The following is a 224,597-nucleotide window of genomic DNA, read 5'->3' on the forward strand; positions in this document are numbered from 1 at the left end:
TCGTGTCTATGGGGCGTTTGAGCAGCCCCCACAGCGTCAGAAAAATCTGCAGGAAGTAGACTGAGAGCAGGGTGATGGTGCGCTCGTCGATCTGCTCTTTGAAACTGCGTTTGGCCAGGTAGCCCACGCCGATAAAGAGGTAGATCCCCAGCACCGAGACGATGGCGGAATTCATGCCGTGATTGTACTATAATGTGCGTATGAAAAGTCTGCTGTTGCTGTTTGTTTTTTTATCGGCGTTGATGGGTTCGGAGGCGGAGACGACCCGCTACAAGGTGATGCTTTCGCTCTTCGGGAAGGTCGGGGAGGCGAAGATCACCATCGCCGAGCGCGGGGATGAGTACCGTATGATCGTCGAGGATTACGCTACGGGGCTGGCCGCGGAAATCTCCGGGCATGAGCGGGACCGTTTTGTCAGCCGGGGGCGCATTGTAGACGGCCTGTACGTTTCCGATACCTTCGAGCTCTACCAGACGAACGACAAAACGACCGAATCCAACGTATATGTTTTCGACCACGAGGCCGAAACCGTGACGCGTTTCCAGGACAAGAACGAGACGGTGACGGAGACGACCTTCGACGCGATGAGCATGCGCCTGGTGGAGAAGCAGACCCAGAAAATCAAGCGCAAGACAGAGGTCCTCGATTTCTACAGCCCCTATGATGCCCTCTCCGTCGTGCTGAACATTCCCTCCTTGCTCAAAGATCGGACGCGGGTGGAGATCAAACCCGTCGGTCTGGCCAAGAAGGAACGCAAAATGTATATCGGCAGACCGGAAGCGTCCGCCCTGAGTGAACTGCAGGAGACCTTCCATACGCCGACGATCCGGCGGATCGTGCAGCTCGATTCTTTCGAGCTTGAAGACGAGGACGAATACGGCGTTTTGATCGGATACAACGCGCAGGGCGGCATCGATGAGGTGGTCACCAAGGAGACCTACTTCCTTATCGGGTTCGGCCGGATCGAAAAGATCGGCGCGTCCCGCCGCAGCGTTGCGGAAATCTTTGACGAATAGGAAAGCGGTTTTCTTTAAATCGGACGCAACGCTTCCTAGGTTATGATGCGCGGTAAATTGCGGCCTTTAAAGGAGCGGAATGGTTGATGTATTAGTAGTCGGCGGCGGCGGTGCGGGCATGGCGGCAGCACTCTCCGCCAAAGAGGCGGGGGCAACGGTGGCGGTGCTCGGCAAGAGTTACCCCACGCGGTCGCAGACCTGTATGGCGCAGGGGGGCATCAACGCGGCGCTGGGCCACACGGGCGAAGACAGCGTCGAGGCGCACATCGCCGACACGCTCAAGTCCGCCCAGGGACTGGCCGACGAGGCGGCCGTCGCGGCGCTCTGCAGCGAGGGGATCGAGGCGCTGCACTGGCTGGATGCGATCGGGGTGCCCTTCAGCCGTAACGACGATGCGCAGATCGCCCAGCGGCGTCTGGGCGGCGCCTCCGCTCCGCGGGCCTGTTATGCCCAGGACTACAGCGGACTGAAGATCCTGCATACGCTTTTTGACCAGTGCAACCGCGCGGGTATCCCCTTCTACAACGAACGCTTTCTGCTCGACATCATCGTGGAAGGCAATAGGGCCTGCGGCGTGAAGGTGCTCGATGTCCGCAGCGGCGAGGTCGAGGTGTACATGGCCGGGGCAGTGATCCTCGCGACCGGCGGCTACAGTAAGCTCTACGGCCGCCACTCGACCAATGCCGCCGGCAGCAGCGGCGACGGCCATGCGGCGGCGCTGCGGGCCGGCGCGCGGCTTAGCGACATGGAGTTCGTGCAGTTCCACCCGACGGGCCTGGCGGGCTCCTCCATCCTCATTTCCGAAAGTGCGCGCGGCGCGGGCGGTTACCTGCTCAACGGCAAAGGGGAGCGCTTTATTGACGAGTGCCTTCCCCGCGACCGTGTGGCGCGGGCCATCCACGACCAGATCATGGCGGGCGAGAGGGTCACCCTCGACATCCGCCACCTCGGGGAAGCGTTTATCGACGGTGAACTTCCCCAGGAGCGCAAGCTCGCGCAGCGCTACGAAGGGGTCGACCCGGTCACCGAACCCATTCCGATCAAGCCGGTCGCCCACTACACGATGGGGGGCATCGAGGTCAGTGCGGATTCGCAGACTGCTGTTGCGGGACTCTTCGCCGCGGGCGAATGCGCCAACCACCGTGTTCATGGCGCGAACCGTCTCGGCGGCAACTCCCTGCTGGAGCTGATCGTTTTCGGCCGTCAGGCGGGGGCGAATGCAGCCGCCGCAGCGCAGAGCGGCAACAGGGATGCACCGGCGGCTGCGGTGGAGGCCCCGGAGCTGGAAGCGTGCTTCAATGAGGCCCCGGAGGTCGATTTTTATACCCGCCGCGACAGCCTGGCGACGCTCTTTTACGAGCAGGTCGGCCTGGTGCGCAATGCCGAAGGTCTGCAGGGGGCCCTGGATGCGGTCAAGACGATGCAGGCGGAACTGCCGAAGATGGGCGTTGCGGACCGCAGCGGGGCCTACAACACCAACCGGACGGATTTCCTGGAGTTCGTCAACCTGCTGACCGTGGCCGAAGCGGTGGCAGAGGGAGCGCTGCGCCGGGAAGAGAGCCGGGGGGCACACTTCCGCGGCGATTTCCCGGAAGCGGATGCCGCCCTGGCCGTGCATTCGCTCAGCTGCATCAAAGAGGAGGGACTATGTTTCGATTTCCAATGATCTGTTCGGATGATGTTGATGAGGATTTCCTCGAGGAGGAACCGGAGGAGTGGGAGGACGCCGTGTGCGAAGACCCCTACTGGGACGAAGAGGATGACAACGAAGTGGAGTGGTGCGACTGATGAAAATAGCGGTAAAAAGAGGTGACGAAACCGTCACCTATGACGTCGATTTCGATGGAACGCTGCTGGAGCTTCTCACCCATATCAAGACGCACGTCGACCCGACCCTGACCTTTGCCTCGGGCTGCCGCTCCAGCGTCTGCGGCAGCTGCGCCGTGCGGGTCAACGGCACCGAAGCCCTCGCCTGCAGCCACAAGCCTGCCGACGGCGATCTCATCGAACCGCTGCGCAATGCCGAGGTGCTCCGTGACCTCGTTGTCAATATGGACCGTCCTCTGGCGTTCAATGCCGGGGCGCAGGCCTGGATCGACCCGGTCAGCGGCGCGATCCGCATGGGGCACGCGGAGGAGAAGGCGAATGAGCTGCAAAGCGACTGTATCCTCTGCGGCTCCTGCTACAGCGCCTGCCCCGTCTACGCCGTCAAGCCGGATTTCGAGGGGCCGTTTGCCCTGACGCGCAGCTGGCGCTATGTCAGCGACGCCCGGACGGCGGATGTGCGCGGCAAGCTCGAGGCCGTCCAGCAAAACGGCATCTGGGACTGTACGCTCTGCAACGAGTGCGTCCCCGTCTGCCCCCAGGGGATCGCCCCCAAGCAGGACATCAACATGCTGCGCTCCAAAAGCGGCATGGAGGGGTTCATGGACCCGAACATGATGGGCGGTTTCGGGGGCCTGGACTTCGGAGCGCCGAGTTTTTAACCTTTCTTCCCCGTCGGCAGCCCCCGCGGCCAAACCCCTTAAGCTCATTTTGTTATAATCGGTTTGAATAACAAACAGAGGTGTTATATGGCAGCGAAAGAGCACAGTTTCGATATTTCGGCCAAGATCGATATGCAGGCGTTCAAAGATGCTATTGTCCAGGCCGAGCGCGAGGTGGCGACCCGCTATGACTTCAAGGGGCTCACCGCCGATATCGACTACAGCGAAAAAGCCAAAACATTGACGTTAGTAAGCGCCAGCGACAACAAACTCGAGGCCCTGGAGGACATCGTCATCGGCAAACTGCTCAAACGGGGGCTGACGTCGAACGTCCTGGATAAGCAGGGCGTCGAGGATAGCAGCGGCGGTAACCGCAAAACGGTCTTCAAAGTCGTCGACTACATCGAGGCCAAAGAGGCGAAAAAGATCGCCGCCGAGATCAAGAACCTCAAACTGAAGGTGACGGCGCAGATCGAGGGGGATCACATCCGGGTCAAAGGCAAGCAGCTTGATGACCTCCAAAAGGTGATCCGTGCGATCCGCGGGATGGAGTGGGATGCTCCGCTCGTCTTTGAAAACATGCGCTGAAAGGAGCGAGTGATGTCCAAGATGACGGTCGCGGAGGCGGCGGAACATTTTAAGGTCTCCAAAGAGGCGATCCACAACCGGATCCGCCGCGGTACCCTCAACAGCATTATCGAGAACGGCGTGAAGTACGTTCTGCTCGCCGAGGCCAAGCCGGCACCGGCAGCGGACAGCCGTTTCCATGATTACATCGAGAAAGAGAACGAGCGTCTCAAGACGAAGAACGAGCAGCTCGAGGCGGAAGTGAACCGCCTCCGCGATCAGCGCGAAGCGATGCTGATCGCCGAGCGCGAAAAAGTCGAGCAGATCTACAAGGAGCGCGACGAGCAGCTCAAGAACGTGCTGCAGGTCTTCGCGTCGAAACTGCTGCCCGAACAGGCGGCCGCGGCCGTCGTCGAGGAGGCGGTCTCCGCGGAGATCGTCGAAGCCGCCCCCGAAGTGCTTGGCGAAGAGGAGTTCGAAGACGGCGTCATTGACGAGAGCACTGATGAGGATGTTGTGGAGGAGGCGGCAACGGACAGCGCTGACCCGTTCGCGGACGACGACTTCGACGATCTCGTCTCCCTCAAAGACTTCATGAAGTTAAAGGGGTACGGCAAAAAGCACCGCAAACGTGTCAAAGAGCGTTTCGAATCCCGGGCCGAGGAGGATACCCGCATCCTCACGCGCGGCGGCAAGCTGCACCTGCGTCCCTACCACTACGACTACAGCGACCTGCTGAAATAGATGCGCGCCTCTTCCGGCGCCGTTTCTCCCGTTTTCAATCCGAAAGGTAATAGCTGACCGTCGAGACGACACGGACCTTTTTGATATAGGGCGTGGAGCTGTCGCGGTCCGTGATGGAGAACTGTCCTTGCCGGGCGGTTTTGATCTTGCCCAGGCGGCTGGCGGAGTCCTTGGCGAACTTCTCGGCCACGACGCGGGCATTCTTCGTCGCCTCTTCGATCATGGAGGGCTTGAGGCTGTTGAGTCCGGTATAGAGGAACTGGGTACGGTGCTCGTAGTTCTGGCCGGAGAGCGCGATGCCGTCTTTGCCCAGGTTGACGATCTCTTTCATGCTCTGTCGGACGGCGTCGATCCGCTCGGTATAGACGGTGACGACCGTTGCGGCCGTGTAACGAAAAGCGATATTGGCCGAATTGCCGTAGTTTTGGGCTTGACGGTCGACGATGGAGGGCGGCGAGACGGTGATCTCACCCTCGCTGAAGCCGTGCGCCTTCAAAAAGGCGGTGACGGCAGCGCTTTTGCGCTCGACGGTCGTATAGAGTGTCCCGAGGTCGTTGCCCGCCTCCTCGAACTTGATGGGCCAGATCGCCTTGTCTGCGGTGACCTCCCGTTCGGCCAGCCCTTTGACGGTGACGACCCGCTCCATCCCCTTGACGGTCAGTGCGGCGGTGGAGAGCAGGTAGCCGAAAAGCCCGAGCCCGAGAAAGATAAAGAGGCCGAGGATGGCGGCGGTCGATTTTTGCATGATCTTCTCCTTGGGGAGCGGCTATGTCCGGAATTTTCGCTCTTTGGTACGGCTTGCAGTGCGTTTTTCGCGGTTGAGGCGGCGGAAACAGCTCTGGCAGATGGCGTATTCCGAGTTGAGCGGCAGCGGTTTTGTGCACTGGCGGCAGCGGGGGACGAACTCGCTCTTCTTCAAGGACGTTTCGATGAACCGGTTGAGGGTGCTGCGCCATTCTCGGGCCTTGTCAGTATCAACGAAGGCGTCGGCGAAGCGGTAGGCGAGCCAGAGGTAGAGCGAGATCTCCTTGACCCGGTCCTCGGCTTCGAGGAGCTCGTCGGTCGTGAGGGCGTATTCGCCCAGGTGCGCGGGGGGAATATAGGCGATCGGCTTGGCCTGGGCCAGCGAACGCACGTAGCGCTCGTAGGCCGCGACGATATAGGGTGACTTGAGCGTCAGCGGCGCGGCGGCGAGGTGGAACTTCGCCGTCAGGTCGAGCTCATAGCGGTCGACGATGGCGGCCGCTTCGAGCATGGACTCGAGGTTGGCGGCGCGGAAGGGTCCGGTGAACTGCATGTTCTTGACGAAGAAGGTGAGGATCTCCGCGAGCGACTCCTCCTCCAAAATCCCCGCGACGAGCTTGATGTGCTCCAGGTTGGCCATGACGTTGAAAGGGACCGTCACGGGGCGGGCGGGTTTGTGGAACTGCTTGTGGATCATGGAGAGGACATCGGGGCGGATCGCGCCGACGTGCCCCTTCTCCTTGATGCCGTAGCGGCCCGCCCGCCCGCTGATCTGGTGGATCTCCGAAGCGGTCAGCGGGCGCTGGTTCTCGCCGTCGAACTTGTCGCCCCGGGAGAAGAGGATCGTCTGGATGGGGAGGTTGAGCCCCATGGCGATGGCGTCGGTGGCGACGAGGACCTCCGTCTCTCCTTCGCGGAAACGGCGCGCCTCCTCCCGCCGCACTTCGGGGGAGAGATTGCCGTAGACGACGCTGACGCGGAAGTGCTGGGCGAGCTGCTGCTTGAGCCGCAGCACCTCCTTGCGCGAAAAGGCGATGACGGCGGTGGCGGGCTGGATATGGGTGACGGGGGTGGCATGGGTCATCAGCTCCAGCGGGTTCTTGCGTTCGCAATGCACGATCTCCAGCGGTTCGCCGAGGTAGTCGGCCAGCTTCTGCACCGCGTCGACGGCATTCTCCGAACCGGTCATGATGACGGTCTTGGCGGGGGCGCCGATGATGGCGTTCGCCCAGGCCCATCCCCGGTCCCGGTCGCCGAGCATCTGGACCTCGTCGATGACGCAGACGTCGACGTCCGTGTTGAAATCGAGCATCTCGATGGTGGAGCTGATATGCGTCGCTTCCTCGTCGATAAGCTGCTCCTCCCCGGTGATGAGCGAGGCCCCGATACCGTGTTCGCGCAGGGACTCGTACCCCTCAAGTGCCAGCAGCCGCAGGGGGGCGAGATAGTAGCCGGTGTCGGCTTTTTCCAGTGCCTGCATCGCCCGCCAGGTCTTCCCGCTGTTGGTCGGGCCGGTGTAAAAGATGAGCTTGCGGCGCAGTTCGCGGGCAAGGGGGAAGAGGTTTTTGAAGTCGCGGATGGTGCGGCCCAGTAGCTCCTGGCGCTGGCGCTTCAAGAGGGCGTCGTGGATGTGGCGTTCCCAGTGAAAAAGGGTTTTGCGCCAGAGTTTTGAATTGATGCCCAGGTGGTCGCCGAGGTCTTCGGCGAGCTCCCCTTCCAGCCACTGCAGGATCTCATCGCGGGAGGGGCTCAATAGTTTTGCCAGTTCGGCGCACTCGTCGGCGAGGGTCTGTAGCTGCGACGTAAAGGCGTCCCGTTCGTTTTGAAGCGCCGTATCGAGCCCGCCGGTCACCTCGACCGGTTCGCCCCGCCAGACGGCGGCGAGGACGGGGTCGCGAAGCAACGAGAGATGGGCTTCGTGCTCGACGGGGTGTTTGAACCCCTCCGGGGTGAAGCCGTCGCGAATGCCCAAAACGATCTCCTCATCCGTCTGCAGCATCGTGCTGAGCGGGGTCTGCCGCTCCAGGACGGTGCGCAGGAGGCTGTCGGGCAGCGGTGGGAGGGTAAGGCGGCCGTCGGGCGGCGCGCTTTTGAGGGTCTGGACGATCTGCTCGGGGCTCAGGTAGGGGTGGGAAGCGTCGAGAGAGGAGAGGAATACGGTCAGTTCGGCCTGCTTCTGCCGCGTCACGTCCGCCTTGGCCGCCGTGATCTCCGTGACCAGCTCCGCCTCGTCGCTGTCGTTGAGGTAGGTGAAGGAGAAGGCGGGGGTCTTCAGGGGGTGGATCTTGCGGAACTGCTCCCCGAAGAGGTCGTAATCGAGCAGAGCGTTGAACTCGAAGCGGTCGTCAAGGTCGAAACGCCCCTCGCACGCTTTTTCGATGCGGGCGCGTTTCTGCTCGAAGCGCAGGTGCGCGAGCTTCGCCTCCATCTTTTCGGGCGTGATCTTCTTCGTGCGCACTTCGATGAAGCTGTTGTGCAGGGCGCGGGCCTCGGAGGGGGTGACGTCCATCGTCTCCAAAATCGCATCGATCTTTTCGCTGCGTTCGACGGAGGGTTCTTTGGTGTTGGGGGAGGGGTAGACACGCCCCTCGGCGGTAAAGAAGGCCGTGATCGCCTGCCGGAGGTCGATATCGGCATCGCTCCAGAGGCGCCGGAGCGTCCGGACAAGCTCCTCGCGCTCCCAGCTCTCGGGGATGTATCCAAGCGTCTGGACGAGCTCGCCAAGGGTCGCCGTGTCGACGCGTTCGATCCCTTCGTCAAATCCGTCCCCGTCGAAATAGCGGCGGATGGAGGCGTTAAGGCGGGTCAGCTTCTTTTTCTTTTTTGCCATAAGCCATTGTAGCGGCTTGCGGGTAAAATCCGTTATAGTTTCTGCCATGATTCTATGCATGAGGAGACCCGGATGCACGAAGAGATCAAATTCGTTCTCGACCACGAAACGGTCGAAGCGCTTCAGACCTACAGCGCTCTGCTGAAAAAAGAGCCCGCCGTCATTATCAAGGAGGCCCTACAGGGGTATTTCGAAGCGGCCGAACAGCAGCTCCTGCACAAAGCCGCGCAGGAGACGGACCCGATGACGGACCTCGATTACGATGAGTTCTGGGACGGGGTGGACCTCTAGGGCCGTTCCGACGGCCCTTTTATGAAAGAAACCGGATGGTGTCAGAATAACATGCGACACTAACGTTTCTTTCAACCCGCCCCTGCTAGAGTGTCGCCATGAGTGAATTTCCCCTGGAATGGACGCAGGAAGAGTACCTGCGCGAAAAGAAGCGTCTCGAGGCCGAAGGTGTCAAGGTCCTGTTGATCGACACGATCCTCAACCCCATCGACCATGCCGAGACGGTCACATACAATCCGCCGATGCTGGAGCAGGAGCCGGAGGGCTCCGTTTTCGTCTTCTACTGCGATACGGGCAAGGCTTCCAAGGAGCGTCTGCCGGAGTTCCGCAAACGGTTCCCCGGCAAGCACTGCATCTCCCTGCGGGGCGGGCGCGGCTACTGGCGCAAATACCTTCAGGTTAAAGACAATGCTGACGCGTGAACACGTCGACGCCTTTCTTACCTGCCTGGACGAGGAGCGCTACTACGACGCCCACGAGGCCCTGGAAGATATCTGGTTCCCCGTGCGCTCGCAGAAGACGCCGGAGATCCTGCTGCTCAAAGGGCTGATCAATGCCAGCGTCAGTTTTGAGCTGCACAAGCGCGGCCGGCCGCACAAATCGCCCGGCCCGTGGGGCGTCTATCTGAAGTACCGTGCGCATCTGCCGCAGATCGGCGGGCAGAACCCGCTCTATTTCGAGCTGGACGATGCCGTCCATGCCGTCCAAAGGAGACTCGGTGCCTGATTTTGCCGATGCAATGGCCTTCCGCCACGCCTGTAAACGTTTTTCGGAACAGAAGATCCCCGAAGCGACCTTTGAACAGGTCCTCGAATTCGGTCGGATGTCCCCCTCGTCGTTCGGGATGGAGCCGTGGCGCTTTCTCGTGGTGGCGGACACGGCCCTACGCGAGGCCCTGCGCCCGCTCTGCTGGAACCAGCCCCAGATCACCGAATCCAGCCACCTGCTCATTATCACGGCGGACAACGAGTGCATCAAACCGGGCACGGCGTACGTCCGCGCGATGTTTGCGCGGCGGGGACTGCCCGAGGAGGCGTTCGAGCGCTACCTCGGCGTCTACGCCGACCATATGGGGCCGCAGTTCCACAGCCGCGAAGCGATCGAAGCGTGGACGCACAAGCAGTGCTACCTGGCCGCGGCGAACATGATGACGGGGGCGGCATCGCTGCAGATCGACAGCTGTCCCATCGAAGGGTTTGAAAAGGCGAAGGTCGAAGCGCTGCTTGCCCTGGAGCCCGCCCGCTCCGTCGCCCTGATCGTCGCCTTCGGCTACCGCCTGAACCCGCAGCCCGAGCATTATCGTCTCGATCTCGACGCTGTCGTCGAGCGGCGGTAACCCCGCGTACCCCCCGATCCGTTTTTAGCCGAATCGGCTATAATATGCTAAAAACGGAATCCCCATGCAGAACCTATTCGACGAAGTAGACTCCCTGGACAGACGCTGTTACGACGCCTATGGACTCAGCGAAGAGCTGTTGATGGAGCATGCCGCCGAAGCAATGGCGGGTGCAGTCAGGGAGCGCTTCGGCGCGGGCAGCCGCGTCGTGATTGTCTGCGGCCCGGGCAACAACGGCGCCGACGGATTGGCGCTGGCCCGCCTGCTGCATGGGGGCTACCACGTCGAAGTCGTGCTGCCGCTGGAGGTAAAATCGCCGATGGCCCGCCTGCAGCACGAGCGATTGCAGAAACTGGGGGTCCCCGTCGTCGACGCGATTACCCCCTGCGATGTGCTCGTTGACGCCATCTTCGGCAGCGGGCTGGGACGGCCGCTGGGCAGCGGGATCATCGGGCTGATCAAGCTGATGAACGCCCTGGGGGCGTTCAAGCTCGCCTGCGATATACCGACGGGACTGCGCAGCGGAGGGAGTTGCGATACGGCGGTCTTCCGTGCCGACCTGACGGTGACGATGGGCGCGCTTAAGCGCGGCATGTTCAGCGACGCGGCCAAAAACGCGGTGGGCGAGATCACGGTGGCCGAGCTCGGCGTGTCGCGCAGCCTTTATGAAAAAGAGACGCCCTGGATACTGCTGGAGCGCGGCGACCTGCGCCTGCCGCTGCGCGAAAACGCCGATGTGCACAAAGGGAGTTTCGGACATCTCGGCGTCGTCTGCGGCGAAAAGAGCGGGGCGGCCATTATTGCCGGCAAGGCGGCCCTGCGCTTCGGCGCGGGGCTGGTGACCCTGCTCTCGAACGAAGAGGTCGCCATCCCCTATGAACTGATGCAGTCGCATCTGCGCCCCGCTACGGTCAACGCCGTCGCCATCGGGATGGGGCTGGGGCAGGAGTTTGCCGAACAGGAACTGCGGGAGCGGATCGACAATGACATCCCCCTGGTCTGCGACGCGGATATCTTCGCGCACCCGATGCTGGGGGAACTCCTGAAGCGCAAGCGCATCGTCCTTACTCCGCACCCCAAAGAGTTTACGACCCTGCTGAGCCGCACCGGCATTGCCACGACCGATGTGCGGGGCCTGCAGCAAGACCGCTTCAAATTTGTCGAAGCCTTCTGCCGTGCCTATCCCGATGCGGTGCTGCTGCTCAAGGGTGCCAACGTCATTATCGGACAGGGGGATCAGTTCTATGTCAATCCCCACGGCACCAACGCCCTGGCCAAGGGCGGCAGCGGTGACGTCCTTTCGGGTTTTATCGGGGCGCTGCTGGCCCAGGGATACACACCGCTGGATGCCGCGATCCACGCCTCGTTGGCGCACACGGAGGCGGCGCGGCGCTTTGAGGGGCAGCGGTATGCCCTGACGCCGGACGACCTGATCGAAGGGGTCTGCTGCCTATGAAGCCGCGCGTCGTCATTTTGTTCAGCGGGGAGGGAACGAACCTCCAGAAACTGCTGGAGGCTCTCCCCTCCCACGGCATTGAGATCGCCGCCGCGATTACGAACCGGCCGCAGGCCCCCGGCATAAAGCGGGCGGAAGCGTTCGGAGTTCCGGTGGAGGTGATCGATCATACGCTTTATGAAAGCCGCGAAGCGTTTGATGCCGTGCTCGTTGAGCGGATCGAGAAGTACGGCCCCCACCTCACGGTGACGGCGGGCTTTATGCGCATTCTGACCCCCGTCTTCACCGACCGCATCCGCGCCGTCAACATCCACCCCTCGCTGCTACCCAAGTACAAAGGGGCGCGGGCGATCGAACAGGCCTACGAGAGCGGGGACACCGTCTGCGGCGTCAGCGTCCACTGGGTGACGGGGGAGCTCGACAGCGGTACCGTGATCGCCCAGTCCTCCTTCGAACGCACGGAAACGATGGATGCCGCCGCCTTTGAAGCGGCCGTCCACGACCTCGAGTACGAGCTGCTCCCCCGGACCGTCGCGGCACTGCTCTGGGACGGGGAGGGATTAGAGGGTACCGTTAGGGCTTTAGCGTAAGATACGTTATAGATTAGCTGTGTTATAACCCGGCAGCATTTGGGCGATTTGCCCATCAGGAGAGAGAATATGAGCGATACACTGAAAATCGGAAAATATGAGTTCAACAGCCGCCTGATCGTGGGCAGCGGGAAGTACAAAGATTTCGAGACGACGAAGGAGGCGACGCTGGCCTCGGGGTCGGAGCTGATCACCGTGGCCGTGCGCCGTCTGAACATTACGGACCCGAACAAGGAGAACCTGCGCGACACCTTTAAAGGGACAGGCGTGCAGTTCCTGCCCAACTCCGCGGGGTGTACGACGGCCGAGGAGGCGATCACGACCTTCCGCCTGACCCGCGAGGCGACGGGCATCGACCTGATCAAGCTCGAGGTCATCGGCGACACGCAAAAGACCCTCTACCCGGATGTGCTTGAGACGATCAAAGCGTGCGAGGTCCTGGCCAAGGACGGTTTTACAATCATGGCCTACACCTCCGACGACCCGATCATGGCCAAGCGCCTCGAAGATGCCGGCGCGCACGCCATCATGCCGCTGGCCGCGCCCATCGGTTCGGGCCTGGGGATCCAGAACCGCTACAACGTCGTCTTTGTCCGCGAAGCGGTCAGCGTTCCGGTCATCGTCGATGCCGGGATCGGCTGCGCGTCCGATGCGGCGGCGGCGATGGAACTGGGGGCTGAAGGGGTTCTTACCAACACGGCGATCGCCCAGGCGAATGACCCGATGACGATGGCGGTGGCGATGAAGCATGCCGTCATGGCGGGCCGGATGAGCTACCTTGCCGGGCGTATCCCGAAGCGTCCGTATGCGACGGCGTCATCTCCGATCGACGGGATGATCCAGTTCTAAGGGAACTACAGTCCTCCTCCACGCGTCAGTATATCTTTCTACATCTCTGTTCCCCTTCTTTTTTGCGCATACAAAAAAGAAGCCGAACCGGGAAGAAAAAAGTATGAAGAGGCTGCCGCGCCGTATAACTTCCTAAATGACTTTCAAATGTCACTGTTGTGTTGGGTGTTCCATGGGTGACAATTAACCGCAGTATTTGTGTATGTCCCTATCTTCCCTGGGTGAGGTAGGGCAGGCACTGCCGTGCGATGGAGTGCTCCTCGTCCGTGGGGATGACGTGCAGCTGGCTGCAGCTCCCTTCGGCGTGGAATGCGCCTCCCTCATCCGTCAGATTCTCATTTTTCATCTTATCGGTCTCGATGCCCAGGATATGCAGCCCTTTGCAGACGGCATGGCGGACGGCGCTGCTGTGTTCGCCGATGCCGCCGGTAAAGACAATGGCATCCACGCGGTCAAGCAGCACGGCGTAGGCGCCGATGTATTTGCGGATGCGGCGGACGAAGAGTTCGAAGGCGAGCAGGGCCTCGGGCTCCTCGTCGCGCATCCGGTTTTCGATATCGCGCATATCGTTGGTCCCTGCGATTCCCTTGAGGCCGCATTCACGGTTGAGGAGGGTGTCGAGTTCCTCCGCATCCATACCCGTTTCGCGCGACAGATAGGCGAGCAGGCCCGGGTCGATGTCGCCGCTGCGCGTTCCCATGACGAGCCCTTCGAGGGGGGTGAAGCCCATCGACGTATCGATGCTGCGGCCGTTGCGGATGGCGCAGGCGCTGGCCCCGTTGCCCAGGTGGAGGGTAATGAGGTTGACGGCGTCGAGGGATTTGCCCATCCGCGCTGCGCATTCGGCGGCGACGTAGGCGTGGGAGGTGCCGTGAAAGCCGTAGCGCCGGACGGAGAGCTCGCTATAGAAACGCTCCGGAAGGGCGTAGCGGAAGGCGGCGGGGGGCATCGTGTGGTGAAACGCCGTGTCGAAGACCGCGATCTGCGGGACATGGGGGGCGAGGTTCCGCATGGCCCGGATCCCTTTGGCGTTGGCCGGGTTGTGCAGGGGGGCCAGCGGGCTGAGGCCTTCGATGGCTTCCAGGACCGTGTCGTCGATGCGGACGGGACCGCTGAAACGCTCGCCGCCGTGCACGACACGGTGGCCTATTCCCTCCAGCGTGTCGAAACTGTCGATGAACCCGTTGTCGATGAGCAGATCGCGGACGGTGGCAAGCGCGGCATCGTGGTCGGCGACGGGAAGGTCGCGGCGGACGTGCTCCTGGCATCCGTGAAGGATGGCGTGGGCGTCGCCGCGGCCGATATTTTCCACGAGGCCCGAGACGATCACCTGTTCTGAGCGCATTTCAAAGAGTTTGAACTTCACCGACGAACTGCCGGCGTTGATGACGAGGATCTTCACGACGGCGTCTCCTGGGCCTGGATGGCGGTAATGGCGACGGTGTTGACGATGTCGGCGACGCTGCAGCCGCGGCTGAGGTCGTTGACCGGGCGGTTCAAACCCTGCAACACGGGACCGATGGCGACGGCGCCCGCCGAACGCTGGACGGCCTTGTAGGTGTTGTTGCCGGTGTTGAGGTCGGGAAAGATGAATACGGTCGCCTGTCCTGCCACCGTACTGCCGGGCATCTTCTGCGCTCCGACCTCCGGGTCGATGGCCGCATCGTACTGGATGGGACCGTCCACGGCAAGGTCGGGACGCTGTTCCCGGACGAGCTTTGTCGCTTCGCGTACTTTTTCAACGTCGCTCCCCACCCCGGAGTCCCCGGTGGAGTAAGAGAGCATCGCCACGCGTGGTTCGATGCCGAAGCGTCGGGCCGTCTCCGCCGACGCGATCGCGATTTCCGCCAGTTGGGCCGCATCGGGGTCCGGGTTGACGGCGCAGTCGGCATAGACGAGGACCCGGGTGTCGAAGCACATGAAAAAGCAGCTCGATACGATGTTCTGTCCCGGCGCCGTTTTGATCGCCTGCAGGGCCGGGAGGATCGTTTCGCGGGTCGTATGCGTGGCCCCGCTGACCATGCCGTCGCACTCCCCCTGCGCCACCATCATCGTGGCAAAAAGGGTCGGGTTGCCCAGGGCGTCGTAGGCGGCGTCGAGGGAGACGCCTTTATGGGCGCGCAGTTTGGCATAGGCTTTGGCCAGGCGGCGTTTTTGCTGTTCGTCTTCGGGGTCGACGATGGTCGCATTGCGCAGGTCGAGCCCCAGGGCGGCGGCGCGGGCCGCAATATGCTCCGCTGAACCCAAAAGGGCGATGCCGACGGCCCGCCGGCGCAGCAGGATGTCGGCGGCCCGGAGGATGCGGTCGTCGGAGGTCTCCGGCAGGATGATCGTCTTGCGATCCCCCGCAGCCCGGGCGAAGAGACGGTGTTCGAACATGGCCGGGGTGACGATCCCGGTTGACGCCGCGGCCAGCTTGGTCTCAATCAGGTCCGCATCGACGTTCTGGTTGAAGACCCCCAGCGCCGTGGCGATCTTCTTCGGCGACGCGGCATCGATGCGGGCGGGGAAGGCGCGCACCATCTGGGCGACCTCGACCGTCTCTTTCGGGAGGTGCAGCAGCGGTATCTGCATGGCGTCAAGGCCCTTGAGGAGCTCAATGACACTCTGTGCGGGGGGTGTTTCGCCTGTCAGGAGCACGGCGCTGACCGCCGGAAAATTCCCGGCGTAGTTTGCGGCCGTCGCGCCGAGGATGATATCGGCGCGGTCCGAGGGGGTGATGATGAGGTCGTCGGCCCTGATATGCGTCAGGAAATGTTCCAGGTGCATGGCGGCGATGCGGGGCTGGGCAATAAGGCGGTGAAGCTGTTCGTTGGTGCCGATCAGGATCTCCGCGCCCAGCCCTTCGGCAAGCTGGTAGACGTTGGGACGGTCGAGCGTCGTGACCTCGGGCAGCAGGACGACCGGCTCAGGGATGCTCGGGCAGATGTTCTGGTCTCGGCGGTGGGCCTCGTAGAGCACGGCGTCGCAGCGGTTGGCAAAAAGCATCAGAAGCGAGCCACCCTGTTTCTTGATGGCGTAGCTCCAGAGCCGCAGCGCCTCCTTGAGGCCGCTCTCATCCATGCCGCGGGCCGGGACGACACCGACGACGGGCGCAGCAAGGTTCTTGGCGATCTCGACGTTGAGGTCAAAGTCGATCAGCTGGGAGAGCGCATCGTCGACCACCCCCTGGCAGAGAACGAAGTCATAGGTTTCCAGCAGGGCGTCATGGCGCTCGATGATGGTTTCGATCAGGTGGTCGATCTTTCCTTCGGAGAGCAGAGTCTCGGCCTCGGAGACCGTCAGGCCGACGGCGCTCTCGTAGGGCTGCTCCAGCGCGAAATGGCTGAGGATGGTCAGGGTGTCCGGATCTTTCCCGGCGGCGTCGGCGATCAGCGGCCGGAAAAAGGCGACCCTTCCGTGCAGCCGCAGCAGCAATTCCGTCATGCCGAGTGTGACAAGGATGCTGCCGGCATTCCGGGTTTTGGAAACGATATAGAGCGAGCGTACGGTTTCGGCATTCATAGCGGTAATTTACCATAAAACGGTTAGGAGTTCATTACCGCTGGGGTATAATGTGAGCAGAGACGATAAGGAGACGGTCATGAAACGGTGGATCTGGCGGACGTTACTCGGCGTGCTCGCCCTTTATCTTTTGACGGCGGTTATCGCCGTTCCCTACCTGATCCGCACGAAAGTGCCGGAACTGGTCGGGGAGATGACGGGGGGATCCCTGGAGATCGACCGGGCCCTGTTCAACCCTTTCATTCTTGACCTGACGATCGAGGGGATCCGGTTCGCCGATCCCGAGGGGGCGCCACTGGCCAGTCTGCGGCGCCTGGACGTCAATGTCGACGTCCTCCACCTGATCTGGGGGGAGATCTCCGTCGAGTATTTCGGGCTGCGGGGACTGCGGCTCTCCGTCGTGCAGGAGCGTGACGGGCGGTTCAACTTCGACTGGCTGACGCACCTGGGGAGCGGCGACGCCGCGGAGACGGCTCCGGCGGAGACGAACGGGAGTGCCATGCCCTCGCTGCGGCTGGAAACGTTCGAGCTTGAAGACGGCGGGATCACCTTTACCGACCTCTCCCGTCCTGTCCCGCTGCAGCTGGACTTCTCGCCGATCGGCCTCGATCTGCACGATATCGATACGGGAGGCGGCGGCGAGAACGAGCTTCACCTCTTTGCCCACACCGAGGAGGGCGGACTGCTGGACGTCAAGAGCCGCGTGCACTCTTTTGAACCCTTTGCACTGTCGGGGACGGTCGATTACGATGCCGGGCGGCTCTATGACGCCTGGCATTTTCTGCGCGAGATCAGCGCCCTCGAGGTGGCCGACGGCCGGATGGAGTTGCATTTTACCTATGACGTCAACCTCGCGGAGCTGAATGCGACCACCGTCGACGATCTGCGCTTCGCGCTGAAGCGGCTGCGGGTCAAGCCCAAGGCCGAGAACGCGGACGTACTGCGGGTGGCGTCGCTGACGGTCGAAGGGGGACCGATACGGCCGCTCGCGCAGTTCGGCCGTATCGACACGGCGGGCATTGACGGCCTCTATGTCGATCTGCAACGGCGCAAAGACGGCAGCCTCAACTGGGCGCACTACTTTCCCAAGGGGAATGAGGCCAATGTTTCGGCCGCACCGGCCGAGGATACAGCGGCGGCAGCCTCCGCGCCGTGGGATATGCTCATCAACCGGGTGACGCTGCGGCACATACGGGGGCGTTTCGATGACGGCAGTGTACGCCCGGCCGTGCACCTTGCCCTGGACGATTTCAACCTGACGGCGCGCCATGTCAGTGCGCTCCCGGCGACGCCGCTGACCTTTGACGCGGTGCTGCAGCTCAATAAAAAGATGCGCTGCCGAACCGAGGGGCGTCTTTCGCACTCGCCGCTGGACGCGACCGCCCTGGCGTCGTGCGGCGGACTGGACGTGACCTGGTTCAACCCCTACATCGATGCCGCCGCCGATGCCGCCCTGGCACGGCATGACGTGGTGCTGCGCAGCGCCGTATTGGGCGCGGCCGCGGACGTCACTGCCCGTGAAGCGAACGCTTCGGTCGCCGTCACCGTCAACGACGCCAATGCGACGCTGCAGTCGCTGCTGCTGACGCCCAAAGGCTCGAAACGCAAATTGGCCGCTTTCGATGCGCTTTCCGTCACGGGGGTCACCGCATCGACGGCGGCGAAGCGGGCCGGGGTCGAGCGGATCGTGCTGGCGAAGCCCCAGGTCAACCTGCGCCGGGAGCGCGACGGCAGCATCGACGCCGCGCAGCTGGTCAAAGCGAAACCGGCCGCCCCGGCAAAACGCGGCGCCGCCCAGAAGGCGCAACAGGCGGAGACACCCTGGAGCGCCGCCATCAAGAAGATCCAGATCCGAAGCGGCGCGGCTTCGTTCCGCGATGCCGCCATTGCACACACGACTACGACACGGGTGCAGCGCTTCGATCTGGACGTGAACGGCGTTACGACGGATCCCTCCCGTGCGATCGGACTGCAGGGCAGCTTCCGTATCAACGGTGACGGGCGGGTGCGTGCGAAAGGGTCGCTCGTGCCGGAACCGCTGAAGGCAACAACGGATTTCAGCGTCTCCGGACTGCGCCTGAAGCCTTTCAGCCCCTATGTGGAAGAGGGAATGTTCGTCAAGATCGACGACGGGCGCGTCGGCCTGAAGGGGCAGACGCGCTACCGCCCGTCGAAGCGCGCGGCGGACCTGCGGCTGCACGGCGATTTCAACCTGAACGATCTGTTGGTCAACGACAGCCGCGACGCGACGCCGCTGGTCTCGCTGAAGACGCTGGAGGCGAAAAAGCTTCTTTTCACGCTCTCCCCCGATCAGTTCTTTGTCGACAACGTGACGATGGGCGGATTCTTCAGCTCGATCCTGATCGATGCGAACAAAACATTGAACCTTTCGACGCTCATGCGCCCTTCGGAGAGGAGCGCGGCGCCGAAAGGGGCTGAAAAAACGGCCGAGGCGGCGAAGCAGCCCTTTCCCGTACGCATCATGAAGTTTACGCTCTACAACGGGGCGGTGCACTTTGCCGACGAGTCGCTTCCGCTCCCCTTCGACACGCAGATCCATGATGTTAACGGCGAGGTGCTGGGGATTTCGACGCTGCCCGAAGATACGACCTACCTGCAGGTGGCGGGGGAGATCGACGAGTACGGTACCGCCAAGGCCGAGGGGAGCCTCAACACGGGCGACCCGAAGGCCTTTACGGACATCGGGGTGAATTTCCGCAATATCGAGCTCAAATCCTACACCCCCTACTCGGGCAAGTTCGTCGGCCGGGCGATCGACAGCGGGAAGCTTTCGGTGACGCTGCGCTACCGGATCGTCAAGGGCGCGATGCAGGGGGATAACGGGATGATCATCAACAAGATCGTGCTCGGCGATGATATCGAAAGCAACGATTCGGTGAGCCTGCCGCTCGATTTCGCCATTGCACTGCTTGAAGATCGCGACGGCGTCATCGACATCGACATGCCGGTCGAGGGGGATGTGAACAATCCCAAGTTCCGCTGGGGCAAGGTCGTCTGGAAGGCCTTCGTCAACCTGCTGACCAAGGCGGTTACGGCGCCGTTTGATCTGATCGGTTCCATGCTGGGCATCGAAGGCGACAGCCTCAAGGAGGTCACGTTCGCTGCGGGGTCGCCGACGGTCGACGCCGTGGCGCGGGAACGGCTCGATATGCTGGCCAAGGTGATGATCAAGCGGCCGAAACTCGCCATGACGGTGCAGGGGACGTACGACCCGAAAGCGGATACCCATGCGCTGAAGCAGCAGGCGCTCATCAGCGAGGTGCTGGCACAGAGCGGCGAGGATGCCGCTTCGACGGAAAATGCGCTGATACCGAAACTGCTGGAACCGCTGTTTGAAAAGCGGCTGGGCAAGGAGGCACTCGACGCGCTCGAAGAGGAGATTGATGCGATGGATGCGGACAGGAAGACGCGGCGGCGGATCTACCGCGAGAAGCTGGTGGCCATGATGATCGAGAGCCAGCCGCTGCCCGACGGGGCGCTGGCAGCATTGGCCCATGCCCGGGCGGCGGCGATCCGCAACTATATGATCGCCACGCACGGTATGGAAGCGGGCCGGATCGCGGAGCGTGATCCGGAAGCCCTGAGCGGCGAGAGGGGCGAGGTGCCGTCGCACCTTGGCCTTGACGCGGCAAAATAGATTATGGTAGAGTCGAAACATGATAAATGGAAGCAGTGACCCGGTTCTGATCTTGGAACATTTTTTGGACAAACTCGTCGAGAAAGAGGGAAGTGACCTCTTTGTCAAAAGCAGTGCCGTCGTGACGGCGCGGATCGAGGGGGATCTGACCCCGCTGACGACCGAGACGCTCAGCGCCTTTGCCGTCGAAGCGATTGCCCGCCACATCCTCGGGGCGCAGTACGAGACCTTCGAGCAGCAGTTCGAGTACGACACGATGTACGTCCTCAACGCCGAAAGCCGTTTCAGGGTCAACCTTTTCTGGCACCTCGACGGGATCGCGATGGTCTTCCGCCTCGTCCCACTGGAGATCAAGACGATCGAAGCGCTGAACCTGCCCGAGCAGCTGCACCGTCTGACGAAACTGCAGCGGGGCCTGGTCCTGGTGACGGGAACGACGGGGAGCGGAAAATCGACGACGCTGGCGTCGCTCATCGAGGAGATCAATCGGGAGCGCCGCAAGCATGTCATTACGATCGAGGACCCGGTCGAATTCGTCCATATCGACAAAAAATGCGTCATCGAGCAGCGCAACGTCGGATTGCATACGAAGGGGTTCAACCAGGCATTGCGGGCGGCGATGCGCGAGAACCCCGACATCATCATGGTCGGCGAGATGCGCGACCTTGAAACCGCCGAAAACGTTCTGCAGGCCGTCAATACCGGGCACCTCGTCTTTTCGACCCTCCACACCCTTGATGCCAAGGAGACGATCGACCGTCTCATCGCCATCTTCCCGCCCTTTGAGCAGGAACGGGTGCGCCTCAACCTTGCGAGCAACCTTGAAGCGGTCATCTCCCAGCGCCTTATCCACGACAAGAACGGCGCGCTGGTGCCCGCCTGCGAAATGCTGTTCCGCTCGCCGATGGTCGAACACCTGATCCGCACCAAACGGGACTTCGAGATCAATGATATTATGGCCAACGAGCACTCGCACTTCGGTTCGACGACCTTCAACCAGGCTCTCTTTGAGCTCTGCCTGCACGACGTGATCTCCGAAGAGGTGGCCTACAGCCAGAGCGGCAGCCCGACCGACCTGCAGCTGATGTTCGCACAGAGCAGCGAGTACCAGAAAAAGATCGGCAATACGCTCGAGAATATCAAGGATGAAGTGGGTCTGAAGCAGCCGCCGCCGCTTGTGGAACCGGAGTAGGCTTGGAGCAGTTTCTAGCACTTTTTACGCCGCAGCCCGGCTACAAGATCCTCGACATTACCGCTCACAGTGATGCGCTGACGGCGGCGCTGCTGCAGCGGCTCGGCCCGGTGAACGGCCGGCTGTCGCTGGCGCAGTACCCGGGGGAACATCTCCCGCTCCCGGAGGGAACGGGGGCGACGCTTCAGCAGCAGACGGTGCCCGATTTCGCCAAACCCTTCCGCGCCCTTCCGCGGGATAACGACATCGTCTTCATCCGCGACGTTCTGCACCGCCACAGCCAGCCCGAACGCATCCTGCGCGCCATCTATACGACCCTGGCCAACGCCGCCGAGGTGATCATCGTGACGGAGACAGGGGCAGCCGATACCGATGCGCAGCTTGCACTGCTGGAGCGGGCCGATTTCCGCGCCGGCAACGTTATCGAGGAGGTCGCGGAAGGGGTGACGGTCGTCATGGGGAAGAAGATGCATATGTGGGGGAACGGGCTCTGATGCCGCATTTTGACGATGCACTGCACCAAAGCGTGCGCAGCGAAGACGGTACGAATACCGCCTATTCGGTCGAGTACGGCGAGCATTACCACTCCACGAAGGACGGGGCGCTGACGGAGTCGCTGCAAAAGCACGTCGTTCCGGCCTTCTCCTGTTTCGAAGCGGCGCCGTCGCTGCGCATCCTCGACATCTGTTTCGGGCTGGGGTTCAACACGCTCGCGACGCTTTACTATATGCGCGAACAGGGGATCGACAAGCGTATCGAGATCGTCTCTCCCGAACTCGACGAGGCGCTGGTACGCTCGTTGGCCGCTTTCGAATACCCGGAGATCTTTCGTCCTTTCCTGCCGATTATCGAAGCGATCAGCGAAACGGGCGGCTACGAGGATGAACGGGTGAAAGTCACGGTGCTGTTCGGCGACGCGCGCGAGACGCTCCCGACGCTGACGGAGCCCTTTGACATTGTCTACCAGGACGCCTTCAGCCCGGAGCACAACCCGATTCTCTGGACCTCCGAGTATTTTGCGCAGCTGGCGCGCCTGACCCATGAAAAAAGCGTGATCACGACCTATTCGATGGCCCTTCGGACCCGCCTGGCCCTCTATGAGAACGGTTTCAACGTCTACCTGAACAAGGGGGAGGGATTCCGCAACGCGACGGTGGCGTGCAAGAGCGGACTGCCGCGCTTCGAGAAAGTCGACATGGCGCATAAGATCGCCTGTAACCCGGATGTAAAAAGTCTGCGGGACGCTGATCTGGTTTGATGGGTTTGTGTTTGGAAAGTTTTTTGATTTGGGAAAGTTTGATGATGGTGCGCTCGAGAGGACTTGAACCTCCACGGCCGTTAAGCCACTAGAACCTGAATCTAGCGTGTCTACCAATTCCACCACGAACGCACATTGGTAATTAAAAGAGAGCGTAATTATACGCTACAATCCTTAAAATAAACAAAAATACGGCCGACCTCTTTGGGCGGTGTCGCGTTTCGCAGAGCGCTCCCGGGTGGCCTGCACAAAAAATATTCAAAACGGTTTTGGTTATGTTATACAATTGGTTTACAATCTGACTATGAAAACTCTTGTTTTTGCGTTACTGCTGATCGTCTCCATTGTCCATGCGGAGCAAAAGAAGACGCATCTGCAGCTCCCGTATGCGAAGGCAATCGCCCTGCTCGAGGGGATCAGGGGGGATGCCATCATCCTGGGAGAGGGGAAGACGGAGGTGTATGTCTTCGTCGATCCTCTCTGCCCCCATTCGCGCAAATTCATCCGGATGGTTTCGCAGAATGCGCAGATGCTTGCGAAGTATCGCTATTATGTCTACCTTTACAGCATCCCGCGCCTGAAATCGGAACGCACGGTGTCGGCGATTTTCGCCTCCAAGGCGCCTGCGCAGATGCTGATGAAAGTGATGGTCGGGGCGGAGCGCCACGCGGCGGATGTGACCGCTCCGACACAGAAACGGGTCGACGAGATCGAGGCCGTCGCCCGCGCAATGGATGTTTACAAGCGTCCCTATCTCATGGTCGCACTGCGCCCCTAGCGAGTCAGCATGTATTACCAAACCCCCGACGTGACCAAGTATGTCGATGCCGTCGCCCGCTTCAGGGGCTATATCATCGCCGCTTACCTTCTGCTTTTCTTTGCGGTCCTGGCCGTTTACCACCCCAGGGTCCTCTCCTCGGATGCGATGTTCTGGCTCAAAGATTCCGCCGAGATGCAGCGGAGCGAAGCGAACCGATACACCCCCCACCTGCTTTCCAAATTGACGGTCCATGTCGATGCCTTCGACGAAACGACGCGGGAGGCGCTGCACACGCTCAATGATCGGCTCGGGGCACTCGAGGGGGTGGACGAGGTCTACTCGCTTTTTAGCAAGGAGCAGAGCGCGGTCGGCGGCACACCGGAGATGGTGGGTGTCGTCAGCACCGGCGACCTGGATACCTACCGTCTGGAAAAACTGGTCAAGGAGCGTTTCAACGCCTACGGGAACGTCGTTGATGCCGATTTCAAAACGTTCCGCTTCTTTATCAGTGCGCAAAGCGCCGTCGACCTCGGCGGCCTGGCCATCCCGGGAAGTTACACCTACACCGCGACGAATGAGAGCGTCGATTGGCCGGAGCTGATCCGTTACGGGGTGGTCCTGCTGCTGACCATATTCATGGTTTTCCGGTTTCTTTTCAGGAACTACATCTCCGCGGTCAGCGCGGTCATCGTCATCACCTTCAGTACACTCTTTACCTTTGCACTGATCTACGGGCTGACGGGAATAGCTGCCGTCCATATGACGATGCCCTTCATCACCATCAGTATCGTCCTCGTGGATTTCCTCTTTTTCTATTACCGCTGGCACGTTTCGCAGTACAAGATCGACAAGCGCAACGCCCTCATCAAGATGCTCAACCGCAGCTCCGCTCCTGCGCTCTGGACTTCCGTTATTACGGCAATGGGGCTGGGGAGCCTGCTCTTTATCGATTCGGACATCATCCGGCTGCTCTGTCTGGGGGTGATCTTCTCTTCCATCGTCGGGTACGTCATCAACCTCACCTTCCTGCCGGCGCTGCTGAGCTATTTTGAGCTGGAGCATACCCATATCCCCTATGCGAAGATGGGCTATTTTTTCGCGTCGAGCGAGCTGCACTACAACCGGAAGTTCCTCCATCTCTTCCTGGGGGTGACCTTCGGGCTCATGGTGCTGGGCGGGTCGATGATCTACAGCGAAAGCAGCCGCTTTTTCAATCTCAACGTCGTTAACGACCAGATCCAGCTCAAGATCCCCTATGCCCGCATCGACCTTGAACTGATTCGTTCCATCGACCGTTTTACGGAGGCGATGGGGGAGAAGTTCGGGGAGGGACTGGGGGAGGTCGTCTCCCTTGCGACAATCGTGCAGAGCCTCAACGATGCCAACTCCCAGACGGACGTGCTCGACGACGAGGCGCTGATGCAGGCGCTCTTTTACCTCGATCTCTACGGGATGCAGGGGAGTTATTATGATGCGGATGCTGTCAATATCCGGATCAACCTCTTCGATGTCGACAAACTGGAACTCATCGACTGGCTGGCGCGCTACAGCGCATTGGACATCTACTTCGTGGACAAGGAGACCCTCCTCGACAGCGCGAAGTTCAACAAGACGCTGCTGCTCTCCACGTCGCTCTTTTCGGCCCTGTTGGTCATCGGGCTCATCACGGGGTGGATCTTCCGCTCCGTGGCGATGGTCTTTGTCGGCTTCATCGTCAATGCCGTACCGATCGCCTGGTTCGGCCTGCTGGTGAGGCTGCTCGATGTGCCGCTGAGCCTGGAGATGCTCATCGCCATGACGATTGCCGTCGGACTGGCCTCGGACGCGACGATCCACTTCGCGTACAAGTATTTCCGGGCCCGCTATTTCGGCCGGAGCCAGAAGCATGCACTGGAGAAGATGTATTTCTATTCGGGGATTCCGGTCATTATCGGGTCGGTGGTGCTCATCGCCGTCTTCGTGGCACTCTATCTCTCATCGCTGCAATCGCTGCAGCTTATCGGCCTCTACAGCGCCGTGCTCGTGTTTATCTCGCTGCTGACGGACTTCTTCGTTCTACCGGTTATGCTGCTTTTTATCGACCGCTTTGACGGAAAGAAAAAGATGGTGGGGATCACCGACTGAAAGCGTTCCGCCGCTAGAAGGCAATGGAGACGACGAAGCCGTATGGGGTAGGAGAGATGGTGTAAGTTTGCGCCCTTTCTCCTTGCGCGTTTTTGGTGTAGCTGTAGACGACTTCATGCCCGATCCAGGTCCCGATAATACCGCCGGCTACAAGGTCGCTGACCCAGTGCTGATGTCCTTTGATAGCGGATGCAAACAAAACACCGGCACCCAGATAGGGGAGCCAATACGAGTCGTAGACTTCGGCGACGACGCGTGCGACGCTGAAATACATCGTCGTATGAAACGAGGGCATGGAGGTCCCGTCCTGCTCCGTGTTAAATGTCGGCGGCCAGTGCCAGTTCCCGAAATCATAGGGGTCGCAGGTATGGTAAATGCTTCTCGAATCCGTGCAGTTTTTCAGATCGTCCATCGGACGCTGTCTGCCCGTAAGGGTTTTCAGGATGACGTGGCTGATGGCATAAGAGTAAGCCGTGGCCTTTATCGCTAACAGCGCAGCAGCTTGCGTACGTTCGTCACCGAAGGCAACCCCTCCAAGATAGGAGAAAGCCATGCCGTACGTCAGCCAGCTGTCGGCACCGCGCCGCATCAATTTTGTCATACCGCTATTGGGGAAGATCGTGTCCAGGGAGTAGTTGATATTGGACTCGATGTTCTCCTGGTAAAACGTCGTCGTGGGCTTGTCGACCAGCACGAGCCCGCCGACGATACCCAGAGCCGTCAGCGATTTTTCCGGGTATAAAAAGGGGTCGACCGCAAAGTTGTACAGATCGGAGGGCACGGCGAAGAGGACTTTCTTGAAGGTTTTGGAGGCGACCCCCATATCAAAATAGGTGCCGTTTTGATACTGATAATCTTGCGCGGCGGCAAATGTGGGAAGGGTAAAGATAGCGAGTAAAAAGCATTCTCGAAGTTTTTGATACATGATCGGACAGCCTGCAGCATTAGGGTGCAACCATTGTAAGAAAATAAGCTTAAGGAAAAAGCGTTTGAAAATGGTACGGAAGAGACACACCTTTTGGGTACCAGATCCTAAGTCTGGCGTGTCTACCAATTCCACCACGTCCGCGTGGGGGTTTCCGGGATTGTATGGACATCAGGTACACATTCTAAGTACACATAAGGTTCATAAACGGAGTCCAAGAATAATACATTCAAGGATTACCGATGGAAGCCGTAGCTTACGTTAAGAGAACTTCAAAGGGGCTTTATAAGTATAGAAGACGAACACCACTGGAGCTCCAAGACTTCATACAGTCCAAAGAGATAATCAAGTCATTAGGTAGAGATTACAAAGAAGCTTCTATGAGAGCCTTAGATATCACCCAGGCAATCTCAGAGGCTATCCAACTTACCAAGCTAAGCTCTATTCCTGGCTCTGTAGTTTTGTCTTTGCTTGTTGAGAAGCTCAACGTCTCCTCGATAAACACAAGCACCAAAGAAGACCAGAGGAAAATCTCGTATATCTCAAAGCTCTATCTGAATCAATCCCAGGTAACCACAAAGGAATACGAGGCTCGAGTTTACTACTACACCCAGTTATTGCCAGCAGTTCTATATGTGCTTTTCAAAAGTGCTGACATGGATATCAATGAGCTAAATCCAGATAAGCTTGTGAAAATTCGCAAGCTGATTTATCAGCTCCCCAATAAGAATCATGGGGATTATAAACAGATAGAACTGACTGACCTCCTGAGACGGATTCATAAGAAGAGCATTATGATCCCAGAGGAACACCGTATGAGTGTGGTAACGATAAATATGCACCTCAAGCGAGTTAAGTCACTCCTCTTCTATGCAAAAGACGAGGGGCTCTACACCGGTAACATCCCGAAGCAATACACATTACAAAAGAAGGGAACTGGCTCAAGCAGAACAGAGCGTGAATCCTTGTCACCTGAGGAGCGCTTGACGGTTTTTGAAGCGATAGACGATGCTGACCTTCTGTACGTTTACAAAGTGCTGTATTACTCAGGTATGAGGCGCTCAGAGCTATACAAATGTTCGCTGAAAGAGATTGAAGGCGTATTGTGTTTTGACCTTACTAAATCAGTCGAAGGGCTCAAGACGAAGAGCAGTTACAGAGTCATCCCGGTACACCCTGTGCTCATGGGTAGGATTGAGGAGTTTGGCTCTATTGTCTCCAGTATCAAAGAGCAGCGGATGACTAAGGCGTTCACCAGGGTGCTTAAGAAGACGCTAGCAGAGCCCGACAGGAAATCCCTCTATAGTCTCCGTCATTCATTTGCTACGGACCTTATATCCAATGGTGTACAACCTGAAATTGTGTCTGAACTCATGGGACACGCTCACAACACTATGACACTCAGTCGATACGTGAAAGGCTATCCTGTAGAAACACTCAAAAAGGCTATAGAGACTCTGAAGTAGTACAAACCAGTCTTTTCCAGGGATCAAAAAAGGCCCTGGAATGGCTTTTAAGTGGAATTGGCAACATGCGTTATTTGTTGACACGACAATTTTTATTATTTTAAGGTTATATAAAGGAAAAATGTGTATAATCGAGAGGTCCAAGTTTTATTCTTGGCAAAAAATAGATATGGCCTATGGTAGTAACTTTTCTTTATTTGACGATGAGATTGTTGCATAGTAACTCTTAAACTTTCCTTATAACTACAGAGAAGGTCTTTGAGTATCTAGCCACTATAGGCCTCCTAAATTCTCTTTTATGGAGGGCTTTAACATGGCCAACAAAAAAACTTCGAAGGCATTGGCTTCGACAGCAGGAAAGGTGATGAGCAATCCAAACTCATCTAAAACTCAAAGAAGTCTGGCGGCTTCTGCATTGTCTCAAACTGGCAACAATAAGACCACCAGTGAATCGATGGAAACAAAGGCTTCAAAAGTCATGCAAAGTAATAAGTACAGCAAAGAGACAAAAGGTCTTGCTGCAAGTGTTCTTAGCCAAGCGACGAAAAAGCCGGGGGAACGCTGAGATGCTTACCTTCGAAGAATTCCGTAAGTCAAACAAAGACTGTTCTAATGTGTCTTCTATTCAAGACGTGAATGATCAATACGATTACAAAGACACTCATGGTGGTGGTCGTGGTGACAGCACAAAAGTAAGTTGTGGTCAAGATAAAACAAGTGGTTACAATGAACTGAAAGATAAATTCAATAAGTACTTTTATCAGTATTTAGAGAAATTCGTAGCACGGGCTATGTGTAAGTGTTGCAAGGAAACATCAGGCAAATCGTGGCAAGAGTTTTACGACTGCATGAAAAATGAAGGCTATAATAAAGCCTAATTATGAAGGGGTATAAGAGTGTTTATGCCCCTCTTCTTACCACCTCTCAAAGTAACTATCCAAATATTACTTCCTTCGAACAATTTGCAAAGTTTTCAAACATACTCCAGGTAATTTGCCATGATTCTGGTAAGGAGATCAACATGGAAAATCTATCATCTACATGTGCCAGATCAGAGCAAATCGAGAAGCATGTCAAGAAAGAACGACGGGGTAAGTTTGCCCTGGAGGATGACCAAAGATATTACTACGAGGGAGAGGCAGTTTCCCTTGTGGGCTCTTACTCGTCCCAGGGAAAACGCATAGCCATCATTGAGGATTCAACAGGAGAGACCCAGGAGGTTTACTTCGACCAGTTGAACTAATTTAAAAGAGCCGAGCACTTCATAATGGGCCCCATTGTGGCGCCTTGGCAAACACAACGGATAAACGACCTACATTACCCCCCACTCTAGGCGGGACTAACTCACCACCCCTTTTTCTACAAATCTCATTATCCCTTCATTCAGGAGGGAAGAGACGTACCCCCTTACAATCACACCATGTACCAAACACAGAACATGTAACGAGGTAGGTCTGTTCCCTTCAAAATACACATGAAGGACACCTATGAGAAACCCGACAGAAGGACGTGTTCCAGAGACCAACGATGAAGACTATAAGATAGGGAAAAAGTACCTGTCAGAACTCCCTCTCACCTTTGAAGAACTGTTTGAAGAGGGTGAAAACCCTTACGATAAAAAGCGCTTTTTTAAGCTGCTTCTTTGGGCAGAGTCAGACGAGATCGAGATGCTTGTAGAAGACTTGCTAGATGAATACCAGGCTGATTACAAGCCTATTCGTTATCACAGTACATTGCCTTTGTATCGTGACATACTAAAAGTCATCCTGTGCAATGCACTGGCGTACAAGGGTATGGACATCATCGTAAGTTTACGCTCACCTACATACAGCATTGACAAGCGCTACAACCCTTCTCACATGTCGTACAGAATCACATTAAACCTGCTGGAGTTTTTGGACCATCAAGGGTATATCAATCTCTACCGGGGAGACCGAGGCAGCACAGGTACTCAAAGACGAAGTATGTTCAATGCTAATAGCTCGCTTTTAAACATGCTAGACACTTACGGTGTCAAATACAACATGCTGACTACTCACAGCGCGTCAGAAACAGTCGAACTAAAGAAGGCAGATAAGCTGACGGGGTACTTCGACGAGGATATAACCCTGTGGCGTCGTGAGATGTTGAACAGATATAACGTTTTGCTGAACGTAAGTCGAAGACATATAGCAATCTTAGGTGAGAGCTCACGAGAACCGATCTTAATGCGTTGTCGCTTTCATGATAACTTTGGTCGAGGCGGTAGGGTCTATGGTGGCCTTTGGCAAAACACCAAGAAGGCAGACCGTAAGACGATAACTCTTTATGATCAGGAGACCGTAGAGGTTGACATACAGAACTGCTCCCTTTCAATGGCAATGCACTTAGAAGGCTTTGAGATAGAGGGTGACCTTTATGCTATCAGAGACTACCCAAGAGAGCTTGTCAAAATAGCGGTACAGGTCATGTTCAATCTCACTGCTGCCTCAGACAAAGACGGGATCAACAAAGCTGCAAATAGCCTCGTAAAGGAGACAGGTGAGGACAAAGAGTACCTCAAGCAAATGGTCAGAGATATCCATGTGCATTACCAGTGTATTAGCTCATGGTTCTTTACAGGGCAAGGGTTACGTTTACAGTTCTACGACTCCCAAGTATGCTTTAGGGTGATAGAGGAGTTTGTGAAAGCTGAGAGAGTTGTACTGACTATTCATGACAGCTTTATCGTTGCCCGAGAAGACCAAGGGCTTCTGATGGAGGTTATGCTAGAGAGCTATAGGTATTACCTAGGTAAAGAGCCTGTGTTAAGAGTTGAGGAAGGGTATCTCTTATAGAGTTACCCGCGTCCTCTTCATTGTGGTAACGCGAAATAAGGTTGATCTAGATGGTTTTGTCGTAAAGCTTTACAAGCTCTGGATATAAAAATTTCACTATACCCGCTTTTGAAAAGTCACTTAAAAATGGTTTTTTCCAATGAATATCATCTCTTTGGTTTTCAATTAATTTCCTAATGATAGACTCTAGTTCCATCTGGTGTTCTTTACTGGCACCAGCCAAACTAAAGGCACCAACTATCTCTTGGAGAGAATATCTGCTTTTAGGGTGTTTGTTGATAAAGAGCAATGCGAATATTGAAGCTGTTTCGGAGAAATTTATTTGTCTTAAATATTGTTGCAGGTCGCTCATAAGTATAGCTTTAGTTTTCTCATGCTGCTTTTCGATCTGCTGTATATTCATGTAAATGTAATTTAAGTACGCAAGAATTTTTCCCAGATCTTCTTGCACAGTATCAGAAACTTTGTATATTTCTAATGTATCTTTGTACTTCCAAAGTGCAGCTAATCCCTGCCTATGAAATGTTGTTGACTGGACTATGTCAAATTCAAATGCATTGATAAGATGACTTAGCCTATTAAAGTAACGTTCATATGTTGCTAGTATATTACTCCTCTCAAACTCGATCTTTTGCTGTTTCATCTCTTCTTTTTGTGCTTGCATTTCAGACACTTGGGCCTGTAACGATTCATTTTGTAAACGAATTTCCTCTTGTTGGTTAGTAAGTGCTTCAGTCTGTTTCTCGATGGAAGTGTTCATCTGTTTTATGCTTTCTTGTTGCTGTAAGAGTCCCCAAAGGACAAAAAGCATAGATATCGCTGTAAAGTGGCCTGCGAGAACGTCACCAATTTGTCCTCGGAATGCCCAAACGTCGTTATCATTTAATATGTTTGAAGTAGCAAGGCCAAGACTGACATATACTTTAGGGCACCACAGAACGATGATAAGATTTACTCCAAATGCCATCGCTAGAAGGAGAATAATTAGTTTTACGCTGGAAGATTTCATGGGTAGATTATATCGCAGTGGTGTTATTTGATTGGCTATAATTTTTCGATGAAAAAACAGCTACTGCTTTTGATAGTACCAGTAATCCTAATAGCTTCTCCATCTTTCAATCAATCAAAACGCCTTCTAAAGGACATCTATAGCAACCACCAGACCACCTTCTACTGTGGCTGTGACTACACCTACGCAAACAAAGGGAACATGATCGACCGTGCTAGCTGTGGCTATTCCCCCCGTAATCCAAAGACCAAGAAGGGGAAAGACAATATGAGAGCCAGACGGATCGAGTGGGAGCACATAATGCCCGCTGAGAACTTTGGCAGACACCTCCCGTGCTGGAAAGAGGGAGGGCGTAAACACTGTCGTAAGGTGTCCGAGAAGTTCCGCGAGATGGAAGCCGATATGATGAACCTTGTGCCAGCCATAGGGGAGCTCAATGGAGACCGCTCTAATTACCGTTATGGAGCCCTTGAGCCGCATGTGGGTCAGTATGGGGAATGCCGCTTTGAGGTGGACTTTAAAGGGCGTAGAGCGATGGTGTCACCTAACATCAGAGGCGATATTGCCAGGGTGTATCTGTACATGAGTAAAAGGTACGGTATACCACTCTCCAAGCAGGAACGTAAGATGATGGAAGTGTGGGCTAAAGAGGACCCTGAGAGTGCTTGGGAACGTGAGAAGTTAAAAAGGCTTAGGAAGTTAAATGATTGATATTTTTACTAAACAAGGCATTACGACTATTGGCCTAGTTCTTGACATTATAGGTGTGCTCGGAGTCGCTTTTAGTGTACGTGAGATAGAGCACAAGGCCGATGGTCTTGCACGGGTTTTTGACCCAGTAAATACACCGCCTGATAGGATTGCGCCTGCATCCGTTTTAGATAAATGGAAAAAAAGAGGGTTCTTTATACTAATCGCTATAGGATTTGTTTTACAAATAGTTGCTACCTGGTATTAAGTGGCTCCTACTAATCGAATAAAAAACAAAAACTGGTTATATTGGTTCTGAATTACTAAAAGGAGCATCCATGCGTAAGGTACTTATTGCACTGTCATTCCTCTCATTAGTTGCGTTCGCCAATACTGAACAAGCTTCGTCTACAAAGGATGAGGTACAAGCTAAAGAGTGCAAAGATAAGCTTGCATTGGCGAAAGCACTTCCAGAGGATGTAAATAAAAGAGGTTGTTGCTCACATCATGGAGGTGTCTGTGGTTGTAGTAGTGGACGTGCTCAGTGCTGCGATGGTTCTTTGAGTCCTACTTGTGGGTGTGATTGATATACTGGCGAACCTCATACCCTTTCCCAGTTCTTTCCATCATTGCGATGTGCTTTGCCATTTTGAGGGAGACGATGTACTCAGTCCCCTCCGTTACTCGTGTTTGAGTAACGACAAGATAATCCTGCCCTTCGACAAACATGGAATCCTCTATGCGCCGTCTTATCCAGTCGTTGAAGCGGGTCTTAACCTCCAGTTGCTCCCAAAATTCCCGTGCGTTGACGGCGTTTGTTGATCCCAAAAGTTCAGTGTATTGAGCTTAAGAACTTGTACAAGTGCAGAAGTATGTTTAGCACTTTCATAATGTAGTTTAGCCGCCTAAAGTTTTTTTTCAATGAGCCCATGTCATTTCCTTGGTTCTGGAATGACAGCATTTTAGGTTCTCTCAGGGTGGGCTTTGCGCGGTTAAAAATGGTCCAAAAATTTTAGCCAAGATATAAAACATCGAGATTCTCAATGTCCCCCCATGGGGTACACATGCTCCACAAAAAGATACACACAGAGGTCCACATAAGGTACACATGACGTGGTCCACTGGATTACTTTTTAAGTTTCGGGTTAAGATGGATGATGTTATGCTTCTGAACTTGGATGCCCGTATTTATGGGCTTTGTGAGTGCTTTAGAAAGTGTTCTGATGAGTGGTGCGGACGAGAGGAGTTGAACCTCCACACCTTTTGGGTACCAGATCCTAAGTCTGGCGTGTCTACCAATTCCACCACGTCCGCGTAATCGTTCAGAGGTTTGAACGGATATGATTTTTTCATTGGAAACAGCGAAGCATATTTCCAAAAGCACCAAGGGTGCACGAGCCTGCTGCTGAAGCAAACACAGCGTTAGCGTAGTCAAACGGGCTTTGCTCGTTTGGCGTATAAATAAAGTGGTACGCCCTGCAGGATTCGAACCTGCGACCGATGCCTTAGAAGGGCATTGCTCTATCCAGCTGAGCTAAGAGCGCATCTGTAAATGGGGAAGCCCCGGTGGTACGCCCGATAGGATTCGAACCTATAACCGTCGGATCCGAAGTCCGATACTCTATCCAGTTGAGCCACGGGCGCTTCCATAGTGTAAAAACGTATGTTTTATCAAAAAATATTTTATCGGGAATGTTGTCAAAACATGGGGTGGGTAATGGGGTTCGAACCCACGACCCCCAGTGCCACAAACTGGTGCTCTAACCGACTGAGCTATACCCACCATGAAGAATGTTGTAGAGGTGGTCGGGGTGAAAGGACTCGAACCTTCGGCCCCTTGGTCCCAAACCAAGTACTCTAACCATACTGAGCTACACCCCGACCTTGTCACCTCACACGGATAATCCGGATAAGTGAGGCGAAATTATAACTGATGTTAAGCCCTTTGTCAATACTTTTTTGTTTAAATAGACCGGGTATACAACGAACCTAGGAAACCTTGATGAAAATAGCACGTTTTAGCCGAATAGGGTTTATCCTCGCCGCCGCCGGGAGTGCGGTCGGGCTGGGCAATATCTGGAAATTCCCCTACATCACGGGGGAGTACGGCGGCGGCGCCTTCGTCATGGTCTATCTTTTTACCGTGATGCTGATAGGTTTTTCGGTCATGATCGCCGAACTGCTTATCGGCTACCTTAGCCGCCGCGACACGCTGACGGCCTTCGAAGTGCTGGCCCCGCGGCATAAAGCTGCGTGGAAATGGGGCGGTTTCATGGCTTTTACGGGCCTGCTCATCATGACCTTTTACTCCGTCGTCATCGGCTGGATCTTCAACTACATCTTTGTCTCTCTCGGCAATCTTCCCTCCTCGCCGGAAGAGGCCGCAGGGCTCTTTAAGACGATGCTGGGATCGGATGTCAAAACCCAGATCTTCTACCACACCCTCGCCTTCGCGATCATCACCGCCATTGTCATCCGCGGGATCAAGGGCGGTATCGAAAAGCTGAACCTCGTGCTGATGCCGATGCTCTTCCTTATCGTCGGCGGGATGTTCCTCTACGCAACGACCCAGACGGCGTTTGCACAGGCGTGGGATTTCATGTTCAGCGCCGACTGGAGCAAGCTCAACTCCGAGGCCTTCGTGACCGCCGTCGGGCACGCCTTTTTCACCCTCTCGCTCGGGATGGGCTCCCTGCTCACCTACTCGGCCTCCCTGCCCAAGGAGAGCAACCTCGTCAAAAGTGCCCTCGTCGTCGTGGCGCTTGATACGGGCATCGCCCTGTTGGCGGGGCTGATGCTCTTTACCTTCCTCTACCAGTACGGCGCGGAGCCCTCCGCCGGTCCGGGTCTCGTCTTTATCTCGCTGCCGGCGGTCTTTTACGAGATGGGGACGCTCGGCAACGTTTTTGCCATGCTCTTTTTCATCTCCCTCGCTTTCGCGGGGCTCACCTCTGCCGTCTCCCTCGTCGAGCCGATGGTCCAGCTGGCCATAGACCGTTTCGGGTGGAGCCGTTTCAAGGCGTCGGCGACGATGGGGCTCTTCTTCTACCTTGTGGGTATCGCCGTTATCTATTCGGGGAGCAGTGATTACGGCGCGCTGCTCACCTGGGACGGCAAGAACCTTTTCGACTGGATCGACTATATCACCGCGGCGATCCTGCTCCCGACGGGCGGGCTCGTCATGGCGATCTTTATCGGTTACGTCATCGAACCGAACCGCGTTGAAGCGGCGTTGAAACAGCAAATGGGCTTTGCCTACGGCATCTGGCACTTCAGCCTGCGCTATATCGCGCCGGTGGCGCTCGTTATCGTCATGCTGAATATGATGGGAATTCTGAAGGTATAAAAAAGGTTTAGTAAAGCGCCGTAAAGCGCTCGGCGGTTTCCCAGTCGAGTTTCGCATCCTTGTGGGCCAGGAAGTGGGCGATATAGCGGGCGAACATGTCCGTTTCGATATTCACCTTCGTACCGCTGCTGTAACTGCCGAAGAGGGTTTCGCGCATCGTGATGGGGATGATGGTGAGACGGAAGCTGCTCTCGTAAACGTCATTGACGGTGAGGCTGACGCCGTCGATGGCGATGGAGCCTTTGGGGACGATGTAGGGGATGAACTTCTTGTCGACTTCGATGACGACGTCGTAGCTGTTGCCGTTGTCGGTGATGCGCTTGACGGTGCCGACGGTATCGATGTGCCCCTGGACGATGTGCCCCTCGAGCCGGTCGCCGAACTGCATGGCCGGTTCGATATGCACGTGCCCTTTGAGGTTCTCCGTCGCGATGATCCCCTGGGTTTCGGGGGAGAGCTCGACGGTAAACCCGTCGCTCTCCAGGGAGACGACGCTGAGGCAGGCGCCGTTGATGGCGATGGAGTCGCCGAGTTTCGGGCGGTAGGCGGCTTTGAGGCTCAGGCGCTCTCCGCTGAACCGCTTCACCGTCGCCATCTCCCGGATCAACCCTGTAAACATCTCTACGCCTTTTTGGTTTGCTAAACGCTCATTATATAGGAAAACAGGCACGCTTTACCTGTGATGAAGTACGCCGCAGCGTGCAGGGATCAGAAAACGATCTTCCCTTCGTCCTGCAGACCCTTGATGATCTCTTTGGCTTTTTCGTGGCCGTTGTAGGCGGCTTTGCGGCACCACTCGAGTGCTTTGTCGTGGTCCTCTTCGACACCGAGCCCCTGGTCGTAGAGGAGGCCGAGGTTGAATTGCGCCTGTGCCAGTCCCGCCTCCGCCGCGCGGGAGAAGCAGACGTAGGCGCGATCGAAGTCCTGGTGGACGCCGTGGCCCTCCTTGTAGAAGACGCCGAGGTTGTTGAAGGCTTCGCGGTGGCCGCGCTTGGCGGCCTCTTCGTACCAGAAGGCTGCCTCCGAGTAGTTCTGCACGCAGCCCAGTCCCCGCTCAAGCATCATCGCCGTCTCGTACATCGCCTGCGGAACTTCATGCACGGCGGCATCAAGGTAGTATTCGTGGGCTTTGAACTGGTCGTGGGCAACGCCGCCGAGGCCGTTAGCGTAGAGGATGGCGAGGTTGAAAAGCGCGTAGGGCTGTTTCTGCTCGGCGGCTTTTTCATACCATTTCAGTGCTGCGGCATCATCGACGGCCGTGCCCTGCCCCTGCTGGTACATGTAGCCTAAAGAGGCCTGCGCATCCGCGTTTCCGGCTTCGGCGAGGTCGCTGTAGAGGGCGAACGCGGTAGCAAAATCCTGCTTATTGTAGGCGTTATGGGCTTCTTGAATCATGAACAAATCCCGGGAATTTTTCCGCGATTGTAGATTAAGGCGGTTTAAGGAGGGGTTAGTCCGGGGCGTTAACGCCGGACTTTACGGTTACCGCGGTTTTTCTCTTTGAGGCGGGTAATCACATCCTTGAGGCGCTCTTTTTCCGCAAGCAGTTCGTCGCGGATCAGGTGCTCCTCGCCGCCGTCCACTTCCGGGTCGTACTCCACCACCTCGGGCTCGTAATCTTTGTAGGGGTCGTTCTGGGGTGTTTTATTTTCCTTGCTCATAATTATTATTTTAAATGGCCGCGGCTTAGATTCGCCCAAAACGGAGCGACTACAAATATTTTTAACCGAGGGGCGTTTCGTAAGGGGGCGCCGCCGTTCACATTATGCTCACGTTTTTACACTATACTACAGAGAAAGGAGATGCCATGCGAAGTTTTCTCATTGTAGCGACGGCACTGATGCTCGTGCTCGGCGGCTGTGCCACCCGACAGGGGGCCGATTACGATGGTCGGACCTACCGGCAGGTGAAGCACTATCTTGTGGGTGTGGTGGTCGAGGAGCGGCCGGTACGGATCTCCGACGACGGTTCGGGGGCCTTTATCGGCGCGCTGATCGGGGCGATTTTCGGTTCAACCGTCGGCCGGGGACCCGGCCGGGGTCTGGCGACGCTGGGCGGCGGGCTGGCCGGCGCCTACGTCGGCGGCGCGGCGGGACAGTCCAACGCCCAGGAGCTGACCGTGCGGCTTGACAGTGGAGAGCACATCGTCATCGTCGCCAAAGGCGAGCTCCGCTTCCTGCCGGGCGACCGCGTCAAGATCATCAAACAGGGCAATACGGTCGAGCGGGTCGATCGCCTGCCGAACTCCCCCTACTGACCGCGGCGGCACGCCGCCATGATCCGCTCCCACTCCGTATCGAAGACCTTGTCGATATAGTCACGGTGGTGGGGGACCGTACAGCCGGAGCAATCCTGGTGTATGGCATCGCCGTAGACACCTTCTTTCCCATCCTTTGAGGCGATCGCACAGCTGCTGTAGAGCGTCTGCTCCCCGCGCCGCTCTATCCCTTCGTCGTTGAAACGGAAGTTGGGACAGGCGCAGAGGTAGCAGTTGAGCCCCTCCATATCGTGGCACTTTTTCCTTTCCGCGTAGAGCGGGCAGAACGCCGGCTCCGCCTCCACCATGTTGTCAAAATCGAAATAGTCAATGATCTCCGCTTTTCCGTAGCCGCGGGCAAGCAGTTTCTCCATGATCGCCCTGTGCGCCGCGGCATGCGACTCAAACCACGCCGAATAGGTCATCAGCCTCTCCTTTTGACGGGATGGAAGGCCCGGTAGAGATAGTAGATGACGACGATTTCCGCCAGCAGCAGGACATAGTGTACGAGGTAGACCTGCGCCTGGCTCTCATCGATGCCTGCCGTGTACTCCAGCGTCTGGTAGAAGAGAAACGAGACGAGCATTCCGGCGAGGTAGCCCGCCTGCTTGTAGACGTCGAGGTAGGTCAGCGCCTTGGCTTTTTCGATCAGGATCGTTTCGGCCCGCACCAGGTAGGAGCCGAAGGCGAAGGTGAGCTGGTAGCCGGCATAGACGAAAAGGGCGCTGACGTAGCTGTAGGAAAAGAGCAGGAAGTAGATGACGAGCAGCAGCATGACGACTTCGACGGCGAGGGAGATGCGCCAGAACCAGGTCCGGTTGAGGATGCGGGAGTAAAAGCGCGCGATGACGAGCATAGCCAACGCCAGCAGGATCCCGCCCAGGGAGTAGACGTAGGGCTGCAGCGGCGCATAGATGATAAAGATGCTCCCCACCGAGATGCCGGTAAAGAGGGCGTTATAAAACTTGTACCAGATGAAGGGCCTCAGGGCGAGGTTGCGGGCCTGCATCGGTTACGCTCCGCCCTCGGCCTGCCTGGCGATCTGCGCCATGCTCAGCCCCTGCATGGTGCCGTAGGCCATGGCCGCGCCGGCGTAGGACTCCCTTCCGTCAAATGAAGAGAGCTCCGCGTAGAGGGCCCGCGGGCGGAAGTCGAGGCGACCCAGCAGCGACAGCGTAGCGGCACGCTCTGTTTCCGCGATCCCGCCCGCCGTGCAGAGGGTGAGTTTGCGCGGGTCCATCGGCAGGCCGTCGCGGCGTACGATCCGGTTGGCGATCAGCAGCACCGCCGCCATCCTGCTTCCGCCGCCGAGGACGACGGGGAAGCGGCGGCACGCCTCGAGCACGAAGCCCGCGGCGAACATCAAGAAAGCGTCTGCCGTGCGGCCGAGCTGTTCGAAGAGCCCCATCCCGGGGAGCGGTTCGCTCAGGGCCGCGGCATCCGCGGCGTCCGGGGAGATGATTTCGCCGAGGATGACGTAGTCACCCGCAGGTTTGTAGTAGCGCCCGAACTCGCGCCCCTGCTCAAAGAGCGCTCTCGCATCGAAGGCGGCCTCCGGGGCGATGCCGAAGGTCACGGTCTCGTACGCTCCCGGTTCTGACGTGAGGCCCAGGTAGAGGATCTTGAGGGCGGCAAAAGGGGTGAGGGCGTTGACTGATAGGGTCAGCGGGCCGGGTGCGGGGGTCTCCTGAGCCGCCGCGGCCAGCAGGAAGTCGGCACGTCCCGCAGGCAGCGCACTCTTTTCGCGGTCCTGCAGGGTATGGATCATGCCTAGAACTTCAGCGTGGCCCCGGCGAGGGCGGTAGTGGTGAAATTGACGGGGTAGATGGCGTCGTCTGCGACCCAGAGGCCGTTTGCGTTGTCGAACATGTTGTTGATTTTAGCAAAAAGCGCATAAGAGGCCGTCTCATAATTCACGACGACGTCGGTGCTGTTGAAGGCACGCTGCTTCTGCGCGAAGCTGTTGCCGAAGTCGTTCATGGCGTAGGCCTGCGAACGGTAGGTGTGCGAGAGGGTGACGCTCAGCGCGTCCGTCGGCAGGATCGTGAGGGCCGCTTTCACGGTGTGGGGGCTGACGCCCGGCAAGTCGTTGCCGCCGAAATCCTCGCCGTTCTGGACTTCTTTGTCGATGACCGCCTGCACGTAGTTGTAGTTGAACGAGAGGGCGAACCCTTCCGTGACCTTCCACTGTTCGAACAGATCGACGCCGATCTTGTGGGAACGGTCGATATTCGTGTTGACCGAGGCGATATAAGCGGGGTCGCTGTAGTAGTAGATCTCGTTTTCAAGCGCGGCGTAATAGGCGGAGAGCTTGAACTTGTTCGCTGCCGTCACCGCCGTATAGCCCGCCGTGACGGTGTCGGAGGTCATCGGGTCGATAAAACCGTTGAAAGTGACGTTGCCGCTGAAATCCCTGTTGAAGAAACGGTCGACGTCGGGTGCCTGGTAGGCGTGGGCGTAGCTGACAAAGAGGGAACGCTCCGGGCTGAGACGGAAGTTGTAGCCCGCTTCGATGCCGTGAAGGGTTTCGGAGCGCGCCAGGGAGTTGTTCGCGTCGCTGTAGTCGTACTTGACGGTCTCATAGCGGTAGCCCGCCTTGAGGGTATGGGCCCCCGTGCGGTACTGTGCCAGCGCATAGGCCGCCGCATTCTTTTTGGTCGTTTCGTTGGCGATCGCAAAGGCCGTCGCGCCGCCGTTCCGGCTGCCGTCGAAGAGTGTGCCGCCCAGGGAGAGCTGCAGGCCGCCACGCGCGAAGTCGAGGGCCAGCGCCGCCGTGCGGTAGTCGTAGGTGGCCGTGCTGCGGTAGAACCAGGCGGGAAGGTCGTAGACGGATTTTTTCTTCTCCACAGAGGTATCAAGTGAGACGGAGAGGTCGGCCGTCGGGGAGAGGGTCAGGCCGGCAGTGAAGGCATCGACGTCGTACTGCTGGTAGGCCGGGGCCGGGAAGGCGCCCGGTTGGGCGGGGTCGTCGTTGTACTCGCTTTGGGTCAGGGTGCTTCCGTAGGCGGCGTCGATGCGGCTTGATTGCGCACCGAGGCGGAATTCGAAGAGATCGCTTGGCGTCAGCGCAAGGTCGAAGGTGCCGTTTGCCAGCTTTTGTTCGTCTCGTTTCTGCGCGGCATCGATATGGCGCGTGCCGGCGGTGTGGTAGGCTTCGCCGGAGGCGGAAACCGTCAGGAGCTCGTCGCTGTGGCCGACACGGAACGCCGCGTCGTAGGTACCGTAGATGCCGCCGTAGAAACGCACCTCTTTGCTGCTGTCGTTTTTGGTGACGATGTGGATCGCTCCCGCGTTGGCGCCGTCGCCGCCAAGGACGATCCCGCCCCCTTTGACGATCTCGAGGCGTTCGATGTCGGAGGGGGCGATGGAACTGAGCAACTGCGGGACCATGTCGATGTTGTTGAGGCGGCGGCCGTTGAGGGTGACGACGATGTTCTGGTAGCCGTTCTCGATGCCGTAGCCGTGCAGGTCGAGCCGCTGGGCCATCGGGTTGCCGTAGGAGGGCAGCGCAAAGAGGGAGGTCTGCAGGGTGATGAACTCGTAGAGCGACTGGACGTGGGCCTTTTCGATCTCCTCGGCCGTGTAGACCTCGACACTGTCGGCGGCGTTGAGCTCGGTGTTGTGCAGGGGACTGGAAGTGACGGTCAGGGCCTCGAGGGTGATGCCTTCGGCGTAAAGGGCGCTGCTCAGGAGGGCGGACGCGGCGAGGGAGAGTACGATGGGTTTCATTGGGTTCCTTTGGAAATGAATAATGGGGTCAAGTAGCAGGGCGCTGCGGGCGGTGAGAGGGTCGAACGGGTGTGGCGGAAGGGGTTTCGGGTGCGTCGCGGACGGTCATGCGTGCGCAACCGTCTGCAGGCGAGGCGGTGAAAATGGAGGTTACAGTGGCAGGGGCGTCGTCGGCCGCCGGGAAGCTCCGCCGCGGCGGGTTCCAGTGCCATCTCTTCGTCTTCAAGTGCCATTTCGTCGTCGCGTTCATCGCTGACGATCCCGTGATGTGCCAGCGTGCGGTTCTCGCGGCGCTGCAGGGTGGTGACGGCGCTGTAGGCCTGGATGGCGCTGAGCGTAAAATAGCGTTTTCCGAACCCTTTCGGTGCGCGCATCCGGCCTCCTTGAATGAATATCGGAAGTATAGCACAGGGGGCGCTTCGGCATGCCCGATGTACAGGTTTCTTAGATGTTTTAGGATAGTATGACCCAAACGCATCCGGGAGTGGGAAATGGTTATTGAAGAGGATCTCGCGGCGCTGTCCCAGCGCTTTAAACGCCACACGCTCTGCGGCATCCGCCTGTTCTGGCTGATGTCGCTGCCGCTGCTGCTCTGGCTCTTCGCCATGGCGGGGTTCGCGGGGCTTGTGAACTTCAACGTCGAACTGCACAGTGTCATCATGATGGGGGCTATCTTCCTGATCTGGCTCTTTTTCGCTCCGCACAACGCCTACTACGCCTCGTGCAAACTCCGCCGCGGTTTCGGCAACATCCAGCGGGCACTGGCGGCCTTCATCAACAAAAACATCCTCGCCGTCGCCGGGATCGAGAAGGCGAACACGACGCTTGACGATTTCCTCACCGAGTCGGCGGGGACGATACGTAACGAAAATTTCTCCTCCGTGGCCGCCGGGATCTTCCCGACGCTGGGTATCCTGGGGACCTTTATCAGCATCGCCATCTCGATGCCGGATTTTTCCGCCCAGACCTCCGAAGTGCTCGAGCAGGAGATCTCGCGGCTGCTCGGCGGGGTGGGAACGGCCTTTTACGTCTCCATCTACGGTATCTTCCTCTCCATCTGGTGGATTTTCTTTGAAAAGAGCGGCATCAGCCGCTTTGATCGGGACGTGGCGGAGCTTCGCGAGGTGACACGCCCCTTCTTCTGGGAGCAAAAAGAGATCGAGCAGACCTACTACCGCAACAGCCTGGCCCACTTCGAGAAGCTCGACACGCTCTTCGATGCGATGAGCTCGCGCGATTTTGTCACGGAGCTGAACCGTACCCTCGAGCAGCGTCTGCACATCTTCGGCCAGATCATCGACCGGGAGCAGCAGGCGGCGGAAACGTTCGGGCAGCTGATGGCGCAGAGCGGTACACTGTTTGACCGCCTCGCCAAGGAGCAGACCGCTTCGGCGGAAGCGCTGCAGCGTGTCGGCCTGGGCGTGGAGCGTTTCGCGGCGCAGATGCGTGAAGAGCATGAGCGGATGGAGCAGCGCCAGCACACCCTGGCCCGGGAGTACCAGCACGGCGTGACTGTCGCCGAGACCCTGGGCGGAGAGATCGCGCGGCTCAGCGAGGCGCTGGCCAACCTCAATGCCGGCAACGTCCGGGAGCTTTACAGCGGGGTGCTTGCCAACATCGAATCGATGAAACAGGAGATCGACCGGGTCGGCGTGCAGTTTGACGAACATATCCGCGGCTTCGACGCGCAGTTCCTGGAAAAACTGCAGCGTACTTTGAAACTGATCGATTCGGAGACGGCGCAGATCGTCGAGCAGATCGCCCGGCTGAACAAAAGCGACGGGGAGACGCGCTGAGCATGCTGCGGCGACGGGACAACGGGGAGCGGGAACAGAACTTCTGGATCTCCTACGCCGACCTGATGGCGGGGCTGCTCTTTGTCTTTATCCTGCTGGTGGGGGCGATTGTCGTCAAGACGGTATTGATGCGGTCGGATCTTTTTGCGATCCGTGCGGACCTGCAGGCACAGAAAACGGCGCTCGGACTGAGCGAGAAGGCGCTGGCCGAGAAGAAAAAGCGGCTGCGGGAGATCCAGGCGCTGCTGGCGGCCTCCCGGGAGGAGAACGCCCACCTCAGCATGGAACTGGCCCTGCTGCAGAGCGAAGCGGAGGGGCTGCGCATCTCTGTGGACGATATGAATACGACCCTGCATGAGCGGACAACCGCCCTGGCGCTGACCCGCGAGGAGATGGAACAGCTCAAAGCCCTGCTGCTGGAGACGGAGACGCAGCGCGCCACCTTGCAGAGCGAGGCGGAGCGGCTCACGTCGGAACTGGAGACGGCCGAGAAACAGCATGCCGAAGATACGAACCTGATCAAGCTGCGCGACGACGAGATGGCGGAGCTGGAGAAGGCGCTGCTTCTCAAAAGCCGTGCCTACCAGAAGGTGGTGGAGGATCTCAACCTCACCCGCATCAAGATCAAGAACCTCACGGGGATCAAGGTTAAGGTTGTACAGCATCTCAAAGAGGAGCTGGGCGATTCGATCAGCATCGATCCCAAGAGCGGTGCACTGCGCTTTGCGTCGAACGTGCTTTTCAACCAGGGGGAGGCGACGCTCAAACCCGAAGCGAAGCAGGAGCTGAGCCGGGTGCTGGGGCACTACATCGATGCCCTGCTCAGCGACAAGCAGATGCGCCGCTATATCGACCGGATCATCATCGAGGGGCATACGAACTCCGACGGCAGCTACCTTTTCAACCTGGAGCTCTCCCAGCAGCGGGCTTTGGCGGTGATGACTTTCCTCTACACCCAGTACCCGAAGAACCGGAAGCTTTTCCGGCAGTACCTCAGCGCCAGCGGCCGCAGTTTCACCGAGCCGGTGCTGGGCGCGGACGGCAAAGAGGACAAGCAGGCGTCGCGCCGCATCGAGATCAAGTTCCGGATCAAGAACGAAGAGGCGGTAAGGGAGCTGATGAACTATCTCAACGCGAAGGGAGAAGGCGGTGCGTGACGAGGAGCTGCTGGTCCGGCCCGAAAAGCTTGAAGCCCTGCGCAAAGAGCTGACGCTGCAGGTCGAGCGGCGTGACCGGGCACGAAAAATTCTCACACCAAAGCGGAAAAAGCCGTGGTGGCGACGGCTATTCACCTAAACACCCCTGCGCTATAATGCGCCCTATGAAACTCTCCCACCTGCGCCAGATCGCCGAGTACCTTCGGGCCTTCAAACATATCAATGCCATCCACCGTGTGAATGACACGACGATCAAGATCGTCCTGGGGGAGAAGAGCCTCTATGCCAACATGCAGAAGGGGCACAGCTACCTGGCGATGTGTCGCCACGATATCCGGCGGAGCAAGGTCTACCAGGCCCCCTTCGACGTCGTGCTGGCCAAGCGGTTCAACCGCGCTGTCATCACGGATATTTCGCTTTACAACGACGACAAGATCCTCCGCATCGAAGCGGCGCTCAGCGGAGCGTACAAGCACTCTAAAACGATCCTGCAACTCGAATTCACCGGCAAAACGACCAACGCGATCATCCTGGACGAGGATGAGGTCGTCCTCGAGGCGCTGCGCCACATCGACGCGTCCACCTCCTACCGGGTCGTGCGTGTCGGCCAGCCCCTGCTGCCGCCGCCGCCCCTGGCTTTTACGCCCAAAGATTACCCCCTCGATGACGTGGAAACTTATCTCTACGAGGTGTGCGACAAAGAGCAGACGGCGCGGCTGGCGGCGCTGAAGAAACAGAAGGTCGGCTTGCTGCAAAAAAAGCTCAAGCGGCTCGAAAAACATCTGGATGCCCTTGAAGACGAAGCGGCGCTGGAGGCGGAGGCGGCGCGATTGCAGCACCTGGGCAACCTCGCCCTGGCCAACCTCTACAAGATCAAGCCCTACCAGACGCGCCTCACGCTGGACGATTACGACGGCAGCGTCGTTGAAGTCGAGCTCCCGCGCGCATTCGCCTCGGCCCACCAGGTGAGCGACCATTTCTTCAAGCTGGCAAAGAAAACGAAGCAGAAGGCTGCGAACATGCATATCGAGCGCGAGGGGCTCGAGGGGAAGGTGCGCCACTTCGAGCACTTTATCGCGACGGTCGAGGGGGCGACGACGGTCGAAGAGATTGCCCGTCTCTTCCCGCCGAAACAGACGGGGCGGATTAAGGAGAAGAGCGACGATGCCGTCGAGACCTTCTGGATCGAGGGGTACAAGGTGCAGCTGGGCAAGAACGAACGGGGCAATGTCGCGCTGCTGCAGCGCGCCCGTGCCCGGGATATCTGGCTGCACCTACGCGACCGCCCCTCCACCCACGTTATTATCACGACGGATAAGCAGAAAGTGCCCGAAAGCGTCCTGGAGGCGGCGGCAAAGCTCTGCGTCGACTTTTCGGTCATGAGCCCCGGGCTCTTCGAGGTCGATTACACCCCGAGACGCGAGGTGAAGATCCAGGAGGGGGCGAACGTGCTCTACAACAAGTACGAGACGATGACCGTCTCCAAAGAGGCCGCTGTTCCCGGGCCATAGGGGCGTACAGGCTACTTTGTAGTATAATCGCTTTAAAAACGGGACGAAAATGGCAGCAACGGAGACGACAAAAAGGGTAGTAACGGGAGCCGCGCTGATCGGGGCGGTGATCCTGCTGGGGTGGATTGACAACTTCATGCTGATGTGGCTGGTCCTCGGCGGCGTCTACCTGCTCGCCTTCTACGAGGCGGCCAACCTCTACGGCCTGCACCACAACGCCTCTTTCGCTTTTGCGGCAATGCTCTGGCTCCTGGCTGCCGTCTACCCCTATCCGGATGATCTTTTCGTGTTGATGGGCGTCGTCTTCGCCGCCTACGCCGCTTACAAACCCAGTACCGACTGGCGCCTCTTCCTCCCCTTCGCGTACCCGACGGCGGGGATGCTCTTCTTCCTGACCCTCTATCAGGATTACGGTCTCGTGGCGATGGCCTGGCTGATCGTCGTCGTCGCCGCGGCCGATATCGGGGCCTATGTTGTCGGTAAAAGCATCGGGAAGACGAAGTTTTCCGAGACGAGCCCGAACAAGACCCTCGAAGGGGTCGTCGGCGGGATCGTCATCGCCACCGTCGCCGGAGTCTTTGTGGGGCTACGTGTCGTGAATGTTGAAGTGGCGATTACCGTGTCGCTGGCGACGGCGGTCAGTGCCGTGTTCGGCGACCTTTACGAGAGCTACCTCAAGCGTAGAGCCGGCGTCAAAGACAGCGGCCACGTTCTGCCGGGCCACGGCGGGGTGCTCGACCGCATTGACGGCTACCTCTTCGGCGCCGTCGTGATGGTGATTTTGCTGCGCGGTTTGGTGTAATGTATAGAAAAGGTCCGATGGATAGGAATCAAGCACGGTTTATCTGTGCGTGGGCACCCCAAGGGTACTTCCTTCAGGGCGTCCGCTGCCGAGGTGAACTCAGCGTTAGCGTAGGTAAGGGGACTTTGTTCCCTTGCCGTATCCATAGGTCCGTAGGACAATCTAAATGATTATTCTCGGATCGACCGGTTCCATCGGTGTCAACGCCCTCGCGATTGCCGAGCGCTTTTCGCTCAACGTCGAGGCCCTCGTTGCCGGCAACAGTATCGACCGCCTCAACCAGCAGATCGCAAAGCACCGACCCAACTGGGTCGTTATCGCGAACGAAGCGGACATCCCCAGGGTCAACCACCCCAACGTCCTGAGCGGGGAGGAGGCGATTCTGCGGGTGATCGAGGAGGCGGACTCCGAGTTCGTCGTCAACGCCCTGGTGGGCTTCCTGGGGCTTCGCCCGACCCTCAAGGCGCTGGAGCGCGGCAAGAAGGTCGCCCTGGCGAACAAGGAGTCCCTCGTGGCGGCGGGTGCCTTTATCGACACCTCCCGCATCCACCCCATCGACAGCGAGCACTTCGGGCTCTGGTACCTTCTCAATGAGAGCCGCCCGGTCAAGAAAATGACCATCACCGCCAGCGGCGGGGCATTTCGCGACTGGCCGCTGGAGAAACTTGCCGCAGCGACCCTCGAGGACGCCCTGAAGCACCCCAACTGGTCCATGGGGCAGAAGATCACCATCGACAGCGCCTCGATGATGAACAAGCTCTTCGAACTGCTCGAAGCGCGGTGGCTCTTCGGGGAGCTTGACTACGACGCCATCATCGAGACCCGTTCGCTCATTCACGCCTTCGTCGACTTCGCCGACGGTTCGACGACGGCGCACATTGCCGGGGCGAACATGCAGCTGCCGATCGCCTACGCCCTGATGGGCAAGGTCGAAGAGCAGATACTCGAACCCGTGGACCTGCTGAAAGTCGGCGGGCTGGAGTTCCGCGAGATCACGCAGGAGCGTTACCCGGTCTGGCAGATCAAGGAAGCTCTGCTGCGTGAACCGCAGCGCGGGGCCGTCGTCAATGCCGCCAACGAGGCAGCCATCGCGCAGTTTATCGCCGGGAAGATCGGTTTCCTCGACATCTCCCGCCGGGTCGTCGATGCCTTTGAGCATTTTGACCGGGTTCCGGGGAGCGTCGAGGAGGTCTTTGCCATCGACGAAGAGGTGCGTGCTTATGTGGGGGCAATGTCATGAGCAAGAAGGTCCTTCTGCTGCACGGTTGGGGCGGCAGCGATTACCCGCACTGGCAGAGCTGGCTGGCCGGGGAGCTGGCCAGGGATTACGGCACCGTCTGCTTCCCGTTGCTTGACCATCCCCATTTCCCCTCCAAAAACCGCTGGATGCGTCAGGTGAAAGCGATGCTGGAGGCGTTCAGACCCGACGTCGTCATTTGCCACTCCCTGGCAAACACCCTCTGGTTTCATCTTTGCGAGGAGGGAGCGATTGCGCCCGTAGAGCATCTCTTCCTCGTCGCACCGCCGCGGCTTGACTGCGAGATCGAGACGATCAAGAGCTTTTTCCCCGTCACGCCGCCTGCAAACCTTTTTGCCGAAAACGTGCAGCTGGTGACGTCGACAACCGATCCCTATATGACGCCGGAGGAGGCGCGCTCGCTTCGGGCGGCGCTGGACGTGCCGATGATGGTCCTGGAAGATGCCGGGCATATCAACGCCGACAGCGGTTACGGCGAATGGCCTTGGATTTTGGAACAGCTTCAGGAAATAAAGTGATGGGATGCATTGAGAAAACGCGCAGCGTAAAAGCGCAAGGCGCGGGGGCACACTGCCGAAGTGAACTCAGCGTTAGCGTAGCTTGCGGGGCTTTGCTCTGGAAGCGTATTAAGAGCAAAAAGGATACTTTTTGATCCTCTCAATAGAAAGCAGCTGCGACGACAGCTCAATCGCGATCTCCGAGATAGCGACGAAGAAGCTTGTCTACCACAAAAAGATCTCCCAGGAGCTGGAGCACGCCGTTTACGGCGGGGTCGTGCCGGAGCTGGCTTCAAGGCTGCATGCCGAGGCGCTGCCGAAGATCCTGGAGGAGTGCAAAGGGTGGTTCGGGCAGCTCAAGGCCGTTGCCGTCACGAATGCCCCGGGCCTCTCTGTCACCCTGGTAGAAGGGGTGACGATGGCGAAGGCGCTCAGCCTGACGCTGGACATTCCGCTTATCGGCGTCAACCATCTCAAGGGGCATATCTATTCGCTTTTTATCGAGCAGGAGACGCAGTTCCCGCTGACGGTGCTGCTCGTCTCCGGCGGGCATACCCAGGTGATCGAGGTCGAGAGCCTGGATCGGATGGAGACCGTCATGCGGACGATGGACGACAGCTTCGGGGAGAGTTTCGACAAGGTCGCGAAGATGATGGGGCTGGGGTACCCCGGCGGGCCGGTCATCGAGAAACTGGCGCTGGAGGGTGACCGGGAGCGTTACCCCTTTCCCATCCCGTTGCAGAAGCGGGGGGAGATGGCGTTCAGCTACTCGGGGCTCAAGAACGCCGTCCGCCTGGCCATCGAGGAGGGAAGCAGCGAGGACTACCCCGATATCGCCGCCTCCTTTGAGCACATTGCCACGGAGCACCTTTTCCGAAAGTTACGAAAATATTTCAAAACCCGTCCGCCCGAACGTTTCGCCATCGTCGGGGGCGCCAGTGCCAACCGCTACCTGCGCGGGCGTATCGAGGAGCTCCTGGCACCCTACGGCGCGGATCTGCTGCTGGCACAGCTGCAGTTCTGCTCGGACAATGCGGCGATGATCGGGCGGATCGCCGTCGACCTCTACGGGGAAAAATCCTTCACCCCCATCGGCGAACTCCATAGCGCACCCAAATCTGATTTTTAAACTCAACTTAAGAGTTCCCAGGTTGGGGGCTATTAAGACAAAAGTTATCCGAATTATGTAAAACTCCTGCATCTCAAAAAAAAACAGGAGCCTCAATATGGCAACTACAATGCTCAAAGGTAACACAGTTAACCTCGCAGGTAACGAAGTAAACGTTGGTGATAAAGCACCGGAAGTTACAGTCGTAAACTCTAACGGTCTGGCAGACAAGGTTGTCGGCGGCGCGTCCGGCAAAAAACAGCTGATCGTTGTTGTCCCGTCCCTCGACACACCGGTGTGTGCAACGGAAACCCGTAACTTCAACAAGCAGGCAGCAGAGCTCGGTGACATTGATCTCACAATCGTTTCTATGGACCTCCCGTTCGCAGGCGGCCGCTTCTGTTCTACAGAAGGTATCGAAAACCTGACAGTCGCTTCGGATTTCCGTAACAAAGATTTCGCGAACGCTTACGGTGTTCTGATCGCTGACGGCCCGCTGGCTGGCGTTACTTGCCGTGCTATCTTTGCAGTAGATGCTGACGGTACGGTCACTTACAAAGAGATCGTTCCGGAAATCACCGAAGAGCCGAACTACGACGCTGCACTCGCAGCAGTAAAATAAGCCGCACCCTCCTCGCGGAGGGCTTCTCCTTTCCCCCAAATCTCCCCGACATCACCCTTTTGTGTTATAGTATCCCCACCTGATGAAAGGTCGTACCCTATGGATAATCTGCTAAAAATTGCTATTTCATTGTTGCTCTTTTCCCTGCAGGGATTCTCCCAAGCGCTGGAGGTCGGAGCGGGCGGCGGTGCTTGGTTGCAGACGCCGAAGGGGACCGTGGCTTACGCTACGTCAAACGGAACGGGGGATAGCACGTGTCGGGAGACAGAGACAGGGATGGGGTATGCATGGCTCTATATCAGGCATCCGATTCCTGTTTTTCCGAACCTGCGGCTGGAGTACAGCAGCATGAGCAGTGACGGCGATACGACGGTTGACCTTATCCCCCCGCTCGGAGTGATGGCCACCACCACAAGCCGTTTTGAGGTGCAGGCGTATGATACGATCCTCTACTACAGCCTGCTGAACAGTACGTTCTGGGCGACCCTGGATCTGGGGCTGGATGTTAAAGTGGCCGGTTACACATATGACGTAGCTCCGATCGATGGACTTCTTGCCTACGGCGGCTACAGCAGAAGCGGTACCCTTATTGTACCGCTCGTCTATATGCGGGCACGCGTCGACATCCCCGGCACAGGGCTCGGTATTGAAGGATTGGGCAGCTACATCACCTATGAAAAGTCGTATGTATATGACGCCCGTATCAAGGCAGACTTGACCCTAACCTTTGTCCCGGTGGTACAGCCCGGCATCGAGGTCGGCTACCGGATGCAGCAGATCAAGATCGATGACGATAAAGAGCTAAAAGGCGACATCGATTTCAGTGGCCTCTTCTTCGGTGCATTTTTACGTTTCTAGTGCCCTGTAAAGGGGCACCTTTCCCTGGACTCCCGAGCGAAATTTTTTTCTGATATACTCTGTTTTGATAACTTTGTAATAATGGAGTAGATGATGTCTATGAAAATGAAAACGGCAGCGGCACTGGCCGCAGCACTTTTCTCCCTGAACGCGTCAGCGGATTTTTTGCGTGCCGAGGCCGGTATCGGTGCTTTCAACGCTGCACCTAGCGGTACTTTTGAACCGAAAAACGGCAACCCTTCCCTTGATCTGAAAGATGATCTCGGCATTGATACGGAGAACGATCTTTACGTCTGGGCCTATGTCAAGCACCCGGTCCCGGTCATCCCCAACGTCCGCCTGGAGTACCTGAACCTGACCCACAACCCCAACGGGAGCAGTTCGTTCAACGTCAGTGAGCTTGACGGGATCCTCTATTACAACATCCTTGATGACACGTTCTTCGTCACGGTCGATATCGGGCTCGACGTCAAATACGTGACCTCGGGCAGCAAAGGCTTCGATGATTCGGAGACGCTGGCGCTCGCCTACGCCCGCGCGCGGGTGGAGCCGCTCGACGCTCTCGGTCTGGAGACCCTGGTCAAGGTGACGAACTACCAGGATAACAAGGGGTACGATTTCCGTATCAAGGCGGACTACACGCTGACGTCCCTTCCGGTCATCCAGCCGGGCCTGGAGATCGGTTACCGCATCCACAAAGTGCAGTACGCGATCGGCAATTATATCAACAAGGGTGAATACACCGGCGTCTACGGCGGCCTGATGCTGCGCTTCTAAAGCCAGCGGCGGTCGATAATAATCACTTCCCGCTTCAGCAGGATGCCTGTGGCATCCTGCACGCGATGCTGCGCGAGTTCCAGCAGCGCCGCGGCTTCCTCAAACGTTCCTTTCCCCAGATTGACCAGAAAATTCGCATGCATCGTGCTGAAAGCCATGTCCCCGATGCGATACCCTTTGAGACCGACGGATTCGATCAGCCGACCGGCGTAGTCACCCGGAGGGTTTTTAAAGGCGCTGCCGGCGCTGGGGTCGGAGGGCTGGTTGGCCCGCATCTGCTTGAACAGCTCGATTTTGGACGGGTCGAACCCCGCTGCGATCTCGAAAGTCGCTTCGAAAACGACTTCGTCAATTCCGGTCGTGCGGTAGCCGTGGGGAATCTCCGCTTTTGCATGCCAACCGCTTTTCGTACGCAGGGTAATGAGACGGTTGAAGATCTCGTACTCCTTCAGCCCCGCGTTCATCTTCAGCATCCCGCCGAGGGTACCCGGAAGGTGCGCGAGGAACTCGAAGCCCCCGATATCGTGTTTTTTGCAAAACGAGACGACTCTGCCGCCGGGGGTCGCCGCCCCGATGTGCAAAACACCCGCTTCGATGCGGATAAAATCGTAGGTTTTGGAGAGTTTCATCAACGGGGGGAGGTCGCTGCCGAAAATGACGTTGTTCGCGGCGCCGATGAGGTAGGCGCCCTCCGGGTAGTCGTCGCCGTCAATCATGTAGACCTCGGCGACGGGTCCGATACCGATGGAGCTGAGGCGGGCCAGGTCGATCGTTTTGTAGGGCATATCAGCTGTGGCGGTAGCCCTGGTACTCGCGGGGGATCGTATACTCCTCGGCGCGGATGGGTGCGTCGTAAAAGCCGTGCTCGAAACCGAGTGCGTAGAGCTTGTCGATTGCTTCGTACTGCAAGGGGCTCAACTCGACGGAGTCGTCGTTGGCATAGAGCTCCAGGTAGCGGTCCAGGGTCGGGCCATCGATGCGTACAAGGTTGTTTTCCAGCAGCAGTTCGCACAGCTCCGCCTTGCGTTCGCGGGCGACGCGGACGGCGTCGGTGAGCGTTTGTTCATAGGCGATGGCCGCGGTCAGCGGCAGGGAGCGCCTGATCGCCATGCCTCCCAGCGGCAGGGGAAGATCGGGACCGGCCAGTGCCTGCCAGACGTCCCACAGTTCGCGTTCGACCTCGAGCGTGTCGTCGAAGGTGAGGATGCTTTCGTGGATCAGCACGCCGGCGTCGACGGTGCCGTTCTTGACGGCATCCTCGATCTCGAGGAAGTTCATGTAGACGATGCGTGCGTCGGGGTAGGCGATGCGGAAGAGCATCGCGTTGGTCGTATAGCGGCCGCTGAGCGCGACCTTGAAGCGGCGCTTGAGTTTCTCGCCCTTGCGCTTGATCAGTTTGGGACCGTATCCCTCGCCGAAGCTGACGGCGGTGCGCAGCAGGGCGTATTCGTCGCGGATATGCGGGTAGAGGGCGAAGCTGATGGCGGTGATATCGTAGGTCCCGGCCAGCGCTTCGACATTGAGGGTTTCGATATCGAGAGGGATATTGTCAAAGGCAACGTCGGGCTGGGTGACCCATCCGAATTTGACGGCATAGTACATAAAGATGTCGTCGGCATCGGGAGAGTGGGCAATCAGCATTTTTTTCATCAAAGACCCTCGTGTTTTATTACGCCCATTTTAGCCAATGCGCGCTAAAATGCCGGAACGAATCGGTCATGAAAATATGACTCTATGACATATTATTTTTGACAAATTTCATTTTGCAATAAAATGTTCCAAAACCACCAAAAGGCTCTATGCACATGGACGCAAACAAGCAAAAATCACTCGAACTGGCGCTGAAGCAGATTGACAAGGCATTCGGCAAGGGGACGCTGATGCGTCTGGGAGACAAGGAGATCGAGCCGATCAGTTCCATCAGCACCGGTTCCATCGGTCTGGACCTGGCTCTCGGGATCAACGGGGTGCCGGAAGGGCGCGTCATCGAGATCTACGGACCGGAGAGTTCGGGGAAAACGACCCTGGCGCTGCAGATCACGTCAGAGGCCCAGAAAAAAGGGGGTGTGTGCGCCTTCATCGATGCCGAACACGCCCTGGATATCGGGTATGCCAAAAACCTCGGCGTCGACGTGGAGAACCTGCTTGTTTCCCAGCCCGACTATGGTGAGCAGGCCCTCGACATCGTCGAGACGCTGGCCCGCTCGGGAGCGGTTGATCTGATCGTCGTCGACTCTGTCGCCGCACTCACGCCGAAGGTGGAAATCGAAGGGGAGATGAACGACCAGCAGGTCGGCGTCCAGGCGCGCCTGATGTCCAAGGCCCTGCGGAAGATCACCGGGGTACTGCACAAGATGAACACGACGATCATCTTCATCAACCAGATCCGGATGAAGATCGGAACGATGGGGTACGGTTCGCCGGAAACGACGACCGGTGGGAACGCCTTGAAATTCTATGCCTCCGTGCGGATCGACGTGCGGAAAATCGCGACCCTGAAGCAGGGCGAAAGCCAGATCGGGAACCGGGTCAAGGCAAAGGTCATCAAGAACAAAGTGGCCCCGCCGTTCCGCCAGGCGGAGTTCGACATCATGTTCGGAGAGGGGATCTCCAAAGAGGGGGAATTGGTGGATTATGGGGTAAAACTTGATATAATTGATAAGAGCGGAGCGTGGTTCAGCTACGAAGATGTCAAACTGGGTCAGGGGCGTGAAAACGTCAAGCAAAAGTTTAAAGATGAACCGGCGCTCGCTGTTGAAATCGAGAACAAGATACGTAATGCCATGGGCATGAGCAATATCATGCAGATGGATGAAACAGAAATGAATGAGGTTGATGAATGATTTATATCGATAATGTGACGGCAATGGAGGTGATGGATTCACGCGGGAATCCGACAGTCAAAGCAACAGTAGAGCTGAGCGACGGCACGGTAGCAAGCGCGATCGTCCCCAGCGGTGCCAGTACGGGGAAACGCGAAGCGCTGGAACTGCGCGACGGCGGCGACCGCTACATGGGCAAAGGGGTACTGACTGCGGTTGAGAACGTCAACACCCAGATTGCCGATGCCATTATCGGACTGAGCCCTTTCAACCAGGCGATGATCGATGCCGAAATGAAAGCGCTTGACGGGACAGAGAACTACTCCAATCTCGGTGCGAACGCGGTTCTGGGCGTCTCCATGGCGATTGCACGCGCCGCGGCGGACAGCCTCGGCATGCCGCTGTACCGCTACCTCGGCGGTGCCAACGCGATGGTGATGCCGGTCCCGATGCTCAACATCATCAACGGCGGTTCCCACGCCGACAACTCCGTGGACTTCCAGGAGTATATGATCATGCCGGTCGGTTTCGAAGATTTTGCCGAGGCGCTGCGCGCGTCGGCCGAGGTGTATCACAACCTCAAAAAGATCCTCAAAGACGCCAACCACAATACGGCGCTCGGCGACGAGGGCGGGTTCGCTCCTGACCTCTCTTCGAACGAGGAACCGATCCAGGTGATTATGCAGGCGATCGAGAAAGCGGGCTACAAAGCGGGCGAAGAGATCGCGATTGCCCTGGACGTTGCAAGCTCCGAGCTGGTTGTCGAAGGCGGTTACCGTCTCGAATCCGAGAACCGCACCGTCACCTCCGAAGAGCTGGTCGCCTACTACGAGGACCTCTGCAGCAAATACCCGATCGTCTCCATCGAGGACGGCCTGAGCGAAGATGACTGGGAGGGCTGGAAAGTCCTGACAGAAAAACTCGGCGACAAGGTCCAGCTCGTCGGTGACGACCTCTTCGTCACCAATGCGAACATCCTCGCCCAGGGGATCGAGAAGGACGTCGGTAACGCGATCCTGATCAAGCCGAACCAGATCGGTTCCGTCTCCGAGACGATGCTGACCGTAAGACTGGCACAGCGCAACGGCTACAAATGCGTTATGAGCCACCGTTCCGGCGAGAGCGAAGACGCTTTCATCGCCGATTTCGCGGTCGCGCTCAACTGCGGCGAGATCAAAACCGGTTCCACGGCCCGCGGCGAGCGTACGGCCAAGTACAACCGCCTGCTTGAGATCGAGAACGAGATCGTCTACGGCGAATATCTCGGCGCCGTACTCTTCAGCTAATCCTGCGCCGCGCTCCTGCGGCACTGCCTGCCTATGAAGTCCGCTGACACATCCCCCGAAGAAAACGATGTTGCGTCATCCGCACCCGACATCATAGAACAGTATCTCGGATTCAAGACCAGACATTTTCTGCTTGCGCTGGCGGGGGTCGTCATCGGCGCATTTTACCTCAGCAACCTTCTTTTCGGCAACGCCTCGCTTGAAGTCCTGCTCCAGCTGGAGAACTATGAAGGGCATCTGACCAGTGAAATTGCAAGATTGAAGCAAGAAAATGCCACACTGCAAAAAGAGTATTTCGAACTCAAAGAGCTTGAACCATCGGAGTAAATGCGTGAAATTTTTCCTGATCTTGTTAACAATAACGGCTGCAACCCTGCTGACTGCAAGGGATAACCCCTTTTTGCCGTCACCTTCATCGCCGGAACCGCTCCCGTCGAAAATAAAAGAAACACCGGTCAAAGAGACAGTGGTTAAAGAAGCGCCTGTGAAAGAAACGCATTCCCTGGCGACACAGACCGTGAATTTTCAGCAGGCCCGCTTTCTCTTTTCGGAAGGAAACGTGCGTATTGAAAGCCGTGACAAGCTCGCAAAGCACTTTGTCATCCGTAAGCCGATGCGCATTATTCTCGATTTTGAGGCGAATGCCGACTTCCCGACACGCAAGCGCGAGGTAAATGTCGCGCCATTCAAAGAGATCCGAATGGGCATGCATCCGGGCTATTACCGTATCGTTATCGAGTTGGAGAAGCGTGCCGACTATAGCATCGAACCGTCCAAATACGGGTACACTCTGACCCTGAAGTAACAGGCGTCGAAAGTTACAGAAGCCGCACAGCCACCCTACACGTTATAGTACGTCGCTTCTTTGTGATGAACGACGATGGCGGACGTCGACTGTTCCGGGTGGATCTGGAAAGTCTCGCTCAGTTCAATTCTGAACTCCTCCGGCTTCAGCAGGTCGAAGAGCGGGCGGTTGAGCTCCAGGTCCGGGCAGGCGGGGTAGCCGAAGCTGTAGCGCGCTCCCTGGTAGCGGTTCATGCGGACATCGGCGAGGGTCGGTCCTTCATCGTCGGCAATGTTGAGATCGAGCCGGATCTGCTTGTGGGCGATCTCGGCAAGGGCCTCGGCCAGTTCCACTCCCAGGCCGTGTACCTGGTAGTATTCATTGTATTTCCCCGCATCATAGAGCTCTTTTTCATAGGTACTCAGACGGCTGCCGGCACTGACGCAGGTGAGCGCGACGACGTCATGGCGGTCGTGGCGGAAGAAGTCGCTGAGTGCGCGGTGCGGCTGTTTGCGCTGGCGCGGAAAGGTAAAGGCGCATTCGGCATCACCGATGATCTGCTCCAGGGGTTCGCGACTGGCGTCAGCATCGCGGTGCCACCCCTCCGTTTCCGGGAAGACGAGCAGGGTGTTGTCGTCGGAACGGGCCGGCCAGTAGCCATAGAGGATGGTCGGCTCAAAGAGGCCTTCGTCCAGGAAGAGCGCCTTGAGCTTTTCGTATGCCGGCCAGACAAGCTCGTCGAGCTGTTTCTCGTAGGCATCTTTCTTCATGCCCTTTGAATTGTATCCCCAGCGCTGTTTGAAGAGGATCTTGTGGTTGATCCACTCGAACGCCATCGCCTTCTGCGCCTCGGTCAGCTTCAGCTCACGCCGCCCCCAGAAGGGCGGTGTCGGTACGCGGACGTCCCGCGAGGGCATTTTCAGCTCCTTAAACGGCGGGATGACGACCTCTTTCTTCTCGGCATCCTCGACGATTTCCGGGGCATTCGGGTGGAGGTTGGTGTCCAGGTTGCCCGCTTCGATGCGGCTCATCGCCGTGACACCGTCAAAGGCATCCTTGCAGTAGAAGATCGGGCCGTCGTAGCTGGGGCGGCAGAAATCTTCGATAAAACTGCGTGTGAGCGCCGCACCGCCCAGCAGGATGGGGACGGTGATCCCCGCCGCTTTCAGCGCCTCGAGGTTCTCTTTCATCACCTGGGTCGATTTGACGAGCAGGCCGCTCATGCCGATGGCGCTGGCACTGCTCTCTTGCAGGGTCTTGATGAAGTTGTCCAGTTCGACCTTGATTCCGAGGTTGATCACCTTGTAGCCGTTGTTGGTGAGGATGATGTCGACGAGGTTCTTGCCGACGTCGTGTACGTCCCCTTTGACGGTCCCCAGCACCAGGGTCGTATCGACGGCCTTGTCGACTTTGGGCAGGTAGGGGTTGAGGTGGTCAACGGCGGTTTTCATCGTCTCGGCGCTCTGCAGCACGAAGGGGAGCTGCATCTGTCCCGAACCGAAAAGCTCGCCGACGACCTTCATGGCGTCAATGAGAATCTCATTGACGATCTTTTCCGGGGCGATCTCGCTCCTTGCCGCTTCGACAAGGGGGATCATCCGCTCCTTGTCACCGTCGAGCAGGAGCTTCGCAATCTTCTCTTCGGTACCGAGTGCGTTGTAAGCTTCATCCTCCGCCGCACTGTCGACGGCTTCTCTGTTGCCGAAATGGTCGATGAAATCGAACAGCGCCTGTCCCTCCGGCTTCTTGTCGAAGAGGAGGTTCTCGCACGCTTCGAGGTCCTCGTCACTGATCTTCGCCATCGGGATGATGTGCTTGACGTTGATGATGACGGAGGTGAGCCCCGCTTCGATACAGTGGTGCAGGAAAACGGAGTTGAGGTAGGGGCGGGCATCTTTGTCCAGGCCGAAGGAGATGTTCGAAAGCCCCAGGATCGCCCCGACCTCCGGGTGGCGGGTGCGGAGTTCGCGGATCGCCTCGATCGTCTGGACGGCCGCATCGCGGTACTCCTCGTCCCCGCTGCCCACGGTGAAGGTCAGGACGTCGAAGACGAGGTCTTCTGGGTTGAGACCGTGCTTCTCCGTCGCAAGGGAGTAGATACGCTCGGCGACCTCGAGTTTGCGCGCGACCGTTTTGGCCATCCCCTCTTCGTCGATCGTCAGACAGACGAGGGCGGCCCCGTACTTTTTCGCCAGCGAACAGACGGTATCGAACTTCTCGATCCCGTCTTCGAGGTTGACGGAGTTGATGATCGGCTTGCCCCCGATCAGTTTGAGCGCTTCTTCGAGTGCCGGGGTCTGGGTGGAGTCGGGCATCAGCGGCAACGGGATCTTCTGGGCGTAGAGGCCCATCACCTTGTTCATGTCCTTTGTTTCGTCGCGGCCGGCGAAACCGACGGAGACGTCGAGGACGTGGGCCCCGGCGCGCACCTGCTGCTGTCCGACGCTCAGCGTACCTTCATAGTCCTCATCGAGGAGGAGTTCCCGGAACGCTTTGGAACCGGTGGCGTTGGAGCGTTCGCCCACCAGCAGCGGCGCGGGCTCCTGCATCAGCGGAACGGCGTTGAAGAGCGAGGCGAGCGAGGTCGGCTGGGAACCGGAGGGCGCCTTGGGCGCAGTGGCGTGCACCCGCTCACAGAGCGCTTTGATATGCTGCGGCGTCGTCCCGCAGCAGCCGCCGAGGAAACTAACCCCGTCATAAGCGAGGAAGCTCTCCTGGCGATCGGCGAACTCGTCGGGCCCCATCGGGTAGTAGGTGTAGCCGCCGCGGTTCTGCGGAAGGCCGGCATTGGCATGGATGGAGATGGGTTTGCCCCAGACGTCGCTTAGCGCTTTGACGTGTTTGGTGTACTGTTCCGGGCCGGTGCCGCAGTTGAAGCCCAAAGAGAGGATGTCAAAGGGTTCCATAATGACGGCGAGGGTCTGGGCGTCGGTGCCGATAAGCATGGTACCGGCCAGTTCGATGGTCCCCGAGACCATGACGGGGAGGTCGGTGCCGCGCGACGCGTTGGCCGCCTCGCAGGCGTGCAGGGCCGCCTTGATCTGCAGCGGATCCTGGCAGGTCTCGAGCAGGAACACGTCGCAGCCGCCGTCAATAAGCCCCTGGGCGCACTCGGTGTAGCCTGCAAGCATCTCGTCGTAGTGGATGTGTCCCAGCGAGGGGAGTTTCGTGCCCGGACCGATGGAACCCAGCACATAGCGTGGGTGTTCGGGGGTGCTAAAGGTGTCGCACACCTCTTTAACGCGCTGCGCCCCGGCCTTGGAGAGTTCATAGGCGCGGTGCCCGATGCCGTACTCGTCCAGGACCCAGGAGAAAGCGCCGAAGGTGTTGGTGGTGATCATGTCGGCACCGGCGTTCAGGTAGGCGTGGAAGATGTCGCGCATGATCTCGGGGGCGGTGACGTTGAGAAGTTCGTTGCACCCCTCGTTGCCTTCCCACGCCGCTTCGGGGATCTGGTCATGGCGCTGTTGCAGTTGCGTACCCATGGCGCCGTCAATGATAAGCGGCCGCCGTTTGATGGTCTCTAAAATAGCGTTTTTTACGGACATGATCTGCTTTTTTTCTGCTTATTTTATCGCAGAGGAGCATAAAAGCGGATGAGATATGACGGCCAGCTTTTTCACCTAAAAGACGCTTTTTGAAACAAAATCACAAATAGCCATACACTATTCTAAACATTGACCTGTTAAAATTGTTGAAAAAAAGGTAATGCATGCGCCTTCGTGCGGTTTTGCTGGTGTTCCTGTTCTTGTCGCTGTCGCTGCGGGCGCATGAAGCGCGCAATGAGCACGTCGTGCTGCAGCTGCAGTGGCTGCCCCAGTTCCAGTTTGCCGGATACTATGTTGCCAAGGAAAAAGGGTTTTATGCCGACGCCGGCCTCGACGTCGAGATCCGCGTCATGAAACCGGAAACGGATGTGGAGCAGGAGGTGCTGAGCGGCCGGGCGCAGTATGGGACGGGAAGGACATCGCTCCTGGTCAAGTATGAGAGCGGTGCACCGCTTGTAGCGATGGCGGCCATTTTCCAAAGTTCGCCGATGATGCTTCTGGTGCGGGAGGATTCGGGCATCCGTACGATCAAGGACCTGCGCGGCAAGCGGGTAATGATGACCAGCGATGTCCAGACGGCGGCATCGGTCCAGGCGATGCTTCGCAATGCAGGCATGAAGGAAGAGGACCTCGTGCTCATTGACCATACCTTTGACCCGTTGTCGCTCGAGCAGAATGAAACGGATGCGATGGCGGCGTACTCCTCCAATGAGCCCTATGTCCTTGCGCAGCGCGGTATCAAGACCTTCGCGATCGATCCGAAAGTTTCGGGATTTGATTTTTACAACGACATTCTTTTCACCTCCCAGGCGGAACTGAAGCAGTATCCCGAACGCGTCAAACGCTTTTATGAGGCGAGTTTGAAAGGGTGGCGCTACGCCTTCGCCCATATCGATGAGACGGGGGAGATGCTTTTCGAGAAATACAACATTCAGCATAAAAGCCTTGATGCGCTGCGTTTCGAAGGGGAAGCCCTCAAGACGTACGCCCTGAAAGACGATACGCCGCTGGGGGATCTGAGCATCGAGCGCCTCAAAGCGATCTATCAGGCGTATATGCTGCTGGGGTACATTAAGGGCAGCCGGGATATCGGCGCCTTCGTCTATCACCCGGAGCGGCTGCGGCTTACGGCAGAGGAACAGGCGTGGCTCGGGCAGCATCCCATCCTCCGCGTCGGCGTGGACCCGGTGTGGCCGCCGATCGAGTTCATGTCGCGAAAGGGGGTGTACGGCGGGGTCTCTTACGGGTTTATGCGGCGTGTCGCGGAAAAACTGGGGGTGCGCATCGAAGCGGCGCCGAAAAAAAGCTGGCAGGAGGTCGACGAGGCGCTGAATGCGCGGGAGCTGGATGTCGCCGCCGCCATCATGGCCGTGCCGGAGCGGCACGCCTATATGAACTTTACCCGCCCCTACCTGACCCTGCCGATGGTGATCATCGGCGGCGAATCGTTCCAGTATGTCGGGGATCTGACGGTACTGAAGGGTAAGCGCGTTGCCGTGGTGAAGGATGATGCAGCCGATATCTTTTTAAAGCGCGATTTCCCACAGATCCAGCGGATCCAGACGAAAAATCTTCCCGACGCACTGCGGATGGTCGCCTTCGGACGGGCCGATGTCGCGGTGGATGCGCTGGCCGTCGCCAGCTACGTGATCGCGAAGGAGGGGTTGAACAACCTGCGTATCGTCGGACAGACGCCCTACGACTACGAGATCGCGATGGGTATCCGCAGCGACTGGCCCGAACTGCAGGCGCTGATGCAGCGCGCCATTGACAGTATCGGGGACGAGGAGCGCGAGGCGATTTACCGCCAGTGGGTACCGACGGTCTACAAACACCAGTTTGATTACGCCCTGCTGTGGAAGATACTGGGGGTCCTGGCCGTGATCGCGCTGCTGTTCGGCTACAAGTACATCCGTCTCGATGAACTTGTAAGACGCCGTACCCGTGAACTGACGGAGCTCAATGCCACGCTGAATGAGCGGGTCGAAGAGGCGGTGGGCGAAAACCGGGACAAAGAGCGGTTGATGATACAGCAGGCGAAAATGGCGACCATAGGGGAGATGATCGAATCCATCGCCCACCAGTGGCGTCAGCCGCTCAATGTCATGGGAATAGGCATTGCCAACCTCGACCTCAAACGTCAGCTGGGAAAGGTCGACGACGAGGAGGTCGACAGGCTGATCGATATCGTGCACCGCCAGGTGGACTACATGTCCCAGACCATCGACGACTTCCGCAACTTTTTCAAAAAAGACAAACAGCTCGAAACGGTCCGGCTGCGACCCCTGGTCGATGAGGTGCTCGGGCTGGTGATCCCCGCGTTGGAACAGAAGAAGATCGACGTGGAGGTTAATGTGCCGGAGCGGATCGAAGCGGAACTCTACCCCAACGAACTCAAGCAGGTGATCCTCAACCTTGTCAGCAACGCCAAAGACGTGCTCCTGCAGCACGGGCCCGAAGCGAAAAAGATCAGGATCACGGGAGAAGAGAGGAACGGGGATGTCCTGCTCTTTATCGCGGACAACGGCGGCGGCGTGCCGGAGGAGATCATGGAGAAGATCTTCGACCCCTATTTTACGACCAAGTTCGAGTCGCAGGGGACGGGGATAGGGCTCTATATGTCGAAAATCATTACGGAGAAAAACCTCAAAGGGCAGATTGCGGTCGAAAACAGGGACGGCGGCGCGGAGTTCGTCATCCGGTTGCCCAAAAGGCAGAAGAGGGCGTAACCCTAGCGGCGTCTGCAGTCGCCGTCAACCATCCAGGCAGTCGATGCTGCTCGACAGAGGCGTTTGAGCTTGGCCTGTTCGGCGGGCGTAAGGTTGCGTTCGGTGTCATCGTTTTTGTGACTGTAAATCATGGACTCTCCTTTATGCATGCAGGGTGCTGTGCACCCAAAGGACATCATAGTGCAGTCGCGTTAATGCGGCGTAACGGGAACGTCGCGCGTTCTAACCTCATTGTAATCGAATACCCGCTAAAATAGCGAAAAAATCTGGGTGCACGTTCCTGTGAAACGGGGCGCCCGCAAGGGTATGGGCTATGAAAGTGACACTCGCGCAGATACCGCATCTCGCCAACCGCGTCGCCGTCGAGCTGGCACGCAGCGGACTGGTGACGATGACGCAGGGGATGGACCCTATTGTCGCCGAAGCGAAAAAGATACTTGAAGAGAGCGTAAAGCAGGAAGCAGCCCTCGAAGCGCGCGTCAAGGAGATCGTCAACGACAACGAGGACGAGATCGACTTTTACCAGGCGGATGACCGCCAGCTCTTCTTTATGATCAAGAAGAAGCTTGCACCCGAATACGGGGTCATCCTCTCCTATGAAGACCGCTTTTCGGACCTGGCACACAAGATCCTCGATGCGATCTACGAAGAAGACCTGATGAACTACGACGTCAGCGAAAACCGGCTCAAGAACATCATCTATGACGCGATCACTTCCTTTATCGCGGACAACGACGAGATCGAGCGCGCGGTGAACGAGAAGATGAAGTCGTTCCAGAAACAGCTCATCCCGGGCACGGATGAGTATGAACTGCGGTTTGAAAAACTCTACCGCGAAGAGCTGACCCGGAGGGGGCTTGTATGAAAACAGCATGGATCTATCTTGAGAACGGCACCTATTTCGAAGCAATGAGCTTCGGCGCCGAGACGACGGCGGTCGGCGAAATCGTCTTCAATACGTCGATGAGCGGCTACCAGGAGATCGCGACGGACCCCTCCTACGCCGGACAGTTCGTCACCTTCACGATGCCCGAGATCGGCAACGTCGGTGCGAATGCCGAAGATATGGAGAGCACGGCAGCCCATGCAAAAGGGATCATCGTACGCCAGTACCAGCCGCGCTACTCCAACTTCCGCGCCGAGGAGTCACTCGATGCGCTGTTGAAGCGCCACGGCGTCATGGGCATCTGCGATATCGACACCCGCTACCTCACGAAGATGCTGCGTACCGAAGGGGCGATGATGATGGTCGCCTCCACCGAGATCAGCGACAAGGCCGAACTCAAGAAGGTGCTGGAGAACTCCCCGCGCATCGAAGAGGTGAACTACATCGAGCAGGTCAGCACCAAAGAGGCCTACAAGCATACGAACGGCACCTATGACGCGGTTAATTTCCGCTACAACGACGCCCCCGAAACACAGGCGCGCATCGTCGCGATGGACTTCGGCGTCAAGCGCAACATCCTCAATGAACTGACCCAGGCGGGGATGGCCGTCGAAGTCGTGCCCAATGCAACCTCTGCCGAGACGCTGATCGCGCGCTACGAGGCCAAAGAGATCGACGGCGTTTTCCTCTCCAACGGGCCGGGGGATCCGCTGGTATTGAAAAAGGAGCAGGAGACGATCAAGCAGCTGATCGCGCACAAAGTGCCGATGTTCGGGATCTGCCTCGGGCATCAGCTGCTCTCCATCTCCCACGGTTATGACACCTTCAAGCTCCGGTTCGGCCACCACGGCGGCAACCACCCGGTGAAAAACGTCAAAACGGGCATGGTCGAGATCACGGCGCAGAACCATAACTATAACGTGCCCGAAAACATCACCGAGATCGCTTCGGTGACGCATACGAACCTCTTTGACAGCACGATCGAGGGGCTGCGCTACAACGACGCTCCGATCTTTTCGGTGCAGCACCACCCCGAAGCGAGCCCGGGACCGAAAGACAGCGAATACGTCTTCGGCGAATTCCTCGCGCTGATGCAGCGCTGATTTAATATTCCGGTAACGCATCTGGGTTATACTCAGATACAACAGGATTTGAACAAGGCAAAAAGCACCAAAACAAGGGAACCGCTCGCGTAGCGATGTTTCTTTAGGGGGTGCGCGGGCACCATAGAGGTACTTCTTCCGGTCGCCTGCTGCCGAAGCATGTAGCGGAGCGAAATTCCGCAGCGTAGCGAGGACAGACAAAACCAAGCGTGAGCAAAAGGGCTTTGCTCCTTTGCCGTATGGAGTGACAGTGACATCAATCGAGTGGACGGCTATTATCACCTTCGCCCTGCTGGGCTCTATCGGCCACTGCATCGGCATGTGCGGCGGCTTTATCGTTACCTACACAACCGCAAAGATCAAACCCCGCTTCTCCAAGACCCAGAGCGCTTTTTACCACTTCCTCTATAATATCGGGCGTATTACGACCTATACGCTCTTCGGTGCGCTGTTCGGGTATTTCGGATCGTTCTGGGACGTCAGCCCCCTGACGCGCTCCATCATGTATGCTGTGGCGGGGGTAATGATGATCCTGATGGGACTCTCTTTTGCCGGAAAGCTTAAATTTCTGACCTCCATCGAAGTGCCGATTACGAACTACAGCTGGTTCAAGCGGGTCTTTACGGCGCAGCTGACGTCGGCCATGCCAATGAGTTTCTATATTCTGGGGATTCTGAACGGCCTCTTCCCCTGCGGCCTGGTCTACACGATGCTCGTGACGGCGACAACGACGCAGTCGGCACTCTACGGCGCGGCGGTGATGGCGATCTTCGGGCTCTTTACGATCCCGACGCTCTTCTCCTTCGCCTACGTCGTCGGCTTCTTCTCCCAGACGAAATTCCGTAGCGTCATGATCCAGCTCGCCGCCGTGACGGTCATCGCGTTCGGCGGCTGGACACTGATGAAAGCATACCTGCAGTTCGAGACGTGGTACAATGCACCGGATAATGGTCTGCATAACGGGATTTCGCGGGGCGACACCCCTCCTCAGCGCCTTGAAATGATAATCAAAACTATAAGCTGATACGATTTTACCCATGAAGATGAAATTAAACTTAAAAATTTAGTTAAACTATCAATATCTCTCACATTTTAAAAAATTTAAGATTCATTAAATATTTCCGCTGTTAATATGATGGGGTCAAATAGTCTCGGAAAGGGAGCATCTGCAAAGCCGTAAGCGTGCTTTTGGTTTTGCAGGTGCCCGTCCGGGACCTTTTACGCTTTGAAATCTAAGGAGGCTTGTAATGGAAAATCGTCCATTGGAGTACGACTATACAATTGCCAAATTGTGGATGTTTATGACAATTGTATTGGGTATTGTCGGAATGCTGATCGGTGTCATCTTGGCATGGGAACTGGCATTTCCGAGTGTGAACCTGATTGCCGGGGAAGGGCTGGCTGAGTTTACGAACTTCAGCCGTCTGCGCCCGCTGCATACAGATGCAGTCATTTTCGGGTTTACGGTTAGCGGTATCATGGCGACGTGGTTCTACGTCGGCCAGCGTGTACTGAAGGTGTCTATGGCAGAATCGAAGTTCTTGATGGTAACAGCAAAACTTCAGTTCGCCCTCTATCTTCTCGCGGTCGTTGCGATCGTCGGTTCACTGCTTTTGGGAATCACGACGTCAAAAGAGTATGCAGAGTTTGAATGGCCGATCGACATTCTGATCGTTGTTATCTGGGTTCTGTTCGGTATTCAGATCTTCGGTCTCATCGGTATCCGCCGTGAGAAATCACTTTATATCTCTGTCTGGTACTACATCGCAACTTTCCTCGGTATCGCTATGCTTTACCTCTTCAACAATATGGAAGTTCCGACGGCGCTGGTCTCCGGTGCGGGTGCATGGTACCACTCTGTTTCCATGTATGCTGGTACGAATGACGCTCTTGTTCAGTGGTGGTACGGTCACAACGCCGTTGCCTTCGGGTTCACGGTTCCTATCGTTGCAATGATCTACTACTTCCTCCCGAAAGAGTCCGGCCAGGCGGTTTATTCCTATAAGCTCTCCCTGCTCGCATTCTGGGGTCTGATGTTCGTTTACCTCTGGGCCGGCGGTCACCACCTGCTCTTCTCTACGGTACCTGACTGGATGCAGACAATGGGTTCTGTCTTCTCTGTCGTCCTGATTCTGCCGTCTTGGGGTTCTGCGATCAACATGCTGCTTACTATGAAAGGTGAGTGGAACCAGGTTGCGACCAACCCGCTGATTAAGTTCATGGTTCTTGCGTCTACGTTCTACATGTTCTCTACGCTCGAAGGTCCGATCCAGGCGATCAAATCTGTTAACGCACTGGCGCACTTTACTGACTGGATTGTCGGTCACGTACACGACGGTGTTCTTGGTTGGGTCTCCTTCATGATCATTGCAGCACTCCTGCACATGGCACCGCGTGTTTATAAGCGCGAGATCTACTCCAAGTCTCTGATGAACACGCAGTTCTGGATCCAGACACTGGGTGTTGTCCTGTACTTTACTTCTATGTGGATTGCGGGTATTACGCAGGGTATGATGTGGCGTGCACACGATGAGTTCGGTAACCTCGCTTACTCTTTCATCGATACCGTTACAGTCCTGCACCCGTACTACACGATCCGTGCTGTAGGTGGTACACTCTACTTCCTCGGTATGTTCATGTGGGCATGGAATATGTACAAAACTGCGACTGCCGGCCGCCGTGTTGAAGAGAGCGAACTGCAAAGCGCTTCGCCGATGGCAGCGTAAGAAAGAAGGAGGGAAATATGTTTCACTGGTTAGAAAAGCATCCGTTCTTTTTTGCGGTAGCCGTTTTTGTCACAATTGCGTTTGCAGGTCTCATTGAGAATCTGCCGAACTTTGCGGAGGCTTCCCAGCCGACGATCGGTACGAAACCGTACTCGACGTTGGAATTGGCAGGCCGCCATGTTTATATCAAGAACAGCTGTAATGCATGTCACTCTCAGCTGATTCGTCCGTTTAAATCCGAGACAGACCGCTACGGTCACTACTCCCTCAGCGGTGAGTATGCGTATGACCGTCCGTTCCTCTGGGGTTCCAAACGTACCGGTCCGGACCTGATGCGTGTCGGTAACTACCGTACGACTGACTGGCACGAAAACCATATGAAAGATCCTGCAGCGATCGTTCCGGGTTCCATCATGCCGGCGTACCGCTGGATGTTCAAAAACCTGGCGGATATCGACACCGCTTATGCGGAGCAGGTCACGGTCAACAAGGTGTTCAACGTACCTTATAACAAGCCGATCCCGATGACAGACGGCGGTACGGCAACGGTCAAACTGGCCGGTTCACTTGACGGTGCGAAAGCCGATGCGCTTGCCGAGGCTAAGATGATTGCAGCAGACATGAAAGATCAGGATGTCAAAGATATGGTCGCCAACGGCCAGGTTCCTGAAATTGTTGCGCTGATTGCATATCTGAACAGCCTGAAGTAAGGACGTAGCGCGTGGATGTCAACACCTTTTCGGCGTATGCCTACTTCTTCTTTACGGTGTTCCTGGTGGTGGTGCTATATAGCTACATCTACCACCTCTATAGCAGCGAAAAGAAAGGGCGTCGCAACTACGAGAAGTATGGTGATATGGCGCTCAATGACGATATTACCGATAATCCGGTAGAAAGCGTCTCGGAAAACGAAGAGACGAAAAAAGAGGAGGCATAAATGAATAAGCTGTATATTTTAGGTGCCCTGTTCATTGTGATCCTGCTGGGAATCACATGGCAGATGGCCGGGGGCATTCTCGGCGGCAAGGACTATATGGGTGCACTGGCGCTTCTGGGTGCGGCAGCAACGGCGATCATCGCGGTTGTTGTGGTTACCAAGTACATTCGCCAAATGCAGATGGACACCGCTTCTGGTGAACTGGCAGAAGAGAACTGGGACGGCATCGGCGAGTACAAGAACGAACTGCCGTTCGGCTGGGCGATCATCTTCGCCGGCCTGGTCATCTGGGCGGTCTGGTACTTTGTTGCCGGCTACCCGGTCAACGCCTATTCACAGATTGGTGAATACAATGAAGAAGTGGCAACGCATGACGCGGAATTCAACGCGAAATACGCTGACATGGACGCTGATACAAAAGTTGAGATGGGGAACTCGGTCTTTATCGTTCAGTGTGCTCCGTGTCACGGTCTCGCGGCAGACGGTATCGACGGCAAAGCGGCGAACCTGAACCAGCGTCTTGAAGTCACTACGGTCAAATACGTTATCGAGAACGGTTCTAACAACCAACTGCTCGGTACGGAAATGCCGATGCCGGATCGCAACGGCCTGTTCAATGCGAACACGGGTGCGCTGATCACGGATGCGGAGATCGACACGGTTTCCAAATACGTTGCTAACGGCATGAAAGGCGCTGGCGCTGATATCTTTGCCGGTGCATGTGCGGCATGCCACGGTGCGGACGGTATGGGTCAGCCTTACGTTGCGCCGAGCGTTGCAGCATTTACACCGGAACTGGTTGTCAATGTTCTGAACCACGGTAAGAAGGGTGCGATCGGTGCAATGCCGGCCTTTGCCAACCTGACCGACATTCAGAAAGAAGCGCTGGGTGCATACGTTACCAGCCTGAGCAAATAAGGAGCGAGAAATGGAGAATACAAATAGAGGTGTTTTCGCGCTTGACGGCGTCACCGGTATGCTCATCGCAACGGTCCTGCTCCTGGGCATCCTGGTCTATCTTACGATGATGGCACTGGGCGCACAGCAGGCCAACGCGGACAAGTTCTACAAAATCGAGAACGAGAAGTCGATCCAGATGATCAACAAAGATAACGCGGCAAAACGCGTTTTGGTTAACTAAGAGGAGGGGTAAATGAAAATTGATATGAACTTTATCATCACGGCGCTGCTGGTTGTCAGCGCTGCCGTTACCCTTTGGGCGGTACTGACACCGAACCACCTTTTCGTCGGTTAAGGAAACTTAATTGACCTTTCCAAGAGGGCTGGCGGCCCTCATCCTCACGCTAATCACTTCCCTGAGTCTCCATGCGAATTTTTTATATAAAGACGATGTCGTCCACAACGATCTTTTTGCCAAGCAGATTGAAGCCTATGGTGACGAGCTCTACGCGAAAACCGGTATAGCGCTCTATCTGGTCATGTTGCACGATCTGGAGGAAAACCAGACGATTGCCGATCTGAAAAACATACTTGCTGACGAGCTTCAGGAGCCGTTTGTTGTTTTGGCTTTTGTTGAAGAGCGTAAAGATGTCGAGATTTTCGCACAACCGTCGTCATTATATAAGGATTTCAACCGCAAGCAGGTTCTCAGCCCCAACGCGACATTCGCAGATGCGCTGATCAGTGCCGTGATGTTCGCCCGCAGCTGGGAAAATTACAATGAAATCATGGACAACTACGGCGGTACGATCCTGCCGATTCTTGGCCAGAAAACGAAAGGCGTGGATACGGTCAAAAAGTACTCCGTCGCGATGTACAACGGCTATGCGGATATCGCAGACCAGATCGCCGAGACCCGCAACGTAGAGCTTAGTACTTCCGCAGGAAACGAAGGTAAGATATTTCTTGATCTTTTGCGTTTAGTCTTTTATGGCATCATTCTGTACGCACTTATAATCTTTATAAGAAACAAGATGAGAAAAAGGAAACAGACTGATGAGCAGTAACCCCGGGAGAAAATGGCCTTGGATCGTTGTCGGAGGCATTATGTGTGTCGTGGGACTGAGCTACTGGACGGTGAAGAAAGCGCTTGACAATCCGGTACAGTTGAGCGATCTCGATATGCAGGACTACCGTCACTTTGAACATGATGCCAATGCGATCATCCGCAACAAAATCGCCTTTGACAAGAAGTATGAACTCACCTATGTGACGGAGACATTCAAAGCCGACGGCGCTGTCGTCAAGTTCAAGCTGCTGACACGCGACGGGACGCCCGTGGATGACGCGAATGTCACGCTGCGTCTGACCCGTCCGGGCACCCATGAGTATGACATGACCGTTGCCATGGGGACGGTCGAGGGCGGCATCTACACCTTCGAGACGGTCACGCTGCCCAAAGAGGGGCGTTGGGACATCCTCGCCCAGGTCAATATCGGTGACGACAAGCGTTACTTGAACCTCAAAGCCGATACCCGCTACCCCAACGTCTTCGAATACTGACACCGGGTCATCTTTTCCCCTTTTTCAGAACGGTAGCGCTATACTCCTCTTTAAAAAGGGGAGCCTGTGACGACGGTACTGCCGACATCCCGCGCCATCAGGGAACAGCTGCTGGAGCTGCGCTCCCAGAACACCCTTTTGCAGCGTTTCATGACGATGGGCGAACTGATGTCGAGAGCGGTCGTCGTCGACGGTTTCGGGAACGTCGATCCGGACACCCGGACCCTGACGCTGCTTGAAGCCGCGGACTTCGACGCCTTCTCCGAACTCAAAATCGAGCGCAACTTCTTTACCTTCACCCGTAACGCCGCCTACCTTTTCCGCTTTTTCGAAGAGCTCTCCGGGGAACTTGTCGATATCGACGCCCTTGACAGCGCGGACACCTACGGGGATTTCGCCGAACATATCGCCATCCTGAAACTGTTGCGCGAGCGCTATCGGCTGCTCTGCTTCGAGCGCAAGATCCTCGACCGCATCTTCGTGCCGGAGCTCTACCGGCTGAACCGTTCGTGGGTAGCGGCGCAGGGTGCCATGGCGGTGCTTGCCGAGGGGTATTTGACGAATTTCGAGCTGCAACTCCTGCGGGAGATCGCCGCGCTGGTGCCGCTGACGCTGCGTTTTGATGCGACGCCCTATAACGGGAAAATGCAGCAGAAGCTCGCCGAGCTCGGCGTGGAGACGGCGGAGGGCCACCAGTATCTGATCGATCTCGCTTCCCTGTCGATCGTGGAGACGGTGCCGCTGCAGCATGAGGCGAGGATCAAGGCAATGCCGCTCTCCGAGCGGATTCTGCAGTCGGCTTTTATCAAGCAGAAAGTGTACGAGATGATTTCGGAGGGGATCGTGCCGGAGCGGATCGCCGTCGTGCTGCCGGACGAGGGGTTTGTCCCTTTGCTGCGGGGTTTCGATGCGGAAGGGAATTTCAACTTCGCGATGGGCGAGGGGGTACAGGAGAGCCTCTTCGTGCGGCGCTGCGAGGCGCTGATGGCCTTTGCCGAACACCCCGGCGTCGAGAACACGATGCGGCTCGAGCGGCTTTTCGGGGAGGGGTACCGCGCCATGATCTCACTGTATGCCGAAGGGTGCGATAGCGACCGCTTCACGGAGGTGACCGAGGCGCTGCTCGAGGGCGAATCAGACACGGTCGGCGGCATCGTGCGCGAAGAGCGTTTCTATTTCGAGCGGCTGATCCCGCAGCTGGGGGAGAGTTCGCTGCGCTCGCTGTTGCACCTCTTTATCAACCGGCTGCGGGGCAGGAGCCTGGACGACGTACGCGGGGGGAAGGTGACCGTGATGGGCGTGCTGGAAACGAGGGGCTGCCGATTCGACGGGGTGATCATCGTCGATTTTAATGACGCCTACGTGCCCCACCGCAGCGACAAGGATCTCTTCATCAACTCCCTGGTGCGGGGACGGGCGGGGCTTCCGACGACGGGGGAGCGCGAAGCGCTGCAGAAACAGTTCTATTACCAACTGATCTCCCGCGCCAAACGGGTGGAGATCAGCTACGTCTCCAACGAGACGACCCTGCCGAGCCGGTTCCTCAAAGAGATGGGAATAGAGACGGAGCGCCTCTACGCGGACGATGCCTGGGCGGAGATTCTCTTCACCCGCACGCCGAAGCGTTCGCTGCCGGTCGAGGCGGTCGAAGCCGATTACGATTTTGCCGCCCGGCCGCTCTCCGCTACGGCGCTGAAAACCTTCCTGGAGTGCCGCCGCCGCTTCTACCACCGTTATGTCGCCGCGGTTGCACCCCACGAGCTGCCGCGGGAGATGCCCGAGGAGCATGCGATCGGCAATGCGCTGCACAACGCCCTGCGCGACGTCTATGCAGAGCATGAGGCTTTCAGCGATGCCAAAACGCTCAAGGCGGCTGTCGCCCAGGCCCTGGCAGCGCACAGCGGCAGCACGCCGCTGGAACGCTTTCTGGAGCAGCTGTGGCTCAAAAAGCTGGAACCGTTTTTCGAACGGGAGATCAACCGCTTCGCCGAGGTGCGCGTCAAGGCGTGCGAGACGAAACTGACGATGGAATACGGCGGGCTGACGCTTGAAGGGCGGATCGACCGTATCGACCACGGGCCGGAGGGGTTGGAGGTGCTCGACTATAAAAGCGGGAAGTACCCCCTCTATACGGTCAAAACCGTCGAGAATGCAACGGATTTCCAACTGGAGTTCTATGCCCTGCTGTCCGAGCAGCAGGGCGAGGTCGCCTACGCGGGGTACTATGACCTGAACAGCGGGGAGATCATCTGTGACCCGTTGCACGGCCGCAAGCGCGAACTGCTTCATGAGCACCTGGCGGAGCTCCGGGAGACGAAACGCTTCAGTTTCGATATGACCGACGAGCTCTCCGCCTGCCGCTTTTGCGACTATGCCCATCTTTGCCAAAGGGAGATGCAGTGAGCGGTTTTGTTCCTTTCCAGGCCCTGATGGCCAGTGCCGGCAGCGGGAAGACCTTCAGCCTTGTTGTGCGCTACCTCAGCCTCCTCTTTATGGGGGAGAGCCCCGACGAGATCGTTGCACTGACTTTTACGAACAAGGCGGCCAACGAGATGCAGGAGCGTCTGATCGAGGCGCTGACGCATTTGCACGAGCGCGATGAACTGAAAGAGATCGCGGCGCTCTGCGGCGCGGACGAGACGGCAATCCTGCAGCGGCGTCCCGAGGTATTGAAGCGGCTCCTGGCCGCCGACACAAAGGTGATGACGATTGACAGTTTCTTCGCGCGGATTCTGCGGAAATTCGCCCTGCACGCGGGGATCATGCCGAACTTCGGCACCTTCGAGGCGCAGCATGAACTGAAGGTGATGGCGCGTTTTCTGAAACTCTGCGAGATCGAGGGGAAGGAGAGTACCCTCGTCGCGATGGCACAGATTAGCGCAAAACGGGTCAGCGATATCTTCGGCCTCCTCGACGCCCTTTACGCCAAGGCGCCGCAGCTGCGACACCTACAGTTCGAGGCGGCGGCGATGGCTCCGCACGAGGCGCGGGCGATGGCGCTGCATGCGCAGCTGGTCGCACGGTTTGAGGGCAAGTCGCTGAGCGACCGGGGGCGCAAGGCGCTGGAGGCGGAGAGCGTCGAGGCGCTGATCGGCAAAACCTGGACGGCCAAAGCGTCCTTGGAGTACTGGGACTTCAAAAAGCACTATGATCCGCAGATGGACGTGCTGCTTCGGCAGCTGCAGGGGGCGCTTCGGGGCTATATGCAGGCCAAAGAGCAGACCTTCTTCGCCCATCTCTTTGAACTGCTCGATCTCTATAAGAGTGCGAAGCTCACCGTGGCCAAAGAGGACAATGAGCTCAGCTTCGACGACATCACGGCCCTGGTCTACTACCTGCTTGGGGAACGCATCGACCGGGAGTTCCTCTATTTCCGCCTTGACAGCCACATCTCCCACCTGCTGCTCGACGAGTTTCAGGACACCTCTGTCTTGCAGTTTGAGATTTTGCAGCCGCTCGTGGAGGAGATGGTCTCGGGCAGCGGGGTGCGCGAACACCACTCCTTCTTTCTCGTCGGGGACGTCAAGCAGTCCATTTACCGTTTTCGCGGCGGTACCAAGGAGCTGTTCGGGGCGGTGACGGAGCGCTACGGACTCACGGTCGACTCGCTGCGGACGAACTGGCGCAGCAGCGTGAACGTCGTCACCTTCGTCAACGACACCTTCCGCGGTCGCATCGACGGCTACGAGGATCAGCTCACCAAGCCGGGGGCACGCCCGGGCTATGTGGAGATCGTCGAGGACGAAACGCCGCTGGAGGGGATGACCGCCTTCGTCGAGCGGCTGCTGGCCCTCGGGGCCGCCCCCGGGGAGATCGCCGTACTGACGGCGACGAACAAGGACGGTGGTGCCGTACAGGAGACGCTCAATGCCCGGCAGATCGACGTCGTCACGGAAACGACCTCGCGGCTGATCGCGCAGCGGCGGGTCCGCGCGGTGATCGAATACCTCAAATACTGCTATTTCGACGCGGAGATCTACGCCCGAAACTTCTGCGCTCTGGCCGATATCGCGGTGCAGCCGCTGCCGCGCCCCATACGCGCCTTTGACGCACCGGCGGAGGCGGTACGGGAGGTGATCACCCGCTTCGGCCTCTTCGACGGGGATCTGAACATCGTCCGTTTCCTGGAGGTACTGGAGCGCTTCCGTGACCTGGAGGCCTTTTTGTTCGAGCATGAGCGCATCGATACGAAGGCCGTCACCCAGGAGCGCGAGGGGGTGCGGGTGCTGACGGTGCACAAATCGAAGGGGCTTGAGTACCCCTATGTTGTCGTGCTGGACCGGCTGGGGCGCAAAAAAGCGGACACGGCCCCGATCCTCTACGCCTACGAGGGGGTGGAGCTGCGCACGCTCTATCTGCGCCAGAGCAAACGGGCCGAGTTCGACCCCGCGTACGCCGCGGCATTGGAGCGCGAAGCCGCCCTGGCGGACGATGACGCCCTCAATGCCCTCTACGTCGCGTTTACCCGGGCCCGGGAGAACCTCTATGTCGTGCGCAAACCCAAAGAGTCGATGTTCGAGCGGCTCGGCCTCTCGTCGATGACGTTGGGAACGGAGGGCGTACTGGCCGCAGCACCGGCACTGCCGGAGGCGCCGAGGGATATCCCCTATCAAGCGCTGGCTCTCGGACGGCAGACGGAGGTCGTCACCGCCGAAAAGGCGGCTGTCGCAGAGGAGCCCTTCGCCGTCACCTTCGGGCTGGCGATGCATTACGCGCTGGAGATGATGGCCGCCTTCGAGATTGAGGACCTGGCAGCGGCGATGACTGCCGTCACTAACCGCTACGGCGCGCTGCTCGATGCCGGCGTTTTCGAGACGATCCGCGGGAGGCTGACGCGCCTGCTGGGCGATGAAACCTTCCGCCGTCTCGTCGAGGGGGAGATCGCCAGGGAGCAGCCGCTGATGTATGAGGGGGAGCTGCGCTACCTCGACCTGCTGGTGCGCCAGGAGGAGCGCTGGGTCGTTATCGATTATAAAAGCGCGCGCCGCTATGAGTCGGAGCACCGCGAGCAGGTCGGTTTTTATGTCAAGGCGGTCCGGGCGATCACGGAGATGCCGGTCGAAGGGTACCTCTGTTATGTGTTGGAAGAGGGGGTGGAGATCGTTCGGGTTTGACCCTTATACATAACTTAAATTCAGCAAATTATAAGTTTAAACGGGTATACTTTCGCACTTTTATATTCACTAAGGGTCGCAAGATGAAATTTACGAAAATTGCATCGCCTGAGCAGATCGAGCGCAACTGGGTGCTGATCGACGCTGAAGGCAAAACATTCGGCCGTCTGATCACGGAAGTCGCGACGCGCCTCCGCGGTAAAGACAAGCCATATTTCACACCGAACGTTGACTGCGGCGACTTCGTCGTCATCATCAACGCTTCCAAAGCGAAGTTCAACGGTGCGGGCAAAGTCGCAAACAAAGAGTATTTCACGCACAGCGGTTACTTCGGTAGCACAAAGAGCGTCAAGATGACCGAGCTTCTCGAGAAGAACCCGGAAAAACTCTACAAGCTGGCTACACGCGGTATGCTTCCGAAAACGAAGCTCGGCCGTGCAATGCTGAAAAAACTCAAAGTCTATGCAGGCGAGGAACATCCTCACACTGCACAGATCGCTAAGTAAGGATACTGAATCATGGCAAAAACATACGCAACTGGACGCCGCAAGTCTTCCATCGCAAAAGTATGGCTGACGCCGGGTACGGGCAAGATTACCGTAAACGGTCTCTCCCTTGATGCCTGGCTGGGCGGTCTCGAAGCAAAAAAACTGCGTGTCAAGCAGCCGCTGGCAATGACGAAGCAGGACAGCTCTGTCGATATCGTCGCCACAACACTCGGCGGCGGCTTCGGCGGCCAGGCCGACGCGCTTCGCCACGGGATCTCCCGTGCCCTCGTCAAATACGACGAGACTTTCCGTGCGGTCCTCAAACCGGCGGGTATGATGACACGTGACTCCCGCGTCGTCGAACGTAAGAAACCGGGTAAACGCAAAGCACGCCGTTCACCGCAGTTCTCCAAGCGTTAACGCTTTTTTCTGCTCCCTTCGGGGCAGACTTCATCTTCCTGTACTTTCCTTCACAAAACATTCAACTTTATTTATTTTTCTTTCTTCGCCCGTTTCGTTAGAATCTGCGCACTTTTTTTTCAAGGCTTGGGTATTGAAATATCTAATAAGTGGCATGATGGCCCTTTCGGCGTCGCTGATAGCGGCAGACAACACTGTCGCGGCGTGGTTCGCGGACGGCAAGGCATACGGCGATATCCGCTACTACTACATCGAGACGGATAAGGATAACGGCGCAGGCACGACCTCTTCGGCGCACGCCAACACGATCGGCGGGGAGCTCGGTTACGAAACGGCGGAGCTGTACGGTCTGAAGATGGGGGCGACCTTCATGACGACCAACCCTTTCGCGCTTCCCAATGCGGTCGATACCTCCATTATCGGCAAGGACAACGGCGTGCGCGGTGCCGCGGACCCGGCAAAGGGCTTTTCCGTCTTGGGGGAGGCCTACCTGCAGTACAGCCGCGGGCCGATGACGCTCTGGTACGGCCGTAAAAAGTACAACACGCCGCTCATCCACGCCAAGGTGGTCCGGCTGCTTCCGTCGACGGTGCAGGGGGGGATGGCCGCGGCAACGCTGGGCGGAGCAACGCTCAGCATCGGTTACCTCGACCGTTTCAAACAGCGCACCTCCAATGATTTCGTCAATATCATCGAACACGCCCTCGGTGCGGACACCGAGACGGTGACAGGGCACACTGCCGGCTACGTGGCACCGCTGAGTATCGTCTACAGCGGCTACGACGCGAAGCTTGAGGCGTATAACTACTGCAGTCCCGACTTCATGAATGCCCTCTACGTCGGCGCGGGCTATACGTATGCGCTGGGAACGAGCGGAGCACTCCTGGACGTGGGGGCGCAGTACATCAACCAGCAGAGCATCGGAAACGCCGCGGACAACCTTGAAAGCAACACGTCTATTACCGGCGGGAAAAAGCTGAACAGCAATGCCTTCGGCTTCAAGGCGACGCTCTCCCACCACGAGGGGAGTTTCTTCGTCGCTTACACGAAAGTACTCCGCAGTGCGGGCGACCATGACTCGCTCGTGCTTCCCTGGGACGGCACGCCGCTCTTTACGAACATGATCACCTCCAACGACCTCTTCCAGTCGCTCTACGGCAGCGCATTCCAGGCCGACAGCGCCTATATCGGCGGGACCCAGGGAATCAAACTCGCTTATGCGCAGGGATTCGACTTTACGGGCATCAGCGGTTTCAAGGCGACGGTCAGCTGGGCACAGTTCAGTAACAACCGCCCCGGGTATGACAAGGACCAGCAGGACATCAACGCCGTGCTGGCTTACAAGCGCGATGCCTTTTCTCTGGCGCTCAAGGGGATCTGGGTCAGCAACAACACCGGAGCATCCAAGGACGGCACCGTCAGTCAGCTTGACAACCTGACCCAATACCGCGTGATCGCGAACTACACCTTCTAACGTCATCATAAAAAGGAGAAGAAATGACACTCAAAACATTGGCACAATCACTGGTCGCGGCGGCACTGATCGCTACGGCCTCCTCTGCGGCGGAACATGAATCGAAAGCGCACCACGAAGCGCACTGGGACTACGCGGAAAACGGTCCGGCCCACTGGGAAGAGTTCAGCAAGACCTGCGGCATCGGGCATCACCAGTCTCCGATCAACATCGTTCCCGGCAAATCCATCGCCCTGAACCCGCAGTATGTGCTCCACCTGGATGAGGATATCCATACGACGGCGGATATCATCGACAACGGCCACTCCATCAAGGTCACGCCGAAAGCCGGGGGAATGATTGAGCTGGGCGGCGAGAAGTTCCGTCTGCTGCAGTTCCACTTCCACGGCAAGAGCGAGCACACCGTCGACGGCAAGCGCTACGACATGGTCGCGCACATGGTCCACCAGAACCCGGAAACGAAGCAGCTGGCCGTGGTCGCCGTCTTCTTCACCGAGGGCAAAAACAACTCGATGCTTGACAACATCATCGGCAACGTCGGCCGCGAGGCCCGTATCGACCCGCAGGATCTGCTGCCGGCAGATACCGCGCACTACTTCCACTACATCGGCTCCCTGACGACGCCGCCGTGTTCGGAGAACGTACAGTGGTACCTGTTGAAGACGCCGGTCGAGGCCTCCAAAGATCAGATCGACGCGTTCCGCAAATATTACGTGGACAACGAACGTCCCGTCCAGGAACTTTTCGACCGCTCCATCGAGGCGAACTAAGCCTGATTCGCCTCCTTTCGGGGAGGCAGCACCCCTTGTTCTAATCTCCGCTTCTGTACAATGGCGCCATGCGCATTTTTTACCTGCTGATCTTACCGCTCTTCCTGGCCGCGTCGACCCTGCACCTGGCGACCTCCTCCAACCCCGCACGCCTGAACCCGATCATTGCGACGGATACGGCCAGCAGCGAGATCGCCGGCTTTATCTTCAACGGCCTGGTGAAGTTTGATAAAGACGGCAAGGAGATCATCGGCGATCTCGCCGAATCCTACCGTTTCGAGGATAACCGTACCGTCGTTTTCAAACTGCGCCGCGGCGTCAAGTGGCAGGACGGCGCCCCCTTTAGTTCCGATGATGTCGTTTTTACCTACAACATCATCAACGATCCCTCCGTCGTCTCCCCCTACACCTCGACCTTCCGCATGGTGGAGTCGGTCACGACACCCGATGCCTATACGGTGAAAGTGCGTTACAAACAGCCTTATTTTAAAGCGCTGGAGACCTGGATGATGGGAATCCTGCCAGCACACCTGCTCAAGGATGAGAAGAACCTGATGAGCAGCGCGTTCAATCTGAATCCGGTCGGTACGGGGCCGTACCGCCTGAGCAAGCTCGAGTTTTCAAAGCAGATCGAACTGACGGCATTCGATGATTACTTTGAGCACCGTCCAAAGATCGACCGAATCGCTTTTCACGTCATTCCCGACCCGACAACGCGTTTTTTGATGCTCAAGGCGGGGCAGATCGATCTGAGCGGGCTTGAAGCGATGCAGTACGAGCGGCAGCTGAATGCGGCTTTTTTCAAGCGCTTCCGTCCCATCGAAGAAATTTCGCACAGCTATACCTACCTGGGCTTCAACCTTAGGCTGAAGAAGTTCAAGGACCCGCGGGTACGCCGGGCGCTCTCCCTGGCCATCGACCGGCAGGCGATGGTCGATATCCTTTTTATGGGGCACGGCAGGGCCTGTACGGGCCCGTTCCTGCCCGGCGGTCCGGCCTTCAACCCCGAAGTGCCCATTCCGCAGCCGGACCTTGAAGCGGCCAAAGCACTGCTCAAAGCGGCGGGTTATGACGACGCCCATCCGCTCACCTTTGAAATCGCGACCTCCAACGCCACACCGGTCCGCCCCTATGCGGCCGAGATCATCCAGCACCAGCTCTCCAAGATCGGGGTAAAGGTGACGCTGCGCATCATGGAGTGGCAGGCCTTTTTGAACATGGTCGTTTTCCCGCGGGAGTTCGAGACGGTCCTGCTGGGGTGGGCGCTCTCCCTGACCCCCGATCCCTACCTGCTGTGGCACTCCGATAACGACAAGCCCGGCGCTTTCAATTTTATCGGCTACCACAACCGTGACGTGGACAGCCTGATCGAACGGATGCAGCAGACGGTGGAGCGGGACCGGCTTTCAACGATCTGGCAGCGCCTCTTCAAACTGATCACCGATGACGATCCCTACCTTTTCCTCTACATTCCCGACGAGATTATCGTGGTTGACAGGCGGATCCATCCGATCGAGCCGGCGCTGGAGGGAATCTGGCACAACTACATCGATTGGGAAATGGCACCGGAGTGAATGATGACGATTCTTTTTGACCTGGACGGTACGCTGATCGATTCGACCGAAGCGATCCTCGAGAGCTTTCACCGCACCTTTGACGTCCTGGGGGGCGAGCACCCTTCTGACGCCGAGATCAAGGCGCTGATAGGGCACACGCTGGATGACATGTACCTGCGTGTCGGGATCGCCCCCGAGGCGGTAGAGGTGTATGTCCGAACCTACAAAGAGCACTATCGCCGCATCTCAACGCTTAAAACGGTGCTGCTGCCGCAGGCGCGTGAAGCGATCGAAGCCGCTTCGGCCGTCGCGCGGCTGGGGATCGTCACGACAAAGACCGGGCTCTACTCCCGGGAGCTGATGGAACATTTCGGGGTGATGGACGCCTTCGAGGTGCTGATCGGCCGGGAGGACGTGACCCATGCCAAACCGCACCCCGAACCGGTGTTGACGGCGCTGGAACGGATGGGGGGCGATCCGGCCCGCAGTTGGCTCATCGGAGACACCCGTCTGGATGCGGAAGCGGCACGCCGGGCCGGGGTGAGTTGCGTCGGTGTTTTAAGCGGATATGATAACGAAGAGCAATTACGCTTATTAACGCCGTTTATAGAAAAAAATGCCCTTGAAGCGGTCCGATACATCGCAAACAAGGGGAGAAACGTAACGTTTTGACACCCTTTTTTTCTCTTCAAAAATGAAAAGCTGTATTTAAGAGCAACTGGTTTAGAATACCCGATATCTGAGAATAGTCATCATAAGTTAGTAGTATTATGCATATACTGTTCTTAAATCTACCCGAGGAGAAACCATGCTCGAAATCAGATGGCACAGCCGTGCGGGACAAGGTGCTGTAACCGGCGCCAAAGGACTGGCGGATGTTGTTTCCACGACCGGAAAGCATGTACAGGCCTTCGCCTTTTATGGCTCTGCGAAGCGCGGGGCGGCTATGACCGCCTATAACCGCGTTGACGACCATGAAATTCTTAATCATGAAAAATATATGAACCCCGACTTCGTCTTCGTTATCGACCCGGCATTGGTCTATACGACAGACGTGACAATCAACGACAAGCCGGAGACGGTCTACATCATTACAACCCATATGAGCACGGAAGACCTGGTGGCATCCCAGCCCAAGCTCGACGGGAAAAAAGTTTACACTGTCGACTGTATCAAGATCGCTCAGGAAACGATCGGCCGTGCAATTCCGAATACACCGATGCTCGGTGCTTTCATGAAGATTTCCGGCATGTACGACATTGAGTTTTTCAAGGACAGTATGAAACGCATTCTTGCCAAGCTGCCGCCGAAAATCGTTGATGCGAACATGGACGCGATCCAGCGTGCCTACGACGAAGTGAAATAAGGAGAGCAGATGAACAACGGATGGAACGATTTTGAAATCGGCGCAATGCTGCGCTCCTTCGACGGTGCGGTCAATGATGTCGCTACGACACTTCAGGAAGACCGCCCCTACTCCAAATCGAACTCCTTTACGGCGAGTGTCGCAGACTGGCGTATCGAAAAACCGATCTTTAACAAGGACTACTGTATCGACTGTCAGTTCTGTTGGATCTACTGCCCGGATATCTCCATTATTTCCCGGGACAAGAAGATGGTCGGCGTCGACTATGATCACTGCAAAGGCTGCGGTATCTGTGTTGAGGTATGCCCGACGAACCCGAAATCCCTGCTGATGTTTGCCGAGCAGGAAGATGAAGACAAAGCACTTGCCGGCTGGCCGGAAAAAGAGAAGAAGGAGAACTAATGGCAGATAAAATGGAACTGCGCGACGTCGAGGTCTGGGACGGTAATATGGCCGCCAGCCAGGCACTGCGCCAGGTACAGATCGACGTCGTCGCGGCGTACCCGATCACCCCTTCGACCCCTATTGTCGAGAACTACGGTAACTATCTGGCAAACGGCTATATCGACGGCGAGTTCGTCATGGTCGAGTCCGAGCACGCGGCGATGTCCGGCTGTATCGGTGCTGCCGCAGCGGGCGGCCGTGTCGCCACGGCGACCTCTTCCCAGGGCTTTGCCCTGATGGTCGAGACCCTTTACCAAGCATCCGGTATGCGTCTGCCGATTATCCTGAACGTCGTCAACCGTGCCCTGGCCGCACCGCTGAACGTCAACGGCGACCACTCCGATATGTACCTCGGACGCGACAGCGGCTGGATTCAGTTCGATGCGTATAACCCGCAGCACGCCTATGACCTGAACTTCATCGCTTTCCGCGTCGCGGAAGACCATGAGATTCGCCTGCCGGCCATGGTCCACCAGGACGGCTTCCTGACGTCGCATACGGCGCAGGGTGTCAAAACAATGGACGATGACACTGCTTATAACTTCGTCGGCGAATTCAAGCCGATGAACGATATGCTCGACCTCGACCACCCGGTCACGCACGGTGTCCAGACCGAAGAGGACTGGCACTTCGAGCACAAAGCGCGCCAGCACAATGACCTGATGACGAAGGTCTTCCCGAAGATCGAAGCTGCATTCGATGCGTTCGAAAAAATGACGGGCCGCCGCTATAACATCGTTGAAACGTACAAGACGGAAGATGCGGATGCGGTTGTCGTCTGTATGGGAACCTCCGTTGAAACGGCGTACGAAGTGGCCGATGAGCTGCGTGCCGACGGCAAGAAAGTCGGCGTAATCGGTATCCGTGTCGTCCGTCCGTGGCCGCACGCGCAGATCGCAGAGGCCCTCAAGGGGATCAAAGCGATCGGTGCCCTTGACCGCTCTTCGCCGAACGGTACCTTCGGGATGCTCTACAACGAACTGGCCGGTACGGTCGTTAACAGCGGTGAAGTGAAAGTCCTGACGAACTACGTCTACGGCCTCGGCGGCCGTGACCTCACCAAAGTCCATCTGCGCGAAATCTACGCAGAGCTGCTTGCCAATGCGGAAGCCGGCAAGCCGACGACACCGCTGCAGCAGCTGATCGGGGTCCGCGGACCGAAGATCAGCTTCCACTAAGGAGAAGAGATATGAGCGAAATGAAAAAGATTAAAAACCTTAAAGAGTTTTCAACCTCCGCGGACCGTTTCGAGGGGGCAAACCTCCTCTGTCCGGGGTGTGCGCACTCTATCATCGTCCGCGAAGTTCTCAATGCGACGAACGATGACCTGATCCTTGCGGCATCGACAGGCTGTCTGGAAGTCTGTACGGCGGTTTACCCCTATACGTCATGGGACGCTTCCTGGATCCATATCGGCTTCGAGAACGGCTCCACGGCCGTTGCGGGTGCCGAGGCGATGTATAAGGCTCTCAAACGCAAAGGGCGCCTGAAGCAGCCCGACCGCGAGCCGAAATTCGTTGCGTTCGGCGGCGACGGCGCCTCTTACGACATCGGTTTCCAGTGGATCTCCGGCTGTTTCGAACGCGGTCACAACATGATGTACGTCGTACTCGACAACGAAGTCTACGCCAATACCGGCGGACAGCGCTCCTCTTCCACACCGATCGGTGCGAGCACGACAACGGCCCCGGCGGGTCGCGTCAGCTACGGCGAGAAGATGCACAAGAAAAACATGATGCAGATCATGGCGGCGCACGGCTCACCGTACGTTGCGCAGGTTGCACCGAACAAGTGGAAAGATATGGTCAAGAAGATCCAGACCGGTTTCGCGACCGAAGGCCCGGTCTTCATCAACGCCATGTCCGCCTGTACGACGGAGTGGAAGTTCCTTCCCGAAGATACGATTGCGATCTCCGATCTGGCGACGGACTCCCTGGTCTTCCCGCTCTACGAGATCATCGACGGTACAAAGCTCAACATCACCTACCGTCCGAAAAATGTCATCCCGGTCAAGGACTATCTCGGTGCGCAGGGGCGCTTCAAGCACCTCTTCAAACCGGAGAACAAGCATGTCCTCGACGAGTGGCAAGCTCGCGTCGACCGCGACTGGGAATACCTCCAGCGCCGCGAAGAGGCCAGTGTCTAAAAGACACGGCTTCGCCCCCTATTAACCCCATCCGTTAAAGCCCCCTTCAATACACAAACGCTACCATTTGAGAAATTTTCATCCGATGTTAAAGGACAAATATGCCTCTGCTTGACAGTTTTACGGTCGACCATACCATCATGCCCGCACCGGCAGTACGCAAGGCCAAAGGGATGAAGACTCCCTGCGGAGATGCCATTACGGTCTTTGACCTTCGTTTTTGCAAACCGAACGAGGAGATCATGCCCGAGCGCGGTATTCATACGCTCGAACATCTCTTTGCCGGATTTATGCGCGACCACCTCAACGGCAACAACGTGGAGATCATCGACGTCTCCCCGATGGGGTGCCGTACCGGGTTTTACATGAGCGTGATCGGTACGCCGGAGGAGGCGCGTGTCGCCGAAGCCTGGGAAGCATCGATGAAGGACGTTCTCGGTGTTGAACACCAAGAAGATATCCCCGAACTCAACCTCTACCAATGCGGCACCTGCAAGATGCACTCCCTCGACGAGGCCAAGGCGATCGCGTCGGGCGTGCTGGACAAAGGGGTCGGCGTCATGGACAACGATGCGCTGAAACTGGACCTCTCCAAGGTTGAAAAGGCGGTCTGCTGATGAAGCTGCTGCTGCCGATGGACCGGGAGGACACCCAGGAGGGTTCTCTCGTTCCGATCGCGGAGGCCAAGACCTGGGCTCTGGTCGACGTGGAAGAGGGGCAGGTCGTCGAAGTCCGTTTTTTCGCACAGAAGGAGACGGCGCTGGAGGAGTGGCCCGATGCCGTTATCGTGCCGGGAGATTATGAACCGGTGATGGAGTTTATCGAACAGCAGATGATGGTCCTCGTTGCGCATATGCAGCGTTCCATCGACGACATCGTCGAAGCCTTCCTCTTCAAAGAGCTGCACGAACTGGCGTTTTGACGCCGGTTTTCTTTCAAAAAATCTGAATCAAGTATCAATATTCCCTTATTTTTCTTAACATCTTAAAAACTGTATAATTACACCCAATTATACATGGGCGCCCGGGTTTACCTGGCCGGCGTGCGCCCGTTAAAAGGGTTTTTATGGCTTTTTCCAAAGAGAAACGCAAAGGGACGATCAGCGGCATCATCTTCGTCGCGATCGTTGCCGCCGCCGCCACCTATATTGCGGCGCTGGCCCCGGTAGCGAAACTGGGGATCTCCCCCTTGGTTGTGGGTATCGTGATCGGTATCTTCTATGCGAATACGCTGCATAACCATTTCCCGGAAGCGTGGGAGAGCGGGATCGTCTTCTCCGGTAAAAAAATCCTCCGTTTCGCCATTGTCTTTTACGGTTTCCGTATTACCTTCCAGCAGATCGCCGAGGTCGGTATCGAAGGGTTCATGGTCTCGCTGATCATGCTGGGTTCAACCTTCATCCTCGGGACATGGCTCGGGAGCAAGATCTTCGGTCTTGACCGTGATACCGCGATGCTGACGGCATCCGGCGCTTCCGTCTGCGGTGCAGCGGCGGTCCTGGCGACGGAGCCGGTCCTCAAAGCGGAAGAGCACAAAGCGGCGATCGCCGTCTCCATGGTCGTCTTGTTCGGTACGATCGCGATGTTCCTCTACCCGGCACTTTACAGTGCAGGGGTCTTTGACATGACGCCGCGCGAATTCGGTATCTATGTGGGCGGCACGATCCACGAGGTCGCGCAGGTCGTCGCCGTCGGTGGTGCCTACGGTACGGAGGCGAGCGATGCAGCCGTCATCGTTAAAATGACCCGGGTCATCATGATCGCCCCGATGCTGATCCTTCTGGGGATCTACCTCTCCTATGCCGCGAAGAAAAGCGGCGGCGAAGGCGGTGTGATCAAGCTCGTCATCCCCTGGTTCGCTGTCTACTTCGTAGGGATGGCCGGTGTCAACTCCCTGATTCACGGCTACGTTCACGGCGGTGCGAGCGAAGCGGTCGCGGGGCTGATCACGTCGACGATCGCCTATGTAAACGAGATCGATACCTTCTTGTTGACGATGGCCATGACGGCACTCGGTATGGGAACGCGTTTCGCGAAGTTCAAAGGCCTTGGCCTCAAGCCGATCTACGCCGCCGGTGCGATGTTCGTCTGGCTCGTTGTCGGCGGTTACTTCATCACCAAAGCGGTCGTCGCTACGTTCTAGCACGACCTTTCCCCCAAATAGAGACCGCTTCGTATGAAGTGGTTTTTCCCTTCTCTTCATGACCACCCTGTAATAAACGTTGTCTTTTGCGATCTACAATTTGGGAAATCCCAAAGGGGAACGATCAATGAAAACAGCTGCGTACTATGTGAAAAGCGCGCTCGTCGGATTCATGTTACTGACGGGTGCTATGGCGGACGGCAGGAGCCTGGAGGACTCGCGGCGCAACAGCGATGACGTGCCGAAGCTTCAGAGCGCAGAGCGATCTCAGGACGTGCAGGCACGCATCGAGGGGCAGTTCAGTCAGAGGGACGCCGCACATACCGCGTTGACGCGATACTTACAAAAACGGCTGCGCTTCCCGGAGAGCTTCGTCCATATCAAAACGTACTATCACCGTGAAGGCGGGCGCCTGCACGTGGAGATGGTCTACCGGGCAAAAAATGCGCAGGGCCGTTTCTGCACGGAGCGGATGCGGGCAGAGGTCTCGCCGGAAGGGGCGTTATTCGGCGTCCGCTGCGCGTGACGTATCAAGCCGCGCTGTTTTGGTCTCCCGGAAAAGGCCGTTGAGCGTTGAGAGCAGCTGCATCGGATCGACCTGGACGCCCTGCAGCATCACGGCAAAATGCAGATGCGGACCGGTTACGCGGCCGGTACTGCCGCTGAGCCCGATCGGTGCTCCCTTGGCGACTTTGTCGCCGACCTTGACGTCGATACGGCTGAGGTGGTAGTAGCAGCTGTAAAGCCCCTCCCCGTGGTCGACAAGCACGGAGTTCCCGGCGTAATAGCGCTCCTTGGCGAGTACGACCACGCCGTCGTTGACGGCATAAACGGGGGTGCCGGGCTTGGCCCGGAAGTCGGTGCCGGAATGAAAACTCCTGAGGCTGCCGTTGAAGAGCCTTGCCGTGCCGAAAATGCTGGTGACATTGCTCTCCATCGGAAGGGCGAAGGGTGTGGACCAGTAGCGCTGCGGCGTAAAGCGACCGTAGATCGCCATCGCTTCACGGTACTCCCTCGAGACACGTTTCTGCTGTTCGGGATTCGGTTTGACCTTGGAGGGCTGGACATGAAGGGTTTCAGAGGGGTAGCCGCCGTCGATGATGCGGAAAGGGATCAGTTCGTCCCCTTGCGGACTGAGACGGTGCAACTGCTTCTCTCCCGGTGCGGTGCGGTACCCGACGGGAATAAGGGCAATGCGTTGATCGGGATCGGCCGGATGCTGCAGCAACGGGATCTCTTTCCCCCGGTAGAAGAGCCTCGCATCGTCATCGGCGGCAAGGCTGATCATGGCGGTCTGACCGTTGGCGATCTCTGTCGCCGCTGCCGGCAGCAGCACGCATAACAGCAGCAGGACGCTAAGAGATAACCGCATCGGGGCTCCTTTGTGTATGGCTTTTAACAGTATAGGCGGTTTCAGGTAAAGCGTCCTTTTAATGATAGTGGAAACGTTGAAGCCCGCAGCATTCGGGTCATGTTGCCTGCTCACCATCATCATGTTTGGAGCAGTAGAAGAATGCAGTGGAGAAAGATATACCATACTTGATTAATAAAGTATATTTACTTGTGTATTGTGATTTTTCTTTGATATGATCGCTCTAAAGATTGAAAAAGGTCTGCAAAACGACGGACCTTTCAAGGAGATATTATGGCTGCTGCATGCCCCGTGGCACTGATAAAAATAGATGAGAACCTGGTAAGACTGCAGGCCTTTTTTGTGGTAATAGCTGTCGCCGCTTTTTTGTGGAGCGACTCATTCTGGCTGCTGGCGCTGCTGGTGTATGATTTCGCGGTACGCGTTTTGGGGGCACCGAAGGGGAGCCCTTTCTTCCTGACAAGTCGAGCGGTCGTGAAACGTTTGCCTGTATCGGCGAAGCCGGTGGATGCCGGTCCGAAGAAATTCGCGGCGAAAATCGGACTGGTTTTCGTCATCACGGCCCTGCTGCTTGCGGTGGGAGGTTACGTTGAGGCTGCGACATGGCTGATGGGCGTGATGGCGCTTTTTGCGTTGCTGGAAGCCGCCTGCGGCTTTTGTGTGGGGTGTAAACTCTATGCGCTCTGTCTGCCGCTCTTTTCGCGGCAGTAGGCGAGGTTACCAGTAGCGGACGCGGCCGCTGTCGACGTGGACGAAGTGGGAGTCGGGATAGTAACCGACCCCGCCGACTTTTTCACTGACGGCGGCTTTGCGAAGCATGGAGAGCTCCGTGCCCGGAAGGTTGATGTCGATCGCTTGGCCAAGCATATGGAGGCTTTTTTTCGCGACGCCGGAGGTGTTGTTGTGCAGCATGGCATTCGTCTTCGGCGAGCGGTAGCCTGAAATGATGTGAAAGGCCTCTTTGCTGTCGAGTTTGGTACGGATGGCGTAGAGCAGGTCAAGGAGTTCGGTATCCATCGCGATCTCCGTGCCCGTCCGGTAGTCCCTCAGGATCTTATTGATATCGACGAGGGATTCCGGGATAAAACTGCCTTCGGCCCAAAAAGTGGTTTTGAGGCTTTCACCCGTATGAATGTTGTAAAAAGAGAGCGTTTTCTCATACGCGTCGGCTGTACTGCCGAACAGTGTGTTCGGAAGGGCGGCCGCTAGGGCCGCCGCCCCGCCCAGTTTCAAAAACGCTCTGCGATCCATTGCCTGTTCAAACGCCATCCGAATCCCCCTGTTTCTTATTTCTTATGTATATTATTATACCAAAACGAAACATGGTGGTATAATAGTAATATATATTACTCAGTATTTTTTAAGGTAATGGCTGAGTTTTCGATCGTACTTGTAGATGTCGTTGTAGAAATAGACCACGCCCTCTTCATCGACGCGCGCGGTCTGGTAGGTGATATAGACGGGGACTGGGCGGGCGAGACGGACCCAGCGGTTCTCGCCCGTCAACAGCTGTGTCAGGAGCGCTTTGTAGGTGATGTCCGGATCATCGAGGGCGAGAAGGTAATGGGCCAGCTCCATCGGCTTTCTGACCCGGATGCAGCCGGAGCTGAAGGTACCGTTGCCGTTTTTGAAGAGTGATTGCGAAGGCGTATCGTGAATATAGATGTCATAGGGGTTCTGAAAGAGGAACTTGACGTAACCCAGCGGGTTTTTCGCGCCGGGGTCTTCACGGAAAGTATAGCGACTGGTGTCGCTCTCCCGCCATTGTCTCCAGTCGATGGTCATAGGGTCGATGGGATGGCTTTCATCGGTATCGTCGGCGGCGAAAATCTTGATATGTTTAACGGCAAGGTAGTGGGGATCGGTCTGGAGTTTCGGAATGAGATCTTCGTTGAGGATCGTTACCGGTACGCGCCAATAGGGGTTGAGAACGATGTAGCGCATCATGGAAGCGAAGGTCGGGGTTTCGCGCTCGCGGCGGCCGACGATCGCCTGCATGGTGAGCAGCGGTTCATCATCCTGCATGACTTCCAGGGTGAAACCGGGGATATTGACGATGATATAGGGACCCCCGTTGTGGGGCGGCAGCCATTTCCACCGCTCCATATTGAGGCGGATCTTCTTCATGAGCGCCGATGGGGACTGGGCCATCTTCGCCGACGTGACCGGACCAACGATGCCGTCGGCCGTGATGCCGTGGCGTCGCTGGAAACGTTTGACGGCGTCGCGCAGCCGCTCCGTCTCCTCCGCTTCGTCTTCGGAGGGAGGATCGACCAGGTCGCCGGTCATGGCGAGACGGCGGTAGACATTAGCGTCGTCAGCGTAGTCTGCTGCATGGGTGCTCCAGCCTCCCGCGTCGGCGATCCTCCGATACTCGGCGAGGGCCGTACGCAGCCGCTGATAACCGATATGGTTCGGTGCGACTGAGAGCAGGACATCCTGTACGCCGCCCTGAGCGACATGCTCGCTCAGGAGGGCGGCCGGCTCGAGGAGGCTGTTGTCGAATTCATGGGTGGCATTGAGATCCGCCCCGTAGGCATGGCCGTAATGCAGATCGTGTCCAAGCGCAAAAAAAGCATCGGTGAGCAGTACGTCAAGCTGTGCAAGCTGCAGCGTTTCATTCCCCTCCTCCTGGCGGAGGGATTGGATCCTGCTCAGATGGTAGGAGGGCGTATAGGGGTCGAGCCCTTCGTCCGCGATGCCGTCGATCATCAGCCAGAGCGTGTCCGCCCCGGGAAGGAGACGGCTGTCGCGGCTCCAGAAGGGCGCGAAGCCGCGTTCGGCATAAAAACGCTTTGCCGCGGGCGCCAGCGCAGGCATCTCCGGTTTGGCGGTGGCGTTTTCATCCGCCACGCTGCGGATCAGTGCTGCGACGGGGCCTGCAGCGACCGGTACGGGTTGCGTACGGTTGGCCTCCTCTGCCGTCTCAAGGGCAACAACCTGCGTGCCGATGAGCAGGCACGCCTTCAGAACAGTGCTCACGATCTGTTGAAAAGTAGAGTGTTTCACGTCTGCCGTCTTTTGATCGGGGATATATCCCTATTGTATCGAGATTTATCCCAAGGGGAAGAGCGGTTGACGGACGCGGGCCGCTTTCAGGCCCGCCGGCGGTAACTGAGGGCCTCCAGGAGATGGACCGTGGCGATCTCCGGGCTCCCTTCGATGTCGGCGATGGTACGGGCGACTCTCTGAATCTTTTTGATGGCGCGGAAGGAGAGTGCGAAGCGCTGCACGGCCTGGGAGAGCAGGGTGCCGCTTTCAGCGTCCAGGCGGCAGTAGGCGTCGATACCGGCGTCGTCGAGGCGTCCGTTGAGCGCCTGCTGCCCGCGCGAGCGCTGCAGGGCGTGGACACGCAGCACCGTCTCGTGCATCGCTTCCGAGGTGAGCGAAGCGCTGTCCTCGGCCCGGACGGGCTGCATCTGTACATAGAGATCGATGCGGTCGAGGAAAGGGTCGGAGAGCCTGGAGCGGTAGCGCCTGATCTCCAGATCGCTGCAGCGGCACTCCAGCGCGTCGTTCAGCAGGTTACCGCAGGGACAGGGGTTCATAGCCGAGACGAAGAGGAAATCCGTCGGGTACTCCACCTTCGAGTGAACGCGCGAGATGCGGATGCGTCTGTCCTCCAGGGGTTCGCGCAGGGCTTCGAGCACCTGTTTGGAGAAGTGGGGGAGTTCGTCAAAGAAGAGGATACCGTTATGGGCCAGCCCCACCTCGCCGATCTGGGCCCTGTGGCTGCCGCCGCCGAAAATGGAGGCGGAGGTGCCGCTGTGGTGCGGAGCCCTGAAAGGACGCAGCGGCGCGAAATGGGGCGTTCTCCCTTCGAGGACATCGAGTTTAGCGATATCAAGGAGTTCGCGATCCGTCATGGGCGGTAAAATATGGCGCAGCCGCTTGGCGATCATCGACTTCCCGGAACCGGGGCTTCCTTCGAGGAGAAGGTTGTGCATCCCGCACGCACTGATGAGCGCGGCGCGTTTCGCGACCTCCTGGCCGCGAATCTCCCTAAAGTCCTCTGGATAGCGTTTCTGATAATAGTAGCGGACATCCTGAAGCGTCTGATGGGGGAAGGGGATGGGTCTCGGTACCGCCGGCCGGACGTCTGTATGCTCCTCCTCTTTGAAAAAGGCGATGGCGTCTTTAAGCGTTGCCGCACCGACAAAGGTGATCCCGGGAATATTGGAGAGTTTATCGAGGGCCACCATCGGGACGAGGGCGTTGCGCAGCAGCCCCCTGTTGGCCAGGGAGAGAATCAGCGGATAGAGCAGGAGGTTCTCCTTGACAGTGCCGTCAAGACCCAGCTCTCCGAACGCGTACCACTCGGGGAAGTCCCGTTCGGAACTGTCCAGGGCGATCAGGAGGGCCATGGCGAGGTCGAACTGGCTGCCGTGTTTTTCAACATCGCTGGGACTGAGATTGATGGTGATGCGTTTGGGCGGGAAGGTGAAGTCGTTTGCCAGCAGGGCGCTTTTGACCCGTTCCCGCGCCTCGGATATTGAGGAGGAGGCCAGGCCGACAACGGTGAAGGAGGGAAGACCGCGTGTCAGCGTAGACTCAACCGTGACCGGAAGCGCGTCGATGCCTTCGAGGGTGGCACATTTGAGCTGTTTCATGACATTACTCCCATAGGTCAGTGCAATCTTATCATTTTAGAATTAATAAAAACATAAATAGTTTTTGGACGTTTCTGTTTGATGAAAGCATGAAGCAGATACCATTGGAACATATATACTAGCTTCGGAGCTATAAATGTATCGCGTTCACTTAATATTACTGTTTTTAATTCTGCAGTTTGGTCTTTTCGCAGCGGCATTTGAAGATCGAGATGACAGTGCTGCAGAGATGACGGTGATCAACGGTCACCCATTGCCACCGGAACCGGACCCGGTCATCAATAATTCCACGCTCCTTGGAATCGACACCAATCATAATAATGTCAGGGATGATGTGGAGCGGTGGATATATGAGACGTATAAAGATAAACACCCGGTTCACATTGATATCGCAATGCAGGCGGCGAGAGCTTACAAGAAAGTGTTGGAGACACCTGAAAAAGCGAGGGAGATTCACGACGAAGTGCGTGCACCTTTGCATTGTCAGTTTCATTACCAGTATGACGCAAAATATTTCAATGAGCCGATATTAGTGGATAGTTCAATCATTACAAGCATTTTTATCAAGACAATCTATTTTAATACAGATGAAAGATTGTCAGCGTATACACAGTATGACGAGTTGTTAAGTTGTGGAGCTTACACACTACCCAAATGGAACGAAAGTAAAGCCAAATGTGACTTTAATACCAGCAAATATGAGGAGTAGCGCTTACATCGCCCACTGTAGTAGCAGGAATGTATATGGATCAAAGCGAAGCAGCCGAAAGGCTCAGCTGCCTTTCTTCTCTTTTTGAATCCGCTTGTACTCTTTCTCGAATTTCTTGCGGCGGGTGTAGGAGAGCTTTTCAATAAAGAGCTTGCCGGCGAGGTGATCCATCTCATGCTGGACGGCGACGCTGAGCAGGCCGTCGGCTTCGAGGACCTGCTCGTTGCCGTGGCGGTCCCGGTAGCTGACGGTGACCGTCTCGAAGCGTTCGACATCCTCGTAGAAGCCCGGTACGCTGAGACACCCCTCCTGGTAGAAGGTGGTGCCGTCGCTAAGCACGATCTGCGGGTTGATGATCTCCAGCAGTTCCGACCTCTCCTGTTCGCCCTGCTCGTCGGGAAGGTTGATGATGAGGACCTGGAGGGGTTTGGCCACCTGGATGGCCGCGAGGCCGATCCCGTTGGAGGCGATCATCGTGTCATACATGTCGTCCAGGAAGGTATGGAGGGCTTCGTCGAAACGCTCAACCGGCTCGGAGAGCTGTTTGAGGCGTTTATCCGGGTAGGTGACGATCGGAAGCTGCATGCGCCTTATTTCTTCGCGTTCTTGATGAGGACTTCGTCGATGAGGCCGTAGGCCTTGGCCTCTTCCGCGCTCATGAAGAAGTCGCGGTCGGTATCTTTCTCGACTTTTTTCAGGCTTTGTCCGGTGTTCTTGGAGAGAATGCCGTTGAGCTCCTTTTTCATGCGCAGGATCTCGTTGGCCTGGATCTCGATGTCCGTCGCCTGTCCCTGGGCGCCGCCGAGGGGCTGGTGGATCATGATGCGCGCGTGCGGCAGGGCAAAGCGCTTGCCCTGGGCGCCGGAGCTGAGCAGGAAGGAGCCCATGGAAGCTGCCTGCCCGATACAGATCGTTGCGACGTCGGGACGGATGTAGTTCATCGTATCGAAGATCGCCATACCGGAGGTGACGACACCGCCGGGGGAGTTGATGTAAAAGTAGATGTCTTTATCCGGATCCTCCGCTTCGAGGAAGAGCATCTGAGCGACGATGGTCGAAGCGACGGCGTCATTGACCTCGCCGCTGAGCATGATGATGCGGTCTTTCAGGAGGCGGGAGTAGATGTCGTAAGAGCGTTCGCCCCGCGCACTTTTTTCAATGACGTACGGAATATAGCTCATGATTTACTCTTCGGCTGTTGCCATTTTTGCGTTCAGCAGTCCGCTGAGCACTTTGTCTTCAACCATCGCCATCTGGATCGCCGGCAGGTAGCCGCTCTCTTTGTAGTGGTCGTAGGTCGCCTGCGGGTCCTGACCCGTCTGCATCGCTTCGAAGTAGATCGTCTGCATGACTTCCTGCTCATTGACGTTGACGCCTTCGGCTCTGGCGAGGGCATCGACGATGAAGGTCGCCTTGACGGAGCGGGTTGCGTCGTCGCGGAAGGTTTCACGGAGCTCTTTGACCTTCTCCTGGTCATCGCGCAGTGCCGTAAGCTCCTCTTCGCTCATTTCGCGCGCTTTGTTGTTCAGCGCCATGTCCATCTCTTGCTCGACGACGAACTCCGGCAGGTCGAAGTTGTACGCGGCGACGAAGGCCTCGAGGAGCTCCGGCTTGAGCTGTTCGTTGAAGAGTTTGCCGCGCTCTTCGTTCTCGAGTTGCTTCTGGACCTGCTCTTTGACCATATCCATTGTCGCGTCCTCTTCACCCGGCAGCAGCTGCTTGGCAAGCTTGGCGTCCATGCGGACCTTCTCTTTGGTCTGGATCTTGTGCAGTTTTACTTTGAACTGTGCCGGTTTGCCGGCCAGTTTTTCGCTGCCGTAGCTCTCCGGGAAAGTGACGTCGATCATTTTCTCGTCACCCGCTTTCATACCGATGACCTGATCTTCGAAGCCCGGGATGAACTGGCCGCTTCCGATGTTGAGCGGGAACTCTTCGGCTTTGCCGCCTTCAAACGCTTCACCGTCGACGAACCCTTCAAAGTCGATGACGGCAGTGTCGCCGTCTTCAACCGCGCGGTCCTCTTCGATGTCAACGAAAGGCGCCTGTGCTTTGGCGATCTCCTGGATACGGTCGGTGACCGCTTTGGCAGTGATCTTCGGCGCTTTGAAATCGGGAACCTTGGCCTGATAGTCGCCGAGGTCGAACTCGGGGCGCATGGCGACTTTGATCGTCATCTCGATCGTACCGTCCTCTTTTTTGTCAAACTTGGAGAACTGCGGCTCACCTATCAGGGCATCGGCAGCGATCTTGAGGGCATCCAGACCGATGTTGAGGGCTTCGCGGACCGCCTGGCTTTCAGCGTCCTGCATAAGGCGTTCGCCATACTGTTTCTTGACGGCGGATACGGGGACTTTTCCTTTGCGGAAGCCCGGGATGTTTGCTTGTTTGCTCAGCTCTTTGGCCATGTTGTCGAAGTGCTTGTCCAGGTCGCCGGCGGTGACCGTCGCACTGATTTCGGCATTGGCTGCGTTGATTTTGTTGGTGCTCATTTCCATGGTGATCTCTTACCTTTATCTTCTGTTTCTTCCGGCTCAGCCCATGCGGCAATACGGAGAAAAATTTCGCAATTCTACCTTAATTACATTAACACGACTCTTAGATTTCGGCGCTAGCAACTTCTTAAGCTTTTTTAAGTATTGAAATTGATTAAGGGAGATCTAACGACAGATGATCTAATATCTCACCACGCAAAGAGGACAAAATTTGTCTTTTTTAAAATTGTTATCAAAATAACATGTGAATTGAGGAAGAGCGATGCAAGTATATATGGACAACAATGCGACGACCATGGTAGACCCGGCGGTCGTCGAAGCAATGCTTCCATTTTTCAGCGAGCAGTACGGGAACCCGAACTCGCTGCATAAATTCGGCACTGCGTCCCATCCGGCGATCGCGAGAGCGATCGACCAGGTCTACGCGGCGATCAACGCGTCGGACGACGACGATATCGTCTTTACGTCCTGCGCAACCGAATCGAACAACTGGGTACTCAAAGCCGTCTGGGTCGACAAGATCCTGCACGGGGAGAAGAACCATATCATTACGACCGAGGTAGAACACCCCTCTGTCCTTTCCACCTGCAAGTTCCTGGAGGAGCAGGGCGTCAACGTGACCTACCTCCCGGTCAACGAGCAGGGCGTCGTCGATGCGCAGATGCTGCGCAGCTTCATTACGGAAAAGACGGCGCTCGTCTCCGTGATGTGGGCGAACAATGAGACGGGTATGATCTTCCCGATCAAAGAGATCGGCGAGATCTGTAAAGAGAAGGGCGTGCTCTTCCATACCGACGGTGTCCAGGCCGTCGGCAAGATCCCCGTCGACGTCCAGGCGCTGCATGTCGACTTCATGTCCATGTCCGCGCACAAGTTCCACGGTCCGAAAGGGATCGGGGCGCTTTATATCAAGGGCGGACAGGCGCTCTCCCCGCTGCTCAACGGCGGCGAACACATGGGCGGCCGCCGTTCGGGTACTCTGAACGTCCCTTACATTGTCGGGATGGGCAAAGCCCTGGAGATGGCGACGGAGAACATCGAAGCGAAGATGGCCACCATCCGCGCCAAGCGCGACCGCCTCGAAGATGCGCTGCTGAAGCTTATCCCCGACACCTTTACCGTCGGGGAGCGTGACCATCGTACCCCGAACACGATCCTCATCTCTATCCGCGGGGTCGAGGGTGAAGGGATGCTGTGGGACCTCAACAACGCGGCAATAGGTGCCTCCACCGGTTCGGCGTGTGCTTCCGAGGACCTCGAAGCCAACACGGTGATGCTCGCGATCGGCGCGGACCACGAACTGGCCCACACCGGAATCCGCCTGAGCCTTAGCCGCTACACGACGGATGAAGAGGTCGATTACGTGATTGATCACTTCAAATCGGCTGTCGAGCGTCTGCGCTCGATCTCCAGCTCATACGCCAAAGTCAAACCGACGCCGGGCGGTGAGGCAACGGAGTGTGCGGTCCATTAATCAGAACGCTTCCCGGGCAAAGCCCGGCAAGCTACGCTGGCCGCTATGGCACTGAAGCACAAAGAAGCTATCGGCTTCTTCGTAAAGCGCCGACGGCGCGCGGGCTTTCCGCCGAGGAAAACCCAGTGTTAACGTAACCGTCCGGACTTTGTTCGGACGGTGTATAGTAAAGGGATGTGATTCCTTTTAGTTTATTCCATAAAATCAAAGGAGAGAGATTATGGCAAAGAATGATCTGTTTGGCGCATCCCTGTGGGATGAGTACTCCAACAAGGTAACGACACTGATGAACAACCCCCAGCACCAGGGGGAAATCACGGAAGAGGAAGCGGCTGCGAACGGTAACAAGCTGATCGTCGCTGACTTCGGCGCGGAGAGCTGCGGCGACGCCGTGCGCCTCTACTGGGAAGTGAACCCGGAGAACGATGTGATCGAGAACTCCAAGTTCAAAAGCTTCGGCTGCGGGACGGCGATCGCCAGTTCCGACATGATGACGCAGCTCTGTCTGGGCAAAACGGTCGACGAAGCGGTCAAGATCACGAACATCGACGTCGAAATGGCGCTGCGCGATACGCCGGACGTTCCGGCCGTTCCGCCGCAAAAGATGCACTGTTCAGTCATGGCCTACGACGTCATCAAGAAAGCGGCAGGTCTCTATAAGGGTGTCGACGCGGAGAGCTTCGAAGAGGAGATCATCGTCTGCGAATGTGCCCGCGTCAGCCTCTCGACCCTTAAAGAGGTGATCAAGCTCAACGACCTGAGTACGGTCGAGCAGGTCACCGACTATACGAAAGCGGGCGGCTTCTGTAAGAGCTGTATCAAGCCGGGCGGCCACGAGGCGCGCGAATACTACCTCGTGGACATCCTTGCCGACGTCCGCCGCGAGATGGACGAAGAAAAGATGAAAGCGGCGGCCGAAGCCGGTATCGGCGGCGACTTCGAAGCGATGACCCTGGTCCAGAAGATCAAGGCAATCGACGCGGTCGTTGACGACAACATCCGCCAGTTCCTCGTCATGGACGGCGGGAATATGGAAGTCATCGACGTCAAGGACGGCGAAGAGTACATTGACGTCTATATTCGCTATCTCGGTGCCTGCTCCGGTTGTGCGAGCTCCAGCACGGGCACGCTCTATGCTATCGAAGCGGCCCTCAAAGAGAAGCTCTCCGACAAGATCCGCGTTCTGCCGATCTGACGACATGGCGAGGGGCCCGGCCCCTCTTCCTCTCCTATCATTAACGATTTCCCCCCTTTTTTTATCAGCGGCTGTTGCTTAAATGCCGACTTTTTCTGTACAATGCCGCCTTTCAAACGTTCACAAGGAGATAATAATGTTCAAAAACATACTGGCACTGATCGGTGCGGTGACACTGGTCGCAGTGATCGGCGGATACGCGATGTTCGGCGGGAAAGTCCAGCAGCTTGACGGCGGTGCCCTTCCGGCGTATATGAAGATGTTCGGCAATATCCTGGAAAACGGGGATGCGGCACGGGCCATGATGAAAGAGTGGAAGATCAGCGATGAGGTCACGAACGACGATGCGGCGGAACTGATCAAGGCGCTGGCCGAAGAGTACAACATGCGTATCACGGGCGACGTCAAAATGTATACAAAAGATGACGCCGCGGCAACTGAAATCAAGCACGCGCGCATCTTCTCGCTCTGCAGCCTTCCGATCGCGAAGGTGTTCCTGAACTACTCCCGCTGGTACGGCGGGTTCATGCCGTGCCGCATTATGCTGGTCGAATACGGCAGCGGCGAGCGCTTCCTCGTGGCAATGGACATGACGCTGGCGATCCACGGCGGCCACCCGCTCCCGGCCGATATGCTCACGATGGCCCTCTCTGTCAAAAAAGCGATGGAAGAGATCCCGGAGCGTGCCGCCAAAGGCGACTTCTAACTTCTTCTTGTTCGGGCCCTCTTTGGCCTGAACGTCCTCTTTTTTACCCCGGATAGTCTACAATCCGGTATGCATTTTATTTTATACATCCATATTCTTTCCGCGACGGCATGGATCGGCGGGTCGCTGCTCCTTTTCGCCCTGGGCATCTTGCTGCGCGACAAAGAAGCCCAGCTGCAGACCTATGAGCACCTGGGGCCCATCTACGGCTGGTTCGAGGTCTTCTGGCTGGTCTCGCTCTGGGTGACGGGGACGCTGCTCTACCTGCACCACGGTTTCCATGAGGTCTTCAAGTACGCCTACGATTCGGAACTGTCGCAGATGATGCATCACAAGGTCTACCTGGTCATCGTTTTGACAATGTTAACGTTTGTTCATTTGGCGATCGCCTTCAAAACGCACATGATCAGCCGGACGAAATGGCAGCAGTTCCTCTCGCGGGGGAGTTCGCTGGGGATCTTCTTTCTGAACCTGATCATCCTTTGGTATGCGATCGGCGTGAGGAGCATGCTGTAGCGGATGGAAAAGGCTTAGGAACAGTGGATGACAGAGGTATGTGATGGTTTACCGGATTGATCGCGAAGATCTCGGGGATCTTCGTCTGATGGAGAAGATCTATCGGGACATGGAGCACTATTACTATTGGAGCGACGATTTTTCCGAGGCGATGTACCGTGCGCTGGCCAATGCCGGCTTTATCAGCGTGTCGCTGGAGCATGGCGGCAGACAGCTCCTGCTGGGAGAGATCCAGCGCTCCTACGCGATCCTGCGTTTTGACGAGATGCATGTCAGCAAGAAGGTCGCGAAACTGCTGCGGAGGGCGAAATTCCGGTTCGCGTTCAACACGGCATTCGATGACGTCGTCCGCGGGATTCAGGCCTCGCATGAGGAGTGCTGGATGGTCGGGGAGTATGCGGCGCTGATGCAGCGCCTGAATGCGGATAGCAGCGAGGCTTTCAGGCTCTTTAGCGTGGAACTGTTCGACGAGGAGACGGGCACCCTCGTTGCCGGCGAGATCGGCTACATCACGGCCAACAACGTCTATACGAGTCTCTCGGGCTTCCATCGTCCCGAGCGACGGTACGGCAGCTGGGGGACGCTGCAGCTCGTCCTGCTGGGCCGGCACCTGCAAAAGTCCGGTCTGCGCTTTTGGAATCTGGGGCATCCCTACATGAAGTACAAGAGCGATCTTGGCGCCGTGGTCGTGCCGCGCCGCACCTTCTTGAAACTCTGGTATCCGCGCAGGTTCGGTTCGCTAGCCCACTAGCGGCGAGGTGCTTCCGACGGGCTCCTGCAGTTACAGGTTCTTGTCGAACCAGTTGGCGACTTCGGAGCGGATGGTGTGTCGCAGCTGGATCCCGGCGAGGAAATCGCTGTGCTGTGCCTTGTTGAGCATCGTCACAAGGGCGTTGCGGCGCTTGGAGAGGAAGGGGTGGTCGATCTGGTGCGGATCGCCCATGACGACAAGCCGTGTTTCATCGCCCATCCGGGTCCCGATGAGCTTCATCGTCGCGTTCGTCATATTCTGCGCCTCGTCGATGATGACGAATTTGCGCGAGATCGTCGTCCCGCGCATGTGGGCGATATCCATCACCTCGATGTTGTACTTGGCCATGAAGAGCTCCGTCGCGTTTTCGCGCTTGGTGGAGTTCGTATTGCCGGTGAACTCCACCTGCGATTCGATGGAGTGCTTGTTCTGGTGCTCGATGGTGTAGTTGATGGCGGAGTAGAGCGGGTACATGAAGTAGCCGAGCTTCTCGTGCTCGTCCCCTTTGCGGAAGCCCAGTTCCGCCTGCGGGTCGGAGGCGGTGACGGTGTTGCGCGCGTAGACGATCCCCTCGACGATCCCCTCTTTTACCATCTCCAGTCCCGCCTGCAGGGCCATCAGGGTTTTGCCCGAACCGGTAGAGCCGGCAACGACGGTCAGGTGGTTCTGGGGATGGGTGAGGATCGTGTAGTAGAACTTCTGCTCCAGGTTGATGGGGCGGATCAGGGTCTCGTCGAAATACTCTCCGAAGCGCTTGTCGAAGTCGCACCACTCCAGGTGGCCGTTGTAGGTGACGGCGTAACGCTGCAACCCGGTTTCATAGATCTCGTTGTGCCCTTCGCTGGTGGCTTCCTGGATAAAGCTGAACTGTTCGAAATTGCGGAAGTCGTTCTGGGGGTCGAGGACGGGTTCCTCATGGTAGGTGACGGTGTGGGCAAACTCGATGGCATCGGGGCGTTCGACGCTCGCATTTTTAAGGCTCTGCGCCTCGATCCCCTGTACCTCGGCCGCTATCTTGAACGAGATGTCGTTGGTGACGAGCTTGAGGTGGTAATCCGCGGCGATCTCGGCGATCTTGGCGTCGTTAAAACCCTTCGGCTCGGAGTAGGATTTGGCAATCCGATACTCCTCGCGGTAGATGATCAGCAGTTCGACGTTCGTATTGCCTTCCGCTTCGGGGTTGAGGTCCGGGGCGAAGGGGAGGGTGAGACGGTAGTAGCAGTCGCTGTTGTTGGGCGCCGTCTCGCGCGAACGGCGCAGCGGTTCGGGCAGGGCGTCGAAGGTCAGGGTCTGTCCCACCTCGTAATCGGCGAGCCGGAAGAACTCGCGGGCCCGGAACCCGGCGTCCGAGCGCATGTCGTCTTTTTTGTTATTGAGCTCTGCAAGCACTGTGTTGGTGATGGCGACAAGATTTTTATTGTTCTCGGAAATGCGCAGGATGTTGGCCGGATCATCGAGAATGACTGAGGTGTCGAGGAGGTAGCATTTTTGTGTGGGACTCATGGAAAGAGCATCCTTCGGTTATATGAGTTACATTGATTATAACCCCGGAAAGCTTAATGCGAAAGGATGCGGTGGATGAAGTTTGGGCAGCACGCGTTACACGTGGTAATAGCGTGCGACCCCCTCTATGGTGCGTCCCATATTGAGCAGAAGCATATCGGCGACGACAAGGGCGGCCATCGCTTCGCAGACGACGGAACCGCGGATGGCGACGCAGGGGTCGTGGCGCCCTTTGAGCGCGAAATCGACATCTTCACCCTCGGTGGTGGTCGTATGCTGCTCCCGGAAAATGGAAGGGGTCGGCTTGAAGTAGACGCTGAGGCGCACCGCGTCGCCGTTGCTGATCCCGCCGAGGATGCCGCCGCTGTGGTTGGATTCGAAGCCGCTGTGGCGTATGGGGTCGTTGTTCTCGGAGCCGTGCAGGCGCGTCCCCAGAAGCCCGTCGCCGATCTCGACGGCCTTGACGGCGTTGATGCCCATCATCGCGTCGGCGAGGACGGCGTCCAGCTTGTAGTAGAGCGGTTCGCCGAGGCCCACCGGAAGGTTCTCGATACGGACCTGCGCCACCCCGCCGACGGAGTCATGGTCGTTTTTGGCAAGCAGGATCGCGTCTTTTTGCGCCTGTTCCACGCTGGGATCGAGGGCATAGATCTCGCTGGTGAGGACGTGGTCGAAGTCAAAGCTGCTCGCGGCGATCCCCGCGATCTCGCTGATGCCGCTTTTGACGGTAATGCCGACCTCGCGCAGCATCAGTTTGGCAATGGCCCCCGCCGCGACGCGGGCTGCCGTTTCGCGGGCACTGGAACGCCCGCCACCGCGGTAGTCGCGGATGCCGTACTTGTGCCAGTAGGTGTAGTCGGCGTGGCCGGGGCGGAAGATGTCTTTGATGTTGGAGTAGTCTTTGGATTTCTGGTTGGTGTTATAGATCACCATGGCAATCGGCGTGCCGGTGCTTTTGCCTTCGAAGACGCCGCTGAGGATCTCGACGGTGTCCTCCTCTTTGCGGGCCGTGGCGTAGGCGTTCTGTCCCGGCTTGCGGCGGTCGAGCTCGCGCTGGATGTAGGCCTCGTCGATCGTCAGGCCCGCGGGAACGCCGTCGACGACGCAGCCGATCGCCTTGCCGTGGGATTCGCCGAAAGTGGTGAAACTGAAGCGGATGCCGAAACGGTTCATGAAAGCTCCTCTTTGAGTCGGGCGATGGTTTGCTGGGCCGCCTCCTGCTGGGCGGTTTTTTTGCTCTTGCCGGTGGCTTTGGCGTACTCCTTGCCGTCGATCACGATGGCGATGGTGAACTCTTTCTTGTGGTCAGGACCGCTGCTGCCCACGAGGCGGTACTCGGGGGTGATGCCGAAGTGCGCCTGGGTCAGCTCCTGCAGCGCCGTCTTGTGGTCTTTGAAGAGGGTGTCGAGGGAGATCTCTTTGTAAACGCTCTCCAGCAGGGTGGTCGCGATCGTTTTGACCGGAGCGAGCCCCGCTTCGAGGTAGATGGCGCCGATCACGGCTTCAAAGGCGTTGGAGAGCAGAGAGGGTTTGGAGCGTCCGCCGTTGTTCTCCTCGGCGTTGGAGAGGAAGATGGCCTGGCCCAGCTTGATATGGTCGGCCAGGCGCGCGAATCCCTCTTCGTTGACAAGGGAAGCCCGCATCTTGGAGAGTTTGCCCTCGTCGTGCTTGGGGAAGTGCTCAAAGAGGTATTCGCCGACGATGAGGTCGAGGACGGCGTCGCCCAGGAATTCGAGGCGTTCGTTGTTGTAGGGCTGTTTGAAACTTTTATGCGTCAGGGCTTCGCGCAGCAGCTGTTTGTTTTCGAAGGTGTAGCCGAGCGTCTGCTCAATACGCGCCATCTGGTCCATGCTTATCCTCTTTTCATCTTTTCGGCGACGCCCCGGGCCAGGGTGTCGCAGCGTTCGTTTTCCGGGTGGCCGTCATGGCCCCGGACCCAGGTCGCTTTGATACGGTGGGGGGCGCTGGCGACGATGTAGTCACGCCAGAGATCGGGGTTCTTCACCTTGGCGAAATCGCGTTTGATCCAGTTCTGAAGCCACTCGTTGATCCCCTTGACGACGTAGGAGGAGTCCGAGACGATCTCCACGTCGCAGGGCTCTTTGAGGGCTTTGAGGCCTTCGATGACGCCGCGCAGCTCCATACGGTTGTTGGTCGTATGGGGTTCGCCGCCGCTGAGCTCGCGCTCTTTGTCGCCGAAGCGCAGGATCGTCCCGTAGCCGCCGGGGCCGGGATTGCCCAGGGCGGAACCGTCACTGAACAGGGTGATATGTTTCATACTTCGTAAGCCCTTTCCGAGCGTTCCGACGGGGCGAAATCCGCTACGGCTTTGCCCAGCAGCGGTTCGGTGACGACGGAATCGATCGTATGGCAGTTCGGGCAGCGGTGAAACGGGAAAGGGAAGATCTGCTTGCAGTGGCCGCACAGGTATTCAAACTGCAGGGTTGCCCCGCTTTGGCCGCTTTGGCGAAGTTTGATCAAAACATCCAGTTCGAATTCGGAACTGTTCTGAGCAAGATTCACGCTTCCTCTGGCGCTATACAGCTGCCGCAAATAGCCATCACCTGAAATTATATCCAAATTCAGGTGCTCCTCGGGTAAATACCATAGGATGTCCGCGATGATGCGGCTGGCGGAGAGCTCCAGGGCCGCCCAGGCCACTGCCGGGTCGTGGCGGAAAAGGTATTCGAAGGTCAGGTAGGTGAGGGTGTGGTGTTCGCGGTACTCCTCGGCGAGCCGCCGGCATTTCGCCGCCGTATCGGTTCGGGCGTCCTGCAGCAGGCTGACGGTCTCCAGGTAGCGGCGGTCGCCGGCGATGTCGTTGCCGAGTTCGTCGAGGGGCTCAAGCACCTGCAGGGCCTTGTCAAAACTCCGGAGCCGTTCGTAGGTGAAAAGCAGCAGCTTCAGCGCCTGCGGCGTGCGGGGAAAACGGCCGAGGATCTTGAGCAGGATCGTCTCGCACCGCTCCAGGAAGCCGGCTTTGAAATAGGTCTGGGCGAGCAGCAGCAGCAGTTCGCGGCGGCGGTGGGGTTCGTGCTGCATCTCCAGGAGGCTGCGGTAGATTGCGACGGCCTGTTCGAAATCGCCGTTTTGCACATAGGTCTGGGCGACGAGCAGCCATGACTTCTGCGAGACGGCGCTGCTGCCGATCTCGCGGTGGAGTTCGGTCTGGGAGGGGGGCTTGGTAAACGAGCGCAGGAAGCGTTCGAGGTAACGGTGGTCCTCCTTGCTGCGCAGCCGTCCCCACCAGTAGCTCACGAACGCGATGATGAATATCAGTGCGACGAAAACGATGATGCCGAATAGCGGGTCGCGGAATTCGATAAAGAGGCTGTTCACGTCGGCTCCTGTCGCACTGCCATGGGGGATCTTGGATTGCAGCCATTATAGCGCTTTTGAACTTTTCCGAGAAAATGAGATAAAAATGTGACGAAAAAAACTGATAAAACATTGACATTACTTCGCCAAAAAGGGTAGAATGACGTTGAAACTGGAGAATGCGAAAGGTTTATACGTCAATGATATTCAGTTATATCCGTGCCGATAGCCACTTTCACGGTGTATACGAACAGCTGAAAGTGATCAGTGCCTATGCCAAGAAACATGATCTGGTGATCGAAGACGAGATGGTTGATCAGCTGTCGCAGAACAGCCGCCTCAGTGAACGTGACGAGGCTGTGCGTTATATGCGCCAGCCCGAACACATGGGGGGTACGCTGCTGATCTACGACCTGTGGGTGCTCAGCAGCAATATCGAGGATGTCGTACAGATGTTGAGCTGTCTGCTCAAAAACGGCATCGAAACCCACTTGATCAAACCTTCAATCGTCTTGAATGCGCAAAGTGATATCATCGTCGCGATGGGGTTGGTTGACCAGCTGCGACAGACGATACAGTCGGTGGAGAAGAAGGTGATCGGCCGCCCGAGAGGGAGCCGTTCTTCTTCGAAGTTCGACCCTTATCTCGAGGTGATCATCGGTTCGCTTCGGGAAGGACAGAGTGTCAGCGAGATCGCTAGAGTATTGGATGTGAGCCGGAGTTCCCTGAAAGATTACATCGAGTCGCGGGAGCTCAAAGAGGTGGCGATGGGAAGCAGTTTCTTGGAAAACGTCGACAATGCCGAAGCCAGCATTATCGAAACGATCGAATGTCCGCAAGTCAATGAAAAGGAGTAGACAGTGAGTCAGGCAGAAGTCTCAGGCCAGGCCGGATCGGCCAAGGTCAGTAAGAAAGAGTATTTAAAAGGGTGGGTATCCTACCGCGTAAAACGCTACTGGTTTTTCGTGGGGATGACCATCGTGTCACTGGTACTGCCGTGGATTACGATCAACGGCAACCATATTTTCCTGCTGAGCTTTGACAAGCTCAAACTGCACCTGGCGTTTGTCCAGTTCGACATGCAGGAAATGTACCTCATGCCGTTCATTCTGATGATCCTTTTTATCGGGGTCTTCGGGATGACGGTGCTCGGCGGCCGCGTTTTCTGCGGCTGGGTCTGTCCGCAGACGATCTTCCGCGTCATCTACCGTGACCTGATCGAAACGAAGATCCTGAAACTGCGCAAGCGGATCAAGAACAAGCAGAAAGAGCCCGACTGGAGCAAGCCGGAGAACAAGGCCAAGCGTGTTGTCGCCATTGCGCTCTGGACGGCGCTCTCCCTGCTGGCGACGGCGAACTTCCTGTGGTTCTTCGTCCCGCCGGAGGACTTTTTCCCGTACCTGCTGAACGCGGGTGACCACCTGATCCTCGTCGGGATCCTGCTGATCACAACGCTCTTCCTGGTCGTGGATGTCGTCTGGTTCAAAGAGAACTGGTGTGTCTACGTCTGTCCCTACTCCCGTATCCAGTCGGTCCTGTACGACGAAGATACGGTGATGGCGATCTACGATCCGCACCGCGGTGGCGAGATCTACGACGAAGCGAAGCACAAGCAGTACACGAAACAGAAGGATCTGCAGGCGGTCGAGCCAAATGCGGAGTGTACGACCTGTGAAAGCTGTGTGACCGTCTGTCCGACCCATATCGATATCCGCCAGGGGTTGCAGCTCGAGTGTATCAACTGCCTCGAGTGTGTCGACGCCTGTACGGAAGTTATGGGTGCGCTCGGACGTCCGTCGCTGGTCCGCTGGTCGAGCGAAAAAGAGGTGCTGTTCCAGAAAGGCAAAACGCACTACCTGCGTCCGAAGATCATCGGGTATGCCGTCGTCCTGGTGATCATCATGGTCGTTCTCGGTATGATGGGAAGCAAGAAGGAGCATATGCTGCTTAACATCAACAAAGAGAACCGTCTCTATGCCATCGAGAAAACGCCGGAAGGCAAAACGCTGGTCGAGAACGATTACATCTTCCTGCTGCAGAATACGCAGGATAAAGACCACAAGTTCTATTTCGACATCGAGGCACCGAAGGGGATGGAAGGCAAGATCAAAATTCTCAAGCCGACCAAACCCTTCACCGTCCATCCGGGCGTGAAGAAGAAGAAAATCGTCCGCCTCTATACGACGGAGGAGCTGGTTAAGGATGAGCGTAAGGATACGGTACTGCCGATCAAGATCCACGCCTATGCCATCGACGACAAAGAGAAGATCGCCGTCGACCGCGAATCAACCTTTATCTTCCCGCGCTACGACAAATACGAGGCGGCGGAATAACCTTCCGCTCAATCTTTCCGTGCGGCGCCCGGCGCCGCGCGCTTTAACGGATCCGTTCCGTTTCCTCCCTTTAACGGCCGCCCGAACTGCTGAACCCCGGGCGGGTTCCGTTCTTCCTTCCATTATTTCGAAACAGCCGATCGACTTCACGTATCCAAAAACAGGTGTATGCCGAGGCATGGTGGCGGTTTTCATAGGCTTCGCCGAAAGGCAATATTGTTATGTGTCGATGCAGGTCTGTCAGAGGTGTGGCGGGAGAGGGGACAAGGCCCCCGGCGGGATGCCCTGTCTTTCGAGGAAGGTTGTCTGGAACGGTTTAGACGATCCGGGCCTCTTTGTCGCCCGGTTCGATCTCGCCAATCAGGTAGCCATCGGTCGCGTCGAGGACGGCGTTGACGTCGTCGGGACGGACGACGAGGACCATTCCGACACCCATATTGAAGGCGCGGAACATCTCGTCGCGGGCGACGTGTTCGCTCATCAGTTCAAAGAGCGGCAGGACGCGGACGTCGTCGCCTTTGATGACGGCGCGCAGCCCCTCCGGCAGGACGCGCGGCAGGTTCTCGACAAGACCGCCGCCGGTGATGTGCGCCATGGCCTGGATTTTCGGTTTGAGCTGCTTGAAGGTCTTGACGTAGATGCGTGTCGGCGCGAGCAGGGCGTCGATAAGTGGCGCGCCGTTAAAGTCGTCGTCGAATTTCATCCCCATCTTCTCAAACAGGACCTTGCGCGCCAGGGAGAAGCCGTTGGAGTGCAGACCGGAGCTCGGCAGGGCGATCAGTTTGTCGCCCGCGCGGACGTTGGCGGGGGTGTCGAGCTCGCTCTTCTCCGCGACGCCGACGGCGAAGCCGGCGAGGTCGTAGTCATCTTTGGAGTACATGCCCGGCATCTCCGCCGTTTCACCGCCGATCAGGGCGCATTCGGCCTGGCGGCACCCTTCGGCGATCCCGCTGACGACGGCGGTGGCGACATCGACCTCGAGTTTGCCTGTGGCATAGTAGTCGAGGAAGAAGGTCGGGGTGCCGAAGTTACAGATGAGGTCGTTGACGCACATGGCGACGAGGTCGATGCCGACCGTGTCGTGTTTGCCGGAGTCGATGGCCAGTTTCAGCTTGGTGCCGACGCCGTCGGTCGCGGCGAGGAGGACGGGTTCCTTGTATCCAGTTGGCATCTCGAAGGCGCCGGCGAAAGAGCCGATCCCGCCCAAAACACCGGGGATGCGGGTCGACTTGACCAGGGGCTTGATGTTCTCGACGAAACTGTTCCCGGCGTCGATATCGACACCGGCGTCTTTGTAGCTGATTTGACTCATAGATCGCTCCAGATGATTATTAATGGAAGTATAGCGAAGGTGGGGTTAGGATAGGGTTTGGCAGGGCGTTTCAGCGCAGATGCGTTATCCTTCGCCTACATGTTCGGCGCGTCCAAAGCTTGGCCGGTGAGAAGTTGGGATTTTCTTCATTCCGGTTTAAATGTAAGATGCTAAAATCGCGCCACTTTCGGCACAAGGGCCGTTCTAAACAAAGCCCTTAACGCCCCGAGGAATTGAGAAAATGAGAGAGTTTGTCTACCCTGAAATGATGGTACACGTCCCGATGTGTACCCACAAGGCGCCCCAGAATGTTCTGGTGATCAGCGAGGCGCCCAAACGCCTTCAGACGGAAGTGGCGCGCCACGAGGGCGTCGTTGTCGTCCATGCGCCGGCCAGCCTTGAGGCGCTGCGCGAAGTCGCCGACGGCAGTGTCGACGTCGTCATTTGCGAAGCGGATGTCGATGCGGCGGTGGCCGGACACATCAACCGCGTCCTTAGTGAAGAGGGGGTCGTTTCCATGCGCCACGCTTCGCTCGAGGAAGTCCAGGCCAATACGGTCCTGCTCGGCGTGCTGAGCAACTATTTCAAGGTGATCATGCCTTACCGCCTTGCCAACGAGGAGACCCTGCTGCTGGCCAGCAAGGGTAACCATCCGACGGCGGACATCAACCTCCACCGCGCAGACATGCTCGACGGGCTGGAGTACTACAACACGGATATCCACCCGGCCGCGTTCGCGATGCCGAATTACATCCGCAAAACCTACCTCGGAATCATCCGCAACTAAATGGCATTCATTATGAGTACGCCGAAGGAGCAAAGCCCCTCCGACTACGCTGACGCTTTGTCCGCCTCGGCGGCGGGCCCACGCCTTCACAGGGGACTGTGATGGCTTTTGAGTATGCGATCGCACTGACCGGGGGGATCGCGACGGGCAAGAGTACCGTCGCTTCCCTGCTGGCCCTGCACGGCCTGCGGGTCATCGACGCCGATGCGATCGCGCACAGGCTGCTGGACGAGCACAGCGGATGGGTCGCCGAGACCTTCGGCGCACGCTATGTCGAAAACGGCAAGGTCCTGCGCAGCGAACTGGGCAAAGTGATCTTCTCCGACCCCACGGCCAAGGCGACGCTCGAATCTTACCTGCACCCCAAGATCCGTCAGGCGATCGAGGAGGAGAGCGAACGCCAGGACGCTTTCAAATTCCCCTACCTGATCGACATCCCGCTCTACTTCGAGACGCAGGCCTATCCCATCGCGGACTCCGTCGTCGTTTACACTCCCAAAGCGACGCAGCTGCAGCGGTTTATGAAACGCAACGGCTTCGACGAGGCCGAGGCGCTGCGCCGCATCGAGTCCCAGATGGACATCGAGGAGAAGAAAAAGCGCGCGACCTGGGTGATCGACAACAGCGGCAACCTCAAACACCTTCAGGCTGAGTGCGAGGCCTTTGTCGATACGATCAAAGCAAAATATCAATAACTTTTCAAGCAAGACCCACTACACTTCCATACTGATATCTCTAAAAGGCCCATATGATGATGATCGCCAAATACAGCGCCAGCGGTAACGACTTTGTCCTCTTCCACAGCTTTATCGCAAGAGACCGCTCCGAATTGGCCCGTACCCTCTGTGACCGCCAGAGCGGCGTCGGTGCCGACGGGCTGATCGTCCTCGTGCCGCACGCAGAGCACGACTTCGAGTGGCAGTTCTACAACAGCGACGGCTCGACGGCGGAGATGTGCGGCAACGGCAGCCGTGCCTGCGCGCACTACGCCTACAGCAACGGCCTGGCACCGGCGAACATGACTTTCCTGACGGAAGCGGGTGTTATCGGCGCCGAGGTAGAAGGCGATATGGTGCAAAGCGACCTGACCCCGCCGAAGATCCTCCGTGACGACATCGTCGCGGGTGGGAAAAAGTGGTGGCTGCTCGATACGGGCGTGCCCCACCTCGTCACCTTCGATGCCGACATGGACAATTTCGACCTCGTAGAGGCGCGTGCGCTGCGCTTTGAACACAATGCCAACGTCAACATCGCCTCTGTCAACAGCGACGGTTCCATCCGGGTACGGACTTATGAGCGCGGCGTCGAGGATGAGACGCTGGCCTGCGGGACGGGGATGGCGGCCTGTTTCTACCGCGCCAATCGTGAAGAACTTGTCGGTGACAAAGCGGAGGTCTACCCCAAAAGCGGGGAGACGCTCTATCTCGGGCTGGAAGAGGGGACGATTACCTTCAAAGGGCTGGTGAAGAAGACGTTTGAGACGGTTTTGGATGTGAAGTAATAAGCGCGGGTTGTCTGCGCGTGAGCACTCTGCTGAAGAGAACGCAGTGTTAACGCAGGTACCCGGATTTTGTTCGGGTGCCGTATAAAATGTTTTTGTTCCCCTTCTTCTTTGTGTGCCCAAAGAAGAAGCCGAACCCGGAAGAAGAAAGGGCAACAAGCTGCCGCTTTCGGGACATCCCACTCCCCGGTGATCCTCCTGACACGCTAATTATCATTTCGGACTTATATAAAAAGCGGATAGTGGCTTGGGCAGCGATGCCGCTTAGAGGCCTGCAGCCTCCATGCTTTTTGCTTGGGCGTCAGCGATGAGAGGGTCGATGATCTCGTCGAAGAGGCCGCCGGTCATGATCTCGTTGAGGCGGTAGAGCGTCAGGTTGATGCGGTGGTCCGAGATGCGGTTCTGAGGGTAGTTGTAGGTGCGGATGCGGCCGCTGCGGTCGCCGGTACCGACCTGTTCCTTGCGCGCGGCGCCCTCGGCCTCCTGGGCTTTCTGCTGCTCGATCTCAAAGAGGCGCGCCTGCAGGACCTTCATCGCTTTTTCTTTATTCTTATGCTGCGATTTCTGGTCCTGGTTGGTGACGACGATGCCGGTGGGCAGGTGGGTGATACGCACCGCGGAGTCGGTCGTATTGACGGACTGCCCGCCACAGCCGGAGGAACGCATGACGTCGATTTTGAGGTCGTTCGGATCGATCTTAACGTCGACGTCATCCGCTTCGGGCATGACGGCCACGGTGATGGCGGAGGTGTGGACGCGTCCCTGGGACTCCGTCGCCGGGACCCGCTGCACGCGGTGGGTCCCCCCTTCAAATTTCAGACGGCTGTAGACCTTGTCACCCTTGATGAGCGCCGTGATCTCCTTGTAGCCGCCCATGTCGGAGGGGCTGGAGCTGATCAGTTCGATCTTCCACCCTTTGATCTCCGCGTAACGGGTATAGGCGGTAAAGAGGTCGCCGACAAAGATTGCGGCTTCGTCCCCGCCGGTGCCCGCGCGCATCTCCAGGATAATGTTGCGCTCGTCGTTGGGGTCCGTCGGCAGCAGGAGGACCTTGATCTCCTCCTCCATCACGGGGACCTGCGGTTCGAGGGTTTTGAGCTCCTCTTTGGCCAGTTCTCCCAGTTCGTCGTCGTAGACAAGAGACTTGTTCTCTTCGATGTCCACGAGCAGCTGTTTGTAGGCCTTGGCCGTATCGACGATGTCTTGCAGGGAGGATTGCTCTTTGGAGAGTGCGGTCATCCGTTTGATGTCGTTGGCGATGTCGGGACTGCTGAGTAGTTCGCTGAGTTCGTTATAGCGGTCGATAAAAGGGGTCAGTTTGTCAGAAAGCATTCATACTCCCAGTATGTGAAGAACATTCAGTATTCATGTAATGTCTAGGATGAAAATAGGGGGAGATTAAGCGCGGTTAATCTGCGCGCGCCCCGCAGGAAGTACCCTTGGGGTGCGGGCCCGCCGCCTAGGCGAACCCAGTGTTAACGTAGACAACGGGGCTTTTGCTCCGTTGACGTACTACAGGCTGTTTACAGCTTTTTGCAGGCGGCTGACTTTGCGGGAAGCTGTCTCTTTTTTCAGGATCCCTTTGGTGACGAACTTGTGGATCTGCTGGTTAGCGACAGTCATAGCGGCAGCTGCTGCTTCTTTGTTGCCTTCATCGATGGCTGCGCGGACAGCTTTGACGATGTTTTTCAGGCGCGTGCGGTAAAATCTGTTACGTTCCGTACGTTTTTCAGTTTGACGGATACGTTTCATTGATGACTTATGGTTTGCCATAGCCTTTATCCTTCTGGAAAAAAATTTAGGGTAGAATACTACCTTAAAAATATTTAAATTTAAGTTAAACTTTAGTGTATTCCCCGCTTTCTGGGCGATGAGAAGGGTAGAAATGAAATTATTCGGGACCGACGGCGTACGTGGTGAAGCGGGAACATTTTTGACGGCGGAGCTGGCGATGCGTACGGCGATGGCAGCGGGGATCTACTTCAAAAAGAGCTCTAAGACGAAGAAGATCCTGCTGGGCAAAGATACGCGCCGCAGCGGCTATATGATCGAAAACGCCATTGTCAGCGGCCTGACCGCCGTCGGGTACGACGTCGTGCAGATCGGGCCGATGCCCACACCGGCCATCGCCTTCCTGACCGAAAACATGCGCTGTGACGCGGGCATCATGATCTCGGCGAGCCACAACTCCTTCGAAGACAACGGCATCAAGCTCTTCGACGCCCACGGCAACAAGTTCTCCGAAGAGGTCGAAGCACAGATCGAAGCGATCTACCGGGACGACGCGCAGATCGCCAAAGCGCAGGTCACGGGCCGCGCCATCGGTTCGGCAAAGCGGATCGACGACGTCATCGGCCGCTACATCGTCCAGCTCAAGAACTCCTTTCCCGATGTGCTCAGCCTACAGGGGATGCGCATTGTGCTCGATACCGCCAACGGCGCGGGCTACAAGGTCGGTCCGACGGTTCTTGAGGAGCTGGGGGCGGAAGTGATCGTCCTGCACAACGGCCCTGACGGTTTCAATATCAACGAGGGGTGCGGCGCGCTGCACCCCAAAGACGTCCAAAAAGCGGTCAAGCAGTACCGTGCCGACATCGGTTTCGCCCTCGACGGCGACGCGGATCGCCTGGTCGTGGTGGACGAAAAGGGCGAGGTGATCGACGGGGACCAGTTGCTCGGCGCTCTGGGACTTTTCATGCACAAGTACGGCCTGCTCAAGGGCGACGGGATCGTGGCGACGGTGATGAGCAACCAGGCGCTTGAAGACGCGATGGCCGCCGCGGGGCTCACGCTTCACCGTTGCGGCGTCGGCGACAAGTACGTGCTGGAGGCGATGCGCGAACACGGCATCAACTTCGGCGGCGAACAGAGCGGGCACGTCATCATGCACGACTTCGCCAAGACCGGCGACGGCCTCGTGACGGCGCTGCAGGTGCTGGCGATGGTGCTGATGACCGATGCGAAGGCCTCCACGGCGCTGCGCCCGTTCGAACTCTATCCGCAAATGCTCGTCAACCTCAATGTCAAAACGAAAAAGCCGCTGGATGCCATCGACGGACTCGCAGACGTGCTGCAGGGGATCGAGGCTGTGGGCATGCGCCATCTTATCCGCTACAGCGGGACGGAGAACAAGCTGCGCCTTCTGCTCGAAGGGCGGGACCGCGAAGCGATGACCGCGGAGATGGCGCGCCTCAGCGACTTCTTCAGGCATGTCCTCAATGACTAGGGGCGTGCTCGCACTCTTCCTGGCCCTGGCCGGGATCTTCATCATCGACCAGAACATCAAAGCGCTTTTCCTGGGCGGCTACCGGTTTTACAGCGACTGTATCGATCTGACCCTCGTCTACAACAAAGGGGTCGCTTTCTCGATGTTCGCTTTCCTGGAATCATGGCTCAAGTGGCTGCAGCTGCTGTTGATCGCCGGGGTGGTTATTTACGTCCTGCGGTTGAAAAAAACCTGCTACATGTTCCCGGTCGGCATCTTGGTGGGTGCGGGCCTCTCCAACGTCTACGACCGTTTTGTGCACCCGGGAGTAGTGGATTACGTCTATTGGCACTGCGGCTTCGATTTCGCCGTCTTCAATTTTGCCGACGTGATGATCGACGTGGCGGTGCTCTGGCTGCTGCTGCTCAATCTGAAAGCGCATTGGTGCAAAACCGGAAGCTGAGAGTTGCATTCCGGGGCGTGATGCGGTATAATTACACTAGCGCTCAGGACGGTTCGCTGTTTTGAACGCTCTCCTTTAGACCTGTGCAATGCGTAGGCGAGGCACTGGGTCAGGATGGGAACATAGCAGCCCACCTTTTCTGTGCATGTGCCGCAGGTATCTGGAGGAGAGTTCCTCACTACTTCTTTTTATATAACCCCCCAAAAAAACTGTTTATGAAACGTTATTGATGCTGTGCGATCATGCTCGTTGATGGTATTGAGCCCTTCCCGCTACAATGCTTTCAGACAGATCGAACACAAGGAGTGTATGATGAGAACGTATAAGTTGGCGGCAATGCTGCTCGGCGCGGTCCTGTTGATGGGAATCGGCGCGACGTCGGCCTTTGCAAAATGCAACGGCGAAAAAATGGAAACACCGGCAACCAAGTGCAGCGGTGAGAAAAAAGCACCGATGAGTACGAAGTGCAACGGCGAGAAGAAGCCTGAGACATCCAGCAAGTGCAACGGTGAGAAAAAAGTACAGCCGCAAGGAAAATGCGGCCAGGGCAAATGCGGCGGGTGATCCCGCAGCAGTGAGTTTCGCGCAGGAAAGGAGCCGCCATGCAATGCCAGCTTTCCAACCTATGTAAAATCGTCGAACCGGCCGTGGAAAAGCTTCAGAGTGTCGCACTGCTTTTCGTACGGCTGATCCTCGCTTATGGTTTCTATGAACCGGCGAAGATGAAGTGGAATGACATCGGCTCCGTGGCCGAATGGTTCGCTTCCATGGGCCTCCCAATGCCCACACTGCAGGCATACCTGGCGGCAACGACGGAAGCGTCGGGTGTCGTGCTATTGACGCTGGGGCTATTTACGCGGCTGATCTCCATTCCGTTGATGGTCGTCATGCTCGTTGCCATTACCCTCGTGCACCTGCCAAACGGCTTCCAGTCAGGCAACAACGGGTTTGAAATCCCGCTGTATTATTTTATTATGCTTTTCGTCCTGCTGACGCACGGCGCCGGTAACCTCTCCTTCGACCGGCTGCTGTTCAAACGCAAAGAGGCCTGACCCCTACGGGGCCTCTACTCCATCTTCCAATTTAATCTTCCCGGTATTTTGAGATCCCGCACGGCTGGTTCGGCGAGGGCGGATGCGCTTCAAGGTATTCGAGATCCTCGAGGGTCTGTTTGAGGACCTTCTGCTGCTGCAGCAGCGGCAGCATGGCGTTGTCTTTCTGGGTCAGGTTGAGCTTCATATCCATCAGGATCGCCTGCACCTCTTTGTCGAGGTCGGACAGGGCGTTTCTTACGTGTTCGATCGGTTTCATGCCGCGATTATAGCCAAAGGGCGTTGGACGGAAGCCCCGGGTTTTTGGCTAATGCAGCCGTTTCAGTGGACGAGTTCGACGCCGAAGAGCCCGTACAGAAGACCGCTGGCGATCAGGTAGACGCCGAAGGGTTTGAAGCTGTAGCGCGAGACGACGGCGAGGAAGGTTTTGACGGCGATCCAGCCGACGACAAAGGAGACGACGAAGCCGATGGCCAGTGCGCCGAAATGCTCGAAGGAGAGGGCCGAGTACTCCTTGAGCAGCGTATAGCCCGAGGCGGCCCCCATCGTCGGGATGGCGAGCAGGAACGAAAAGGCCATGGCCGTGTCCCGCGACAGTCCGCCGAGCATCCCGCCGAGGATCGTCATCCCCGAGCGCGAAACCCCCGGCACCAGGGCGAAAACCTGGAAGACACCGACGGTGAGGGCCTGTTTCATGCTGACCCCCTCAAGGTCTTTGACGGCGTGCGCCTTGGGCTTGTAGGCGAACTCGACGGCAAGAAAAGCGATCCCGGTGAGGATCATCAGAGCGACGGTGGAGTTGGCGGCGAACATCGCCTCGATCTGTTTGTGAAAGAGCAGGCCGACGATGCCCGTCGGGATGAATGCGGCGATGAGTTTGATCCAGAGCGCCGCGCTCTGCATGAGCCGTTCGCGGTAGATCAGCATGACCGAGAAGATCGGCGCGATCTGGATGATGATCTCGAAGGCGGTCAGGAAGGTGTCCTGCTTGAGACCGAGCATCTGTCCGGCGAGGTAGAGGTGGGCGGTAGAAGAGACGGGAAGATATTCAGTAATTCCCTCGACGATGCCGAGGATAAAGGCGTCAAAAAGCGTCATAAAATTGGGTCCGGATGTCAAGATGCGTCATTGTACCTATTCGGCCCGAAAACCAACCTTGAGAGACCCTTAAATGAACATAGAGTATAATACGCGGCTTGAAAAAGGCGGTGCAAATCCGCCTTGCCGCATATGCATATCATTTAAGGAAAAAAAGCATGCTGCTCTTTACCCCCGGTCCTACCCCTGTTCCGGAATCTGTCCGCAAAGCGATGGCGGAGGAGACGATCCATCACCGCACGCCGGAGTTTGAAGCGATCTTCGAACGGGCGCGCAAAGCGCTCTTCGGCCTGATGAAAACCGATGAGGTCGTGATGCTGGCCTCGACGGGTACCGGCGCGATGGAAGCGGCCATCACCAACCTCTGCCGCGATACCCTGCTGAACATCAATGCGGGTAAATTCGGCGAGCGTTTCGGCAAGATTGCCCAGGCGCACGGGCTGCAGAACGTTGAATTGACCTACGAATGGGATACGCCTTCAACGCCCGAGGATGTCCTCGCCGCGCTGCAGGAGAACCCGCGCATCGACGCCATCGCCGTTCAGATCAGCGAGAGCGCCGGCGGCCTGCGCCACCCGGTCGAAGCGATCGCCGCGGCCGTCAAGGCGGTGCGCCCCGACGTCATGATCATCGCGGACGGCATTACCGCTGTCGGCGTCGAAGCGATCGATGTTACCCACATCGATGCCTTGCTGGCGGGAAGCCAGAAAGCGCTGATGCTGCCGCCGGGCCTTGCCGTCATCGGTCTGAGCAATGCGGCGGTCGAGAAGATCGGCGCAGGGAAGGGGTACTACTTCAACCTGGCGACGGAGATCAAGAAGCAGCGTACCAATACGACGGCCTGGACGGCGGCGACGACGCTCGTGATCGGCCTGGAAGCCGTCCTGGCGGAGATCGAGGCCAAGGGCCTCGAGACGCTTTACGACGAAACGGCCCGCCGCGGTGCCGCGACACGGGCCGCCTTCGAGGCACTGGGACTGCACATTTATCCGAAAACGCCTGCGGCGTCCATGACAACGATTGATGATGCGAACGCCAACGAGATCCGCGCGCTGCTGAAAAAAGAGTTTGACGTCAACATGGCCGGCGGTCAGGACCACCTCAAAGGGAAGATCTTCCGTGTCAACCACATGGGGCTGATCAAGCCGTTCGAGGCCGCTTGGGTCGTCAACGCCGTCGAGGTCGCCCTCGACAAGCTCGGCCGCCGCAGCTACGACGGCACGGCGGGCCGCGTCTTTAACGAAATCTATTTCGGGCTGACGGCATGATCTTTGCCCACGAGATCCCCGAAGGGAGCAAGCTCTATTTCGGTGCCAGCGCCCGCCGCAAGCGGGAGATCGAGCAGATCGCCAGTGATGTGCTTTATGCCGACGGCTTCGAAGAGATCGTCGTGCCGCTTTTTTCGCACCACCAGCATGAGAGCATCTCCGATGCCAAAGAGCTGATCCGTCTCGGGGACCGTGACAACAACCGCATGAGCCTGCGCGCGGACACGACCATCGATGTCGTGCGCATTATCTCCAAGCGCCTCGGGCGCAATACGGACCACCGCAAATGGTTCTACATCCAGCCGGTCTACCGTTACCCGTCACACGAGCAGTACCAGGTCGGTGCCGAGGTGATCGGCGAGGCGGACCTCTCCATCGCGCTCACCCGCTGCCTGGAGATCTTCGAGCGTCTGGAGACGCAGCCGCTGCTGCAGATCTCCAACATCAACATCCCGAAGATCCTGAGCCGCCTGCTCGATATCCCGATGGACGATTTCCGCCACATCCGTATCGAGAACCTGCTGGCGCGGGGGATCGACTGGCTGACAAAGCTCGTCTACCTCGAGAACCCTTCGGAGATCGACGCGGTCCTGCCGCTCGTGCCGGAGGAGCTCCGTGTCGAGCTGCTGAAGATGAAAGAGCTCAGCCTGAGCGTGCCGTATGCCAATACGGTCGTCGCACCGCTCTATTACGCGAAGATGCTCTATTACGACGAGCTCTATTTCCGCGTGATCGCGGACAACGACGTTTACGCCAGAGGCGGACGCTATAAAAACGAAGATGTGACCAGTGTCGGCTTCGCCATCGCTACCGATGTGCTGCTTGAAGCCGGCGTGTAAAGGAAATTGAAATTATGAAAAAAGCAGATTTGATCGTCGGCATCCAGTGGGGCGATGAGGGCAAAGGGAAGATCGTTGATCTTCTTGCGCAGAAATACGACGCCGTCGCGCGTTACCAGGGCGGGCACAATGCCGGCCACACCATCTGGGTCGACGGGACCAAATATGCCCTCCACCTGATCCCCTCCGGCGTCCTGAACCCCGAAGCGATCAACATCATCGGCAACGGCGTCGTCGTTTCGCCGGCGGCACTGATCAAAGAGATGAAACAGTTCGACAAGCTCGAAGGGCGTCTCTTTGTGAGCGAATCGGCGCACATGATCCTCGGCTTCCACGAAGAGATCGACCAGGCCAAAGAGCGCCTGCGCGGCAAGAAGGCGATCGGGACGACCGGCCGCGGCATCGGGCCCGCTTACAGCGAAAAGATCGCCCGCGCGGGCTTCCGCCTCGGCGAACTGCGCGATATCGACGCCCTGGTCGCCCGCGTCCTCGAGTACTTCGAGCAAAACGGCGCCATTTACAGCGCTATGGGCATCGAGGCACCGGACGCGGCGGCGCTGAAAGCGGAACTTGAAGGCTTCGCGGCTTCCTTGCTTCCGTACCTGGCCAACACGACGCAGATGGTCTGGGAACTGCTGAAAAAAGATCAGAACGTACTGCTCGAAGGGGCACAGGGAACGATGCTCGATATCGACCATGGGACCTACCCTTATGTCACAAGCTCTTCAACGATCGCGGCGGGTGCCTGCATCGGTCTGGGAATCAGCCCGAAAGATATCGGGAAGGTGACCGGGATCGTCAAAGCCTACTGTACGCGTGTCGGCAACGGCCCTTTCCCGACGGAAGATTTCGGGACTGACGGCGACAAGCTGCGCGAGCAGGGGCACGAGTTCGGCACGACAACCGGCCGCCCGCGCCGTTGCGGATGGTTCGATGCCGTGGCGACGAAGTTCGCCAGCCGCATCAACGGCTGCGACGAGCTGGCCATCATGAAACTCGACGTCCTCGACGGCTTCGACGAAGTCAAAGTCTGCGTCGGCTATGAGGTCGGCGGGGAAGTTATTGACTATTTGCCGCTCGATCTTGAAGCGGCCACGCCTGTTTACAAGAGCTTCCCCGGCTGGGAGCGGACCGAAGGCGTGCGCGAATGGGATGCGCTGCCGGAAACGGCCAGGGCCTACCTCAGCGAGATCGAAAAGCTGACCGAAACGAAGATCGGCATGGTCTCCACCTCTCCCGACCGTAACGATACGATCATCCGTTAGGTGTCACACCTCTAACGGAGTCGGTCACTTTTCGATATAATCTATCGTAATGAAGTTGACAATCTGGAACTCCCTAGCATCGAAACTGCTGTTCTCCCTGGCGTTTTTCAGCCTGCTGCTCGTCTTCGGGCTGGCATACGTCAATACGAAAATCGTCATCAGCGGGTACAAAAAACAGCTTCAGGAACTGGTGGAACAGAAGATCGACTTTATGCTTCCCCAGCTCTCCGATGCCCTGCACAACGACAAACAGCTTCTTGTCGAAGAGCAGCTCATCCGCCTCAGCTCGGCGCAGGTGATCAACGGCGTACGTCTGCTTAGAAACCACGGGCGTCCCCTTGTCGTCGGCAACTTCGGCTCTTCGCACCGGCTCTTTACCCTGGCGCTTCCCGTGACCAATATCAACGGCGAGATCATCGCCTCGATGGATGTTGCCGTCTCCGACCGAAATTTCCGCTCGATGATGGAACAGTATTTCCAGTTCCTCGCCGCGATCATCGCCGGGTACGTCCTGCTCGTCCTGCTGCTGCTGCGGCTGCTCTATCGCTCCTTCCTTCCGCTGCGGGAGTTGACCCGGAAACTGGAAGCCTTCGACCCGAGCCACCCCGTGCCCATTGAACTGCGGGATACCAGCGCGAACGAGATCGGCATGATCGCCGAAGCGGCGAACAAAATGAGTGACAACATCATCCACCACGCCGACTTTATGAACGAACTGCACAAAGAGATCGAAGAGGGGCGCCAGCACCTCAAAGAGGCGCAGCAGATCGCACGGATGGGAAGCTGGCGGATCGATACGCAGACGCACGACTGCAGTTTCAGTGACCAGATGTACGTGCTGCTGGGCCTGCCGATGGACGGTATGCCGCTGACCTGGGAAGCACTGCTCAACGTCATCGAGCCGTCGCAGCGCCAGGCGTTTATCCGCGCCCTCGAGAACACGGCCCAGACCCACACCCCGTTCCGCCTGATGCACAAGCTTGTCAATGCCCACGGGGAGGCGATGCACGTACTGACCGAGGGGAAACTGAGCCTCCGGCGTGACGGGAAGGCGTTTATTTCGGGGATTACGATGGACGTCAGCGAGCAGGCGGAGAGCCAGCAGATGATCGAAAAGCTCGCCTTCTACGACCCGCTCACCAACCTGCCGAACCGGGTGCTCATGCAGGACCGTCTGCAAAAAGCAATCAAGGACGCCAACCGCCGGGGCGAGAAGCTGGGCGTGCTTTTCCTCGACCTCGACGGCTTCAAAAACGTCAACGACACTCTGGGACATACCCTGGGAGACCGGCTGCTCAAAGAGGTGGCGGAGCGCCTCAAGCGCACCCTGCGCGACTCCGACACGATTTCGCGGATCGGCGGGGACGAGTTCATCGTTCTGCTGCCGCTGATCAATTCGGAAAAAGACATTACCATCGTCGCGAAGAAGATGATCGACGCCCTGCAGGAGCGCTGGGAGTTCGGGGACAAGGCGATCTTTACGACGACGAGTATCGGGGTGGCGATCTACCCGGATCACTCCGACGACGCCGACACCCTGATCAAGTTCGCGGATACGGCCATGTACAAGGCGAAAGAGGACGGGCGTAATCGCTACCGTTTCTACGATACGACGATGGGAGAGACGATCCGCAAAAAGCTCCAGGTCGAGCACGAGATGCGCGAAGCGATCGAAACGATGGAGCAGTTCGAGCTTTACTACCAGCCGAAGATCTCCCTGCGCACGGGCGCCATCACCGGTGCCGAGGCGCTGATCCGCTGGAACCACCCGAAGATCGGTACGGTCTACCCGGACGACTTCATCCCCGTCGCCGAGCACACGGGGATGATCATCAAGATCGGCGAGTGGGTCATGCACGAGGCGGCCCGCCGCATCGAGCAGTGGCGCGCCTCGGGGATCGTACCGCTGAAGCTGGCCGTCAACCTCTCCGGGCGCCAGTTCGGCAGCCCGCTGCTGCTGCACCAGATCCGGACCGTGTTGCAGCGCTACGACATCAAGCCGGAGTATCTGGAGTTCGAGGTGACCGAAAGCGTCTCCATGATCAGTCTGACCGAAAGTCTGAAAGTCCTGCACCAGCTGCGTGACCTGGGTGTCGGCGTCAACATCGACGACTTTGGGACGGGCTACTCCTCCCTGGCCTACCTCAAGCAGTTCCCGGTCGATACCCTCAAGATCGACAAGGCGTTCATCATGAACATGCTTGATGACCAGGATGACCGGACCATCGTCGAATCGATCGTCTCACTGAGCAAGGCGATGGGTCTGAAAATCGTTGCGGAGGGCGTTGAAAGTATCGAACACGTCCGCCTTCTCAAGAAGCTCGGCGTCGACTACGGGCAGGGGTATTTCTTCAGTAAACCGGTGCCGTTCGGCCAGCTTGACCGCATGTACCGGAACAACCTCGTGAAGATGAAGACGCTCCGCGAATCGGAACGCCGGGAAGCAGTTTAGCCCTCTTAGAGCCCCGGCAGGCGCGGGACCTTACCCAGTTTGCTGTTGCGGCAGTACCATCCCCACCCTTTTTTCATCCAGTGTCCCAGGATGGGCATCGGCATCATGAAAGCTTTCTTGTCGTCGCGGAAGACGAAACCCGCCCCGCTGCCGGTATCCATGACGCAGAGGATGTTGAGGTGCTCCTGATACCCTTTGCGTTCCGCCTTCCCGGCGTCGCGCGCGGCGATATTGAAGGCGATATTCTTGGCCATGACTTCGGCCACATGCCCCTGTTTCGCCCGCCACTCCGGCCCTTCCAGCGCCGCGACGTCTCCGGCGGCATAGACGTTGCTGACCTCGCCGTCGATCACGACTTCGCTGTAGTCGTTAACGGTGACGAAGCCGGCCTCGCTGGTCGGGAGGTCGGACGCCTTGATGACACCGTGGCCGTCTCCGGCGGGAATGAACATCGTGAAGTCCGATTCCAGCTTGCTCTCATCCTCGAAGACGACGCCGTCCTCCTCGAAACGTTTGATTTTTTTGCCGAAGTGCTTGTTCAGATCGGCGCGCGCGAACATCGTGTCCATCATGCTAAGCGCCTGGTCGCCCATACGCGCACCGGGCTTGGGCATCGGGGCAAAAAAGGTCAGTTCGAAACGGTCGCGGACCCCTTTTTTTTTCAGGAGTTCATGGAGGTTGAAAAAGAGTTCAAAGCCGGGACCGCCCCGTACGGCGGAGGTGTCTTTGGGGTTGCCGCCGAAGCCGAAGGCGACCTTGCCGCTCCCTTTGGCGACCAGGGCATCGATCCGCTCCTTGATCCGCAGCGATTCGCGCGGGTCGCCGCAGATGGAGAGGGTATGCTCGATGCCGGGGTGCTTCATCTTGTGCGCTCCGAGGGCGACGACGAGGTAATCGTAGTCGTCGATCACCTTCCCGGAGGCAAGGGTGACCCGGTTCGCTTTCGCCTCGATCGTTCCGACTCCGTCGACCAGGAGGGTGAAGCCGTGGGCATCCCGCAGCTCCTCCAACGACACCTTGACGTCGTCAAAGGAGGCTTCGCCCGTCGGGACCCAGATGGAGGTCGGATAGATGTAAAAGTAGTCCCGGTCGCTGACGAGCGTCACGTCATAACCTCTTTTGCGCAGATGCGTCGCCGCATCGACCCCTGCAAACCCTCCGCCAAGCACCAACACCTTTTTCATCTCTACCCCTATAATTTGGATTGATAATAATCATAATATAATGACGATAAAATCAAAATTAAACGGCAGTTATTTCGTCAAATTCTTCCGGTGGCGATGGAGGTTAAGGGTGAGCTCCCGGGTCATTGCTTCGGCATGTTTCGGTAGATAGAAGTGATTGCCCTGGACTTTGTCGCAACGATACTTTTTCAGCGCATCGGCCTGTTCGGGAAGTTCGACGCCTTCGGCAACGACCTGATATCCGAGCTCATGGGCCATGGCGATGATGGATCGGATCAGGGCCTGGTTCTGGCTGCTTTCGTATTCCTGGACAAAGCTTTTGTCGATCTTGACCGTGTCAATGGTGAGGCGGCTTAGATAGCTGAGCGAGGAGTATCCGGTGCCGAAATCGTCGATGCTGATATGGATGCCGAGGTCGCTGAAGGCGCCGAGCACGCTCTTGGCTGCTTCCGTATCCAGGTCGATCAACTGCCCCTCGGTGATCTCGATGCCGATAAATACGGGATCGATATTGTACGTTTCGAGCAGATGGACGACATAGGTGAGGATCTCTTTGTTCGCCAGCTGTTCCGCCGGGACGTTGACGTCAATCCGGATCAGCGCCAGGCGCAGACGCCGCCACTGGTCAAGCAGCCGGACGGCGTGTTCGAAGGCCCTTTGTGTCAGGGTCTGCATCAGATGCGCCTTCTCGACGATGGGCAGGAACGTTATCGGCGGGATGTAGGCGCTGTTCTCCTCGTCGTACCAGCGTACCAGCGCCTCGCAGCTCACGATGACACCGGTATGGAGGTCGACCTGCGGTTGGTAGAAAAAGGTGATCTTGTCATCTTGAAACGTCTGTCGAAGGGCATTCTCCATCGTCAGTTGGCGCTCGATCTCTTCGGTCATCTCCGCCGTGAAGTAGGTGAACTGGTTTTTGCCGCCGCGTTTCGCTTTGTACATGGCGGCATCGGCCTGTTTGAGCAGGACGTCGAGTGCACTGCTGTTCTCCGGAAAGAGCGTAATCCCGATGCTGGCGCCGACGTAGAGCTCCTGCTCTTTGATGTTGAAGCCCTCTTGCAGGACGCTGATCATTTTCTGGGCGATATGGGAGGTGACAAAGTGATCCTCGCCGTACTCCACCGTGACGATAAACTCGTCGCCGCCGAAACGGGCGATGTAGTCGGATTCGCGCAGGACATGCTGCAGGCGCCGCGCGGCCTGGACTAGCAGTTTGTCGCCGTAGTTATGGCCGAACGTGTCATTGATGTACTTGAAGTTATCCAGGTCGATGAAGAAGATGGCAAACTGTTTTTCTGCTCGCTGCGCCCTCGTGATCAGGGACTGGAGATGGTAGTTGAGGTGATGGCGGTTCGGCAGCATCGTCAAAGCGTCGTAGTCGGCGAGCTGTTTTAGCTTTGATTCCGCGGCTTTTTGAAGACTCAGATCGATGTCGATGGCATAGAACTGCGGGTTTTCCGTGGCCCGGTCGAGGAGGATACGCGCACTCTGTACGGGGATGGAGATGCCGCTTCTGGCAAGAACGGTATGCTCTTCGGCCCCCATCGCATCGTTATGGTTCAACCACGCCGCGATCCCCGCGGCAAAATGGTTTTGTTGGGATCGGGGAAGGATCAATTCGTCGATCTTCCGACCCAGGGCCTCTTCGGCGCTGTAGCCGTACAGCGCTTCGCTTTGACGGTTCCAGTAGTTGATGTGCCGCTGCTCGTCGAAGCCCTGGATCGCGACGGTCGGCATCTGATCCAGCAGCGAACGGAAACGCTGCTCCGTCGTTTCATGATAGTTCTGGGCACGGTACTGGAAGGTGTAATCGATATAGGCGATGACGACGCCGACGATGCGGCCGTTGGGATCGCTGAGCGGGGCGCGGCTGCTGAGCCGCCACATCTCTCCCTGCTTTTCAATGCGGTTGAGCAGTTCGGTCCCGTGCTCCAGTACCTTCCGATCCGACATTTCGAAGAGCCGCGCTTCTTCGGCCCCGAAAAGGTCATGATCGGTTTTTCCTTTGAGCGCATCGGGCTTGCCCAACCGGACATCTTTGGCAAAAGAGAGATTGCCTCCGAGGTAGACGAGATCACTGTTTTTCCAGCAGATGCGTATCGGCGCGGCGTTGATGAGCTGTGCATAGAAACGGCTGGCGGAGTGGACCGTATTGTATTGGGCCAGGACCCGGTGGTAAAGCGCGTTTTGATGGGAAAAGGCCATGAAACGGTTTAGCAGGTTCGTCAGGTAGGTCAGTATATCGTTGTCCATGCAGGCGGTATCGGTGTAGAGCGTGACGATGCCCTCGGGACGTGCCCGGTCGGGGGAGAAGAGCGGGATAGAGAGGACAGAGACCAGCGGGGCGTAGCGCAACCGTTTCTGCCATGCCGTGTCCATCGGGGCTTCAAGCGCATTGCTGAAGAGATGGGGCTGGGCGGAAACAAAGGCGTATTCGGTCGGGTTTTCTGCCTCGTCGATCGCCGCGGCATGCCGGACACCGTAGTGCTCCGTCAAAAAACCCGGTTCGGTTTCGTCATAGACATAAAAGGGGTCGATGGCCCCCTCTTTGTTCGTGAAGCCGGCCCAGAGGGTCATGACGGGAGGCAGGCTGCTCAACTGCTCGAAAAGCTGCTGCTTCTGGCTTTCCGGTGAGAGCTCCAGTGTGCAGAGCCGGTCGATGCGCTCGCCGAGATCAAACCACATGCGCTCCTGCAGGCTTGGATCGGGCAGCACATCCGGGGAGGTATCTATGGGACCTTCGGTGACCGGCAGCGGCAGCGGTTTGATACGCCAGTAGAGAAATAGCGTGGAAGCGATGGCGAGCGGCCATAAGATGTGAAGGAAAAGATCCGCGGTCGTCATGATGGTCTGCGTTCCCTTGCGCGAAGAATTTTTTAGAGTACTGTATTTTATATTAATATTGTTTGTTGTAATTGAACAGAAATATAGCAATTTTTATGTTCTGTCATTTTTGGCGTTGCCGTTTAGATTGAAGCCATGGGGTGCCTTGAAGGTACGCTTTGGCATTATTGGGGCAAAAAAGGATGACGATGGCTAAGGAAGTAGCGCTCCTCGGGGGCGGGTGTTTTTGGTGCATCGAGGCGGTCTACCGCCGGGTCAAAGGGGTCAGCAGCGCCATCAGCGGTTACGCGGGCGGCGAAACGGAGCATCCCGATTACCGTGCGGTCTGCAGCGGAACGACGGGGCACGCCGAAGTGGTCGAGGTCACTTTCGATCCCGACGTTATCTCCTTCGGGGAGATTCTCGATATTTTCTGGGTCATTCACGATCCGACGACGCTGAACCGCCAGGGCGCGGACGTCGGGACCCAGTACCGCTCGGTCATCTACTATCAGAACGATGTACAGAAAGCGGAAGCAGAGGCCGCCATTGCCGAAGCACAGGCCGGTTTTTCCGACCCGATCGTGACGGAACTCTCCCCGGCCCCGACATTCTATCCGGCCGAAGCGTACCACCAGAACTATTTCGACCTCAATCCCCAACAGGGATACTGCCAGGTCGTCATCGCACCGAAGGTGCAGAAATTTATGCAGACGTTCCGGGAGAAGCTTGATGTTTGAGGCGGGTTTTCTGGGGACGCGCGCCCTCTGGTTTATGGACATCGTCACCCTTTGGTTTGCCGCATTGCCGTTCTTGATGGGCGGGGCCATCCTTCTGATTAAAGGCGGGTATGAAAAGGGCCACAAACGCGCACAGACACTGCTCTTCGCAGTCACGCTGGCGATGGTCGTGCTGTTCGAAGTCGGGGTGCGCTTTACCGGCGGTTTCGTCGCCTACGCGGAAGAGAGCGGCGTGGAATTCTCCTCGCTGGCGGTGTTCCTGGCGGTGCATGTGCTGATCGCCGTCGCCGCCGTTGCCGGGTGGGCATGGCTGCTGATCGACGCTCTGCGAAGCTATGGTGGCAGTGAAACGGTGGCCGCCACGCACAAACGCAACGGGGTGATCGTTTTTTCGGGGATGACCGTCACATCCCTGATGGGCGTGACGATCTACGGCATGCTTTTTATGACCTAGCGGATGTGTTTCGTCGTTTTCATCGTCGTCGGCGCCTTCGCCGTCTCGCTCTGGATGCACGGGCAGCTGCTCTACGGGGCAGCCGCCGGGGCCGTCTCCCTTCTCTTCCTCTTCTTCTCTGTTCGCAAGATCATCAAAAACGGCCCCTGTCTCTTCGGCAAACGCAGAGACTGCTAGCGCTCAGAGCCGCCCCTGTTTGACCAGGGAGAGGACCATCGCCAGCGAATAGCCGTCGTTCTCATACCCGTCTTCGATACAGGACTCGCATTTGTTGCCCAGTTCGCACTCGCGGTGATTGAGCATCGCGTCGACGCTCTCCCAGCCATGGGTTTTGATGCATTCGGCAATCGCCTTCATATCCATCGAATTGCAGACGCAGATCATGCGGTCGGTGTCGATCATACTTGCTCCTTTGCCAGCTGTTTTGCGAGGGTGATACAGGCCGCGACGGTCGGTTCGGGGGCGATGTGGACCTTCCGGCCGGGAAGGCTCTTCTCTGTCGTGCGGCCGATGGCGACGACGCTGTGGGTCTGGGCCAGGACAAAGCGGCTCTGAAAGCAGTGCAGTGCCGAAGGCGAGGTAAAGATCAGTATGCTGTCGTCGGGAATCGCAACGTCCATTTTATCGGCCCGGCAGAGGGTCTCATAGACCACGGCCTCCTCCACGACAACCCCCTCTTCGCGCAGCCGGGAGGCAAAATCCGACGCAACGACCCGGGGGCGTGCATAGAGCCAGCGGAAACGGGGGAAACGCTCCCGGATAAGTTCATACAGCATCTCGCCGTACCCCTTGACCGTCCCCGCAACCGTGCCGCCGAGTGCTTCCACACGCTGACGGGTTCCCTTCCCGACGCTGAGCACGGGCACGCTTTTCCACTCCGGGGCGATCTTTTCGAGGGCGTCGACGCCGTTTTTCGAGGTAAAGATGATGCCGTCGATCCGTGAAAGATCGACTTTGGGTTGCAGCCATGCCGTTTCCAGGATCGGCAGATGGGTAATGTCGGGATCATCGGAGGGGGTCACAGAAAGAAGATAGATGGGCCGTATTGTCATAGAATGGATTATAACCAACTCCCGGTGGATGTCGGGAGAAGGAGACGCTTTGAATGAAGGTAGGGAAAGTATAGTAAAGAAAAGTTACTAAACTGTTAACGCTTTTTCTGGCACGCCGGGCAGATGCCCCGCAGCACGATATCGCTGCTTTGGATGCTGTAGCCGCTGACGGCTTCGGCGTGCGCTCTGATCTGCTCCGTATCGAAGGAAAAATCTTCGATCTTCCCGCATTCGCTGCAGTGCAGGTGCAGGTGCGGCTCTTTTCGGATCTCGAAAACACTCTTGCTCTCGGGGACTTTCACCTCTTCGAGCAGTCCGTTTTCCGTCATTATGGCAATATTCTTGTACACCGTCGCCAGCGAAACGTTCGGATACGCTTCTTTTACCTCCTGGTAAAGCATATCGATGTTCAGGTGGCCGAAGGTGTTGAGGCTTTCGACGATCTTGAGCCGCTGCGGGGTCACCTTGAGATGGTGGTTCCGCAGGTTTGTGGCTATGAGTTCTTTATTCATAGTAGCATTAAAGCACCAAAAAGGTAAAAGTCGAAATAATCGTAGAAGGAAGGCGGTGTTTATTATTTTCCATTAAGTAAAAGTAGTCTATTTATTTAAGGAAAAAAATTATCGTTTGTAGGTAGAATTTTCCCATCACATGAATTTGGAACTTCCGCATTTCCGGCGGAGGATTGAATAATCAAGGAGAGAAAAATGTTTAAAAAAATTGCGTTGACAGCATGTGTCCTGGCTTCCGCCGCATCCGCGGAGACACTGGCCGATCAGGCCAAGGCGATGGGCCTCGCCCCCATTCCGAAAAGCACGACCGAACTCTATAAACTCATCGACAATCCGAAGAACCCGATGAATGCCCAGAAGGTCGAGCTCGGCAAACAGCTCTTTTTCGATCCGCGCCTTTCAAAGAGCGAGATCATCAGCTGTAACACCTGTCACAACCTCGCCACCGGCGGTGTGGACGGCGTGCCGGCGGCGATCGGCCACAACTGGGCGCACAACCCCCACCACCTGAACTCTCCGTCGGTCTACAACGCCGTTTTTGCTGAGAAGCAGTTCTGGGACGGACGCAGCCCGGACCTTGAAGACCAGGCGCAGGGACCGATGCAGGCGGCGCCGGAAATGGCGGCCAAGCCTGAGCACGTCGCCGCCGTCGTCAACTCCATTCCCGATTATGTCGCGGCGTTCCGCCACGCCTACAATGACCAGAAGATGGTTCCGACCTTCAAAGACATTGCGGATGTCATCGCCTCCTTCGAGCGCACGCTGGTAACGCCGTCACGCTTCGACGAGTACCTGCGCGGCTGTGACAAAGCGCTTTCCAAAGAGGAGAAGGCCGGTCTGCAGACCTTTATTGACAAAGGGTGTGCGAGCTGTCACACCGGCGTGGCCGTCGGCGGCGGGATGCAGCCGTTCCCGCTGATGGGCAAGTTCAAGTATATGGGCGTCGGCGACTTCAAAGGCGATGCGAACGGGATGGTCAAGGTTCCGACGCTGCGCAACGTCGAAGAGACGGCGCCTTATTTCCACAACGGTACGGTCTGGAGCCTGAAAGAGGCGATCAAGATCATGGGCGAGACCCAGCTGGGTGTCAAACTGACTGACGCAGAGACGGAGAGCATCGAGACCTTCCTCAAAGCGCTGACGGGCGAGAAACCGGTCGTCGAGTACCCGGTCCTGCCGGCCCGTACGGCCAAAACACCGCTGCCGGATTCCGGCAAGTAACCCTCTAGCGGCCGGCCAGCGCCAGCCGCACCATCAACTCCCCCTTTTCCTCATAAACCTCAAGCTGTGCAGCGAGCGCAAGACGCCGTCTGCGTATGATCCCTTCCATGGTATGAAAGACATGAAAATACTCCGGCGTGAACGGTGTCTGGATATACTGCAGTCGTTTGGCGGCGACCAGGGTGACGAGGGCGCCGGCCGCGCTGTAGTAGAGGCTCTTATTGACGGTGCGCTGCAGGCGGTAGTCGCGCATCAGCATCAGGTTGGTCCGCAGGACGGAGCGGGCTTCGGCGGAGAGCGAAAGCGCGCTCTGCACCCGCCGGAGTTCTTCGTCGAGTTCGGCCGCTTTGTCGTTCAGGCGCCTTTGCGCCTCGGTTTTCGCATTCTGGCAGTGCGCGGTGATGATCCGAAGCAGCTCTTCGTCGCTGTAATGCTTCCGGTCGGGCGTATAGGTATAGTTTTGCGACGAGGTGTAGTCGTGGTCGAGGGCCAGCAGCAGGGAGACGGTGAAGGGGATATAACGGTACTTGTCCTCTTTTTTCCTGTCGAAGACGATGCCGCTGTGGGAGATAAGCGGCTTGGGGCCGGCGTAGGTTAATTTCATCCTCTCTCCTTGGGGCGCGTTGGCAACAGTGTACCACCCTTTGGTAACGGCTCGCGCTGCGCGGTGCTACCGAAATTGGGGGTTGTCGTCGATGACGCTGTGCAGGGTCTCCAGGAAGCGGGAGGGCGGTTTGCCCCCGACGACCTGCTCAATGATCTCGTCCCCGTCGGCGTCGAGGAAGGTAAAAACGGGGCTGGCGGTGACCCGGTACTTTAGGGGCAGGCTCTCATGGTCGTTCCAGATATCGGCGGCGATGAAGTGGGCTTCGATGTACGCGGCGACCTCCGGGTCCGTGAAGACATCCTTTTGCATAAAGCCGCGGACTTTGCATCGGGGTTTTGTGAGGAAGAGCATCAGCGGCTTGTGGGCGAGTTTTGCGGCCCGTACCGCCTCATCATACCCGGTATACCAGGCGATATCGGCATGCAGGATGCCGTAAAACAGGAAAAGAGCCGGAAGTATCAGGCGCATGGGGTCTCCTCCGAAAACACTCCATTATAGCAGAGCGCACGCCGGAAACCTGTACAAAATTGCGTCAGATTAAGGCGACATCCTCCCCGGTCTGACCGCCGAAATAGTCCGCCAGTGCTTTGCGGTCGACGGCATGGTCGGCGCCGCGGTAGAGGTTGGCCTCCAACTGGGCCAGGGCGTCGTCAATCGGTTTGGCGCTCCCCTTGAGCGGCAGCAGCAGTTCGAAGAGGGTGCGGTCGCTTTTGGCGGCTTTGACCCGTTTGGCCATCGGGGGAAGCTCCCTCTTTTTCGGGAGACGGTCGCGGCCGCGCAGTAGCAGTAGCCAGTACGACAGGACGCCCGCGGCCGCCCCGGCGGCGAAGATGCCCAGGGCTTCCAAGGGGCTGAAACGGCTGCTACCCGACAGGGCAGGTGTCTGTACTGCCGCCGCCGTCGCGGGGGCGGCCGTTTCGACATGCGGTGCCGCCGCGGCCGCCGGTACCGATGCCGCGCCCTTGACCTTGACAAAGAAAGGCGGGGTCTGCAGGGTTGCCGGTTGCGCGGTTTTGGCATCGAAATAGCGGAAGGTCTGCGGCGTGACGGTGAGATCGCGGTCAGGGATAATGGCAATGGTCTGGTCAAAGGTACCGAAGTATTTGCCGTCTTGAAGCGTGCTTGTCGTTTTCGGGTCGTTGGCGTAGACGATGGCGTGGGCGAAGTGCGGGTCGAACTTGGGGATATCCTCGACGTTGCCGTTGCCTTCGATATGGATGTGGAGGTTGACTGGCTTGTTGGTGTCCACGGACGTTTTATCGATGTCGGCATGCATCGTGAACCGGCCGTAGACCTCCAGCCCCTGCGGCAGTGCGGTGACATGCAAGGTCGCCGGCTCGGAGTAGACTTTGCGGTACTGCATCCGGGCCGCGCCGAAGAAGGGGTCGTTGAAGAAGGGATCGCCGCCCATCCCGCCGCGGCCGGTGCTGACCTTGGTGCCGATCTGGGCGAAAATGGCGGGGATTTCGAGGTCGCCGCTCTGCTGCGGAAAGAGCAGGTAGCGGTAGGACTGGGTGATGTACCCTTCGCTGTCGGCGGAACGTTCGGCCTGGGTGTTGATGCGCTTGATCCAGAAGTGCTCGAGGGTCGGTTCGCTGATGCGGATGTCGTCGATGCGCTCCCCGGGCAGGTATTTGAAGACGAGGTCGAGTTCGACCGGCTCGCCGACATAGGCTTTCGCTTTGGAGAGGCGCAGCAGCATCTGTACGGGCGCCCCCTTCGCTGCGGCCTGGGGCGCGACGACTTTGACATGCAGAGGAAGGGTGTGTTCGACCGTGCCGTCAACAGTCACGTCGAGGGCGGGGATGGCAGTGTCCTCCGTCGGGGTAAAGACGAGCCGCTGCTCGACCGCACGCGTCGTATGGCCGTTCACGATGGAGATGTTCCGGCTCGTGCCGCGGCTCTGGATGGGGTAGCCTGCGATCTCCGTCAGCGCCGGGAAGCGGATGTCGTCGCCGGTGGCGCTGATCGTCAGGGTGACCGGGTCGCCGCGGGTGACGGCGGGGTTGTCGACGGTGGCGGTCACCGCCGCGAAAAGCGGCAGCCCTAGCAGCAGCAGCGCCAGGATCTTACCAAGGGGTCGTTTCGTCATCATGGGGTTCTCCTTTGCCCGATAGCGGGATCATCAATGTTTTGATGCCGCGCTTGTCGAGCATCTGGTTGTATTTGCGCTCTTCCATATCGCTGATGGGGTCAGCCATCGCGGCCTGCTGTTTGCCTGTTTCGGGGCTTTCCGGTGCTTCTTCAGGCTGCCTCTCAGCCTCCTGCTGTTTTTCGTCCTGCTTGCCGCTTTGTTCTTTCGATTCCTGCTGTTTGTCGCGTTCTCCGTCCGCCTGTTTCTCCTGCTCCTTCTGTTCGCCGTTCTGCTGATCCTTTTTTTGCTGCTGATCTTCTCCCTTTGAGGCGTCGTCCTGGCTCTTTTGGTCCTTGTTTTGTTGATCACCCTGTTGCTTCTGCTTGTTTTGCTGCTGATCATTCTGCTTGGACTGGTTCTGGTCGTTCTGATTGTTTTGGTTGTCCTCTTTTTGCTGCTCCTGCTCCTGCTCCTTCTGTTTTTTCAGGAGGTCGAGATTGTACTGCGTATCGTCGTCTTTGCCGAGTTTCAGCGCTTCTTCGTAGGCCTTGATCGCTTCGTCGGTTTTGCCCAGGTTGGCGAGGCTGTTCCCGAGGTTGTGCAGCGCTTTTTGTTTGAGCTCCGGGGCACGGATCTGCGTAAAGACGTCTGCCGCCTCTTTATACTTCTGCTGTTTATAGAGGGCGTCGCCGTAGTTGAAGCGGGCGGCGTCGTTTTTGCTCTGCAGCATGCCATAGCCCTCAGCTGCCGCGGCGTAATCGCCGCCGTTGTAGGCCGATGCGGCGTTGGAGAGGGTGTGGAAATCCGTCACCCCCGCATGGAGCACTCCCGCGGCGAGGCAGGGCAGAAGGTATCTAAGCATGGCGTCTCCTTCGCTGCGGCAGGGAGTAGAGTGCCATCAGCAGCAGGAGAACGCCAGCACTAAGCGGCCAGACGAAGAGCTCCTGCAGATCGCGGATGACGTCGCTCTTTTCCCTGCGCGGCGTAAAGCATGACTTCAGCGCATCGGCAAGGGCCTTGATGTCATTGTGTTTGAGGGAGTAGGGCAGATAGGCGCCGCCGCTTTGCAGGGCGAGGGCTTTCACGTCGTCGTTGCGGCGGACGACGACGATGTCGCCGTGCTTGTCCGTCATGGCCCCCTGTTCGGTCGGGATGACCCCGCCCTTCTCCGTGCCGATGTTATAGAGGAAGACGACGATGTTGTGGGCCCTGGCGTAGGCGATCTCTTGATCGAAATCGCTGCCGCCGCCGCCGTCGGTAAAGAGCAGGAGCGCTTTTTTGTCGCTCCCCTCCAGGAGGGTATCGGTCTGCTGAAGGGCCTGGAGCAGGTCGGTGCCGCGCAGGCTGATGGAATCGGTGTTCATGTTTGAGACGAGGTAGCGCAGGGTCGCAAAATCCTCGGTCAGCGGGGAGACCATGAAGGCCCGGGCGCTGAACCCGATCACCCCGATGCGGGTGCCGTTGATGTCGCCTAGCAGGGCGTCAAATTTCCGCTTGGCCAGGGCAAGGCGGCTGGGGTAGACGTCGTTGGCGAACATGGAGCGGGAGATGTCGAAGCCGACGATGAGGTCGATCGTACTGCTCTGTACCTTGATCTCGCCATGGTCGACGACCGGTCGGGCGAGGGCGACGATGAAGAGCGCCGCTGCCGCGAGCAGCAGAGCGCTGCGCAGCCACTGCGGCACGGTGGAGGTGCGCTGAAGCAGTAGTTTCAGCACCTCCGGGGCAAAGGCGTTCCGGGCCGCTTTGCGCGGCGCGAAAAGCAACAGCGCGAGCGGTAGCAGTACGATCAGCAAGAAAAGCAGGTGCGGCTGTTCAAAGTGCATGGCCTCTCCTTCGCATGGCGGCATAAAGCACGAGCAGCAGCAGCGCCGCGCCGAGCGGGTACTGGAAGTAGTAGCGCTTCTTGACGTACTTGTCCGCCTTGATCTCGCTCTTCTCCAGGGTGTCGATCTCGTCGTAGATCCGTTTCAGCCGTTCGACGCTTCCCGCCTCGTAGAATTTCCCGCCCGTCTCCCGGGCGATCTTTCTGAGTACCTCCGGGTTGTAGTCTCCGCGGCCGCCGACGCCGATGACGTAGACTTTGATGCCGTGCTTGACGGCACTCTGGATGGCCACGTCGAGGGGAACCTGGGAGGTGTTGTCGATCCCGTCGGTGAGCAAAATGGCGATCTTCTCCTTGGCGTCGGAGGATTTGAAGAGCTTGGTGCTCATGAAGAGCGCCTCGTAGAGCGCCGTGCGCTGCATGCCGGCGATGCCGACGTCGACCTTGGAGAGCAGCTGTTTCAGGCTCTGTTTGTCATAGGTCAGCGGCATGGCGACGTAGGCGAAGTCGGCGAAGAGGGTCAGGGCGAGCTTGTCGTGCTCACGCTTGTCGATGAAGTCGAGCACGATCTTCTTGACGATGCCGAATTTGTCCATTTGGCGCATGGAGCCGCTGGCGTCGAGGACGAGGGAGAGCTCGTACCCCTTGTCGTCGCTGACGACGACCTCGTTCTGGCGGATCGGCGAAGCGAGGGCGAGGGCGAGCAGGGCGAAGAGGAGCAGTTTGATCCCCCGGGTGAGCCAGCCGCTCCGGGCGGAAAGGGTGCGCAGCAGCGCCGTGTCGGGAAAGAGCATCTGCTGCGTCTTGGCCCGGCAGAGGGCCTCGCAGAGGAAAAAGAGGGCGATCAGTCCCAGCGCCCAGGGGTACTCCAGCGTCCACTCACCCACGGCGTGCCTCCTTGATGAAATCGCGCAGCCTCGTTTCGAGCGCGGTGTCCAGGGCGGGGACGCTTTTTTGGTACTTGTAGGGTTCGAGTTCCGCGAGCAGCGCCCGGAAGGTCGGCATCGTCTCCGGCGTCGCCACGAAGTGCCCCAGCAGGCTGAAGTCGTAGACGGCACTTTTCGTGTCGCTGAAATCGAGCGCCTGCAGCCGTTTCAGCGCCTCGGTCCGTTTGGGGTCGCCCCCATTGCGGCGCCGTTTGAGCAGCCAGAAGAGCAGAAGGCCCAGCAGGAGGATGCCTACTGCGACAAGGGCGGTGAGGAGCCAGAGTGAGTGGTCGGGGACGGCGACAATGGGCTTGATGTCTTTGAGCGGGAGGGTCTGTCCGGGCATCGCCTACCTCCGGAACAGCGCGGAGAGCTTCACGAAGGGCTCTTCGTCGGTGTAGAGTTTCGTCGCGGTGATGCGGTGGGAGGCGAGGTGCTCGACGAGGGTCTTGTCCCGCGCCTCCAGTGCAGCGCGGTAGCGTGCGGCGAGGGCGGGGGAGAGTTCCAGGGTCGTGCCCTCCATGCTCTGCGCGTCGAGCAGGCCGATCTCGCCGGAGAGCGCGGGGTTCTCCTCGAAGCGGTCGCGGACGATGATGGCGTAGACCTCGTGGCGGGCGAGCAGCGAAAGGTCGATGCCGTCGCCGTAGAAGTCGCCGATGAGGAAGATGAGCGAACGCTGGCGGACGCGGCCGTTGAGGTGGTCGACGAGCGCGGCAAAATCGACGCGCTTGCCCAGCGGGTCGCGGCCCAGTACCTCGGGGACGGTGACATGCAGGGAGCCCAGGGCGCGGGTCGGCGGCAGGAAGAACTCCTCTTTGTCGCTGAAGACAAGGGTGGAGACGCGGTCGTCGTTTTTCAGCGCCGAGTAGGAGATGAGTGAGAGGGCTTCGGCCATCACCTCCTGCTTGAAGCGTTGCGAGCCGAAAAAGATGCTGCCGCTCTCGAGGTAGACGCAGACGATGTTGAGTTCGCGCTCCTCGTTGAAGACGTTGACGAAGGGGCGCTGCTCCCTGGCGGTCACCTTCCAGTTGAGGGTACGCACGTCATCGCCGATGGTGTACTCTTTGAGTTCGGCGAAGTCCAGCCCGTTGCCCGCGAAGATGCTCGGGTTGCCCCCGGCGTTGCTGCCGAAGATGTTGCGGCGGGTACGGATCAGGATCTCTTCGCTCTTGTGCGCCAGCACTCTCAGGCCTTAGGGGAGCTTGATCGTCTGCATGATCGTGCCGATGAGGTCGTCGGCGGTGACACCGGCGGCTTCGGCCCGGTAGTTCAGCACCATACGGTGGCGCAGGACGCCCCGGACCGTGTCGGCGACGTCGAGGGGGGTGACGAAGTCATTGCCGCGCAGGTAGGCACGGGCCTTGGCGGCCTTGTAGAGGTTGATGGAGGCCCGGGGGCTTGCGCCGTATTCGAGGTATTCGGCGATCTCGCCGACCCCGTACTTCTCCGGCTCGCGGGTAGCGAAGATGATCTTCATCATGTAGCGGGTGACGGCCTCGTCGACATGGATGCTCTGCACTTCGTCGCGCATGGCGAGGATGTCATCGGCACCGGCGACCTGCATGATCGCCCCGACGCTGCGGTTCGCGATGCGGTCGACGATCTGCATCTCCTCCTCGAAGCTGTTGTAGTCGACGAGGACTTTGAGCATGAAACGGTCGAGCTGCGCCTCGGGGAGGCGGTAGGTCCCCTCCTGCTCGACGGGGTTCTGGGTCGCGAGGACGAGGAAGGGGTCGGCGAGTTTGAAGGTGTCGTCGCCGATGGTGATCTGGTGCTCCTGCATCACCTCCAGCAGGGCCGATTGCACCTTTGCCGGGGCGCGGTTGATCTCGTCGGCGAGGAGCAGGTGGGTAAAGGCGGGACCCATCTTGACCTTGAACGCGCCGTTGCGCTGGTCGTACATTTCGGTCCCGACGATGTCGCTGGGGAGCAGGTCTGGGGTGAATTGTACCCGTTTGAAATCCAGTCCCAACGCCTTGGCCAGGGAGTTGATGGCCGTCGTTTTCGCCAGGCCCGGCACCCCCTCGACGAGAATGTGGCCGTCGGTGATGAGGCCGATCAGCAGTGCGTCGATCAGCGCCTCCTGTCCGACCATCACCTTGGCGATTTCGGTCTTGATGGCGTGGATTTTCTCGTTCATTTTTTCCCATCCTCGGATCGTGTGATACGCAATCATATTCGGGCGGGGTAAATCGGGTGTAAATCCACATATAACAATTGGTAAATCGTGGCAGCGGTGTTGCGCGGCGTAGCGCGCCTCACCTGTTTGTTAGGCGATGCGGCTGCGTTTGCCGCTGTCGACGAGGCTCAGCCACGCGGGGAGCATCAGCAGGTCGATGACGACGGCGATCACCAGGGCCGAGGCCGTGACGATCCCGAAGTTGACGTTGGGGACGAAGTCGCTCAGCGCGAAAATCATAAAGGCCGCGCTGAGGATAAGGGTGGTAAAGACGATCGCCTTGCCCGCATAGTGGTAGACGTAGGCGAGCGCCGCTTCGAAGCTTTCACCCTCCCGCCGCGCTTCGCGGTATTTGACGAGGAAGTGGATGGTGTCGTCCACCGCCACCCCGATAATGATGGCCCCGGAGACCGCGACGCCGAGGTCGATGGTGATCCCCAGCCACCCCATGACCCCGACGACGAGGGCGATGGGCAGCACGTTGGGGATGATAAAGAGGGGGATCATGCGGAGGTTGCGGAAGATCAGCATCATCATCAGCGAGACCGCTGCGATGGCGAGCAGGATTGACTCGACAAGGGTGTCGGTGACGTCATGCTGCATATGCGCGAACATCTCCGTCTGTCCGTTGACCTGGGCGCGGTAGGGGGTCTGGGCCCACCAATCCTCGACCCACTGCATCATCTCCAGGTCGAGGGAGGTATCGACGATGTCCACTGACGCGGTGACCCGAAGCCGCCGTTCGTTGACGTCCATGCGGTCGTTTATTTCCATCCCCTGGGGCAGGGAGAGCGAGTAGAGCAGCAGGTACTGGGCGATCAGGTTGCGCCCGTCCGGTACGGTCGGGCTGCCATCCATGACGTCGTTGAACTTTTCGACGACGTCGACGAGGGAAGTGGTGTGGCGCACCGCCGGATACTGCGCTTTGAACGCCTCGGTGAAGCGGGCGACGGTCCGCATGAATTCGGGGGATTTGATGCCGTCCTTCTCCCCCGAATCCACGACGATCTCGTAGGCCATCGGCCCGGTAAGGTTGCGCTGCACGAAGGTCACCGTCTCCCGGAAGGGGACATGCTCTTTGAAATAGCGCACCGTATTCGAGTCGACCTTTACCCAGGCGATCCCGATGCCGATCAGGGTAAAGAGCAGCAGGCTGCCAAGGAGGATGCCGCGGTCATGGCGCATGATAAAACGGGCGCTTCGCAGCGAGAGCGCGTCATGGCTTTCGGATTCCTCCGCTTCGCTCTTCGCCACTTTCGGGTTGAGGATCGCCAGCATGGCCGGGACGAAAAGGATCGTCAGCACAAAGGCGAGCAGTGCGGCGGTCGCCGTCGCGATGCCCAGGGTCTTGACGGGAATGACATGGGAAACGGCCAGGGAAGCGAACCCGACGGCAGTCGTCAGCGAGGTCAGCAGGGTCGGCAGAAAGTTCTTACGGACGCTGAAACGGATCGCGTCATGGTTGCCCATGCCCCGCCGCCGGCCGACGAGGTAGATCCAGAAGAGGTGCATCGCGTCGGCGATCCCGATGGCGACGACGAAAACGGGGAGGTTGGCGGTGAAGTTGTTGAGCCGGTAGCCCAGCAGCACCTGCACCGCCAGGACGATGAGGAAGGTGAAGATGACGACGGAGAGGCTCAGCAGCATCCCCGAGGGGCGGCGGAAAATAAACCACAGCAGCACCATCGCGATCAGCAGCACGAAGGGGGTGAAGGTCTTGACGTCGTGTTCGCCGAGGGTGATGAAGGCCATGTTGAGGATAGGGCCGCCGCCGAGGTGGAAGGTGTAGCCGCTGGCCGCCTCTTTGGCCACGATCGCCTCGCCCGCCGCCTTGAGCCGTGCCGAGACCTCCGGGTCGTCCCCGGCTTTGGGGGTGAGGCGCGCCGCGATCATCGTCGTTTTCATGTCGGCGCTGACGATCCGTCCGACGATCATCTCCTCGCCCGCGGCGATGCGCGCCTTATCGGCCAGCTGTGCGGAGGAGAGGGCGGCGGGGTCGTCGATGAAGTCCTCCACGATCACGTCGTCGGGATACTCCGGGTCGCTGTGCACATACTGGTAGTTGGTCAGCGAATCGACCCGGGCGATGTCCGTCGTCTGCCAGAGCGCCTCGGTGATCCGCTTCACGACGCCCAGCGCTTTGGGGTTGAAAACGCCCGCTTCGTCGCGGAACATGATAAGCAGTGCATCGTCGTTGCCGAAGACGGAACGGAAGGTGTCGTACTGCTTGAGGATGGGGGACTCCTCGCCGAACCAGATGCGGTAGCTTCCCTCGAACTGCAGGTAGCGCAGCTGCGAGGCCAGGGCCAGGGTGATAAGCGGGATCAGCAGCGCGGCCCACCAGCGGAAGCGGATGATGCCGTCAACAAAACGGTCGATATTCATAGAGTGTCCTTAAAAGTAATACCCGAATTTGGCGGTGATGCTCTGAAAACGGCCGAGCATGTGGAAAGCCGTCATCGTGTTTTTCGAGGGTTCGATATAGCGGTAGTCGATGTTGAGTTTGAAACTGTCGAAAAGTCGGGTCTCATACTCGGCGTAGTAGCTCTGCTCGTCGTACTCCAGGTCCGCGACCACCCCGCCGACGAGCGAGGCGCTGTTGACGTCGTTCAGGCTGACGCGCAGACCGAGGAAAAGGTCGTTTTGGAAGACTTCGAAGAGGTCGAGGTCCGTATACTTGCCTTTTTCCGTCGTCTCATAGCGGTAGTACTCCGCCAGCAGTCCGAGATCCGCTTCCCCGTACACCTGCACGATGGTGTGCTCCATCCCGGCGGCAATGTGGTAGTAGTCGGAGATATGGTCATCGTCAATGACATCGGCATAGAGGGCCTCGAGTTTGAAGAGGGTGTCGCCGACGACGAGGGTGTCGTAGGTTATCACCTTGTTGACGCGGTAGGCGTACTCGGCCAGGGGGACCGTATAGGTATAGGTGATGAGGTCGATCGGCGTAATGATGGGATCGCCCGCCAGGAAATAGCGCTGCGAATCGTAGCCGCGCTGCACGATCACGGCGTAATCGAGGGGGTACTCCGTCTCCGTCGAACCGCTTAGACGCAGGTAATAGGTCGGAAGGGTGTCCGACTCGCTGGTCTGGAGCGTCGCGTCGTATCGCACCTCGGGCGGGAAGAAGTAGAAGGCATAGGGGGGCTTGGCCATCTTCTGATTCTCTTCGGCGAATTTGACGATCAGGGAGAGCGAGCCGCTGTCGGTGTAGTGGGTCAGTGCCGCGTTCCAGACGCCGATCTTGTCCTCCTCGAAGAGGCCGTTTCGCAGGTCTACGGGGTTGAAGCCGTCGACGATATTGCGTACTTCCAGCGCCCCCCAGAAGCGGAGGCTCCGCCCCGCCATCAGCTGGTTGTCGCCCAGATCAAGCGTGCCGTAAAGCTCGTCGACACGGAGGAAGCTCCGGCCGGTCTGCTCCTCCTTTGCCTGCAGGTCATAATAATCCTGCTGGGCGTTGATCCGGGTCACCGCGCGGAAATCCTCATAGGTGTATTCGGCCTCCAGGGAGCCCAGCAGGGTGGCGTCGTTTTCGTGCTTGCCGCTTTGGCGCAGAAGAAAGGCATCGCCCTGCAGGCTCACATTGCCGCGGATGTCGACATCCGCCGCCAGCGGCAGGGTAATGAGCAGGGGCAGCAGCCGTCTCACTGTTTGAGGACCCGTTTATGGAAATCTTTGTCCGTCAGGCCGGTGTCGATCTTTTCGTGTTTCCAGACGAGGATCGTCTCCTTGTCGTTTTGGTGGTTGGTCATAACGATTTTACCGATACGCCACACTCCGCCTTCGTTGCGGTAGTCACTGAAACGGGCCGTTTTCAGCAGCGCCTTTTTGCGGTCGTAATAGTCTACCCGTACGATCACGTAGGTTTCGGGGTCGATCCAGCTCACCTGTTTGGTATAGCCGGAGTCCTTCTCCTTGGGGAAGCGGACGCTCTTGTAGTAGGATTTCCCCTCGAGCTCCACCGTCTCCGCATCACCCCCGTAGGTGTACTTTTCGATATTGAACGCGCTGAGGTCCTCGTAGCTGAATTCGCTGCCCATGAAGGAGCCGGACTTGTTCCGCGAGGCGATCCGCTTGACCCGTTTGAGGGCGGGGAGATAGAGCCACTGGTCGTCGTCGCGGTCGAAATGTTCGTAGTTGAGGAACTTGGTCCCCTTGACGTCCGCCGGGGTGAGGAACTCCATCAGCGATTTGTCCCCCGCTTTGCCTTCGAGCACTTTCATCAGCATTGTGCGTTCACGGGTCTGGCCGTTGGCGTTGATGAGCGTCATCTGCATTTCGCTGACGGCATCGTGGAAGCCGCTGAGCGCGGCATCGGTTTTTTTCGCCAGGTCGTAGTCGCTGATTGCCCAGGTGTTCAGGGCAAAGATAAAGAGCAGCGGTAACCATTTTTGCATGGGGAAGTCCTCCAGTCTTGGGTGATGTTGACAATGTTAACATAGTAATGTGACCGTTGTCAACACCAAGGGGGATTTTGTTATACTTTTGAAATGAACCAGGATGAAAAGCGGCCGTATCACCACGGCAATGTGAAAGAATCGGCGATCGAAACGGCCCTGGAGATGCTGGAGAGCGAGGGGCTCGAAGCCATCACCCTGCGGGAGCTCTCCTCGCGCATCGGGGCGTCGCGGACGGCGATCTACCGCCATTTCGAGAACAAAGAGGCGCTGATCCGGGAAGTCATCCTGGCCGGCTTCGAACGCTTTGACGCCTTCTTTGTCGATATCTTCTCCAAGGGTGACGTGGATGTGCTGACGCGTTTTACGATGATGGGGCGGGCCTACCTCGCCTTCGCCGTCAATAATCCGCAGCTCTACCGTGTGCTTTTCGGGCCGACGGTGCGCCAGGAGCGCGAAGAGGTCTGCGATCTTGAAGACGCCGAGAGGGCGTCTGGGTTTCATGCGCTGGTGCATCTGATCGAGGTGGGGCAGCGGGAAGGGATCTTCAAAAAAGGGGATGCTTTTCTGCTGGCGGCGACGGTCTGGTCGACGGTCCACGGGCTGGCTTCACTGATCATCGACGGGCACCTGGTGATCAGTGACAACATCGATGCGATCTTCGAGGCGGGGAACCGCACGTTGCTTGAGGGGCTCAAAGCGGAGCACTAGGATGCATCGGGCGCATTTCGTGCTACACTGTTGCTACGTTCACGTTTTACAATGCATAGATAACGAAGCGGCAAAGGAGATACGATGACGCTGATAGATATCTTTACGGACCATGTAGTCAACTGTAAAAGTCTCAAGGATTATGTCGAGATCCGCAAAAACATCCACGAACGGGGCGAATTCAATGACCGGACCCTGATCCAGGCCGAAGAGGATCTTCAGCGGCTGCGCCGGGAGCATCCGGAGGTCTACGCGGGGATGTACGAGGTGCTCTATGAGATCATGCGCCGCGACGAGGGGCACTATTACGAATACCCCATCAACTTCATCCGCCAGATCCTGCGTATCTACCAAGAGGGAATCCCGGCCGAGAAAGTCCTCGAAGCATACCGCAAGGAACTCGACCACCACTACCGCGACGCCTGCTGACGCGCGTCAGCCCTCCAAAAAACAACTCAAAAGATTATAAGATCGGAAAAACCGGCGGGGTTCCCCGCCGTGTGAATTAGCGCACTGAAGCGTAGGGTGTCGTGCGTGAAGGAACGTTCTGTACTGTAGCGCCGATAGCGGTCGTTCCCCATCCCAGACCCAGGCTCGGCAGACGGTAGTAGAACAAAGTCATGATCACTCCTTTAAGTTGAACAAAACCAATTGTAAAAAGCAAACGTAGCACCGGCGTAGCAAAACGGCAAAAATAGAAAATATTTTCTTTCCCGGGCATGAACGCGCTGCCACGGCGTCACAAAATTATCACCTTCTTCATCGAATCTTCATTTTCGCGCGTCATAGTGCTTATAACCATATCACCAGAAGGATCCGAGATGAAATCGATTTCTCTTGCACTTTCGGCGCTTGCCGCCGGTCTAATTTTTGCCGCCTGCGGAGGCTCGGGAAGCAGCAGCACAGGCAGGGCTGTGACGAGTATTACCGGGACCGTACCGGGGACCCTTATCGAAGCCTTCTGCGAAGACGGGAGCTATTACGCGGTCAACTCCAATGACAACGGCACCAGCGAACACCCCTTCGAGATCGAGGTGCCCCAGAATACCAGTTGCCGGCTGGTCATGACGACCAACGAGAATACACCCGACGCCTCCGTCGTCACGCTGATCACCCTGAACGGCAGCTCCCTTTTCGAAGTGAACGCGACGGCCGTCGATCTGGGCTACATCGCCCTGCCGATGGACCGCACGGGTTATGACGATGACAATAACGGCGTCGCTGACGATCTCTTCAACGTCGTCACGCCCGAAGGCACCGTCATTTCCGTCGAACTGGCCGACGACCCGATGGATGTCGACGGTGATGGTGTTATCAACCTTTACGACGACGATGACGACAATGACGGCATCAAAGACGATGTGGACCCGGACGATGATAATGACGGCATTCCCGATACCGAGGATGAGGACAGCATCAACGACTTCGACCACGACGGTATCAACAACGATGCCGACATTGATGATGATAACGACAAGATCATCGATGCCGTGGACAACGACGATGATAATGACGGTATCGATGACAGTGCCGATACCGATGACGATAATGACGGCATTGACGACAGTAACGATCCTGACCAGCTCAATGATACCGATCATGACGGGCTGACCGATGCATATGACGACGATGACGACAACGACGGTATCCCGGACGATGAAGACCCGGATGATAACGACGACGGCATTGACGACAATGAAACCGACGGCCAGGAAGTTACTCTCGCCTAACCCCCGGCGGCGGCCCCCCGCTGCCGGGTTTTATGCACGCTTTTTTTTCTGAGTCTCCCTTCTTTTTCTTCCACAGATCATGCACATGAACACAATGGTAATGCCCGGCGTATAAAAGCGCGGACTGTTTATTACAGCAGGGAACGGCGGAATTTCAGGATGCTCAGCCCGATAAAGAGCACGGCGAACCCGCCCAGCGCCGCGAAAGAGTGCCAGAGGTCGGCGATGAGGGTGTGCTTGATCAGCAATCCCCGGATGATCTCGACAAAGTAGGTAAAGGGGATGGCGTAGCAGAGCGGCCGGATGTAGTCGGGAACGGCTTCGAGGGGGAAAATGAGGCCGCTGAGCATCACGGAGGGGATAATGATGAAGATCGCGAGGAACATCGCCTGCTGCTGGGTCTGCGATACAAGCGAGATCAGCACCCCCATCGCAATCATCACCGCGACATAGACGACGGCGAGCAGCGCGAGGTAGAGGTGCGACGTCGCCTCGGGCAGGTCGAAGAGCAGCCACCCCAGTCCCAGGATGAGGTAGAAGTCGATCAGCGCGATGATGACGTAGGGGATGATCTTTCCGAAGACGAAGGCGCTTTTGCTGATGGGGGTGACGAGGAGCTGCTCCAGGGTCTGCTTCTCCCGCTCCCGCACGACGGTGATCCCGGTGAGAATCAGCGCGATCTGCATGATGAGCACCCCGATGATGCCGGGCAGGAAGAACCAGGTCTCTTTCTCGTCGGGATTGAAAAGCACGACGGTATCCATGATGAAGGGCTCCGGGGCAATGACGGTTGGCGGCGCGTTCTCGTCGAGGAAATACATGTCGTTCGTCACCCCTTCGTCGGTGGCGGCGGAGGAGTTGTACTTCATCGCCGTCGTCAAAGAGGGCATCGTGCCGTCGACGTAGAAGGTGATATGGGGTTGGCGGTTCTCGCTGAGGTCGGCGGAGAAGTTGCCGTCGATAAAGAGGCCCGCCTCCGCCCGCCCGGAACGGATCTCCTCGATGATCGCCGCCCTGTCCGCTACCGGATAGAGTTTGAAGTAGCCGTCGCTCCAGAGCCCCGTTTTGATGAGGTTGCTGAAAAAGGAGCGGTCGTTGTCGACGTAGGCCATCGCGACGTTTTTGGGTTCGAGTTTGAGGGCGAGGCCGAACAGCACGAGGAAGATGACGGGCATGACGACGATGAGGGCGATGAGCCTCGGGTCGCGGCGCAGCTGGGTCAGCTCCTTTTTGATCATCGCACCGAGCATTACCGCCGCTCCTGGGTGAGGGCCATAAAGACGTCCTCGAGGTTGGGTTCGGTCTCATAGACCGCGGCATCCGGCGCGAACGGCGCGACCAGCGCATCGACGGCCTCGCGGCCCATCTCCGGCATTGTCATCAGGCGCAGTTCGCTGCCGAACTGGTTGACGAGGCGGATCCCGGGATGGTTTTCGGCGGCGGCGGTGAGGGCGGGGTCGTAGTCGACGCGCACGGCAAAGACGCGGACTTCCCCCAGTTCGGATTTGATGGCAGCGGGTGCGCCTTCGGCGATCATCTGCCCGTGGTCGAGGATGGCAATGCGGCGGCAGCGCTGCGCCTCTTCCATGTAGTGGGTCGTAACAAAGAGGGTTTTTCCCGCGGCCGCCAGCGTATAGAAGTCGTCCCAGAGCTGCTTGCGGGTGACGGGATCGATGCCGGCCGTCGGCTCGTCGAGGAAGAGCACGTCCGGGTCGTGGGAGAGGGCGCAGGCGAGGGCAAGGCGCCGTTTCGTCCCGCCTGAGAGGGTCCCGGCGCGCTTGTTCCGGTAAGCGCTCAAAGCATAGCGTTCGAGCAGCGCATCGAGCCGTTCTGCGTCATGCACGCCGTACATGCTGGCGTAGAAACGGAGGTTCTCGATGACGCTCAGCTCTTCGTACTGCCCGAACGACTGCGCGACGTAGCCGAAGCAACTTTTGGCCTTTTGCACGGGCTTCCCGTCGATGCGCACGGTGCCGTCGTCGGGGGCGATCAGGCCGCAGAGCATCCGCATCGTCGTGGTTTTGCCCGCGGCGTTGGGTCCCAGCAGTCCGAAGATCTCGCCCCGGGGAATATGAAATCCGACATCATCGACGGCAAGGGTGCTGTTGAAACGTTTGCGCAGATGTTCGGCCTCGATCACGGTCCTGCTCCTTGGGGGGTCCTATCCGGTAGTATACATCACATTCGGTGTATAGTGATTTGAACTAAGTTCATTTTTAGAAATATGATTTTAGTATTCGAGTACGATTTCCATCATTGGGAACGGAAAGGTCAACCATGATCAAAGCGAAACTGCAGGATGTCAAGCGCTCGCTGATCCTAGAAGCGGCGGCGGCGGCCTTCGAATCGGCGGGATATGAAGCGCTCAAGGTCTCGGAACTGGCCAAGGGCGTCGGGGTCTCCGTCGGAACGATCTACGGGCTGTTCGAGTCCAAAGAGGGGCTCTATATGGCCTACGTCAAAGCGCAGATCAGCGGCTATATCGCGGAGCTTCGGGCCCGCTGCGAGACGGTCACGGATCCCGAAGCGCAGCTGGAAACGGCATTCTGGCTCAAGTTCAGCCATTTCGCCTCCAAGCGCAGGGCCGTCGAGGAGTGCGCAAAGAACAACCCGCTCTTTTTCAGCAATATCCGCCACAGCGAACCGGAGATCCTGGAGCAGGTGTACAAGGTGATCGCCGGGATCGTCCGGCGGATCAATCCGAAGCTGGATGAGGAGGAAGCCCTGGCGATGTCTTATCACCTGGCCGGTCTCAGCGACGGCTATATTAACTACTGGCTGGTCCACGACGGTGATCTTCTTTCGAAGGTGCCGGCCCTGCAGGCCCAGATGTTGACTATGATCAAAGGATGCTAATGCGACAGATTTTCTCTTTACTTTTTGCGGGGACGGCCCTGTTCGGGTTCGATCTGCCGACGCTGATCACCCAGGCGCAGCAGAACGAGCAGGTGCAGGCCTATGCCAAGCGCGCCGAGGCGGCGGCGCACGCACACGACGCGGTGGTCGCGTCGTACCTGCCGCGCATCGACGTCGGGGCGAGCGCCTCGTACATTGACGAGCGGGGCAGCATCGACGTGCCCGAAACCTACAAGGCCTACGCCGAGGCGAACTTCGTCATTCTTGACGGATTCAAACGAAAGAACCTTCTCAGCGAGAAAAGCATGGACGCGAAAGCGGGGCAATTTGACCTCGAAGGGTTCAAAAAAGCGGTCTCGCTGCAGGTGATCCAGCGTTATGCCGAACTGCAGAACGTCGCGTCCGATATTGACGCCCTTCAGAAGAACCGCGAGCAGCTCGCCGAGCAGCTGGAACGGTTCAAACTCTTCAAAAGCGCGGGCATCGCGACGGAAGAGGATGTCGAGCGTCTCAATGCCGCCGTGGCCGATGCGGATTACCAGATCATTGCACGGCAGTACGAGAGCGACCGCCTGCGCAGCCAGCTGGAGCTGCTCAGCGGCGCGCCGCTGGAGGGGGAGCTGACACCGGGGGCGGTCGTCCTGCCGGAGGAGACCGAAGCGAAACGGCTCGACAGCCTCGAAGCGATGGCCTTCAGGGTCCGCGCTCTGGGCTATGCCGCCGAACAGGCCGACAGCGTCTACTATCCGACCATCGCCCTCAACGACACCTATACCTGGTACGACTACAAGAATTTCAACCCGAGTTTTCCGGTCAATTTCGTCGACAAACAGAACCGCCTGACCCTGCAGCTCTCCATGAACCTGATCGATTTCGGCGCCGCGCGGCAGCAGAAGCAGGTGCTACGGCTCCAGCAGGAGGCGCAGGCGCTTGAGCTGCGCTACGCCGAAAAGTCGGCGGAGGCGGACCGGGCGCTGGCCCTCAAAGCGATCCAGCGCGCCGAAAGCCTGCTGGACGCGGCACAAAAGTCGGAAACGGCCTCCGACCGCACTTTTGCCGTCGTCAAGAAAAAGTACGAGGCGCGGGTCGTCGACTACATCCGCTATCTCGACGCGCTGAGCAAGGCCACGGAGTCGAGAGCGCAATACAACCGCGCACTGAGCGGGCTGAACAGCGCCAATGCAACCTACATTTATAACCTGGGGATGGACCCGAAGGAGTATGTCAAATGAAAAAGATCTTAGTGACGGCCGTCCTTATGTTTACGGCACTGCATGCGCAGAACATCTATGCAACGTTCGATGTCGAAGCGGAAAAGGCCGCCGAACTCTCCCTGACCTCCAGCGGTACTATCGAAGGGATCAATATCGACGTCGGTTCCCGGGTCAAGAAGGGCGATATTCTGCTCTGGCTGGATAACGACGATATGAAAGAGGCCGTGGAGCTGGCCAAGGCGCAGCTGGAGCTGGCCCGCGTCGACGCCAAGTTCGCCCAGCGCAATTTTGAACGCTACGAGAAGGTCAAGAATGTCATCGATGCGGGCGAGTACGACCGCTACGCGTCGGCGTACGAGACGGCGAAGAGCCGCCTGCACGAAGCGCAGGTCAACGTACGCTACAAGCAGGCCCTCCTGGAGAAGACGATCCTGCGGGCCCCCTTTGACGGGGTCGTCTCCGACAAGCCCGTCGAGGTGGGGGACGTCGTCAGCGGCGCCATGATCAAGGTGCTGCTGCGGCTGCAGAGCGCGAAAGCGAACACCCTCAAGCTCAAAGTCGACCAGAAATACTGGACAAAACTGAAGCCCGGCCAGACCTTCCGCTACCGTGTTGACGGCGAGACGGGGCAGCGCGAGGGGAAGGTGAGCATCGTCTACCCGACGGCCAACAACGCCAACCGCAAGATCATCGTCGAGGTCCCGGCCAAGGGGATCGTCCCGGGGCTCTTCGGCGAGGGTGAGATCGAGGCCGACTGATGTACAAATTTGCCATTAACCGACCCATCACGACGCTGATGTATGTGCTGACGCTCGTCGTCTTCGGACTGATGAGTTTCAAAGCCATGCCCGCGGCGCTCTTCCCCAACGTCGACTTCCCCATCGTCACCGTCAAAACGGTCTACCCTGGGGCGGAGCCGACCAGCGTCGAGTCCCAGATCACCGACAAGATTGAGGAAGCGGTCTCGGGGATCAACGGGATCGACACGATCACCTCTACGAGCAGCGACGGCGTGAGCGTCGTTATGGTCAAGTTCCTGCTTGAACGCAAGATAGACGAAGCGGCCAACGATGTGCGCGACAAGGTCTCCGCCGTCAAGCTCCCGGTGCAGGCGGAGAAACCGCTGGTGAGCAAGCTCGATATCGGCGCGGCGCCGGTCATCAACGTCTTCCTGGCGGCGAAGGAGGCGACGCCGACGGAGCTGATGCTCTTTGCCGACGAGAAGGCCAAACCCGCGATCCAGCGCCTCAGCGGCGTCGGGGCCATCAATATCATCGGCTACCGCGACCGCGAGATCCGCATCTACCCCGACCCTTATGCCCTGAACAAGTACGGCATTACCGTCAAAGAGCTCAATGACATCATCTCCAAGGAGAACGTCAAGATCGGCGGCGGGAAACTGGAGAAGGGGGCCAGCGAGCTCATCATCAAAACCGAGGCCGACGCGGTGAACATCGACGACCTCCTCGCGATCAAGATCAAAGACGAGCTCCGCCTGGCCGATCTTGCCCGGGTCGAGGACGCCCTGGCGGATGCGAAGAGCTTCTCCTCCTATGACGGGAAGGCCGGCGTCATGCTGGAGGTGCAGAAGATCTCGGGCACGAATACCCTCGACGTGATCAAACTGGTCAAGGATGCCGTGCCGGGGCTGCAGCGGCTCGCGGGCGACAAGATCGAGGTGAAAACGCTCAACGACACCTCGCCCTTTATCATCCACTCCCTCGAAGACGTCGAGTTCGACCTGGTCTACGGGGCGCTGCTGGCGGCGCTGATCATCTTCGTCTTTCTGCGCAACGTGACGATCACCCTCGTCGCTTCCCTGGCGATCCCGACGTCTATCATCGGCACCTTCGCCCTGATGGACTACATGGGCTTCGACCTGAACAAGCTGACGCTGATCGGGCTGACGCTCGCCATTGGTATCCTCATCGACGATGCCATCGTCGTTATCGAGAACATCTACAAAAAGATGGAAGCGGGGATGGGCAAGTTCGACGCGGCCGTCGAGGGGACCAAGGAGATGGCCTTCGCCATCCTCGCGATCTCCTCGATGCTGCTGGCGGTCTTTATCCCCGTCTCCATGATGAGCGGGATCGTCGGGAAGTTCTTCAACTCCTTCGCGATGACCGTCGCCTTTGCCATCGTCATCTCCTACACGATCGCGATGACCTTCATCCCCTCGCTCAGCGCCCGGGTGCTGCATAAAGGCGAGAGCCGCTTTTACGACAAGACGGAGTTCATCTTCGTCTGGCTCGACCGCGCCTACGCGGCGACCCTGCGTTTCGCCCTGCGCTTCAAGGTGCTGAACATGGTCGCCGTCCTCGTCATCTTCATCGGATCGCTCTCGCTCTTCCCGAAGATCGGGATGGACTTCGTTCCCAAGGAGGACAAGGCGGAGTTCGAGGTGAAAATCGAGGCGAAGCCGGGGATCTCCCTGGAGGAGATGCTCGTCAAATCCCGCAAGGTCGAGGCGCTGGTCAACGGCGTCGACCAGGTGGAGTACACGACGCTGGGCATCGGCTATAACAGCGCACAGGAGATCAACAAGGCGCTGCTCTACGTCAAGCTGACGGACAAAACGAAACGTTCGCAGAACCAGGAGGAGATCATCCAGGCGCTGCGCGGCAAGCTTAAGGGGTTCGACCCGGATCTCTTCATTACCGCGGCGGCCATCCCGAACATCAAAGGCGCCGGGGTCTCCGTGCCGTACCAGATCGTCCTCAAAGGCGACAGTTTCGACTCCCTCACTGCGGCGTCGGATGCGCTCACGGCCTACCTGGCGCAGAAGCAGGGCTTCGTCGACATCGATACGAACCTCGAGGCGGGCAAGCCGGAGCTGCAGATCTCCATTCTGCGAGAGAATGCCAACCGCCTCGGCGTCCGTGCCGAGGATATCGCCAAGGCCCTGGCAACGGCCTTCTCCAGCGACCTGCCGATCTCCCAGTATGAGGAGAACGGCAAGCTTTATGACATCACCCTGCGTTTCGACGACGCCCACCGCGAGGACGTGGAGCAGATCAAGAAGATGGAGCTGCGGACCCCGGCGGGCGACCTCGTCTCCCTTGACGGGCTCGTGACCTTTGAGAACGGCAGCGCGATGGCGGCGGTCAACCGTTTCGACCGCGAACGACAGGTGACGGTCTTCGCCGACCTCTTCGGCCTCGACCTCGGCGGCGCCGTCAGCTACACGATGGCCAAGATCGACGAGCTGATGCCCGAGGGCGTCAACTACCGCTTCACCGGCTTCGCCGAAGAGATGGCCAAGACGGGCAAAGCCTTCGTGACGGCAATAGGACTGACGATCATCATGATCTATATCATCCTGGCGATCCTCTACGAGTCGCTGATCCAGCCCGTCATCATCATGATGGCGCTGCCGCTCTCCATTACGGGGGTTTTGATCGCCCTCTTCTTGAGCGGGCAGCAGTTCAGCCTCTTCGTCATGATCGGCTTCTTCCTGCTGATGGGGATGGTCGGTAAGAACGCCGTCCTGCTCGTCGACTTCGCCAATGTCGCCGTCGAAAAGGGGCGGGAAGTCAACGAGGCGCTGCTCGAGGCGGGCGAAAAGCGTCTGCGACCGATCCTGATGACGACCTTCGCGATGGTCTTCGCGATGCTGCCGCTGGCGTTCGGCAGCGGTTTCGGGAGTGAGACGAAGTCGCCGATGGCCATCGCCGTCATCGGCGGGCTGATCAGTTCGATGATCCTGACCCTCGTCGTCGTGCCCATCATCTACCGCCTCCTCTACCCGCTGGACCGCTGGCTGCGTTCGCACTACGAACGCCGCATCGGGGAGGCGTAAGCCCCTCCGTCAACCCTTTTCCCGAATGAGTCTGGTGTGTTTTTTTGTTTAATGCGCCAGAGTATGTTGTTTTTCTCAATTTATCCCTCCTGTGTCAGCGTTATCATGTGTAAAATAGGTGTGATGCAAAAAGGACGCGGTGTTTGGTGTGAGCACCCTACCGTCCGTCAGAGGAGGAGACATGAGAATCGCAATCAGCGGCGCAGGCGGGTTTATCGGAAGTCACCTGGTACGCATGTTCGAAGCGGAAGGGTGGGAGGTGATCCCGCTCCACACAAAGGATTTTTCGCTTGAGGATGCCGTCTTCGTCGAGAAACTTTCCGGGGCGGACGTCATCGCCCACCTGGCCGGAGCCTCGATCAACAGGCGCTGGACGGAGGCGTATAAAAAAGAGCTCTACGAGAGCCGAGTGAAAACGGCCGAGAAGCTCGTGCGCGCCATGGCGATGATGGCAGAAAAACCCAAGCTCTTCATCTGTACGTCGGCGGTGGGAATTTATGCTTCGACGGGCAAATATGACGAAGAAAACGCCGTCTATGCCAACGATTTTCTGGGGCGGCTGGCGCAGAACTGGGAGGCGGCGGCCATGCAGGCCAACGCCGTTGGCATCAGAACGATCATCTTCCGCTACGGCATTGTGCTCGGCCACGGCGGCGGCATTCTCAAAGAGATGCTGCTGCCCTTCAGGCTCGGACTCGGGGGGACGATCGGTGACGGGACACAGCCTTTTACATGGGTGCACATCGACGACCTGATGCGGGGTTACCTTTTCGTTACCCGGCATCCGGATATGGAGGGCGTTTACAATCTGATGGCGCCTACGCCGACGACCAATTACGGTCTGACGAAGACGCTCGGCAGGGTGCTGCATCGCCCGACTTTTATGACCGTGCCCCGTTTCCTACTGAAGCTGCGTTTCGGTTCCGAAGGCGGCGAGGCGCTCGCCGGCGGTCAGTATGCCCTGCCCAAACGGCTGCTGGAGGCCGGATTTACGTTTAAATTCAAAACCGTCGATGCGGCGCTGGAGGACCTATTTGGTTCCTGATGCCCCGAGGGGGACGCGCTAGGGCGCCGAGAGAGCCAAAAAACGCAGTGACGCTTTTCCCACGACTGCCGCGGCGTTTACATTGGTTTACGCCGCGTTGGCTGCCGATATACACCTTTTTTCTACAATCGTTTCCAAAGAGATATGAACGGTGCCGGAAGTTCCCTGCCGTTCCCGAGTCACTGAACAACTATCTGCAAGGAGCGTATAATGAAACCGTTGATCAAAGAGAGTGCGACCTCGTTAACGGCACTTGTGTTTTTTGTCGTCGGCGTGAGCGGCGTCCTGCTCTATTTCCACCTCTTCGATGTCCAGGTCAAGGCACTGCACGAGACGCTGGGACTGCTCTTCGTCGCCGCGGCGCTCCTGCACGTCTACTTTAACTGGAAGGGGATGAAGCGGTACTTCCCCAAAAAGGTTTTCATGGGATTCACCGCCGTGCTCACCGCCGTTTCGATTGCGTTTATCGCGTCGTCGGAAAGCGGCCCGAACCCGAAGGTAACCCTGATCGACCGTGCCCTGAACGCACCGCTGTCTGTGTCGCTCCCGCTGCTGGAGACGGACCGGGAAGCGGCTGAAACGCTGCTGGGCGACAGGGGGATTACCCTCGGGGGTGCGGATTCACTGGCCGCGATCGCCCGCGCCAACAGCGTCTCTCCCTTCGAGCTGGTCATGATGATTACCGCGGAGAAAGAGTAATGCGGCGTCCCCGTTTAACGGGAGTTGTCCCTAAAGGGGCAGGCTTGTTCTATAATGCTAAGTGACAGACTCAGAAGGATATCGGTAAAGTGAAAGAATGCACGTTACGTCTACGCCGGCTCTGGCCCCTGCCGTTTCTATTTGCCTCTCTCCTCGGCGCCGAGACGCTGCCGCTTTCGGAGCAGAAGCGGGAGCTGTTGAAGCTCAAGCGCGAACAGGTCAAAGAGCAGACCGGGACCGGCAAGACAAGTTGGGTCTCTCCGCTGGTGCTGTCGCTCTCCTATACGCGCTCCAGGGATGCCGCGGGCAGTGAGGGCGGATTGGCGAGCGCCGGGGTGTCGTGGGACCAGGATGTTTTCCGCAGCGGCGGAATCTACTATACCGTCGAACAGGCGGACGCCTCCGGCAAAGCGAATCTGCTTGCCGTCGACCTGGAGGAGGCCGCCTACCTTAAGCAGGCCTATACTCTCAAAGCGCAGGTTGAGCGCGACCGCCTGCAACTGCAGCAGAGCGAATTGACGCTGGCCAACCGCGACATCGACCTCATCATCACCCGGGCGAAGTACAAAGCCGGCAGTGCGGACATCAGCGAGCTCAACCGCGTGACCATCGACCGCGACAGTGCGCGCAGCGACGTGATCGTTGTGCGCAACACTCTGCGCAGCGAAGTGTTTGAACTCCAGAAGCTGCTCGGGTCGCGCGGCGTCGACACGGTGGCGCTGCCGGAATTCCCCCTTGTCCCCCGCGACGTCTACCTGCAAAACAGCCTTGAACTGCTGCAATACACGGCCCAGAGCCGTGCGGACACGGCGGCTTGGAAGGTGACGCGTTCGGCCTACCTGCCGACGCTCTCGGTCAATGCGGGGTACGGCTATAACGACTACCGCGGCGATACCCTCGATTATCACGGCGACCGCTACAGCTACGGCGCCGTGCTGAGCATGCCGCTTGATATCAACAGCAGGGGGACGGTCGAGGCAAGCCGACTGCAATCCTTGCAAACGCAGACGGCGCAGATCGACCGCAAGATGGAGCTGGAACAGGAGTACGATATGCGCGCGGCAACCATCGGGGATTATCAAGAGAAGATCGGCGTGGCCGAAGAGATGATCGCTATGTACGACGACCTTTACACCTTTACGCAGGGCCAGGTCAAGGCGGGCTATACCTCCTCCTATGACCTCGAGTCGCTGGGCAATTCGGTGCAGATCCAGAAGCTCGAAAAGCGGATCCAGCACTACAACATCCAGATTGAGCGTATAGCGCTCTACTTTGACACCCGGATATACAAGGAGCAGTAATGGAAGCGATGGAAAAGGTCACGGCGTATAAAAGCCCCCGATGGAAATGGATCGTTCTGGGCGTTGTCGTGCTGATCGCAGTGGCCGTCGGCGGCTACTTCTTCCTGCAACCGGCCAAGAACGGCCAGGCCTACCGTTTCGTCACCCAGAGCGCGGAGCGGGGGGAACTCAACATCACCGTTTCGGCATCGGGGTACCTGCAACCGCTGGAGAGCGTTGACGTCGGTACGGAGGTCTCAGGCACGATCGAGAAGGTGCTTGTCGATTACAACGACCTTGTGCAGAAGGGGGAGTTGATGGCGCAGATGGATAAGACGAAGTACCAAAGCGCCGTCGACAAGGCGAATGCGGCGCTGAGGTCGGCCAAGGCGACGCTGGAGAATGCGAATGCGGAACTCTACCGCAGCAAGGCGACGCTCAAGCGCGACGAAACGCTGCGCGAAGAGACGAAAGGGGCCCTGCCTTCGCAAAGTGACTGGGATACGGACTATGCAGACTATCTGGCGTCCAAGGCGCAGGTCGATAACGCCAAGGCGCAGGTGGAACAGGCGAAGCACAGCCTCGTCTCTTCGCAGTATGACCTGGAGCGTACGGCAATCTATTCGCCCGTTGACGGTACCGTGCTCACCCGCGAGATCGACCCCGGCCAGACGGTCGCGGCTTCCTACCAGACCCCGACGCTCTTTACAATCGCCAAGGACCTGCGCAAGATGGAGCTGCAGGTGAGCGTCGACGAGGCGGATATCGCCAAGGTGAAAGCGGGGGACACGGCAACGTTTACAGTTGACGCCTATCCTGACAGCGTGTTTTCAGGCACGATCCGCATGGTACGGGTCAACTCGGAGATCGAGGACGGGGTCGTCACCTACATCGCCGTATTGGACGTTAACAACAGTGACCTGAAACTGCGCCCGGGGATGAGCGCCGACGCGGATATCACCGTTCAGACGTTCCGCGATGCGCTGATCGTCCCCCGCGCCGCGCTGCTCTACCTTCCCGTCGCAACGTCCAAGGAGACGAAACTGTTCGCGTTTCATGACGATGACGAGAGCGCCTACGATGACAAACCGCACGTCTGGCGGCTGAACGGGCAGACCCCGGAGAAGCTCTACGTCGAGGTGCTCGGCACGAACGGTACCCAGAGTGTCATCGCAGGGGAGGTGCTCACACCCGGGGACAATCTTATCGTCGCCCAGGAGAAGCAGCCGTGATCAGCCTGGAACAGATCACCAAAACCTACGGCAGTGGCGAGGCGGCGACGCATGTCCTGCACCCGTTGGATCTCCGTATCGGCCAGGGCGAGTTCGTGGCCATCATGGGGCCCAGCGGCAGCGGCAAGTCGACCCTGCTCAATATCCTCGGTGCCCTCGATGTGCCCAGCGGGGGGCGCTACCGGTTCGAGGGGACGGACCTGGGGCGGCTGACGCACGAACAGCGGGCCCTGTTCCGCCGCTACGTTCTCGGCTTCGTCTTCCAGGGCTTCAACCTGCTCAAACGCACCTCGGCGCTGGAAAATGTGGAGATGCCGCTGATCTACCAGGGCGTTTCCGCCAGGGAACGCCGGGAACGCGCGGAGGAAGCTTTGGTACAGGTCGGGCTTGCCGAGCGCATGCACCATGACCCCTCACAGCTTTCGGGCGGGCAGCAGCAGCGTGTGGCCATCGCGCGTGCCATCGTGACGCAGCCGCAGGTCCTCATCGCCGACGAACCGACGGGGAACCTCGACACCCAGCGCAGCCATGAGATTATGGAGCTGATCCGGGGTTTCAACGCCAAGGGGATCACCGTGATCATGGTGACCCACGAAGAGGAGATCGCCGACTACGCGTCGCGCACGATCCTCCTGCGCGACGGCCGCATCGAGAGGGACACGGACCATGCTGCTTAACGCTTTCCTGCAGGCCATCCGCGAAATAAGGCGCAACCTGATGCGCTCTTTGCTGACGGCAATAGGGATCGTCATCGGGATCGCCTCTGTCATCGCGATGGTCAATATCGGGCAGGGGGCGAGCGAGTCGATTACCGCAAGCGTAGGCAGCCTCGGCAGCAACACGCTGCACATCATGCCCGGCCAGGAGAAGGGGCCTCCGGGGATGTCGGGAACGAGCATCCCCTTCGAGATGAAAGACGTCCGCATTTTGCAAAAGTCGATCTTCACGCTCGAAGCGGTCTCCCCGATGGCCAGCAGTACCGTGAACGTGCTCTACCGCGACCGCAGTTACCAGACCAGCGTGCGCGGCGTCGAAAACGGCTATTTTGATGTCCAGAACTGGAACCTGGCAGAGGGGGAACGCTTCAGCGAAAGCGAGCTGCGCGCGGGGCAGAGCGTCTGTATCCTCGGACAGACGGTGATCGACGAGCTTTTTCCCGGGGGAGAAGAGCCCATGGGAAAAAAGATCCGCCTCAAGAGTTTTTCATGCCGGGTGATCGGGACGCTTGAAGAGAAGGGGGCGAACACCTTCGGCATGGACCAGGATGACCTGATCCTCGTCCCCATCAAGATGTTTCAGCGCCGTATCGGCGGGAACCAGAACATCCCCTCCATTTTGGTGTCGGTCAAGGAGAACTACCCCCTCGACACCGTCAAACAGCAGATCCGCCAGGTGCTGCGCGAAAGCCGCAACATCAAACCGGGCAAAGAGGATAACTTCGCTGTCCGAAGCATGACGGCGCTGCTGGATACCCTGTCACAGATCACGTCGATGCTGACGGTGATGCTGGGGGCGGTGGCGGCCATCTCCCTTGTCGTCGGCGGCATCGGGATCATGAACATCATGCTCGTATCGGTGACGGAACGCACCCGCGAGATCGGCATCCGCATGGCCATCGGGGCCATGAGCCAGGATATCCTGATCCAGTTTCTGATCGAGGCGGTCGTTCTCTCGGGGCTCGGCGGCATCTTCGGCGTGCTCACGGGCATCGGGATCACCGTGGGGGTCGCGCAGGCGATGGACCTGACCCTCGTCATCAACCCGGCCGTGACGACGGTCGCGCTGCTCTTTTCGATGCTGATCGGGATCGTTTTCGGGATCATCCCGGCGCGCAAGGCGGCGAACATGAACCCGATCGACGCGCTGCGGTATGAGTAAAAAACATATCACGGCGCGGCCGGCCGCCGGATATCCGCCCACTTTTTAACCGCACCGCTCCGTTTTCTCCCCTTCTACCATACTCCATCCGAATGCCGGGGAGCGTTTGCTGCCCTCTAGATTAAGCATGACTTGGCATAATATAAAACATATACTGTTATCGGAGACTACAATGAAGTATAGGTATTTACTAGCTCCGGTCGCCGCAGCCCTCTGTATCACGGGGTGTGCGACCATGGAGAAGCAGGAAGTGCATGACACGCCGACGGCGGCACCCGCCGTCAGCAAAACGGTGCAGGCCGCCAAGGCGCTCAAAGAGGAGCCTTCGGGTCTGAAGCGCAAAGTGGCCATTGGCCGCTTTACCAACGAGACCCGCTACGGCCAGAGTTTCTTTATTGATGAGAACAGCGACCGGATCGGGAAGCAGGCGATGGATATTCTCTCCTCCAAGCTTTTCGAGACGGGCAAGTTTATCATGCTCGAGCGCGCGGACCTCGAGAAGATCCAGAAAGAGCTGGCGATGGGCGATGCGCCCGCGCTGAAAAACAGCGCCGATTACCTCATTCTCGGCTCCATCACGGAGTTCGGGCGCAACGAGGTAAGCGACGTCGGCTGGTTCAGCCGCGTCAAGAAGCAGGAGGCCTTCGCCAAGGTCCATATCCGCATCGTCGACGTCAGTACGGGACAGATCATCTACTCCGAAGAGGGGAAAGGGACCGCCTACAGCGAAGCCGGTACGGTCATGGGCGTCGGGGACAAGAGCGCGTATGACTCCCAGCTCAACGACAAGGCGATCGACGCGGCGATCTCGGACCTCGCATCGAACGTGATCGAGAATATGATGGACAAGCCGTGGCGCGGTTACCTGCTGGGCTACGAGCAGGGGATGCTGATCACCTCCGGCGGCAAAAGCCAGAACATCAAGGTGGGGGACAAGTTCGACGTTATGGCGTCGGGCAAGAAGGTCAAGAACCCGCAGACCAACAGCATCATTACGCTGCCGGGCAAAAAGCTGGCGACGATCGAGATCGTCTCGACGGCGGGGGACACCCCGGAGAACGAGGTCTCCTTCGCGTCGATCACGAGCGGTGACCTTGGCGCGCGCCTGAAAACGAAAAATTTCTCCGACCTGTATATTCAGGTCCACAAGGATTAAAGCATGAAAGCAGTGACAGCAGTGTTGATGGCGGCAGCTCTCTTTATGGCCGGCTGCGGCTACAAGTCGGGCGTTGCCACGGGTGAGCGGGCGTCCTACCTCTACTTTACAGGTGACGTCGCGGGGGCATCCGTCTCCGTCGACGACGGGCAGCCCTTCGCCGTCGAAGCGGGACACGACCACCAGTACCGGGTCGCTCCGGGCAAGCACAGCGTGAAGGTCTACAAAGGGGATGCCCTCGTTGTTGAACGCAATATCTACGTCGGTGACGGCATCGCCAAAGAGATCGGAGTCGGCCAGTGAGGATGGGCATGCTGATGAAAGCGGCTTTGCCGCTGGCAGCCATCGCGCTTTTGAGCGGGTGTGCCACGAAACCGCAGGCACTCTATAACTACGGCACCTATAGCGAAAGCTACTATGCGTATAAGCAGGATACCAGTGCGGAGAACCTCCTGGCGATGCAGCAGGCGATTCTGACGGCCATCGAAAATGCCAATGACAGCGTTTCCAAGCGTGTGGCACCGGGGATGTATGCGAACCTGGGATACATCTACTTCAAGCAGGGGGACACCAAGCAGGCTGTGCACTATTTCGAGATGGAAAAAGGGCTCTACCCGGAGTCGGCGCACTTTATGGACCGCGTCATTGAAAAGGTGCGCAAAGCCGAAGCGAAGGGAGCGAAATCATGATGTACGGAAAAATAGCTGCAGTGGCGGCATCGATTTTCGCCGCAATGATCATGACGGGGTGTGCCGCGCATAATGCGGGCATCACCAAAGGCGAGGCCTTCCCCCAGATGTATGAAGAGGACCCCCGCTCCATCGTGGTCCTGCCGGCGATGAACGAAAGCAGCGATGCCGAGGCGAAGGACTACTACGCCACGACGATCGAAATGCCCATCGCGCAGACGGGCTACTATGTCTTCCCGATGGAGATGGTCAGCGACATCCTCAAACAGGAGGGCGTCTACGATACCGAACTGCTCTACAGTCTGCCCGCGGATAAGTTTTACGACTATTTCGGGGCCGACGTCGTCATGTTCACGCGTATCAAGAAGTGGGACGTCATGTATGCCGTCGTGGCCTCCTCGCTGACGGTGACGATCGCATCCGAGGCGGTCTCGACGAAGACCAATGAGAAGCTGTGGGAGTACGAAGGCAGCGTCACCGTTGACCTCACGAGCAACAGTGGCGGCGGCGGACTGGCCGGACTGCTGATCCAGGCGATCGGCACGGCGATCAATACCGCCGCGGCCGATTATGTCGAATACGCCCATGTCGCCAACGCCCGCCTTTTATTCGCACTGCCGGCGGGCCCGTACCACCCGGCCCACCAGACCGACCAGGGGGTCGTTATCCGCAAACACTAGCCCTTTTTCTTCGGGCACAAAGGGAGCCTGGTGCTCTCTTCCCCTTTTCACGACACAAGTCGATCTCCCCCCGGCTCCGAATGCCCTATAATTAGGAAAAGTTCCGAACATAAAGGGAAGCGATGAAAAAAGTATCGTTGGTATTGGGCAGCGGCGGGGCGCGTGGCTACGTGCATATCGGCGTCATCGAGGCGCTGGAAGCGAAGGGGTATGAGATCGTTTCCGTCAGCGGCTGTTCCATGGGGGCGCTGGTCGGCGGACTCTACGCCTGCGGCAGGCTTGCCGAATACAGGGAGTGGGTGCAGGGGCTCGACCCCCTCGACGTCGCCGCGCTCCTGGACCTCGCCTGGGACAAGCGGGGCATTATGAGCGGTACAAAGGTCTTCGAGCGCCTGGACGATCTTATCGGCACCCAGACGATCGAGGAGCTGCCCATCCGTTTTACGGCCGTCGCTTCGGACCTGAATCGGGGCAAAGAGGTGTGGTTTCAAAGTGGCGACCTGCTGAGCGCGATCCGCGCTTCGATCGCCATCCCCTCCGTGTTTACCCCGGTGGAGCTCGACGGAATGCTCCTGGTCGACGGCGGGGTTCTCAACCCCCTGCCCGTGGCGCCGACGATGCGCGACCGCAGCGACCTCACCATCGCCGTCAACCTCTACGGCCCCGACGCGGAGCAGGAGGAAGCCGCCGTCGCCGAGCGCTATGACTCCTTTGCCGAACGTCTGGCATCCAAGGCCAAAAATGCCATCAAAGAGCGTCTCCGCCGCCGGGAGCAGGCGCACATCTTCTCCATTCTCGACCAGAGTTTCGATACGATGCAGCGCAGCCTGACCCAGTACCGCATCGGCGGCTACCCGCCCGATATCATGATTACCCTTCCCAAGAATATCTGCAGTACGTTCGACTTCCATAAAGCCGCGCCGCTGATCGAAGCGGGGCGCAGGGCGGTAGAGGGGCATCCGGCGTTATAGTTACATTTTTTTTAAAATACGTTATTTTTTGTACAGTTCTCTATGGTATACTTCCGTGAATTTCGCTCAGGAGTATAAGGAATGATGAAGCGTGCATGGATGACGAGTGCGTTGCTGGCGGCACAGATCGCGGCAGCATCTCAATACAATATCGAGGTTTCACCGGTGGCGGGGATCGGGATTCCAGAAGGCAATATTCTGCTTGAAAACGAGATGATCATCGGGGGGGAAATCCAGATCAACAACCTCTTTTCCTTCCCGATCAAACCGGAACTGTCCGCCTACTATGCGACGGATACGGACTATTCGTACAACCCGCCGGCGCCGACGCCGCCCCTGTTCCTTAGCCCCATCGATACCTCCGCTTCCACGAACATCTGGCGTGTCGGCATGGGGGCTGTCTACGACTACACGGAGGAAGGCAGCGTCCGCCCGTTCGCCAAGATCGGCGCCGGTTACGAGAACATGAGCAATCCGCTCTACGGCAATAAAAACAGCGCCTACGGCGATGCCGGCGCGGGGGTGAAAATCCCCTTCACCGAACAGGTGGCGCTGAAACTCGAAGCGATCTACATGCTCAAGAACAACGGCAACCGCTATGACAGCAACCTGCTGGCGCTCGCCGGTCTCTCCTTCGCGTTCGGTGCCCACGAAGCGGCCGCGGCGGTAGCGTCATCAGGGTACAAAACCTACGACAGTGACGGCGACGGCGTCATCGACGACAATGACCAGTGCCCGAATACACCGCGCGGCGCCAAAGTCGACGCCTACGGGTGCGTGCCCGATGACGACCGCGACGGCGTTGCGAACCTTTATGACAAATGCCCGGAGACCCCATCAGGCTTCAAGGTCGATAAAGTAGGGTGTGCCGCGACCTTCCCGTTCAGCGTCGAGTTCGCCACCGACTCCGCCGTGGTGACGAGTGCCCATATGGACGAGATCGATGCCTTTGCGGATTATATGAAATCCAACCCCTACAAAGCCGAGATCGTCGGCCGTGCCGACGACCGCGGGACGAATGCATATAATGACGTGCTCTCGAAGAAACGCGCCGAGGTCGTTGTCGGCCTGCTGGTGGGTAAGGGAATCGCGTCCAACCGCCTGAGCGCCGTCGGAAAAGGGGAGACCGATCCGGTCGCCACCAACGCCACAGCCGAAGGGCGTGCGCAGAACCGCTCCGTCCGCGCGGAACTGATCCGCTGATTTTCTAGGAGAGGGCGCCGCCTCTCCTCCCCGTTTTCTTATCCCGAATTTATCTTTTCACGACGTTTGCATCGTCCGTGCCGTATGGACAAAGGCCGCGAAGATCTTCCGGCTGTGCCAGCTGTAGGGCATGAACTCCGGATGCCACTGGAGGCCGAGCATGAAGGGTGAGCCCGTATGTTCGATCGCCTGTACGATCCTGTTGCGGTCGTGGGCGACGATCCGCATCCCCTCGCCGGGGCGGTCGACCGCCTGGTGGTGCAGTGCATTGACGCGCAGTTCGCCCTGTCCGACGATGTCGTGGAGCCTGCTGCCGTATTCAAGGGTCACCGTCTGCAGCGGCAGCGGCGTGTGCGGGTGGGAGAAGTCGAGGTCGAAGTCGTGAATATGCGGATGCAGCGTCCCGCCGAAATGGAGATTGAGCAGCTGCATGCCGCGGCAGATGCCCATGACGGGCACCCCCCGGCGGACCGCCGTCTCGAGGAGGTAGAGTTCCATGGCGTCCCGTTCGGGGTCGGTATGTTCGATGGCCGGATGCGCCTGGGCACCGTAGGTCTGGGGATCGATATCGCTGCCGCCGGTGATCAGCAGGGCGTCGAAGGCGGCATCACGGTAATCGGTTGCGGGATGCAGGAAGCTTCCTCCCGCGCCGTGGCCCCCCAGCAGGAAGCGGGAGAAGTACCAGGCAAGACGGCTGCCGCGTTTGCCTCCCGTGACGGCTATTCGAACTTTTCTGCCCATTGTCGTATCCTTTTGATCCACTGTTTTTTGCGGAAACGGTAGAAGAATGAGTTCATCATGCGGTAGCGCGCATAGGCGAGCGACAGCAGCGTCTCCGTATCTTCCGCCAGGCGCTCGACATGGAGCCAGCTGTTCCAGGCGTCGGCGGTGTGCCAACCCGCTTCATCGACGCGGGAGTTGGGGAGACGGAAGTGAAAGGCGGGGCGGGGGGAGATCTTCTCTGTGGGCAGGGCCCGACGGACACGCCCCAGGTCATTCCATGCCAGCAGCGGCAGCAGGTCGAGGGCCCGGTTGCGTGTCGGGTTGGCTTCCAGGTAATCATCGGTAAAGCCCTCCATCGTCGGGCGGTAGGCGGGGTGCAAAACCTTGCGGATGTAATCGGAGGGAAAGGGGTCGATATAGAAGGAGAGGCGCCGGGTGAAGACGGGACGGATCTCCTCGGCCAGCAGGTCATAGAGTACGAGGTAGGCACGCAGATAGGCCAGCAGGGTCGCCGCGCTCAAATCGGGCGCCTCGGGATTGATGTGGAAGCCGAAGACATAGAGGGGGTTGGCCGTCGTGCCGAGCGCCCCCGCGCCGCGCAGGGCATCTTTAAGGGTTTCCACCAGGTCAAGGGCGTTCAGCGGCAGCGGCGGCGTCGTCAGCTCAAAGGGGACAAGCGACGCGGAAAAGGAGCCGATAAAGTATTCGATGGCGTCGATTTCGTCCTGCTCCATCGCTTCGTCGAACCCGGCATTGTGCAGCCACTCCTGGAGGCCTGAGCGGATGAGGAACTGGAAATCGAGCGTCAGGGAGAAGTCTCCCCAGGGCGTCGGGCCGATGGTGTAGTGCCAGGGGTTGATTTCGGTGATCTCGCCCCCGGTGATCTCCGAGACGATCCGGGCGCATGACTCCAGCTCCGGGCCGGAGTACTCCAGTTCAAATCCGACGCGACGCATCTCGCCGTCGCTGCAGCGCACCTTCGGCGGCAGAAGAAAGGGTGTCATGCAATAATTATAGCCACACTTCCGGCGTTTCCGGCGGCTTGACTTCGCCGTGGCATCGGGCTATCATGAAAAAAACGGTGTGCGGGATCGTCCACTGAAAAACGGGGGTGCCAGATGTGCAAGGATGCTGTTGTTTTTTTCAATAAACCGAAGGGGGTCGACCTGGAGGCGGGGAAGCTCTATCTGTACTGCATGTGCGGCCGCGCCAAAGAGGGGGTCTTTTGCGACGGAAGCCATCAGGGGACCGGTTGTATGCCCCTGAAGTTCACGGTAGAGAAGAGCAAGGCCTACCTGCTGTGCCGCTGCAAGTCCTCCAAGAACCTCCCCTTTTGCGACGGGACGCACAGCTTCTACGGCGATGACGAGGTCGGCGGCCCCGTCATGGGGGATTGATCGACAATGATCCTGGAACACCACGAGCGCATCGAAAAGGCCGCAGCCCTGATGGAGGCCTATGATGCGCGCCACCCGATCGGGACGGGGGAGGGGCGCTACCTATGGACGGATGCCTTCGCCGTCTGCAACTTTCTCTCCCTCTTCAAGCGCACCGACGAGAAGGGGTATCTGGAAAAGGCCCGGATATTGATCGATACGGTCCACCGTGAACTGGGGGCGTTTCGCGGCGACGATGCGCGCGAGGGAGCCCTGAGCGGCCTGGCGGCGGCGGATGCGGCCAGCTACCCGACGGTGGCGGGACTGCGCATCGGCAAGCCGCTGCCGGAGCGCGGCGCCGATACCGCCTATGATGAAGCCTCGGAGTGGGACCGCGACGGCCAATATTTTCATTATCTTGCCAAGTGGATGCACGCCCTGGACCGCATGGCGGCGGTGAGCGGGGAGGTGCGCTACAGCCGCTGGGCCGTGGAACTGGCCAAAAGCGCGCACCGGGCCTTTACCTATGCGATGCCGGACGGCTCAAAACGGATGTACTGGAAAATGAGTACCGACCTGCGCCGGCCGCTGGTCGCGTCGATGGGGCAGCATGATGCCCTGGAGGCTTATGTGACCTATCTGCAGCTCTCGGTGACGGCGAGGGCGCTGGGCGACGATGCAGGGCTCGGCGGGGAGCTTGAAGCCGCCGGGAGCATGGCCGAAGCGATGCCGCTCGCCACGGAGGACCCCCTGGGGCTGGGCGGCATGCTGTTCGATGCGGCGCGCGTGACCCAGCTGATGGCGGGGCACGACCTGCCGCTGCGCGGTCTGCTGCGCTCCCTGCTCGAAGCGGCGCGGGAGGGAACGTCGCGCTACGCGCAGAGCAACACCCTGCGCCATCCTGCCGACGCGAGGCTCCCTTTCCGTGAACTGGGATTGGGCATAGGGCTGCACGGCGTCTCCCTGATGCAGGCGTTCAACAACGCGGCCCTGCACAACGCGATCCTGGCCGAACAGCTCGAGGGGCTGCAGGCCTTTGTGCCGATGGCGGAGGTGCTGGAGCTTTTCTGGCTGCGGGAGGCGCACCAGGCCGTCGGGACATGGCAGGAACACGCGGGGATCAACAGCGTCATGCTGGCGACCTCGCTGCTGCCGGATGCGTTTTTGACCATAGGAAGCGGCGATGATGCGTGACCGTGAAGCGACAGAGGGGCTGATCGCGGGGATGATCGACTACGGGGCGCTGCGCACGCCGCGGATCATTAAGGCGTTCCGCGCCGTCGACCGCGGCGCTTTTGTGCCGGAATATTACGGGGAGGAGCGCTACGGCGATTATCCGCTTCCTATCGGGGAGGGGCAGACGATCTCCCAGCCGACGACGGTGGCTTTTATGCTGGAACTGCTCGGCGCCGAACCGGGTGAGCGGGTCCTCGATATCGGTTCGGGGTCGGGGTGGACGACGGCGCTGCTGGGGTATATTGTCGGTCCGCAGGGGGAGGTGACCGGGCTGGAGTACCGCAAATCCCTGGTGGCTGTAGGTCAACGCAACATTGCGCCGTTCGGGTTCGGGCATGTCCGGATCGAGGAGGCCGGGGAGGCCCTGGGCATGCCGGGGGAGCAGTATGACAGGATCCTCGTTTCCGCCGCGGCGCGGGAACTTCCCGAAACGCTTCTGAAGCAGCTGAAACCGGGGGGGACCCTTGTTATTCCGATCGGCGAGAGTCTCTGCCGCTTCACCAAAAATGAGCAGGGAAGTGTACGCGAGGAGGTGTATCCGGGTTTCTTATTTGTCACATTAATGTGATTTAACGTCTACTGTTGCTTACCGTATATAATATTAACTATTAGTTTTTGTAAAATATTAATTTTGCTTCTGTTACTATCCAAAAAATATACATAATTTAAGGAGTCCCCGATGTCGGAGAAGTTTCAGCTCAAACCCCTGGATATAGAAGTACCAGTTGATTCAAAAAGAGAGATCCTTTCGGAAACGGATGTTATGGGCAAGATCGTTTATGCCAATGAATATTTTGTGGAACTCTCCGGCTATCCCGAAGAGGAGCTGATGGGAAAGCCGCACAACATCGTCCGCCACCCGGATATGCCCAAAACCGTTTTCAAACTCCTCTGGGACGCCCTTAAAGCGGGCAAAGAGTACAAGGCCATCGTCAAGAACCGCCGTAAAGACGGTAAATATTACTGGGTTTACTCGGAGTACAAACCGCTTTTCAACGAGCACAAGCAGATCCGCGGCTACCGTTCCCACCGCTGGCCGGTCCCCAAGAAAGTGCTTGACGAGGTCGAAACCCTCTACGCGAAACTCCTCGACCTTGAGCAGACGAAGACGCAAAGAGACGCGGAGATGTTCCTTGAGCTGAAACTGCACAACGACGGATTCCATGACTACTCCGCCTATATCGACGACATCTTCCACAAAAAACTGAGCGGCATGTTCGGCTTCTTCGGAAAACTCTTCGGCAAAAAATAAGCCTCTCTTCGCGCACCGGGCTGCGCTATAATGCCCAGATGCACTCTATCGATCAAAACGTCGTGCGCCTTGGATGGGTGAGCTATTTCACCGACCTGGCCTCCGCGATGGTCAATCCCATTCTTCCTATTTTTGTCATAACCGTCCTGCATGAAGGGATGGACAAGCTGGGCGTCATCGTTGCCGTGGCGACCTTTGTCTCCTATGCGCTGCGGATGGTTTCGGGCTATATCGCGGACTACTACGGCGTCGTCAAACCGCTGGTGGTGGGCGGTTACCTTTTTTCGGCCCTCTCGAAACCGCTGCTGGGGTTCAGCCACGGCTGGGGGAGCATTGCGGCGCTGCGCGCACTGGAACGGGTGGGCAAGGGGGTGCGTTCGGCCCCGAAAGATCTGATGATCGCCTCCTATGCCAGGGAAAATGCCCACGGCAAGACCTTCGGGTTTCACAAAACGATGGATATCGCCGGGGAGTTCAGCGGGACGCTGCTGCTGTTCGGGCTGCTGTGGTATTTCGGCGACAGCGAAGGGGTGATCCGCACCCTCTTCTTCGCCACCCTGATCCCCGGCCTCATCGGCCTGGTGATCGTCATCTTTTTCGTGCGCGACATCCCCAAGAGCGTCCGGTGTACCGAGCGTTTCCGGCTGAGCAGCGCAGACAAAAAAACCGTGCTGCAGCTGCTCTTCTATTTTCTGTTCCTTTTTTTCATATTCAGCGAAGCCTTTTTCACGGTACAGGCCAAAACGGTCGGGATCGCCACGGCGCTGATCCCGCTGCTCTTCGCCGTATCGACGGGGGTGCAGACGCTGACAAGCTACCTTTTCGGTCTGGGGTCGGACCGCTTCGGCAGCGGGGCCGTGAACGCCTTCGGCTACGGCTGCGGCATCGTCGCCCAGGCGCTGCTGTGGCTGCAGATGCCCGCGGCGACCTGGGCCGCGTTCGCCTTTCTGGGTCTTTTTACGGTGGCGACGCTCAATGCGAACCGGGCCATGATCGCGCAGCAGGCAGAGAACCGCGGCTCGGTTTACGGCATTTTTTATGCCGCGGTCGCGCTCTTCGCCGCGGCGGGGGCAGCGTTCGGCGGGTGGCTCTGGGAGCAGTTCGGTATGCAGACCGCGTTGGACGTCGCGCTGGGAGGAACCCTTGCCGTTAGTGTATTATATGGGTTAAAAAAGGGGCTGCGAGGATGAACAAACCGAAATATTCGCTCCGCAGGAACTTCGGCTACGCCGTCGAGGGGTTTATGCATGTCTTCCGGCATGAGACGGTGTTCAAGATCGAGGTCGCGCTTTTCATCGTGCTCAGCGTTGTGGCCTGGAGCATCGACGTGGCCAAATGCGAACGGCTCTGGCTGCAGTTCTCGCTCTTCCTGCCCATTGTCGCGGAGCTCTTCAACAGTGCCGTCGAGCGGGGCGTGGATCTGAGCACGCGCGACTACCACCGCCTGGCCAAGGCGGCCAAGGACAGTGCGGCCGCCGCCTGCCTGATCAGCGTCGCGATGACGGTGATGATCTGGGGGGTGGTCCTACTTTAGGGCCGTCCTGATCTGCTCGACGAACTCTTCGATGTCGTCGTAGAGGGCCTGGAGGTCCTCTTCGTGTTCGACCTCGTCGGCGAGGATCTGGGAGACGATGTCATAGGTGACGATGTCTTTTTCCCGGGTGAGATCGACAAGGTCCGAGTAGACGCTGATGGCGCACTGCTCCCCCTTGATCGCCTGTTCCAGCACCGCCATGACGTCGGGATTCTCCGGCGCCTCATACCCGCAGTTGCCGTGAACCATCCAGTCGCTGGGGCTCAGCGCCGGGGTCCCGCCGAGCTGGATGATACGGTCCGCCACCATCGTCGCGTGGCGCAGTTCGTCCGCCGCGTGCTGATTAAGCTCGGCAATCGCGGCGTCTTTCATGATCCCCTTGACGACTTTGGACTCGATGAAGTACTGGTAGTAGGCCAGCCATTCGTCGCAGTACGCTTTGTTGAGCAGTGTGGCCACCGTTTCCGCTTCGATGCCTTTGAGAATTGAAATACCGCGAATCGCCATGACAGTCTCCTGTAAGAAAATGTAATAGTTCCATCATAGGACGACAATTCTTAAGTGCAGGTCAACACATAAAAATGATTATTTGGTTCAGGCCTGTTTGATCGTCCCGGCGGTTTAGTGCTATGATAGTGGCAGTGAAGCAAAAGGAGAGGAGATGGCGACGGTAATTTCCTACGGGGCGGCGGAAACAGTCACGGGCTCATGCCACCTGCTTGAGCTCGAAAACGGTAAGCAGATCCTCATCGACTGCGGCATGTTCCAGGGGCGGGAGGAGGAGCATAACGCTGACGCCTTCGGCTTCGACCCGGCGCAGGTCGATTTCCTGCTGCTGACGCATGCGCATCTCGATCACTGCGGACGGATGCCCAAGCTCGTCAAAGAGGGGTTCGCGAAGACGATCGTCGCGACTAAGGCGACCTTCGACCTGGCTGAAGTCATCCTCCTCGACAGCGCCAAGATCATGCAAGAAGACCACGAGACCCGCTTTAAAAAGGCCCTGCGCCGCGGGACCGAGGGGGAGGTGAGCCCGCCGCTTTACGGCGAGGACGACGTCAGGGACGCCCTGGCCCTCACCCGCATCCTGCCCGAGTACGGCGAGCCCTTTACCCTTTGCAAGGGGGTGGAGGTGACCTACAGGGATGCGGGGCACATCCTCGGTTCCGCCTTTATCGAGATCGCCTACGAAGAGGCGGGAGTGACGCGGACGATCGTCTTCTCCGGCGACATCGGCAACGACAACGATATGGTACTGCCGAATCTCGCCCCCTGTCCCCATGCGGATTACCTCTATACCGAATCGACCTATGGCGACCGCGACCACCAAAACGCCCTGCAGAGCACGGAGGAGTTCAAAAAGGTCGTGACCGATACCCTGCTCAACTGGGGCAACGTGCTTATCCCCTCCTTCGCCGTCGAGCGGACCCAGGAGATTCTTTTCCTGCTCAAACAGATGCATGAGAGCGGCGAACTGCCGCACTGCAAGGTCTTCGTCGACTCACCGATGGCCATCAGGGCCACGGAGGTCTACGACCGCTACAGCGATCTGCTCAGCGCCAAATGCCGGGAGGTGAAGGCGCGGGACGGGAGCGTCTTTGATTTTGAACTGCTCACCTACACCCTCGACGTGGGGGAGTCCAAGGCGATTAACCAGACCGACAGTCGCGCCATCATCATTGCCGGCAGCGGAATGTGCACCGGCGGCCGCATCCTGCACCATTTCAAACACCGCCTCTGGAACCGCAAGAATGCGCTCATCTTCGTCGGCTACCAGGCCGCCGGTACGCTGGGCCGCCGCATCGTCGACGGGGAAAAATGGGTCAAGATCTACCGCGAAGACATCCGGATCGAGGCCAGTGTCTATACGATCAACGGTTTTTCCGCCCATGCCGACCAATCCGGTATCCTGGAGTGGATCAAGGGGATGAGCGGCCTCAAAAACATCTTTCTCATCCACGGGGAAGCGGACAAAGAGGCGCTCTTCAAGGCGGCTATTACAGAGCAGTTGCACAAAGAGGTCCATATCGTGGAACAGAACGAGGTGATCTACCTGTAGCGCGGCAGCACAGGAAAGAGGCGAGGAACACTGCATTAAGGAGGAAGCGATGGCATATGTCAAATGGTTTGAAGCGCTCGGCATCGGGGACGTCCCTTCGGTCGGAGGCAAGAACGCGTCGTTGGGGGAGATGTACCGGCATCTCAGCACGGCGGGGGTGCTCGTCCCCAACGGCTTCGCCGTCACGGCGGAGGCTTATGATGCGGTGCTCGAAGCGAACGGCGCCCTGGAGAAGCTCCATGCGCAGCTGGATGATCTCAACCCCGACGATGTTACGCAGCTGCAGGCGCGGGGGAAGGCGTGCCGGGAGATCCTCTACGGCTGCACCCTCCCTCCCGCGCTCGAAGCGGAGATCCTGGAGGGGTATGCGGCGCTCAAGCGCGAATACGGCGACGACGTCTCCCTGGCGGTCCGCTCCTCCGCAACGGCGGAAGACTCTCCGGAGGCCTCCTTCGCGGGTCAGAACGACACCTACCTCAATATCGCCTCTGCCGAGGCGCTCCTGGACGCCTACAAACGCTGCCTCGCCTCGAACTTTACCGACCGCTCCCTGCACTACAAGTTTGACAGCGGCTTCGACTACTTCGACGTCAAGCTCTGCGTCGTCGTGATGAAGATGGTACGCAGCGACGTCGGCGCGAGCGGGGTGATGTTCAGTATCGACACGGAGACGGGGTTCCGCGACGTCGTCTACATTACGGGGACCTACGGATTGGGGGAGAATGTCGTGCAGGGCACGATCGATCCGGACGGTTTTTACGTCCATAAGCCGACGTTCGACCGGGGGCACCGGGCGGTTTTGAAGCGGAGCCTCGGGAAAAAAGAGCTCAAGATGATCTTCTCCGAAGCGCTCAGCAGCGGCAGCATCGCCGTCGAGTATACAAAAAACGTCGAGACGCCTCCCGCCGAGCGGACGCGCTTCTGTATTGCCGACGAAGACGTGATGGTCCTCGCCGATTACGCTATCAAGATTGAGCGGCACTACTCCCAAAACGTCGGCCACGATAAGCCGATGGACATGGAGTGGGCCAAAGACGGCATCGACGGCAGGCTCTACATGGTGCAGGCGCGCCCGGAGACGGTGGAGTCGCAAAAGAAAGGATCGATCCTCGAGATCTACCATCTTACGGGGGAGGGGGAGCTGCTCGCGACCGGCCGCGCCGTCGGTACGAAGATCGGCAGCGGAAAGGTGCACCATATCCGCGATACGTCGCAGCTCGGCGAATTCAAGCAGGGCGAGGTGCTGTTGGCCGATACGACGACACCGGACTGGGAGCCGGTGATGAAGATGGCCTCGGCCATCGTCACCAACCGCGGCGGACGTACCTGCCACGCGGCCATCGTCAGCCGGGAGCTCGGTATCCCCGCCATCGTCGGCGCGGAGGATGCGACGGAGAAGCTTGCGGACGGCCGGGAGGTGACGGTAAGTTGCGCCGAGGGGGAGACGGGAAGGGTTTACGACGGCATCCTGGCGTACGACGTCGAGCGGACCGATCTCAGCCACCTCCCCAAAACGCGCACGAAGATCATGATGAACCTCGGCAACCCCGACCTCGCCTTCTCGCTGGCGCACCTCCCCGTCGACGGGATCGGCCTGGCGCGGATGGAGTTCATCATCAACGAATCCATCAAGGTTCACCCCATGGCGCTGGTCCACCCCGAAAAGACGGACCTGGCAACGCGGGTGCAGATCGAAGCCCTCAGCGCCGCCTACGAGGGGCCGGAAGATTTCTTCGTTAAGCGCCTCTCCGAGGGGGTGGCGACGATCGCGTCGGCGGTCTACCCCGACCCCTGCGTCGTGCGCATGAGCGACTTCAAGACGAACGAGTACGCCACCCTCGCGGGCGGGCAGTTCTTCGAACCGCTGGACGAGGCGAACCCGATGATCGGCTTCCGGGGCGCGGCGCGCTACAGCCACCCCGCCTACGAGGAGGGGTTCGCGCTGGAGTGCGCCGCGATGAAGCGGGTCAGAAACGAGATGGGCTTTACGAACGTCATCTTGATGATCCCTTTCTGCCGCCGGGTCGAAGAGGGGCGGCGGGTCGTCGAGACGATGGCGAAGCACGGGCTGGTGCGGGGAGAGAACGGGCTGCAGATCTACGTGATGTGCGAAATTCCCAACAACGTCATCTCCATCGACGGCTTCAGCGAGGTTTTCGACGGTTTCAGCATCGGCAGCAACGACCTCACCCAGCTCACCCTGGGCGTCGACCGCGACAGCGAGATCGTCGCCTTTGATTACGAGGAGCGGGACGAGGGGGTGCTGAAGATGATCGAGATGGCCGTCGAGGGGGCCAAGCGCAACGGCCGCCACAGCGGCATCTGCGGGCAGGCCCCGTCGGACTACCCGGAGGTCGCGGAGTTCCTGGTACGCCTCGGGATCGACTCTATCAGCCTTAATCCCGACAGCGTGCTGACGACACTTCCGAAGATTATTGATCTGGAAGCGGCAGAGCAGAAAGCGCAGACGGGAGAATAGACGTTCCGCAGCCATTGAAGGCTGCAAATGGGGTGTTACTGTGCGAGGATGATGGCGCTGGCTTTGATCAGTGCGTAGACGGTGTCCCCTTTGGCGACGCCAAGCTCCTTGGCCGCTTCTTCGGTGATGATCGCCGTCAGGACCGCGCTGCCCATGGCCAGTTTGAGTTCGCAGCTTACCGGGCCTTCGATCATGTCGCTGACCGTCGTTTCGATGACGTTCCGTGTGCTGATCTTGCCGGGTTTCTCCTTGGCGATCATGACGAATGAGGCCTTGATGATGGCGTAGACTTCCGAACCGGCCGTCAGTCCCATCTCGGAGACCGCCTCTTTGGTAATGATGGCCTTGAGCGGGGTGCCTGCCACGTCCATCACCACTTCGCTGTTGACGGTTCCCCCGATAATCTCTGTCACCGTTGCCTTGATCTGGTTGCGTGCACTGGTTTTCATGAATTCTCCTCAAAATTAATGTTTTTAGGAAGAAAGTATCACCTATTTACCCTTAATGATAACAATGAATAATTATTTTTATTTAATATTCTTATGAGTTAAAGAAGGAAGAACTCGGTCAGAGAGAGCACTGTGGCCATCGAACCGAGCGTCAGGATGAAGAACTGTGCGGTGCGCCATCCAAGCTTGAGACCGCCGATCCAGAAGACGATGCCGAGTTTGACGAGCGAATTCGTTACCGAGGCGATGACGATGCCGTTCATGGCGGTGCTTTTGAGCAGTTTGCCGTCCTTGCTCAGTTCCGAGAGCGAAAGGGTGATGGCATCGACATCGGTAATACCGGAGATCAGCGAAACGATGTAGACGCCGACGTTGCCGAAGCGGTTCTCCGTAAAAGCGATCGCCCCGTAGATGACGCCGAAGATCAGGCCGAATTTGATCGCTTCGCTCAGCTGCAGCGGGTTTTTCGTGATCGCCTCGTTCTCGAGATGGATATCGGCACTCTGCGAACGGGTATAAAGGTAGTAGGTGAAGAGCAGGCCCACGGCCGTCGCGGCGAGGAAAGCGGGGGCGAGGAGCTTGGCGAGGGCGGGATAGATGACGGCCGCCTCGAAGAGGACGCGCAGGTACATGAAGGTGCAGGCGACGGCCACGCCGGCGGCGTAGTTGTTGAGCAGACTGAACTGATTTGCGAACATCTTCGAAAGCGAGACGGCCACGCCGGTGGAGGAGATGAGCCCGCCGGCAGCCCCGGTGATGAAGAGGCCGCGCTTGTGTCCGAAGAGCTTGACGGCGGCATACCCCACAAAGGAGATAGCGGCGATGATGACGGCCATCAGCCAGGTCTTGTAGGGGTTGAAGAGTTCATAGGGGCCGATCATCTCGTTGGGCAACACCGGGAGCACGATAAAGCTCATCGCCAGCAGCAAGACGGCGGCATTGATGTCGGTGGAGGAGAGGTGCGCTTCGAACTCCCGCAAACGGGGTTTGATCTCGAGGAGCACGACCATCAGAACGGCGATGAAGATGGCGTAGGACTCGAGGGACGCATAGACCATCAGGCCCAGGAGAAAGGTGACGACGGCGGCGACCTGGGTCGTCATCCCCGTTTTATGAAAGCGGGTGACCTTGAGGTAATAGGAGAGCCCGACGAGGAGTCCGACGACCGCCGTTGCGGCGAAGACGAAGCCCGGGACCGCCTCGCCGAGCCAGCCGGCCAGGTAGCCGATGAGGGCCAGCAGGGCGAAGGTACGGCTGCCCGCGAAGCTCTGGCCGCTTTGGGGCATGCGGCTCATGGTGCGCTGCATGCCGATCATGAACCCCAGCAGCAGCGCGATGACCATCGATTTGAGAACGGCGTATTCCATAGAAGGATTGTACCATGTAGACGCGGATGCATGCTACAATGGGAGATCGGAGTTGAAAGAGAAAGCTATGAAGAAAAACCATGATAAAAAAGCGTTCCGCAAGCTGTTGAAACGGCACCAGAAACCGTTGCCGTGGGAACACCCGAAGCCCGACGAGGACGACCCCAAAGCGCATAAGCGCGTAAAAGCCATCATGGCCCACGACAATTTTATCCAGGCGGACCGGGACCCGAACTTTCTCCGGCGCGACGAGGTGCGGGGTGTGCGGCTGGAGGTGGACTACTTCAAGCCCGAACTGCTGCTGCGCGAACACGGCATCGAACACACCATCGTCGTCTTCGGCTCCACGCGGATCATGGAGGAGGCGGAGGCCAAGCGCCTGATCGAGAACCTCGAAGCGGAACGGAACGCTAAAGACGGCGAGGCCCTTGAAAAAGAGCTGGGCATCGCGCGGCGGATCCTGGCCAAGAGCCATTACTACGAAACGGCCCGCGCCTTCGGGCGTATTGTCGGCCGCAGCGGCAAAGGGCCCGAAGATACGAAGATCACCCTGATGACAGGCGGAGGGCCGGGCATCATGGAGGCGGCCAACCGCGGGGCCTTCGACGTGGGGGCCAAATCGATCGGCCTCAATATCACGCTGCCCCACGAACAGTACCCCAACCCCTACATCACCCCCGAACTCTGTTTCCAGGTGCACTACTTCGCCATCCGCAAACTCCACTTCCTGCGGCGGGCCAAAGCCCTTGTCATCTTCCCCGGCGGCTACGGGACCCTGGATGAATGTTTCGAAGTGCTGACCCTCGTACAGACGCGCAAGATCGACCCGATGCCCGTCGTCTTCGTCGGCGAAAGCTACTGGCGGGGGATCATCAATTTCGAGATGCTTGTCGAAGAGGGGACGATCGACGAAGAGGACCGGGATCTTTTCGCGTTTGCCGAAACGGCCGATGAGGCGTGGGAGGCGATTGTGAAATGGCATAAAAGATGCGGCTCGACGCTGATTCACGACCTGAAAAAATAAGCCATGTTCTTTGCCATTATGAATTTTACGCTGTCCGGTGCCCTGGGCGTGATCGGCCTGCTGACGCTTCGGCGGGTCAGCGAGCCCAAAGAGGTCGTCTTCGCGAGCCTGCCGCTGCTTTTCGCCCTGCACCAGTTCACCCAGGGGTTCGTCTGGCTGGGCATGGGCGGGTTGATCGAACCGCGCGCGCTGGAGATGGCGGAGAGCATCTTCATCTTCTATGCCCAGGGGCTGCTGCCGTTTCTCGTGCCGCTGGCGATCTGGCTGCTGGAGCCTTCGGGATGGTACCGGAGGGTGATCGGGGTGCTGCTTGTGCTGGGCGGCATTCTGGCGGCCTATACGCTGTGGGGACTCTCCGTACAGCCGACGTACGTTACGGTGAAGCATGATGCCCTGGCCTACGTCAACGCGTGGACGCAAAAGGGGTGGATCAACATCGCCTATATTCTCACGACCTGCGGGCCGCTGGTCCTGAGCAGCAGCGTCTCCGTACAGCTTTTCGGATGGTTCAACCTGATGGGCCTGGTGGGCATTACGCTGTGGAAACCCTATGCCGTCACCTCCGTTTGGTGCCTCTATGCCGCCGTTGTCAGCATCATGCTCTACTTCTACTTCGTTGAGCGCCGCATTGCATTCTTGCAGGAGATCCGGCGTAAAGAGACGGAGTGGAGCGGGGCGCTGATGGAGGAACTCGCACACCTTGAACGGCATTTCCCGCGCGTGCGCAGGGTGCTTTTGCACTATCGAAACCTTTAGGCCTCCGCCGGGAGGCCGTTGCGCCGTCCCCACCACTCCAGCCACTTATAGAGTTCGACGATGACGAAGAGCGGCAGCGCGATCTCGAAGATCAGTAGCCAGTCCTGCCAGCCGAGCGCAACGGTATGCAGGGCTTCCTGCAGAAACGGCACGTAGACGGCGGCGGCCTGCAGCGAGACGGTCATCACCCAGGCGCCGAGCAGCCAGGGGTTGGTCAAAAAGCCGATGATCGGCATCGGCGCATGCAGACTGCGGTAGTTGAAGACGTTCATCTTCTCCAGCACGATGATCGCGGTGAAGGCGACGGTCTGCGCAAGCATGACCGCCTGTGGCTCCGCCATGCCGGAGGCGAGATAGTAGTGGAATATCCACAGCGTCGCCCCCGCGATGTAGGCGCCCAGCAGCAGGATCATCAAGATCCCCCTTCGCTGCAGGAAGGCGCTGTTCCCTGCCCGGGGCGGGCGCCGCATAAGCCCCTTTTCCGCGGGCTCCATGCCCAGGGCGACGGCGGTCATCCCGTCGGTGACGAGGTTCATCCAGAGGATCTGCACGGGCAGGAGCAGCAGCGGGCCGCCGAGCAGGATATTGATAAAGATGGCGAGGACCTCCCCGATATTGGAAGAGAGGAGGTAGGTGACGAACTTCTTGATATTGTCGTACTGGCGCCGTCCTTCGCGCACGGCGTTGACGATGGAGGCGAAGTTGTCGTCGAGCAGGAGCATGTCGGAGGCCCCTTTGGCGACGTCCGTCCCCCGCATACCCATCGCGATGCCGATGTCGGCGCGCTTGAGCGCCGGCGCGTCGTTGACGCCGTCACCCGTCATCGCCGTCACCATCCCTTCGCGCTGCAGGGCCTTGACGATACGCAGCTTGTTCTCGGGTGTCGTCCGCGCAAAGATCGCTTCCGCCTGCAGCGCTGACGCGAGGGCCGCGTCGTTCATGGTTTCCAGTTCCGCTCCCGTGACGGCCCGCGGGGGGTGCATGCCGATCTTTTCGGCGATGGCCATGGCGGTCAGCGGGGCGTCGCCGGTGATCATGACGACGGCGATGCCGGCGCTTTTCGCCGTGCGGATCGCTTCGGGGACTTCCGGACGCGGCGGATCGATGATGCCGGCAATGCCCAGCAGCACAAGCTCCTGTTCGACCGTGTCGGGATCGAGCTTCGTCTCCGGGGTGAGGGTGCGCATGGCCAGGGCGAGGGTGCGGAGGCCCGACGCGGCGAGGGCGGTGTAGGCGGCTTCGAAGCGGCTGCGCGCCTCGGCGTCCAGCGGGCGTATTTCACCGTGTTCGAGATAGGAGGCCGCGCGCGCAAGAAGGACCTCCGGCGCCCCCTTGACGTAGGCGGCCCTTCCTTCATTCTCGTCGATCACCGTCGTCATTCTTTTGCGCTCGGAGTTAAAGGAGAACTCGCTGACGATGCGCACGTCCTCCGGCGCCATCCACGCTTTGTAGGCGGCGGTGATCAGGGCGGCCTCGGTCGGCTCGCCGGTGATACCCCACGCGCCCGCTTCGCGGTGCAGTGAGGCGTGGTTGCAGATCAGCCCCGTTTTCAGCAGCGCCAAAAGGTCGGCCCGGCCCTTGTAATCGACTTTGCGGCCGTCGGCCTCAAAATGGCCGGCGGGATCGTACCCGCTGCCGGTGAGGGTCACGCCGCCGCCGAAAAGCCAGATCTGCTGCACCGTCATCTGGTTTTGCGTCAGCGTTCCCGTCTTGTCCGTACAGATGACGTCGGCGCTGCCGAGGTTCTCCGCCGCCTGCAGGCGACGCAGCAGGGCGTTTTGGCGCACCATCGCCTTGACGCCGAGCGCGAGGGTGATCGTGACGACGGCGGGCAGCCCCTCGGGGACGACGGCGACGGCAAGGGAGATGCCGGTGAGGAACATCTCCATGACCGGTTTGCCGAAGAGGTAGCCCATGATCGCCACCAGCGCCGAGACGGCGACGGAGAGGATGCCGAGCCGTTTACCCAGGACGGCGAGCCGTTTCTGCAGCGGGGTACGGGTTTGCTCGACCTCGCTGGTCAGCCTTGCGATGCGTCCGAACTCCGTCGCCATGCCGGTGCCGGTGACGACCCCCCGCGCATAGCCGTTGGTGACGTTCGTCCCCATCCAGACCATGTCGCTGCGCTCGGCGAGGGGTGTCGCTTCGGGGATGCTGTCGGCTGATTTGGTGACGGAGGTCGATTCGCCCGTGAGGGCGGACTCGTCGGCTTTGAGATTGACGGCTTCGAGCAGCCGCAGGTCCGCGGGGACCCTGTCGCCTATTTCGAGCAGGACGACGTCGCCGGGCACCAGCACTTCGGCGTCGATTTCGCTCCGGTTGCCGTCGCGCAGCACCTTGCAGCGCGGGGAGAGCATCTTCTGCAGCGCTTCGATCGCCTTTTCCGCCTTGAACTCCTGGACGAAGCCCAGCAGACCGTTGAGGATGATAATGGCGAGGATCGTGATCGTATCCCCGATTTCGCCGACGGCAAATGAGACGACTGCCGCCGCGGCAAGGATGAGGATCAGTACGTCGGTGAACTGACGCAATAGGATCGAACCCCACCCCTCTTTGCGGACGGCCTCGATACGGTTGGGGCCGGCCTCGGCAAGACGGCTCTTGGCCCGGGCGTCATCCAGCCCCGTACCGGCATCCGTGCCCAGCAGCGCGGTGACCTCCGCGATCGCTTTGGCGTGCCACGGCGTCTGCGTTTCGGTGATGACGATGCCGGCCAAGGGGGCGGACACGACCTTCGCACCTCCTGTGAGCGCGCTCCGCCAGCGGGAGACGATGAAGATGAAGAGCAGGGGAACGGCAATGGTCGAGAAGGAGGAGGCGGCCACCAGGGCAGTAAAGAGCTGGAGATCGATCAGCTGGGCGTCAAAGAGCAGCTTGGCGACGATGATCTCCGTTGTCAGGCGCACGTTCAGGCCGATGCCGATGGTCAGGGCCTCCTTGAAGGTCAGTTTTTTCATCGGCACCATCAGGAGGATCCCCGCCGTTTTCCCGATGAAGTCGGCCAAGAAGAGCCCGATGGCCAGATGGGGAGCCGCTTTTAGTCCCTCGAGGTCGATGCTCATCCCGATCCAGAGGAAAAAGATGATGCCGAAAAATCCGTAGCTGACTGCGCGGACGGCCTTGGTCGCCTCCGCCCCGGTCTTCCCCGCCCCTGAAAATACCGGCCGCATCAGCATCCCTGCGACGATGGCCCCGACGACCAACCCAAGCCCGACGTACTCCGCGAAACCGCCGAAGATAAAAAGGACGATGATCATCAGGAGGATCAGGTTGGGGACTTTGATCTGCAGCCAGCGCGAGAGGGGGACGAGGATGAGGCTGCGGACGCCCCAGGCGACGGCGATGAAGATGGCCGTATTGGTCAGGATGTGAACGACCTCCATTGCATCGGAGGTGATGATGCCGCTGCGCTCCCCGATCCAGACGGAGACGAGCGCGACGAGAAAGACCTCGATGACGTCGTCCATGACCCCGGCGCCGACGATGTAGTTGCCGACCTTGGTCCGCAGCAGTTTGAACTCATCGACGATCGGGACGATGACGGCTTCGGCCGTCGGCATCCGTGTTAGTCCGATCACGACGGCGATAAGCCAGCCGTAATCGAGGTAGAGCATGAAGCCCAGGGCGAGGAGGAAGGGAACGGAGGTATTGAGTACCGTGGCGATCAGGATGTCATTGCCCTGGCGCCGCATCGCCTTCGTGTCGATCTGCAGGCCGATAAAAAAGAGGAGGAAAAGGACGCCGAGATCCGCCAGCACGGTGAAAACGTCGCCGTTGACCCCCTGGGTCAACATCGGTTCGATCGGCGTATAGTGTGCCCCCATCGCCACGAAGAGCGCCGCGAGGATTCCCGGGATCTTCAGCCGTTCGAAGAGGCCGGCGAGGAGATAGGTCAGTGCAAACAGCAGTGCCAGCAGCAGTAAAAAGGCGCCGAGGGTCTGATCGTTCATCCCGGCCCCGGCCTAGGCTTTGCTTTTGAGCCCGACGAGGTAGCGGAACATCATGATCTCCCCGATAAAGGGGCCGGCGAAGTTGAGCAGGGGAAAGAAGTTGAACAGTGCGGTGACGGCGGCGACGGCCCAGATGTGCTTGTCGCCCTTCTTGATGAGGCGCAACTCTTTGGCGTTGAAGAAGAGCGCCCCGACATCGTAGGTGAAGGTGTCCTTGACCAGCCAGACCCACAGCAGCAGCTGGACGAAGATATTGAGCACCGGGACGAAGAGCAGCGGCATCAGCACCAGGGAGGCGGCAACGAACAGGAGGGTGTTCCTGGCGGTGTACACGAGCGAGCGCAGCTCGGCTTCGCTGTGCACATTCTCGTAGGGATAGACCTCTTCGCGGATACGGCGCAGCAGCACCGGCGAGTAGAGGCTCGTGAAAAAGAGCATGGTGATGATGGCGGCGTTGTAGAGGAAGTAGAAGATCAGCAGAGCGCTGACCCCGTTCTCGACGGTATCGAAGGGGAGCATGGTCAGCAGTTTCAGTACGCCGTCGTAGATGGCGCTCCCCTTGAAAAGCCACACGACGGTCCAGAAGACCGTGGCGCCCAGCAGCAGCCAGACGGCGGCCCGGGTAAAATCCTTTTTGGGAAGATCGCGGTAGAGCGTCACCGTCAGCAGCAGCGAGAGCAGGGCGACGGTGAGCATTATGACCTGGACCCAAAGGAAGGTCGAGAGCATCCACGCACCGTTGGAGCGGAGCATCGCAAAGGGGAGCCATTCGACGAGACGGTCGCTGAAGGTGAGGAAATGCTCCCAATAGAGCATCCCGATAATTGCCCAGATGCCCGCAGCCACCGTGGCGAAAATGACGAGGACGATCATCGTCCGCCGTCGCAGCACTTCTTCTATGCCGTCCAGAAACCCGTTGAAAAGCTCACGCATCGCAAATCCTTTTTCATAGGTGGCGTGAACTATTATAGCACCGAATACTTTGGGTGCGTCAGGAGAAACGCTCCGCGATATGTCGCAGGCAGTTGCGCGCATCATCCGCCACGAGCGTGTGGGCGAACATCAGGTTGTGCGACAGGGCGAAGGACTCGATGTTTTTGCCCTCCAGGCACTGCTCGGCATCTGCAGCGAGTCCCTGGTGTTCCCGCAGGCGTTCGAGCATGTGGCGGCGGTCGCCAGCGTAGGCGAAGACCGGTTTGCCGAGCGCCTCGGCGAACCCGACCTCGTAGACGGTGCCCGAGTCGGGTTCGAAACCGCGGAAGGGGTTGAGGTTCGCCATAACGATGTCGGCCCGGCGGATGAGGTCGAGGTTCGCTTTTCGGATCGCTTCGGCGGTCTTGTGCGGGTGGTCGAAGGCTTCGATAGCGTTGTCCAGGGGAAAGAGCCCCTCGAAGCCGTACTCGCTGCAGAGCTGTTTGAGGGCTTCACCCGCGGCAATAGGGTCAGGTTCGAAGACGTCGGGGCCGGCTAAATAGATCGTTTTCATTCGGCATCCTTTTGAAGTTATTAAGTCGCGCGGTCTATCTGCGCGGGGGCATCGCGCCGAGCGAAACCCAGTGTTAGCGTAGGTATCCGGACTTTGTTCGGATGCCGTAATAAACGAGTGTGTTCTCTTTCTTCTTTACGACTCGGCATTTAGTGCCTCGCATGTATTGCGCTTTAGCGCTTATGCTTGCACAAAGAAGAAACCGAACCCGAAAGAAGAAAGTGCAAAAAGCTGCCGCTTTCGGGGCATTCCAATCCTCGGTGATCCGGCCGACACGCTAACTACCGTTTCAGCCTTGGCAGAAAAATCGGATGCGGACTCTCTTCACTTTTCACTCTTCGTGCTTTGCCAGTATTTTATCGGCAATGATCCCCTGCAGCCAGGCGCCCAGCAGGATGTAGAAGCTGAGCACGAGGGTGAACCCGATGCCGAAGTAGCTGATCATCACGGGGAGCCAGGGGAGTTTGATGGCCCGGGCGTAGAAGAAGGCGACGATGAGGCCGTCGCGGGCCCCCTGGGCGCGCAGGTCGGCGAGCATGGGGTACCAGACGTATCCGGGGCCGTGGCTGAGGATGCCGCCGAAGAGGGCGATGAACCAGCCGCGAAGCCGTGAGCCCTTGCCGAGGTGTTTCGCGATGCTCTTGGGTTTCAAAAAGGTGTTGAGCAGGGCGGTGAGAAAAAAGACGACGAGCAGGATCGGCAGTATCTTGACCAGAATACCGAAGCTCTCTTCGGCGGCGAGGAGCGTCTTCTCCGGGGCGAACAGGGCTGCCGCGCCGTAGAGCAGGAGGGTGACGGCGAGCAGGACGCAGCCGTTGCACTTCGGCTTTTTAGGGGTCTTCTGTTTCATGAGAGCCCCTGCAGCGTCAGGGCGGTCGCAACACCGATCAGCATGGCGAAAACGAAGCTGAGCAGGTTACGGACAATGGTGAACCGTCGTCCGAAAAGGGAGGCCTCCAGCGGCAGCTGGATGATCCCGAGCGTCACCCAGGCGAGGATAAAAGCGGTGACGGCATAGAGGGAGATCCCCTGGCCGAGCAGCTCGCCGCCGATGATATAGCTGATGACGGGCTGGCCGATGGAGATCCCCCCGATGACGGTCCCGATCAGGGTGTCGACGAGGGGTGAGCCGCTGAAAAGCGCGCGGAGCATCTCCGGGGAGACAAAGGCCTGGAAAAGGCCCACCAGGGAGATGACGGCCAGGAGCATCGGCGTCATGGCGGCGAGGGAACGCAGAGCTTTGCCAAAGGCTTCTTCGGCGCGGGAGTGTTCTTTCATACCGTGATTGTATCGAAACCCCCTGTCGTTAAGGGGGTTACGACTGCTCTTTTTCGCGGCGCGCGATCTCGTCGACGTTGAGGCGGACGAAGCGGTAGCTGACGTAGATGATCAGCGGCCAGGATGCAAACCAGAGAAGTGAAGATGTGTAGTCCATACTGTGCTCCTTAATAGTTATGCGCGTCGGGCGCGGTGATCTCGTCTTCAGTGATCTTGACCCGGTCCATCGCACGCCACGCATAGGCGATGTAGGCGAGGACGAAGGGCACCATCAGCGAGACGTAGCTCATGACGGTCAGCGTATAGAGGCTGCCCGAGGCATTCTCGATGGTGAGCGAATGCTGGATGTCGTGCGTCGAGGGGTAGAAGGCCGTGCCGTTAAACCCGACGGCAAGCAGGACCGCCATGACGGTGAGCACGATGCCGACCCCGTTGGTCCAGGCGCAGCAGCTTTTGCCGCGGAAGACCGTGTTGAAAACGGAAAGCAGGACCATGACGACTCCGGCGAGGAACATGGCGCCGACGGCCGGCATCTCGATGAAGTTCCAGAAGTACTTGTGCGGCACCATCGAGACCGTTTTGGTGGCGGCGTCGTAGGCGAAGCCGTCCTTGAGAAAGATCCACGCGACGAAGCCGAGGAAGAAGGGGAGGAACCAGACGATGTTGCGCTTGATCATCGTCCGGGCCTTGGCCTCGATCGGCGCGTGGTCGATGTTTGAGATGAAGTACATCCCCGCCGCGATGCGCACGAGGAAGAGCAGGGCGAAGCCCAGCAGGTAGTTCATGGGGTTGAGCAGCGCTTCAAGGCCCCTGGACGCCCCCTGCCAGTGGACGAAGTTGCTCTCATCGAGGGCGAAATCCGCGCCGCTGAAGAAAGTGCTGATGGCAATGCCGAGCAGCACGACGCCGAGGCTGCCGTTGATGTAGAGGAAGGCCTCGTAGGTCTTCTGCCCGAGCACGTTGTCGGGCTTTTTGCGGTATTCGTAGCTGACCGCCTGGATGATAAAGCAGAAGAGGATGACCATCCAGACCCAGTATGCTCCGCCGAAGCTCGTGGCGTAAAAGAGCGGGAAGGCGGCAAAGAGCGCCCCGCCGAAGAGCACCAGGGTCGTGAAGCCGAGTTCCCATTTGCGCCCGAGGGAGTTGACGAGCATCGTCTTCTCCGTCTCGTTGTCGCTGAGTTGGTTCAGCAGGGTCTGGCCCCCCTGGATAAACATGATATAGACAAAGAGTCCGCCCAACAGGCTGATGATGATCCACCAGTACTGCTGGAGTTGTAAAAAGGTGAGTTGTTCAAACATCAGTGGTCTCCTCCGTCGGGTCCGATTTTAATCTGGCGGAGCATGATCTTGATCTCCGCGACGAGCAGCGCCGTAAAGAGCGCCGCGAACATCCAGAAGGTCGTCTGGACGCTACTGCTCGAGATGTCCGTCATCGCGATGCCGACGGGCAGCAGGTCCTGAACGGCCCAGGGCTGGCGGCCGACCTCGGCGACGATCCATCCCGCCTCGGCGGCGATGTAGCCCAGCGGGATCGAGAGCAGGCCGAGCCAGAGCAGTTTGCGGAAGCGCTCGATCTCATTGGCCATCGTCAGGTAGAGAAGCGCCAGGAAGAGTACGATGAACCAGCTGCCGAGTCCCACCATGATGTGGAAGCTGTAAAAGGTCAGGGCGATCGGCGGGACGATATCTTCGGGTTTCTCGAGGTAGCCGTAGCCGAAGTCGGCGATGTGCGTCTCAAGCACGCCGCGCGCCTCGGCGGCGGCAGCGTCGTCGCCCGCTTTGACGGCCGCCTTGTACTCTTTGAAGGCGGCGACGGCCACCTTGCCGCGGTCGATCCGCGCCTGCGCCGGTTCGATGCCGTGCTTTTCGTTGCCGTAGACGAGGTCGTCGAGGCCCGGCACGAAGGCGTCGATGTCGTGGTAGCCCAGGAAGGAGAGGGCGTAGGGGATCTCGATGTCGCCGTAGAACTCGTGGCGGTCGTCGCCGAGCTCCTTTTCGGTGTTGAGGATGCCGAAGGCGATGATGCCCGCGCGGGTCTCGCCTTGGTAGAGCCCCTCCATCGCGGCCAGTTTGACCGGCTGTTTCTGCGCGACGTTGTAGGCGCTTTCGTCCCCGCTAAGCGCGAGGAAGAGCGAGACGAGCAGACCGAAGGAGGCGCCGACGACCATGCTGCGCTTGGCGATCAGCATGTCACGCCCCTTCAGCAGGTACCAGCCGGAGATCCCGACGACGAAGAGCGCCGCGATGACGTAGCCGCTGCTGATGGTGTGCAGGAATTTCGACATGGCCACCGGGGAGAGGACGACGTCCCAGAAGGAGACCATCTCGTTACGGGCGGTGTCGGGGTTGAAGGCCATGCCGACGGGGTACTGCATCCAGCCGTTGGCGACGAGGATCCAGAGCGCGGAGAGGTTCGATCCGACCGCGACGAGCCAGGTGGAGAGGAGGTGAAACCCCTTGCCCACCTTGTCCCAGCCGAAGAACATGACGGCGAAGAAAGTCGACTCCATAAAGAAGGCGAGGATCCCCTCGACCGCCAGGGGCGCGCCGAAGATGTCGCCGACGAACCAGGAGTAGTTGGCCCAGTTGGTGCCGAACTCGAACTCCATGATCAGCCCCGTGGCGACGCCGACGGCGAAGTTGATGGCAAAGAGCGTCATCCAGAATTTCGTCGCCCGCTTCCATTGGGGGTCGTTCGTGCGGACATAGAGGGTCTCCATGATCGCCACGATAAAGGAGAGTCCCAGGGTGAGCGGGACGAAGAGGAAGTGGTAGATCGCCGTCAGGGCAAACTGGGCCCGTGCCCAGTCAACGCTTGCGGCCGTTTCATACAGCATTAATTATCCTTTTCATTTTCATTTTTGCCCTGTTTTCGACACGCTTCTCCCCTTTTGGGGTGCAGAGTATTATAGTATCTTATGAACTACAGGGGAGTTACGGTGTGCCCGTCAGCTGTCGGCTTACATACTCCTGCCGCGCTTCGTCGCTGTCAAAACGGCTCTGCAGGGTATCGCTGAAGAAGAGCATCTTGATCACACCAAAAAGTATGAGAAGCTTGACGGCCACGACGGTCCAGAGCGTACGGCCCAGCCGCATGGCACTGAAACCGTCCCGGTAAAAACGGTAAATGGCTGAAAGCTTCATGATCCTATCCTCGCTCAGTGGGTGGAACAGGTCCCTTTGCCGCCGAGGGCGCCGAGGGCGTTTTGGATGACCCGCTCGACGGAGTCGCGTACCGTCGGCGATTCGCGGTCCACATAGACGGTGAGCCCCGCCTGTTCAAACCCTTTGGCCGGGGAACCGCCGATACCCGAAACGACCAGGGCGTCCGGGTGCAGGGCCATGATATTGGCGACGGCGTTGCCGCAGCCCCCGGCATCATGGCCGGGGTTGACGATACCTTCGACATCCATTATACGATTATTTTCGACGGTAACGAGGGTATAGAACTTCGCCTTGCCGAAGTGTGCCCCGCGGCGGGAGAGGAATCCCATGTCTTCATCGGTCGGAAATACGATTTTCATGCTGCTTTCTCCTGCAAATAGTTTTTGACGGCTTCATCGGCGGTTTCGCCGTGTTTCTCGCGGATCTTCTTGACGGTGATGCCGGCACGGTCGACCGCCTCTTTCATATGCGTGCCGATCATGCGTACGAGCATCATCTCGACACCGGCGAGGTTGGAGAGGCTCTTGCCGTGTCCCTTGATATGCTCCTCGTCTTCGGCGTGGTGATGCCCGTGATGGCCGTCGTGCTCTTCATGGTCATGGTGATCGTGACGGTCGTCATGGGCATGCCCGCTCTGCGGCGCTTCGACGATCCGCTCGAATACGGTGTCGTCGAAGAGAGCGTAGTAGGGGGCCTGCCCCGTCCGCTTGACGATTTTGAGGTTTTCACCCTCTACGGGGATTGCGATTTTCATTTTTCATCCTTTAACGGTGCGTTTTTGGTCGTATCGGAAGTTGCGAGTGCGACGATGCCCCCTTTGAGCACCTGTACGTTCCTGACCCCGATCATTTTCAGCCCCATGGCCGCCATCGTTGCCCGCGTGCCGGAGTAGCAGACAATGATGATCGGGCGGTCCGTGGGGAGGGCGTCGAGGTTCGGTTTTTCGAACAGATGCTCGACGGGGACGTGTCTGGAACCTGAAGCGCCCAGCGCGACAACAGAGGCTTCCCCTTCGGTCCGGATGTCGAGCAGGAGCATCGGTTTGGCTTCGCGCAGCATCTTCATAACGTCGTCGGCCTTGACGAAAAGCGTCGAGTTGGCGCATGCCTTGTGGGTCATGTGGGAGAAGAAGCCGTCAAACTCGGCAGCTTTCGCGGCGTCGTAGGCGAAAGCGGAAGCGGCCAGTGCGCTCAGTGCGATCAGGGAGATCACTGTTTTTCTCATGCGGTGTTTCCTTTGTATCGTGCCGGTCTTAGCGGCCGGTGTGGGCGTAGTGCGCTTCGATCAGCGTGGTGACGCTGGTGTCGAGCACATAGACATTGGCATAGCCCATCATCTCGAGGTAGGCCATGACGCGGTTGCCGAACCACCCCTTGACGCAGGCGGTGATAATGGGGGTCGTTTTGTCTTCGGGCAGCAGGTCCAGGGAGGCGGCAAAGGCCGGGTAGGGTGTGTAGTAGGCATTTTTGATCCCCGCTTCCTGGGCGTTTTCGCCCTCCACCTTCGCCGGTGGCCGGACGTCAAAGAGCACGGCACCGGCGTCCATCAGCAGTTCCCGCGCCTTCTGCAGGTCGATATGGCCGAGGTTTTCTTTGGCGACGTCGTTGGCGATAATGGACGCCAGACGCTCATTGAAATTCTCATTCATTTTTACTCCTTATGAAAATAATCTGTTAGCATTATAATACTTGACGATTAAACTAAAATAAAAATATAGTTTTATCGTCAGGCGGGAATCGTTTTCGGTCGCGTTGAAAAGAGCTGATGCATGGCAGTATCAGCCGTAGTAGGCGGAAAAGAGGGAGTAGAGTTCGGGGTAGTGCTGTTCGAAAGCGTCGGGCTGCATAAAGTAGCGCTCGGAGGCGACGGCAAAAAATTCGGCCATGTCCGTGGCGGCATAGGTGCCGAGGAGCTGGTGTTTTTCCGACAGGTGGCCATGGTCGGCGGCGGCCGCGAGGTGTTTGAACTCCCGCGCCATGACGTGCTCCCATTTGGGGGCGCTCTCTCTGGGCAGCAGCGGAACGCCGTCGGTCAGCCCGTCCTCGAAGTCGAGGAGATGGGCGAATTCGTGAATGACGACGTTGTACTCGGAGGGGTGGTAGGCCTCGGCCTCGACATCGGGCCAGGCAAGGACGACGGTATCGTGGGAGGATTGCCCGTCAAGCACCGCACGCTGTTCCGAAACGATCCCGCCGTGTTCATGATACTCATCGACAAGGAAACCGTCCGCGTAGATGATGATGCCCCCCAGCGTCGGGTAGTCGTAGGATTCGGGCCGGTGCCGTACGATCATGCAGGCGTAAAAGGCGATGACGACCTTCATCTCCTCCGTCACCTCAAGCCCGACCCCGCTGAAGGGTTTCGTATAGACAAAACGAAGGACGGCGCGCTCGATGGATCGGCGCTGATCCTCTTCCAGATGCGGATAGTGAACGGTCCATTCCAGGTAACGGCGCCACTCCTGGGGAAAAGGCATGGTGCGCAGTGTCTCTAGGAGCCTGTTGCGGCGGCGTGCGCGAACATAGACAATAAAGGCCCAGAGCACGAACAGTAAAAAGAAGATGGATAAAAGCGCGAGAGGATACGTCATGGTATGCGCCCATTCGTTGGAGCAAACGGCCAACACTCCAGGGAGGCCGTCTGATAGTGCAATCTTAACACAGCTTGCTTAGGAGGTTCTGAGGGGCCTCGGGCCTCCGTGGACGGCTAAGCATCGGGGGAAGAGCGCAGGTCGATGAGCCGGGCATCTGCTATCTGTTTTTGAATGATCCAGCCGGCGAGGTCGAACCATGCGACCCTGCTGGCGAGGATCTCCGAATCGGCGGTGACGGCGACGCCGCCGCACCGTTTCACTTTGGCATCGACCTCGTCGGCCGTGCGCGCCTCCATCGGGACCGCAAGCCTGCTCGCGGTGTCGTTGACGAGGGCGGCGACCCTGCCGCTGTTGGAAACGGGGCGGTCGAAGAGCCACAGCGCCTTGGCGACACCGGCCTCTTTGAGCGCAGTGGCGGCGACGGTGATGGCCTCCTCGGTCTCGGCCCGAAGGGCGTAGGAGCCGTGGATATTGGCGATGTCGCGGTAGCAGCCGTCCGTCCCGACGAGGATGATGCCGCCGCCCAGCGCCGTCTCGAGGGTGATGAGCAGGTTGAAGCCGTCGATGCAGAGCGCTTTGCCCCGCAGTTCCTCGAAGGCCAGGGGGGTGCGGCGCGGCGCGCCGTCGCCGGCGGTATGCACGATAGCGAGCCGTTCGCGCTCGACGAGCTGAAAATGGTTGCCGACCAGAACGAGGGCCGCCTTGGTGCTGTAGCCGCGCTGCAGCAGCCACGAGAGGTCGCCGACGGCCTGCCGCAGCACGGCAAGCCGCTTCGGATCGAAAAAGAGGGTGTCTTCGGGGGCCAATCCACGGTGTTTGCGCATTCAGGGGTACCTCCAGAAACTCTATATTGTACTATACTATGCGTATGAAACTGACCTTCCTTGGAACGAGCGCGGGGAAACCGACGAAGGAGCGCAACGTCACGGCGCTGGCACTGCAGATGGAGCAGGAGCCTCAGTGGTACCTCTTCGACTGCGGGGAGGGGACCCAGCACCAGTTGCTGCGCACACGCCCCTCCGTCGGAAAACTGGCGGCGATCTTCATCACCCATATGCACGGCGACCACATCTTCGGGCTGCCGGGCCTGCTGGCATCCAAACGGATGGACAGGGCCTTTCGTCCGCTGCGCATTTACGGCCCCAAAGGGATCGCCGCATTCATCAACTGCTTTACGGAGACCGACGCCGACTACCTCGGGTACGACCTGCAGATCATCGAGTACAGTGAAGGGGATCAGTTTATTTTTGAGCGCTTCCGCGTCACCGTATTGGGGCTGGTGCACTCCATCGAGAGCCACGCCTTCCTGATCAAAGAGAACGACACAGCCAACCGGCTCGACGAGGCGAAGCTGCGCAGTGAAGGCCTGGAACCCTCCCCGCTCTACGGGGCGCTGAAAAGGGGGCTGACCGTTACTTATGAGGGACGGCTCTACGAACCGCAGACGTATATGCTGGAGCCGTTCCGGGGACGCTCACTCCTTATCGCCGGGGACAATGCGGAGCCTTCCGTGCTGGGCGCGGCGCTGGAGGGGCTCGACCTGCTCGTGCACGAATGCACCTACACGCAGGCGATCTACGATAGCCTCGTCGAGAAGCAGCTGCACACGACGGCCCGCGATTTGGGGCGTGCCGCGGGCGCTGCCGGCGTCGGCGCGCTCATCGCGACGCACATCAGCCCCCGTTTCGGCAGGGGCGGCGCTCATTCCCTTACGGAAATAGAGCAGGAGATCCGCTCAGCCTACGACGGCCCCCTCTTCATTGCCGAGGATTTCGACGTGTTCCGGCTCGGGCGGAACAGGAGGATCGAACGGGAGTGATCAGGGGATCGGCGGCGGGGTGCGCTCCTCGCCGATATGGGCGTAGCTTTTGCCGATGCGGGCGATGGGATCGAAGGTGATCGTCAGCCGCGCTTTGTCCGCGATGCAGGCGTCGTCGACGAACTGCTCTTTGATCTCGACGATGAGCGGGACCGTTTTGCTCTCCCCCAGGTCGACTTCGCTGTAAAGGTCGCAGAAAAAGGCGACGGGGGCCCCTTCGATCATCGGCGGGTATCCCGGCACGGGGCGCGTGTGGGGGATGTCGAACTGCTCCGTTTCGCTGACGTGGGCCTCGAGCTCTTTGGAGGAGAAGTGCAGGTGCTCGAGCTGCGCTTCCGAAGCGATGCAGACAGTGCACTTCCGCGTTTCGCGCAGGTTGCGCAGGGTGTCTTTGGGCGTACCGTCGCTTTTGTGCCCGACGGAGAAGAGCATCGTCGGCGGGTTGGAGGAGAGGCCGGTAAAGTAGCTGAACGGCGCGACGTTCACGACGCCGCTGCTCTCGGTGACGACCCAGGCGATGGGGCGGGGGATGATGGTCTGCGACATCAGTTTGTAGATATCGCCGGCGGTTGCAGCGTCATAGTTTACGAGCATCGGAGTCTCCTTTGGCGGGGGATTCGCGCAGAAAGGCGCGGATGGCCTTTTTGAATTGTACAGCATCTTCATGGGCCGTGCCGTATTGCAGCCGGTGGTAGAGGCGGTCGACCTCGGTCAGGGTGCTGCCGGGGTATGTCTCAAGATAGCGTGCGAAAAGACGGTGCAGCGTTTCCCCCTCTTCGCGCTCGAAACCGCTGCGTTGCAGCCGTGTGAGCAGCGGGCGCAGCAGGCAGAGCAGCTTATCCTTGCAGCGGGGACGGCGCAGCCAGAGAAAGAGCGCCGCGCTGGCCAGCACGATCAGGGCGAAGGCGGCGGCCAGTTTGGCGGCCAGGGCGGGATGCTGCTTGACATTTTCGAGCAGGCGCATCTGTCTGAAGTGGCTGTACTGCAGCACCCAGGTCTCCACCTGGTACTTGACATAGAGCAGGTAGAGGTTCAGCCGGGTCAGGCGCTCGCCGTTGTCTTCGAGCGTGCCGGTCTGACGCAGCAGTTCGGCGCTCTCGCTGTCGATGAACGCGGCAGCCGCCGTCGTTTCGATGCGCTGCCAGTGGTCGCTCAGGTAGACCTCCGCCCAGGCATGGGCATCGCGCTCCTTGACGGCAAGGTAGTTTTTGACGCTGTTCTTGCGGTCGGCTTTGTAGCCCGTGACGACGCGGGCCGGCAGCCCCGCCAGCCTTGAGAGGGTCACGAAACTGCCCGCGAAATGGACACAGTACCCCTTGCGCTTGTCGAAGAGGAAACTGTCGGCGGTATGGTTGAGGTCCAGGGGCTCCGGGCGCAGGCTGTAGGTGAGATTTTGGTCGCGGAAAAAGCGCAAAAGGGCGTCGAGGCGCTGTTTCGGGTCGGGGTTGGCTGCCGCGATCGTGTCGGCGGCTTTGGCGCTGCGGGGGTTGGCGCTGCGGTTCACGTCGCGGGCATAGGCCAGCACGCTTCTCTCCGTGCGGTCGCCGTAGCGGTAGACGAGGGCCGATCCGGCGTCGTAGTGCTGCGGTTCATTCACGGGTTTTTCCAGCGTCGTTTCAAAGTCGGCGTTGATCGTCGCGCCTTCCGGGGCCTCGATCGGCAGGTCGAGGAGGTAGAGCCACTTCTTGTGGGTCGGGTAGAGCGACACCTTGTAGGCGGTCACTTCATCGGCCGAACGGTACATCCCCGCCTGGGCATTCTGTTTCGGCGCGAAGGCCCTTCTGACATAGGAGGGAAGCGGCTCCCAGTGGTCTTTTTTATCCCGGTAGAGGACGCTGCCGCGGAAATAGAGCTGCCCATCGGGAGGCATCGCGTTTTGGAATCCCACCTCCATGACGATTCGTTCGGAGGGCACCAGCAGGGCGGCGCCGTCCATGCGCATCGTGCCGTCGTGGCCGGTCCGGGTGATCTCGTCGCCCCGGAAACCGTACGAGGCGTGCTCAAAGGAGATGCGGGGAAAGAAGAAAAAGAGCAGGACGACCCAGGGCAGGGAGAGGGCAAAGAGCATCCCCGTGACCCGGAGGCTCGAGAGCGCGTCCGCGCGGGTACGGTAGGCGAGGATGAGCCACAGCAGGACGAAGACCTCGAACACGACGTAGACGAGCATCGCGATGGAGTCGAAAAAGAAGAGCGACAGGGCCAGCAGCAGCACCGGAGAGACGAGCAGGTAGAAGTTGATCGTCCGGGTCAGCCGCTGCAGGCTGACGGCGAGCAGCAGGAGGTAGAGGATCAGCTCGACAAAGAGCTTCAGCCGTGAAAGGCCCGCGAAGTTGAAGGCGCCGTAGATGGAGAAGAAGATGGCGAAGAGGCCGGCCAGCGCGACGAACAGCAGGGTTGCCACGCTGCCCCGCTTGCGGGCCAGCAGCAGCACAAGCACAAGGAGCAGGAAAAGGAGCATCGGCAGCTTGACCAGCAGCAGCACCGGGGTCACCACCGCCAGGTAGGCGAGGTCAAGCAAAAAGAGCTCGCGGGTCTCGCGCCAGGCGTTCAGCCGCTTGACAATGCGGCTCTTTCCCCTTGCCGCGGGATCAGTAAAGCGCAAGATAGCCGAGAATCGCATCGATCCCCTCCTTTTTGCTGTCAAGCACCTTGCGGGGCATGAGGATGGTAAAGGGGAGGCGCGCGGCTTCGCACTCGAGGGCCCAGAGTGTCAGCTGCGAGAGGCGGGCCTCATCGTCCCTGCCGCTGCGGGCGAAGTCGAACTGCAGGCTCTCCGTCCGCCGTTCCCGGTCGAAGCTCTTCACGGCGAGTTCGCCCCTGGCGACGGAGGGCCAGTGGATGCGCGAGGGGCTCTCCGCCCCGCTGTAGCTGCGCAGTCCCTCGAAATCCGTTTCGTCCCCGAAGGGGGAGCGTTGCCGCAGCAGGAAACTACGCAGGGGTTCGCCTCTGGGTTCGGGGTAGACGACGCGCTCGCAGCTCTTGGCGATCTCGAGGACGAAACGGACCGTTGAGAGGGGGAAGAGGCTCTGAAGGGTGCAGGGCCCCGCCTCAAAGCGCCCCCGACGCTCGGGGCTGAGCGGCAGCGCGGCATTGAGCGTCGTGTGCGGAGCGACTTCGGGCAGGGTATTGACGGCTTCCCCGCCGTGCAGTTCGACGGCCCAGGCCCCCAGCGCGGAGGTGTTGCGTATTTTGAAATGACACTGCGCCGTCCGGCGGGCGAAGAGACGGTCGCAGCCGTTTGGTTCCGCCTCGAGGCAGCCGAGGTTGCGCAGCCCGAGCGGCCCGGCGGCAAAGGCGCTGGCAAAGACAAAAAAGAGGGTGATGTAGACGAGGTTGAAGTTGTGCATATAGGCCTCGAGAAAGAGGCCGAAGAGCAAAACGACGACCAGGAGGCTGAAGCGCGTCGCCCGCTGGCGGACGCGTCTACGCATCCGCAGGAACGTGCGAAAAGAGCTCATGACGGATGCGGTTCAGAGTTGTGACGCCCTCTTTGAAAGCGAGGCGGTGGAGGCAGACTTCGCCGAGGACGGCCTGGACGTCGTCGGGGACGGCGTAGTCGCGCCCGTGCAGGTGGGCCCAGGCCCGCGTCATCGCCGCCAGCGCAAGCGCGCCGCGGGTCGAGAGACCGTAGACGAAGCGACCGCTGTCGCGGGTGTAGGCAATGAGCGACTGGAGGTAGTCGATCAGCGCCGGGCTGAGGTGGACCGTCCGTACCGCCTCCATCGCCGTGTTGATCGCCGCGGCGTCAATGAGCGGCACCGCCGCGGCGGCACGGCTGCCTCCGCCCAGCAAGACGGCGCGCTCCGCCTCTTTGTCCGGGTAGCCGATCCCGAACGAGCAGAGGAAACGGTCGAGCTGGGAGTGGGGCAGGGCAAAGGTGCCGACCTCTTCGTGGGGGTTCTGGGTCGCGATGACGAAGAAGGGCTCTTTGAGGGGATGGCTGATGCCGTCGATGGTGACGTGGTGCTCCTCCATCGCCTCGAGCAGTGCCGACTGGGTTTTTGGCATGGAGCGGTTGATCTCGTCGGCGAGGAGGAACTGGGTGAAGATGGGCCCCTTCTTCAGGACGAACTTTCCGCTCTCCTGGTCGAAGTAGCTCACTCCGAGGATATCCGAGGGGAGCAGGTCTCCGGTGAACTGGACGCGGCCGAAATCGAGTCCCATGACGTTTGCGAAGGTTTTGGCGAGGGTCGTTTTCCCGACACCGGGGATGTCTTCGAGCAGGACGTGGCCTCCGGCGAAGAAGGCGGCGAGTGTGAGGGAGATGGCGTGGCGTTTGCCGAGCAGGTGGGCCTCGACGGCGTCGACGATGGGGCGGAATTCGGGGGCGAGTGTCTCATTCATGGCTTTATCATAACATACCGTTTTGCACGATGATCAAAATATTTGAACGAAATTAAAAATTATCTTGATTTATGTTTTTCATTGACAAATATTATAATTATAAAAACAAATAGGATTGATAAAGGATGATTATGATTAGACGAATTCCCTGGTGGGCCGGCGGTCTGCTGATGGCGCTGCTGCTGATGTTTACTTTCTCCATTTTCGGGGCGGACCGTCCCATCGGGGCGTCGACCTACGTCCCCTACTTCGCGGGGCTGCTGTTCAATCTCGACCCGGAGCAGTACGGCTATCTCAAGCAGATTGATGGGGCCGGTGCCTGGGAGGGCGTGATGCTGCTGGGCGCACTTTTCGGTGGGTTCGTCACCTCGGTCTTTATCACCAAGAGTTTCCGTTTCAGCGTCATTCCGACCGCATGGAAAAAGTACAAGAACGGCTCCGTCGTTTCCCGCCTGGCATGGAGCTTCGCGAGCGGCTTTTTCATGATCATCGGCGCGCGTCTTGCCGGAGGGTGCACGAGCGGCCATTTTCTCAGCGGCATGAGCCAGACGGCGATCAGCGCGATGATCTTCGGCGGCGTCGTGATGGCGACCCTGCTCATTACGGGACGTCTTTTCTATAAAAAGGAGGCGCAGGATGTTTGAGCGCATAATGGGGATGTTCGAAACGGTCGCGAACGAAGGGCACGGTTCCGTCGCCCTCGTCTTTGTGATCGGGATCCTCTTCGGGGGGATCATCCAGTACAGCCGCGTCGACAAGTTCGAGAAGATCGCCGGGTTCGCGATGCTGCGCGACACGGTCGTCCCGAAGATGCTCTTCCTGGCTGTCGGGGTTGCTGGCATCGGGCTCTACTTTATGATCGAAGCGGGGTGGGCGCATTACCATATCAAGCCGATCCTGCTCGGCGGGCTCGTGATCGGCGGCGTGCTCTTCGGCGTCTCCATGGCGATCTTCGGCAAATGCCCGGGAACGGGGCCCGTTTCCATCGCCGAGGGGCGGATCGACGTCCTCGTCGGGGCCATCGGCGGGCTGCTCGGCGGGCTCGTTTTTACCCTCTTCTATGAGCCGGTCTTCAAACCGATCATGGGGCCGGACCTCGGAAAAAGCGTCCTGACGGGGGGTGCCGGCGATTACGGCAGCGTGACAATCCTCGTTTTCGGGATCGCGCTGGTCGCCGTGAGCATGCTCATCCCGCTGCGGCAGGAGTTCGACGAAGCGGACCTGAACCGGCTGGGCTGAGCCGCGCGCTTTATTGTTTTGCCTCTCCCTGCGGAAAGCAGAGGCGGAACCGCGTCCCCTTCCCCTCCTCGGAATCGAGCGCAAGCGCGATCCCGTAGGCGTCGCAGATCCGTTTGACGATGGAGAGCCCCACTCCGAAGCCTCCGCCGACGTCCGTGGCGCGGGTAAACTGCTCGAAGATCCTGCGCTGCTGCTCCGGCGCTATCCCCATCCCCTCATCCGCGACAATGATGCAATGATCCTCTATTCCCAGGTGCACCGTTGCGCCCGCCGGGGAGTACTTGACGGCATTACCGATAAGGTTGCCCAGCAGCAGCTGCGCCTCCGCCTCGGGGATGGCAAAGTACAGGGTGTGCGTCTTGAGCAGAAAGCTCTGCTGCTTGCTCTCCATCAGCGGCCGGTAGTAGTCCGCGCTCTTTTGAGCTACCTTCGCCAGGTCGATGACGTGGGGCGTTTCCGTTTTGCGCGCGAAATTGAGGTAGGTCAGGGAGCGGTAGATGTCATAGAGCTGCCGGGTACTCGCCGTGATGTTGCGCAGGGTTTTCTCGCTGCAGCGGCCCGCTTGCAGGAGATGCTCGGCCGCCATGGAGAGGGCGGTAATGGGAGTGTTGAGCTCATGGGTGACATCGCTGACGAAGCGCTCGGTCTGCACGACGCGTTGATGCAGGGGGCGCATAAAGAGTTTGGACAGGGTCCAGGCCACGGTGGCGGCGAGCAGCGCGATGGCGGCCATCATCGCCAGGACGACCTCGCGCAGCTCCGCGAGCACGCCGAAGAGCGTGTCGGAGCTGACGACGACGTAGCGGATGCTCAGGTGCTCCTTCGGGGCATCGGAGACGAGGACCATGCGCCCGCCGTATTCGCGGTAGTCCGGGCGGTCGGGAACGAGGGCGGGGGGGAGCTCCCCTGAAACGAGCCGCCCGTCCGTCCCGATCAGGGCGATGCGGACATCCCCGCTGTGCAGCGCGGGGATCTGCAGGGGGGTACCGTGCATATGGGCCATGATGATCGCCGTGCCGATGCGGTCGGCAATATGCTCCAGCCGGTAGTGCTCGTTGTTCTCGAAGGCGTGTTTCTGTGCGGTGTAGTACCAAAAGCCCGCCAGAAGGATGAAGAGAAAAGAGGAGACGATGTAGAGCCCCAGGAAAGAGTAGAAGGAGCGTTTTTCGAGTTCATTCATAGCGGTAGCCTATGCCGCGGACGGTGGTGATGCGCTCACCGCCGATCAGCTCGCGCAGTCGGCGGATATGCGAGCGCAGGGTCGCGTCGCTGGGGAGCTGGTCGTATGCCCAGAGGTTTTGCACCAGCTCCTCCGAAGAGAGCGTACGTCCGGGGTGGGCGAGGAAATACTCCAGCATCGCTGCCTCTTTCGGAGCGAGGGATTGGTGCCCCTGTGCCGTTTCGATCCGTTTGGCGTCCGGATCATAGACGCAGCCGTCGCCGAGCTTTACTTTCTGCCGCTGTTCAATGTTGAAGAGCCGCTTGCTGTTCTCGATGCGCAGCCGCAGCTCCTCGAGGGCGAAGGGTTTGCGGATGTAGTCGTGGGCGCCGGCCTCGAACCCGGCCTTCAGCCGGGCCGTGTCTTCATAGGCGGTGACGAGGATGGCGGGGGTGGTAACGCTCAGTTCGCGCAGGCTCCGCAGCAGGGCGATGCCGTTCTGGCCGGGGACGTTGATGTCGAAAATGAAGAGGTCGTAGTGCTTTGCGTCGATCAGGGCCGTTGCTTCGTCGGCCGTATAGGCCCGGTCCGTCTCGTAATGATCCGCCAGGTAGTCGCCGACGATGTCGGAGAGAACGGGGTCGTCCTCGAGCAGCAGTATGCGCATGGCCCGCCTTCATTGGGAATGACCCAGTTTAATCTGTTTGGGGTTAGAAGCGGCTTTCTGGCGCTTCAGCCGTTTTCGGTCAACTCCGCTTTGAGCTTTTCGTAGGTACCGATATCGATCTCCCCGCGGGCCAGGCGTTCATCAAGCAGTTCAAGGGCCCTGGAACGCCGGCGGCCGTTGTCACGTCCGGCGGCGGCGAGATAGAACACGGCGGCGATGATCAGCAGGGGAAGCAGCCACCACAGCCACATCCAGCCCATGCCGAAGGTATGCATCTTGTCTCCTTTGGTGGCGGGGCGTTATCCAAGGCAGTCGCCTTAGTTACCCCCGGTACACTTTTTCTGACCGCCCATGCCCTGGCCGCCCATATTTTTGCCGCCCATGCCCTGCGGCATCATGGGACCGCCTTTGCGCATCTTCATGTTACACATATTGAGCTCCTGCGTCGTCGTGGCGCTGTTGACGCAGCTCTTGACGTTGTCGAGGTGCTGCATCATCATCATACGGTCATGATTCATATCACCGTTCATCATCATTTTGCCCTGCTGCATGTTGCCTTGCTGCATGCCCATACCGTTGCACTTGCCCATTTGGGCGGCTGCAGCCATTGTCGTCAGTCCAAGTGCCAGCAGCACTGCCGCTGCGAAAGTGATCGCTTTCATCTTTCATCCTTTGAATGGTATTAACAAACAGTGTAGTGGGATAGTGTGCAGAGAGTGTGCATGCCGGGCCTCAGTGTGCCGCCCGTTTGAGCAGCTGCGCATTCAGGGCGACGATGACGGTGCTGATGGACATCAAAACGGCGCCGAACGCCGGGCCGATGACGATGTTCCAGGGGGCGAGGACCCCGGCGGCGAGGGGGATGGCGACGAGGTTGTAGCCGCTTGCCCACCAGAGGTTCTCTTTCATCTTGCCGTAGGTGCGGCGCGAAAGCCGCACGGCGTCCACGACGCTGCGCAGGTCGCTTCGGGTCAGGATGATGTCGGCGCTGTCGATGGCGATGTCCGTCCCCGCGCCGACGGCGATGCCGATGTCTGCCCCAAGCAGGGAGGGGGCGTCGTTGACGCCGTCGCCGACCATCGCCACGCGCCTGCCTTCGGCCCGGCGCGCTTTGACAAAGGCGAGTTTTTCGTCAGGCAGCAGCCCCGCGCGATAACGGTCGATGCCCGTCATATCGGCGACGGAGGCGGCGACTGCCTCGTTGTCGCCGGTCAGCATCCAGGTCTCGATGCCGAAGGATTTCAGCGTCGCAACGGCATCCGCGGAGCTATTGCGGATCCTGTCATCAAGGAGGATGACGCCGAGAGGACGGCGGTCGACGATGACCCAGACCGTCGTCGATGCGCTGTCGCTGTACGTCTGCAAGGGCGGCGGGATGGTGAGCCTTTCACGCGCAATGAGCTGCGGGCCGCCGACCATAACCGCATGCCCGTCTACTTCCGCCGAGGCCCCGATGCCGGGAATGGCCTTGAAAACGTCGGCTCGGAGCGGACGGACCCCGACGCTGTCGGCATAGGCGGTGACGGCGCGGGCGATGCTGTGTTCGGAATCGCGTTCCAGCGCGGCGGCATAGGCGAGCATGGCATTGTCATCTTCCAGGGCCACCGTTTTGCTGACGGCCAGGCGCCCTTCGGTGACGGTCCCCGTTTTGTCGAAGCAGATGGTGTCGATTCCTCTAAGCGCTTCGAAGGCCTGCCGGTTGCGGATAAGAATGCCCGATTTCGCCGCGAGCGACGTCGAGATGGCGACGACCAGCGGTACGGCGAGGCCCAGGGCGTGGGGACAGGCGATAATGAGAACGGTCACGCCGCGCAGCACGGCGTCGGCAGGGGAGAGAAGCAGCGACCAGACGGCGAAGGTGGCACTCCCGGCGGCGAGCGCGGCATAAAAGAGCCATCCCGCGGCGCGGTTGGCCAGGTCCTGGGTGTGCGAGCGGCTCTGCTGGGCCTCTTTGACGAGGGCGATCACCTGCGACAGGTAGCTTTCGCTGCCGGCCTTGTCGATGCGGACGCGCAGGGCGCCGTCGAGGTTGAGGGCGCCCATGAAGAGCGTTGATCCAGCGGTTTTGAAGATGGGTTTGGACTCGCCGGTAAGCAGGGCCTCGTTGACGCTGCTCTCCCCCGCTTCGACCGTGCCGTCCGCGGCGATGTTCTCCCCGGGCCGTACGAGGATGAGGTCGCCCGGCTGCAGGGCCGTGACGTCGACGCTTTCCGAGGTGCCGTCTGCTTTCAGCCGCGTTGCCGTCTTCGGCATCAGCCGTACGAGGTCTTCAAGGGCGTTGGAGGCGCCGAGGATGCTTTTGGCCTCGATGTAGTGGCCGATAAGCATAATGTCGATCAGGGTGGCCAGTTCCCAGAAAAAGGCTTTCCCGCCGGGGAAAAAGAGGGTGGAGACGGAGTAGCCGTAGGCGACGGTGATCGCCATTGAAATCAGGGTCATCATCCCTGGCTGCCGCGCTTTGAGCTCATCCAGCGTCATCGTCAGGAAGGGTTTGCCGCCGTAGAGGTAGATGAAAGTGGCAAGCAGGGCGGTGACCTCTCCGCGGTAGGGAAAATCGAAGAGGATGCCGGCCCAGCTTTGGAGCATCGGCGAGAAGAGGAGAATGGGGACGGTGACGATCAGCGATACGATGAAACGCCGCCGCATCTCCTCCATGTGGTGCATATGTCCCATGCCGCCGTGTCCGTGCCCCGCATGCGCATGGCCCGCGGCATGTTCGGAATGGTCATGCATTTCCCCGTATTCATGCTGCATCGTGTGGTCGTGTTCCATGGGGACTCCTTCGTTATGCTAGCTTTCCGTCATCATAAAACGATTCTGTGCACACAGTGTGCACACTATGCCGATAGGGTTTTCGTAGACACCTTTCGGGTGCCCATCCAAATCACGGGCAGCGCCGATACCCACCGCGGTGTCGGCGCCCGGTCAAAGGAGCAGTCATGAGACGTTTGAAGCTGCAGGGAACACTGCTGCTTTCCCTGGTGACGGTGCTGACGGCGCAGGATGATATCGCGCAGTTGCGCGAAGAGATCGTTTCGCTGAAAACTTCGGTTGCCGAATTGCAGCGTAGCCAGGAGACGAATGCCGACGCCGCCTTCACCCTTTCGGGGTATGCGGCGGCGGGGTATGCCTACGCCGAACACACCAACGGCGGGTTCGACCTGGTGCAGTTCTCGCCGATTTTCCAGTACGCCTACACGGACCTTGTTCTCTTCACCGGCGAACTTGAAACGAAAATGAATGACGATCTGGAGACGAGCGTGGAGCTGGAGTATGCCTCGGCGAGCATCTTCCTCAACGACTACATGGTGCTGGTCGCCGGTAAGTTCCTTTCCCCGCTGGGGCAGTTCCGGCAGAACCTGCATCCTTCGTGGATCAACAAGCTGCCGACGGAGCCGATCGGTTTCGGGGAAGACGGCGCCGCCCCTATCTCCTTTACCGGCCTTGGCCTGCGAGGCGGCATCCCGCTGGGGGCGCTGCAGAGCAATTACACCCTCTTCGTCGCCAACGCTCCCGTGCTGGAACTTGCCGATGACAATAATACGAGCATCGGCGCGATCGCCGCGGAGGGCCCCACCAGTTCCGATACGGCGGGCTACACCGTCGGTCTGCGCTATGCAATCGACCCGCTGCCTAACTGCGAGATCGGCGTCTCCAGCGCCTACGGCAAGGCGGCGCTCGAAGGGGAATCGAAACGCGATTACAGCGTGTTCGATGCGGACCTCTCATGGCACTACGACGGCGCGGACCTGAAAGCGGAATACAGCCAGCAGAAGGTCGGGAAACTGGGCAGCAGCATCGCTCCTGCCGCCTTCACCTGGAAGGCGTGGTACGCGCAGCTGGCCTATCAGTTCGGAGCGCTGCCCGTGGAACCCGTCGTGCGTTACGGGGCGTTCCGACCGGCCGATTTCGATCTCGATCGCGACCAGGTATCAGTGGGGCTCAACTATCTGTTCGCCCCGAGCGTTATCGCCAAGGTAGCGTACGAATTCAACAATGCGGACAAGGCGCCGGAGTATGACGATAACCGACTCCTGGCCCAGTTTGCCTTCGGTTTTTAGGAGGGGATGATGAACCGGTTTACACGATTAATCTGTATCCAGGCGATGGCGGCGGGTGCCCTTTACGCGGCGCCCGGCAGTGGGGGTGACCCCGTCAACGGGGCGAAGGTGTGGGCCGACACCTGTGTACGGTGTCATAACATGAGGCCCCCTTCGAACCTTTCCGAACGCGCATGGCGCATCTCCATGCAGCACATGCGGGTCCGTGCCAACCTGACGGGCAAAGAGGCGCGTGATACGCTGGCGTTTATTCTGGAATCGAAAGAGTGACCGCAGGGCCGAGGTGGGCGAGCCCACCCAAGGCCCGTTTCTTCCACCTCTCCTTTTTTATTTCGACGCGTTGTATTCGAGCGTCAGTTTGCCGGTTTCGGGGTCTCTGACACAGTCGTAGACCGCTTCAACCGTCTGCGCATTCATGACGCATCCCATGCGCGGATCGTCCGTTGACATCTGGGTCAGGACCGCACGCTGCTTCTTGGCAAGCTCCGAACTGCCGCTGACCATATTGGCCCCGCATTTGCCGGCACCGCATTTCATGGCGCCGGCGGTAGGGGTATCGGAGGCTTTTTTCTGATCGCTGCAGCCCGCGAGGGCGACAAACGCTGCGAGCAGCGCGGCGGTATAAAGAGTCTGTTTCATCTGTTTTCCTTTGGTGTGGTGTGGGCATTGTCGCCCGGTTGTTGGTTCAAGTGGCGCCGCTCGTACATCTCGTAGAGAATCGGGATGATGAGGAGGCTGAGCAGTGCCGAGGTGACGATCCCGCCGAGCATCGGGGCGGCGATGCGCTGCATCACCTCACTGCCGACCCCGTGGGTGTACATGATGGGGGCGAGGCCGGCGAGGATGGAGAAGACCGTCATCAGCTTGGGCCGCACCCGTTTGACGGCCCCCTCATTGATCGCCGCTTTCAGCGCTTCGGCGTCGAAACGTTCGCCTAGCGCCGCGCGGGAGGCCTCCACGCTGTCGGTGAGATAGACGATCATGACGATCGCCGTCTCCGCAGCGATCCCCAGCAGGGCGAGAAAACCGACGACGACGGCGATGCTCATGCTGAAGTGGAGCATCCAGACATAGAGAATGCCGCCCAGCAGGGCGAAGGGCAGCGTCAGGAAGACGATCAGGGTCGCGACGAAACGCCGCAGCGAGAGGTAGATGAGCAGCAAAATCACCGCCAGCACCGCCGGGATGATCCAGCGCATCTTCTCCATGGCCGAAGCGAGGTATTCCGCCTGGCCGGCCCATTCCATGTGGTAGCCCGGCGGCAGCGGGAAGTTTGAGAGCGCCTTCAGCGCCGCTTCCTTGTAGGCGACGGCGCCGATGCCCGGGCGCGGTGTGATGTAAACATAGGTGACCGGCGTCGCCATCTCACTCTTGATCACCGAGGCGCTTTCGCGGTAGCGGACGTCGGCGAAGGTGGAGAGCGGGACGAAGCCCAGCGGCGTCTTGACGGGAAGGGCACGGATATCGTCAAGGTTCCGCCGTTCATCCTCTTCGAGGCGCAGGGCGACGGGGTAGCGTTCGATCCCTTTGTAGAGCGTCGTCACCTGCATGCCGCCGATGGCCGCGCGGGTATATTCAAGCAGGGCCGCCTTGGAGAGTCCGTAGCGCTGCAGCGCCGTTTCGTCTATGGCGATGTCGATATAGTAGCCCGCGGCGGAGCGGTCGGCGAAGACCGATTGGGATTCGGGGAGCGGCATCAGTTTCTGCTCGATGGCTTGTGCCAGCCGCTGCAGCGTCGCGGCGTCGCTGCCGTAGAGCTTGATGCCCACGGGGGTGCGGATGCCGCTTAAAAGCATATCGATCCGGCCGCGGATGGGGTAGGTCCAGGAGTTGACAAGCCCGGGCACCTGGAGGGCGGCCTCCATGTCGTTGCGCAGTTGTTCAAAGGTCACCCCTTCGCGCCACTGGGAAGGATCTTTGAAGGTGATGATCGTCTCCAGCATCCCCAGGGGGGCGGGGTCGGTGGCGGTGTCGGCACGCCCTCCTTTGCCAAAGACCGTCTCCACCTCCGGGAAGCTTTTGAGGATCTTGTCCGTCTTCTGCGTCAACGCCTTGCTCTGGTCGATACTGATCCCAAACGGCGTGACCGGCATGTACATGAACGTTTGTTCATTGAGCATCGGCATGAACTCCCACTCGAGCTTTTCGTACAGCGGCGCGATGGCGACGAGGAGGGCGAGTGAGGCGGCGAGGACGAGGTAGCGCAGTTTCAGCCCCCATCTCAGCAGAGGCTGGTAGAGCCAGAGGAAGAAGCGGTTGATCGGGTTGGCCGTCTCTTCGCGGATGGGACCGCGGATAAAGGAGACCATCAGCACCGGCACCAGTGTGACGGCGAGAACGGCGCCTGCGGACATGGCGAAGGTCTTGGTGAATGCCAGCGGGGTAAAGAGCAGCCCCTCCTCGCCCGAGAGGGCGAAAATAGGCAGGAAGGAGACGACGACGAGGGCGAGGGCGAAGAAGATGGGCCGGCCCACCTGCTGCGCCGCCGCCACGACCGTCTCCGCATGCTCGGACGGCGTCAGCTCCCGGCCCAGCTCCCCGTGCTTTTTGCGCAGCCGCTTGTGGGCGTTCTCGATCATGACGATGCTCGCGTCCACGACGGTTCCCAGCGCGATGGCGATCCCCCCGAGGCTCATGATGTTGCTGCCGATCCCGGCAAGCTTCATCAGCGCGAAGGTCGCCCCGATGACGAGCGGCAGCACGAGCAGCACGATGAGCGAGGAGCGCAGGTGCATCAGGAAAAGGCCGATAATGAGCACGACGATAATGCTCTCCTCGACGAGGGTGTCCGTCAGGGTAGCGATCGCCTTGTCGATCAGCCCGGAGCGGTCGTAAGTGGTAATGACGTCGACCCCGTCGATATGCAGGGCGGCCATTTTTGCCTTGATCCGCTGGATGACGCTGTAGACGTCCTCGCCGTAGCGCACCATGACAATTCCGCCGACGACCTCGCCTTCGCCGTTAAGGTCCGCCACCCCCCGGCGGGCGGCGGGCACGACTTCCACCCTTCCCAGCTGCGCGAGGGTGACGGGGATGCCGTCTTTGACGGTGACGACGAGGTTACGGATGGAGTCCAGGTCCTTGAGGTAGCCCTCCGCCTGCACCATCCACTCGAAGCCGTTCTGGATGACGATGCGCCCGCCGGTATCGTTGTTGTTCTGCCGCAGCACCCGGGCGACGTCGCCGACGGAGAGGCCGTAGCGGATAAGCGCGTCGTTGTTGACGGTGAGCTGGAAGGTCGGCACGAAGCCGCCCACGGTGGCCACGTCGCTGACGCCGTCGACGCCCATCAGGGCGTATTTGAAGTAGTAGTCCTGCAGGGTGCGCAGTTCGGCGAGGCTTTTCGTTTTCGACGTCAGCGCGTATTCATAGACCCATCCCACTCCCGAGGCGTCCGGCCCCAGGGCGACCTCCATCCCCTCGGGCAGTTTGCTCTGGATGGCGGCAAGCTGCTCCAGGACCCGTGAGCGGGCCCAGTAGAGGTCCGTTCCCTCTTTGAAAATGATGTAGATGAGCGCGTTTTCATAGGTAGAGAAGCCGCGCACGGTGCGGATATCGGCGATGGAGAGGAACTGCGACACCAGCGGGTAGGTCCCCTGGTCCTCGACGATCTCCGGGCTCTGTCCCTTCCAGGTGACCTGTACGATCACCTGGGGCGGGGAGAGGTCCGGCAGGGCGTCAAGCGGCGTCGTGATCATCGCCCGGTAGGCACCGAAAACGAGAAAAAGCGTCGCCATGATGACGAGAAAGCGGTTTTTGACGCTGAAGGCGATAAGGCGTTCGATCATCCCCTACTCCAGTCCGCTGATCTGGGCGTCGGCGTCGAGCATGAAGAGGGCGTCGCCGGCGACTTCATCCCCGGCGTTCAACCCGGAGACGACCTCGAAGCGCTCCTTGTCGAGGGGTTTGACGTCGATTTTGACAGGGTCGAACACCCCTTTGAAATCCCCGGCGCGGAAGACATACCATGCGCCGTTCTTGCGCAGGACGGCTGTGCGCGGGAGGGTAAGCAGCGGGTGTGAGGGTGCCGCTGCACTGACCGTGGCGTACATGCCCGGCAGCAGCTCGCCGCGGGGGTTGTCGACGGCGAGGCGCAGGGTGACCGTGGCCGCCTTGGGATCGATGTCGGGGTACAGCGTGAGTTTTTTGGCGGGGTAGGCCCGCTCCACGCCGCTGGCCCTGACCGTGAAGTTATTTAGGGAGGCGAGCCGCGGCAGCTCCTGCTGGTAGAGCGCGGCCTCGACCCAGACGCGCTCGAGGTTGACGACGGTAAAGAGCTTCATGCCTGCTTTGAAAGCGGAGCCCTCCACAACATTTTTTTCGAAGAGCCATCCCGTTGCCGGGGCGTGGATCGTGGTGAGGGCGTCGGCTTTCATCCCGGTGCGCACCGCGTCGATCTCGGCGCGGCTGACGCCCAGCAGCGTCAGTTTTTTGTGGAGGCTGCGCAGCATCTCAGGGCTGGGGCGCGTCGCGTTGAAACGCAGGGCGGTGAGGTAATCCTCCTTCGCCTGCAGCACTTCGGGCGAGTAGACTTCGGCCAGCGCCTCGCCCTTCTTGACCCGGCGGTAGCGTGTATCGGCGTAAAGTTTCTCGACATAGCCACCGAAGCGCGGCGACACGTCGTACATGCGCGCGTCTTCGGCGCGGACATAGCCGTAGTTGGTCTGCGTCCGGGCGGCGCTGGTCTGCGCCACTTTGACCGTTTTGACGGCGAAGAGCTGTTCGACGCTCGGCCGCTCATCGGCACAAAGCAGCAGGGGCAGCAGGGCTGCGAGCACTAAGATGTGTTGTCTCATTTGATCTCTCCCGTCAATGCTTTGAGGCGCGCGCCGGCGCGGAGGTAGTCCGCTTTCGCGGCAATGCGCTGTTCGTCGAAGCGGAGCTTGCGTTCGAGCAGGTCGAAATAGTTGAAAAGGTCGCTGCCGCTGCGCAGTTTTGCGTCGCTCAGATCGACCATGTGCTCTACCTGGGGCAGGCTCTCCTCGGTGATGATGCGGTAGGTGCGGTACGCCTCGCTCAGTGCCGCGTACGCCGCTTCGATCTCGCTGCGCAGCTGCAGGCGGTAGTCGGCGGCCGCTTCCGCCGTTGACAGCTCGGTCTTCCGGGCCGCTTCTGTGTCGTCGCGTTCCGCGCCGTAAAGCGGTAGCGCCGCCCCGACGGTGAAGCTCAGGTAGTCGGGGTGGGCCTCGCGGTAGTAGTAGCCGACCATCACGAATGGGTCGGCGTTGGCCGAGAGCGCCTTGACTTTCGTCTCCGCCGCCGCGGCCTTTTGGTCGGCCTCTTTGACACGGTAAATCCGGTTGTTTTCCAGCCGCTGCAGGTAGCTCTCCAACGGTGGCGGGGGCGTGACCGTGTCGTCGGCCTCGACGGCGTCGAAGGGGGCCTGCACAAGGTAGGCCAGCCGCGCTTTTTGCGCCGTGAGCATCGCGGTCAGTTTTTCCCGGCGCACGGCGATGTCGGAGCGAAGCAGCTCGGCGGACATGATCCCCATATGGCGGTCACGCTGGGTAGAGGCGTAGGCCGTGTTGAGGGCGATGTTCTGGTCCGTCAGTGCCAGGTAGTTCTGCAGGACCTCCAGTCGCGCGTTCAGTTCGGTAACCGTGTAAGCGCGGAGCCGGATCTGTTTGGCCAGCTCCGCCTGTGCCGCTTCGAGGGAGGCGAAGAGGACGGCTTTTTGCGCCCGAACTTTTTCGCCCGCGGCCCCGCGTTTCCCGAACCAGGGGAACTTCTGCCGGACGCTGACGGAGGTGAACTGCATCGGTTCGATGGTCCGGTCCATTGGGTCGTCAAACTGGACGTCGTTGATGCCGACGAGCAGCTCGGGGTTGGCGAAGAGGGCGCTTTTGTCCTCCATAGCGTCAAAAGCGCCGAGGCGCTGTTCGATCATCTTCAGCGAGTGGTGCTGTTCAAGCGAGCGGTCGATCAGGGTATCGATCCCTTCGGCCCGGAGTGCGGCGGCCATGAACAGCAGGGCTAAGAGCGGACGGAACATTCTTCTCCTTTTGACGGAATAGGGAATGATACTGCGGCTGTGTGTAAGAAGTGTGCAAGTCAACCTTAGAGCCCGGACGTGAAAACAGTTATGATTGGCGGATACAAGCGGGATATAAATCGTTTCGTCGGACAATACCGTTTTCGCATGAAGGAATAGCAATGGAGTCTCTACTTCTGTTTTGGGGTGCACTGGTCGATCTGAGCAATGCGATGGCCCCCTATATCGTCTTCGGCCTTCTCTTCGCAGGGCTCCTGCACGAGCTCGTGCCCGATGCGCTGGTCACAAAGCACCTGGGCAGCGACAATGTCGCCTCCGTCGTCAAGTCGACCCTCTTCGGTATCCCGCTGCCGGTCTGCTCCTGCGGGGTGATCCCGCTGGCGACGTCGATCAAGAAGAGCGGGGCGAGCCACGGCGCGACGCTCAGCTTTCTCATCTCGACGCCGATCACGGGGATAGACTCCATTCTCGCGACCTACGGGATGTTCGGCTGGGCCTTTACCCTCTACCGCGTCTTCACCTCCATGCTGATGGCGATGCTCGCCGGGATCCTGACGAACTTGTTCGGCGCGGAACCGGAACCCGCACCCGCGCCGAAAGCTCCGGCCTTTTCGATGGCCGCCCCGCCGAAGCAGAGTGCACCCGTCGGCTTCAGTATGGCGGCCCCTGCCAAAGAGGAGGCGAGCTGCTGCAGCTCCGGCTGCGAAACGGAGACGAAAAAGCGCTTTTCGATGAGCGGTGCGCTGCGCTACGCCTTCGCGACCCTGCTCGGTGACATTGCCAAGCCGCTCTTCTGGGGACTCGTCGTCGGGGCGCTCATCACTGTGGCGATCCCCGAGGACCTCGGTAAGCTCCTGGCCGAGAACAGCTGGCTCTCCTATCTCATCGTCATCGCCATTGCCGTGCCGATGTACGTCTGCGCGACGGCCTCGCTGCCGATCGCCGCGGGGCTGATGCTCTCGGGGGTGAGCGCCGGCGCGGCCTTCGTCTTTCTGAGCGCGGGCCCTGCGACGAACACCGTGACCATCGGCGTCGTGAAACAGATGTTGGGAACAAGGGCGCTGGCCATCTATCTGGGTACCATCACCGTCGGTAGCGTCGTTTTCGGACTGTTGCTCGACTGGCTTTTTATCCGCGCCGAGATCGATCCGAAGGCACTGGTGCACCTGCAGGAGGAGGCGGGCGTCATCGCCGTCGCCTCATCGCTGCTGCTCTGGGGCTTTGTGTTCTACTTCCTTGCCAAACCGTGGTTCCGAAAGAAGGAGGCGTCATGCTGTTCGGGGGAGAGCTGCTGCAGCTGAGTCTTGATTAAATCAAGAAAGATTGATATAGTTTCGCCTGATTCAAACCCAAGGATGTTTCCATGCTGACGGCGGCCCTGCTTTTTCTTTTTACCCTCCTTTTCGTCATCTGGCAGCCCAAAGGGCTCCAGATCGGTACGACGGCCGTCATCGGTGCCGTCATTGCCGTCGTGCTCGGCGTCGTCAGCGTCGATGATGTCTGGACGGTGACGGGAATCGTCTGGGACGCGACCCTTGCCTTTATCGGGATCATCCTTCTCTCCCTCGTCCTCGACGAGATCGGCTTCTTCGAGTGGGCCGCGCTGAAGATGGCCAAGCTTTCCGGAGGCAGCGGGAACAAGATGTTCGTTTACATCCTGCTGCTGGGTGCCCTGGTGGCGGCCTTTTTTGCCAACGACGGGGCGGCGCTGATCCTCACACCGATCCTGCTGGCGAAGATGAAGCACCTGCGGATGAACCCCGTCGCCGTGTTCGCTTTTTTGATGGCGGGGGGCTTTATTGGCGACAGCGCCTCCAACCCGCTGGTGATCTCCAACCTCACCAACATCGTCACGGCGGGCTATTTCGACCTCGGCTTCTGGGAGTATGCGAAGGCGATGTTCCTGCCGAACCTCTTGAGCATCATTGCTTCGATCATTGTGCTCTGGCTCTATTTCCGCAAAGATATCCCGCTGAAGGTTGACGTTTCCGAACTTCCCGAACCTGCATCGGTCATCAAGAACATGACGATGTTCCGGCTCAGCTGGGGCTTTCTCGCCCTGCTGATGGCAGGCTACTTTATCGGCGACCGCTACGACCTTCCGGTCTCCCTCTTCGCCCTGGGCGGGGCGGTCGTTTTCCTCTTCGTTGCCAACTATTACAAGGCGGTCAAACCTATTATGACCGTCAAAGCGGCACCGTGGCAGGTCGTCTGGTTCTCCATCGGCCTCTACGTCGTCGTCTACGGCCTGAAAAACGCGGGGTTGACCGACTACCTGGCCGATGCCGTTACGGCGATGGCGGCGCAGGGGGAGGCAGTGGCCGTCATCGGCACGGGCTTCCTCTCCGCCGGTCTCAGCGCCGTGATGAACAATATGCCCACCATTATGATCATGGACATCGCCATCGCCGACGCGGGGCGGGACGCCCTGGCCTACGCGAACATTCTCGGGGCCAACCTGGGGCCGAAGATGACGCCGATCGGTTCGTTGGCGACCCTGCTCTGGCTGCATGTACTTGCCAATAAAGGTGTGAAAATCGGATGGGGGGAGTATATGAAAGTCGGCCTCGTCATTACGCCGCCTGTTTTGCTGGCGGCGCTGGTTGGGTTGCTTTTCTAAAGGGTTTTTTTGTTCCCTTTCTTCTTTGCTCGCACAAAGAAGAAACCGAACCCGAAAGAAGAAAGTGCGAAAGGCTGCCGCTTTCGGGAGATTCCAAGCGTCACAGGTCCGCTCGACCCGCTAATTTCCGTTTAAGCCTTGATAGAAGAAGTAAATGCTGCCCCGATTAACTCTTAACTAGATCGTATCGATACTCATCAGGGTCATTGTGCCCAGTAAGAAGAGGTTTATTCCCCGGAAAAGGGTACTGGCGCGTTCCGCGGTGAGCTGCCGGAAGGGGATGCGTCCGCCTGCGGCGGCCGTGGCGGCGGCCAGTGCTGCGAGCAGCAGCAGGATGACGGAACTTCTGATCCCGAAGATCGCCGCGGTGTAGAGGGCGCAGAGCACCGTGAGCATCCACCAGACGCAGAGCACCCGGCGGAAGCCGGTGTCGCCGAAGATCTCCACGGCCGTGGGAAAACCCGCGGCGCGGTAGTCGGCGTCGTGTTTGGCCGCGAGCAGCCAGAAGTGGGGGACCTGCCAGACGAAAAAGAGCAGCCCGAGCGCAAAGAACTCCGGATCGGCGAGGCTCTGCCCCGCGGCGAGCCAGCCGATGGCCGGCGGAATCATCCCCAGCACTCCCCCGGGCACGACGGCGAAGGCCGAATGGCGTTTGAGGGTGGTATAGACGCCGTTGTACCATAGAGGCACGAAGAGGAAGAGCAGCAGGCCCGTCGTTTTCAAGGTGGCGGAGATGAGGAGCGTCCCCAGGGCGATCAGCGCCAGCGAGACAGCCAGGGCGGCATCGGGATGGACCCGGCCGGAGGGGATGGGGCGCCGTTTCGTCCGTTCCATTTTACTGTCGCTCTCCCACTCCTGGTACTGGTTCAGGGCCGAAACGCCCAGGGCCAGGAGCAGCACGGCCAGCGTGGCAGGGAGGAGCGGTCCAATATCTCTGCCGCCGCCCAGGGCGAAACCGAAAACGGCGGAGAGCGTCACCGCCGCCGAGAGGCGGAATTTCGTCAGTTCCATCAATGTGCGAATCATTTGAGCTCCTTCATATAGGTGACCAGCGTTTCGATCTCCTCAGCGGAGAGCATCTTTCCGAAGGGGGGCATAAGCCCCGGTGCAAAGCCTTCGACGACATCGGCGTTCGGGGTTTCGACGGAGCTGCGCAGGTACGCTTCGTCGGCGGTTACCTCGCGGCTTTTGCCGTCGGTGACGACGGTCAGCTTGCTGCCGTAGAGGCCTTTGAGTGTCGGACCGAGCTTTTTCGTGCCGTCGAGGCTGTGGCAGGCGCCGCACCCTTTTGCATTGAACAGGGTCGCCCCGTCAGGGGCGGCAGACGCCTCCTGGGGTGCGGTCGGTTCGGCTTCCGTCGTTGCGGGTGCTGCAGCCGGCTCCATCGTGGTTGTTGCGGCGGGAGCGGCTGCTTCGGGAACCGCACCGCCGCCGTTTTGCTCTTTGATGAAGGTCACGAGCGCCTTCAGCTGCTCCGCGTCGATCTGGTCGGAGAGGTCGGGCATGACGCCGTCGGGGAAGCCCTCGGCGACGTCGGCGCCCGGTTCGCGGATGGCGCGTTCGAGGTAGGCGTCGTCGACGACGGTCCGCCGCGTTTTGCCGCCCGTCATGACGGTAACGTTTTTCCCGAAGAGTCCCGCAAAGGAGGGACCGACGATGATGGAACCGTCTAGGCTGTGGCAGGAGGCGCATCCCAGCGTTTTATAGAGCATCTCCCCTTTGCTTTTGGGCGCAGCCGTGTCGTGGGGGCTCAGTTTGTCGCTGGCGTACCACGTATCAAAATCCGCCGCCTTCATGACTTCGACTTTCGAAAGCATCTTCGCATGTCTGACGCCGCAGTACTCGGCGCACTCGATGTCATAGCGTCCCGGTTTCGTGGCATTGAACCAGATGTGCGTTTTACGCCCCGGGACGACATCCTCCTTGACCCGGAAGGCGGGAACAAAGAAGCTGTGCAGGACATCGCCGTCGGGCGCACCCATGATCAGTTTGATGTTTTTGCCGACGGGCACGTAAAGTTCGTCGGTCTGTTTCCCGTTGGGGTAGGTAAAGGTCCAGGACCAGCGCTTGCCCAGCACGTCGACGGTAAAGGCATCCTTGGGCATCGTTCGCAGGTCTCGGAAGGAGGTATAGCCGTAGTAGAAGATGACGAAGAGCAGGATCGTCGGGATGACCGTCCAGGCGATTTCCAGCCCCAGGTGGTCGCGGATATTACGGATCTCGCCGGGTTGGACCTTGGTGTGGTGATAGCGGACGATGAAAAGGGCCATCAGCCCGGCCACCAGGACGAACATGGCGATCGAGATACCGGTCGTGATCCAGAAGGCGCGGTCCACGTCGGCGGCGTAAGTGGAAACGTTTTGATTGAATCCTTCGAGCATGCCGTCTCCTTTTATGAATGGGCTACGTCGATGCCGACGATGATGAAAAAGACCGCCAGGATCGTCAGGGCCATGACGACGTATCCTTTGAGATACGCCGTCTCGCTGCGCAGGTGCATGTAGTACGCGGCGACCAGGGCGACTTTCAAGACAGCGATGAGCAGCTGGGTCCCGACGGTGCCGCCGACGGCAAGAGGGAGGAGCGTGGGCTGCAGAAAGGTCAGCAGCGTCAGTAGCAGCAGCCCGCCCAGCACTTTGGTGTAGAGGGCGACGGAGGGGGTAGCGTGTTCCATCTCAGACTCCTATCATGTAAAACAGCGGGAAGAGGATGATCCAGACGAGGTGGACGAAATCCCAGTAGAGCGTGACGTTCTTCATGACGATAGTGTGCTCGGGCCGGATGCCGCCGGAGCGGATCAGCAGCAGCACCCAGCTCATCAGCGCCACGCCGGCGATGACGTGCAGGCCGTGGAGTCCCGTCATGACGAAGTAGAGGCCGAAAAAGAGGATCTCCCCGCGGTCCAGGGCGTCAAGCACCCCCGAACCGGGGTAGATGCCCCGGCTGATTTCCATGTTCCACTCGACGGCTTTTATCCCGAGGAAGATCAGCGCCATCAGGGCGGTGGCTCCCACGAGCAGGACCGCGGCGCGGACCCTGCCCCGGCGCAGCATCATCGTGCTAAGCCCCATCGTGTAGGTGCTCACAAGCAGGATCACCGTATTGGTGCCGCCCAGCCAGACGTCGAGGTGGCCGGAGGAGGCGACATAGCTCTCCGTATGGCGGTAGAAGTAGATGGCGAAGAGCAGAAAGAGCGTCCCGAACATCATCGCCTCCGTCATCAAAAAGACCCAGAATCCCAGTTTGGCTCCCCCGTAGTCATCGTGAAAGTCGACGACGGGATGGGGCTGTCCCTGTGCGTCGTATGCCATTTCCTGTTGCATCAGCGTATCCTCCGGAAGTTTTCATCAAACTGCACGAGGGGCTCACCCGCCTCGTATTCGTAGGGCTCGAAATCCACGTAGGGGATCTTGGGAAAGTTCTCCAGCGGCGGCGGAGAGGGGATATGCCACTCCAGCGTCGTCGCGTTCCAGGGGTTGGGACCGGCGTCCCGCCCCGATCGGAGCCCCCGGTAGAAGGTGTAGACGATCAGGAGCAGGCCGGATGCTATCAGCAGCGCGCCGACCCCGGAGATCTGGTGGTAGACGGTAAAATCGGGCAGGTAGTCGAAATAGCGGCGGGGGTTGCCGAAGAAGCCGGCGAGGAACATCGGGAACCAGAGCATATTGAACCCGACGAAGGCGAGCCCGAAGGCGATGCGCGCCAGCCCCTCGTCATAGAGCTTCCCGGTGATCTTCGGGTACCAGTAGTGCAGTCCTCCGATAAACATGAAGATGACCCCGCCGAGGATTGTGTAGTGGAAGTGCGCCACGACGTAGTAGGTGTCGTGCAGGTGGATGTCGGGACCGATGGCGCCCAGTGTCAGGCCCGTCAGCCCGCCGACGGTGAAGTTGATGATGCTGCCCAGGATCCAGAGCATCGGCGTGGCGAGGACGATGGAACCTTTGTACATCGTCGCCACCCAGTCGAAGATCTTGACTCCCGTGGGCACCGCGACGAGGAAGGTGAGAAAAGAGAAGATGACCCGCGCGATGTCGCTCATGCCGGAGGTGTACATGTGGTGGCCCCAGACGAGGTAGCCGATGCCGGCGATGGAGGCCGAGGAGATGGCGATGGCGTGGTAGCCGAAGATGGTGCGGCGCGTGAAGGCGGGCAGCACCTCCGAGACGATGCCGAAGCCCGGAAGGATCATCAGGTAGACCGCCGGGTGGGAGTAGATCCAGAAGAGGTGCTCAAAGAGGACCGGGTCGCCCCCCTTCGTCGGGTCGAAGATCCCGATGCCCAGGGTACGTTCAAGGATGACGAGCAGCAAGGTGATCCCCACGACCGGGGTCGCGAGCACCTGGATCCACGCCGTGGCGTAGAGGCCCCAGATAAAGAGCGGCATCTTGAAAAAGCCCATGCCGGGGGCGCGCAGCCGGTGGATGGTGACGATGAAATTGAGCCCCGTCAGGATCGACGACAGGCCCAGGATAAAGGCGGCGCTCAACGTCGAGAGCACATGCGCGTCGGTACGGATGCTGTAGGGCGCATAGAAGGTCCAACCCGTGTCGGCGAACCCCTGCCCCGTGACCAGGGAGGAGATCCCCAGGATCACGCCGAGGACGTAGAACCAGAACGAAATGAGGTTGAGCCGGGGGAAGGAGACGTCGTGCGCGCCCAGCATCAGCGGCAGCAGAAAGTTGCCAAGCGTAGCGGGGATCCCGGGGACGATGAACAGAAAGATCATCGTCACGCCGTGGAAGGTGAAAAGCTCGTTGTAGGTCTGCGGTTCGAGGAACTGGGCCCCGGGGGCGAACAGCTCCGCACGCATCGTCAGCGCGGCGCCCACTGCGAGGAAAAAGAGCGTGAACATCAGCACCATATACATCAGGCCGATGCGCTTGTGGTCGATGCTGAAGATCCACTGCAAAACGGGGTTGCGGAGATGGCCGAAGAGGGTATGGGTTTCGTGGTAGAAGCTAGGCATTTTTGTCCTCCATGGAACGCTTTTTTCTGCCGGAGAGCACCAGGTAGAGGAAGAAGCCGGCCAGGATCAGCGTCAGGGCGATGGCCCCGAACTTTTCGGCGGCAAAAACGTAGGTCTTGTTCTTCGGATCGAAGGCGAAACAGAAAAGCAGCCCCTTGGCGATGGTGGGGCGTACTTTTCCCTGCGTGGCTTCCATCAGTGCCATCTGGATATCAAAGGGGAGCTGCTGGATTCCGTTGAGGTAGCGGGTGATCTTCCCTTCGGGCGACAGGGCGACGAGCACGGCGGGATGGACATACTCCTCCATGCCGTTCGGTCCGACCTGTTTTTCGTATTGGAAGCCGACGGCATCGGTCACCTTTCGGATGTTTTCGTCCCTGCCGGTCAGAAAGGTCCAGGCGGCGGGGTCGAAGGGACGGGGCATGGAGGCGAGGAGGTTCGCTTTTTTCTTGGCCGCGTCGGCAGGCCCTTCGTCGGGGTTGAAACTGAGGGTGATGATCTTATACTCTTTGCCTTCGGCCAGTTTGACCATCGTGAGGTTCTGGGCCAGGTCGTTGAGCTGAGGGGTGCAGAGGCCGGGACAGCCGTAGTAGTTGAGGGTGAGAATGGCCGGTTTGCCGTCCAAGACCTCCCCGAGCGTGACACGGTGCCCCTCGTCATCGACAAAGGGGACATCCAGCGGCAGCTGTCCGGCGGGATGTTCGATCATCCCCAGCGTGGGCGGTGTATCGGCGTAGCCTGCCGCGGCACAGAGCAGAAGGCACGCGAACCAGTAGAGCGGCAGCGCAATCGGGTGGGTCTTTTTTCGTCGTATACCGGCGGACATGGGATGGTCTCCTTGTGAACAACGTCGAAATGATGGTCGTGATAGAGGCCTTATAGTCGTCGGCCCGATAAAACTGTTGGATTCCCCTCCGGCATTCCCGAGGCGGAAATGCATTTTTTTGATCCGGAAACCGGAATGGCATTATTCGGATTTCTAATACTATGCTAACGAGAAAAACCAAAAGAAATCTTTGGTATCTCGTCTAGTTTTGGCGTGCCCCGTTTCGTTTCAATCCTAACGGGGGTCTAGATCGTGCAGTAGTCCTTGTGCACTTCCCTGCTCTTGGCAAAAGGATCGATGGAGAGAAGGAAGACCGGGAGCAGGAGCAGGTCGGTGGCGAGGGAGAGGGTGATGAGCTCAGCGCCGAACCTGCCGATATCCCGGAGGCTCTGGACCGGTGTCATCATCAGTGAGGCAAAGAAGATTACGAGGACAAAAGCGCCGATGACGACGGGGACGGCGCCGTAGAAGAAGGTGATCTCCAGGGCGTGTTTGCGGCTGCGTCCGAAGAAGCGGGCGCGGAAATATTTGAAGGCGAAGTGGACCGTCGCGTCAGAGCCGAGCCCGACGGAGATGGACATCGCAATGAGCATCTCGAGGTTGACGGGGGTGTCCAGCAGCTCCATCGCCAGGCCGAACCATGCGATGGGGATGGCATTGGTGATGAAACCGATGTAGATCATCCGTCCCGATCCGAAGATGATCCCCATGATCAGTCCGATAATGACGAGGGCCGTAAAGAGCGAGGCGGCCAGCACGACGATCTGCTGCTGCTTGGCGCTGCGCACGAGGGTCTGGACGTCACTGAAGTGCAGGGGAAGCGCCGCGTAGTTGCGCAGATAGGTCAGCAGTGCTGCCGTATCGATGCCGGGTTCCATAAAGAGCGTCAGTTTGAGGGTCTGCTTCTCGTCATTGAAGTAGCGCTGGTTGAGGTCGTACATGTCGATAAAGAAGAGCGCGCGCAGGATCGCCTGGTCATCAAGGAGCTCCCCCGGGGCCTCCGCCTGGTGGATAAGCCGCAGCAGTGATGCGACGCTGTCGACCCGGTCTACACTGGGAAAGCGGGCGGTCAGTTCCGAGGCAAGGGTGTCGATCTTGGCCACGGTGACGGGGTCGATCTCATCAAAGGGGACGGTGAGCACGAGGGTACGGCCGCTCTGACCGGGGGAGAGAAGCAGGTCGGAGCGGGTCAGGAAAAGGCTGAGCCCCAGCAGCAGGATCCCGATGGTGACAAGATTGAGCAGGCGCAGGAGTTTGGGGTTGTAGTCCAGTTCCCGGCTGACAAAGTAGTAGACGGGGCGGGTAAAACGCACCCGGGGGTGGCGGACACGGAAGTAGCTGAGCAGGGCGATCAGCAGCGTCGTGTTGAGCAGCAGGGCGATGAGGGAGGCACCGATGATACTGATACTGAGCATCCGGACGATCTCGTTCTCCGAAAAGAGCAGCGTTCCCAGCCCCACGGCGGTGATGACGGTGGTCCAGAGCGCCGGCGTCACGGTACGGTTGAGGGATTTGAGCAGGGCCCGGTGGGAGTCGTCGCGGTACTGTGTGACATGCCACCGGTAGTAGAAGTAGAGGTAGTCGACAAGGGCGATGGCAATAATGATCAGGCCCAGGGCGAGATGCAGTTCGTGCAGACCGGTGATGAGGTAGACGAGCTCGAAGGTGAAGAGCAGGGTACCCGAGACGATGACGAGGGCGGCGAAGGCGGAGACGTAGTTGTGGAAGATGATCCGGAAAAAAAGGATGATGGCGAGAACGATCAGCCCCAGGAAAAACAGGGTCTGCCGATAGCCGAAGCTGCTGTCGGTCTCATCGAGCGTATAGGCGAAGGGAATGGAGAGCTGCACGTCCGCCAGCCGCTCATCCCCATAGAGGTAGAAATCGAAGGCGCCGAAGTCCTCCGTGACGTAGCGGCGGTAGGCGTCGGGCAGGGCCCGGATAAACGCATAGGCCTGGGCGGCATTGAGTTCGGAGAGGGGAAGGGCCTTGATGAGTGACGAACCCTCGGTCGCCTTGTCGTTGTAGATGTAGCGGCTGCTGAAAAGCGAATCGACGTGACGTACCCCTTTTATCTGTGTCAGCCGCACATGCAGCGCCGTCAGTTTCGCTTTGGTGTCGTCGTCGAACCGGTTGACGTAAACGCGCAGGTGCTGCACGTTCTCAGGCACGATGCCCAGGGCCTTCGTCATGGCCAGCTCCTGCGAACCCCCCAGCCAGAAACGCTGGTCACTGAGAACAAAACTGAAGCGCTCCAGGGCAAGTGTCAGCAGGGCGAGGAGCAGGAACAGTGCGATGACGGCGGCACGATTGCGGGTGACGAAGGTGACATAGCGGCTGACTTTGGGGGTATCGTGGTGTCTCATGGCTGCTTCTTTTTGTCGAGGATAAGGTAGGGGCGTTTGTCGACGCCGATCTGCTCCGCCGCTTTCCTGATACGGGTGACTTTAACATGGATGGCCGGCGGGGTGAGGCGGTTGAGTTTGGGCAGAGCAGAACGCCTCAGCATATAATCGAGCATCGCCTCTTTGGGACGGGGGGCGTTGTAGATGGCGTTGATGACGGCCCCGGACTTGAACATGGGATGGGCGTAGAGAAAAAAGTAGTAGTGGTAGCGCCGCTGCATCTTGTCGCTCTCCGTGATCATCCCGACGAAGTCCCGTGAATGGGGACAGCGCGGATCGATAAAGGCGTAGACGTCCGTCGGCCCGTTGCCCAGCTCGATGGCGTCGCCCTTGATAGCAAACAGAAGGGGCAGCACTTCGCTCAGCGGTTTTTTGACGGTTGCCCCGGCGGCATACGGGGCGGTAAACAGCAGAACCGAAAGGAGGCTGAACAACAGAAATTTCATGCTAAGTGACGATTATAGTATACCTTCTTCCCATTTACCTGTATAAATAGAACAAATAGGTGGCAGCGGGAGGGGTTTCGTTAACCTAAAGTGCTACAATAATAGGCAATTCAAACGGCAGCAGGAGAGAGTATGGATCAAGTTTACAACCTGGCGATCATCGGGGCAGGCCCCGCGGGGATCGCCGCAGCAGTGGAGAGCTACCTGCTGGGGATGCGTGACATCATCATCCTGGAGAAGGGCCAGAGCCATAACGAGACGATCCGCAAGTACTACAAAGACAACAAGCGCGTCGACAAGGATTGGCAGGGGCAGAAGGTCGAGCTCGACGGCAACATCTATTTTATCGACGGCACAAAAGAGAGTACGCTTGATTTTTTCGATGAGGTGCTGGCGAAGCACTCGGTGAAACTGCAGCCGCAGACGGAGGTGCAGAAGATCGTCAGAGGCGACGACGGCATCTTCGACGTCATGGTCCCCGGCGGCAGCATCCGGGCCCGCTACGTCGTCGTCACCATCGGCCGGATGGGCAAACCGAACAAACCCGACTACAAGATCCCGCCCGCGATCCGCAAACAGGTCAACTACACCCTCGATGATGTCGGTGAGGGCGAGAAGATCCTCGTTGTCGGCGGGGGCGATTCGGCGGTCGAGTACGCCGTCGACCTGGCTGCGAAAAACGACGTGGCCATCTGCTACCGCCGCGCAACGTTTCGCCGCGCCAACCCCACGAACCAGACCGACATCGCCAACGCCATCGCCCACGGCGAGGTACGCCCTATTCTCAATACGAACATCGAAGGGCTCGAAGAGGATGCGGGCAAGGTGAAAGTGCTGTTCGAAGAGCGCGAACCGGAGAATTTCGACCGCGTCATCTACGCCATCGGCGGGACAACGCCGAGTGCCTTCCTCACCGGGTCGGGCATCGGTATCGAAGAGGGGTGCCCTGTTCATGACGAGAACTACGAGAGCGACGTCCCGGGCATCTTTGTCGCGGGGGATATTACCCAGGAACGCGGCGGCTCCATCGCCCTGGGGCTTAACCACGGGTTCTATATCGCGCGGCACATCCTCGACAACGACAAGACGCTTCGCCGTGATGACGACGTCATCAAGCGGTTGGATTAGAGGGGATTGTTCCCCTTTTTCTTTACCCGTGTAAAGAAGAAGCCGAACCGGGAAGAAGAAAGCACGAAAGGCTGCCGCTTTCGGGACATTCCACTCCCCGGTGATCCGCTCGATACGCTAATGACTGTTTTTGACTTGACAGCAGAAACAGATACTTGCATCCTTCACTTAGCACTTAGCACTTAGCACTTAGCACTTAGCACTAATAAAACACAGCAGATGTATATCCCACGACGTTGCTCGTATCCTTGGTCGCCCAGCTGCTGGTGCGGTAGTCGAGGAGCTTGACGTTGAGGTCGTCGTTCTGCGCGGCGATCAGCACACCCTCGACCCCGATGGCACCGCAGGCTTCGCATCCCGAATGCATCATGGAGGGTTCGCGTTTGTCGATGGCGTTCAGGCAGATATTGTCGAGCCTGTTTGCCTCCTCCTCCGTATAGAAGTGGCTCAGGTCCGTACTGATGACGACGATGTTCTCTTCATCTTTGAGCAGATCGGTAATGATGGCGCCGAGGGTTTTCGGGTCGAAGGCGCCGTAGACCATCTCCACGACCTCAAGTTGTGGGGCATAATGCTTGATAAAAGGCATCTGAACCTCCGTCGAGTGTTCCATGTGCATCGCCGGCTCGAACGCCAGCCTGTAGGTCTCCTTCAGACGTTCGGCATACGCCTTGTCGATGGTCAGCGCCCCCAGCGGGGTGGCGAACTCGTCGAAGAGGGAGACGCTCATCCCGTGAAAGGCGACACGGTGCGAAGGGCCGATGACGATGGCGCGTTTGGCGCTGCTGTGACGCAGCTGTTCAAAGGCAAGGTGTGCGGTGAAGCCGGAGTACATGTACCCCGCATGGGGAACGATCAGCGCCCGCGGCGTTTCGGGGACGTCAACGTTCCCCATCTCTTCGAACGCTTTGAAAAAGCGCTCGATCTCGGAAGCCTGGGCCGGGTAGAAGGAGCCGGCATGTGCGGTGGTGCGTGCGCTCATAGCACACCTCCTGTTTGAAGCGGGGCATCCTCGAAATGCTCCGCCTGGTAGGTGAAGATCTCGGGATGGTGGTTGAGGACGTCCGTCCCCAGGCCGGCCTTGAGGCCGAGGTGGGCAAAGAAGGCATCGAAATCGGGCAGCTCCTCCCAGACCTGCGGCAGGAAGGTGGCGCTGCGGCCCCCCAGCTGCAGAATGACCCCGTCGACGTTCGGGCGGATCTTGCGGCGCAGGTCGGCAGCATCGTCATAGGGGAGGTTCTCCGGGACACTCAGGAGCGACACCTCGACACTGCAGCGGCGGTATTCGCGGTCGGTCAGCGACGCAAAGCGGGGGTCGCTGAAGGCCGCCGATTTGGCGTTGGCGATGACATCTTCGTAGAGCGAGGTGTGCGGGATGATGGAACCGATGCAGCCGCGCAATGTCTTGCCCCCGATTTTGAGGGTGACGAAGGTGGCGCGGGGTTCGTCCAGTTCCGGGAATTGTGCCACCAGTTCGGCTTTGTTAAACGGGAAAGGTTCGCCGAACGCCGATGTAATCGCTGCGCGTGCGAGCTGCAGCAGGAGGGTCTGAAGCGTCATAGCCGTCTCCTTCATGCCATATCAGACGATTATAGCACA

General features: G+C 58.8%; 229 protein-coding genes, 7 tRNA genes and 1 other RNA gene (1 of these 237 cut by a window edge). 132 read left to right on the forward strand and 105 right to left on the reverse strand.

Translation table 11 applies throughout. From position 1 onward, the window contains the following. Positions 1-175: the beginning of an AEC family transporter gene (locus WCY31_RS00575; protein WP_345970289.1), read on the reverse strand. 740 nt of this gene lie to the left of the window's left edge; 175 of the gene's 915 nt are visible here — the first part of the coding sequence; its start codon is at positions 173-175; the stop codon falls past the left edge of the window. Positions 176-200: 25 nt separating this feature from the next. Between WCY31_RS00575 and WCY31_RS00580 the strand changes: the two genes are divergently transcribed. From WCY31_RS00580 to WCY31_RS00605, 6 genes are all read left to right on the forward strand, one after another. Continuing rightward, a complete protein-coding gene (locus tag WCY31_RS00580; protein ID WP_345972775.1) occupies positions 201-1,016 on the forward strand; it encodes a DUF3108 domain-containing protein in 816 nt (271 codons plus the stop codon). Positions 1,017-1,095: 79 nt separating this feature from the next. After that, the gene (locus WCY31_RS00585; protein ID WP_345972776.1) at positions 1,096-2,682 is read left to right on the forward strand and encodes an FAD-dependent oxidoreductase; all 1,587 of its coding nucleotides are present in this window, start codon (positions 1,096-1,098) and stop codon (positions 2,680-2,682) included. Further along, the gene (locus WCY31_RS00590) at positions 2,664-2,804 is read left to right on the forward strand and encodes a hypothetical protein (RefSeq protein ID WP_345972777.1); all 141 of its coding nucleotides are present in this window, start codon (positions 2,664-2,666) and stop codon (positions 2,802-2,804) included. The genes WCY31_RS00585 and WCY31_RS00590 overlap by 19 nt, the downstream gene beginning before the upstream one ends. Next, positions 2,804-3,502 carry a succinate dehydrogenase/fumarate reductase iron-sulfur subunit gene (locus WCY31_RS00595; protein ID WP_345972778.1) on the forward strand — a complete coding sequence of 233 codons (699 nt, stop codon included), beginning with the start codon at positions 2,804-2,806 and terminating at the stop codon, positions 3,500-3,502. Before WCY31_RS00590 ends, WCY31_RS00595 begins: the two co-directional genes overlap by 1 nt. A gap of 87 nt (positions 3,503-3,589) precedes the next feature. After that, positions 3,590-4,090 (forward strand): YajQ family cyclic di-GMP-binding protein, encoded by a 501-nt coding sequence (locus tag WCY31_RS00600; protein WP_345972779.1) that lies wholly within the window; start codon positions 3,590-3,592, stop codon positions 4,088-4,090. A gap of 12 nt (positions 4,091-4,102) precedes the next feature. Further along, entirely contained in the window at positions 4,103-4,813 is a 711-nt protein-coding gene (locus WCY31_RS00605; protein WP_345972780.1) for a hypothetical protein, read from the forward strand. 34 nt (positions 4,814-4,847) lie between these two features. Here WCY31_RS00605 and WCY31_RS00610 read toward each other — a convergent pair whose 3' ends face one another. Continuing rightward, a complete protein-coding gene (locus WCY31_RS00610; protein WP_345972781.1) occupies positions 4,848-5,558 on the reverse strand; it encodes an SIMPL domain-containing protein in 711 nt (236 codons plus the stop codon). A gap of 21 nt (positions 5,559-5,579) precedes the next feature. Next, on the reverse strand, positions 5,580-8,387 hold the full coding sequence (locus WCY31_RS00615) for a helicase-related protein (protein ID WP_345972782.1): 2,808 nt from the start codon (positions 8,385-8,387) through the stop codon (positions 5,580-5,582). A 72-nt stretch (positions 8,388-8,459) separates the two neighbouring features. Between WCY31_RS00615 and WCY31_RS00620 the strand changes: the two genes are divergently transcribed. From WCY31_RS00620 to WCY31_RS00650, 7 genes are all read left to right on the forward strand, one after another. Beyond that, a complete protein-coding gene (locus tag WCY31_RS00620; protein ID WP_345972783.1) occupies positions 8,460-8,678 on the forward strand; it encodes a hypothetical protein in 219 nt (72 codons plus the stop codon). 98 nt (positions 8,679-8,776) lie between these two features. Next, positions 8,777-9,100: a hypothetical protein gene (locus WCY31_RS00625; protein ID WP_345970301.1), complete on the forward strand. Its 324-nt coding sequence runs from the start codon at positions 8,777-8,779 to the stop codon at positions 9,098-9,100. Beyond that, a complete protein-coding gene (locus WCY31_RS00630; RefSeq protein WP_345970302.1) occupies positions 9,087-9,404 on the forward strand; it encodes a DUF309 domain-containing protein in 318 nt (105 codons plus the stop codon). Before WCY31_RS00625 ends, WCY31_RS00630 begins: the two co-directional genes overlap by 14 nt. Then, entirely contained in the window at positions 9,397-10,014 is a 618-nt protein-coding gene (locus tag WCY31_RS00635) for an NAD(P)H-dependent oxidoreductase (RefSeq protein ID WP_345972784.1), read from the forward strand. Before WCY31_RS00630 ends, WCY31_RS00635 begins: the two co-directional genes overlap by 8 nt. 64 nt (positions 10,015-10,078) lie before the next feature. Next, positions 10,079-11,470, forward strand: a complete 1,392-nt coding sequence (locus tag WCY31_RS00640) for an NAD(P)H-hydrate dehydratase (RefSeq protein ID WP_345972785.1) — start codon at positions 10,079-10,081, stop codon at positions 11,468-11,470. After that, entirely contained in the window at positions 11,467-12,060 is a 594-nt protein-coding gene (gene purN / locus WCY31_RS00645) for a phosphoribosylglycinamide formyltransferase (protein WP_345972786.1), read from the forward strand. The genes WCY31_RS00640 and purN overlap by 4 nt, the downstream gene beginning before the upstream one ends. A gap of 69 nt (positions 12,061-12,129) precedes the next feature. Then, positions 12,130-12,909: a thiazole synthase gene (locus tag WCY31_RS00650; RefSeq protein ID WP_345972787.1), complete on the forward strand. Its 780-nt coding sequence runs from the start codon at positions 12,130-12,132 to the stop codon at positions 12,907-12,909. A gap of 208 nt (positions 12,910-13,117) precedes the next feature. On the opposite strand, the gene WCY31_RS00655 is transcribed toward WCY31_RS00650, so the two are convergent. Then, positions 13,118-14,311 carry an acetate kinase gene (locus tag WCY31_RS00655; RefSeq protein WP_345972788.1) on the reverse strand — a complete coding sequence of 398 codons (1,194 nt, stop codon included), beginning with the start codon at positions 14,309-14,311 and terminating at the stop codon, positions 13,118-13,120. After that, complete coding sequence (gene pta / locus WCY31_RS00660) at positions 14,308-16,413, reverse strand: phosphate acetyltransferase (protein WP_345972789.1); 2,106 nt, start codon at positions 16,411-16,413, stop codon at positions 14,308-14,310. Before pta ends, WCY31_RS00655 begins: the two co-directional genes overlap by 4 nt. A gap of 79 nt (positions 16,414-16,492) precedes the next feature. Here pta and WCY31_RS00665 point away from each other — a divergent pair, with 79 nt between their 5' ends. From WCY31_RS00665 to WCY31_RS00680, 4 genes are read left to right on the forward strand one after another with little or no spacing between them, the layout of a single operon-like run. Then, positions 16,493-20,071 carry a DUF748 domain-containing protein gene (locus tag WCY31_RS00665; RefSeq protein WP_345972790.1) on the forward strand — a complete coding sequence of 1,193 codons (3,579 nt, stop codon included), beginning with the start codon at positions 16,493-16,495 and terminating at the stop codon, positions 20,069-20,071. Between the two features lie 52 nt (positions 20,072-20,123). After that, positions 20,124-21,263, forward strand: a complete 1,140-nt coding sequence (locus tag WCY31_RS00670; RefSeq protein WP_345972791.1) for a PilT/PilU family type 4a pilus ATPase — start codon at positions 20,124-20,126, stop codon at positions 21,261-21,263. Positions 21,264-21,265: 2 nt separating this feature from the next. Continuing rightward, a complete protein-coding gene (locus tag WCY31_RS00675; protein ID WP_345970310.1) occupies positions 21,266-21,757 on the forward strand; it encodes a hypothetical protein in 492 nt (163 codons plus the stop codon). Beyond that, the gene (locus WCY31_RS00680; RefSeq protein ID WP_345972792.1) at positions 21,757-22,521 is read left to right on the forward strand and encodes a tRNA (5-methylaminomethyl-2-thiouridine)(34)-methyltransferase MnmD; all 765 of its coding nucleotides are present in this window, start codon (positions 21,757-21,759) and stop codon (positions 22,519-22,521) included. Before WCY31_RS00675 ends, WCY31_RS00680 begins: the two co-directional genes overlap by 1 nt. Positions 22,522-22,566: 45 nt before the next feature. Here WCY31_RS00680 and WCY31_RS00685 read toward each other — a convergent pair. Continuing rightward, positions 22,567-22,653: transfer RNA gene (locus WCY31_RS00685), tRNA-Leu, on the reverse strand. A gap of 172 nt (positions 22,654-22,825) precedes the next feature. On the opposite strand from WCY31_RS00685, the gene WCY31_RS00690 reads away from it, so the two are divergent. Together WCY31_RS00690 and WCY31_RS00695 are read left to right on the forward strand one after the other, a co-directional pair. Next, on the forward strand, positions 22,826-23,299 hold the full coding sequence (locus WCY31_RS00690; protein WP_345972793.1) for a hypothetical protein: 474 nt from the start codon (positions 22,826-22,828) through the stop codon (positions 23,297-23,299). A 9-nt stretch (positions 23,300-23,308) separates the two neighbouring features. Next, the gene (locus WCY31_RS00695; RefSeq protein ID WP_345972794.1) at positions 23,309-25,405 is read left to right on the forward strand and encodes a hypothetical protein; all 2,097 of its coding nucleotides are present in this window, start codon (positions 23,309-23,311) and stop codon (positions 25,403-25,405) included. Between the two features lie 13 nt (positions 25,406-25,418). Here WCY31_RS00695 and WCY31_RS00700 read toward each other — a convergent pair whose 3' ends face one another. Next, entirely contained in the window at positions 25,419-26,330 is a 912-nt protein-coding gene (locus WCY31_RS00700) for a phosphatase PAP2 family protein (protein ID WP_345972795.1), read from the reverse strand. 71 nt (positions 26,331-26,401) lie between these two features. Then, positions 26,402-26,474, reverse strand: a tRNA-Leu gene (locus WCY31_RS00705). A 98-nt stretch (positions 26,475-26,572) separates the two neighbouring features. On the opposite strand from WCY31_RS00705, the gene WCY31_RS00710 reads away from it, so the two are divergent. From WCY31_RS00710 to WCY31_RS00730, 5 genes are all read left to right on the forward strand, one after another. Beyond that, positions 26,573-27,796 carry a tyrosine-type recombinase/integrase gene (locus tag WCY31_RS00710; protein ID WP_345972796.1) on the forward strand — a complete coding sequence of 408 codons (1,224 nt, stop codon included), beginning with the start codon at positions 26,573-26,575 and terminating at the stop codon, positions 27,794-27,796. 313 nt (positions 27,797-28,109) lie between these two features. Beyond that, positions 28,110-28,361, forward strand: coding sequence for a hypothetical protein (locus tag WCY31_RS00715; RefSeq protein WP_345972797.1), 252 nt, complete (start codon positions 28,110-28,112; stop codon positions 28,359-28,361). Position 28,362: 1 nt separating this feature from the next. Continuing rightward, positions 28,363-28,674, forward strand: coding sequence for a hypothetical protein (locus tag WCY31_RS00720; RefSeq protein ID WP_345972798.1), 312 nt, complete (start codon positions 28,363-28,365; stop codon positions 28,672-28,674). A gap of 2 nt (positions 28,675-28,676) precedes the next feature. After that, entirely contained in the window at positions 28,677-29,039 is a 363-nt protein-coding gene (locus WCY31_RS00725; RefSeq protein ID WP_345972799.1) for a hypothetical protein, read from the forward strand. Positions 29,040-29,283: 244 nt separating this feature from the next. Further along, positions 29,284-30,612: a hypothetical protein gene (locus tag WCY31_RS00730; RefSeq protein WP_345972800.1), complete on the forward strand. Its 1,329-nt coding sequence runs from the start codon at positions 29,284-29,286 to the stop codon at positions 30,610-30,612. A 46-nt stretch (positions 30,613-30,658) separates the two neighbouring features. On the opposite strand, the gene WCY31_RS00735 is transcribed toward WCY31_RS00730, so the two are convergent. Then, positions 30,659-31,621 (reverse strand): FlxA-like family protein, encoded by a 963-nt coding sequence (locus WCY31_RS00735; protein ID WP_345972801.1) that lies wholly within the window; start codon positions 31,619-31,621, stop codon positions 30,659-30,661. A gap of 48 nt (positions 31,622-31,669) precedes the next feature. Between WCY31_RS00735 and WCY31_RS00740 the strand changes: the two genes are divergently transcribed. Further along, on the forward strand, positions 31,670-32,332 hold the full coding sequence (locus WCY31_RS00740) for an endonuclease (RefSeq protein WP_345972802.1): 663 nt from the start codon (positions 31,670-31,672) through the stop codon (positions 32,330-32,332). Next, on the forward strand, positions 32,325-32,579 hold the full coding sequence (locus WCY31_RS00745) for a hypothetical protein (RefSeq protein WP_345972803.1): 255 nt from the start codon (positions 32,325-32,327) through the stop codon (positions 32,577-32,579). Before WCY31_RS00740 ends, WCY31_RS00745 begins: the two co-directional genes overlap by 8 nt. Before the next feature lie 299 nt (positions 32,580-32,878). On the opposite strand, the gene WCY31_RS00750 is transcribed toward WCY31_RS00745, so the two are convergent. From WCY31_RS00750 to WCY31_RS00775, 6 genes are all read right to left on the reverse strand, one after another. Then, positions 32,879-33,139: an antA/AntB antirepressor family protein gene (locus tag WCY31_RS00750; RefSeq protein ID WP_345972804.1), complete on the reverse strand. Its 261-nt coding sequence runs from the start codon at positions 33,137-33,139 to the stop codon at positions 32,879-32,881. Between the two features lie 400 nt (positions 33,140-33,539). After that, positions 33,540-33,625 (reverse strand) — tRNA-Leu (locus WCY31_RS00755). Between the two features lie 153 nt (positions 33,626-33,778). Then, positions 33,779-33,855 (reverse strand) — tRNA-Arg (locus tag WCY31_RS00760). Positions 33,856-33,878: 23 nt separating this feature from the next. Beyond that, a tRNA-Arg gene (locus tag WCY31_RS00765) sits at positions 33,879-33,955 on the reverse strand. Between the two features lie 62 nt (positions 33,956-34,017). After that, positions 34,018-34,094, reverse strand: a tRNA-His gene (locus WCY31_RS00770). Between the two features lie 20 nt (positions 34,095-34,114). Beyond that, positions 34,115-34,192 (reverse strand) — tRNA-Pro (locus WCY31_RS00775). A 121-nt stretch (positions 34,193-34,313) separates the two neighbouring features. Here WCY31_RS00775 and WCY31_RS00780 point away from each other — a divergent pair. Continuing rightward, entirely contained in the window at positions 34,314-35,657 is a 1,344-nt protein-coding gene (locus tag WCY31_RS00780; protein WP_345972805.1) for a sodium-dependent transporter, read from the forward strand. A gap of 7 nt (positions 35,658-35,664) precedes the next feature. Here the strand turns inward: WCY31_RS00780 and ribE are convergent, their stop codons facing one another. The 3 genes from ribE to WCY31_RS00795 all read right to left on the reverse strand — a co-directional run bounded on the left by ribE (position 35,665) and on the right by WCY31_RS00795 (position 37,318). Next, a complete protein-coding gene (ribE, locus tag WCY31_RS00785) occupies positions 35,665-36,276 on the reverse strand; it encodes a riboflavin synthase (RefSeq protein WP_345970317.1) in 612 nt (203 codons plus the stop codon). 89 nt (positions 36,277-36,365) lie between these two features. Then, positions 36,366-37,052 carry a tetratricopeptide repeat protein gene (locus WCY31_RS00790; RefSeq protein ID WP_345972806.1) on the reverse strand — a complete coding sequence of 229 codons (687 nt, stop codon included), beginning with the start codon at positions 37,050-37,052 and terminating at the stop codon, positions 36,366-36,368. A 68-nt stretch (positions 37,053-37,120) separates the two neighbouring features. After that, on the reverse strand, positions 37,121-37,318 hold the full coding sequence (locus WCY31_RS00795) for a hypothetical protein (RefSeq protein WP_345972807.1): 198 nt from the start codon (positions 37,316-37,318) through the stop codon (positions 37,121-37,123). Positions 37,319-37,464: 146 nt separating this feature from the next. On the opposite strand from WCY31_RS00795, the gene WCY31_RS00800 reads away from it, so the two are divergent. Beyond that, a complete protein-coding gene (locus WCY31_RS00800) occupies positions 37,465-37,914 on the forward strand; it encodes a hypothetical protein (RefSeq protein WP_345970320.1) in 450 nt (149 codons plus the stop codon). Here WCY31_RS00800 and WCY31_RS00805 read toward each other — a convergent pair. From WCY31_RS00805 to WCY31_RS00825, 5 genes are read right to left on the reverse strand one after another with little or no spacing between them, the layout of a single operon-like run. Further along, entirely contained in the window at positions 37,908-38,339 is a 432-nt protein-coding gene (locus tag WCY31_RS00805) for a hypothetical protein (protein WP_345972808.1), read from the reverse strand. The genes WCY31_RS00800 and WCY31_RS00805 overlap by 7 nt on opposite strands. Beyond that, positions 38,339-38,923, reverse strand: coding sequence for a hypothetical protein (locus WCY31_RS00810; RefSeq protein WP_345970322.1), 585 nt, complete (start codon positions 38,921-38,923; stop codon positions 38,339-38,341). The genes WCY31_RS00805 and WCY31_RS00810 overlap by 1 nt, the downstream gene beginning before the upstream one ends. Positions 38,924-38,926: 3 nt before the next feature. After that, positions 38,927-39,682 (reverse strand): hypothetical protein, encoded by a 756-nt coding sequence (locus WCY31_RS00815; RefSeq protein ID WP_345972809.1) that lies wholly within the window; start codon positions 39,680-39,682, stop codon positions 38,927-38,929. 2 nt (positions 39,683-39,684) lie between these two features. Next, complete coding sequence (locus WCY31_RS00820; RefSeq protein ID WP_345972810.1) at positions 39,685-41,643, reverse strand: TonB-dependent receptor; 1,959 nt, start codon at positions 41,641-41,643, stop codon at positions 39,685-39,687. Then, positions 41,640-42,017: a hypothetical protein gene (locus WCY31_RS00825; RefSeq protein ID WP_345972811.1), complete on the reverse strand. Its 378-nt coding sequence runs from the start codon at positions 42,015-42,017 to the stop codon at positions 41,640-41,642. The genes WCY31_RS00820 and WCY31_RS00825 overlap by 4 nt, the downstream gene beginning before the upstream one ends. Positions 42,018-42,134: 117 nt before the next feature. Here WCY31_RS00825 and WCY31_RS00830 point away from each other — a divergent pair, with 117 nt between their 5' ends. From WCY31_RS00830 to WCY31_RS00880, 11 genes are all read left to right on the forward strand, one after another. Next, a complete protein-coding gene (locus WCY31_RS00830; protein ID WP_345972812.1) occupies positions 42,135-43,439 on the forward strand; it encodes a MotA/TolQ/ExbB proton channel family protein in 1,305 nt (434 codons plus the stop codon). Positions 43,440-43,441: 2 nt separating this feature from the next. Continuing rightward, positions 43,442-44,596, forward strand: a complete 1,155-nt coding sequence (locus tag WCY31_RS00835) for an OmpA family protein (RefSeq protein ID WP_345972813.1) — start codon at positions 43,442-43,444, stop codon at positions 44,594-44,596. Continuing rightward, positions 44,589-44,735, forward strand: a complete 147-nt coding sequence (locus tag WCY31_RS00840) for a hypothetical protein (protein WP_345972814.1) — start codon at positions 44,589-44,591, stop codon at positions 44,733-44,735. Before WCY31_RS00835 ends, WCY31_RS00840 begins: the two co-directional genes overlap by 8 nt. Positions 44,736-44,760: 25 nt before the next feature. Further along, positions 44,761-46,107, forward strand: coding sequence for an NFACT RNA binding domain-containing protein (locus WCY31_RS00845; RefSeq protein WP_345972815.1), 1,347 nt, complete (start codon positions 44,761-44,763; stop codon positions 46,105-46,107). 49 nt (positions 46,108-46,156) lie between these two features. Then, positions 46,157-46,909 (forward strand): phosphatidate cytidylyltransferase, encoded by a 753-nt coding sequence (locus WCY31_RS00850; protein ID WP_345972816.1) that lies wholly within the window; start codon positions 46,157-46,159, stop codon positions 46,907-46,909. A 166-nt stretch (positions 46,910-47,075) separates the two neighbouring features. Further along, positions 47,076-48,149: a 1-deoxy-D-xylulose-5-phosphate reductoisomerase gene (gene dxr / locus WCY31_RS00855; RefSeq protein ID WP_345970333.1), complete on the forward strand. Its 1,074-nt coding sequence runs from the start codon at positions 47,076-47,078 to the stop codon at positions 48,147-48,149. Continuing rightward, on the forward strand, positions 48,146-48,685 hold the full coding sequence (locus WCY31_RS00860; RefSeq protein ID WP_345972817.1) for an RBBP9/YdeN family alpha/beta hydrolase: 540 nt from the start codon (positions 48,146-48,148) through the stop codon (positions 48,683-48,685). The genes dxr and WCY31_RS00860 overlap by 4 nt, the downstream gene beginning before the upstream one ends. A gap of 130 nt (positions 48,686-48,815) precedes the next feature. Then, a complete protein-coding gene (tsaD, locus tag WCY31_RS00865; protein ID WP_345972818.1) occupies positions 48,816-49,793 on the forward strand; it encodes a tRNA (adenosine(37)-N6)-threonylcarbamoyltransferase complex transferase subunit TsaD in 978 nt (325 codons plus the stop codon). A gap of 97 nt (positions 49,794-49,890) precedes the next feature. Then, complete coding sequence (gene tpx / locus WCY31_RS00870) at positions 49,891-50,394, forward strand: thiol peroxidase (protein WP_345972819.1); 504 nt, start codon at positions 49,891-49,893, stop codon at positions 50,392-50,394. Positions 50,395-50,523: 129 nt separating this feature from the next. Next, the gene (locus WCY31_RS00875) at positions 50,524-51,252 is read left to right on the forward strand and encodes a TIGR04219 family outer membrane beta-barrel protein (protein ID WP_345972820.1); all 729 of its coding nucleotides are present in this window, start codon (positions 50,524-50,526) and stop codon (positions 51,250-51,252) included. Positions 51,253-51,342: 90 nt separating this feature from the next. Beyond that, positions 51,343-52,029, forward strand: coding sequence for a TIGR04219 family outer membrane beta-barrel protein (locus tag WCY31_RS00880; protein WP_345970337.1), 687 nt, complete (start codon positions 51,343-51,345; stop codon positions 52,027-52,029). Here WCY31_RS00880 and WCY31_RS00885 read toward each other — a convergent pair. Both WCY31_RS00885 and WCY31_RS00890 read right to left on the reverse strand, forming a co-directional pair. Beyond that, entirely contained in the window at positions 52,026-52,814 is a 789-nt protein-coding gene (locus WCY31_RS00885) for a UDP-N-acetylmuramate dehydrogenase (RefSeq protein WP_345970338.1), read from the reverse strand. The two genes, WCY31_RS00880 and WCY31_RS00885, sit on opposite strands and share 4 nt — an antisense overlap. Before the next feature lies 1 nt (position 52,815). Next, positions 52,816-53,679 (reverse strand): menaquinone biosynthesis family protein, encoded by an 864-nt coding sequence (locus WCY31_RS00890; protein ID WP_345970339.1) that lies wholly within the window; start codon positions 53,677-53,679, stop codon positions 52,816-52,818. Positions 53,680-53,828: 149 nt separating this feature from the next. Between WCY31_RS00890 and recA the strand changes: the two genes are divergently transcribed. From recA to WCY31_RS00910, 4 genes are read left to right on the forward strand one after another with little or no spacing between them, the layout of a single operon-like run. Further along, positions 53,829-54,872: a recombinase RecA gene (recA, locus tag WCY31_RS00895; RefSeq protein WP_345970340.1), complete on the forward strand. Its 1,044-nt coding sequence runs from the start codon at positions 53,829-53,831 to the stop codon at positions 54,870-54,872. Next, on the forward strand, positions 54,869-56,137 hold the full coding sequence (gene eno, locus WCY31_RS00900) for a phosphopyruvate hydratase (RefSeq protein ID WP_345972821.1): 1,269 nt from the start codon (positions 54,869-54,871) through the stop codon (positions 56,135-56,137). The genes recA and eno overlap by 4 nt, the downstream gene beginning before the upstream one ends. A gap of 33 nt (positions 56,138-56,170) precedes the next feature. Next, positions 56,171-56,464, forward strand: a complete 294-nt coding sequence (locus tag WCY31_RS00905; protein WP_345972822.1) for a hypothetical protein — start codon at positions 56,171-56,173, stop codon at positions 56,462-56,464. A 4-nt stretch (positions 56,465-56,468) separates the two neighbouring features. Beyond that, entirely contained in the window at positions 56,469-56,942 is a 474-nt protein-coding gene (locus tag WCY31_RS00910; RefSeq protein ID WP_345972823.1) for an AMIN domain-containing protein, read from the forward strand. 35 nt (positions 56,943-56,977) lie between these two features. On the opposite strand, the gene metH is transcribed toward WCY31_RS00910, so the two are convergent. Next, positions 56,978-60,469, reverse strand: coding sequence for a methionine synthase (gene metH, locus WCY31_RS00915; RefSeq protein WP_345972824.1), 3,492 nt, complete (start codon positions 60,467-60,469; stop codon positions 56,978-56,980). A 164-nt stretch (positions 60,470-60,633) separates the two neighbouring features. Here metH and WCY31_RS00920 point away from each other — a divergent pair, with 164 nt between their 5' ends. Beyond that, entirely contained in the window at positions 60,634-63,198 is a 2,565-nt protein-coding gene (locus WCY31_RS00920; RefSeq protein ID WP_345970345.1) for an ABC transporter substrate-binding protein, read from the forward strand. Between the two features lie 2 nt (positions 63,199-63,200). Here WCY31_RS00920 and WCY31_RS00925 read toward each other — a convergent pair whose 3' ends face one another. After that, positions 63,201-63,329, reverse strand: a complete 129-nt coding sequence (locus WCY31_RS00925) for a hypothetical protein (RefSeq protein WP_345970346.1) — start codon at positions 63,327-63,329, stop codon at positions 63,201-63,203. Positions 63,330-63,511: 182 nt separating this feature from the next. Here WCY31_RS00925 and WCY31_RS00930 point away from each other — a divergent pair, with 182 nt between their 5' ends. The 26 genes from WCY31_RS00930 (at position 63,512) to WCY31_RS01055 (ending at position 87,759) form a co-directional block, all read left to right on the forward strand. Beyond that, positions 63,512-64,063, forward strand: coding sequence for a DUF507 family protein (locus WCY31_RS00930; RefSeq protein ID WP_345970347.1), 552 nt, complete (start codon positions 63,512-63,514; stop codon positions 64,061-64,063). Then, complete coding sequence (gene carA / locus WCY31_RS00935; RefSeq protein WP_345970348.1) at positions 64,060-65,187, forward strand: glutamine-hydrolyzing carbamoyl-phosphate synthase small subunit; 1,128 nt, start codon at positions 64,060-64,062, stop codon at positions 65,185-65,187. The genes WCY31_RS00930 and carA overlap by 4 nt, the downstream gene beginning before the upstream one ends. Positions 65,188-65,437: 250 nt before the next feature. After that, positions 65,438-66,211: a sulfite exporter TauE/SafE family protein gene (locus tag WCY31_RS00940; protein ID WP_345970349.1), complete on the forward strand. Its 774-nt coding sequence runs from the start codon at positions 65,438-65,440 to the stop codon at positions 66,209-66,211. A 223-nt stretch (positions 66,212-66,434) separates the two neighbouring features. Then, entirely contained in the window at positions 66,435-67,913 is a 1,479-nt protein-coding gene (gene ccoN, locus WCY31_RS00945; protein ID WP_345970350.1) for a cytochrome-c oxidase, cbb3-type subunit I, read from the forward strand. 17 nt (positions 67,914-67,930) lie between these two features. Then, positions 67,931-68,623: a cytochrome-c oxidase, cbb3-type subunit II gene (gene ccoO, locus WCY31_RS00950; RefSeq protein ID WP_345970351.1), complete on the forward strand. Its 693-nt coding sequence runs from the start codon at positions 67,931-67,933 to the stop codon at positions 68,621-68,623. 11 nt (positions 68,624-68,634) lie between these two features. Beyond that, a complete protein-coding gene (locus tag WCY31_RS00955) occupies positions 68,635-68,850 on the forward strand; it encodes a cytochrome c oxidase, cbb3-type, CcoQ subunit (protein WP_231019724.1) in 216 nt (71 codons plus the stop codon). Beyond that, positions 68,851-69,768 (forward strand): c-type cytochrome, encoded by a 918-nt coding sequence (locus WCY31_RS00960; RefSeq protein ID WP_345970352.1) that lies wholly within the window; start codon positions 68,851-68,853, stop codon positions 69,766-69,768. It abuts the gene before it with no gap. Positions 69,769-69,778: 10 nt separating this feature from the next. Continuing rightward, entirely contained in the window at positions 69,779-69,991 is a 213-nt protein-coding gene (locus tag WCY31_RS00965; protein WP_231019726.1) for a DUF4006 family protein, read from the forward strand. Between the two features lie 124 nt (positions 69,992-70,115). Beyond that, positions 70,116-70,817: a 3-dehydroquinate dehydratase gene (locus WCY31_RS00970; RefSeq protein ID WP_345970353.1), complete on the forward strand. Its 702-nt coding sequence runs from the start codon at positions 70,116-70,118 to the stop codon at positions 70,815-70,817. Further along, positions 70,807-71,313: a FixH family protein gene (locus WCY31_RS00975; protein WP_345970354.1), complete on the forward strand. Its 507-nt coding sequence runs from the start codon at positions 70,807-70,809 to the stop codon at positions 71,311-71,313. Before WCY31_RS00970 ends, WCY31_RS00975 begins: the two co-directional genes overlap by 11 nt. 66 nt (positions 71,314-71,379) lie before the next feature. Next, the gene (locus tag WCY31_RS00980) at positions 71,380-73,716 is read left to right on the forward strand and encodes a PD-(D/E)XK nuclease family protein (RefSeq protein WP_345970355.1); all 2,337 of its coding nucleotides are present in this window, start codon (positions 71,380-71,382) and stop codon (positions 73,714-73,716) included. Further along, positions 73,713-76,427: a RecB-like helicase gene (locus WCY31_RS00985; protein WP_345972825.1), complete on the forward strand. Its 2,715-nt coding sequence runs from the start codon at positions 73,713-73,715 to the stop codon at positions 76,425-76,427. The genes WCY31_RS00980 and WCY31_RS00985 overlap by 4 nt, the downstream gene beginning before the upstream one ends. Positions 76,428-76,510: 83 nt before the next feature. Then, on the forward strand, positions 76,511-76,933 hold the full coding sequence (gene rplM / locus WCY31_RS00990; RefSeq protein ID WP_231019735.1) for a 50S ribosomal protein L13: 423 nt from the start codon (positions 76,511-76,513) through the stop codon (positions 76,931-76,933). A 12-nt stretch (positions 76,934-76,945) separates the two neighbouring features. Then, on the forward strand, positions 76,946-77,335 hold the full coding sequence (gene rpsI / locus WCY31_RS00995; RefSeq protein WP_231019738.1) for a 30S ribosomal protein S9: 390 nt from the start codon (positions 76,946-76,948) through the stop codon (positions 77,333-77,335). 154 nt (positions 77,336-77,489) lie between these two features. Then, positions 77,490-78,809: an OprD family outer membrane porin gene (locus WCY31_RS01000; protein ID WP_345970358.1), complete on the forward strand. Its 1,320-nt coding sequence runs from the start codon at positions 77,490-77,492 to the stop codon at positions 78,807-78,809. Between the two features lie 23 nt (positions 78,810-78,832). After that, complete coding sequence (locus WCY31_RS01005) at positions 78,833-79,579, forward strand: carbonic anhydrase family protein (protein ID WP_345970360.1); 747 nt, start codon at positions 78,833-78,835, stop codon at positions 79,577-79,579. A 68-nt stretch (positions 79,580-79,647) separates the two neighbouring features. Then, positions 79,648-81,153 carry a peptide-binding protein gene (locus tag WCY31_RS01010; RefSeq protein WP_345970362.1) on the forward strand — a complete coding sequence of 502 codons (1,506 nt, stop codon included), beginning with the start codon at positions 79,648-79,650 and terminating at the stop codon, positions 81,151-81,153. Beyond that, a complete protein-coding gene (locus WCY31_RS01015; protein ID WP_345970364.1) occupies positions 81,154-81,807 on the forward strand; it encodes an HAD family hydrolase in 654 nt (217 codons plus the stop codon). A gap of 136 nt (positions 81,808-81,943) precedes the next feature. Then, positions 81,944-82,501, forward strand: coding sequence for a pyruvate flavodoxin oxidoreductase subunit gamma (locus tag WCY31_RS01020; RefSeq protein ID WP_231019746.1), 558 nt, complete (start codon positions 81,944-81,946; stop codon positions 82,499-82,501). Between the two features lie 9 nt (positions 82,502-82,510). Continuing rightward, positions 82,511-82,903 carry a 4Fe-4S dicluster-binding protein gene (locus WCY31_RS01025; protein ID WP_231019748.1) on the forward strand — a complete coding sequence of 131 codons (393 nt, stop codon included), beginning with the start codon at positions 82,511-82,513 and terminating at the stop codon, positions 82,901-82,903. Next, the gene (locus tag WCY31_RS01030) at positions 82,903-84,123 is read left to right on the forward strand and encodes a 2-oxoacid:ferredoxin oxidoreductase subunit alpha (protein ID WP_231019750.1); all 1,221 of its coding nucleotides are present in this window, start codon (positions 82,903-82,905) and stop codon (positions 84,121-84,123) included. Before WCY31_RS01025 ends, WCY31_RS01030 begins: the two co-directional genes overlap by 1 nt. 11 nt (positions 84,124-84,134) lie before the next feature. After that, positions 84,135-85,091, forward strand: coding sequence for a thiamine pyrophosphate-dependent enzyme (locus WCY31_RS01035; protein WP_345970365.1), 957 nt, complete (start codon positions 84,135-84,137; stop codon positions 85,089-85,091). A gap of 101 nt (positions 85,092-85,192) precedes the next feature. Next, complete coding sequence (gene luxS / locus WCY31_RS01040; RefSeq protein ID WP_345970367.1) at positions 85,193-85,708, forward strand: S-ribosylhomocysteine lyase; 516 nt, start codon at positions 85,193-85,195, stop codon at positions 85,706-85,708. Then, positions 85,708-86,013: a hypothetical protein gene (locus tag WCY31_RS01045; RefSeq protein ID WP_345970368.1), complete on the forward strand. Its 306-nt coding sequence runs from the start codon at positions 85,708-85,710 to the stop codon at positions 86,011-86,013. The genes luxS and WCY31_RS01045 overlap by 1 nt, the downstream gene beginning before the upstream one ends. A gap of 143 nt (positions 86,014-86,156) precedes the next feature. Then, positions 86,157-87,233, forward strand: coding sequence for a YeiH family protein (locus tag WCY31_RS01050; RefSeq protein WP_345970369.1), 1,077 nt, complete (start codon positions 86,157-86,159; stop codon positions 87,231-87,233). A gap of 127 nt (positions 87,234-87,360) precedes the next feature. Beyond that, entirely contained in the window at positions 87,361-87,759 is a 399-nt protein-coding gene (locus WCY31_RS01055; protein ID WP_345972826.1) for a hypothetical protein, read from the forward strand. Here WCY31_RS01055 and WCY31_RS01060 read toward each other — a convergent pair. Next, positions 87,736-88,605 carry a M23 family metallopeptidase gene (locus tag WCY31_RS01060; RefSeq protein ID WP_345972827.1) on the reverse strand — a complete coding sequence of 290 codons (870 nt, stop codon included), beginning with the start codon at positions 88,603-88,605 and terminating at the stop codon, positions 87,736-87,738. The genes WCY31_RS01055 and WCY31_RS01060 overlap by 24 nt on opposite strands. A 273-nt stretch (positions 88,606-88,878) precedes the next feature. Here WCY31_RS01060 and WCY31_RS01065 point away from each other — a divergent pair, with 273 nt between their 5' ends. Further along, positions 88,879-89,316, forward strand: a complete 438-nt coding sequence (locus tag WCY31_RS01065) for a DUF4395 domain-containing protein (protein ID WP_345970372.1) — start codon at positions 88,879-88,881, stop codon at positions 89,314-89,316. Positions 89,317-89,322: 6 nt separating this feature from the next. Here the strand turns inward: WCY31_RS01065 and WCY31_RS01070 are convergent, their stop codons facing one another. From WCY31_RS01070 to WCY31_RS01080, 3 genes are all read right to left on the reverse strand, one after another. After that, positions 89,323-89,874, reverse strand: a complete 552-nt coding sequence (locus tag WCY31_RS01070; RefSeq protein WP_345970373.1) for a DUF882 domain-containing protein — start codon at positions 89,872-89,874, stop codon at positions 89,323-89,325. Between the two features lie 81 nt (positions 89,875-89,955). Next, complete coding sequence (locus WCY31_RS01075) at positions 89,956-91,587, reverse strand: L,D-transpeptidase family protein (protein WP_345972828.1); 1,632 nt, start codon at positions 91,585-91,587, stop codon at positions 89,956-89,958. Positions 91,588-91,700: 113 nt separating this feature from the next. Then, positions 91,701-93,215 (reverse strand): YifB family Mg chelatase-like AAA ATPase, encoded by a 1,515-nt coding sequence (locus tag WCY31_RS01080; RefSeq protein ID WP_345970375.1) that lies wholly within the window; start codon positions 93,213-93,215, stop codon positions 91,701-91,703. Positions 93,216-93,351: 136 nt separating this feature from the next. Between WCY31_RS01080 and WCY31_RS01085 the strand changes: the two genes are divergently transcribed. Next, positions 93,352-93,924: a hypothetical protein gene (locus tag WCY31_RS01085; RefSeq protein WP_345970376.1), complete on the forward strand. Its 573-nt coding sequence runs from the start codon at positions 93,352-93,354 to the stop codon at positions 93,922-93,924. Positions 93,925-93,987: 63 nt separating this feature from the next. Here the strand turns inward: WCY31_RS01085 and def are convergent, their stop codons facing one another. The 3 genes from def to tig are packed head-to-tail and all read right to left on the reverse strand — an operon-like array spanning position 93,988 to position 96,419. Beyond that, positions 93,988-94,509 (reverse strand): peptide deformylase, encoded by a 522-nt coding sequence (gene def, locus WCY31_RS01090; protein ID WP_345970377.1) that lies wholly within the window; start codon positions 94,507-94,509, stop codon positions 93,988-93,990. Positions 94,510-94,514: 5 nt separating this feature from the next. Beyond that, positions 94,515-95,105: an ATP-dependent Clp endopeptidase proteolytic subunit ClpP gene (gene clpP, locus WCY31_RS01095; RefSeq protein ID WP_345970379.1), complete on the reverse strand. Its 591-nt coding sequence runs from the start codon at positions 95,103-95,105 to the stop codon at positions 94,515-94,517. 3 nt (positions 95,106-95,108) lie between these two features. Further along, complete coding sequence (tig, locus tag WCY31_RS01100) at positions 95,109-96,419, reverse strand: trigger factor (protein WP_345970380.1); 1,311 nt, start codon at positions 96,417-96,419, stop codon at positions 95,109-95,111. A 259-nt stretch (positions 96,420-96,678) separates the two neighbouring features. Between tig and WCY31_RS01105 the strand changes: the two genes are divergently transcribed. The 5 genes from WCY31_RS01105 to WCY31_RS01125 all read left to right on the forward strand — a co-directional run bounded on the left by WCY31_RS01105 (position 96,679) and on the right by WCY31_RS01125 (position 101,058). Next, positions 96,679-97,890 (forward strand): NifS family cysteine desulfurase, encoded by a 1,212-nt coding sequence (locus WCY31_RS01105; RefSeq protein WP_345970382.1) that lies wholly within the window; start codon positions 96,679-96,681, stop codon positions 97,888-97,890. Positions 97,891-98,110: 220 nt separating this feature from the next. Then, positions 98,111-99,085: an iron-sulfur cluster assembly scaffold protein gene (locus WCY31_RS01110; RefSeq protein WP_345970383.1), complete on the forward strand. Its 975-nt coding sequence runs from the start codon at positions 98,111-98,113 to the stop codon at positions 99,083-99,085. A gap of 136 nt (positions 99,086-99,221) precedes the next feature. Further along, positions 99,222-99,791 carry a DUF302 domain-containing protein gene (locus WCY31_RS01115; RefSeq protein ID WP_231019823.1) on the forward strand — a complete coding sequence of 190 codons (570 nt, stop codon included), beginning with the start codon at positions 99,222-99,224 and terminating at the stop codon, positions 99,789-99,791. Between the two features lie 69 nt (positions 99,792-99,860). Then, on the forward strand, positions 99,861-100,307 hold the full coding sequence (locus tag WCY31_RS01120; RefSeq protein WP_345972829.1) for a hypothetical protein: 447 nt from the start codon (positions 99,861-99,863) through the stop codon (positions 100,305-100,307). A 43-nt stretch (positions 100,308-100,350) separates the two neighbouring features. Further along, on the forward strand, positions 100,351-101,058 hold the full coding sequence (locus WCY31_RS01125) for a GNAT family N-acetyltransferase (RefSeq protein WP_345972830.1): 708 nt from the start codon (positions 100,351-100,353) through the stop codon (positions 101,056-101,058). 30 nt (positions 101,059-101,088) lie between these two features. Here the strand turns inward: WCY31_RS01125 and WCY31_RS01130 are convergent, their stop codons facing one another. The 5 genes from WCY31_RS01130 to WCY31_RS01150 all read right to left on the reverse strand — a co-directional run bounded on the left by WCY31_RS01130 (position 101,089) and on the right by WCY31_RS01150 (position 105,900). Next, positions 101,089-102,561, reverse strand: a complete 1,473-nt coding sequence (locus WCY31_RS01130) for a PhoH family protein (protein ID WP_345972831.1) — start codon at positions 102,559-102,561, stop codon at positions 101,089-101,091. A gap of 96 nt (positions 102,562-102,657) precedes the next feature. Next, positions 102,658-103,734 carry a chorismate synthase gene (gene aroC, locus WCY31_RS01135; protein ID WP_345970389.1) on the reverse strand — a complete coding sequence of 359 codons (1,077 nt, stop codon included), beginning with the start codon at positions 103,732-103,734 and terminating at the stop codon, positions 102,658-102,660. Beyond that, on the reverse strand, positions 103,731-104,411 hold the full coding sequence (gene rnc, locus WCY31_RS01140; RefSeq protein ID WP_345972832.1) for a ribonuclease III: 681 nt from the start codon (positions 104,409-104,411) through the stop codon (positions 103,731-103,733). The genes aroC and rnc overlap by 4 nt, the downstream gene beginning before the upstream one ends. 2 nt (positions 104,412-104,413) lie before the next feature. Then, complete coding sequence (gene rnhA / locus WCY31_RS01145) at positions 104,414-104,839, reverse strand: ribonuclease HI (RefSeq protein ID WP_231019834.1); 426 nt, start codon at positions 104,837-104,839, stop codon at positions 104,414-104,416. Beyond that, positions 104,836-105,900: a tetratricopeptide repeat protein gene (locus tag WCY31_RS01150; protein WP_231019836.1), complete on the reverse strand. Its 1,065-nt coding sequence runs from the start codon at positions 105,898-105,900 to the stop codon at positions 104,836-104,838. Before WCY31_RS01150 ends, rnhA begins: the two co-directional genes overlap by 4 nt. 179 nt (positions 105,901-106,079) lie before the next feature. On the opposite strand from WCY31_RS01150, the gene WCY31_RS01155 reads away from it, so the two are divergent. Together WCY31_RS01155 and ccoG are read left to right on the forward strand one after the other, a co-directional pair. Further along, positions 106,080-106,736 (forward strand): hypothetical protein, encoded by a 657-nt coding sequence (locus WCY31_RS01155; protein ID WP_345972833.1) that lies wholly within the window; start codon positions 106,080-106,082, stop codon positions 106,734-106,736. Positions 106,737-106,739: 3 nt separating this feature from the next. Continuing rightward, entirely contained in the window at positions 106,740-108,212 is a 1,473-nt protein-coding gene (gene ccoG / locus WCY31_RS01160) for a cytochrome c oxidase accessory protein CcoG (protein ID WP_345970393.1), read from the forward strand. A gap of 316 nt (positions 108,213-108,528) precedes the next feature. On the opposite strand, the gene purM is transcribed toward ccoG, so the two are convergent. Then, positions 108,529-109,524: a phosphoribosylformylglycinamidine cyclo-ligase gene (gene purM, locus WCY31_RS01165; protein WP_345972834.1), complete on the reverse strand. Its 996-nt coding sequence runs from the start codon at positions 109,522-109,524 to the stop codon at positions 108,529-108,531. Positions 109,525-109,765: 241 nt separating this feature from the next. Between purM and WCY31_RS01170 the strand changes: the two genes are divergently transcribed. From WCY31_RS01170 to dapF, 3 genes are all read left to right on the forward strand, one after another. Beyond that, entirely contained in the window at positions 109,766-110,311 is a 546-nt protein-coding gene (locus tag WCY31_RS01170) for a spermidine synthase (RefSeq protein ID WP_345972835.1), read from the forward strand. A 101-nt stretch (positions 110,312-110,412) separates the two neighbouring features. Continuing rightward, positions 110,413-111,006 (forward strand): dephospho-CoA kinase, encoded by a 594-nt coding sequence (gene coaE / locus WCY31_RS01175; protein WP_345972836.1) that lies wholly within the window; start codon positions 110,413-110,415, stop codon positions 111,004-111,006. Between the two features lie 56 nt (positions 111,007-111,062). Next, on the forward strand, positions 111,063-111,812 hold the full coding sequence (gene dapF / locus WCY31_RS01180; protein WP_345973796.1) for a diaminopimelate epimerase: 750 nt from the start codon (positions 111,063-111,065) through the stop codon (positions 111,810-111,812). Between the two features lie 264 nt (positions 111,813-112,076). Here the strand turns inward: dapF and prfA are convergent, their stop codons facing one another. After that, complete coding sequence (gene prfA / locus WCY31_RS01185) at positions 112,077-113,144, reverse strand: peptide chain release factor 1 (RefSeq protein ID WP_345970398.1); 1,068 nt, start codon at positions 113,142-113,144, stop codon at positions 112,077-112,079. A 180-nt stretch (positions 113,145-113,324) separates the two neighbouring features. Then, the gene (gene rpsT, locus WCY31_RS01190; protein WP_345972837.1) at positions 113,325-113,585 is read right to left on the reverse strand and encodes a 30S ribosomal protein S20; all 261 of its coding nucleotides are present in this window, start codon (positions 113,583-113,585) and stop codon (positions 113,325-113,327) included. A 112-nt stretch (positions 113,586-113,697) separates the two neighbouring features. On the opposite strand from rpsT, the gene glmM reads away from it, so the two are divergent. From glmM to WCY31_RS01215, 5 genes are all read left to right on the forward strand, one after another. Beyond that, a complete protein-coding gene (gene glmM / locus WCY31_RS01195) occupies positions 113,698-115,038 on the forward strand; it encodes a phosphoglucosamine mutase (protein ID WP_345972838.1) in 1,341 nt (446 codons plus the stop codon). After that, positions 115,031-115,480 (forward strand): signal peptidase II, encoded by a 450-nt coding sequence (gene lspA, locus WCY31_RS01200; protein ID WP_345972839.1) that lies wholly within the window; start codon positions 115,031-115,033, stop codon positions 115,478-115,480. The genes glmM and lspA overlap by 8 nt, the downstream gene beginning before the upstream one ends. Positions 115,481-115,552: 72 nt before the next feature. Beyond that, an RNA gene (gene ffs, locus WCY31_RS01205) (signal recognition particle sRNA small type) lies at positions 115,553-115,650 on the forward strand. A gap of 139 nt (positions 115,651-115,789) precedes the next feature. Continuing rightward, positions 115,790-116,044 carry a hypothetical protein gene (locus WCY31_RS01210; protein WP_345972840.1) on the forward strand — a complete coding sequence of 85 codons (255 nt, stop codon included), beginning with the start codon at positions 115,790-115,792 and terminating at the stop codon, positions 116,042-116,044. A gap of 38 nt (positions 116,045-116,082) precedes the next feature. After that, positions 116,083-116,532 carry an HvfX family Cu-binding RiPP maturation protein gene (locus tag WCY31_RS01215; protein WP_345970406.1) on the forward strand — a complete coding sequence of 150 codons (450 nt, stop codon included), beginning with the start codon at positions 116,083-116,085 and terminating at the stop codon, positions 116,530-116,532. Positions 116,533-116,563: 31 nt separating this feature from the next. Here WCY31_RS01215 and WCY31_RS01220 read toward each other — a convergent pair whose 3' ends face one another. Both WCY31_RS01220 and WCY31_RS01225 read right to left on the reverse strand, forming a co-directional pair. Next, positions 116,564-116,791, reverse strand: a complete 228-nt coding sequence (locus WCY31_RS01220; RefSeq protein WP_231019856.1) for a hypothetical protein — start codon at positions 116,789-116,791, stop codon at positions 116,564-116,566. A 62-nt stretch (positions 116,792-116,853) separates the two neighbouring features. After that, the gene (locus tag WCY31_RS01225; RefSeq protein WP_345972841.1) at positions 116,854-117,651 is read right to left on the reverse strand and encodes an undecaprenyl-diphosphate phosphatase; all 798 of its coding nucleotides are present in this window, start codon (positions 117,649-117,651) and stop codon (positions 116,854-116,856) included. Between the two features lie 137 nt (positions 117,652-117,788). Here WCY31_RS01225 and WCY31_RS01230 point away from each other — a divergent pair, with 137 nt between their 5' ends. The 4 genes from WCY31_RS01230 to WCY31_RS01245 are packed head-to-tail and all read left to right on the forward strand — an operon-like array spanning position 117,789 to position 123,454. Further along, the gene (locus WCY31_RS01230; RefSeq protein WP_345970409.1) at positions 117,789-118,898 is read left to right on the forward strand and encodes an alanine--glyoxylate aminotransferase family protein; all 1,110 of its coding nucleotides are present in this window, start codon (positions 117,789-117,791) and stop codon (positions 118,896-118,898) included. Next, positions 118,895-119,737 carry an ATP phosphoribosyltransferase regulatory subunit gene (locus tag WCY31_RS01235; protein ID WP_345970410.1) on the forward strand — a complete coding sequence of 281 codons (843 nt, stop codon included), beginning with the start codon at positions 118,895-118,897 and terminating at the stop codon, positions 119,735-119,737. The genes WCY31_RS01230 and WCY31_RS01235 overlap by 4 nt, the downstream gene beginning before the upstream one ends. 14 nt (positions 119,738-119,751) lie before the next feature. Then, positions 119,752-121,002 carry an adenylosuccinate synthase gene (locus WCY31_RS01240; RefSeq protein WP_345972842.1) on the forward strand — a complete coding sequence of 417 codons (1,251 nt, stop codon included), beginning with the start codon at positions 119,752-119,754 and terminating at the stop codon, positions 121,000-121,002. Positions 121,003-121,051: 49 nt separating this feature from the next. Then, positions 121,052-123,454: a putative bifunctional diguanylate cyclase/phosphodiesterase gene (locus WCY31_RS01245; RefSeq protein ID WP_231019864.1), complete on the forward strand. Its 2,403-nt coding sequence runs from the start codon at positions 121,052-121,054 to the stop codon at positions 123,452-123,454. Between the two features lie 5 nt (positions 123,455-123,459). Here WCY31_RS01245 and WCY31_RS01250 read toward each other — a convergent pair whose 3' ends face one another. Both WCY31_RS01250 and WCY31_RS01255 read right to left on the reverse strand, forming a co-directional pair. Then, positions 123,460-124,638, reverse strand: coding sequence for an NAD(P)/FAD-dependent oxidoreductase (locus WCY31_RS01250; protein WP_345972843.1), 1,179 nt, complete (start codon positions 124,636-124,638; stop codon positions 123,460-123,462). A gap of 69 nt (positions 124,639-124,707) precedes the next feature. Next, complete coding sequence (locus WCY31_RS01255; RefSeq protein WP_345972844.1) at positions 124,708-127,482, reverse strand: EAL domain-containing protein; 2,775 nt, start codon at positions 127,480-127,482, stop codon at positions 124,708-124,710. Between the two features lie 188 nt (positions 127,483-127,670). Between WCY31_RS01255 and msrA the strand changes: the two genes are divergently transcribed. Genes msrA through WCY31_RS01270 form a run of 3 tightly spaced genes read left to right on the forward strand, consistent with a single transcriptional unit; the run spans position 127,671 to position 128,832 of the window. Then, positions 127,671-128,201, forward strand: coding sequence for a peptide-methionine (S)-S-oxide reductase MsrA (msrA, locus tag WCY31_RS01260; RefSeq protein ID WP_345970416.1), 531 nt, complete (start codon positions 127,671-127,673; stop codon positions 128,199-128,201). Continuing rightward, positions 128,194-128,655 carry a DUF420 domain-containing protein gene (locus WCY31_RS01265; RefSeq protein WP_345970418.1) on the forward strand — a complete coding sequence of 154 codons (462 nt, stop codon included), beginning with the start codon at positions 128,194-128,196 and terminating at the stop codon, positions 128,653-128,655. Before msrA ends, WCY31_RS01265 begins: the two co-directional genes overlap by 8 nt. Before the next feature lie 3 nt (positions 128,656-128,658). Further along, positions 128,659-128,832 carry a hypothetical protein gene (locus tag WCY31_RS01270; protein ID WP_345972845.1) on the forward strand — a complete coding sequence of 58 codons (174 nt, stop codon included), beginning with the start codon at positions 128,659-128,661 and terminating at the stop codon, positions 128,830-128,832. Positions 128,833-128,835: 3 nt separating this feature from the next. On the opposite strand, the gene WCY31_RS01275 is transcribed toward WCY31_RS01270, so the two are convergent. The 3 genes from WCY31_RS01275 to WCY31_RS01285 all read right to left on the reverse strand — a co-directional run bounded on the left by WCY31_RS01275 (position 128,836) and on the right by WCY31_RS01285 (position 130,219). Then, a complete protein-coding gene (locus tag WCY31_RS01275) occupies positions 128,836-129,057 on the reverse strand; it encodes a hypothetical protein (protein ID WP_345970420.1) in 222 nt (73 codons plus the stop codon). Continuing rightward, complete coding sequence (locus WCY31_RS01280; RefSeq protein WP_345972846.1) at positions 129,054-129,707, reverse strand: uroporphyrinogen-III synthase; 654 nt, start codon at positions 129,705-129,707, stop codon at positions 129,054-129,056. The genes WCY31_RS01275 and WCY31_RS01280 overlap by 4 nt, the downstream gene beginning before the upstream one ends. Positions 129,708-129,802: 95 nt before the next feature. After that, positions 129,803-130,219 carry a Fur family transcriptional regulator gene (locus WCY31_RS01285; RefSeq protein ID WP_231019879.1) on the reverse strand — a complete coding sequence of 139 codons (417 nt, stop codon included), beginning with the start codon at positions 130,217-130,219 and terminating at the stop codon, positions 129,803-129,805. 195 nt (positions 130,220-130,414) lie between these two features. Here WCY31_RS01285 and WCY31_RS01290 point away from each other — a divergent pair, with 195 nt between their 5' ends. Further along, complete coding sequence (locus WCY31_RS01290) at positions 130,415-131,440, forward strand: cytochrome-c peroxidase (RefSeq protein ID WP_345972847.1); 1,026 nt, start codon at positions 130,415-130,417, stop codon at positions 131,438-131,440. Between the two features lie 4 nt (positions 131,441-131,444). Here WCY31_RS01290 and WCY31_RS01295 read toward each other — a convergent pair whose 3' ends face one another. The 12 genes from WCY31_RS01295 to WCY31_RS01350 form a co-directional block, all read right to left on the reverse strand. After that, positions 131,445-132,044: a hypothetical protein gene (locus WCY31_RS01295; RefSeq protein ID WP_345972848.1), complete on the reverse strand. Its 600-nt coding sequence runs from the start codon at positions 132,042-132,044 to the stop codon at positions 131,445-131,447. Between the two features lie 66 nt (positions 132,045-132,110). Continuing rightward, the gene (locus WCY31_RS01300) at positions 132,111-132,515 is read right to left on the reverse strand and encodes a thioredoxin family protein (RefSeq protein ID WP_345972849.1); all 405 of its coding nucleotides are present in this window, start codon (positions 132,513-132,515) and stop codon (positions 132,111-132,113) included. A 64-nt stretch (positions 132,516-132,579) separates the two neighbouring features. Then, positions 132,580-134,142 carry a BatD family protein gene (locus WCY31_RS01305; protein WP_345972850.1) on the reverse strand — a complete coding sequence of 521 codons (1,563 nt, stop codon included), beginning with the start codon at positions 134,140-134,142 and terminating at the stop codon, positions 132,580-132,582. Further along, the gene (locus WCY31_RS01310) at positions 134,117-134,983 is read right to left on the reverse strand and encodes a tetratricopeptide repeat protein (RefSeq protein WP_345972851.1); all 867 of its coding nucleotides are present in this window, start codon (positions 134,981-134,983) and stop codon (positions 134,117-134,119) included. Before WCY31_RS01310 ends, WCY31_RS01305 begins: the two co-directional genes overlap by 26 nt. Beyond that, positions 134,976-135,947 (reverse strand): vWA domain-containing protein, encoded by a 972-nt coding sequence (locus WCY31_RS01315; RefSeq protein ID WP_345972852.1) that lies wholly within the window; start codon positions 135,945-135,947, stop codon positions 134,976-134,978. Before WCY31_RS01315 ends, WCY31_RS01310 begins: the two co-directional genes overlap by 8 nt. After that, a complete protein-coding gene (locus WCY31_RS01320) occupies positions 135,937-136,833 on the reverse strand; it encodes a vWA domain-containing protein (protein WP_345972853.1) in 897 nt (298 codons plus the stop codon). The genes WCY31_RS01315 and WCY31_RS01320 overlap by 11 nt, the downstream gene beginning before the upstream one ends. After that, entirely contained in the window at positions 136,826-137,218 is a 393-nt protein-coding gene (locus WCY31_RS01325; protein ID WP_345972854.1) for an LPXTG cell wall anchor domain-containing protein, read from the reverse strand. Before WCY31_RS01325 ends, WCY31_RS01320 begins: the two co-directional genes overlap by 8 nt. Before the next feature lie 3 nt (positions 137,219-137,221). Further along, on the reverse strand, positions 137,222-138,055 hold the full coding sequence (locus tag WCY31_RS01330) for a DUF58 domain-containing protein (RefSeq protein ID WP_345972855.1): 834 nt from the start codon (positions 138,053-138,055) through the stop codon (positions 137,222-137,224). Between the two features lie 9 nt (positions 138,056-138,064). Beyond that, positions 138,065-139,012 (reverse strand): AAA family ATPase, encoded by a 948-nt coding sequence (locus tag WCY31_RS01335; protein WP_345970433.1) that lies wholly within the window; start codon positions 139,010-139,012, stop codon positions 138,065-138,067. A 129-nt stretch (positions 139,013-139,141) separates the two neighbouring features. Continuing rightward, complete coding sequence (locus tag WCY31_RS01340; RefSeq protein ID WP_345972856.1) at positions 139,142-141,436, reverse strand: efflux RND transporter permease subunit; 2,295 nt, start codon at positions 141,434-141,436, stop codon at positions 139,142-139,144. Positions 141,437-141,445: 9 nt separating this feature from the next. Beyond that, positions 141,446-142,699 (reverse strand): hypothetical protein, encoded by a 1,254-nt coding sequence (locus WCY31_RS01345; RefSeq protein WP_345972857.1) that lies wholly within the window; start codon positions 142,697-142,699, stop codon positions 141,446-141,448. Further along, entirely contained in the window at positions 142,696-143,448 is a 753-nt protein-coding gene (locus tag WCY31_RS01350; protein ID WP_345972858.1) for an outer membrane lipoprotein-sorting protein, read from the reverse strand. Before WCY31_RS01350 ends, WCY31_RS01345 begins: the two co-directional genes overlap by 4 nt. A 93-nt stretch (positions 143,449-143,541) precedes the next feature. Between WCY31_RS01350 and WCY31_RS01355 the strand changes: the two genes are divergently transcribed. From WCY31_RS01355 to WCY31_RS01365, 3 genes are all read left to right on the forward strand, one after another. Further along, entirely contained in the window at positions 143,542-144,159 is a 618-nt protein-coding gene (locus WCY31_RS01355; RefSeq protein ID WP_345970438.1) for a TetR/AcrR family transcriptional regulator, read from the forward strand. A gap of 84 nt (positions 144,160-144,243) precedes the next feature. Beyond that, positions 144,244-144,588 carry a hypothetical protein gene (locus WCY31_RS01360; protein ID WP_345970439.1) on the forward strand — a complete coding sequence of 115 codons (345 nt, stop codon included), beginning with the start codon at positions 144,244-144,246 and terminating at the stop codon, positions 144,586-144,588. A 392-nt stretch (positions 144,589-144,980) separates the two neighbouring features. Further along, positions 144,981-145,889: a hypothetical protein gene (locus WCY31_RS01365; RefSeq protein ID WP_345970440.1), complete on the forward strand. Its 909-nt coding sequence runs from the start codon at positions 144,981-144,983 to the stop codon at positions 145,887-145,889. 131 nt (positions 145,890-146,020) lie between these two features. Here the strand turns inward: WCY31_RS01365 and WCY31_RS01370 are convergent, their stop codons facing one another. Together WCY31_RS01370 and WCY31_RS01375 are read right to left on the reverse strand one after the other, a co-directional pair. Further along, positions 146,021-147,139: an ABC transporter permease gene (locus WCY31_RS01370; RefSeq protein ID WP_345972859.1), complete on the reverse strand. Its 1,119-nt coding sequence runs from the start codon at positions 147,137-147,139 to the stop codon at positions 146,021-146,023. Beyond that, entirely contained in the window at positions 147,139-148,029 is an 891-nt protein-coding gene (locus tag WCY31_RS01375) for an ABC transporter ATP-binding protein (protein ID WP_345970442.1), read from the reverse strand. The genes WCY31_RS01370 and WCY31_RS01375 overlap by 1 nt, the downstream gene beginning before the upstream one ends. 137 nt (positions 148,030-148,166) lie before the next feature. On the opposite strand from WCY31_RS01375, the gene WCY31_RS01380 reads away from it, so the two are divergent. The 16 genes from WCY31_RS01380 (at position 148,167) to WCY31_RS01455 (ending at position 164,594) form a co-directional block, all read left to right on the forward strand. Next, positions 148,167-148,745, forward strand: coding sequence for a TetR/AcrR family transcriptional regulator (locus WCY31_RS01380; RefSeq protein ID WP_345972860.1), 579 nt, complete (start codon positions 148,167-148,169; stop codon positions 148,743-148,745). Then, positions 148,745-149,977: a TolC family protein gene (locus tag WCY31_RS01385; RefSeq protein ID WP_345972861.1), complete on the forward strand. Its 1,233-nt coding sequence runs from the start codon at positions 148,745-148,747 to the stop codon at positions 149,975-149,977. Before WCY31_RS01380 ends, WCY31_RS01385 begins: the two co-directional genes overlap by 1 nt. Continuing rightward, complete coding sequence (locus WCY31_RS01390) at positions 149,974-150,717, forward strand: efflux RND transporter periplasmic adaptor subunit (protein ID WP_345970446.1); 744 nt, start codon at positions 149,974-149,976, stop codon at positions 150,715-150,717. Before WCY31_RS01385 ends, WCY31_RS01390 begins: the two co-directional genes overlap by 4 nt. Then, complete coding sequence (locus WCY31_RS01395; RefSeq protein ID WP_345970447.1) at positions 150,717-153,761, forward strand: efflux RND transporter permease subunit; 3,045 nt, start codon at positions 150,717-150,719, stop codon at positions 153,759-153,761. Before WCY31_RS01390 ends, WCY31_RS01395 begins: the two co-directional genes overlap by 1 nt. A 181-nt stretch (positions 153,762-153,942) precedes the next feature. After that, positions 153,943-154,806: a TIGR01777 family oxidoreductase gene (locus tag WCY31_RS01400; protein WP_345972862.1), complete on the forward strand. Its 864-nt coding sequence runs from the start codon at positions 153,943-153,945 to the stop codon at positions 154,804-154,806. A gap of 210 nt (positions 154,807-155,016) precedes the next feature. Beyond that, positions 155,017-155,505, forward strand: a complete 489-nt coding sequence (locus tag WCY31_RS01405) for a DUF4405 domain-containing protein (RefSeq protein WP_345972863.1) — start codon at positions 155,017-155,019, stop codon at positions 155,503-155,505. An 89-nt stretch (positions 155,506-155,594) separates the two neighbouring features. Further along, complete coding sequence (locus WCY31_RS01410; protein ID WP_345972864.1) at positions 155,595-156,806, forward strand: TolC family protein; 1,212 nt, start codon at positions 155,595-155,597, stop codon at positions 156,804-156,806. Then, positions 156,806-158,017 carry an efflux RND transporter periplasmic adaptor subunit gene (locus WCY31_RS01415; protein ID WP_345972865.1) on the forward strand — a complete coding sequence of 404 codons (1,212 nt, stop codon included), beginning with the start codon at positions 156,806-156,808 and terminating at the stop codon, positions 158,015-158,017. The genes WCY31_RS01410 and WCY31_RS01415 overlap by 1 nt, the downstream gene beginning before the upstream one ends. Beyond that, entirely contained in the window at positions 158,014-158,694 is a 681-nt protein-coding gene (locus WCY31_RS01420) for an ABC transporter ATP-binding protein (RefSeq protein WP_345970454.1), read from the forward strand. Before WCY31_RS01415 ends, WCY31_RS01420 begins: the two co-directional genes overlap by 4 nt. Beyond that, positions 158,684-159,895: an ABC transporter permease gene (locus WCY31_RS01425; protein ID WP_345970455.1), complete on the forward strand. Its 1,212-nt coding sequence runs from the start codon at positions 158,684-158,686 to the stop codon at positions 159,893-159,895. Before WCY31_RS01420 ends, WCY31_RS01425 begins: the two co-directional genes overlap by 11 nt. A gap of 172 nt (positions 159,896-160,067) precedes the next feature. After that, positions 160,068-161,051 carry a CsgG/HfaB family protein gene (locus WCY31_RS01430; protein ID WP_345972866.1) on the forward strand — a complete coding sequence of 328 codons (984 nt, stop codon included), beginning with the start codon at positions 160,068-160,070 and terminating at the stop codon, positions 161,049-161,051. Between the two features lie 3 nt (positions 161,052-161,054). Then, positions 161,055-161,354, forward strand: a complete 300-nt coding sequence (locus WCY31_RS01435) for a hypothetical protein (protein ID WP_345972867.1) — start codon at positions 161,055-161,057, stop codon at positions 161,352-161,354. 8 nt (positions 161,355-161,362) lie between these two features. After that, entirely contained in the window at positions 161,363-161,740 is a 378-nt protein-coding gene (locus WCY31_RS01440) for a DUF4810 domain-containing protein (RefSeq protein WP_345972868.1), read from the forward strand. Beyond that, on the forward strand, positions 161,737-162,420 hold the full coding sequence (locus tag WCY31_RS01445; RefSeq protein WP_345972869.1) for a GNA1162 family protein: 684 nt from the start codon (positions 161,737-161,739) through the stop codon (positions 162,418-162,420). The genes WCY31_RS01440 and WCY31_RS01445 overlap by 4 nt, the downstream gene beginning before the upstream one ends. A 122-nt stretch (positions 162,421-162,542) precedes the next feature. Further along, positions 162,543-163,391, forward strand: a complete 849-nt coding sequence (locus WCY31_RS01450; protein WP_345970462.1) for a patatin-like phospholipase family protein — start codon at positions 162,543-162,545, stop codon at positions 163,389-163,391. A gap of 81 nt (positions 163,392-163,472) precedes the next feature. Then, a complete protein-coding gene (locus WCY31_RS01455; protein WP_345972870.1) occupies positions 163,473-164,594 on the forward strand; it encodes an OmpA family protein in 1,122 nt (373 codons plus the stop codon). A gap of 57 nt (positions 164,595-164,651) precedes the next feature. Here the strand turns inward: WCY31_RS01455 and WCY31_RS01460 are convergent, their stop codons facing one another. After that, the gene (locus tag WCY31_RS01460; RefSeq protein WP_345970464.1) at positions 164,652-165,335 is read right to left on the reverse strand and encodes a gamma-glutamyl-gamma-aminobutyrate hydrolase family protein; all 684 of its coding nucleotides are present in this window, start codon (positions 165,333-165,335) and stop codon (positions 164,652-164,654) included. Further along, a complete protein-coding gene (locus WCY31_RS01465; RefSeq protein WP_345972871.1) occupies positions 165,314-166,321 on the reverse strand; it encodes an amidoligase family protein in 1,008 nt (335 codons plus the stop codon). The genes WCY31_RS01460 and WCY31_RS01465 overlap by 22 nt, the downstream gene beginning before the upstream one ends. 114 nt (positions 166,322-166,435) lie before the next feature. On the opposite strand from WCY31_RS01465, the gene WCY31_RS01470 reads away from it, so the two are divergent. The 6 genes from WCY31_RS01470 to WCY31_RS01495 all read left to right on the forward strand — a co-directional run bounded on the left by WCY31_RS01470 (position 166,436) and on the right by WCY31_RS01495 (position 170,715). After that, positions 166,436-166,714, forward strand: coding sequence for a CDGSH iron-sulfur domain-containing protein (locus tag WCY31_RS01470; protein WP_345972872.1), 279 nt, complete (start codon positions 166,436-166,438; stop codon positions 166,712-166,714). Between the two features lie 6 nt (positions 166,715-166,720). Then, a complete protein-coding gene (locus tag WCY31_RS01475) occupies positions 166,721-167,887 on the forward strand; it encodes a hypothetical protein (protein WP_345972873.1) in 1,167 nt (388 codons plus the stop codon). Beyond that, a complete protein-coding gene (locus WCY31_RS01480) occupies positions 167,877-168,497 on the forward strand; it encodes a protein-L-isoaspartate O-methyltransferase family protein (RefSeq protein WP_345972874.1) in 621 nt (206 codons plus the stop codon). The genes WCY31_RS01475 and WCY31_RS01480 overlap by 11 nt, the downstream gene beginning before the upstream one ends. Positions 168,498-168,608: 111 nt before the next feature. Continuing rightward, positions 168,609-169,181: a PAS domain-containing protein gene (locus tag WCY31_RS01485; RefSeq protein ID WP_231019950.1), complete on the forward strand. Its 573-nt coding sequence runs from the start codon at positions 168,609-168,611 to the stop codon at positions 169,179-169,181. Between the two features lie 38 nt (positions 169,182-169,219). Then, positions 169,220-170,371, forward strand: coding sequence for an MFS transporter (locus WCY31_RS01490; protein ID WP_345972875.1), 1,152 nt, complete (start codon positions 169,220-169,222; stop codon positions 170,369-170,371). After that, positions 170,368-170,715: a diacylglycerol kinase gene (locus WCY31_RS01495; RefSeq protein WP_345970470.1), complete on the forward strand. Its 348-nt coding sequence runs from the start codon at positions 170,368-170,370 to the stop codon at positions 170,713-170,715. Before WCY31_RS01490 ends, WCY31_RS01495 begins: the two co-directional genes overlap by 4 nt. Here the strand turns inward: WCY31_RS01495 and WCY31_RS01500 are convergent. Beyond that, positions 170,707-171,222 (reverse strand): ferritin-like domain-containing protein, encoded by a 516-nt coding sequence (locus tag WCY31_RS01500; protein ID WP_345970471.1) that lies wholly within the window; start codon positions 171,220-171,222, stop codon positions 170,707-170,709. The two genes, WCY31_RS01495 and WCY31_RS01500, sit on opposite strands and share 9 nt — an antisense overlap. 154 nt (positions 171,223-171,376) lie before the next feature. On the opposite strand from WCY31_RS01500, the gene WCY31_RS01505 reads away from it, so the two are divergent. Both WCY31_RS01505 and ppsA read left to right on the forward strand, forming a co-directional pair. Beyond that, positions 171,377-172,774, forward strand: a complete 1,398-nt coding sequence (locus WCY31_RS01505) for an MBL fold metallo-hydrolase (RefSeq protein ID WP_345972876.1) — start codon at positions 171,377-171,379, stop codon at positions 172,772-172,774. 49 nt (positions 172,775-172,823) lie between these two features. Continuing rightward, positions 172,824-175,253, forward strand: a complete 2,430-nt coding sequence (gene ppsA / locus WCY31_RS01510; RefSeq protein WP_345972877.1) for a phosphoenolpyruvate synthase — start codon at positions 172,824-172,826, stop codon at positions 175,251-175,253. A gap of 35 nt (positions 175,254-175,288) precedes the next feature. On the opposite strand, the gene WCY31_RS01515 is transcribed toward ppsA, so the two are convergent. Together WCY31_RS01515 and WCY31_RS01520 are read right to left on the reverse strand one after the other, a co-directional pair. Then, the gene (locus WCY31_RS01515; protein WP_345972878.1) at positions 175,289-175,702 is read right to left on the reverse strand and encodes a TOBE domain-containing protein; all 414 of its coding nucleotides are present in this window, start codon (positions 175,700-175,702) and stop codon (positions 175,289-175,291) included. Positions 175,703-175,800: 98 nt separating this feature from the next. Next, entirely contained in the window at positions 175,801-177,069 is a 1,269-nt protein-coding gene (locus WCY31_RS01520; RefSeq protein WP_345972879.1) for an MgtC/SapB family protein, read from the reverse strand. 67 nt (positions 177,070-177,136) lie between these two features. Here WCY31_RS01520 and WCY31_RS01525 point away from each other — a divergent pair, with 67 nt between their 5' ends. Together WCY31_RS01525 and WCY31_RS01530 are read left to right on the forward strand one after the other, a co-directional pair. Beyond that, complete coding sequence (locus tag WCY31_RS01525; protein ID WP_345970476.1) at positions 177,137-178,093, forward strand: TIGR00730 family Rossman fold protein; 957 nt, start codon at positions 177,137-177,139, stop codon at positions 178,091-178,093. Positions 178,094-178,096: 3 nt separating this feature from the next. Then, complete coding sequence (locus WCY31_RS01530; RefSeq protein ID WP_345970477.1) at positions 178,097-178,849, forward strand: DUF6629 family protein; 753 nt, start codon at positions 178,097-178,099, stop codon at positions 178,847-178,849. Here the strand turns inward: WCY31_RS01530 and WCY31_RS01535 are convergent. The 14 genes from WCY31_RS01535 to WCY31_RS01600 form a co-directional block, all read right to left on the reverse strand. Then, complete coding sequence (locus WCY31_RS01535; RefSeq protein WP_345972880.1) at positions 178,846-182,799, reverse strand: HAD-IC family P-type ATPase; 3,954 nt, start codon at positions 182,797-182,799, stop codon at positions 178,846-178,848. The two genes, WCY31_RS01530 and WCY31_RS01535, sit on opposite strands and share 4 nt — an antisense overlap. 12 nt (positions 182,800-182,811) lie before the next feature. Next, positions 182,812-183,732: an EI24 domain-containing protein gene (locus WCY31_RS01540; RefSeq protein ID WP_345972881.1), complete on the reverse strand. Its 921-nt coding sequence runs from the start codon at positions 183,730-183,732 to the stop codon at positions 182,812-182,814. A gap of 58 nt (positions 183,733-183,790) precedes the next feature. Next, positions 183,791-184,285, reverse strand: a complete 495-nt coding sequence (locus tag WCY31_RS01545) for a nucleoside 2-deoxyribosyltransferase (RefSeq protein WP_345972882.1) — start codon at positions 184,283-184,285, stop codon at positions 183,791-183,793. A gap of 331 nt (positions 184,286-184,616) precedes the next feature. Continuing rightward, a complete protein-coding gene (locus tag WCY31_RS01550) occupies positions 184,617-185,135 on the reverse strand; it encodes a permease (protein WP_345972883.1) in 519 nt (172 codons plus the stop codon). Further along, a complete protein-coding gene (locus tag WCY31_RS01555) occupies positions 185,132-185,563 on the reverse strand; it encodes a permease (RefSeq protein WP_345972884.1) in 432 nt (143 codons plus the stop codon). Before WCY31_RS01555 ends, WCY31_RS01550 begins: the two co-directional genes overlap by 4 nt. Positions 185,564-185,730: 167 nt before the next feature. Continuing rightward, entirely contained in the window at positions 185,731-186,864 is a 1,134-nt protein-coding gene (cydB, locus tag WCY31_RS01560) for a cytochrome d ubiquinol oxidase subunit II (RefSeq protein WP_345972885.1), read from the reverse strand. After that, positions 186,864-188,402, reverse strand: a complete 1,539-nt coding sequence (locus WCY31_RS01565) for a cytochrome ubiquinol oxidase subunit I (RefSeq protein WP_345970484.1) — start codon at positions 188,400-188,402, stop codon at positions 186,864-186,866. Before WCY31_RS01565 ends, cydB begins: the two co-directional genes overlap by 1 nt. A 97-nt stretch (positions 188,403-188,499) precedes the next feature. After that, on the reverse strand, positions 188,500-188,709 hold the full coding sequence (locus WCY31_RS01570; protein WP_345972886.1) for a DUF4492 domain-containing protein: 210 nt from the start codon (positions 188,707-188,709) through the stop codon (positions 188,500-188,502). A 14-nt stretch (positions 188,710-188,723) separates the two neighbouring features. Continuing rightward, positions 188,724-189,089 (reverse strand): NifB/NifX family molybdenum-iron cluster-binding protein, encoded by a 366-nt coding sequence (locus WCY31_RS01575; RefSeq protein WP_345970486.1) that lies wholly within the window; start codon positions 189,087-189,089, stop codon positions 188,724-188,726. After that, a complete protein-coding gene (locus WCY31_RS01580; RefSeq protein ID WP_345972887.1) occupies positions 189,086-189,484 on the reverse strand; it encodes a hypothetical protein in 399 nt (132 codons plus the stop codon). The genes WCY31_RS01575 and WCY31_RS01580 overlap by 4 nt, the downstream gene beginning before the upstream one ends. Next, on the reverse strand, positions 189,481-189,954 hold the full coding sequence (locus tag WCY31_RS01585; RefSeq protein ID WP_345972888.1) for a rhodanese-like domain-containing protein: 474 nt from the start codon (positions 189,952-189,954) through the stop codon (positions 189,481-189,483). Before WCY31_RS01585 ends, WCY31_RS01580 begins: the two co-directional genes overlap by 4 nt. 28 nt (positions 189,955-189,982) lie before the next feature. Further along, positions 189,983-190,378 carry a rhodanese-like domain-containing protein gene (locus WCY31_RS01590; protein WP_345972889.1) on the reverse strand — a complete coding sequence of 132 codons (396 nt, stop codon included), beginning with the start codon at positions 190,376-190,378 and terminating at the stop codon, positions 189,983-189,985. A 129-nt stretch (positions 190,379-190,507) separates the two neighbouring features. Beyond that, complete coding sequence (locus tag WCY31_RS01595; protein WP_345972890.1) at positions 190,508-191,320, reverse strand: M90 family metallopeptidase; 813 nt, start codon at positions 191,318-191,320, stop codon at positions 190,508-190,510. 116 nt (positions 191,321-191,436) lie between these two features. Next, the gene (locus tag WCY31_RS01600; RefSeq protein ID WP_345972891.1) at positions 191,437-192,147 is read right to left on the reverse strand and encodes a DUF434 domain-containing protein; all 711 of its coding nucleotides are present in this window, start codon (positions 192,145-192,147) and stop codon (positions 191,437-191,439) included. A 44-nt stretch (positions 192,148-192,191) separates the two neighbouring features. On the opposite strand from WCY31_RS01600, the gene WCY31_RS01605 reads away from it, so the two are divergent. Beyond that, positions 192,192-193,142, forward strand: coding sequence for an MBL fold metallo-hydrolase (locus tag WCY31_RS01605; protein ID WP_345972892.1), 951 nt, complete (start codon positions 192,192-192,194; stop codon positions 193,140-193,142). Here the strand turns inward: WCY31_RS01605 and WCY31_RS01610 are convergent, their stop codons facing one another. The 4 genes from WCY31_RS01610 to WCY31_RS01625 are packed head-to-tail and all read right to left on the reverse strand — an operon-like array spanning position 193,143 to position 197,486. After that, entirely contained in the window at positions 193,143-193,736 is a 594-nt protein-coding gene (locus WCY31_RS01610; RefSeq protein WP_345972893.1) for a flavin reductase family protein, read from the reverse strand. Beyond that, entirely contained in the window at positions 193,720-195,762 is a 2,043-nt protein-coding gene (locus tag WCY31_RS01615; RefSeq protein ID WP_345972894.1) for a DUF3488 and transglutaminase-like domain-containing protein, read from the reverse strand. The genes WCY31_RS01610 and WCY31_RS01615 overlap by 17 nt, the downstream gene beginning before the upstream one ends. Beyond that, on the reverse strand, positions 195,731-196,573 hold the full coding sequence (locus WCY31_RS01620) for a DUF58 domain-containing protein (protein WP_345970495.1): 843 nt from the start codon (positions 196,571-196,573) through the stop codon (positions 195,731-195,733). Before WCY31_RS01620 ends, WCY31_RS01615 begins: the two co-directional genes overlap by 32 nt. Beyond that, positions 196,566-197,486: an AAA family ATPase gene (locus tag WCY31_RS01625; RefSeq protein ID WP_345972895.1), complete on the reverse strand. Its 921-nt coding sequence runs from the start codon at positions 197,484-197,486 to the stop codon at positions 196,566-196,568. Before WCY31_RS01625 ends, WCY31_RS01620 begins: the two co-directional genes overlap by 8 nt. A 131-nt stretch (positions 197,487-197,617) precedes the next feature. On the opposite strand from WCY31_RS01625, the gene WCY31_RS01630 reads away from it, so the two are divergent. Then, positions 197,618-198,130: a YeeE/YedE thiosulfate transporter family protein gene (locus WCY31_RS01630; RefSeq protein ID WP_345972896.1), complete on the forward strand. Its 513-nt coding sequence runs from the start codon at positions 197,618-197,620 to the stop codon at positions 198,128-198,130. Next, positions 198,123-198,725, forward strand: coding sequence for a YeeE/YedE thiosulfate transporter family protein (locus tag WCY31_RS01635; RefSeq protein WP_345972897.1), 603 nt, complete (start codon positions 198,123-198,125; stop codon positions 198,723-198,725). Before WCY31_RS01630 ends, WCY31_RS01635 begins: the two co-directional genes overlap by 8 nt. Positions 198,726-198,735: 10 nt before the next feature. Here WCY31_RS01635 and WCY31_RS01640 read toward each other — a convergent pair whose 3' ends face one another. The 5 genes from WCY31_RS01640 to WCY31_RS01660 form a co-directional block, all read right to left on the reverse strand. After that, the gene (locus WCY31_RS01640; protein WP_345972898.1) at positions 198,736-199,905 is read right to left on the reverse strand and encodes a HAMP domain-containing sensor histidine kinase; all 1,170 of its coding nucleotides are present in this window, start codon (positions 199,903-199,905) and stop codon (positions 198,736-198,738) included. After that, the gene (locus tag WCY31_RS01645; RefSeq protein ID WP_345972899.1) at positions 199,898-200,551 is read right to left on the reverse strand and encodes a response regulator transcription factor; all 654 of its coding nucleotides are present in this window, start codon (positions 200,549-200,551) and stop codon (positions 199,898-199,900) included. The genes WCY31_RS01640 and WCY31_RS01645 overlap by 8 nt, the downstream gene beginning before the upstream one ends. Before the next feature lie 65 nt (positions 200,552-200,616). Further along, on the reverse strand, positions 200,617-200,826 hold the full coding sequence (locus WCY31_RS01650; protein ID WP_345972900.1) for a hypothetical protein: 210 nt from the start codon (positions 200,824-200,826) through the stop codon (positions 200,617-200,619). Between the two features lie 42 nt (positions 200,827-200,868). Then, the gene (locus tag WCY31_RS01655; RefSeq protein WP_345972901.1) at positions 200,869-201,213 is read right to left on the reverse strand and encodes a hypothetical protein; all 345 of its coding nucleotides are present in this window, start codon (positions 201,211-201,213) and stop codon (positions 200,869-200,871) included. A 70-nt stretch (positions 201,214-201,283) separates the two neighbouring features. Then, a complete protein-coding gene (locus WCY31_RS01660; protein ID WP_345972902.1) occupies positions 201,284-203,323 on the reverse strand; it encodes a copper-translocating P-type ATPase in 2,040 nt (679 codons plus the stop codon). 167 nt (positions 203,324-203,490) lie between these two features. Between WCY31_RS01660 and WCY31_RS01665 the strand changes: the two genes are divergently transcribed. Together WCY31_RS01665 and WCY31_RS01670 are read left to right on the forward strand one after the other, a co-directional pair. Beyond that, a complete protein-coding gene (locus tag WCY31_RS01665; protein WP_345972903.1) occupies positions 203,491-204,612 on the forward strand; it encodes a porin in 1,122 nt (373 codons plus the stop codon). A 6-nt stretch (positions 204,613-204,618) separates the two neighbouring features. Then, a complete protein-coding gene (locus WCY31_RS01670) occupies positions 204,619-204,882 on the forward strand; it encodes a hypothetical protein (protein WP_345970504.1) in 264 nt (87 codons plus the stop codon). A 57-nt stretch (positions 204,883-204,939) separates the two neighbouring features. Here the strand turns inward: WCY31_RS01670 and WCY31_RS01675 are convergent, their stop codons facing one another. From WCY31_RS01675 to WCY31_RS01690, 4 genes are read right to left on the reverse strand one after another with little or no spacing between them, the layout of a single operon-like run. Then, on the reverse strand, positions 204,940-205,251 hold the full coding sequence (locus WCY31_RS01675) for a hypothetical protein (RefSeq protein ID WP_345972904.1): 312 nt from the start codon (positions 205,249-205,251) through the stop codon (positions 204,940-204,942). Continuing rightward, entirely contained in the window at positions 205,248-208,400 is a 3,153-nt protein-coding gene (locus tag WCY31_RS01680) for a CusA/CzcA family heavy metal efflux RND transporter (RefSeq protein WP_345972905.1), read from the reverse strand. Before WCY31_RS01680 ends, WCY31_RS01675 begins: the two co-directional genes overlap by 4 nt. Before the next feature lie 3 nt (positions 208,401-208,403). Next, entirely contained in the window at positions 208,404-209,408 is a 1,005-nt protein-coding gene (locus WCY31_RS01685) for an efflux RND transporter periplasmic adaptor subunit (RefSeq protein ID WP_345972906.1), read from the reverse strand. Next, positions 209,405-210,604 (reverse strand): TolC family protein, encoded by a 1,200-nt coding sequence (locus tag WCY31_RS01690; protein ID WP_345972907.1) that lies wholly within the window; start codon positions 210,602-210,604, stop codon positions 209,405-209,407. Before WCY31_RS01690 ends, WCY31_RS01685 begins: the two co-directional genes overlap by 4 nt. 161 nt (positions 210,605-210,765) lie before the next feature. On the opposite strand from WCY31_RS01690, the gene WCY31_RS01695 reads away from it, so the two are divergent. Together WCY31_RS01695 and WCY31_RS01700 are read left to right on the forward strand one after the other, a co-directional pair. Then, positions 210,766-211,905, forward strand: a complete 1,140-nt coding sequence (locus WCY31_RS01695) for an SO_0444 family Cu/Zn efflux transporter (RefSeq protein ID WP_345972908.1) — start codon at positions 210,766-210,768, stop codon at positions 211,903-211,905. Between the two features lie 62 nt (positions 211,906-211,967). Then, complete coding sequence (locus tag WCY31_RS01700; RefSeq protein ID WP_345972909.1) at positions 211,968-213,224, forward strand: arsenic transporter; 1,257 nt, start codon at positions 211,968-211,970, stop codon at positions 213,222-213,224. 177 nt (positions 213,225-213,401) lie between these two features. On the opposite strand, the gene WCY31_RS01705 is transcribed toward WCY31_RS01700, so the two are convergent. The 8 genes from WCY31_RS01705 to WCY31_RS01740 all read right to left on the reverse strand — a co-directional run bounded on the left by WCY31_RS01705 (position 213,402) and on the right by WCY31_RS01740 (position 221,870). Beyond that, complete coding sequence (locus WCY31_RS01705; RefSeq protein ID WP_345972910.1) at positions 213,402-214,250, reverse strand: protoheme IX farnesyltransferase; 849 nt, start codon at positions 214,248-214,250, stop codon at positions 213,402-213,404. After that, positions 214,247-215,605 carry a cytochrome c oxidase subunit II gene (coxB, locus tag WCY31_RS01710; RefSeq protein ID WP_345972911.1) on the reverse strand — a complete coding sequence of 453 codons (1,359 nt, stop codon included), beginning with the start codon at positions 215,603-215,605 and terminating at the stop codon, positions 214,247-214,249. Before coxB ends, WCY31_RS01705 begins: the two co-directional genes overlap by 4 nt. Positions 215,606-215,616: 11 nt before the next feature. Then, entirely contained in the window at positions 215,617-215,898 is a 282-nt protein-coding gene (locus WCY31_RS01715) for a cytochrome C oxidase subunit IV family protein (RefSeq protein WP_345972912.1), read from the reverse strand. Position 215,899: 1 nt separating this feature from the next. Beyond that, positions 215,900-216,547: a cytochrome c oxidase subunit 3 gene (locus tag WCY31_RS01720; RefSeq protein WP_345970516.1), complete on the reverse strand. Its 648-nt coding sequence runs from the start codon at positions 216,545-216,547 to the stop codon at positions 215,900-215,902. Next, the gene (locus WCY31_RS01725) at positions 216,547-218,193 is read right to left on the reverse strand and encodes a cytochrome c oxidase subunit I (protein ID WP_345972913.1); all 1,647 of its coding nucleotides are present in this window, start codon (positions 218,191-218,193) and stop codon (positions 216,547-216,549) included. The genes WCY31_RS01720 and WCY31_RS01725 overlap by 1 nt, the downstream gene beginning before the upstream one ends. Next, positions 218,186-219,019, reverse strand: a complete 834-nt coding sequence (locus WCY31_RS01730) for an SCO family protein (protein WP_345972914.1) — start codon at positions 219,017-219,019, stop codon at positions 218,186-218,188. The genes WCY31_RS01725 and WCY31_RS01730 overlap by 8 nt, the downstream gene beginning before the upstream one ends. A gap of 245 nt (positions 219,020-219,264) precedes the next feature. Continuing rightward, on the reverse strand, positions 219,265-221,385 hold the full coding sequence (locus tag WCY31_RS01735; protein WP_345972915.1) for a hypothetical protein: 2,121 nt from the start codon (positions 221,383-221,385) through the stop codon (positions 219,265-219,267). Further along, positions 221,382-221,870 carry a hypothetical protein gene (locus WCY31_RS01740; RefSeq protein ID WP_345972916.1) on the reverse strand — a complete coding sequence of 163 codons (489 nt, stop codon included), beginning with the start codon at positions 221,868-221,870 and terminating at the stop codon, positions 221,382-221,384. The genes WCY31_RS01735 and WCY31_RS01740 overlap by 4 nt, the downstream gene beginning before the upstream one ends. Positions 221,871-222,002: 132 nt before the next feature. Here WCY31_RS01740 and WCY31_RS01745 point away from each other — a divergent pair, with 132 nt between their 5' ends. After that, positions 222,003-222,998 carry an NAD(P)-binding domain-containing protein gene (locus WCY31_RS01745; RefSeq protein ID WP_345970521.1) on the forward strand — a complete coding sequence of 332 codons (996 nt, stop codon included), beginning with the start codon at positions 222,003-222,005 and terminating at the stop codon, positions 222,996-222,998. Between the two features lie 202 nt (positions 222,999-223,200). On the opposite strand, the gene amrB is transcribed toward WCY31_RS01745, so the two are convergent. Together amrB and amrA are read right to left on the reverse strand one after the other, a co-directional pair. Then, a complete protein-coding gene (gene amrB / locus WCY31_RS01750) occupies positions 223,201-223,980 on the reverse strand; it encodes an AmmeMemoRadiSam system protein B (protein ID WP_345972917.1) in 780 nt (259 codons plus the stop codon). Beyond that, on the reverse strand, positions 223,977-224,558 hold the full coding sequence (amrA, locus tag WCY31_RS01755) for an AmmeMemoRadiSam system protein A (protein ID WP_345972918.1): 582 nt from the start codon (positions 224,556-224,558) through the stop codon (positions 223,977-223,979). The genes amrB and amrA overlap by 4 nt, the downstream gene beginning before the upstream one ends. Between the last annotated feature and the right edge of the window lie 39 nt (positions 224,559-224,597).

It is taken from the genome of Sulfurimonas sp. HSL3-1 (genome assembly GCF_039645995.1).
Lineage (GTDB): Bacteria > Campylobacterota > Campylobacteria > Campylobacterales > Sulfurimonadaceae > Thiomicrolovo > Thiomicrolovo diazotrophicus.

Coding starts and splice junctions, on each gene's coding strand:
- WCY31_RS00580 (WP_345972775.1), top strand. CDS start 201: ATGAAAAGTCTGCTGTTGCTGTTTGTTTTTTTATCGGCGTTGATGGGT.
- WCY31_RS00585 (WP_345972776.1), top strand. CDS start 1,096: ATGGTTGATGTATTAGTAGTCGGCGGCGGCGGTGCGGGCATGGCGGCA.
- WCY31_RS00590 (WP_345972777.1), top strand. CDS start 2,664: ATGTTTCGATTTCCAATGATCTGTTCGGATGATGTTGATGAGGATTTC.
- WCY31_RS00595 (WP_345972778.1), top strand. CDS start 2,804: ATGAAAATAGCGGTAAAAAGAGGTGACGAAACCGTCACCTATGACGTC.
- WCY31_RS00600 (WP_345972779.1), top strand. CDS start 3,590: ATGGCAGCGAAAGAGCACAGTTTCGATATTTCGGCCAAGATCGATATG.
- WCY31_RS00605 (WP_345972780.1), top strand. CDS start 4,103: ATGTCCAAGATGACGGTCGCGGAGGCGGCGGAACATTTTAAGGTCTCC.
- WCY31_RS00610 (WP_345972781.1), bottom strand. CDS start 5,558: ATGCAAAAATCGACCGCCGCCATCCTCGGCCTCTTTATCTTTCTCGGG.
- WCY31_RS00615 (WP_345972782.1), bottom strand. CDS start 8,387: ATGGCAAAAAAGAAAAAGAAGCTGACCCGCCTTAACGCCTCCATCCGC.
- WCY31_RS00620 (WP_345972783.1), top strand. CDS start 8,460: ATGCACGAAGAGATCAAATTCGTTCTCGACCACGAAACGGTCGAAGCG.
- WCY31_RS00625 (WP_345970301.1), top strand. CDS start 8,777: ATGAGTGAATTTCCCCTGGAATGGACGCAGGAAGAGTACCTGCGCGAA.
- WCY31_RS00630 (WP_345970302.1), top strand. CDS start 9,087: ATGCTGACGCGTGAACACGTCGACGCCTTTCTTACCTGCCTGGACGAG.
- WCY31_RS00640 (WP_345972785.1), top strand. CDS start 10,079: ATGCAGAACCTATTCGACGAAGTAGACTCCCTGGACAGACGCTGTTAC.
- purN (WP_345972786.1), top strand. CDS start 11,467: ATGAAGCCGCGCGTCGTCATTTTGTTCAGCGGGGAGGGAACGAACCTC.
- WCY31_RS00650 (WP_345972787.1), top strand. CDS start 12,130: ATGAGCGATACACTGAAAATCGGAAAATATGAGTTCAACAGCCGCCTG.
- pta (WP_345972789.1), bottom strand. CDS start 16,413: ATGAATGCCGAAACCGTACGCTCGCTCTATATCGTTTCCAAAACCCGG.
- WCY31_RS00665 (WP_345972790.1), top strand. CDS start 16,493: ATGAAACGGTGGATCTGGCGGACGTTACTCGGCGTGCTCGCCCTTTAT.
- WCY31_RS00680 (WP_345972792.1), top strand. CDS start 21,757: ATGCCGCATTTTGACGATGCACTGCACCAAAGCGTGCGCAGCGAAGAC.
- WCY31_RS00690 (WP_345972793.1), top strand. CDS start 22,826: ATGAAAACTCTTGTTTTTGCGTTACTGCTGATCGTCTCCATTGTCCAT.
- WCY31_RS00695 (WP_345972794.1), top strand. CDS start 23,309: ATGTATTACCAAACCCCCGACGTGACCAAGTATGTCGATGCCGTCGCC.
- WCY31_RS00700 (WP_345972795.1), bottom strand. CDS start 26,330: ATGTATCAAAAACTTCGAGAATGCTTTTTACTCGCTATCTTTACCCTT.
- WCY31_RS00710 (WP_345972796.1), top strand. CDS start 26,573: ATGGAAGCCGTAGCTTACGTTAAGAGAACTTCAAAGGGGCTTTATAAG.
- WCY31_RS00715 (WP_345972797.1), top strand. CDS start 28,110: ATGGCCAACAAAAAAACTTCGAAGGCATTGGCTTCGACAGCAGGAAAG.
- WCY31_RS00720 (WP_345972798.1), top strand. CDS start 28,363: ATGCTTACCTTCGAAGAATTCCGTAAGTCAAACAAAGACTGTTCTAAT.
- WCY31_RS00725 (WP_345972799.1), top strand. CDS start 28,677: ATGAAGGGGTATAAGAGTGTTTATGCCCCTCTTCTTACCACCTCTCAA.
- WCY31_RS00730 (WP_345972800.1), top strand. CDS start 29,284: ATGAGAAACCCGACAGAAGGACGTGTTCCAGAGACCAACGATGAAGAC.
- WCY31_RS00735 (WP_345972801.1), bottom strand. CDS start 31,621: ATGAAATCTTCCAGCGTAAAACTAATTATTCTCCTTCTAGCGATGGCA.
- WCY31_RS00740 (WP_345972802.1), top strand. CDS start 31,670: ATGAAAAAACAGCTACTGCTTTTGATAGTACCAGTAATCCTAATAGCT.
- WCY31_RS00745 (WP_345972803.1), top strand. CDS start 32,325: ATGATTGATATTTTTACTAAACAAGGCATTACGACTATTGGCCTAGTT.
- WCY31_RS00780 (WP_345972805.1), top strand. CDS start 34,314: ATGAAAATAGCACGTTTTAGCCGAATAGGGTTTATCCTCGCCGCCGCC.
- ribE (WP_345970317.1), bottom strand. CDS start 36,276: ATGTTTACAGGGTTGATCCGGGAGATGGCGACGGTGAAGCGGTTCAGC.
- WCY31_RS00790 (WP_345972806.1), bottom strand. CDS start 37,052: ATGATTCAAGAAGCCCATAACGCCTACAATAAGCAGGATTTTGCTACC.
- WCY31_RS00795 (WP_345972807.1), bottom strand. CDS start 37,318: ATGAGCAAGGAAAATAAAACACCCCAGAACGACCCCTACAAAGATTAC.
- WCY31_RS00800 (WP_345970320.1), top strand. CDS start 37,465: ATGCGAAGTTTTCTCATTGTAGCGACGGCACTGATGCTCGTGCTCGGC.
- WCY31_RS00805 (WP_345972808.1), bottom strand. CDS start 38,339: ATGACCTATTCGGCGTGGTTTGAGTCGCATGCCGCGGCGCACAGGGCG.
- WCY31_RS00810 (WP_345970322.1), bottom strand. CDS start 38,923: ATGCAGGCCCGCAACCTCGCCCTGAGGCCCTTCATCTGGTACAAGTTT.
- WCY31_RS00815 (WP_345972809.1), bottom strand. CDS start 39,682: ATGATCCATACCCTGCAGGACCGCGAAAAGAGTGCGCTGCCTGCGGGA.
- WCY31_RS00820 (WP_345972810.1), bottom strand. CDS start 41,643: ATGAAACCCATCGTACTCTCCCTCGCCGCGTCCGCCCTCCTGAGCAGC.
- WCY31_RS00825 (WP_345972811.1), bottom strand. CDS start 42,017: ATGCGCGCACCGAAAGGGTTCGGAAAACGCTATTTTACGCTCAGCGCC.
- WCY31_RS00830 (WP_345972812.1), top strand. CDS start 42,135: ATGGTTATTGAAGAGGATCTCGCGGCGCTGTCCCAGCGCTTTAAACGC.
- WCY31_RS00835 (WP_345972813.1), top strand. CDS start 43,442: ATGCTGCGGCGACGGGACAACGGGGAGCGGGAACAGAACTTCTGGATC.
- WCY31_RS00845 (WP_345972815.1), top strand. CDS start 44,761: ATGAAACTCTCCCACCTGCGCCAGATCGCCGAGTACCTTCGGGCCTTC.
- WCY31_RS00850 (WP_345972816.1), top strand. CDS start 46,157: ATGGCAGCAACGGAGACGACAAAAAGGGTAGTAACGGGAGCCGCGCTG.
- dxr (WP_345970333.1), top strand. CDS start 47,076: ATGATTATTCTCGGATCGACCGGTTCCATCGGTGTCAACGCCCTCGCG.
- WCY31_RS00860 (WP_345972817.1), top strand. CDS start 48,146: ATGAGCAAGAAGGTCCTTCTGCTGCACGGTTGGGGCGGCAGCGATTAC.
- tpx (WP_345972819.1), top strand. CDS start 49,891: ATGGCAACTACAATGCTCAAAGGTAACACAGTTAACCTCGCAGGTAAC.
- WCY31_RS00880 (WP_345970337.1), top strand. CDS start 51,343: ATGATGTCTATGAAAATGAAAACGGCAGCGGCACTGGCCGCAGCACTT.
- WCY31_RS00885 (WP_345970338.1), bottom strand. CDS start 52,814: ATGCCCTACAAAACGATCGACCTGGCCCGCCTCAGCTCCATCGGTATC.
- WCY31_RS00890 (WP_345970339.1), bottom strand. CDS start 53,679: ATGAAAAAAATGCTGATTGCCCACTCTCCCGATGCCGACGACATCTTT.
- recA (WP_345970340.1), top strand. CDS start 53,829: ATGCACATGGACGCAAACAAGCAAAAATCACTCGAACTGGCGCTGAAG.
- eno (WP_345972821.1), top strand. CDS start 54,869: ATGATTTATATCGATAATGTGACGGCAATGGAGGTGATGGATTCACGC.
- WCY31_RS00905 (WP_345972822.1), top strand. CDS start 56,171: ATGAAGTCCGCTGACACATCCCCCGAAGAAAACGATGTTGCGTCATCC.
- metH (WP_345972824.1), bottom strand. CDS start 60,469: ATGTCCGTAAAAAACGCTATTTTAGAGACCATCAAACGGCGGCCGCTT.
- WCY31_RS00920 (WP_345970345.1), top strand. CDS start 60,634: ATGCGCCTTCGTGCGGTTTTGCTGGTGTTCCTGTTCTTGTCGCTGTCG.
- WCY31_RS00925 (WP_345970346.1), bottom strand. CDS start 63,329: ATGATTTACAGTCACAAAAACGATGACACCGAACGCAACCTTACGCCC.
- WCY31_RS00930 (WP_345970347.1), top strand. CDS start 63,512: ATGAAAGTGACACTCGCGCAGATACCGCATCTCGCCAACCGCGTCGCC.
- carA (WP_345970348.1), top strand. CDS start 64,060: ATGAAAACAGCATGGATCTATCTTGAGAACGGCACCTATTTCGAAGCA.
- ccoN (WP_345970350.1), top strand. CDS start 66,435: ATGGAAAATCGTCCATTGGAGTACGACTATACAATTGCCAAATTGTGG.
- ccoO (WP_345970351.1), top strand. CDS start 67,931: ATGTTTCACTGGTTAGAAAAGCATCCGTTCTTTTTTGCGGTAGCCGTT.
- WCY31_RS00960 (WP_345970352.1), top strand. CDS start 68,851: ATGAATAAGCTGTATATTTTAGGTGCCCTGTTCATTGTGATCCTGCTG.
- WCY31_RS00965 (WP_231019726.1), top strand. CDS start 69,779: ATGGAGAATACAAATAGAGGTGTTTTCGCGCTTGACGGCGTCACCGGT.
- WCY31_RS00975 (WP_345970354.1), top strand. CDS start 70,807: ATGAGCAGTAACCCCGGGAGAAAATGGCCTTGGATCGTTGTCGGAGGC.
- rplM (WP_231019735.1), top strand. CDS start 76,511: ATGAAATTTACGAAAATTGCATCGCCTGAGCAGATCGAGCGCAACTGG.
- rpsI (WP_231019738.1), top strand. CDS start 76,946: ATGGCAAAAACATACGCAACTGGACGCCGCAAGTCTTCCATCGCAAAA.
- WCY31_RS01000 (WP_345970358.1), top strand. CDS start 77,490: ATGATGGCCCTTTCGGCGTCGCTGATAGCGGCAGACAACACTGTCGCG.
- WCY31_RS01005 (WP_345970360.1), top strand. CDS start 78,833: ATGACACTCAAAACATTGGCACAATCACTGGTCGCGGCGGCACTGATC.
- WCY31_RS01010 (WP_345970362.1), top strand. CDS start 79,648: ATGCGCATTTTTTACCTGCTGATCTTACCGCTCTTCCTGGCCGCGTCG.
- WCY31_RS01015 (WP_345970364.1), top strand. CDS start 81,154: ATGATGACGATTCTTTTTGACCTGGACGGTACGCTGATCGATTCGACC.
- WCY31_RS01020 (WP_231019746.1), top strand. CDS start 81,944: ATGCTCGAAATCAGATGGCACAGCCGTGCGGGACAAGGTGCTGTAACC.
- WCY31_RS01025 (WP_231019748.1), top strand. CDS start 82,511: ATGAACAACGGATGGAACGATTTTGAAATCGGCGCAATGCTGCGCTCC.
- WCY31_RS01030 (WP_231019750.1), top strand. CDS start 82,903: ATGGCAGATAAAATGGAACTGCGCGACGTCGAGGTCTGGGACGGTAAT.
- WCY31_RS01035 (WP_345970365.1), top strand. CDS start 84,135: ATGAGCGAAATGAAAAAGATTAAAAACCTTAAAGAGTTTTCAACCTCC.
- luxS (WP_345970367.1), top strand. CDS start 85,193: ATGCCTCTGCTTGACAGTTTTACGGTCGACCATACCATCATGCCCGCA.
- WCY31_RS01045 (WP_345970368.1), top strand. CDS start 85,708: ATGAAGCTGCTGCTGCCGATGGACCGGGAGGACACCCAGGAGGGTTCT.
- WCY31_RS01050 (WP_345970369.1), top strand. CDS start 86,157: ATGGCTTTTTCCAAAGAGAAACGCAAAGGGACGATCAGCGGCATCATC.
- WCY31_RS01055 (WP_345972826.1), top strand. CDS start 87,361: ATGAAAACAGCTGCGTACTATGTGAAAAGCGCGCTCGTCGGATTCATG.
- WCY31_RS01060 (WP_345972827.1), bottom strand. CDS start 88,605: ATGCGGTTATCTCTTAGCGTCCTGCTGCTGTTATGCGTGCTGCTGCCG.
- WCY31_RS01065 (WP_345970372.1), top strand. CDS start 88,879: ATGGCTGCTGCATGCCCCGTGGCACTGATAAAAATAGATGAGAACCTG.
- WCY31_RS01070 (WP_345970373.1), bottom strand. CDS start 89,874: ATGGCGTTTGAACAGGCAATGGATCGCAGAGCGTTTTTGAAACTGGGC.
- WCY31_RS01080 (WP_345970375.1), bottom strand. CDS start 93,215: ATGAAACAGCTCAAATGTGCCACCCTCGAAGGCATCGACGCGCTTCCG.
- WCY31_RS01085 (WP_345970376.1), top strand. CDS start 93,352: ATGTATCGCGTTCACTTAATATTACTGTTTTTAATTCTGCAGTTTGGT.
- def (WP_345970377.1), bottom strand. CDS start 94,509: ATGCAGCTTCCGATCGTCACCTACCCGGATAAACGCCTCAAACAGCTC.
- clpP (WP_345970379.1), bottom strand. CDS start 95,105: ATGAGCTATATTCCGTACGTCATTGAAAAAAGTGCGCGGGGCGAACGC.
- tig (WP_345970380.1), bottom strand. CDS start 96,419: ATGGAAATGAGCACCAACAAAATCAACGCAGCCAATGCCGAAATCAGT.
- WCY31_RS01105 (WP_345970382.1), top strand. CDS start 96,679: ATGCAAGTATATATGGACAACAATGCGACGACCATGGTAGACCCGGCG.
- WCY31_RS01110 (WP_345970383.1), top strand. CDS start 98,111: ATGGCAAAGAATGATCTGTTTGGCGCATCCCTGTGGGATGAGTACTCC.
- WCY31_RS01115 (WP_231019823.1), top strand. CDS start 99,222: ATGTTCAAAAACATACTGGCACTGATCGGTGCGGTGACACTGGTCGCA.
- WCY31_RS01120 (WP_345972829.1), top strand. CDS start 99,861: ATGCATTTTATTTTATACATCCATATTCTTTCCGCGACGGCATGGATC.
- WCY31_RS01125 (WP_345972830.1), top strand. CDS start 100,351: ATGGTTTACCGGATTGATCGCGAAGATCTCGGGGATCTTCGTCTGATG.
- WCY31_RS01130 (WP_345972831.1), bottom strand. CDS start 102,561: ATGAGTCCCACACAAAAATGCTACCTCCTCGACACCTCAGTCATTCTC.
- aroC (WP_345970389.1), bottom strand. CDS start 103,734: ATGAACCGTTTCGGCATCCGCTTCAGTTTCACCACTTTCGGCGAATCC.
- rnc (WP_345972832.1), bottom strand. CDS start 104,411: ATGGACCAGATGGCGCGTATTGAGCAGACGCTCGGCTACACCTTCGAA.
- rnhA (WP_231019834.1), bottom strand. CDS start 104,839: ATGAAACATATCACCCTGTTCAGTGACGGTTCCGCCCTGGGCAATCCC.
- WCY31_RS01155 (WP_345972833.1), top strand. CDS start 106,080: ATGATATTCAGTTATATCCGTGCCGATAGCCACTTTCACGGTGTATAC.
- purM (WP_345972834.1), bottom strand. CDS start 109,524: ATGAGTCAAATCAGCTACAAAGACGCCGGTGTCGATATCGACGCCGGG.
- WCY31_RS01170 (WP_345972835.1), top strand. CDS start 109,766: ATGAGAGAGTTTGTCTACCCTGAAATGATGGTACACGTCCCGATGTGT.
- coaE (WP_345972836.1), top strand. CDS start 110,413: ATGGCTTTTGAGTATGCGATCGCACTGACCGGGGGGATCGCGACGGGC.
- dapF (WP_345973796.1), top strand. CDS start 111,063: ATGATGATCGCCAAATACAGCGCCAGCGGTAACGACTTTGTCCTCTTC.
- prfA (WP_345970398.1), bottom strand. CDS start 113,144: ATGCTTTCTGACAAACTGACCCCTTTTATCGACCGCTATAACGAACTC.
- rpsT (WP_345972837.1), bottom strand. CDS start 113,585: ATGGCAAACCATAAGTCATCAATGAAACGTATCCGTCAAACTGAAAAA.
- glmM (WP_345972838.1), top strand. CDS start 113,698: ATGAAATTATTCGGGACCGACGGCGTACGTGGTGAAGCGGGAACATTT.
- lspA (WP_345972839.1), top strand. CDS start 115,031: ATGACTAGGGGCGTGCTCGCACTCTTCCTGGCCCTGGCCGGGATCTTC.
- WCY31_RS01210 (WP_345972840.1), top strand. CDS start 115,790: ATGATGAGAACGTATAAGTTGGCGGCAATGCTGCTCGGCGCGGTCCTG.
- WCY31_RS01215 (WP_345970406.1), top strand. CDS start 116,083: ATGCAATGCCAGCTTTCCAACCTATGTAAAATCGTCGAACCGGCCGTG.
- WCY31_RS01220 (WP_231019856.1), bottom strand. CDS start 116,791: ATGAAACCGATCGAACACGTAAGAAACGCCCTGTCCGACCTCGACAAA.
- WCY31_RS01230 (WP_345970409.1), top strand. CDS start 117,789: ATGCTGCTCTTTACCCCCGGTCCTACCCCTGTTCCGGAATCTGTCCGC.
- WCY31_RS01235 (WP_345970410.1), top strand. CDS start 118,895: ATGATCTTTGCCCACGAGATCCCCGAAGGGAGCAAGCTCTATTTCGGT.
- WCY31_RS01240 (WP_345972842.1), top strand. CDS start 119,752: ATGAAAAAAGCAGATTTGATCGTCGGCATCCAGTGGGGCGATGAGGGC.
- WCY31_RS01245 (WP_231019864.1), top strand. CDS start 121,052: ATGAAGTTGACAATCTGGAACTCCCTAGCATCGAAACTGCTGTTCTCC.
- WCY31_RS01250 (WP_345972843.1), bottom strand. CDS start 124,638: ATGAAAAAGGTGTTGGTGCTTGGCGGAGGGTTTGCAGGGGTCGATGCG.
- WCY31_RS01255 (WP_345972844.1), bottom strand. CDS start 127,482: ATGACGACCGCGGATCTTTTCCTTCACATCTTATGGCCGCTCGCCATC.
- msrA (WP_345970416.1), top strand. CDS start 127,671: ATGGCTAAGGAAGTAGCGCTCCTCGGGGGCGGGTGTTTTTGGTGCATC.
- WCY31_RS01265 (WP_345970418.1), top strand. CDS start 128,194: ATGTTTGAGGCGGGTTTTCTGGGGACGCGCGCCCTCTGGTTTATGGAC.
- WCY31_RS01270 (WP_345972845.1), top strand. CDS start 128,659: ATGTGTTTCGTCGTTTTCATCGTCGTCGGCGCCTTCGCCGTCTCGCTC.
- WCY31_RS01275 (WP_345970420.1), bottom strand. CDS start 129,057: ATGATCGACACCGACCGCATGATCTGCGTCTGCAATTCGATGGATATG.
- WCY31_RS01280 (WP_345972846.1), bottom strand. CDS start 129,707: ATGACAATACGGCCCATCTATCTTCTTTCTGTGACCCCCTCCGATGAT.
- WCY31_RS01285 (WP_231019879.1), bottom strand. CDS start 130,219: ATGAATAAAGAACTCATAGCCACAAACCTGCGGAACCACCATCTCAAG.
- WCY31_RS01290 (WP_345972847.1), top strand. CDS start 130,415: ATGTTTAAAAAAATTGCGTTGACAGCATGTGTCCTGGCTTCCGCCGCA.
- WCY31_RS01295 (WP_345972848.1), bottom strand. CDS start 132,044: ATGAAATTAACCTACGCCGGCCCCAAGCCGCTTATCTCCCACAGCGGC.
- WCY31_RS01300 (WP_345972849.1), bottom strand. CDS start 132,515: ATGCGCCTGATACTTCCGGCTCTTTTCCTGTTTTACGGCATCCTGCAT.
- WCY31_RS01305 (WP_345972850.1), bottom strand. CDS start 134,142: ATGATGACGAAACGACCCCTTGGTAAGATCCTGGCGCTGCTGCTGCTA.
- WCY31_RS01310 (WP_345972851.1), bottom strand. CDS start 134,983: ATGCTTAGATACCTTCTGCCCTGCCTCGCCGCGGGAGTGCTCCATGCG.
- WCY31_RS01315 (WP_345972852.1), bottom strand. CDS start 135,947: ATGCACTTTGAACAGCCGCACCTGCTTTTCTTGCTGATCGTACTGCTA.
- WCY31_RS01325 (WP_345972854.1), bottom strand. CDS start 137,218: ATGCCCGGACAGACCCTCCCGCTCAAAGACATCAAGCCCATTGTCGCC.
- WCY31_RS01335 (WP_345970433.1), bottom strand. CDS start 139,012: ATGAACGAGAAAATCCACGCCATCAAGACCGAAATCGCCAAGGTGATG.
- WCY31_RS01340 (WP_345972856.1), bottom strand. CDS start 141,436: ATGAATATCGACCGTTTTGTTGACGGCATCATCCGCTTCCGCTGGTGG.
- WCY31_RS01350 (WP_345972858.1), bottom strand. CDS start 143,448: ATGCAAAAATGGTTACCGCTGCTCTTTATCTTTGCCCTGAACACCTGG.
- WCY31_RS01355 (WP_345970438.1), top strand. CDS start 143,542: ATGAACCAGGATGAAAAGCGGCCGTATCACCACGGCAATGTGAAAGAA.
- WCY31_RS01360 (WP_345970439.1), top strand. CDS start 144,244: ATGACGCTGATAGATATCTTTACGGACCATGTAGTCAACTGTAAAAGT.
- WCY31_RS01365 (WP_345970440.1), top strand. CDS start 144,981: ATGAAATCGATTTCTCTTGCACTTTCGGCGCTTGCCGCCGGTCTAATT.
- WCY31_RS01370 (WP_345972859.1), bottom strand. CDS start 147,139: ATGCTCGGTGCGATGATCAAAAAGGAGCTGACCCAGCTGCGCCGCGAC.
- WCY31_RS01380 (WP_345972860.1), top strand. CDS start 148,167: ATGATCAAAGCGAAACTGCAGGATGTCAAGCGCTCGCTGATCCTAGAA.
- WCY31_RS01385 (WP_345972861.1), top strand. CDS start 148,745: ATGCGACAGATTTTCTCTTTACTTTTTGCGGGGACGGCCCTGTTCGGG.
- WCY31_RS01390 (WP_345970446.1), top strand. CDS start 149,974: ATGAAAAAGATCTTAGTGACGGCCGTCCTTATGTTTACGGCACTGCAT.
- WCY31_RS01395 (WP_345970447.1), top strand. CDS start 150,717: ATGTACAAATTTGCCATTAACCGACCCATCACGACGCTGATGTATGTG.
- WCY31_RS01400 (WP_345972862.1), top strand. CDS start 153,943: ATGAGAATCGCAATCAGCGGCGCAGGCGGGTTTATCGGAAGTCACCTG.
- WCY31_RS01405 (WP_345972863.1), top strand. CDS start 155,017: ATGAAACCGTTGATCAAAGAGAGTGCGACCTCGTTAACGGCACTTGTG.
- WCY31_RS01415 (WP_345972865.1), top strand. CDS start 156,806: ATGGAAGCGATGGAAAAGGTCACGGCGTATAAAAGCCCCCGATGGAAA.
- WCY31_RS01425 (WP_345970455.1), top strand. CDS start 158,684: ATGCTGCTTAACGCTTTCCTGCAGGCCATCCGCGAAATAAGGCGCAAC.
- WCY31_RS01430 (WP_345972866.1), top strand. CDS start 160,068: ATGAAGTATAGGTATTTACTAGCTCCGGTCGCCGCAGCCCTCTGTATC.
- WCY31_RS01435 (WP_345972867.1), top strand. CDS start 161,055: ATGAAAGCAGTGACAGCAGTGTTGATGGCGGCAGCTCTCTTTATGGCC.
- WCY31_RS01440 (WP_345972868.1), top strand. CDS start 161,363: ATGCTGATGAAAGCGGCTTTGCCGCTGGCAGCCATCGCGCTTTTGAGC.
- WCY31_RS01445 (WP_345972869.1), top strand. CDS start 161,737: ATGATGTACGGAAAAATAGCTGCAGTGGCGGCATCGATTTTCGCCGCA.
- WCY31_RS01450 (WP_345970462.1), top strand. CDS start 162,543: ATGAAAAAAGTATCGTTGGTATTGGGCAGCGGCGGGGCGCGTGGCTAC.
- WCY31_RS01455 (WP_345972870.1), top strand. CDS start 163,473: ATGATGAAGCGTGCATGGATGACGAGTGCGTTGCTGGCGGCACAGATC.
- WCY31_RS01460 (WP_345970464.1), bottom strand. CDS start 165,335: ATGGGCAGAAAAGTTCGAATAGCCGTCACGGGAGGCAAACGCGGCAGC.
- WCY31_RS01465 (WP_345972871.1), bottom strand. CDS start 166,321: ATGACACCCTTTCTTCTGCCGCCGAAGGTGCGCTGCAGCGACGGCGAG.
- WCY31_RS01470 (WP_345972872.1), top strand. CDS start 166,436: ATGTGCAAGGATGCTGTTGTTTTTTTCAATAAACCGAAGGGGGTCGAC.
- WCY31_RS01475 (WP_345972873.1), top strand. CDS start 166,721: ATGATCCTGGAACACCACGAGCGCATCGAAAAGGCCGCAGCCCTGATG.
- WCY31_RS01480 (WP_345972874.1), top strand. CDS start 167,877: ATGATGCGTGACCGTGAAGCGACAGAGGGGCTGATCGCGGGGATGATC.
- WCY31_RS01485 (WP_231019950.1), top strand. CDS start 168,609: ATGTCGGAGAAGTTTCAGCTCAAACCCCTGGATATAGAAGTACCAGTT.
- WCY31_RS01490 (WP_345972875.1), top strand. CDS start 169,220: ATGCACTCTATCGATCAAAACGTCGTGCGCCTTGGATGGGTGAGCTAT.
- WCY31_RS01495 (WP_345970470.1), top strand. CDS start 170,368: ATGAACAAACCGAAATATTCGCTCCGCAGGAACTTCGGCTACGCCGTC.
- WCY31_RS01500 (WP_345970471.1), bottom strand. CDS start 171,222: ATGGCGATTCGCGGTATTTCAATTCTCAAAGGCATCGAAGCGGAAACG.
- WCY31_RS01505 (WP_345972876.1), top strand. CDS start 171,377: ATGGCGACGGTAATTTCCTACGGGGCGGCGGAAACAGTCACGGGCTCA.
- ppsA (WP_345972877.1), top strand. CDS start 172,824: ATGGCATATGTCAAATGGTTTGAAGCGCTCGGCATCGGGGACGTCCCT.
- WCY31_RS01515 (WP_345972878.1), bottom strand. CDS start 175,702: ATGAAAACCAGTGCACGCAACCAGATCAAGGCAACGGTGACAGAGATT.
- WCY31_RS01520 (WP_345972879.1), bottom strand. CDS start 177,069: ATGGAATACGCCGTTCTCAAATCGATGGTCATCGCGCTGCTGCTGGGG.
- WCY31_RS01525 (WP_345970476.1), top strand. CDS start 177,137: ATGAAGAAAAACCATGATAAAAAAGCGTTCCGCAAGCTGTTGAAACGG.
- WCY31_RS01530 (WP_345970477.1), top strand. CDS start 178,097: ATGTTCTTTGCCATTATGAATTTTACGCTGTCCGGTGCCCTGGGCGTG.
- WCY31_RS01535 (WP_345972880.1), bottom strand. CDS start 182,799: ATGAACGATCAGACCCTCGGCGCCTTTTTACTGCTGCTGGCACTGCTG.
- WCY31_RS01540 (WP_345972881.1), bottom strand. CDS start 183,732: ATGCGTGAGCTTTTCAACGGGTTTCTGGACGGCATAGAAGAAGTGCTG.
- WCY31_RS01545 (WP_345972882.1), bottom strand. CDS start 184,285: ATGAAAACGATCTATTTAGCCGGCCCCGACGTCTTCGAACCTGACCCT.
- WCY31_RS01550 (WP_345972883.1), bottom strand. CDS start 185,135: ATGAAACAGAAGACCCCTAAAAAGCCGAAGTGCAACGGCTGCGTCCTG.
- WCY31_RS01555 (WP_345972884.1), bottom strand. CDS start 185,563: ATGAAAGAACACTCCCGCGCCGAAGAAGCCTTTGGCAAAGCTCTGCGT.
- cydB (WP_345972885.1), bottom strand. CDS start 186,864: ATGTTTGAACAACTCACCTTTTTACAACTCCAGCAGTACTGGTGGATC.
- WCY31_RS01565 (WP_345970484.1), bottom strand. CDS start 188,402: ATGCTGTATGAAACGGCCGCAAGCGTTGACTGGGCACGGGCCCAGTTT.
- WCY31_RS01570 (WP_345972886.1), bottom strand. CDS start 188,709: ATGAAGCTTTCAGCCATTTACCGTTTTTACCGGGACGGTTTCAGTGCC.
- WCY31_RS01575 (WP_345970486.1), bottom strand. CDS start 189,089: ATGAAAATCGTATTTCCGACCGATGAAGACATGGGATTCCTCTCCCGC.
- WCY31_RS01580 (WP_345972887.1), bottom strand. CDS start 189,484: ATGAAAATCGCAATCCCCGTAGAGGGTGAAAACCTCAAAATCGTCAAG.
- WCY31_RS01585 (WP_345972888.1), bottom strand. CDS start 189,954: ATGAGAAAAACAGTGATCTCCCTGATCGCACTGAGCGCACTGGCCGCT.
- WCY31_RS01590 (WP_345972889.1), bottom strand. CDS start 190,378: ATGAATGAGAATTTCAATGAGCGTCTGGCGTCCATTATCGCCAACGAC.
- WCY31_RS01595 (WP_345972890.1), bottom strand. CDS start 191,320: ATGACGTATCCTCTCGCGCTTTTATCCATCTTCTTTTTACTGTTCGTG.
- WCY31_RS01600 (WP_345972891.1), bottom strand. CDS start 192,147: ATGCGCAAACACCGTGGATTGGCCCCCGAAGACACCCTCTTTTTCGAT.
- WCY31_RS01605 (WP_345972892.1), top strand. CDS start 192,192: ATGAAACTGACCTTCCTTGGAACGAGCGCGGGGAAACCGACGAAGGAG.
- WCY31_RS01610 (WP_345972893.1), bottom strand. CDS start 193,736: ATGCTCGTAAACTATGACGCTGCAACCGCCGGCGATATCTACAAACTG.
- WCY31_RS01615 (WP_345972894.1), bottom strand. CDS start 195,762: ATGCGATTCTCGGCTATCTTGCGCTTTACTGATCCCGCGGCAAGGGGA.
- WCY31_RS01620 (WP_345970495.1), bottom strand. CDS start 196,573: ATGCGTAGACGCGTCCGCCAGCGGGCGACGCGCTTCAGCCTCCTGGTC.
- WCY31_RS01625 (WP_345972895.1), bottom strand. CDS start 197,486: ATGAATGAGACACTCGCCCCCGAATTCCGCCCCATCGTCGACGCCGTC.
- WCY31_RS01630 (WP_345972896.1), top strand. CDS start 197,618: ATGATTAGACGAATTCCCTGGTGGGCCGGCGGTCTGCTGATGGCGCTG.
- WCY31_RS01635 (WP_345972897.1), top strand. CDS start 198,123: ATGTTTGAGCGCATAATGGGGATGTTCGAAACGGTCGCGAACGAAGGG.
- WCY31_RS01640 (WP_345972898.1), bottom strand. CDS start 199,905: ATGAATGAACTCGAAAAACGCTCCTTCTACTCTTTCCTGGGGCTCTAC.
- WCY31_RS01645 (WP_345972899.1), bottom strand. CDS start 200,551: ATGCGCATACTGCTGCTCGAGGACGACCCCGTTCTCTCCGACATCGTC.
- WCY31_RS01650 (WP_345972900.1), bottom strand. CDS start 200,826: ATGCATACCTTCGGCATGGGCTGGATGTGGCTGTGGTGGCTGCTTCCC.
- WCY31_RS01655 (WP_345972901.1), bottom strand. CDS start 201,213: ATGAAAGCGATCACTTTCGCAGCGGCAGTGCTGCTGGCACTTGGACTG.
- WCY31_RS01660 (WP_345972902.1), bottom strand. CDS start 203,323: ATGGAACACGACCACACGATGCAGCATGAATACGGGGAAATGCATGAC.
- WCY31_RS01665 (WP_345972903.1), top strand. CDS start 203,491: ATGAGACGTTTGAAGCTGCAGGGAACACTGCTGCTTTCCCTGGTGACG.
- WCY31_RS01670 (WP_345970504.1), top strand. CDS start 204,619: ATGATGAACCGGTTTACACGATTAATCTGTATCCAGGCGATGGCGGCG.
- WCY31_RS01675 (WP_345972904.1), bottom strand. CDS start 205,251: ATGAAACAGACTCTTTATACCGCCGCGCTGCTCGCAGCGTTTGTCGCC.
- WCY31_RS01680 (WP_345972905.1), bottom strand. CDS start 208,400: ATGATCGAACGCCTTATCGCCTTCAGCGTCAAAAACCGCTTTCTCGTC.
- WCY31_RS01685 (WP_345972906.1), bottom strand. CDS start 209,408: ATGAGACAACACATCTTAGTGCTCGCAGCCCTGCTGCCCCTGCTGCTT.
- WCY31_RS01690 (WP_345972907.1), bottom strand. CDS start 210,604: ATGTTCCGTCCGCTCTTAGCCCTGCTGTTCATGGCCGCCGCACTCCGG.
- WCY31_RS01695 (WP_345972908.1), top strand. CDS start 210,766: ATGGAGTCTCTACTTCTGTTTTGGGGTGCACTGGTCGATCTGAGCAAT.
- WCY31_RS01700 (WP_345972909.1), top strand. CDS start 211,968: ATGCTGACGGCGGCCCTGCTTTTTCTTTTTACCCTCCTTTTCGTCATC.
- WCY31_RS01705 (WP_345972910.1), bottom strand. CDS start 214,250: ATGATTCGCACATTGATGGAACTGACGAAATTCCGCCTCTCGGCGGCG.
- coxB (WP_345972911.1), bottom strand. CDS start 215,605: ATGCTCGAAGGATTCAATCAAAACGTTTCCACTTACGCCGCCGACGTG.
- WCY31_RS01715 (WP_345972912.1), bottom strand. CDS start 215,898: ATGGAACACGCTACCCCCTCCGTCGCCCTCTACACCAAAGTGCTGGGC.
- WCY31_RS01720 (WP_345970516.1), bottom strand. CDS start 216,547: ATGCAACAGGAAATGGCATACGACGCACAGGGACAGCCCCATCCCGTC.
- WCY31_RS01725 (WP_345972913.1), bottom strand. CDS start 218,193: ATGCCTAGCTTCTACCACGAAACCCATACCCTCTTCGGCCATCTCCGC.
- WCY31_RS01730 (WP_345972914.1), bottom strand. CDS start 219,019: ATGTCCGCCGGTATACGACGAAAAAAGACCCACCCGATTGCGCTGCCG.
- WCY31_RS01735 (WP_345972915.1), bottom strand. CDS start 221,385: ATGAGACACCACGATACCCCCAAAGTCAGCCGCTATGTCACCTTCGTC.
- WCY31_RS01740 (WP_345972916.1), bottom strand. CDS start 221,870: ATGAAATTTCTGTTGTTCAGCCTCCTTTCGGTTCTGCTGTTTACCGCC.
- WCY31_RS01745 (WP_345970521.1), top strand. CDS start 222,003: ATGGATCAAGTTTACAACCTGGCGATCATCGGGGCAGGCCCCGCGGGG.
- amrB (WP_345972917.1), bottom strand. CDS start 223,980: ATGAGCGCACGCACCACCGCACATGCCGGCTCCTTCTACCCGGCCCAG.
- amrA (WP_345972918.1), bottom strand. CDS start 224,558: ATGACGCTTCAGACCCTCCTGCTGCAGCTCGCACGCGCAGCGATTACA.